This is a genomic window from Microbacterium binotii, from assembly GCF_021398715.1.
GTDB classification, from domain to species: domain Bacteria; phylum Actinomycetota; class Actinomycetes; order Actinomycetales; family Microbacteriaceae; genus Microbacterium; species Microbacterium binotii_A.
Window position 1 is genome coordinate 668884 of record NZ_CP090347.1, and the last position, 227802, is coordinate 896685.

Here is a 227802-nt window from a genome sequence, read left to right on the forward strand (position 1 = left end):
AGTCGGGCTCGGCATCGATGCGTTCGATACCGAACGCGCCAATGCGGGCGTGGCGGATCAGGGCGACGTGCGTCTCCGTGACGGCAAGCGCGTGAGTCAGGAAGGGTGTGGCCACGGCGGCGAAACGGCGGCGGCGTGCGCCTTCCGGTCGGGTGAGGCGTTCGCCTGGCGCATCCAGATACCAAATGCTGGCCGCAGACCCACGGACACTGCCGCCGACGCGGCGCTCGAGGCGGGCGACGAGCCGATGGTGCAGTAGCCGGTGGAGGACGCGAATGCAGGCGCGAGTGCCGGCGGTTGGGGTGGCGTGCTCGGCGAAGAAGACGTCTCGGAGCTGGGTGGTGGTGGCGTAGCGGTGTCGGTTGAGGAACGTCAGGAGGTCCTCGTCGCGGGGTAAGAGCTCGGATCGCAGCAGGAGCAGCCTGGACGGTCCGGCTCCGGTGCGGGGCAGGCGCATGGTCATGAGCGCCCCCTCACGTCACGGGCGGCCCTCGACGGGGATTCGCCCGGTTGGCGGGCGTCTAAGGACTCCGCCAGGGGCGGAGTAGTCCGCTCCCAACTGGAGCTGTGAGCAGCAGAATGACGCGGGAAACGCTGCGTGGAAGTGTCAGCGATCGGACGGTCGAACGGACGAGCGACCGGACACCCTTCCCCTCCTCTAATCACGTTGAGTTGGGCAGTCATGGGCGTGCCTTTCGGCGTCGACCGATGGGCTCGTCGGAGTCGGTACTTCCCACGTCAAACTGCTGAACTTTGGGCATCACTCTGCCGGCATCACTCTCCGGGGCTACCGCTCCGGGAGTCGCTGCTTCCGTCGGAATGGCCCCGTAGCGGGCGCGGCTTTCGGCCAGGACAGCATCGGGGTTGGAGATCGCAACCGGCGGCGGGAGCGTGACCGCTGAGAACCAGCCAGACTGCACCCCACCGCTCATGAGGTCGACGTAGACGTGGAAGGGCGGCAGCTTCATGACGTCCTCCGGGGTGAGGGCGGAGTGCTTCGTGACGGCGGCGGCATCAGCGGGGTCGGCTTGGAATTGGATCTTGTTCCGGGCATTGGCGGCGATGCCGGCGAGCAGGTTCGTGGGCATCTGGGCGCGGTGCTGATGAGCCAGGTGCCAGGCGACGTTCATCGAGCGGGATTGCTCGAGGGCTTCGCCCAGGTCGGATTCGTACTTCACGAACATCTGCGCCTCGTCGAGGTAGATCGAGACGGGGCGGCGCTGCTCCTTCGGCACATCGGCGCGGGCGAGCGTTTGTTGCCACAGCTGGCTGACTAGAAGCGAACCGACCAGTTCTGCCGCAACAGGCCCCAAGAGTCCCCGGTTGAGCGGCACCACGAGGATGCGGGGCTTGTCGAAAAGGTCGCGCAGATCGAAGCGAGGCGCGGACTGATCCAGTACCGCGCGGATGGAGGGCCGAAGCAGGAACTGGCGCAGCCGGGTCAGGACGGGGCCGATCATGGCAGAGCGCGCTCCGGCGCTCATTGCGTCGTACTGCGCCCAGAACTCGGCCAACGACGGGTCGGCGATTCCCTTGGTGAACCTGCGCCGGTACGGGTCATCGGTGAGCAGGCGCGGGAGGTTCGCCAATGTCGAGCCTTCCCGCCCAGCGAGCGTCAGCAGCGAGGCGTGGACAGCATCGCTGGTACGCGGGCCGAACGCCGACGGGAAGAGACCGCGGAACACGGAAAGGAGGCGGTCAGCGACGAGCGGCGCTTGGTCGCCGGCTCCTGCGAAGGGGTTCAGCCCGACCGGTTCGGAGTTGATCGGGTCGAGGACGACGACGTCGCCCGAGCGAGCCTCAGGGATGACGGTGAGGACGTCCATGGCGAGGTCGCGTTTGGCGTCGATGACCACGACGCTTCGGCCCGCCGCGATGTCAGCGGCGATGAGGTTGAGGAGCACGGTGCTCTTGCCGACGCCGTTGGGCCCCATGACGTGGCTGTGCCTGACGGCATCCTTCATCGAGATCCCCACAGGACGGCTCGGACCGGGTGCGTTGGTGGTCGCAAACACCCGCTCGCTGCTCGGTGTGAAGCCCGCGGGTGGGGCGATGAGGCGTGGGTAGATCGGCGGCATGCCGGGGAGCGCGGTGTCGCCGGTGGGCCAGCCGACGAGGCAGAGAGTTTCGGCCGCGGTGAGGCGCAGCGGCTTCTTCGCGGGGATGACGGCCTTGTCGACCGACTCGGGGTGATCGGAGACGAGATCGATGCGGGTCGACCCGGTCTGGAGCTGTCGCAGCGCGGCGAGGACGCCGTGGACAAGGAGGCGACGTCGGACGGGGCTGGCGGCGGTGACGCCGATGCGGATGGTGGCGCGGAATCGATACTGAGCCAGTTTGTCGCGCAGATCCGCCCGAACCTCCAACGGCGCCGGACGACTGCCCTGCAGGATGAGGTCGAACAGGCTCACGTTCGGATCCGGCGTTGAGGCCGGCAGCGGCTGCGGCGGAACGCTGGCGCCGAGGACGACCTGCAGCACCAGCACGTCCTCCTTCCCGACCGCTCCCGACAGAGCGGCGTAGAGGGCGCGGAGTGCGGCTCCGGTGGTGTCGAGGCTGAGACCGAGGTTCCGCTGACGAATCCGTACGCGCCCGGCCCGTTCGACCGGCAGACGATCGGATTCCAGATCCGTCACGGCGACACCGGGCAGGAGGCGCCGCAGGCTGCTACTAACGCCCGAGAGCGTAGTGCGGTGCCCGCCCATCAGGTGACGGATGGTGCTGCCTTCGGCGCGGGCTTCGAACACGAGCGGACCACGGGCTTCGTCAGCGGCGAGCGTCCCCAGGAAGCCGAGCGCGATGGCAGCGTCGAAGGGGCGCGGCCAGTGCAGCTGACGCCAGGATTCAGTCATGGGCGTCCCCACCGATCGCGTCGTTGGCGACTGAGGCGTTGGGACCGTCGATCTTCGTCGTCGTCGTCGCGGTGGTGGTCGTGTCGGCGACCTTGTCGCGGCGCTCGGCTTCCTCCATGGCGGCGTGCTCGAGGAGCGCGCGGGCGAGCGCGTCGTAGTCCGGATGCTCGCGACGTTCTCCGCGGACACGGATGCGGTACTGGCGAGGCGGACGTCCGCGCCCCCGCTTCGGTGACGATGACCGGCTCATCGGCGGGCTCCGTTCACGTGCGGCGGGGTCACCAGCGGTCGCGGCGCGCCCGCAGCCACCACATCAACCCGCCGACGAGCAGGACGAGAGCGAGAACGACGATTAGCCACGCCCACACCTGCTGAACGAGCCACACGGCTCCGGAGAGAAGCAGCGCGACGAGGAATACGCTCCAGGCGAAGGCCTTCGCGGCCTCCAGCGGGCCGCGGTCGGGAGAAGACATGAAGCACTCCATTCAGATGACGAGAAGGGTGAGTGAGGCGGCGGAGTTCATTAGGCATCAGCGGTCTCCTCGTCGTTGACGACGACGGTGTCGCCGGGGGCCTCGACGCCGATGTCGCTGGGCACGGGATAGCCGGAAATGCAGATGTCGCTCTCCACCTCGTTGCCCCAGATGTCCCACCCGGGGAACGGGCGCCGAGCGAAGAGCTCGAGGTAGGGGCCGGGGCTCATGCGCATCACCATCTGGTGCACCTCCTCGGGCTTGTGTGAGTGGTCCTGACGGGGCAGCATCGCGAAGCTGCGCTGCCCCTTGAACTGGGCGGGCAGATTGCCTTTCACGCCGAGCAGCAGGGTTTCGTGTGCGTGGCGGAAGTACTGGCCGAGACCCATCTGGTCCTTGCCCCAGACGAACTCGTCGACGAAGCGGAACCCCCACCCGCGCATGATGTCTTCGGCGACGTGACGAGTGGCCGGATAGCACCAGAGGTAGAGGTGGGCGTTCTCGTCCGCGAGGTCACCGATGGGCATCGCGGCGATGGCGTCGAGTGTCATCAGCGGGTACTTGCTCGCTGCTCCGTACTTCCCGGACTGGCCTGTGGGCCACGGTGGGTCCACGATGATCGCTTGGTACCTCTTGCGCGGCAGGCTGGTCGGCGGGTTGTGGCCCGCCGTGGTGTTGGTGGTGTTGGTCATTGAGTCCTCCTTTCGGCAGCCGTTTCTTTTGCGGGCATGACGAACGTCGATCCATGACGACATGACGAGAACGGAGCCCGGGACTGCTGCCCTGAGTTATGACGGACGAGGGGCCGGACGTAAACCGTCCGATCGTGCATGTACGGGGTTATTAAGTGAGGTTGAAGAAATCAACGTGGGGGCCGAGTAGTGGTGCGGGCGGCGGCCCCCACGTTGATGTCCTCGCCACAGTGGCTGCGGGGAATGTGCGTCGGCGACGGTGAATGGGGTGCGGGGTGCTTCGCGGTTCTTCGACGGTGCGGATGAACCTGCGTGGAGCCACGCGGTCTGGCTACTTGGGAAGGTCGCCGCGTGCGATGTAAACGGCGCGCGCGATCTTGCGTTTCGTGTCGTCAGCGGCGATGGACTCGTCCGCCAGCGCGGAAGCGAGGGAGAAGATGGTGGCGCGCAGCTGGCGCTGACGCCGATCGAGCTCACGCTCCATCCGCGCTCTCCGAGACGCGCGGGCTCGCCGCACCTGCTCCACCACCGCTCGCATGACCAGCGCCACAAGGACGCACATCAGCCCAAAGGCGACGCCCATGCCGAGAGGGTCGAGCAAACGGGTGACGTCCATGAGAGATCCCCTTCGTTCAGTACTGCTGCGAGCGGCGCGAAGCGCCCTGTACGTAGCCCATAACCAGCGGTGTAACCAGTGGAGCGGCTTCGGGGATGTCGTGCAGCTGCGCCTGCGTCATGCGGTAGAGCGAGATGGCGTTGTTCACGCCGAGCGCCACGTGGACCATCGCGATGTGCTCGGTGACCGCCGCGATTTCGCTTCGCGCGGCGAGCTCGTCGAGTTCACGCTTCGTCTGGCGTGCCGTTGCCCCGGTGAGCCTATGGCCGGTCTGCGTGATGTGAGTGCTACCCCCGAAGGGCATGAGATCCGACATTGGTTGGGACCTTTCGTCTGTTGGTTTCTGCGGCTGGTTCAGCCGCAGAAGCGACGGTAGGTCCGCAGAAGTCACCGGCTGGAAAGTAGGAATAAAGTCGGAACAAGACGCCTGGCTACTTTGGGGAGTAACCGATGACGCAACAGCAACCGACCACCGCCGATCTCTTCTTCGATCTCGCGCTTCTGCGCAAGAACGAAGGCTTCGTTGCGCACCGGCTCGACCGCGTTGACACCGTCGCCGAGCTCCTCCAAGGCGACAACACCGACTCGTTCGACAGGCTTCGCCACCGCTTCGTCTCTGCGATTCACGCGCTCCCGTCTGCTGATGCGGAACTGCTGCTCGACATCTTCGCGCTCAGCCCAGAGACCGAAGGGATCCCGCGGCTGCAAGACCGCCGCCGAATCCACGGCGCGCGGATTCAGCGAAGCATCGACACCGTGGCCGATCGGGAGCCATCCGCCCTGAACCAGCTCGCGTCGCGGCTGATCCGTGGCACCTACCCGCAGTCGCCGCTACGACTCGATGTGCCCGAGATGCACAACGGGATCATCTACGAGACCATCAGCACCCGCATCGTCGTCGAGAACCGAATCTGGACGAAGACCTACGAGCACTACCGCTTCGTGCTCACGATCGACGAACTGGACTGGGTCAACGTCGTGCGTTCCTACGACGGCACCGTCTTCCCCGACCCCGACGGCGCGTTCAAGGTCAACACCCGTCCGATCGCCGGCGCCGGCTGGAACGACTACTTCTGGCACCTCAACGCCGCCCGCACCGCCACCGAGCCCATGCGACGAGGCGAAACCTACGACCTCCGGTTCGCCATCCGCCCACCAGCGAGCAAGACGAACGATTCGCTCACTCTGGCAAGCAGGGCTTTTCACGAGCGCGCGCTGCTGGCCATCATCGAAGTGCAGTTCATCGGAGAAGTCCCCGCCTCCATCTGGAAGTACTCACAGCTCAGCCCGTTCGCCCGATCGACCGAAGCCAACGAATACAACCGCGCAACCGCGAACCAGGAAGGAATTGTGTCGCTCCGTGCGCGTGACCTGCACGGCGGTCTGTTCAGTGGCATCTCCTGGACCTGGGATCAGAGCTAAGGGGCATCTGGCTCGTTGGCGTGGTGCACCGCCATGTTGAGCGATACGCAGCGTGATCGTGGGGGAGCCGACCAGCACTCTGTGCCGAGTCAGCCTGCAGTGATCGTCAGGCGCGGAACGTCGGGCAGTAGATCGTCAAGGCGGACGTTCAGCACCTGGCAAAGAGTCAGCACAGTCGCGAGACGCGGGTTCGTTGCAGCACCGCCGCGCGTCACGGCCCCCCGCTCGTACTGCTGGTAGGCGTAGAGCGAAATGCTGGCTCGCTCTGCCATCTGCTCCTGCGTGAGCCCCTTCGCGTCGCGCGCGCGGCGTAGGTTCATCCCGAGTTCCCGGGCAAACTGCGCCCACTCGGGGGACGCTGCCGAGCTGGGGTTCACCGCTTCAGCCTGAAACCAAGAAGAGTTGGTGAGAACCAATAGAAATTGGTAAAGTCCGGAACTAGGCTGCCCCGACGCTCCCGAGGCGGCTCGCCGCACGCCCGGCTCAACGCTCTACGCCCTTGGGGGAACATCCAATGACCCGACCCTGGCGCCGCCTTCGGCGCACTTCATCCGTCGCTGCCGTCGCGCTGACCGTGGCCGCACTCGCGATCATGCCGCAGGCCGCCAGCGCTGCCGACGACGTGCCCGAGGTAATCGTGAGCAATGTGGCCGTCAATACGGCGACCCCCGAGGCTGCGACCGTCACCTTCGACTACGCACCCAACGACAACGCTGAGCTCCGTGAGCCGCCCTACAGGTTGCGCGTCTACATCTCCCCGTCGAACGTGAACTACTGGGAGACCGACACCATCGACTACTTCACCATCTCGTCGGCCAGCTCCTACAGCAAGACGTTCACCCTCGCCCCCGGCAACTACAACGCCTCAGTCGGGGCATACCCAGTCTTGAACTGCATCGACTGCGGCGGACCGGAACCGACCGTGATCACCACCGTGCCGTTCACGGTCACAGCCGTCACGCCGACCCCCGAACCCACGCCGACCACGCCCACACCCGAGCCGACGCCGGAGCCCACAACGCCCGCGCCTCTGCCTTCGGAGACTTCCACGCCCGTTACGCCAGCAGCCTCGCTCTCCGTAACGAGCGTCCTCGCCGGAAGCGGCGTGACGGTCACGGCAACCGGGCTCGCGGCCAACGAGCCCGTCGAGATCTGGATCCACAGCACGCCCGTCCAGCTCTGGACCGGCGCAGCGGATGCAACCGGCGCGCTAACGCAGGCGATCACGATTCCCGCGGGTATCCCGTTGGGTGCTCACCAGATTGAGGTCCGGGGCGCTACGAGCGGTTCGCTCTGGCTTAACCTCACGGTCCGTGGCGCTGAACTTGCCGCGACGGGCGCAGACGGAAGTGCTGGCGTCGGCATCGGTGCGGCCACGCTCCTGCTCGGTGGCGCGGCCGTCCTGCTTCTCGCGAAGCACCGCCGTCGAGAAGCTGATTAATACCCACCCGGCAAATAGGGCGACCGCATGGCGGGCGCCCTATTTGTTTGCGTGTGTATGAAAGAGTGTGGATTGGATTTCGCGCAAGTGGCGGTGATTCTTTGATCTGGTGTGTCATACTCACTAGCTATGGCTAAGCAGCAGATCACCCGACTCATTGACGATCTCGACGGCGAAGTTCTCGAAGCCGGCAAGACCATCCACTTCTCTCTCGAAGGTCGCGCCTACGAAATCGACCTCTCCGACCAGAACGTCGAGAAGCTCCGCGAGGCATTCGCGCCGTTTATCAAGGCCGGACGCTCTATTGGAAGTGCTTCCCGCGGCAGCTCGACGCGTGGACGCGCTGCGAAGAAGGACAACCGTGACCTCGGTGCTGTACGCGAGTGGGCCGCGGCTAACGGCTACGAGCTCAGCGCCCGCGGACGCGTCCCCGCCGCAGTGCTCGAGGCGTACGACGCCCGCTAGATGCCGGTTCAGTGAGCCGGCCTGGGTGGCGTCGGAGGCTGACGGGTCACACGAGCACGACAATTCCGGCGGCTAGACCGAGGACCATGTAGATCGCGAATATGACAGCTGTTGACATGGTGAACGGGCCGAGACGCCGCCGCCGCGTGTACCGTTCGATGGACATCGTGCTGATAATGCCGCTCATCAGAAAGCCGCTCAGCAACGACAGCACAGATAGAGCAGTGGCCAACAACCCAAACTTCTCTTGGATGACCGAGTTGGTGATGAGCGTAACGGCGAGAGCCAGTGAGGAAGCAGCGACGGCCGAGCTTTCGCCTGCCCGTGACGCGATCGCGAGAAGGCGTTCGGTCGTCAACTCCAGCGAAAGATCCTTGAGGCGTCCGACTGACCGCCCGTCATCGCTGGAAAAATTCTCCGGCACATGATAGATCTCCTCGTCGAGGAGACCCTTTATGTCATTAATGCTGTTCGATCGAAAGATCATTGCGAAGACTGGCGCATAGAGCAACGCCGCGGCTGACAGCCAGAATGGCATTGCCGCAAGCGCGAACGTCATTTCGCGTCGTACTTGCACATGACGGCGAGATTCGCCCGAGGCCCACGAGTTCCGAACTGTTGGTTGCTGTTAGAAAGTATGAACGTTGTGATTTCTAGGTCGTGCGGGGAAGGATGCGCGACGGCGCCTATGTTGTGAGCTATGGGGCGCGACAGCTCCCTGCGGCGAATTCGTGTCGCCTCTTGATCCGCGAAGGACGCGTTAATCGTCCAGGCCGACTCGCCGTAGGATAGGTACTCGCTATGAGAGACAACTGAGCCACGGATGTGAAACCTTCGTTCACTCCCGTCTACAAGTATGACTTGATGCACTAGCCCGATGTCGTTGGAGTCCAGTTCGTCACACCGCTGGCCCGTCTGTCGGTCCCGTATCAGCTGAGTCTCGATCGAAAGCCCTGCCCTCGAGGCTCCCCTCTCCTCCATGCGCTTCCGTGCGCCTTCGTTCGTGGCCAATCCTCTACCTCGACGATTCGAGAATGGAGCTGACAGCTCGTCGGGCTAGCAACTTAACGAGCGGGGTGGCAGTTCGATGTATCAGATCTAGCGAACGCCCCAAATCTCCCGGCTCGACAGCCAGCATGGTCTCCGGGAATCGCGCTGCTTCGGCTCCTGGTGTCGCGGGGTTCCACGCGACGGCCGCGCGATCGTAGTCAACTCTGTAGAAGGAGATTTCATCCGCTTCTGCGAGCGCAAGACGCGCGATTTCGGGAGCAGGACGCACGGACGATGTCTCATCATCAAAGATGACCAGACCCTCGTGGTGGATATCTTCAGATCCGAACTGCTTGCGGAAGGCTCTTATGGAGTCGGAGAGGCCGGTTCGAGAGGACCACGCCAGGCGAATGGTGTTGGGGTGCCGCTCCCATTCAAGGTATTCCCCCGAATCGAACTCGACAGAGCCTGCTTCCTCCTGGAAGTCGCTGATCTCGTGAATCCTCTTCATGTGTTCGGCCCCAACGCCGTCGCCCTCGCCAGCTCGCCAGAGCTGCGCGGTTGCTTTGGTCTTGACGCGTTCAGTGGGATGGAGCTCGCGAGGACCTGCCGCGAGCGATCGCTTTCTGAAGTAGGCCTGATCGCGCCGAGCCTTCCTATCTTTGGCTCTGCGCGTCTTGTTCGTGCGAGGCTGCCTACGGTCGTACTTGTTGTCAGGTTTCGCCACGCCGGCACAACCCCCCTCGATCGGACAGCACGGAACAGCATCAACCTGGAGGATCCGAGATGGTGCATTCTGCGACGCCCGAGTTCAGTCGTGCCATACATAAATGTCCTCATGATGGCAGTACAGGGCCGGTGCGTCAATACCAAAGTTCCTGATCGCTGTGGAAAAATCGGCTCACCCTCAGGCGCGCCGGCTCCACCAGCGAGACCTCGAAGGGTCCCGACAGCGACGATCCCACCCCTACGCCCCCAGGTGTATGTCATGCGCACAAAGTAGTGGTGGAGTAGAGACACAGCGGCGCGCGCGGCGGCGTGTCGGCATAACACAAAATCCGACCAACTCAGAAGTGTGTTATGCCAGCGCCAAGCATGACGTTCCGTTCTGAGTGCCCGTAGGCTCCTGGGCATGATCGGAGTGGCCGCTGCCGCCAGGTTCGATACCTCGGACGAAGACGAGTGGGCGTCAGTCGTTGATGCAGCTTCAATGCGCCAGTTGCTTCGACTGGAGTCCGATGAGACCTTCAACCGGCGCATCCGAGACGCCGAGCTCTTACCACCCATCGAGTTCCCCTCCCTCAAGGTCAACGGTGCAGCACACACGTCGCGCAGCCGCGGACAGATCCGCTACTGGCGGCTGAAGGACGCACTGGTCAACCTGTGTATCGAACAGCTACGCGCCGCTGGTTACAGGGATGTGTCGGTCACCCGACGACTTGCGATCAGCGCGGTGGAACTCTCGCAGCTCCATGGCGCTTCCACTCAACTTCTGCTGTGGATGGGTGGCCGTCCACGGCGGCGCGCAGCTCGCCAGACATCCGGCAGCTACGCACAGTTGGCGCTCGTTGACAGCGAGCGGCTTGTGGATGTTCACTCGGCCGCGCCCGATCCCGTCCTAGCTGGCTTGTCGAACTTCGAACTTGGGGTCGCCGCAGACTACGCGGTTCCCATGGCGGACTCCTTGCAGGCCGCGCTGGAGCTCTCGGTTGAGCGGAACTTATCCGCTATCCGGCGCGACCCTAAGTTGCTTCGCGCGAACTACTCCGGCTGGACCCACTATGCGAACGCACGCCCTGATCGACGGCCGAGCGCTTTGTAGCGAGCACGATCGGACACTTGCCACATCTCTCGCTCTGTCGTTCAATACGGCTGGGCAGCTGCTCTCTCCTTGCCGGTCTGCGGTCTCCGTGAGAACCAATCGAGTTCTCGGCCGCACCTGTCAAGGAGGTGACCCGCATGAGCGAGTCAGAAGCACCACCCGCCACTGCCAACAGCCTGGGCTACGGTCCGGTCAAGCCCCTCGCGGTCAGACTCAACGAGTCCACCCGCACGCAGCTGGACATCATCGCCCAGCTGCGTGATCGCAACGTCACCGAGGAGGTACGCCTCGCCATCGACGCATGGATCGAGCAGGCAAAGGCCGACCCGGCCCTGCAGCAGCGCGCCCAAGCTGCGCGCGAAGAGATCGAGCGCGAAGCCAGCACCAAACGCGAGGCCATCGCGGCGATCTTCGACGCCGGCGCTCCGCCGAAGGCAAGCCGATCGCGCGCAGCCGCTGGCTGAGTGGCGCCACCCGAAGGTGGTCGGCCAGGATCGAGCGCACTCGCGTTCTCCTGGCCGGCCGCCGACTCACACCCACTCTTCCCGTCGCTCGTTTGTGTTCTGCGATCTGCAGAGAACCCATCCGGTTCTCGGTCGCTCACACAAAGGAGAAGAAGACATGGTGCGAGGCGTTCTCATCCCCGCGACGGACAGCCACGACCTCACTGCCTACGACGCGATCGGGCTCGAGGACTACCAACGAGCGGTCGGCGGCTGGATTGAAGCGGTAGATCTGCCCGCGTTCGGCAGCACGCTGTTCGTGAACGAAGAAGGCTTACTGCGCGGGTTGCCGTTCAACCGACGCGCGAGCTTCCTCTGGTGGTTCCACGTCCCGAGGGCGCGCAACCAGGCTCGCCTCGTCGGTGATGCGCTACTTGTGGGGTTGCCCGACGAGGCTGGAGAGATGACCGACCTGCCTATCGAGACCAGGCGGGCGCTCCTCTCGGACGACCTGTGGCACCTCGAGCTGCGCGATACTCCGGGCGACGCATGGATCCGCGATCCGAGTGGCGGTCAGACCTACATCGAGGCTGTCGTATGGAGTGTGCTCGTCAGCGAGGTCTCGGACGCCGAGACGAGGCTCGTGCGGCGCCATTAGTCACCCAGGCGGTGATCGTCGAGGCTCCAGCGTTACTGCTGTTGAGCTCGATGGTCACCGCCTTTTGTCATGCGGATCGGTCCTACGAAGTGACCGCTCGATCTGCTTGAGATTGCTGCTTGCGGGTAGGAGTTGTGCCCCACTACGTTGAGCGCACGGGCACTGTCTGGGGGTGCTCGATTCGTCTGCTGGGGGTGTCCATGGGTGTGTCTGGCGTGCTCGGATTTGTTGCGAGCGGGGTGTTGGTGTGGTCTTCGTTGGTTGGTGTCGTGGCCGATGATTCCGCCCCAACTGCGGAAGACACGGTCGTGACGTTCATCGCCACGGACGATGCGAGCTTCGATGAGGTCTTCAGCTCGATGATCAGCTCGAACGACGCGGCGGATGTCGCTGACTTCCTCGATGCGCAAGCCGAGGCGGCGGAACCTGTCACGGAGGATCTGGGGCTCGCTGATACGAGCGTGGACGAAGCGCGAGAAGTGCTCGCCGACGCTGCTGCGACAGCGGAGGACATCGCCACGACGCAGGATGCGGATGGCGCACCAGCCTCCACTGGGCTCGTCATCTCTCCTGCGTCGTTTGCCTCTCATCGCACACAGGCTCCTCGAGCGGCCGGCGTGGTCCGTGCGTCAATGAACTCGGCTGCGGTAGCCGGGAGCTCTACGAACAACCGGTTCTCCTGGAAGTTCGAGAATCGGGCCTACCTGAGGGAGTGCAGTCTCTGGTCGTGCACCACCAAGTCCTGGCTCGACTACCGACTGGTGACGGACCCTGGCAAGACGACGACGCGCACGAACGTTCAGTTCATCCGCGGCGGTGAGGGAAAGATCCGTGGTGTCACGCTTCGCACCACCGTGCTCTCCGCCGGGTACAACGTCTCGGACGTCACCAACAAGTGGTCGCCGAACGTGTCCGGGATGTATCAGTGGAACAGCGGACACTCCTCGACCAAGGGCAAGACGTTCCAGATGTACTACTGGCTCGAGTTCGCCGGCCCCGGTGCCGTCGCGGGCAGTTACGAGTACAAATCCGGACGCACATCCGCCTGCAGCGAGCCGTCGCCAGGCGCCTACCGCTGCCTCTTCCCCTGATACTGCAAGAGGAGGACCGCATGAGCGAAGACGAATTGGCGCGCATCAGATCAATGACCCAGGACGAGCTGTGGTCTGCCAGCGGCAGATCCGACCTGAGCGTCGAGGCCTGCGAGGCGATCATTGAAGTGGGCAATGAAGACGTCCTCGCCGGCCTCGCCGGAAACTTCGACGCGCCCGAAGCGGTGCTCGGAAGACTCGCTGAACGCGACGACCACGTGGGGGTCATCGCGAGAGAGAACCCAAACGCGCCAGCGGATGCGAAGGACCAAGCGCCTATCGGCAACCTCGGCAACTCGGCCATCGTGCGCTACATCGAACAGCGAGCCGCGTCTCCAACTCAAGCGCAGGCGCTGGCAGATGCATACGAGCACGCGCCCCACCCGGGCGGACCTGCCCTTGGAGATGTCTGGAAAGAGATTGTCAGTCACCGCAGGCAGATCTGAAGGACGGCCGCCCGGAAGCAACGGAGAGTCGCCGCATGGATAGGTTCATGGGCGTCGACCCAGAAGGGCTCACTGCTGTCGGCCGGATCGTCGTGGCCGCAGGTCGGGTCGAGATGGTGCTGGCGCTCGTCGCCAGCGAGCTCGGACTGCCCAACCCGCTGCGTGCGGCTGGCGACGTTGTCAAGGACACCCGACGCGCTGCGCGGAAGTCGGACCCCTTGCTCGCCCCCCATTCCGACCTGGTGCTCGGCTGGCTTGCCAAGATCCGTGCTCCCCTCGAAGTCCGACACAGAGCGGTCCACGGTGTGCACCTCACAGATTTCTCTCCCGACGGCGACCGGGCCCCAGTGCAGTGGCTGATGAGGAGCGGCGAGCGGATGAAGGTCGACGTCGCGGAGTTCAACGAGACCGCTGAGACTCTTGCGCGGCTGAACACCGAGGGCATGAATCTGTTTGGTGTGTTGCACGCGGCCAATTTCAGACGCAGCCGGCGTGTGGATCTACGCCCGGAGTAGCTCGCGGAGCGTCGAGATCTTGGAGATGCGGACTGTGGAGAACTCGCAAGTCCAAAGGCCCGACGCCTTACGCTGGCAACCTGCAAATGACGGGGGAGGTCATGGTCAGGTTCGCAGTGGACCCAGAAGATCTGTCGACAACGGCTGCGGCGGTGGAGAGCATTCGTGGTGAAGCAGGATCGTTCCTTGAGACGTGCTCTGCTGACGCAGGAAACGCTGATGTAGCCGTCGCGATCTCGGAGATGTTGTCGCAAGTCGCCTCGACCTGGCAGAGCCAGACCGCGGAACTGGACGAGATCTCGAACCGACTCCGAACGACCGCTGATCTGTATCGTCGCGCGGATCTTGACTCTGCTCCGCGCGGGGATGGAACACTCCCTTGAGCGAGCTCGGAGAAACGACCGACCCGGTGAAGCTCGTGCCGGGCTCTGTCTCCGGACTCATGGACTCCGTCACGCTCTGGCGAAATCGTAGCGATCTAGCGCGAGCGGTGAGCGATCGACTCCATGATCTTCGTGCTCCGGAAAGCTGGCAGGGAGACGCGGCAGCCGGATTCATCAGTCGACGTGACGCTGCGGCGGCTTCGTGGGAAGCTTCCGCAGAGATGCTGACCCGGGCGGCTGACTCGCTTGATGAGTATGCGACCACACTTGGGTGGGCCCAGCAGAAGGCAGCTGACGCTATCGACATGTGGGCAGCGGCGGCCGCGCAGACCGCAGAGTCCGCGCGCCGCACTCGTGAGATGGAGCGGCTGGCGGGGCCTGGAGACATCCTTCCGCCCGCTGTCGACGGAGGCGCTGAGCTTCGTACCGAGGCGCGGGCACTTCTCACCTATGCCCGAGAGCAGGTCGCGACCGCCGGAGCCACGGCAGCCAGCGACCTCCGTGCAGCAGCAGGCATTGCGCCACCTGCTCCGAACCCATGGAACGCCCTCGGCGTTCTCGGCGCCGTGATGGTCGAGATGCAGATCCAGATTCACTGGAACACGATCGTGGATCTCGTCAATGGGACTGCGTCGATCGGGAATGCGATCCTCAACAACCCCGAAGCGCTCCTCGCAGTCCTCGGCGGTTCCGCCATGATCGGTGGCGGTGCGGGCCTCATCGGTGGCGGTGGGGCGGCGTCGCTGACGGGTGCGGGAGCGGCTGTCGGTGCGCCGGCGGCTGGAGCGGGATTTGCGGCAGTGGGTGCCGGCGCAGCCGCTGTGGGAGCAGGCGCCACCGTGATCGCGTCCGGGGCTCTCGGAGCGAACAGAGTCGAGTTGCTTGAGCGGCGCGGGTACGACCGAGGCGACGGACGAGACGACTACGGTCAGTTTGCCAACGGGCAGAGCTCGAAGCCCTGGGTCGATAAGGAGAAACAGGGGCTCGATGAGGTCGAAGAAGAACTTGGAGCCACGATCAACCGAGATAAAGTGCGAGCTTCCGCCGAGGGCACGGACCAGCAGCGCTACTTCGATGGTCTCTACAAGAACCCCGACGGCACGTACACGGCCGTCGAAGTGAAGAGCGGAAGCGCCGTTGACAAGTACCTTCGGAATGAAGGCAATCAGAAGGCGTTCGATGATGCCATCTCGCCGTCCAGCCCCGCCCGCGTGCGTATCAATGGTGAGTGGGTCGATGTCGTGAAGGTTCGAGTACAGGTGGTGGAGTGATGAGCCGGTTCTACTACACAATCGACGGCCGCAACTCGACGGAGTTCGTCGCCGACCTCCGGTCGCCCAAAGAGCAGCTCGCTCACCTCCTCGGGCTGCTTCACGCCGGGAAGCGCTCGACGTTCACGCTCGCACCGGTGCCTGACGGTGTCGAAGTGCTGAGGTTCATCCGCAGCGGGGGCTCCGACGTGTTCCTGCAATGCGCCGGAACGGGCGACCAGCTCACGATCGAGTGGCGACGACGCGAGGACGACGGGGAGACCAAGCTCTACACGCTCGGACATAGCGAGCGTCGCGCTCCCGAGCTGGTGACCATCGAGTTCTTCCATGGGGAGCGCAGCACGCAAGTCCACCCCGACGAGGTGTTCAGCGCCGACGAAGCGGTCGAGATCTTCTACACCTACCTACAGACCGGCACGATTCCTTCCGTTTACGCACTGAGGGAGTTCGACATGACTTGGCCAAAGCCATGACGATCCAATTCGACAGCGGACAACACGACCAGCTGCTCCACCAGCTGCACGCAGCCACCTCTGCCATCCAGGACCACCTCACGGATCTTGAGGACGCCGTTGGAGAGGTCGAGGAGCGCTGGAACGGTGCTGCCCGCGCGGCGTACTCGGATGCTCAGATGCGGTGGTCGGCCGCCATGCGGTCTCTCCACAGCGTTCTCAAGCAGGCGGACGACGCCGCCGCGAAGGCCGGCGAGACACTGAGCGCGGCCGAGAGAGCAGCGGTCAGCCTCTGGGCCTAAAGCCAGAGGCTGTGCTCGGGCGGCCGGGACTGTGGACAACGGCTCTCGGATCAGAACGTCGCTGAGTACGCTGCATGGCCATGGACGATGTCCTTGCTGCCGCGGCTCAGCCACGGTGCCCGGAGTGTGGCACTGTCTTGCGCACGCGCGCCTACGGGCTCTACTGCGGCGGCTGCGATCTCGACGTTCTGGATGTCGGTACCGGGGAGTCCATCGGCCTGTCTGCCCTCGCGGCTGAGTTGGGGCACACCGAGCATCGGCTCGGGATGAGGATCTATCACTACGTCCGTCGGAAGTACCCGGAGCATCGTCCGGGTGACCCCTGGCTGCTGACACCGGAACAGGCCGACGACGTGCGGAGGAACGTACGGTGACGCCCCACGCGGCGCGCACGCACCCACTGAAGACGTAACAGGGTTTCGTTCATCCGGACGTTCATAGCCGGGGCTACTGTGCGGCTCATGGCGAAGAATCCGACCGCATTGACTGCCCCACAGGTGGCGGTGCTCCGCTGGATTGAGGCGGGCTGTCCCGAGGGCGTCTACACCGAAGGATGGAAGCATCGGATCGCTGCGCGCGCTCTCGAACGTCGTGGCCTGGTCAGCATCGCCGGGCGTGGCTCGACCTGGCGCGCCACGATCACTACGTCCGGTCGTGCTTGGCTGGCAGCACCGCCAATGGCAGATGTACTGCCGTCGGACTCGGAAGCCGAGGCGTTGATCATGCAGGTGCTCGAAGCCGGCGGATCTCTCATGGTTGAGGCGGCACAAGGCGATGAGTTGAAGTCGCTTGAGCGCCTAGTGCGGGCGTCGCTTCACGCCGCTAACCGTCCTCGAGGACAGAAGCTTGAGTTGTCGGGGAACTGGTACTACTCGCGTAGTTCGGAGCGCACTGTGCGGCTGGTGCCCTACTTCGAGGACTTCGTCGAGAAGCATCCGGTGCCCGTACCGGACCGTGTCGGGAAGTACCACCCGGTAGTGCGGCACTATCTCGACAGTCGAGACTGGCAGTACGTCTCGAAGGAGCACCTCAGCCGGGCCGCTCGGATCCTTCAGGCCATTGCTACCGAGGCAGAACGACGCGGGCTCACCGTGATCTCACCCAGCAAGGCCAAGAAGAACCAGAACAAGCATCAGTCGAAGCCCGTGGAAGGGCACATCTGGCTCGAGACGCCCCATGGTGAGTACTCCGTCGAGGTACGTGAGACTGCAGGCAAGGGCGGACGAACACTGAACTATCAGGAGCGCTACAACGCCAAGCAGGCCAGGTGGCTCTGGCGCAGGCAGACCGAGTTCATCTCCACAGGCGAGCTCGAAATCACCCTTGACGGGCGATACACGTCGTACAAGGGAGAACGTTTCAGAGACAGCAAACGCGGACGCCTCGAGGACAAGCTCCCCGACCTCTTCGCAGCGCTCGACCGCTACCAGCTTCACGCGGAATGGGACGCCGAGCAGGCTCGTGTGAAGGCAGAGGCCGAACAACAACGCAAAGAAGCCGCACAGAAGGCCGCACAGAAGCGGTACTACGAGGCGGCTCGCTGGAACTACTTCCAGAGCCTCGTCGACGCACACGAAGCGGCGGAGCGTCAGCGGCAGTTCGTCGCCGCGGCGCTGCAAGCCGCTGCTGGCCTCGATCCCGAAGAGCGCGCCGCATCCGAGGATTACTTGCGCGACATGCAGAAGATGGCCGACGCGAAGGACCCGCTGCTCGCCACTGTCCGACTGGTGCCGATGATCCCGGAACCGAACCAGGAGGATCTCCGCCCGTTCCTCTAGAGGGGCGCCCAGGCGGCTCGCGCTCCGCTTGGCGAAGCGAACACGGCGGGGCCTTCGCTGCTTCTCAGCGAGACGATCTGCGCGGCCATCCGCGCTTGAAGTAGTCAGCACGCCGGTCACGTGTCGGCAGTTCTCGAAGGCCAGGGGTGTCCGGCTGAGACAGAACCCATTGCAACGCCGCCGCAGGAAAGAACACTTCCCCGTTCTCCCAACCGCGCATCGGTTCCCACCATCCTGCGTCAGGAGCCGGGCCGCCTGCTCGATGCACTTCCTCGAGCACGTACGGCGACACAGGTTCCCATGGATGATTAATCAGGCGACGCCTGACCATCTCCGGTGTCTGGGGCCACCACTAGTCGATCTCCACCGTCTCTTCATACCTCACCAGGTGGCTGCTCGCGTGAGCGCGGGCCACAGGTCAAGATCGTCGACGTCAGATCGAGCGCTCGGAGGAGTCGCGCAGCTCCCGAGCGATACACGAAGCCGCACTCGAGCTTTCGCCCCGTAGGCCGTCGCGCACGATAGTGGCCCGTTACGAGCCGGATGTGGCAGACGACACTCTCATCGATACGTTGATCGGAGACCCCTGTATTGCGTCGGTATGCGTGGATGGGTCGGCCGAAGCAGCCTCCATCCTATTGGCCGCGTGCAGCGTCGTAGGCAGCCAACACGTTTGGCGATAGTACCCGTCGGGTACTCACGGTCATTCCCTGTTCCAGCGCCCATTGCCGCACAACCTGTGGACCACGCTATGAACCTCGGGGCCGCTTTGGTCGCACCAGGAGTTTCAGCACGCGCTCGGCGTTCTCGCGGCGCTCGCCTCGTCCGAAGGTCGCCACGATCGCTAGGAGCAGTTTGAGGCCGTAATGCGCGGCGACGGCGACCAGGGCGGCGGCTGATGCGGGTGGGGCGGCGTCGAGGAGCTGCGAGAGGTAGTCGGGCACCATGTCTCCGAACTGGCGCTAGCGCCCCGTCGCCCGGCGCCGGTCAGGAAAGACAGGTCGGCTAGGGCTTCTGGTGGGCGGACTAATCCGCAAGCTGCGATCGAATCAAGCGGACACCTTGCCCCGCCCCACGGGGAGGACGGGAGGTGACGGCGCGAGCGCAGACCACCTGCGGGGAGACAGGGCACCGGTCCCGCCGGCTTGGGGCCTCTCCGCCGATGAGACAGGGTGCCGGTCCCGCCGGCTTGGGATCTCATCGTCAATATGTTCAACCCCACTACGTGGGGCACCCCGGAGCTACGCGGCGGGGACGACCCCACAGCTAAGCAGTGGGGCGGGTATTGCTTCTGAGTACATTCTAGATCGACTGCCGGACAGCCGCACCGGAAACGATCAGTTTCGAGCGATTGCGGGAACTTACAAACGGACGCCCCCGCCGCTCGTTCGGGGACGCCCCAGGGTTACTGTCGAATCATGGGCAAGCTCTTCGATGAAATCGACGCCAAGCTGGCCTCGTGGATTGAGGCTCAACCGCTGTGGTTCGTCGCTACCGCACCGCTCGCGGAGGCCGGGCACGTGAACGTCTCCCCCGCGAGGCCATGACACGCTGTCTGTTCTTGGACCTCGCCGCGTTGCTTGGGTCGACTACACCGGCAGCGGGGTTGAGACGATCGCGCACCTTCGCGAGAACGGACGCATCTGTCTGATGTTCCCGTCGTTCGACAGCCGCCCTCGCATCGTCCGTCTCCACGGAAGAGGTTCTGTCCTCCTGCCCGGCGATGCTGGCTTCGATGAGGTGGTCGATCTGCACCCAGACAACCCGAGCACGCGCGCCGTGATCGCATTGGACGTGACCAGGATCAGCGACTCTTGCGGGTGGGGAGTGCCGATCATGGACGTGCGTGACGAACGCGACCTCATCCGACTCCAAGCCGAGAAGAAGGGGCCCGGGGGGATGGAGAACTACCGACGCCAGAAGAACTCACTCAGCATCGACGGCCTACCTGGCCTTTAGAGCGCCAAGGCAGCGCGCCCGCCCCGAAACTGTGGGCCGACCTATGGCGTGTTGCTAAAGGTTGATTCGTGGTGTGCGGGTGACGCTTGGAGCGTGTCGCGTACTGAGATCTCCGATGAGGCCTGGGCTTGGTGACCGCCTGCCTATGCCAGGCGGATCGGTAGCCTGGGAGCATGCCGGAACTCTTCCGAAGTGCCGCCGGAAGCTTGCAGGAAGCCGGGTGGACGTTTGAGCCGCCGACGTCGATGGAGAACGGCGTTCCCTCCCCGCTGCGCGCGGCACCCGAAACGGTGATCCGCTGGGTGTCCTCGTTCTCACTCCTGTCGAGCTCAGACGAGACGGTGTGGTTCTTGTCCCGCGACGACTACTCGACCGGCGCGGAGGGGGCGTTCGCGTGGAACGAGTGTGAACTGCTGAGCATCCAGGCTGCGACGACGGATGATGAGGCGGTCGCGGTCTCCCGTTTCTGGAGGCGCCACGCACCCATCCTGCTTTCCGTTCGCAACGGATACGAGTACCTGGCGGTGCGAGACGACGGAGCAGTCGTCCACGGTTCCGAGCCAGAGTTCGAAGAAGCGGTCGTCGTGTTCTCTCACTTCGAAGATCTGCTGAGGTACACCACCGCGCGGCCGGCCCGGCGCGACCAGGTCGTCGACAGCTTGCTGTTCGGTGCCGCCGACGTCACTGACCCGACGCCAGGCGACTAGGGGTGTTGCTAAACCCATTGGAGTGTCGCGGCGAGGCAGATGGCGGAGTGGTAGTTGCGGGCGGTCTTTTCTGATCGCATCGCGATGCCGCACCACTGCTCGAGCTTGTTGAAGCAGCGTTCGACGACGTTGCGGCGCTTGTAGCGCTCCTTCTGCTCGCGCCCGAAGTCGATGGGGCGGCCACCGATACCCCAGTGATCTTGTTTCGAACAACAGAGATGATTCTACGACCAGGAAGACGGGACGCGGCTACACGCTGACCCGCGGAACGCAGCTTACTCCGGGAAAAGTGGTCGATATCGCACCAAACCTCCGAGCACTCTTGGAGCATGTCGCGATCGAACCTTTGGCGGGACCTCAACGCATTGTCATGACCGCCTTCACCCCCGAGCGTGTGGCGAGACTCGTCAAGCTAGCGCTGCGGGAGTTGGAGAGCTCATTGCCGGAACGGCAGGAGTCGCCCCTACCTCGACATCAGGCGCGCGTGGCAAGGCCGCCCTCACAGAACCACCGGCTCTCACTCCAGCCACGGTACGCAACTTGCTTCCAGATGAACGCTGGCTCCGCGGAGAAGCTCAACGCCATTTCTTCCAAGTAAGAGGAAACCTCGTTCGAGCCGCCTGCCCGGAGGAGCTTCTTGAGATAGCGACGTATACCGGTGAGCTCCACAGCCGCCTGATTCGCGTACAGGGTGTTCAGCCCGAACTTGAGAAAGTGGAACTCGACGCGGGCGGCTTGCGCGGGCGTCCAGCTCGAGTGCGGCGCCACGCTGAACAGCAGTGGGGCGCCAGGCGATTCTTCGACTGTGCAGGTTAGCCATGAACGCGCTGCGAAGTCGTCGTAGTAGCCGTGCAGGATCTGGTCATCAGAGTGCTCGCCGACGTACTCCAGCTTCGTTCCATTGCATTCGTCACATATGGGAACGAGGTTGAGAGGCACGATAGCCAGCTCGGGGAACTTTCGTTTCGGCAGGTAGTGGTCGAGTTCTGAGGCATCGCGTACGAGGCACAGCGGGCATAGTCCGTGTCGTGATGCTTCCCGGAGCTGGTTGTAGTAGCCGCGGGCTGATCCCCTCAGCAGGCGGTTCTTGTATGCCCATCTGACGGCGGCGCGCAGCTCAGCTGCTACCGCGCGATTATGTTGACGGAACTCATGGAGTGATTCCGCATTCGCAAGCACATCGAAACTTGCCTCCGCCTGTTCAATATCTGCGGCGCTTGTGACGATGCGGGCTTCGTTGAGGGTGTCGCTGAAGGTAGCGATGATGTCGGCGACACCGAACCCCGGTCGATCGACGGAGATCATTGGTTGCCTCGCGCCGCGAACCACGATCGCAGGATCGCGCGTGCTTCGCCTCCGAGCTGATTATTGAATCGTCGTACGACGTCCTCGTAACTCTCCGCTTCATCGGCAGCCTCTTCGAGAAGCTTGTAGAAGCCCGATCGCGTAACTTCGAGCTTGAACACGTCGTGTGTGAGAACGCCGACGTTCTCGCCGAATGTCTCACGTGCTGGTCGATCGACCTTGTTCGTACCTCCGCTCCTACGAATGACGAGCGCACAGCTTCGAGGTACTTCTTGCAGGAGCACTGGCGAGTGCGTGGCTGCGATCGCTACACCGTTCCGCTCCTGCATGAGGCTCGACAGAGCACGCATAAATGCGCTCAGGAGCGGCGGATGCAGGTGTGCCTCAGGTTCATCGAGAAGCACGAGCGATCGCGATACGACGGATTCGACGAGGCGCGTGATGGTTAGTAGGACGATCTTGTGCCCCGAACTCAAGCGACTGAAGGTCTGCCGTACTTGAGTGCGTGGTCGCGCGTCCGGTGCAAGCGCCAACTGCTCCTCAATTAGATCAGCAATCGCTGCGTCCCGAAAGTTCTTGTCGCTCTCGAGGGTGCGGAGCGCGTCCTTCCAAAGCGAGTTCAGTCCCCTCTGGAAGATCCGGTACGCGCTTGCTGCAAACGCCTTGGCAAGCTCCTCCGGCCCGAGAGTCCCTTCGGCCTCCTGTATGCCGATACGCGAGAATCCTACATCGAACGGGCCGTCACCTTCCTGGGGGAGATCGGACTGATCGAAGGCACTGAACGAGACAAAGACCAGATTCTTGAATCCGGGGCCGTCGACGTCGGGGGTATCGAATTTTCCGCGGGGGATGTCGACGTTCTCGGTGCCAAGGAGTTCTCGCGCCATTGAGTTTAGAAGGCGTGTCTTTCCAGAACCATTCCGTCCGATAAGGACATGCACGTTGGTGGGTGGTTCCGACTCTGGCTTTACAGAAAATGGAAGTCGGATTGTTTGGTCGCGATTTACTTCGGGTGGCTGGATAAAGGTGAATTCATAAGGAACTAGTTCGCTACCGCCATGAGCGATGCCGTGAAACTGAGTCTTCGCTGTCTCGACGCCGACTTCCCGAAAAAGCGAGTCATGTATAACGCTGTGTTCCAAAAGGTCATCGATGCGATCCGGCGTGTACGCTAGATCCCGAAGTGAACGTAAAACCGCGCCTGTTCGCTTAGTTCCCAACTCTGCGAGGAGCGTTTCGTAGTAGCTCTGGTCCTGTCCAAGCGATGCGTACGACTTTCCGAGCCTCGAGAATGTCTCTTGGAGTGGGGTTCTAAACTCTTCGTCGTTCGTGTACTTCTCGAACGTCACATCTGCGATCTTGACATGGCCAACACGGGTCAGGTCATTGTCGGCATCTACAACGTAGAGCATGAATAGGGTGCGCCACTGATACCAGTCGTTCCAGGGGACCTTGGCTAGCACTACATCGCCGACAGCTGTCCCTTCGGGCGCACGCGCCGAATCCACAACATGAAACCGCAGCAAGATGTCGCCTACCCTTCCGTCAGGTTGGCCTGAGCCTATCGGTGGCGACCCAGCATCGCGCTCGACCCTTGTGCGCAGGACCGTATGGCATGGAGGCGGTTTGATCCCTTGACGGGAGGCCTATGGGACTATGGAACGCACGCTGAAATGCCTCTGCGCAGTCGTCAGAACGTGCCACAAGCTACGCAGTCAACATGTCGGTGGGCATCCGAAACATGCCCAAGCACGTGGGTCGCCGACCTCCGTGCTGTGCCTCCGCGTTGCCCGACGAGGGTGCGCATACCGCGCAGTCGTGAGTCGCGCTCGGAGCCTCGTCTGACCATGATGAGTTGCATGGACCCGTCACCACAGACCGCCGTCATCGCATGTGACGAGTCTGGTTCCGAGGGTGACAATCTGCTCGACGCTCTCGATCCAGTTTTCGTGCTGGCGAGCACCAATCTAAGCCTCGGCGACGCGGAGGCATTCACGGATCGACTCCGTCGCGACATGCCGACCCAAGCGCCTGAGTTCAAGTCGAAGATCGCACTTCGCGAGAAGCACAGACCCGCACTCTTGAACGCCCTCGACAGTCTCGCTGACGCCGGCAACATCCATCTGGTGGACAAGACTTACTTCGTGACCGCGAAGCTCGTTGATGTGCTTCTCGGAGGTGACTTGGTCGATGTCGGCCTGCATGGCCGCGCACGCGCCGACTACCTTGCGGACAACGCTGCAGCGGCGATTGGTCATCAAAGATGGGACACCCTGCTCAGGTCGTTCGCGACGCTTCTACGGGGCCACCGACGCACGGGGAGGGCACGGCCCACGCCTGACACATTCTTCGCCGCCTTACGAGATGCACGCACGAATTGCCAGGACGGAACGACCGGCACGATGCTTCATCGCATGTGGGCTCGGCGTGACATCGTCAGCGAACTGGCCTCCGCGCCCACCTCAGCAATGAGAGAGATCGACCCGATGTGGCCCTCATTGGTAGCGGTCGCCCACGCGTGGACGATCCGCCTCGGCGATATCCCGCTTGAGTTTGTGGCCGACGATTACGGCAGTATCGGCCTGGACTCGGTTGACGAGCTGATGTCGGCCGCCGCACGCCCGTTCCCGGTGCTCGGGCTTTGGCATCCCGGAGCAGAGTTACGTGGCGTCAGCTTCGTCGACTCGCGGAGCGACGCACGCGTACAGGTCGCGGACATACTCGCCGGCGTCGGCGCAGCGATCTCAAAACTCGCTTTCGCTGGGGTGTTTGACGATCCCCTACAGATCCACGCGCACCCACTCCTAGACGCGAACGTAATGTGCGCCACCGGCTCACCCATCGACGCACTATCCGAGCGCCGAGATTCCCCCTACCTGGAACAGTACCTACGCCGGAGGGGAGGCTAGTGAAGGTCGATACGTGCGGGCTGAGATCCCAGATGCTCGACGAGGTGTGTAGCTGTCACACCACGATCTCCGCGGATGCTCGCTCCTTCTCGAAGCTGACCTAATCGTCGACTTCGACGATCTCGTACTCGGGATCTTCTTCTCCGTCTTGCGGGTAGTCACCGGGGTTGGAAAGGTGGAGAACTTCGCCGCCGGTGCGGAAGTTGTCGAGCTGGTCGGCAGCGTAGGCCTCAGCTTCAGCCTCGGTCTCAAAGATGGCTTCCTCATCATCGAAGCCGTCATCGTCCCATTGAACCCTGAAGCCCACGACACCCTCCAGTCCGCGCGCGTTGCACTCCTCAGGTGAATGTAAAGCCGTAAGACGGGCCACCGCAAACTGGCACCCTCCCATGGGAACACGCGCTTGGCAGATCATGCTGCGAAGGCACCTTCTTCTGGTCCCTGCTACTCGATCGTCGACTCACCGACACCGAGAAAGCAGCGCTCGGCTACAGCCGGTCGATCCAGGTGTCCTCATCGCGGTCGGCCCACGAGTTCCCGGTGGACACGCGATGCGCGCGGGAGGCGCGCGCGCTAAGCATGTAGATAAGTAGATTCGCCTTGTCGGCCTCAAGCTCCGCGGCAGAGCCAATGTGAACGCCCGTGAGCTCTTCCACCATGTCGAACTGCTCACGGGCACCGGTCACGCCGATGATCGCGAAGAGGTGGCGAATCTTCTCCCGCTGAACCGGAGTCATGATCCTGGGCTCGGTCGGGGCATCCTCATCGGCGGAATCCTTAAGGTCGAACAGTCCATCTCCCACGCCTCCATCTTGCCCCGTAGCCGAGGCATGCTCTCGCAACAGCCGAGGCATGCCCTCACAACGTGGAGCATCGGCCGGAAGCTATCTTGGATGGATGCGTGAGACCGTCATAACCAAGTCGGTCACGCTGGGCGCGCTTGGAGATCAACCGCGTTTGTCGGAGCCGAAGCACGCCCGCCGCGCCCGCTTCCATCAGTCCTGGTACCGAGCAGTTCGGCTTGGTGTTCCTGGCTGGGGCAAGACCCCTATGGGACGACCCCTCGGCAGCATCCTTCCGGTGGCCGCCGCCGCAGCCGGGAGGAACTTCACCTCACCCGAAGCCGAGGCGATGTTCGTGAAGCGTCGGACGCTGGGATGGGGCGTTGATCCTGTCCGGATGACCAGCCACATGACCTCAAGCCAAGCGCTACTCATGAACCTGTTCGGACCGCTCGCCGACGATCCGGACTGGCTACTCGAAGTCCTCTGCATCGTGCTTGCTCGGCCCGACCTGACTGAGGTGCTCGATGTCGCGGTTGAGTTCGCACCGCCAAAGCGTAATCACTACCTCGGTGACATGACACGGGTTGATGCCTTCGTGAAGCTTGCAGTGGAGGGTGGTATCGAGGGCCTCGTCCTGGAACTCAAGTACGCGGACCGGTTCAGCAGTCGAAGGCTGCCACTCTCGGAGAGTCCTCGGTATCGCGACCTTGCCGAATCCACCGGCCTCTGGAGATCTTCCGGCCTCACCTTCTCCGATGGCCCGGTGAACCAACTTGTGCGCTGCCACGCGCTCGGCGCGCGCACCCTGCAGGTCGATCTTGGAGCAACCGTGCCGGTCACGCTCATGCTCGTGCACCATCCGCTCGACTTGAGCGCTGGCCCCGTCCTTGATGAGTACCGTCGCCAGCTCGCCAATCCGAAGCTCGCGACGCGTGTCGATCTTGAGCGCTTCCTAGAGACTGCGCTCGCCTCGGCTCCTGGCGTCAAGCAGGCTCAAGGTATCCGCACGCTTCAACTGCGCTATATCAGCCACGAAGAGAGCGAGGCTCTTTGGCACGAGCACCTCGCGGCAACTCACCCCACCAGGCGGAGGTGACGGCGGTGGTCGTCTAGGACAGTCAAGCCAAGCGACTCGAAGAGGCTTGTCAGCCAGGCGCGGAGGTCCCGGTCGTTCCCTGGCAGAAGCGGAAGGGCTCCGATGCCAACCTCGTCAGCAGAATCGCGCAGCTTGTAGTCCATCCCTGACATCGGCCATGGAAACAGCGCCACGCCGGCGACGACTGGCCGGATCGGCTCGTTCTTACCATCGAGCACCTGGATGGCATCCCGGTACCGGTGGAGTTGATTGACCGCGTCGATGGGCGCCCCCGCCGCACCGAACTGCTTTATGTACTCGGGCGACCCGACGATGCGGTACTTGGCGTCGAGCACGATCATGATATCCAAACCGCCTGATGCCACGACGCGAAGCACGATGTCGGGCTTCTGAATGCCAGTCGGGACGTCGAACGCTGGGTTGTAGGCGAGCGCAGCCTGCACGAACTTGCCGGGGAGCTTCACCGAGCGCGAGAGCCCCTTGCGGAGTGTGAAACGCAAGCCCGCACTGTCCGTCGGTATCAGCTCAGAGAAGTCCACTTCGGTACCGAGTAGCTCGGCCGTCACTTGGGCCACCTTAAGGAAGCACCACGTCTCGTACAGATCGTTGAGGTCTGACGTCGAGTACTGGTCGGTGCCGTCGTCGGCGCCAGCGAGCGCAGCGCTGAGTACGGACAGCACGCTGTACGCCTGGCTGTACCCGATCGCGCTCTGAAGCTGCAGCGACGTCGCTGACGCAGGAACCTCGATAGTGGCGGACGAGATAACCGGCGAGAGCAAGAACTGCCCGACGAGTTCCTTGAGCTCGCCGATCTCCGAAAGTTCCGCGTCGAGACGCGGGGGCCGCTTGCCGGTCCGCTCTACCGAGCGTTGCACCCGCGCCGCCTGCTCGGACTCGAGTTCGAGCAAGCGAGCATGCACGAACTTGAGGCGAGACCGGATCCAGCGGTGCTCAAACGTATCGAGCGATTCGAAGGCGCGGGACACTTGAATCTGCGAGCGCACCGGCCCAACGCCCGGAACATTTTGGAAGTCTCCGAACCCGAGCCCGCGCACTACTGCGCGCGTGGCGCCCGCACTGGAGCCACGAACCCGGTATAGGGGCGTTGCCGCATCTTCGCGCACCAGCGCTCGCCGCGCCGATGAGTTGATGTACTGGATTGCGGCGTTAAGTGCACCGAGGTGGATGCGCAGCAAGGTCAACCACTCAATACCCGAGCCGGTCTCGTCGCGGTTCGCTCTTGCCTGCCGATAGGTCCCACGTAGGTACTCAAGGATGAGCGTGCGGCGGACCGCGGCGACTCCCTCCAGAAGCTCCTCGTAGTCCTCAACGTAGTCGATCTTCGAGGGGAACACCTCGGCCTCGATGACCAGCATCTCGTCACCTGCACGGAAGGAGAAGTCGGTCCGCCCGACCTGCCCCCGGAATCGCACCGTGAGCGCCAGCAAGTCCGCCTCAGCGACGACGGTGCGCTGAACGATCAACGTCGGGTCGCGGAATGTGCTCACCGGTTGAAAGCCAGGGAGCTTGCTGCGGACGATCAGCTCGTAGTTGCGTTCCTCGAAGAGCACCGGCCTGGCCGCAGTCTCGACCGGTGAGCCGTTGAGTGTCGCCGCGAAGTGCGGCGTGATTGTCAGGTCCGGGCGAGACTGGAGCGCCACCGGAAACTCCGAGGAGCCGTTGATCTCAACGACCAGCGCGTCGGTTTCGAGGCGGGCAAGCTGGGCCACGACGGCTACGTCCAGTAGTTGGTGAAGCCGGTTTCGACGAGCCTGCGCTGCATGATGTCGATGCGTTGGGCGGATACCGGGAAGGCCGAAGCGGCGCCACCGCTGGGCTGCGCCCACTCACCGAGCTGCTTCAGCAGATTCGAGATAGTCGGTCCGGATCCCTGAATACGCGGCAGTACCTTCATCGAGATCGCCAGATCCAGCGGGTCGATTTGGCCGCCCTCCGTCGACTCGAACTGGTCGGGCTGCTGCTCGGCGGCTAGGACGAACATCGCGATCTCGTCGCGCACGCGGTAGCCAAAGTGCAACTGCGCGGGCTGAAGCAGGTCGTTGAGCTCCGTGAGCGTCTCGATGACCCGGACGACGCTCGACTCGCTTCGGCGCGGGTGGCGGGCAAGTGCCGCGCCCTCTCGACGCCAGGCGTCCGAATGCCACTGCTGGGCTGCCGGCGCCGAAACACCACCCCCGATCAGGCTCAGGTCCACATCTGAGAACTCGATGACGAAGGCTCGGTCGAGAACCTTCCGCGAGAACCCGAAGGTCGTCTCGTCCATGTTGACCGAACCCACGATGGCAAGGTTGCTCGGGATGCCGACCCGCCCCCACTCGTCACCAGCGTCTTGCTTGAGCGGCGTTACGGGTGCACCTTCGAGCAGGACGCCGGCTTCCTCAATGCGGGACAGCACCTCAGCGAAGTAGTACTCGGGGCGAGCGATGTTCATCTCGTCGAGCAGGAAGAAATACTGCTTGTCCGGGTTCTTGGCTGCCTCGCGCGCAAACTGCAGCAGATGGCCGGGTTCGAAATCACTCTTCAGGTTCTTGTACCCAAGCAGCTCACTGCTGTCGTTCCAGTCCGGACGCACCGGGACGGTCGTCGCGACGGCTCCCGTTGCATCGGCGACCAGACGCGGGAGGGCACTCTTGCCGGTCCCCGAGACGCCGGCGAGGATAACAAACGGCTTAGTGCGTATTGCCGTGATGTACGACGCGACCTGCCAGGGTGCGAAGTGGAAACCACGCGCTTCGATGTAGTCGAGTACCGCTTGGATGTCGACGGTACTCAGCGCGACCGTGCTGGCTGTGGCGGCGGGCTGACTTACCGGCGCCGCGGCAACCGGGGCCGCGGGAAGGTAGTCGTCGACGTCGGCAACGTCGGACACAAGCGAGAGAGGCATTCTGAGCGGTTCCGATTCGTTCGTGGCTTAGACCAGCGTCGGGTCGAATAGCGCCGACTCTTCATCGTTCGAGAGTCCGAGCTCGCTTCTGAGCGTAGCGATGAGGTCCGACAGTTCCGCCTGGTGCGTGAGACCGATCGTTTCCAGGTCGCGGTCCCGCAGCCACCAGACAGCAGCGTCGGCAAGGCGAGGCTTCTTGTTCTTGTCAGGATCAGTGCCCTCAGCGCGTAGGAAGGCCTTCTCCAGCTCGCTACCTGGAATCGCGACGAACGTGAACGCCCGCGGAGAACTCCCCGCCACTGCGACGAAGGGTGGCGACGCGAGCGACGTTGCCCATCCCGAGGCGGTGTCAGAGGGACCGTTCGACGGGTACTTGTCTGACCGGAACCCGTTGTCGGTCGCGTTTGCACTTCCGAAAGGGTTAAAGAAGTGCGGTGCCGGCTTCGATTCAGGTCGAACACATGCCCACTCCCGAATCGCCTGCTGAAAGGGCTGCGACGCCATGCCTGTGACGACTTGTGCGCTGGGTCCGCCTGAGTTGACCAGCGCGCGCCGGAAGATCAGGTAGTCAAGCAGCTTGGGATGTGCGCGGGAGGCGCGCAAGCGGTCGACAGCGTGCTTTATGAGGTCGGGTGCCAGGTATAGCGCCACTACGCCTCCTCGTCGTCACGGTGCTTAATCGCCTTCAGCCTATCGGCGGCGATGTCGCAGTACTCCTCACTGATGTCGATGCCGATGGAACGGAAGCCGTGACGACGTGCAAATGCCATGGTCGTCCCCGACCCATTGAAGGGATCGAGTACGACGCCGCCCGGCGGAGTGGTCGCCAAGATCGGTGTACGCACCAAGTCCTCAGAGAACGTTGCCTTATGGAACGACTTCCCCCGGGCGGTGTTTGTGATCCAGGTATCGAGGGGCGGAAGGATGCTGCCCGACGCCATCCTCCTTCCTACCGGATGCCGGTCGTAGTAGTACCACCGGCTCTTCGTTAGATGGAAGACGTACTCCTTAGACATCGAAGAGCGGTCACGCACCTGATCGGGAATCGGATTGGGCTTTACCCAGACGTTGTCATTGCGCACAAGCCAGCCGTCATCCTGCAGGGCTATGGCGAGGCGGTGAGGAATGAGTAGAAGCTGCTTCGGCCGCGCCCATAGGCCGTCGCCTGGGCGATCTTGCGGTCGGAGGCCAAATCGCCGTGCGCCCTGTTTGACCTCGCCACTCTTGTGGGCGCCCTTGCCGCTCCAATAGGTGTCGCCGATATTGATCCACAGCGAGCCGGTGTCCTTGAGCACCTGCCGGCAGAGGTCGAAGACCTCGACCAGCCCATCAATGAACTGACGTGGGTGTGCTTCGAGACCCATCTGCCCGTCTTCCCCGTAGTCCCGCTGCCCGTAGTACGGAGGAGACGTCACGATCGCGTCGACCTGAATGCCCGAGTCGATGAGGCGCTGCAGCTCGGTAAGGACGTCACCCTTGAAGATCATCGACCGGTCATCGGCGTAGTGTGCAGCTTCGGGCAGGTCACCCTCGGTGAAGAATGTCTGAGGAGTGGCAACGGGGTTGAGTGCCTGGTTCGCCGGGGTGCGCTTGAGGCGCCCTCCCTCGACCGACGCCCTGCTCGGTGGCAGTGGGATGATCTTCGCCATTTGCTGCATCGGCCACAGTCTCTCTCGTCGCCCGGATGGATCGCGTCAGGCGCGCCCATAAACGGCTCGCCCGCCGCAAGCGAACAGGTTACGGCCAACCTCCGACGTTCGCCTAACCCGCCCTTCTCGGGAGCGTCGGAGGCGCATGTCATGCTGGGCATATGGCCCGACCCAACCCAGGACCCGCCTCCTGGGACGACGTCTTCGGCGATCTCGACGTGCGCAGACTCGACCATGATGAACGCCTCGACCTTGTTAACGGTCGAATCACCGACGCGCTGGAGGGTAAGACCTGGGCGGCGAAGTCAGCTGGGGAAGAGGGTGAGCTTGCCTGGGACGCTGCCGTACGGACCTTCCTCGACGGTATCTGGGTGGCCTGCATCTTCTCGTGTCATGTTGTGTGCGAGCGTGAGGTTGCGGGCATCATCTCGACTTCCATCGGCCGACTGAACGGAAAGATCCCCGAGAACTGGGAGACCTTTGGCCTTGGCAAGTTGCTCGACGAGAGCAAGAAGCATGACCTTCTCCCACCCCGCTTGATCGAAGACATCCGCCAGGTAGCGAACGCACGGAAGCCCTATGGCCACTGGCGCTCAGCCATTCACGAGGAGTCGATGATGCAGCGCGTGCATGCCGAGTCCGACAGGACCGGCAACGTTGATCGCGCGAATCTCGTCGAGCGCCTAATCGTTCGCGATGCAACGCACGCCATGTTCACCGCAATCCGGCTCTACTTCGGAAGCTACGGCCTCGGCGGTACCTGACGGTCTGTCGTCTCGCGCCGATCGAACGCGCGGAGCGAGTCGGTGCTTCACTCTCCGGTCCTCGTCGCGGCCCATGGCCCACCATGACGCGTCCAGAGGGGCTCACGGGTGACGCGCCACTCGGCAGACTGTCGCGCGCATACTGACGCGTGGATATGAGCTCACGCAAAGACATCGCGACAGGTACTCGAAGCCCCAGGGGCGCGGTTTTGTGATGCAGGTCGCGGGCTTCGCGGAGCTTACACCTCGGCAGCAGCACGCCATGCTCATCGCCATAAACGTTCGCAACGCGATGGAGGACTTCCACGTCGAGCATCCCCGAGTACTGGGAGATCCCAAGCGCCGGACACCGGATCGACGAGAGTGGAGCATTGGTGGCCTCGTGAGACCGCCAAGCTCTACGCCATTCGCATGCGGCGCAGGCCTGCTCTCTCAGGCGGGATCGGCGACCGCGCGTCGGGCTGGTCGACCGCGCCCGCGGAGTGGCACGCCCATCTCGAGTAGGTAGGTGCGTACTGCGGCCCGGTTTGCACCGACGGCAGCGGCGACAGACTCAGGGGAGCCACCTGCGGTGTAGAGCAGCACGGCTCGGATTCCGCGCTCCTCATCGAGCGTTGGACTCCTCGGGGCATTCGATCTGGGCTGCGATCCGCCGCGGGGTCGTCGCTCGATGCCGAGGCGTTCGAAGTTCTGACGGACGTTGTTGTAGCTGGTGTCCAGATAGCCGGCGATGGCAGCGATCGAGAAGCCATGGCGGTAGAGCCGACTTCCCTCCTCTACCTGCTGAGGAGTGAGCGGTTGGCGGCGGAGTTGGACTCCTCTCTCACGGAGATGGTTGAGGAGACCTCCCTTGGATAGCTGATACTCGGCGCAGAGCTGCGGAGTGGTGGCGCCAGCCTCGTACTTCGCGATGATCTCTTCCCAGACGTCAGGATTGAGACGGCGAGTCAGGCTGCGGGGAGCGGGAGCAGGTGGCTCGCTCTGTTGGGGCGAGGCGATCTGCGCGTTGGTGGCCAGCTTCTGGAGCTCGGGGAGGGGCGGTGGGAGATGGCGGGCCGACTTATTCGAGTTGTCGCGTACTGGCTCTACTTCAGGGACAGGTTAGCTGTCTTACTCGAACAATCGCCTCGGGACTGCTGCACGGATAGGTGGTCCCTCGTCCCGACGGGAAGATCAGGGATGCTGGCACCGTGAAGCCAGGAAACGAATCTCGGTCGAAGGACGCCAAGCGCTGGTCTCCCGTCGAGCTTCGGGTCGCGGCTCAGGAGCCTCGTCTCGCTCGACGTGCGTCCGAGTGTGCGATTGCTGTCGGACTTCCGGGTTCAGGTTTGCGGCCAGGGTTCGCCAGGTGGCCATGGATTCGGTAAGCCGAAGAAGGCTCCTGGCTCGATGGTGGTGGGCGTGACAGAGATCCTATTCTCAACCACCTCAACAATGTCGCCGGGCACGTGTAGCGAGGCGGGGGTCGGTCGCTCTGCGTGAGGATGGCGCCAGATAGATACCTCAGCCTTTGGTACGTGGTACGGCTGGAGCTGGTTGACGAGAATCACACTCGAGACGTTGGTGTGCCTCGAGTCGGCGGAGGACCCGAAGTAGCCGTCCATAGACCGGAACACCCGCAACTCACTGACTCCTTCCGACCACTCACCCGTTTCGTGGCCGTAGAACGCGTTCATGCTGTGCCAGTAGTCGCGGTCATGGACGAAGAGTCCGACGGCGATGACAAACGGCTTACCAAGATTGCCGTACTCCCCATCCTTGGATGCAAGCGCACGACGAATCCTCCTGGCATCATCAACGCCCCGCGCGGGCTCGTGCGCATACACGCCTATCGCTCGTCGGGCGCCATCAGCTTTTCCGCGAGCTTCCTTCTTCTTTGGTATAGCGGAGAACTCCGCTGCCCAGTCATCCTGTTTCCACGAGTATCGAGGGGCGACATCGAGATCATGGATGGAATCAGGGTCAAGTCCTGCTAGCCACTTCCGCAACTCCGTTCGTAGACGTGCTGCCGCTGGGTTCGACATTCCCTCCGTGAGTGAGCGAATCATGAGGATGAAGTTAGGGCTCTCCAGGCGGTTGACGACATCGAAGAAGCGGTTGCGTCGAGAGCGTTGAGCGTCTTGGGCATTGGTCCAGGTGGGTACAACCGCTTCCAAGTAGAAGCCGACACCGTCCCTCTCGGCGTAGAAATCCGGGCGACGCGTCGTGTGTGGAAGCGTCGGATGGAGCGTCACTGAGTGCCCTGTTCGCAGAAGCACCTCATGAAGGTAGAGCTCCAGGAAGGCACTGTTGTACTGACGGTCGTCTCCTGAACGGAGACGTGCTCGAAGATCGGCGTAGTCATCGTCGCCCGCTAGGTGACTGGCCCACTCCTCGATGAGGCTGCGTGGGTGTTCCCAGAACGTCCCAGATACCCGATTCAGGAACTCGAAAGAAGACTCCTCGTAGGTAGCGGGAGCTCCATTGGTGCGCGCGTGCGCATCGAACACCGTTGGTCTTTGAGAGGCCATACGTCAGCATTACACCCCTGACACGCCCGATGGTCTTGCCGCGCAGGTCGCCGACACCGGATAGGAGGATTGTTGCGGGAGATGCCGTCCAGTACGGTCTGTGGTGCAGACGCCTGCAAGAGCGTCGCTGGGGGGGCGCTGTGGTACTGCCGCAAACGGAAGATCTGGATAACGTCAGACGGAGCTTCTGGCGAGACCGAGCCATCAATGACCGGGCGTCGATCACGTCCGTCGAACAGCTCTGGAAGTTCTTGGGGGATGGTAAACGCCGGCTCGGGGCGTGGGATCTGAAGGATGGAATCAACCTCTTCTTCCGGGGCCAGTCGAACATCTCCTACGGGGTATCCAACTCGCTGTACAGGGCGGTACGCGCCTCGAAGGGCGGGGGCGAGCGCGTGAGCGAGCTCGATCTCTTTCGTGCGGAGCAGGCGGCCATCGAGTTGCTACGAGCCGAGGGCCTCGGACGTCATATGACGGACGGTCAACTATTGATGTTGATGCAGCACCACCTCATGCCCACCCGATTAATCGATGTCTCGCGGACGCCGCACGAAGCTCTTTACTTCGCGGTGGAGTCAGCTGAGGACACGGACGGCCTGCTCTTCCTGATCAATCCACATGAGCCAATCGAGCGATCGGAGGCCAAGCTCCACAAAGAGCAGTCGTTGCCCTGGGAACGGTACGTCAGAGGTACAAGACAGGCCACGAAGGATTGGACTAACCAAGTATGGCTTGTGGATCATCTCTCGCTTGATGCCCGGATGCACGCCCAGAATGGCGTCTTTCTCGCAGGTGGGCTTGCGCGCCGATACAAAGGAATTCGGTACAACGATGTGCGCCCTGGCGCGACAGGCCCAGTGACCGGTGAGATCCATGCCGATGTCAGTTCGTACTCCATCAACTGGCTTCGGAGTGTGACAGCTGCCCCCAACACGCGTTGGGGCGCTAGCGGATGGGTAGTGCGGATCGAGAGTGGTTGGAAGCGGCCCTTACGCGAACGGTTGAAGCGCGAGAAGGGAATCTGGTTTGATTCGATCTACCCTCCTGTGGATGAAGTCAGCCGTCTCGTGAAGCACGTCATCGCGAAGGTGACTGCCTCGGACTGAACACCCCACGGCTTCTTCGCTATAGCCGACGCGATGAACGAGAAGCAGGCACTGCAACACCGCAGTGAATCGTCGAAGGAGCAACGATCACTCCCGCAACGGGCTGGTCGGGCGTACGCTCACCTGCAGCAAGTCGAAGCAGCGCTCGCCAGACACCGAGCGCTGGTCTGCTCCGCGCCGCCGACACCAAAGAAGGAGGGCAACACCCGAAGCCGGGACCGCCAGGTTCGAGTGCAGATGCTCGTCCGCCCGAAGATCGACTACATGAAGCTTGCCTCAGCCCTGCTCGACATGGCCCGCGAGGAACAGGCGAAGAAGGATCAGAAGCGCTGACCACCACGCCGCCGCTCGATGCCGCTGCGGATGAAGGCTTGGCGCACGCCGTTGTAACTGACCTCGAAATGCGTGGCGATAGCGGCGATCGACTTGCCGCGCTTGTAGAGCGCAGCGGCTTCACGGACCTGGTCCTCGTTCAGCGGCTGACAGCGAAGCTGAACTCCCTCGTCGCGCAGCAGCTTCAGCAGGCCACCCTTCGAGAGGGTGTACTCCACGCAGAGGGATGGAGTCGTCACGCCGGATTGGTACTTCGCGACGATCTCAGCGATGAGGGCCGGATCGAGCCGACGGCGCAGGAGCCGAGACGGTCGCTCCGAGGGCGAGTCTGAAGCTACCAAATTCGGCGCTAGACCAGCCATTTTTCGCAGTTCCACCAGGGGTGGCGGGAGGAGCGCCGATTTTTTCGAGTAGTGGGGTACTGGCTCTACAGACAAGGCCCCCGGTTCCGCCGGGGGTTTTCTGCGTCTCGGCCCCGGCCACGTGTCAACCGTGCCGCCCGTCGAAGAGGGCAGCCGCCTCCGCAGCGACGCGATCGTGGATGCGTCGCCGTGAGACGCCCGGCCCGTCCGCCACGAAGCGCCGGGCGAGGAGCCGTCCGGCGAGGGTGCCTTCGCTGAGAAAGGTGTAGTGCCCGGCGCCGTCGATGACGGTGAGCTCACTGCTCAGCAACGAGCGGACGAGCGGTCGGACGTCTGCGTCAAGGGTGCTCTGATCGTCATCCGATGCGGCGAACACGTGCACCGGGGCGGTGACCGTCGCCAGCGATGCCTCCTCGAGCAGGGGAACGGTGACGGGCGCGATCGCCGCAACTGCTCTCACACGTTCGTCCCGGTAGTCGAGGTCGGCTCGGGTCAATGATTCGATCGCGAGCGGATCGTTGTCGAGGAAGTCCCACACCTCGTCGATGCGGAACCCGGCCTCCGGCGGGACCCGGCACAACGAGGAGTCTGTGCCGCGCGCGTCGCAATACGGCCGCCACCGATCGATCTGCAAGCGTGCGCCGGCGACAGCGAGGGCGGTGTACGCGCCGATCGAGAATCCCGCCACGGAGATCCGTGTCGGGTCGACGCGGACCCCGAACGCGGGGTCGGCGAGCACCTTGTCGATCACGCGCGAGACGTCCGTGGCCCGCTCCCACCACAGGACGGCGCCCGGGAGCGTCAGGCCGCCTCGCTCGGCCGCGGTGCCGCCATGGTGGTTGACCGCGGCCACGATGAAGCCCGCCGCGGCGAGCCTCTGGCACAACCAGGCGATGCTGGCGGCGGAACCCCCGGTGCCGTGCGAGACCACGACGAGCGGATGCAGCCCGTCCGCCACACGTGGAGCATCGCGATCCACGGCGTACCGACCGGTCCGAAAGATCGCGATGCGCTGCTCGCCGACGCGCGCCCGGTCGTGGGTCGGGTACCAGATCATCGTTTGCAGGGGGCGGGCGGGCGCTCCATTCCAAGCGGGCCGGGTCGGATCAGACCACTGTCGCACGATCGCTCCGACAGGACTGCCCTTGCTTGGCGTCATCGTGAGTGTCCGTTACGCGGCGCTCGGGAGCGGCCCGAGCGCCGCGCGAACGTCGGCGATGAAAGCCTCCACATGGCGCCTTCGGAGGGGGAGAATGCCCCGCGCGCCGGCGTGATCGAGGGTGATGTCGTAGCCCATCCCGTCGGCGAATTTCAGTCGCACCACCGGATCCATGAGACCTCCCATCACTCGTAGCCGCACAGCGGATACGAGTTGCGCGGTCTCGTATCGAGCGCTGAGCTTCGCCTCTCCGCCCGTGCGTATCTCGATTGAGCCTGGATACACGCGCACAAAGCCCTGACGGATCTTCTCGCCCTCATAGGGCTCCTTGGTTGCCTCCCACCGGAACCCTCCGAAGATGAGGTATATGACGCCGTCGAAGGTATGTGCGGCGCGTCGGGCTTCCCGCAGATGGTTTGACCATCCGAATGCTGTCGCCCCTGCGAGAAGAACGGACATCCCGAAAGCCAGCACGGTGCCGGGCGTCTTCCAGTAGATGGACGCGACCCCGTACATGGCGAGGGCGAGTGACATGACCGGTGCGGGTAAGCCCGCGAGCAGGCGATAGCCGCGGAAGTGAGTAGGTGCCAACGACATGACCACGCTCTCGACGTTGCCGCGTGCGCTCACCATGTGCTCATCTTGCCGTGATGACAGTCACAATCCCGGATCGCACCTCAGCCTGAGGTCGAGTCTGCCGGCGTATCGATTGGCATCCCTGATCGCGGCGTCGACATCCGGAGGCGTGTCAGAGGATTCCTGCCCCAAGGCGGCGACGGTAACCTCGCCCGACTGTCCGGAGATGACGTACTCCGTCGCGCCGCCGTCGGCGGCTTCGGTGAGCGCGACGCTCTCGGACTTGAAGTAGACCAGTTGATCGCCGTACGCCCAGGCCTCGACCGTGTCGGTGCTGCCCCGCGAGAGGTGGCCGGGGTTGTTCTGGACGGCGCGAGCCATGTGCTTCTCCCAGACGGCGCGCACCTCATCCCTGCGCTCCGGAAGTGTCTTGTGCGTCACGAGGACGGCGAACCCCAGGCTGGTCGCAACGTGATCGGTCATGGTCGTCGGCCTTTCGGGCGGTGTCGGAAACAGCGTCGTGTCGTGCGCGGTCACAGCCACCGAACGATGCTCGTGCTCACCCACAACGGGGGAAGAGCCTCGGTGGTGTTGGCATCGTTCACGAACCGAACCACAACGGCCTCGCCGTCGATGCGGTCGCATCGGGCAGGCCTTCGCTGTCCCACATGGGCAGGCCCTCGTCAGTGGGACATTCTGTCGGCGGAGACGATCGCGGGTGACGCGTACTCCTCGACGACGACGCCCGAGCCGAAGGCGCGAGTGCGGATGAGATCGAACGGGCGCGGTGCGTAGGGGGCGTTGCCGAAGAGAGGGATCCCGCGCCCGAACGCGACGGGGTGGCGTTTCAGGATGAGACGGTCGATCTCCGGCAGCAGGGTGCCCGCGAGCTCACCACCGCCGCACAGCCAGATGCCCAGCCCGTCTTCCTCTTTGAGGCTGCGGACGGTGGCGAGGGGATCGGCGGTGAGCGAGATCGCCGGTGCGACCTCGCGCGCTCGGCGGCTGGCGACGATCTGGCGCAGGTGCGGGTAGGGGCTGTCGATGCCGGCCTCCAGTGCGGGCGCGAGGGTGTTCCACCCCATGATCACGGTGTCGAATCTGGTTCGCGGCGGTTCGATGCCCATTGCCGCGTGCGCGTGCGCGGGCAGCGCGTCGGCGTACTCCTCGAAGAGGACCGAGGAGTGATCGCCCTCGATGAGAAAGGCGTCGAACCCGCCGCCCGGGTCGGCGATGAAGCCGTCAAGGCTGACGGCGACGTAGTAGGAAAGCTCTCGCATAGCGACTCCGATCACGACGGGTGTCGTAGTTAAACTACAGCAGGCGTCGTGGTTTGGCTAGCATGGGGACATGGTTCGAAACGACGAACGCCGTTCTGCCCTCGCCGACGCGGGGATCCGCGTGCTCGCGGAAGAAGGAGCGAGGGGACTCACCCATCGGGCGGTGGATGCCATCGCCGGCACCCCCCGCGGCACCGCGTCCAATTACTTCCCCACACGCGGAGACCTCATCTCCGCATTGGTGAATCGCATCGAAGAGCGGCTGACTCCCGACCCTGACGCCATTGCGTCACGCGATTCCCGCTCACCCGACAAGGTGCTGTTCGCGGACTACCTGCGCGACGTGGTGCGGCGCCTGAGCGCCGACCCGCACGTCTCGCTCGCTCTCTTCGAGCTCCGGCTCGAAGCGGCGCGCAAGCCCGCTGTCGCCGCGGCGTTAGGAGCCTGGCGGCAGCGCGCCTTCCTCGACGACGTCGCGTTCAACGAGGCCGCCGGGCTTCCCGGAGGGCGGACCGAGATCGCACTGCTCCACTTCGCGATCGACGGGCTCCTGCTCGACCATCTCACAGTGCCGCTCGACGCCGGTCTCACGGTCGAGGCGGCCGTGGATGAGCTCGTCGATCGGATCCTTCCGTAGGAGTGGATGCGGGCGAGGATAGCCCCTACCCCGACACCTCCACACCGAAGCTCGACACCACGGCCCGCACCTCGTCGAGGTAGCGCTGCGCCTGCTCGGTGAGCCCGAGGGCGGCCTGACCGATCCAGCCGATCTCGATCCTCTCGTCAACCTCGAGGGGGACGGCGACGATCTCGGGATCGAGGTCGTCGCTGATGATGCCGGTGGAGATCGTGTAGCCGCCGAGCCCGATCATGAGGTTGAAGATGGTCGCGCGATCGGACACCCGGATCTCCTGCTTCGCGGAGAGGGTGGAGAGGATCTCCTCGGCGAGGTAGAACGAGTTGTTCGCGCCCTGATCGAAGGTGAGTCGCGGCAGATCGGCGAGGTCGTCGAGCGTTGCGCGACCCCGGGCGGCGAGCGGGTTCTTCCGCGAGATGAAGATGTGCGGTTCGGCGAAGAACAACGGATGGAAGGCCAGCCCCGCATCGCGGAGCAGCTTGTTGATGACGTTCCGGTTGACGTCATCGCGGTACAGGATGCCGATCTCGCTGCGGAGCGTGCGGACGTCCTCGATGATGTCCCACGTGCGCGTCTCACGCAGCGAGAACTCGTACTCGGCCGCGCCGAAGCTCTTCACCATCCGCACGAACGCGTCCACGGCGAACGAGTAGTGCTGCGTGGAAACGCCGAGCAGGCGTCGGGCCGGCGGCCGGCCGAGGTAGCGCTGTTCGAGGAGCGCGACCTGCTCGACGACCTGCCGTGCGTAGCCGAGGAACTCGGTGCCGTCGGCGGTGAGCGTCACGCCCCGTGCCGACCGGATGAGGAGGGCCCGTCCGACGCGGGCCTCCAGGTCCTTCATCGCCGCCGACATCGTGGGCTGCGAGACGTAGAGCAGATCGGCCGCGGCGGAGATGGATCCCTCCGCCGCCACCTCCACGAAGTAGTGGAGCTGTTGCAGCGAGATGCCCGCGGAGGTCTTTGCCATAGACGAAGGCTATAGGAGCGCATAGTCACGTCGAATTACCCGATGGGTTCAGATCCTCGGCACGATGGCACGACACCCCCGCGACCCACCCGCCGCGCGAGAACCCGATTGGCTGCGCATGACGAACGAGCTCACGTTCCGTATCTCCACGACACCGTTCGACGAGGACTACTCGCCCTCCGCCGACTCCCGTGCCACGACGAACTTCGCCAACCTCGCCCGGGGGGAGGACCGGCAGCAGAATCTCCGCAGCGTGCTCACGATGATCGATCGCCGGTGCAACGACCTCGCCCGGTGGGACAACCCGAACGGCGACCGGTACGCCATCGAGCTCGAGATCGTCTCGGTGGATGCGGCGCTGGTCGTCGACGGGGAGGAGCGCCACTTCCCGCTGCTCGAGGTGCTCGACGTCCACATCCGCGACTCGCACACCGGCATCCGGCATCACGGGATCGTCGGCAACAACTTCTCGTCCTACGTCCGCGACTACGACTTCAGCGTGCGTCTTCCCGCCGTCACCGCGGATGCCGGCGCGTTCACCGTGCCCGACGACTTCGGTGTCCTGCACGGCGCGCTGTTCCAGGCGTTCCTGGACTCGGACGCCTATCGTGAGCGCTTCGAGGCGCCCCCGGTGATCTGCATCAGCGTCTCGACGAGCAAGACGTACCGCCGCACCGACAACACGCATCCGGTGCTCGGTGTCGAGTACCTCCAGAGCGACTATTCGCTGACCGACGAGTACTTCTCCCGGATGGGGCTGCGGGTGCGCTACTTCATGCCCGCGGGCAGCGCGGCGCCGCTCGCGTTCTATTTCCGCGGCGACCTGGCCAACGACTACACCAATCTGCAGCTCATCGGCACGATCAGCACGATGGAGAGCTTCCAGAAGATCTACCGCCCAGAGATCTACAACGCGAACGCGGCGGCAGGTAGCGTCTACCGCCCGAGCCTGGAGCACGGCGACTTCTCGCGTACGCGGGTCGACTACGACCGCGTCGAGCGCGCGCAGCTGGCGATCACACAGGGCACCTACGCCGCCGAGCACTTCCTGACGCCCTACGGCGATGTGCTCGCACGGTGGGCCGGTCTCGAGCCGGCGCTCGCGCGATGACCCGCGCAGACACGCCCGCACTGCTGCCGACCGCGATCGTCGGGAGCCTCCCGAAGCCCTCGTGGCTCGCGAAGCCCGAGGTTCTCTGGTCGCCATGGGAACTGACGGGTGAGGCCCTCGTCGAGGGCAAGCAGGATGCGTTGCGCATCGCCGTGCAGGAGCAGCAGCGCCGCGGCATCGACATCGTCAGCGACGGCGAGCAGACCCGGCAGCACTTCGTGACGACCTTCATCGAGCACCTCGCCGGTGTCGACTTCGAGCGCCGCGAGACGGTGCGCATCCGCGACCGCTACGACGCGAGTGTGCCCACCGTCGTGGGCGCCGTGAGCCGGCCCGAGCCGGTCTTCGTCGACGACGCGCGGTTCCTCCGCCAGCAGACGGACCGCCCCCTGAAGTGGGCGCTTCCCGGCCCCATGACGATGATCGACACGCTCGCCGACCGCCATTACGCCAGCCGCGAGAAGCTGGCGTGGGAGTTCGCGGTCATCCTCAACGAGGAGGCCAGAGAGCTCGAGGCGGCGGGCATCGACGTCATCCAGTTCGACGAGCCGGCCTTCAACGTCTTCTTCGATGAGATGCGCGACTGGGGAGTGGCGACGCTGGAGCGTGCGGCCGAGGGGCTGCGGGCCGAGACCGTCGTGCACATCTGCTACGGCTACGGCATTGAGGCGAACACCCGGTGGAAGCAGACGCTGGGCACCGAATGGCGTCAGTACGAGGAGTCCTTCCCGCTCCTGCAGGGTTCGGCGATCGACATCGTGTCGCTCGAGAGCCACGGCTCCCGCGTTCCGATGGAGCTCATCGAGCTCCTCCGCGGCAAGAAGGTCATGCTCGGCGCCATCGACGTCGCCACCGACGAGATCGAGACGCCCGAGGAGGTCGCCGACACCCTCCGCGACGCGCTGCGCTACGTCGACGCCGACAAGCTGATGCCCAGCACCAACTGCGGCATGGCGCCGCTGCCACGCGACGTGGCGCTCGCGAAGCTCAGCGCGCTGACCGCCGGTGCCGCCATCGTGCGCGAGGAGCAGGACTGACCCCACCGTCACGCGTTCGGGCTCCTCGGAGCGTCCTGCTTCGCCTCGGCCGCAGCTGCGGCCTGGCGCCGTGCCTGTTCGAGGAAGACCGCGGTGAGCACCGCGCCGATCCGCGCCGACCCCGGCTCGAGCGGACCGAGGACGCCGGTGATGCGCTCGAAGCGCTGGTAGAAGGTCTGTCGATGGATGCCGAGGGATGCGGCCGCATCCGTCTTGCTGCCGAGGTTCGCCGCCAATGCGCGCAGCGTGTCGAACAGCTCGCCGTGCGCGACGGCGTCCCGATCGAGCAGGGCGCCGATCTGCTCGTCGATGAACTCCACGACCGGCTCGATCTGCGACAACAGCGGCCAGAGCCGCGTCACGGCGATGCTCGCCGCATCCACCACCGGATCCGCATCCGACGTGTACGGCACGCTCTCCCTCGCGGAACGCACGGCTCGCACGGCCCGGTCCACGCTCGCGCTGGTGGGTCCGACCGCGGCGCGCACTCCGCCGCGAGCGGCGAGGCGGCGCAGCGCATCCGTCACCGCGCCGCGCACGTTCTGCGCGTCCCTTGACGGGGCGAACCCCACGATTCCGACGTACTGGCCGTCGGCGAACTGCCCGGTCGAACGCGGCGAGATCCCGGCGATCGCGTCCTGCACGGCCGTGACGTTCGAGGCGTCGTCGAGTTCGACGACGAACGGGATGAACCGGTCGTCGGGCTCGAACCCCAGCCGCACGGCCAATGTCGTGAGCTCACGCGCGTGCTCGGCGGCGGAGGTGCGCGGCCCGCTCGAGGCCAGCAGCGAGATGAAGCGGCTGCGGCGCCGATCGTGAGGAGAGAGCGGATGCGTGCGCAGCAGCGCGATGGCGAGGATCTCGGGCGCCCGTGACAGCGCGCCCGAGATGAGGTGGATGTCGGCGTCCGCCGCCGGGCGCAGCGTCAGTGTGGCGACGACCGTGCCGCCGAACGAGACCGGCGCCGTGTACTCGATGCCGAGCGACGGCGTATCGGCGTCGACGAGCGCGACTCCCAGTGTCTGACCGGACAGCGACGTGAGCTGCGCCGACGAGTTCGCCTGATCACGGATGAGGGCGAGCAACTGGTCGATGCTCGCGAGGTTCTCGATCGCCTCGGAGAGGGCGAGGGAGATCCGATCGGCGATGCGCAGGCGCCGCAGGCTCACGTCGGCGAGCTGGCTGTTGATGCTCTCGCAGATCTGCACGAACGGCACCCGGCGTCGCAGGTGGATCACGGGCAGGCCGCTCGCCTCCGCGTGCGCGATGAGCGCCTCGGGGATGCGGGGGAGGCGGGGCGTCGTCTCCACGGCGAGCGCGGCGATGTCGCGTGCGACCAGGGTGTCGACATAGGTGCGCAGCTGGGCCGCATCCGCCGAGACGAGGTTGACCCCCTCCATGAGGATGAGCTCCCCGCCGCGCAGGAGCGGCGCGATGTCGAGTTGTTCACTCGCGTGCACCCAGCGCACATCCACCTCGGATGCGATGCCGCAGACGAGTTCGGGTTCGGTCTTCTGGACGACGGCGTCCGCGAGGATCTGATCGAGCAGGAGGGGCATACATTCTGTCCATTCGCCGTGACCGCGAGTTTACAGAGCGCCGCGAGCGCGGAAACACCGCCGCCGCATGCTGGGTGGCGACCCGCTCCACTGATCGCTCCACCTCGCGAGAAGGACACCGCCCATGTCTTCTGCCAGCCCGCACGACATCGAAGAGACGCTCCAGCCGATCGCCGAGTCCGCCCGTACGACCCGCGTGTCGGGCCAGTTCTGGATCTGGATGGGGGCCAACATCGCTCCCATCAACTGGGTGCTGGGAGCCCTCGGCATCAGCATGGGTCTCAGCCTGCTCGACACGATGCTCGTGCTCGTGATCGGCAACCTGATCGGCATGGGCCTGTTCGGCATCTTCGTCCTGTTCGGTCAGAAGACCGGCGTCACCGGCATGCTCCTCGGCCGCGCCGTGTTCGGCCGCCGCGGCAACTACCTGCCTTCGGTGATCCAGGCGGTCGTCGTCATCGGATGGTGCGCCGTCAACACGTGGATCGTCCTCGACCTCGTGACGGCCCTGCTCGGCGAGCTGGGATGGCTGGATCCGACCCAGGCGAACATCGGCTGGAAGATCGGCATCGCCGCCCTCATCATGGCGATCCAGGTGGGCGTGGCGCTCGCCGGATACAAGGCGATCGCGGCGTTCGAGCGATGGACGGTGCCCCCGACCGTGCTCGTGCTGGTGATCATGTCGATCGTCGCGTGGTTCTTCCTCGACATCGACTGGGGCTACGCGGGTCCCGCCGGCGCGGAGCTCTCCGGTGGCGACCGCATCGTCGCGATGTCGGCCGTGATGACCGCCATCGGCATCGGCTGGGGCATCACCTGGCTGACCTACGCGGCGGACTACTCGCGCTTCATCAGCACGAGCGTGCCCCGTCGCAAGCTCTATCTCGCCAGTGCGCTGGGGCAGTTCATCCCCGTCATCTGGCTCGGTCTGCTCGGAGCGTCCCTCGCGACGAAGAACGGCACGGTCGATCCCGGCCAGCTCATCGTCGAGAACTTCGGCGCCCTCGCGATCCCGGTCCTGCTCCTCGTGCTGCACGGGCCCATCGCGACCAACGTGCTCAACATCTACAGCTTCAGCGTCGCCGCCCAGGCGCTCGATCTCAAGGTCGGCCGCAAGGCCCTCAACATCCTCGTCGGCGTGCTCTCGCTCGCTGCCGCCGTCTTCTTCATCTTCCAGGAGGATGCGGCCCAGACCCTCGACGCGTGGCTGGTCGGGGTGGTCGGCTGGGTCGCCACGTGGGGCGCGATCATGCTCGTGCACTACGGCATCTTCGAGCGCCGCTCGCGCCGGTTCGACCACCTGTTCGACGCCGTCGGATCGACGCGTCTGCCCGACGTCAACCCGCGCGCATTGATCGCCTTCTTCGTCGGGATCGTCTTCACCTGGCTGTTCCTGAACGGGATGGTGCCGGCGCTGCAGGGCCTCGGCTCGCAGGCGCTCGGCGGTCTCGACATCTCCTGGCTCACGGGCGGCGTCGCCGCCGGCCTCACCTACTGGCTGCTGGCCCGAACCAGCCACAAGCGCTGGATCGAGGCGCAGCAGTTCACCGATGCGGCCGAGCCCCGCGAGACCGTATCCGCCCGCTGAGGATCCCCGCCCCGCCTCGCCCCACCCCTCGACGGAGAACCACCATGAGCACCTTCATCCGCGACGCCCACGTCATCACCATGGACCCGATCTCGGGCAGCACCCCGCTGGTGCGCAGCATCCGCATCGCCGACGGCGTCATCATGGCGATCGGCGAGCACCTCGAGCCCGAGCCTGGCGACGAGATCATCGAGGGGCGTGACCGCCTGGTCGCACCCGGTTTCGTGAACGCGCACACCCACTCCTGGGAGATGCTCTACAAGGGTCGCTACGACAATCTGCCGCTGGAGATGTGGATGGCGATGTCGTATCCGATCCTCGGCGACAGCCGGGTCGCGCCGGACCTCGTGCGTCTTCGCACGACCCTCTTCGGCATCGAGTCGGTCAAGGCGGGGGTCACGACGCTCGTCGACGACGTGCTCGAGACCCCGGGGCAGGACCACGAGCAGCTCGCCGCGGTCTTCGACGCCTACGAGCAGTTGGGCGTGCGGGCGAACGTCTCGGGACACGTCATCAACCGGCCCTTCCTCGACACGGTGCCCTTCGCCGAGGAGTACCTGCCCGACGACGTGGTGCGCGAGATCCGCTCCGTACACGTGCCGTCCACCGAGGAGTATCTGAGGTTCGCCCGCGAGGCCTTCGCCGCGCACCACGGTCGCGCGAACGGCCGGCTACGGTTCATGGTCGCGCCCTCCGCCCCGCAGCGGTGCGAGCCGGCACTGCTGACCGGGGCGACCGAGATGGCGCTCGAGTTCGCGGCGGAGTGCCACATCCACGTGCTCGAGACCAAGACGCAACTGGTCACCGGAGACGAGTCGTACGGCGGGAGCCTCGTCTCCTACATGGCGTCGATCGGTGCGCTCTCACCGAACACGACGCTCGCCCACGGGATCTGGCTCACGGATGCCGACATGCAGACGGTCGCTGCGGCGGGCACCTCGATCTCCCACAATCCCATCTCCAACCTCAAGCTCGGGTCGGGGATCGCCGCGTGGCGCAAGCTGCAGGACGCGGGCGTCAACCTGGGCCTCGGCACGGACGGCTGCTCGAGCAGCGATTCGCCGCGGATGCTCGATGTCGTAAAGACCGCGGCTCTGCTGCACAAGGTCACCGAGCCGGACATCAGGCAGTGGCCCACGGTCGCCGAGGTGCTGGCCGCGGCCACGATCGGAGGAGCGCGCAGCGCCGTGCTCGACGACGTCGTGGGCTCGCTCGAGGTCGGCAAGCAGGCGGACCTCGTGATCTACGACCTCGAGACCATGTCGTTCACGCCCCGTCAGAAGCTCGACCTGCAGCTCGTCTACTCCGAGAACGGCTCCTCGATCGACATCGTCATGGTGCAGGGGCGCGTGGTCGTCGCCGGCGGCGAGGTGATCACGGTCGACGAGCGCGCCGCACGGGCCGAGCTCGCCGAGCGTCTCGACGAGATCATCGACCGTCAGGACCGCCTCGACGAGCGCAACGAGGCGGTGATGCCCGGACTCGCGCGCATGTACGAGCGTGCGACGTCCACCCCGGCCGCCGTCAACCGCTTCAGCGGCGACGAGCGCGCCTGGCTCGTTTGATCGTGTGGCGGGTCGGGGGCGGACGGTAGCCTGCCGGAATGGCCGCCCCCGTCCCGTACCTGCAGTTCGCCGGCATCGCCGCGGACGCGCTGAAGACCTACCGCGACGTGTTCGGCGGTGAGCTGGAGCTCCACACCTTCGCCGAGTTCGGCCGCCAGGACGGCGCGCCGTCGTGGATCGCGCACGGCGAGCTGCGCGGTCCCGTCGACCTGTTCGGTTCGGATGCGGCCGACGGCGCCGCATCCGTCCAGGTGCACGGCGTGCTCTTCGCGCTCCTGGGCGCCGGCGACGCGGCGACGTCCCGGCGATGGTTCGACGCGCTCGCCGCAACAGGAACCGTCATCGAGGCCATGGGGGAGCGACCGTGGGGCGATGTCGACGGACAGGTGCGCGACGCGTTCGGCGTGACCTGGCTGATCGGCTATTCGCCCGCCGGCGCTTAGCCGAGGGTCGCCGACCGGACGGAGGCGCGCACGACGACCGGCATCTCCACGAGGTGGATGCCGGGTGGCGGGCCGTCCGGCTCGAGCAGGAGTTCGACAGCGCGACGGCCCATCTCCTCGTGCGGCAACCCGATGGTGGTGAGGCCCGGTCGCAGGTAGGCCGCGAGCTCGTCGTTGTCGAAGGAGACGAGCGACACGTCGTCCGGGATGCCGATGCCGGCCTCGGCCAGCGCCTGCGAGGCACCGAAGGCCAGCCGGTCGTTGAGGCAGATGATCGCCTTCGGGCGCTCGCCCTCGCTCAGCAGGCGTGAGATCACCTCGTGGCCGCTCGCGGGCTCCCACAGCCAGATGGATTCCGAGCGTGCGAGCGTCATGCCGCGCTCGCGGAGCGTCTCGGACATGCCGCGGATGCGGGATGCGACCGTCTCGGAGCGGAACACGTCGCGCTCCGCCTCGGCGTCGTAGCCGAGCAGCACGATGCCGTCGGTGATGCCGGCGTCGGCGAGCAGCTCGACCGCCCGGCGCCCGCCGGTCTCCTCGTCGGGGAGCACGCTGCAGGTGTGCACGTCATTTGTCGCGTTGAGCATCACGATGCGCGTGCGGGAGGGCAAGGGCGGCACGAAGGTCTCCCGCGCCCGCATGGAGGCGAAGATGATGCCGTCGACCTGACGATCCAGCAGCGCCGAGACGGCTTCGACCTCACGCTCCGGTTCACCGCCGGTCTCGGCGACCAGCACGACGTGTCCCGCAGCCTCCGCCGCTTCGAGGGACCCCTTGATGAGTCCGCTCGCGAAGCGGGTCGTGGCGACGTGATCGGAGACGAAGCCGATCGTGTGGGTGGTGTCGGTGCGCAGCGCCCTGGCGGCGACGTTCGGTCGGTATCCGAGCTCGGATGCGGCGGCGTGCACGCGCTCATGGGCATCGGCCGACAAGCGGGTGTCGGGGCGGCCGTTGAGGATCATCGATGCGGCGGACGGTGACAGCCCGGCTTTGCGCGCGACATCCGCAAGGGTGACTCGCTTCCCCACGCACACCTCCTTGAATGCTCCCCCAGCGTACGCGGAGCGGACATTGACACTGGGGACCCAGTATGCGCACAATGTGCGTGCTAAATCCATTCAGCAACCGGATCGGCGAGAACGTGACCCGATGTTCCCGTCATCCGGAGCCGTGTTTTGCACCACAGACAAAGGAGTCGCCCATGACTACGACACCGCACCGCCGCCTGCGTCGCTCAGGGCCGGTCGCCCTGCTGGCGATCACCGGCCTCGCCGCAGCCGCTCTGACGGCCTGCGCGCCGGGAGCCGCCGCACCGGCCGCCCAGAACGACGTCACCGTCTCGACCGAGCTCACCTCCGACCCGGTCGAGCTGACGATCGCCGACGAGACAGGCTTCCCGGTCACCGACAAGCTGACCGAGGAGTTCACCAAGCAGCACCCGAACGTGACCTTCACCATCACCCGTGACACGTTCCAGAACCTGACGGCCAACGCCCCGAAGCTGCTCGCGAGCGCGACACCGCCCGACCTCATCCGCCTCCCCACCCTGGGTGACACGGTGCGTGACGGCCTGGTCGCCAATCTCGACCCCTACTTCGACGCCTACGGCTGGGATGCGTGGCCCGCCTCGCAGCTCGCACCGCTGCGGATGAGCGAGGACGGCATCCGCGGCTCGGGCTCGCTGTACCAGCTCGGCCTCGGCTACAGCATCACCGGCATCTACATGAACGACAAGCTGGCCGCCCAGCTCGGGATCGATGCGCCGCCGCAGACACTCGCCGAGCTCGAGGACGACATGGCCAAGGCCAAGGCCGCCGGCATCCTGCCGATCATGGCCGGCGACAAGGACGGCGTCGTCAACTTCGTCGTGCAGGCGGCGATGAATCAGTACGTGGACAAGGACCAGTTCCTGTCGTGGATGTTCAACGAGCCGGGCGCCCGCTACGACGAAGAGGGCAACGTGAAGGGTGCCGAGCTCGTGCGCAAGTGGGCGGATGCGGGCTACTTCCCGTCCGACATCAACGCGATCGACTACTTCACCTTCACGAGCCGCTTCGGTGAAGGCGAGGGTCTGTTCACCTTCAACGGCAACTGGGAGGCGGCGAACTACCAGAAGGCTCTCGGCTCCGACGTGTCGTTCTTCCTCGTCCCGCCGGCGGAGGCCGGAGGCGACCACGTCGCCATGGGTGCGGCGAACTCCTTCTCCGTCGCAGCCAAGTCGGCGCACCTGAACGAGATCGTCTACTTCCTCAACTGGGTGCACACCGACCCGACCGCGCGCCAGATCATCGTGGACGTCACCGGCGCCTCGCCCGGCGGCGACCCGTCGCTCGAGCAGCCGAAGGTCGAGTCCGGCTCGCTCATCGAGGATGCGCTCGCGATGTCCGCGCAGATCGGCGCCGAGAACGGCCAGGTCGACTTCATGGCCAACACGACCGCCGGCATCTACGCCGGATCGATCATCCCCGAGTCGCAGCTGCTGGTGACGAGCCAGATCACGGGCAAGGAGTTCGTGGACCGCGTGCAGGCGTTCTACGAGAAGGAGGTCGGCGGCAAATGACCGACCGTGCGGTCGCCGCTGTGGCGGCACCCCGACCCGACGGCACCGCCGCGGCGACGACCGCACCCCCGCGCCGGGCCGCTGCCAAGGCGGCCGCCCGGCGCGGGACGCTCGCCGGTTGGCTCCTGCTCGTGCCGGCGCTCGCGGCCTACGTGTCGTTCGTCGTCTGGCCCCTCATCCAGGGGGTGCAGTACTCGTTCTACGACTGGAACGGCATCGGCGTCGCCCGCTGGGTGGGCGTGGACAACTACCTCACCGTCTTCACCGACCCCGACCTGCTCGGTGCCATCCGCAACGCCTTCGTGTTGATCGCGTTCTTCACGATCATCCCCGTGGGGGCGGGTCTCGTGCTCGCGACCCTCATCCGGGGACTGCGGTCGAAGGCGTTCGCCGCCTCGGCGCAGACGGTGCTCTTCCTCCCGCAGATCATCCCGCTGGCCGCAGCGGGTATCGCCTGGTCCTGGATGTACGCGCAGACCGGCGCGGTCAACCAGATCCTGGGATGGCTGGGGCTCGGCTGGATCACCCGCCCCTGGCTCGCCGACTACGGCACGGCTCTTCCGGCGGTCGGTCTCATCGGATCGTGGGTGTTGACGGGGCTGTGCACCGTGCTGCTGCTCACCGGCCTCGGCAAGATCGACGTCTCGCTCTACGAGGCGGTCCGGCTCGACGGCGCCGGGTGGTGGCGCGAGTTCTTCACCATCACCCTCCCCGGGCTCCGCCAGGAGATCGCCGTGCTCGTGACCGTCACCGTTATCGCCGCGCTGTCCAGCTTCGACATCATCTACACCTCGACGCAGGGCGGGCCTGGCCGGGCCACCCTCGTTCCCGGCCTGTCCATCTTCCGCATCGGGTTCACCCAGAGCGACGTCGGCCTCGCATCCGCCTTCGGCATCGTGCTGATGGTGCTGGTGCTCGTCGTCGTCCTGCCCATCCAACGACTCTCGAGAGCGAGCGACTCGTGATCGCCAGCCGCACCGAGCGTGTGCTCGGCTACCTCCTGCTCAGCGTGGCGGTGATCGTCACCGTGCTGCCGCTGGTCAGCATGTTCTCCGCCGCCCTGCAGCCCGCCGATCGCAACCCGACCGGCCTCACCTGGCCGACCGACCCGCAGTGGGGCAACTTTGCCACGGCGTTCGAGACCGGCCACGTCTGGCAGCTGATGGGCTCCAGCATGCTCATCGTGCTCGGAGTCGTGCCGGCGAGCCTCATCGCCGCCACCCTCGCAGGGTTCGCGCTCGGATCGCTCCAGGTGCGTTTCGGCCGCGGAGTGCTGGTGTTCTTCATCCTGGGCCTGACGATCCCGTTCGAGGCCCTCATCATCCCGCTCTACTACCAGGCGCAGTCGCTCGGCACCGTGAACACCCCGTGGGCGGTGATCTTCCCGCTCATCGGGCTGTACATGCCGTTCGGCGTGTTCTGGATGCGGGCCCACTTCATCAACGTGCCCAGGGAGCTCTCCGAGGCGGCCCGGGTGGACGGAGCGTCGCTCTGGCGCGAGTTCCGCAGCATCCAGCTCCCGCTCGCGATGCCCGCGCTCTCCGCCCTGGCGATCCTGTTGTTCATCTGGACGTGGAACCAGTTCCTGCTGCCGGTCGTGCTCATCGCCGACCCGCTGCAGCGGACGGTCGCCGGTGCGCTGACCTTCTTCCAGGGGCAGTACTCGCTCAGCATCCCGCTGCTGAACGCGGGAGCCCTGATCATCATCACGCCCGCGGTCGTGCTCTTTCTCATCTTCCAGCGGCAGTTCATCCGCGCGCTGGTGCAAGGCGCCGTCAAGGGCTGAGCGGCCCTTCCCCATTCACGAGGAGAACTCTGTGACGTTCACGCTGCCCGACCAATGGGTCTGGGACTTCTGGTTCGCCCGCGACGGCGACGCCCACCACATGTACTTCCTGCAGGCGCCGACCTCGCTCGGAGACCCCGACCTGCGTCACCGCAATGCGACGGTCGGTCACGCCACCTCGACCGACCTGCGCACGTGGACCGTGCACGGCACGGTGCTGCGACCGTCCGGCGGGGACGCGCCGGACGCGACGGCCACCTGGACGGGCAGCGTCGTCCGCGAGGCGCAGACGTGGCGGATGTTCTACACGGGCTCACGGTTCCTCGACCCCGCGGCGCACACGAACGTGGAGACGGTGCTGGCCGCCTCCGCATCGGAGCCGGGCGCATGGACGAAGGATGCCGTCGTCGTCGCCGCAGACCCGCGATGGTACGAGACGCTCGGCGACGGCACCTGGCATGAACAGGCGTGGCGCGACCCGTGGGTCTTCGCCGACCCCGCCGGGTACGGATGGCACATGCTCGTCACCGCGCGCGCCCTGGGCGATGGCGAGCGCGACACCGGGGTGATCGGCCACGCCCGCTCGGCCGACCTGTCGCGTTGGGAGGTGGGCCCGCCGCTCAGCGTTCCCGGTGCGGGCTTCGCGCACCTCGAGGTCCCGCAGCTGGTGCAGGTCGACGGCCGATGGGCGCTCATCTTCTCCTGCGATTCCGCGCATCTGGCCGGCGCACGGACCGGTGAGCGCGGCGGGATCTGGGCGGTGGCCCTCGACGATCCGCTCGGGCCCTACCCGGTGGACCGGGCCGTGCTCGTCGCGAGCGAAAAGCTCTACAGCGGTCGCATCACGCAGGATGCGGCGGGGCGCGATGTGATGCTCGCGTTCGAGAACATCGGCACGGACGGCGCCTTCGTGGGCGCGCTGTCGGATCCGCTTCCGGTGCGGTGGGAGAACGACCGTCTCGTCGTGGAGGAGATCGCAGCATGATCGGGATCAACGGGCACGTCGCCCCGGGCTTCGAAGCGATCGGCGACGCCTTCGCGGCGGCGTTCGACGGGCTTCCGCGGATGGGGGGAGCTCTGGCGATCCGCGTCGATGGTCGCAGCGTCGTCGATGTCTGGGCCGGGTCCGCGGACGCACGCATCGACCGCCCGTGGGAACGTGACACCCCGTCGGTGGTCTTCTCCTGCTCGAAGGGGTTGATGTCGATCCTCGTTGCGCGGCTCGCCGCATCCGGACGCGTCGATCTGGACGGCCCCCTGGCCGCGCTGTGGCCGGAGTTCGGCCAGCACGGCAAGGATGCGGTGACGGTCGGTGACGCGCTGGCTCACCGTGCGGGGGTGCCGGCGTTGAGCGTCGACCTCACGACCCAGGATCTGCTCGACTTCGACGGCGTCGCCGCGCTGCTCGCGGCGCAGGAACCGCTGTGGAAGCCCGGGGAGGCATGGGCGTACCACGCGTTGACGCACGGCTGGATATCGGGCGAGATCGTGCGCCGGGCGAGCGGTCGTCCCGCTGCCGTCGCGTTCCGTGAGATGGCCGAGCTGCTGGGCGCGGATGCGTGGCTCGGCCTGCCGGCCGAGCGCGCCGGCTCGGCTGCGCACCTGTTCGTGGGGGCTACGCTCCAGGGCCTCGTGGCACAGCAGGCGGCTCAGCGCGTGCCGGGAGTCGTCGACTGGGGCGACCGTGCCATGACGCTCGGCGGCGCCCTGCCGTCCACGCTCGTCGGGGAGGCGGAGGGCTTCAACACGCCGGCCATGCAGGCCGCCGTCATCCCGGGTGCCGGCGTCGTCGCGACGGCACGCGCCGTGGCCGCGATGTGGTCGGCGACGGTGGCTGAGACCGACGGGGTGCGTCTGCTCGACGACGACACCGTCGTCGCGGCCACACGCGAGCGTACGGCGGGGGCGCCGTTCTTCGACGCGCCGCCGCCGTGGCCGCGCTGGGGCGCGGGGTTCCAGCTCGACTCCGCGGCGCGGCGGTACCTCGGGCCGTCCAGCTTCGGCCACGACGGCGCGGGCGGGCAGGTCGCGTTCGCCGATCTCGACAGCAGGGTCGGCTTCTCGTTCGTCACGAACTGGATGGAGGCCGTCGACGATCACCGGGCGACCCGCATCGTGGACGCGCTCCGCGAGATCGTGGCCTAGTCGCCGCCGAGCTGCCCCGGGTGCGTGAGGCGCCACCACTCGGTCGGCGGCTCGATGTCGCCCGACACGACGACGTCGGCCGTCGTGGTGTTGGGCCCCGCGGTCCAGGTGATGGTGCCGACGGCCTCGCCGTCGGTGTACGTCGTGGGCTCCGAGACGTCCATGTCGACCGTGATCGCGGTGTCCGACCAGGTGAGGATGCTGGGGGCCGAGGCGACGACAAGGGCTGCACGTGAACCCCAGGGGGTCGACAGGGAACCGATCTGCTGTCCTTCCTCGGCGAGCTGCACCGCGTGGAACCCGTCGCGGATGCTCTGCAGCTGCGCACGCACGACGCTGTCCACCGTGCCGCGGGAGTACACCCCGAGCACGACGCCGGTGATGTGCAGCGGCGCGCCGATTCCCACATCCAGCGTCGACGTGTACAGCAGGTTGTAGTTGTCGGGTCCGAGGTTCCCCGTCTTCAGGCCGGTGATCCCGTCGACGCCCAGGAGGTTGTTCGTATTGCTCACGGTGCCGAGCTCGCCCAGCGACGCGGACGGCATCGCGGCGATCGCGGCGATGGTCGGCTCGGATGCGGCCAGCTTGCCGAGGGTGATGAGGTCGCCGGGCGTACCGGTGTTGCGCGCGCTGATCCCCGTGGGCTCCACGATCGTGGTGCCCGTCATCCCGTGCGCGTCGAGCCAGGTGCGCGCGGCCGCGAGGAATCCGCTGCGCGAGCCGAACGCCCACGTGGAGACGGCGTCCGCGTAGTTGCTCGCGGAGGGGAGCAGCATCGCCGTGAGCGCGTCGCGCAGCGACATCGAACTGCCGGCCGGCATGGCGAGGATCGTCGCGCCCTGCACGTAGTACTCGTCGTACAGGTCGTGGTCGGCCTTCGAGAACGTGATCGTGGGCCCGGGGTCATCCGGCCCGCTGAGCGGCGACGCGTCGAGCACGACGAGTGCCGTGATGAGCTTGCTGATACTGGCCAGCGGACGCGCGTCATCGCCGCCGCTCGAGGTCCAGATGCCGCCGGCTCCCGTGCCGAGGTAGGCGTCTGCACCCGACACGCTCAGCGCCGACGCGCCTTCCGTCGGCATCGTGATGCCGGCCGCTCCGGGCGTCGACACCGACGGTTTCTCGGCGGTCGTCTCGGGGGCGGGCAATGGTGCGTTCAGCGCCCAGATCGTGTAGCCGCCGCCCGCCGCGAGGGGGAGTGCCACAAGGATCAGCAGCACGATCGCCACGATCCAGCGACGTCGTCGCCGCAGCCGACGATCGACGGGTGGCGGATCCTCCCCGCCTGCGTCGAGCAGGTCGGCGAACGGGACCAGCTGATCGGTCGGGTCGTCGTGCGTCGTCATCTCGGGCCCCCATCCCTCGCGCGCAGCACCATCCTGCCGCATCCGCGCGGGAGCGGTGGCGTGCACTCAGCCGCGGACGGCGGCGCGCAACGGGTCGGTCACGCCGTCGACGCAGGCGTAGCGCGCGATGTCCCATCCGGCCAGCTCCGCCCCGGCGCGATACGCGGCCTCGAAGAAGTCGAGCGCGGCCTTTCGCGGGTCACCCGTCGTCTGGGCGCGCGCGAGCGGGTACACGGCGAGATGGGAGGTGCCGCGATCCAGCCACTGCGCTCCCTCGGGGAGCGGGCGCTGTGCGATGCCGGGCGGCTCCGGTGACGTGTAGGAGTAGAACGCGGGCTCGGGCACGCTCCTGTCGCCGAACCAGAAGCCCGATGAGACGACCTCCCGGGAGTAGGCCTCGCGGGTGACGCTGTCGGCTTGGCCGGTGTGCGGCACGACGGTGTCGGAGAAGCGGGTCGCGGCGATGTCGAACGTGTGCCAGAAGTGGTGAACGGGACTCGTCTTGCCGCTGAAACGACCGCAGAACTCCTCGAGGACGAGGCCGGCATCCGAGAGCAGCCGCCAGTACGCCGTGACGGATGCGGGGTCGTAGGCGTCGTGCTCGGTGTCGTCGCGGAACGGGCGGGCGGCATCGGGCAGGTCGAACGGCGTCGCCGCGAGGATCGGCGTGGCGTCGACGCCCGCGCCGTCGAGGGCACGGATGAGACGGGCGTGGAAGTCTGCGATGGAGAGTCCCGGCAACGAGAACGACGTGCGGTCGCCGTCGCTCGTCGCCACTTCCAGGCGGTGATCGATGAAGTCGAAGTCGATCGCGAAGGTCGGGTCGGCGCCCATCGGACGTGTCGTGATCCCGGTGCCGGTGAGGTGGAACGGCACGTTCCACCAGTGGTTGCGCCGTACGCTGCGCGCGAGCCGCAGTTTGCCGACCACCTGCACGAACCGGTGCAGGGTCTCTTTGGTGGGCTGCCAGGCTTCGTAGGGCAGACGCGTCTCGAGCATGCGGACCTCTTCCGGAGCACGGATGCGGTCGCCGTGGCCGCGACCATGCGTCGAGCATGGCAGGTCTGTCGGACCCCGCGGGTGGAAGGGGCCTCGACAGGTGTCGGACGTTGGCGTGGGGCCTTCAGAACGGCGGGTCGCCTGGCGGCGAGGCATCCAGAACGAACGTGGGCGTGCGTCGCTCCGGTACAACGGTGTAGATGCGGCCCGTCGGACTCGTCCATTCGGTGGACGCATCCGCGAACTGCCGTACCTTCCATCCGCCGTGGTGCTTGACGGTGTGATGCCCCTTGCACAGCGGGGCGAGGTTGTCGGCCGCGGTCGAACCCCCGTGCTCCCACGCGATGGTGTGGTCGATCTCGCACCGATTCGCCGGAACCATGCACCCCGGAGCGCTGCACCGCGCGCTGCGCCACCGTGCGAGCCGTCGCAGGCTCGCCGGCGGTCGGTACTGCGTGCGCCCGACCGACAGGACGAGGCCCGTCTCGGGGTGGGTCAGCACGCGCATCCATCCGTCTGCCCCGCCGCACAGCTCGCGAGCCTTCGCGAGGGGGACCGGGCCGACGCCGTCGACGACGGCCGGCACCTCGCTCGCGCCGAGAAGGGTGAGCGCGGGTACGGTGACCGCGACCGTCGCGCGGATGCCTCGCGCCTGCTCGCCGTGTTGCGGCACCTCGCCATCGATCAAGAGGTCGGCCGCGACATCGGCGCGTGCCTGATCGAGTGTGCGCTGCGGATTCGCCTCGTCGCCCACGGAGCTCTCGGCGGCCTCGGATGCGGCCGGCTCCGCGGCGATGAGGGCCGCGGCGGTGCGGGTGAGGCGGTCGAAGATCGCCCTCGCCTCGACGGCGGGCAGGTACACCGTGAGCCACGCCATTCCGTCGCGGTCGTCGTCGACTGCGACGCGACGCGTGTCGAGCGCCTCGCGCTGCCGCTCGGACAGCGTGGCGGCACGGGCATCGTCGACGAGACGGCGCACGGCGTGCCGGAAGACACCGATGGGGAGGCGCATGGCGAGCTCGAGCGCGAGCGGGGCCAGCTCTTCGCGCAGCCACGGCTCGGCGCGATCGACGACGTCGACGAGAGCCTCGGCGTGCCGCTGGGTGATCTGCGCGCGGCTCAGCGCGGTGAGGGTCTCGGGGTACCGCTCGACGAGCGCCACGGCGTGGGCGATCAGGCGGTCTGCCGCAGCCTCGGTGGCTCCGATCGCCTGCGCGAGCTCGAGGCGCAGCGAGCGCTCCACGATGCCCCGATCGTTCCGGCCGGCGCGCTTCGCCTCGGCGTGCGCGTCGGCGCGCATCTCGGAGATCGCCCACACCTGCTCGGCGGCGAAGACGGAGAGCATCGCGGAGACCTCGACCACGCGATCGACCGCGTCTTCGGGCTCGAGCGGTGCCCTCTCGACGTCGCGCGCGAACGACGCGTCGGGGTCCTCTTCGAAGAGGGGCGCCTCGTTGGACATACCTTCACAGTAGGCAGGGCCTCCGACATCGCCGGCGGGCTGGACTCGGCGACATCACAAGCCCGAGGCGGGCTCGGAGATACGATCTCGAGAGGCCAACGAGGGGGAACAGGATGACGGCGAGAGATTCATCCGTTCACCGCGCCGTCGGTGCGGTGGCACTCGCGGTGGCATTCGCCGGCAGCACCGTGGCGTGCGCTGCGGTTGCACCGGCATCCGGCGACGCATCGACGCCATCGGCGAGTACTCAGGAGTTCCAGGCCGTCTACGATGCCGTCGCGGCCTCGGATCCTCGGGTGGAGCGGGCGAGTACTGTGAGCACGAGCCTGTCGGGTGTGACGACGCAGCTCACCGTCGTCGTCCGGGTGTCGGGAGACGAACCGATCTCGACGCAGACGCTCACGGCGGTGCTGGTCGCCATCCGTGACAGTGCACCGGGCGATGCGAACATGCTCGATCTCGTCGCCCGTGACGCGCAGAATCCCAAAGAGATCCTCGACCTGTCAGATGCGATCAGTGCACTTCCGAGCGGGATGTCTCTGGTCTGGATCGACGGCGGCCTCGTCGTGCCGATCGAGGATCTGCGCCTTCTCGCATGAGCGCTGAACACTCGGCTGCAGTAGTGCGGTGCCTCGCCGCCGATCCGGTCCGGGTTCATCGGTTCGAGCGCTCGCCAGGACCGCGGCCGCGATGATGAAGGCATGGTCGACGTCACCTTCCGCCGCTTCTCGGACGACGAGTTCCCCGCCTGGATCGCCGTTCAGCATCGCGCGTACACCGAGGAGCGCGTGCGCGCCGGCGATGACCGTGCCACCGCCGAGCGCATCGCCGCCGAGTCGTACACAGAGCTCTTCCCCGGTGGGCTTCCCGCCGCGGGACACGACGTCCTCCACGTCGAGGCGGCGGGTCGCCGCGTCGGGGTGATGTGGCTGGGCCCGCATCCGCGCGGGAACGAGGGCGTGTGGTGGGTGTGGGACGTCGAGATCGACGAACCGTATCGCGGGCGCGGCTACGGGCGGGCGGCGATGCTCCTGGCCGAGCGGTATGTCGCCGAGCGGGGCGCGCGAGAGCTCGCGCTCAACGTCTTCGGCTTCAACGAGCGCGCCCGCCGGCTGTACGAGTCCCTCGGTTTCGGCGTGACGGCCGTGCAGATGAGCAAGCCGGTGCAGCCGGAGTCCTGAGCCTCAGGCGTGATCGCGCCAGGAATGCTGCGGCGCGTAGCCGAGCAGGCGCTGCGCCTTCGCCGTGGAGAACAGGCTGTCGTTCACGCCCATCTCGCCCCGCACCTCGGTGTCCGGGAACACCTCGGCCACCAACTCGGCGTTGGGGCGCGACATCACCGTGTCGGCGGCGGCGATCAGGAAGTGGTCGAAGCCGGTCGGAGCCGTCTCGAGCGCGCGGAGCACGGCCTGCGCGCCGTCGCGGGCATCGATGTAGCTCCACAGGTTCCACTTGCGCAGCCGGGCGTCGCCGTCGAAGGAGGGGAACTCGGCGTAATCCTCGGGGACCATGACGTTCGAGAAGCGCAGCGCCGTGATCGACAGCTCCGGGTGCCAGCGCACCAGCTCGATCGCCATCCGCTCCTCGAGGTGCTTGACGAGGGAGTACACCGACTCGGGACGCGCGGGGTAATCCTCGTCGACGGGGATGTAGGGCGGCGGAACATCGAAGGGGAGCCCCTGCACGGTCTCGCTCGACGCGGTGACGATCCGGTGGATGCCGAGCCGGGTCGCGGCGTGCAGCACGTTGAACGACACCGTCATGTTGTTGTGGAAGACGGCGACGTCCGCGCGCAGGCCCGGTGCGGGAACCGCGGCCAGATGCACGAGTGCATCGACGCCGTCGTGCTGGTCGTTCACCGACCCGAGCGCGTCGACGACCTGTCCGTAATCGGTCAGATCCACCTGCACGAAGCCGGGTCCGCGCTCGCCGACGACATCGAGGCCGATGACCTCGTGTCCGGCCGCGGCCAGTTCGCGAACGACCACGCGTCCGAGCTTTCCCGATGATCCCGTCACTGCGATCCGCATGTCCCCAGCGTGCCACAGCGAGAGTCGGATAGCGGCCGCAGCCGCGGGAGGCAACCCCGTCGAAGCTCGCAGCGGTCGTGCTTAGCGTGACGCAACGACGATCGGAGGCCGCCCATGTCACGCAATGTCCGTCGCATGTCCTGCACGCCCGAAGAGGTCTTCGCCGTGATGGCGGACGGCTGGCTGTACCCCTCGTGGGTGGTCGGAGCCTCCCGGATGCGGTCGGTCGACGATGCCTGGCCGGCCGAAGGGGCGCAGCTGCACCACTCGTTCGGCGTCTGGCCCGTGCTGATCGACGACACCACCGAGGTGCGCGAGTACGACGCGCCGCGGCGGATCGTGCTCCGTGCGCGCGGCTGGCCGATGGGGGAGGCGCGCGTCGTGATCGAGGTGCGACCGAGCGAGGACGGATGCCTGGTTCGCATCACGGAGGACGCCGTCGCCGGCCCCGGAGCATGGATCCCGCGGTGGATCCTGAACCCCCCGCTGCACCTGCGTAACGCCGAGACCCTGCAACGATTGGCGTTCCTGGCGGAGGGTCGGGCCGCGAGAGGGGGATGATCGAAGAGTGAGCGATCTCGATGTCATCGTGGTCGGGTCTGGTCCGAACGGACTCGCCGCCGCCGTGACCCTCGCCAGGGCCGGACTCTCCGTCCGCGTCTACGAGCGCGCCGCGACACTCGGCGGCGGCGCGTCCTCGGCGGGGCTGACGCTGCCGGGGTTCCTCCACGATGTGTGCTCGGCCGTGCATCCGCTCGCGTTCGAGTCCGCCTTCTTCCGGTCCTTCGGCCTCACCGAACGCGTCGACTTCGTCGTCCCCGAACTCTCATTCGCGCATCCCCTCGACGGCGGGCGTGCGGCGCTCGCCTACCGGGACCTCGACCGCACGGCTGAGGAGCTGGGGCGCGACGGCGCCGCCTACGCGCGGCTCATGCGCCCGCTCGCCGAGAACACCCGCCAGCTGGCCGAGCTGACCGGCGGACCGCTGCTGCGCGTCCCCGCCGACCCCGTGTTCGCCGCGCGATTCGGCGTGCGCGTGCTCGACCAGGGGTCACGGCTGTGGGGGTGGCGGTTCCGGGAGGACGCGGCGCCCGCCCTCGTCACCGGCGTGGCCTCGCACTCGATCCTGCCCCAGCCGAGCCTCGCCGCATCCGGGGCCGGGCTGGCACTGGGCGCCTACGCACACGCGCACGGCTGGCCGATCCCGATCGGTGGAAGTCAGGCGATCGTCGACGCGATGGTGGCGGACCTTCGCGATCACGGGGTCGAGGTCGTCCGCGACCACGAGGTGCGTTCGCTCGCGGAACTGCCACCGGCTCGCGCGGTGCTGCTGGACGTCACACCCGCGGCGCTTCTGCGCATCGCCGGCGACGACCTGCCGCCTTCGTACCGCGAGGCGCTCGGCCGGTTCCGCTACGGCGCCGCCGTCGCCAAGGTCGACTTCGCGCTGTCCGCGCCCGTCCCGTGGGCCGATCCCGCGGTGGCGCAGGCCGGCACGGTGCACCTGGGCGGCACCCGGGCGGAGATCGCGGCCGCCGAGAACGACGTCGTGCACGGGCGGATGCCGGAGCGCCCGTACGTGCTCATCTCGCAGCCCTCGCTCTTCGACCGCACGCGCGCCCCCGACGGCGCGCACACGCTGTGGGCCTACACCCACGTGCCCGCCGGCAGCGACGCCGACCGGGAGGAGGCCGTCGTCGCCCAGATCGAACGGTTCGCCCCCGGATTCCGCGACACGATCCTCGCCGCCCGTTCGCGCACCGCCGTCGACCTCGCGCGCCACAACCCGAACTACCCCGGCGGTGACATCGCCGCGGGCAGTCCCGACGTCGCGCAGCTACTCAAACGCCCCGTGCTGCGCCGCGACCCCTGGCGCACGCCACTTCCGGGGGTCTACCTGTGCTCGGCGTCGACCTCGCCCGGTCCGGGTGTGCACGGGCTCGGCGGATGGTGGGCGGCGCGCAGCGCGCTCAGGCACGTGTTCGGCATCCCGGAAGCGCCGTCGCTGTCACCGCGCTGAGCGCAGCCGTTCCCAGTCCACGTCGATCGTGCGGGGGAGCGCGCGGGAGAACCGCGCCGGCAGAACCGTGCCGGGTTGCGGCCAATACCGGGTGTCGATCACGACCTCGGCCGACGCCGTCGTGCCCTCGAAGCCCTCCGCGGCGAGGGCCAACTCGACCGTGCAGCTCTGGTAGCGCCGCCGAGAAGAGGGCGGCGTCGCCGACAGGATGCGAGCGGTGCCGACCCAGGGAGCGCCGAGTCCCGACTCGGTCAGCCTGTCCAGCGCCTCCGCTGCCTGCTCGGTCCAGTCCTCCATGCCACCGACGATAGCGACCGACGCGGTGCGCCGACGCACGCCGACACACGAATCGGGGCGGCGCCGAGCGGCCGGTAGGCTGCGGGAAACCCGCATCCCCCTTCGAAAGGGCCCTCATGGCCGACCGCGAATACGGCTTCCGCACGCGTGCCATCCACGCCGGCAACATCCCCGACGCCGTCACCGGCGCTCGGGCGCTGCCGATCTACCAGTCCTCGGCGTTCGTCTTCGACGACACGGAGGATGCGGCCGCCCGCTTCGCGCTGCAGAAGTACGGCAACATCTACAGCCGCCTGGCGAACCCGACGACGGCGTCGTTCGAGGAGCGCATCGCGTCGCTCGAGCAGGGCCTCGGCGCCGTCGCCACCTCCAGCGGGCTCTCGGCGCAGTTCATCACGTTCGCCTCGCTCGCGGGGGCGGGCGATCACATTGTGGCCAGCGCCAACCTCTACGGCGGCTCCATCACCCAGCTCGACGTGACGCTGCGCCGCTTCGGCGTGGAGACGACGTTCGTGGCCTCGGCGGATCCCGCCGACTACGCGGCCGCCATCACCGACCGCACCAAGGCGGTGTTCGCGGAGACCGTGGCCAACCCCTCGGGCGAGGTCGCCGACATCGAGGGGCTCGCGGCGGTCGCGCACGCCGCCGGTGTTCCGCTCGTCATCGACTCGACGGTCGCCACGCCCTACCTGTGCCGTCCGATCGAGTGGGGCGCCGACATCGTCGTGCACTCCGCCACAAAGTTCCTCGGAGGGCACGGCACCTCCCTCGGCGGCGTGGTCGTCGAGTCGGGCCGCTTCGATTGGTCGGGCGAGCGCTTCCCTCTGTTCACCGAGCCGGTGCCGAGCTACGGCGGGCTCGAGTGGTCGGGCAACTTCGGCGAGTACGCCTTCCTCACCCGCCTCCGTGCCGAGCAGCTGCGCGACATCGGCCCGGCGCTCGCGCCGCACTCGGCCTTCCTGCTCGCCCAGGGCGTCGAGACGCTGCCGTACCGCATGAAGGCGCACGTCGAGAACGCGCGTGCCGTGGCCGAGTGGCTCGACGCCGACCCGCGCGTCGAGTACGTCACCTGGGCGGGACTTCCCGGCCACATCCACCACGATCGCGCCAAGAAGTACCTGCCGGAGGGCCCCGGCGCCGTCTTCAGCTTCGGGGTCAAGGGTGGCCGCGCGGCCGGTCGCACCTTCATCGAGTCGGTCGATCTCGCCAGCCACCTCGCCAACATCGGCGACGCGAAGACGCTCGTCATACACCCCGCGTCCACGACCCACGCGCAGCTGACCGAGCAGCAGCTCATCGACGGCGGAGTGCTGCCGGGGCTCGTGCGCATCAGCGTCGGCATCGAGGACGTCGACGACATCATCTACGACCTCGACCAGGCCCTCGCCGCCGCACAGGAGGCATGATGAACGACGTGACCGCCCTCGAGGAGACCGTCGAGACCCGCCTTCCGAACGGGCTCACGTGCGCCCTGCCCGCCAGCTCGCCCCTCGCCAAGCTGCTGCGCTCGCAGCGCACGTGGGAGGGGCCGGGTGCGAAGGAACGCCTCGCGATCCTCCGCGCCGCGAAGAGCATCGCGATCGTCGGCGCCTCCGCGAACCCGGCGCGCTCGAGCTACTTCGTCGGCACGTACCTCCTGCAGTCCGGCGACTACCGGGTGTACTTCGTCAACCCGAACGCCACCGAGATCCTCGGTCAGCCCGCCTACCCCGATCTCGCCTCGCTGCCGGAGGTGCCCGACATCGTCGACGTCTTCCGCCGCGCCGACGACATCCCCTCGGTCATCGACGACGCCCTCGCGGTCGGTGCGCCCGCCGTCTGGGTGCAGCTCGGGATCTGGAACGAGGATGCGGCCCGCTACGGCGAGAGCAAGGGCCTGACCGTCGTCATGGACCGCTGCATCAAAATCGAGCACGCGCGTTTCCACGGCGGCCTGCACCTCATGGGGTTCGACACGGGCCAGATCAGTTCCCGGCGTACGCTGCGGTGAGCGCGACGCGGCTGCGCCCTGCCGTCGGTCACCTCACGCGGATCGGCGCGGCGACCGTCCTCGCGGGCGTCGGTACGGGGCTCGCGGTCCTGCTGCTGGTCTGGATCGTCCACTCGGTCGAGCACCTCGTCTGGGGTGAGGGCCGAGGCCCCTTCCTCGACGGTCTGGCCGCGCCATCCGAGTTCTGGCTGCCCCTGGTCACGGTCAGCGCGGCCGGCGTCATCGCGGCCGTCGGCTGGTACCTCATCCGCCGCTTCGGGCGTCCCGTCGCGAGCGTCGAGCAGGGTGTCGACGGGCGACGGATGCCGGCGCTGGAGACCCTCGTCGACACCGTGCTGCAGGTGGTCTCCGTCGCGCTGGGCGCTTCGATCGGCAAGGAGGTCGCCCCGCGCGAGCTCGCCGCGATGGCGTCGTCGAAGGTCGTCCGCTGGTTCCGCCTGACGCCGCGCTGGCGCCGGATCCTGATCGCCTCGGCGGCGGGAGCGGGTCTTGCGGCCGTCTACAACGTCCCGTTGGGCGGCGCGGTGTTCGCGGTGGAGATCCTCCTCGGCGAGTTCTCGATCGCCGCCGCCGTGACCGCGCTCGCGGTCAGCGCGATCGCGACCCTGGTCGCGCGGCCGCTCGTGGGCGACCAGTCGCTCTACGACCTCGGATCGATCGAGGTCAACGCGTCGCTGCTCGTCGCCGCCCTGGTCATCGGACCGCTGATGGGCGCCGTCGCCACCAGTTTCGTGGCGGCGACCAAACGACTGAGCGCCTTCCGGCCCACCGGCTGGAAGCTGCTCGTCGTGCTCCCGCTCGTGTTCGCCGCCGTGGGCGCCGTCGGGATGTTCTTCCCGCTCATCCTCGGCAACGGGCGCGCGCTGGCCACCGCTGGCTTCGAGCTGAGCGAGCCGGTCGTGTTCCTGCTCATCCTCGCCGTGCTGAAGTACGTCGCGACGACGCTCTCCCTCGGAGCGGGTGCCATCGGCGGAACACTTCAGCCCTCCGTCGCGATCGGTGCCGCACTGGGAGCGGCAGCGGCGGCGGGATGGGCCCTGCTCTGGCCCGGGGCGAGCGGCACGGGACTCGCCGTGGTCGCCGCGGCCGCCTTCCTCGCCGCGAACATGCGCGCGCCGTTCACCGCGATCGCCCTGATCATCGAGTTCACCAACACGGGTTTCTCTCTGCTCCTGCCGATCTTCCTCGCCGTCGCCGGTTCGCTCGCGGTCGCGGGGCTGCTCAAGCGCGGCGGTCTCGCCGGCTTCGCGCCCCTCGACCCCGGTCGCGAGTAGCCGCGCGTTGCACGGCGCGCGAGCGCGTATCCGATTGCCGAGCGCGCATCCGATCGGGTGCTCGCTCGACGAACGGGTGCTCAGCCGGCGGGGCGGGATCCGCATGCTCAGGTCGCCGAGGCGGGCCTCATTCGGCGAGGCGGACCTCGACGGCGGCGATGACGGCATCGACGTCGAAGGCGAACTGCGCATCGCCGTAGGCGTCGAAGCCGCTCTCGTCGAGCCGGCGCAGCACGCTGAGATCCGTGGCGCCCGTCTCGCGGAGCATTCCGCGGAACTGCGCGACCTGCGGGTGCCCGCCCGCTCCCGCGGCGGCGACCTCCTCCCGGGCGAAGCCCGTGGCGACGGTCGTCAACAGCAGCAGGGTGCGTCCGGCGGCGACCTCGTCGAGCCCGCCGTCGAGCAGCCGTTCCAGCACGACCTCGGCGGGCCGGACCGCGGCGAGCGTCGCCCGCGAGAGGGTGCGGAAGTGCTCGACGAGGGCGCCCGAGGCCACCAGCGATTGACGTATCCCCTCGGCGAAGGTGCGACAGGCCTGTGGCCACGGAGCATCCGATGGGATCTCGAGCGCCGCGATGCGGGTCAGGAACACGTCCTCGGCCAGCAGCTCCAGCAGGCCCTCGCGCCCGTGGACGTAGTGATGGAGGGCCTTCCGGTCGACCCCGAGCGCGTCGGCGACGCCCTGCATCGTGAGCTGCTCCGAGGGCAGCGTCCGCGCCGCGTCGAGGATCGCGGCGCGGTCCAGCCCCGCGCGTTCACCGCGTCCTCGGCGGGAGGCCGATCCTGGCGTCACGTCGGCTCCGTCTCCTCGATCTTCCTGGGCGCACCGGTCCTGACGAGCGTAGTATTTCCCGTGCGGGATTATCCGTCGAACGGCGACGGTCCGCTCGAGAGAAGGGCTCTGCGATGTCGGAGAGTGTGGTGTTGACCGCGAACAGCACGATCGCGCAATGGCTGGATCACCCCGTCGGGGGCGACCTCATCCGCGGGCTGCTCGCCGCATCGGGCACGACAGAGGACGCGCTGGGTCCGGTTCGATCGCAGCCGCTCCAACAGCTCGTCGCGCTGAGTCAGGGGCAGCTGCCGCAGTCGGTCGTCGACGATCTCGTCCGTCAGGCGAACGGAGGCACGATGCCCGAGCAGACGGGCCCCGCGCCGTGGGTAGAGCGGGTGGTCGCGGGCCGCTTCGCCGGTCGCACCGTGATCGTCACGGGCGCCGCATCCGGGATCGGGCGCGCCGTGGCGTCGCGTGTGCTCCGGGAGGACGGCCGGGTCGTCGCCGTCGACATCTCCGCCGATCGCTTGGACGAGCTGGTGGCGGCGCACGGCGGGGAGAAGCTCGTGGCCGTCGCCGGCGACATCACCGACCAGGAGGCCGTCGACCGGATCGTCGCGGCCGCCGGAGAACGGATCGATGCGCTCGCGAACGTCGCCGGGATCATGGACGACTTCTCGCCGCTGGGGGAGACGACGGATGCGGTGTGGGATCGCGTCATGTCGGTCAACGTCACCGGCACCTTCAAGCTGTCGCGCGCGGTGATCCCCGCGATGACCGCCGCCGGAGCCGGGGCGATCGTCAACGTCTCGTCGGAAGCGGGGTTGCGCGGCAACGCCGCGGGCAACGCGTACACCGTCTCGAAGCACGCCGTGATCGGGCTCACGAAGTCGGCCGCCTTCATGTACGGCCCGGCCGGGATCCGCGTCAACGCCGTGGCGCCGGGCGCCGTCGCCACCGGTATCGCTCTGCCGCCGCACCTCTCCGAGAGCGGCCGCGCCCGGGTGTCTCCCTTCGAGCAGCTGATCCCGACCGTGGCCACCGCGGAGCAGCTCGCCGCATCCATCACCTTCCTGCTCTCGGACGACGCCGCCAACATCAACGGCGTGATCCTCGCCTCCGACGGAGGCTGGTCCGTGCAGTGACACGACGGGGGCGACGGTAGGCTCTCCCGGTGACCGACGCCCCCGCACGCGTGCTCCGCCCGCGCACCCCGGCCTTCATCCTCACCTGCATCGCGACCGGGCTGCTGGCCGGACTGCTGTCGGGACTGTTCGGTGTGGGCGGCGGCACCGTGATCGTTCCGCTGCTGGTCATGCTGCTGAAGTTCGACCAGCGACTGGCCGCAGGGACCTCGCTCGCCGCGATCGTCCCGACCGCCGCCGTGGGCGTCATCTCCTACGCGGTGCACGGCTCGGTCGCGCTCGTGCCGGCCATCCTCCTCGCCGTCGGAGCGGTCATCGGCGCGCAGATCGGCACCTGGCTGCTGCCGAAGATCTCGCAGACGGCGCTGCGGTGGGGCTTCGTCGCCTTCATCGTCGTCGTGATCGCGAGCCTCTTCTTCGTCATCCCCTCCCGCGACGCGGAGATCGAGGTGACCGTCTTCTCCAGCATCGCTCTGGTCGTCGTCGGTGTCTTCACGGGGATCATGGCCGGTCTCATCGGTGTCGGCGGAGGAGTGATCGTGGTTCCCGTGCTCGTGCTTCTGTTCGGCGCGAGCGACCTGGAGGCGAAGGGGACCTCACTGCTGTTCATGATCCCGACCGCCCTGTCGGGAACCATCGGCAACCTGCGTCGTAAGAACGTCGACCTGGTCGCCGCGGCTCTCGTCGGTGTGGCCGCCTGCACGACCACGGCGTTGGGAGCGTGGATCGCGACACTGCTCGATCCTTTCGTCGCCAACATCCTGTTCGCCGCCTTCCTCGTCTTCATCGGCACCCAGATGGCGATGAAGGCCGTCCGCGGGCGCAAGCGCTGAGCAACGACAGGGCAGAGGGAAAGCCCGAACCGAGACGGCTGCTGGGTCGCTGATAGCCGAGCTCGCTTCTGTGGGTTCATGTCCCACCGCCACGACAAGGGATCGAAGCCCGCACAACGCCTCGCGCACGCGCTCGCCGGTCTGACCGTCGCGGCTGTCGTGTTGACGGGATGCGCCGTCGGCGCAGCCTCGGAGACAACGGCGTCCTCGACCTCGACGTCAACGTCAACGTCAACGGCCCAGCAGAGCGCATCGGGCGAGTTCTTCGACACCGACGAGGTCCACTCGATCTCCGTCTCGTACGACGAGGGCGACTACCAGGCCATGCTCGACGCGTACGCGAGCTCCGGCGAGAAGGAGTGGATCTCGGCGACCGTCACGATCGACGGCACGGTCTTCGAGAATGTGGGGCTGCGGTTGAAGGGCAACTCCTCCTTGCGCGGCGTCGTCGAGACGGATTCGGGAGACGGCACCGCCGGCGAGACCGAGCCCGAGAGTCTGCCGTGGCTGATCCGGCTCGACAAGTACGTGGACGGGCAGGTCTACGACGGCCGCAGCGACTTCGTCGTGCGTGGCTCGTCGACCCAGACCTCGCTCAACGAAGCCGTCGCGCTGAGCGTGCTTGCCGCATCCGACGTCGCGACCGAACAGTACGCGTACGTACGCTTCAGCGTCAACGGCGGGGCCGAGCAACTGAGGCTCGTGCTCGATCTTCCCGACGACTCCGGTTGGAACTCGGACACGTTCCAGAACCCCGGCATCACCTACAAGGCCGACAGCGGCGGAGACTACTCCTACCGGGGCGACGGCGCGGACGACTATGCAGACGTCTTCGACCTCAAGAGCAACAACAGTTCGCTCTCCGGCGACGATGCGTTCACACCCCTCGCGGACTTCCTCGAGTTCCTCGCCACGGCGTCCGACGACGAGTTCGCGAACCGGTTGTCGAGCTACCTCGACGTCGACGAGTTCGCCCGGTACCTGGCGGTACAGGAGCTCGTGGCCAACACGGACGATATCGACGGCCCCGGGAACAACTCCTACCTGCGCTGGGATGAGACGACCGGCACGTTCACGGTCATCGCCTGGGACCAGAACCTCTCCTACGGTGTCAGCCCCGGCGGGGGCGGCGCCGGGGCCGGAGGCCGCACGGCGCAGGGCGGCGGTGGTGCACGCGGTGGTGGTGCCGGTGGGGGCGGTGGCGGTGGCTCCCGATCCAACGTGCTCGTCGAGCGCTTCCTCGCCGACGAGGGATTCTCGGCTCTGTACGCCGAGGCGCTGCAACAGCTGAGATCGGACGTCTACGACAGCGGCGTCGCGCAGACGCGGCTGAACACTCTCGTCGAACTGCTGAAGACGCAGGCCTCCGACCTCGTCTCCGCCGCGACGATCCAGAGCGAGGCCGACGCGATCTCCGCACAGCTGGACTGATCGGGTGGTGTTAACAACGGCTGCTCCGCCCGGCCCGACCCAGGCCCCTCGGTAGGATGGGGCCGTGCCCGTGAATCCCACCCTCGTCGAGCGCGCCTTCGAGCCGACACCGCCGTATCTCGTCGGTCGTGAGAAGGTGCGCGAGTTCGCCCGCGCCGTCTTCGCCACCGACCCGCAGCACACCGATCCGGCTGCGGCCCGGGCGCTCGGCTATGCCGACGTCGTCGCGCCGCCGACGTTCGCGATGGTGATCCAGGACCTCACACTGCAGCAGCTGCTGGCAGAGCCCGACTCGGGAATCGCCCTCGAGCGCACGATCCACGCCGAGCAGCGCTTCCGCTACTCGCGGCCGATCGTCGCCGGCGACGAGCTCACCGCGCAGCTGCGCGTGACGGGCGTGCGCGCCGTGGGCAAGGGCGCCATGGTCACGAGCGAGGCCGAGGTGACGGATGCGGCCGGCGCGCACGTCGTGACCGCCACATCCATCCTGCTGATCGGAGGCGAGGAATGACCGCGTACGAGATCGGCCAGGTCGTCGCCGAGCGCGACGTGCACCTGACCCGCGAGTCGCTCGTGCGGTACGCGGGCGCGTCGGGCGACTTCAACCCCATCCACTTCCGGGATGACGTCGCCGCCCGCGTCGGCCTGCCCGGCGTCCTCGCCCATGGCATGCTCACCATGGGCCTGTCGGTCGAGACGATCGTGCCCTGGCTCGGGGATGCGGGCCGCATCCGCGAGTACGGCGTGCGCTTCACGCGGCCCGTCGTCGTCGATGCCGAGACCGGAGCAGACGTGCGCGTCGTCGCCACCGTGGGCCAGATCGACGACGAGACGCTGCGCATCGACCTGACGGTGACCCACGCCGACACGACCGTGCTGGGCAAGGCGCAGGTGCGGGTGACCCGCGAGGCATGACCGTCGTAGAGCCGCTGCCGCTCGCGCAGCTGACGACGCTGGCCACGGGTGCCGCCCCCGCACGGATGCATGAGGCGCGGTCCCGCGACGAGCTGATCGCCGCGCTGCGCGAGGTCTGGGCCGACGGCGACGACTGGTTCGTGCTCGGCGGCGGGTCGAACCTGCTGGTGGGAGACGAGCCCTTCGACGGCACCGTGGTGCGGGTGCTGACCCGAGGAATCGAGCGGCTGCCCTCGACCCGCGAGGGCTTCGCGCGTCTACGCGTGCAGGCCGGGCACGACTGGGACGCCCTGGTCGCCGACACCGTGACGGCGGGGCTCGCCGGCATCGAGGCGATGAGCGGCATCCCGGGCACCGTGGGTGCGGCTCCCGTACAGAACGTCGGGGCGTACGGGCAGGACATCTCGCAGACGCTGGTCGAGGTCGAACTCATCGACGAGTCCACCGGCGAGGTGTCGACGGTCCCCGCCACCGAGCTGAACCTCGGCTTTCGCACCTCGGTGCTCAAGCACCACTACGGATCCGTCGCCGCCCGTCGGGCCGTGATCCTCTCGGTCACCCTCGAACTGCAGCAGGTGGGCCACGGAGCGGCGCCCGTGCGCGGCGAACAGCTGCGACGGGCGCTGGGCCTCGGAGCGGATGCGGTCGTCTCGCTCGCCGAAGTGCGCGACACCGTGCTCGCCACCCGCCGCAGCAAGGGCATGGTGCTGGATCCGGATGACGCCGACACGCGCTCCGCCGGCTCCTTCTTCCAGAACGCCGTGGTGTCGCAGGAGTTCGCGCGCACCCTCCCGGCGGAGTGCCCGAGGTGGCCGCTCGAGCCCGAGATCGAGCCCGTGCGCGTCATTCCGCTCGACCAGTTCGACGGGTACGTCCCTCCGGCCCCGGTGCGATCGATCGACGTGAAGGTCAGCGCCGCGTGGCTCATCGAGCACGCGGGGATCGGAAAGGGCTTCCGCATCGGCCGCTCGCGCGCCGCGGTGTCGAGCAAGCACGCCCTCGCGCTGACGAACCGCGGCGGGGCGACGGCGGGCGAGATCGCCGAGCTCGCCCGCTTCATCCAGCAGCGGGTGCAGCAGGAGTTCGGTCTGATCCTCCAGCCCGAACCCGTGCTCGTCGGCGTCGAGCTCTAGCCGATCGTCACCGCATCCCGCGCGGCGCGGCGCGCGATGAGCACCACGCCCGCGGCCGCCGCGCCGAACATCACGGCGAGAATCGCCCATCCGGCCGTGCCGAGATTGATGGCCGTCATCGTCACGACGGCGGGCGCGATCATCGCCCCGAGGGCGTAGCCGGTGCCGTAGACGCCCTGGTAGCTGCCCATCCGCTCCTGCGACGCCAGGTCGAAGCTCAGGCTCCAGCCGGCGGCGCTCGAGGTGATCTCGGCGAGCGAGTGCACGAGAGCCGCCGCGAGGAGGATGACGGCGGCCAGCGCGATCGGCCCCCACCCGTCGCCGCCGATCCACCCGGCCCCCGCCCACAGCGCGCAGGCGAGTACCATCAGCACGCCCGCGTTGCGCATGGCGCGCCCGGCCCCCGCAAAGGTGCCGGTGCCGCGGCTCATGCGCACCTGCAGCAGCACCACGACGACCGTGTTCACGAGCAGCAGCGGGCTCACGAGCACGTCGGGGGCGGCGGTGTGCGCGACCACCCAGAGCGGCACGCCGACCTCGAAGAGCCCGAACTGGATGCCGAAGACGCCCATGAACGCGGTGAGCGACAGGAAGCGCGCGTCGCGGTAGGGGCTCGGACCCTTCTGCGGTGCGGCGTCCGCATCCGTCTCGCCCGGCGACGTGCGCCGCAGGTCGACGCGCTCGGCGGACAGGCCCGTGACCAGCAGCGCGGACACGAGGAACAGGGCGCCCGAGAGGCCCATCGTGATCTGGAACGCGAAGGCCGTGCCGAGCGCGAGGGGGATCGCGGCGACCGCTGTCCCGACGCCGATGCCGACGTTGGTGACGGTGCGCATCGCGGCCCGAATGCGGACGCGGTCCTCGCCGAGGAACGCACGCCCGACGACGGCCGAGCGGACGCTGGCGTTGCCCTGCTGTGCGAGGGCCACCAGCGATGCGGCGATCACGAGGGTCAGCAGGTCGTGCACGAAGACGTATCCGATGAGAGCCGCCCCCTGCAACAGGTGCAGCCAGAGAAGCATCCGACGGGCGCTGAAGCGGTCGGCCAAGTGCCCGAAGGTGAGTGAGCTCGCGACGCCGACGGCTCCGGCGATCGTCAGGCCGATGCCCACGGACAGGACGGGGACGCCGACGATGAGGGTCAGATAGAGCGTCGTGAGCGTGAAGAAGGCGCCGCGGCCGAGGGTGTCGACGAGTGTGATCGTCAGCAGGCGACGCAGGGTCTGGTCGTCGGAGATGAGGGTGCGCAGGGGAACGGTGGGGGTGGTGCTCGTCACCGTCCCATTCCCGCAGCGGGTTCGTTCGGATGCAATCGATGTAGATTATGGCTTCATGATTCGGTACGAGATGGAGGCCGCGGATGTGTCCGCCATCCGCTTCGGCGTCTCGCCGCTGTCCGAGCTCGGCCTGGCGCTGCGCGCCCTGTACGAGCCGGAATGGTTCCCGCTCCAGCGCCCGTGGGTGCAGCGGATCGCCGGGGTGCGGTCACTGCTCGACGAGGAGATGCTGCTCGCGCTCGTCAACGACAGGCGGTGGGTCGCGGACTTCGTGAACCCGCGTCCGTCCTCGCCGCTGACGTCGCTGGAGGACGAACTCGCCGACCTCGGCCGGATCAGCCGGTCGCATCTGCACGCGGACCTCGAGAAGGTGCACGGGAGCGTGCCCCGTGTCTTCCGCGGACGTCACGACGTCGTCGTCGCACGCCTGCAGCGCGCGCTCGCGACGGCGTGGGATCTCTGCTTCGCACCGCACTGGGCGCGCATGCACGCCGTCATGCAGGCCGACATCGCCTATCGCGGACGCATCGCCGCCCAGGCGGGCATCGGAGCCGTGCTGAACGGGCTCTCGGATGCGGTGCGCTACGACGGCCGGCACCTGGACGTCAGGCTGTGGAACCCGGCTGTGCGTCATCGTCCCGTTCTCGGCGATGGCCTGACGCTCGTGCCGTCGATCTTCACGGCGCGCGTGTCGACCCCGATCGACGACGATCTGCCGCCGACCGTGATGTACCCCGCCCGCGGTCAGGGCGCGATGTGGTCCACCGCGGTCGGCCCGGACGCCGCGGCCGTCACCGACCTGCTCGGCCGCACGCGCGCGGTGCTGCTGACCGAGCTCGGCGAGCCCGCATCCTCGACCGACCTGGCACTGCGACTCGGGGTGTCGACCTCCGCGGTCAACCAGCACCTGCGGGTGATGGCGCGCGCGGGTCTGCTCAACCGCGCCCGCTACGGCCGCGCCGTGCTGTACTACCGCAGCGCCGCCGGCGACGCCCTCTGCGCCGAGCCCTCCCACGCGTAGTCCGCGGCGGGTCTGGTCGCCGGGATACGGGAGTCCGCAACTCCCTGTCCGCTCACACGCCCCGTGCGTAGGCTCGGTGCCATGACCGATCTCACCCGTCCCCAGACGCCGGACCCGTATCCGCTGCTTCCCGCGGTGGCCGCGTTCACCGTCACCAGCGACGATGTCACCGACGGCGCACCGCTGAAGGACGACCAGGTCGCCGCCCTCGGCAACACCTCGCCGCAGCTTTCGTGGTCAGGCGCTCCCGAGGGGACGCAGTCCTACGTCGTCACCTGCTTCGACCCCGACGCCCCGACTCCCAGCGGCTTCTGGCACTGGGTGCTCGTCGACGTGCCCGCATCCGTCACGTCGCTCGACACCGCAGCCGCCGCGGCCGAGCTTCCCGCAGGAGCCTTCCACGTGCGCAACGACGGCGGACAGGCCGGCTTCATGGGCGCCGCGCCGCCCGAGGGCGACCAGGTGCACCGGTACTTCTTCGTCGTGCACGCCGTATCCGAGCCGACGCTCGGAGTGGATGCGGACGCCTCACCCGCCGTGGTCTCGTTCAACCTCGCGTTCAAGACCCTCGGCCGCGCGATCATCCACGGCACGTACCAGCACTGACGCATGGAGATGAGCGACGTGCTGGGGTGGGGGACCGTCGTCCTCGTGCTGAGCATCCCGCTGGTCTTCGTGCTCGTGAGCATCTCCACCCACCGCCGCCAGCGATCGGACGGCGCGGAGGCGGGCTCGTCGGGCGGACTGCTCGGATTCGACGAGCTCTTCCACCCGTCCGCGCACGAGGCGCGGCTCGTGTGGGAGGCGGAGCAGGAGATCCCGATCCCCGCTCCCACGCCCGACAAGGGTCACGGTGTGATCGAGGGCGGCTCCCGGATCACGATCGAGGTGCCGGGAGTCTCCTCCGGAGCATCGCGCCCGGCGGAAACGACGCATGGCTGACGATCTCTGGAGGCAGCTGAGCGCCCTCGCCGAACGGCTGCGGGGCGAGGGGCTGCTCGGCTGGGCCGATGAGCTCAACGACATCACGCGGCACGCGAGCACGGGCTCGGAGGCGCTCATGGGTGCCCGGTGGGTGCTCACGCGACTGATCTCCGCCGAGGCTGAGACGACCGCATCCAGCCGAGAGACCGCTCGTGGTCTGATCGCCGAGCTCACGGATGCCCTCGGGTGAAGCTGAGGACGCTCTGCCGCGGGCTCCGCGTCAGGCGAACAGACGCTGCAGGCGCTGAACGCCCTCGAGCAGGGCCTCGTCACCCAGCGCATATGAGAGGCGCAGGTAGCCGGACGGTCCGAACGCCTCGCCGGGAACGACGGCGACCTCTGCCTTCTCGAGGATGAGGTCGGCGAGCTCCAGCGTCGTCGTCGGGGTGACGCCCTCCCATTCGCGGCCGAGCAGTCCTCGGACATCGGGGTAGACGTAGAACGCGCCGAGCGGGTTCGGGACCGTGACACCGTCGATCTTCGACAGTTCGTCGACGATGAGGCGGCGGCGGCGGTCGAACGCGACCCGCATCGTCTCGGCTTCGTCCTGCGGGCCCGTGAGGGCCGCGAGGGCGGCGCGCTGCGCGATGTTGTTCACGTTGCTCGTCAGGTGCGACTGCAGGTTTCCGGCGACCTTGATCGCGTCGGCGGGGCCCACCATCCAGCCCACGCGCCAGCCGGTCATCGCGTACGTCTTCGCGACGCCGTTGACGAGAATGGTCTGGCCGGCGAGCTCCGGAACCGCCTCGACGATCGACACGGCGCGGGCGCCCTCGTAGACGAGGTTCTGATAGATCTCGTCGGTGACCACCCAGATGCCGTGCGCGAGGGCCCACTCGCCGATCGCGCGCGTCTCCTCGGGGGTGTAGACGCTGCCGGTGGGGTTGGAGGGGGAGACGAACACCAGGACGGTCGTGCGTTCGGTGCGCGCGGCCTCGAGCTGGTCGACGGTGACCTTGTAGTCCTGGTCGGCGCCGGCGAACACCTCGACGGGCACGCCGTCGGCGAGGCGGATGGTCTCGGGGTACGTCGTCCAGTACGGCGCCGGCAGCAGAACCTCGTCGCCCGGGTTCACGACGGCCTGGAACGCCTGGTAGACCGACTGCTTGCCGCCGTTGGTCACGATGATCTGCGAGGGCGAGACCTCGAGGCCGGAGTCGCGGAGCGTCTTGGCGGCGATCGCCTCGCGCAGCGCGGGAAGACCCACGGCGGGCGTGTAACGGAAGTTCGCCGGGTCCTTCAGCGCCTCTGCGGCCGCATCCACGATGAACTGCGGCGTCGGGAAGTCGGGCTCGCCGGCGGCATAGGAGATGACGGGGCGCCCTGCTGCCTGCAGCGCCTTCGCCTTCGCATCGACCTTGAGGGTCGCGGATTCGGCGATGGCGGAGAGTTTGCGGGAGACGGGAGCGCGTTCGGTCACCCTCCGAGCCTAGCGGGGGAGCGCCCGCCGCAGCAGGGCCGAAGGCCCCCGTCGGGTGTGGAAACATGATCGGGTGAGCGCACCCCGCATGCAGGTCTGGGCCCTCGACGGCATCGCCGAGGTGGCCGCAGGCGACGATCTCGCCGCCATCATCGGCGACGCCCTGGCAGCGGATGGGGAGGGTGTCCTCGACGGCGACATCCTCGTCGTGACCTCCAAGATCGTGTCGAAGGCGGAGGGGCGGCAGCTGGCCGCATCCGATCGCGAGGACGCGATCACGGCGGAGACCGCGCGGGTCGTCGCGGTTCGCGGCACCACCCGGATCGTGGAGAACCGGCTCGGCGTCGTGGGAGCCGCAGCAGGCGTCGACGCCTCCAACACTCCCGAGGGGACGATCCTGCTGCTGCCGGTCGATCCGGATGCGTCGGCTCGCGCGCTGTGTGCTGTGCTGCGGGAGCGCTTCGGGGTGCGACTGGGCATCGTCGTCAGCGACACCCTGGGGCGCGCATGGCGCATCGGACAGACCGACATCGCGATCGGAGCGGCGGGGATGCGGGTCGTCGACGACTTGCGCGGCGGGACCGACGCGCAGGGGAGGCCCCTCGTGGTGACGGTGCCCGTCGTCGCCGACGAGATCGCCTCGGCGGGCGACCTCGTCAAGGGCAAGGCGACCGGGCGTCCCGTGGCGGTGGTGCGCGGGTTGTCGCGTTACGTCACCGACGAGGTCGACACCCCCGGCGCACGCACCCTGCCCCGCACCGGCGAGCACGACATGTTCCGCCTCGGCACCGACGAGGCGATCGCGATGGGGCGCCAGGTCGGATACGCCGACGGGTTCGAGGCCGGGCGCGCGTCGCGCGACTGAGCCCGAACTCCTGCAGAACGGGCGGTCGACGCCGGGTGGTCGGCTGCTCGGGGCGATCCTGCAGGAGTCCGGTGCGCGGATCGTTAGCGCTTCGTTGTGCGGGGCCTCGTGCCGCATCCGTAGCGTGGAGGGATGCGGAAGACGGGGGCCTTCATCGCGGTGCTGCTGGCGGCGGTGCTCACGGGGTGCGCGGGTGCGCTGCCGTTCGTGTCGGGCGAGCCGCGCGGCGACGCGGTGCCGATCGACGAGCTGCGCTGCGGCGACGGGTTCGGCGGAGTGGATCCGGATGTGGTCGCAGGCGCCGTACCCGACGGCTTCGAGCCCGTGGCGCTCCACCGCTGCGACGGGTTCACGACCCAGACCGACGCCGAGGGCGTCTGGGCCGGCTCCCGCGTCGAACGGTTCGAGGGCGATCTGAGCGAGCTGCTCGCGGCCCTCGCCGAGCCGAATGCGGCTGCGGCTTTCGCCTGCCCGGCATCGATGTGGATCGGTCCGGAGCTGTGGCTGGAGGGCGCCGACGGCCGATTCATCCGGGTGCCGTATCCGTCGGACGGCTGCGCGCAGCCGCGACTCGACGTCCTGGAGCGCATCGAGGCCGCCGTGTCACGGCTCAGCCTCGTCGATGAGCGGTTCGAGCGCGGCAGCCTCATCGAGTCCGCCGAGGCGACGGCCGCGGGCTGCGCATCGAGCGCGGGCATGCTGGTACTCGCGGAGACGCTGCCCGGCGTGGACATCGACCACGATCGGGTCCTTCCGGAGGGCGGCGTGACGGCCGTCCCCGTGCCGCTGCCCCCGCTACCTTCCGCCGACGAGGTGACGGGGATGCGGGTCTGTCGATACGCCCCGGCGCCGCTCCCCGCCGACGGGGCCGTGGTGAGCATTCAGGGAGTGCTCCCGTACGCGGGTGTCGACGACCTCGATCGGGAGCGGGCCACGCGAGCGCTCGCCCTCATCGGCGAGGCGAGTCCCGCGGGCGCGTGCGAAGCGGAGGCCACATCCACGGTGGTCCTGCATCCGCTGCCGATGACACCGGGAGGCCCGACAGCGACCGTGGAACTCGACGGGTGCGGGCGTCTCGTGGGTCCGGATCTGCGGGCCACTGCCGCTCCGGACGAGCTGCTCGCCCTCCTCGCCCCCTGACGTCCCTGGCGCCCCGCGAGCGGTGCGGGTGCCGTCGACGCCCGAACTCCGGCAGATTTCCCGGCTCCTCGGCACCAAGCGGTGGTTCGGTCGTCTTTTGCAGGAGTTCGGGCGCCAGCACAGGGCATCCCCGGCCGTCCCGCGAAGAGCGGACCGACCGGGGATCCCGGAGTGATCAGCGTTCGACGAGGAACCGCGAGTACGCGCCGAGCGTCAGGAACGACGGGAACTCGGCACCCAGGGCGACGTCGCGGAACACGTCGGCCGCGTCGTCGAACCGGTCGCCGTCACGCCGCTCCACCTCGCCGAGCACCTGCGCGATCAGCTCCTCGACGTACTCGCGGGTGATGCGGGTGCCGTCCTCGGTCGAGCGGTCCTGGTGGATCCACTGCCACACCTGCGAGCGGCTGATCTCGGCGGTGGCCGCATCCTCCATCAGGTTGTCGATCGCGACGGCACCGAGTCCGCGCAGCCACGCCTCCATGTAGCGGATGGCGACCGAGACGTTGCCGTGCACCCCCGCCGCCGTGATGGGGCGGCCGATGTGCACGTCGATGAGCTGGGCTGCGGTCACCTCGACGTCGTCGCGCTGTCGGTCCAGCTGGTTCGGCCGGTCGCCGAGCACGGCGTCGAACTCCGCGCGCGCCACGGGGATCAGGTCCGGATGCGCGACCCACGTGCCGTCGAAGCCGTCGCCGGCCTCGCGCTTCTTGTCGGCCGCGACCTTCTCGAACGCCCGCTCGGTGACCTCGGGGTCACGGCGATTCGGGATGAAGGCGCTCATGCCGCCGATGGCGAAGGCTCCGCGCTTGTGGCACGTCTTCACGAGCAGCTCGGTGTACGCCCGCATGAACGGCACCGTCATCGTGACCTCGCTGCGGTCGGGGAGCACGAAACGCGCCCCGCGGCCGCGGTAGTTCTTGATGATCGAGAAGATGTAGTCCCAGCGTCCGGCGTTGAGCCCCGCGCAGTGGTCGCGCAGCTCGTACAGGATCTCCTCCATCTCGAACGCGGCGGGCAGCGTCTCGATCAGCACCGTCGCCCGGATCGTGCCGTGTGCGAGACCCAGCCGTCGCTCGGTGAAGCTGAAGACGTCGTCCCACAGCTTCGCCTCTTCGCTCGACTCGAGCTTCGCGATGTAGAAGTAGGGGCCTGCGCCGTTCTCGATCAGCCGGTGCGCGTTGTGGAACGCGTAGAGGCCGAAGTCCACGAGCGAACCGGATGCGGCGAGCGTGCGGCCAGAGCGGTCGGTGAACCCGAGGTGCTCCTCGACGAGGTGCCAGCCGCGCGGGCGCATCACGATCGTGGGCGTCTCGGTGGCCGTGACCTCGTAGCGCTTGCCCTCGACGCTCGTGAACGACAGCTGTCCGCGGATGGCGTCGAACAGCGACAGCTGCCCCTCGATCACGTTGCGCCAGGTCGGGCTCGTGGCATCCTCCTGGTCGGCCAGCCACACCTTCGCGCCGGAGTTGAGGGCGTTGATCGTCATCTTCGGATCGGTCGGTCCGGTGATCTCCACCCGGCGGTCCTCGAGTCCGGGGCCGGCGCCGGCGACGCGCCACGAGGCGTCGTCGCGGATGCGGGCGGTGTCATCGCGGAAACGGGGGTCGTGCCCGTTCCCGATCTCGTAGCGGCGCCGCATCCGGTCCGCGAGCCGGTCGTGCCGGCGCCCGGCGAAGCGGTCGTGCAGTTCGGCCAGGAAGTCGAGGGCTTCGGAGGTGAGGATCTCGTCGTACCGTTCGCGGAGCGGGCCGCGGACCTCGATGGCGGGGGCGTGCGGTCCGGTGGCGATCGGGCCGGTGCCGGGGTGGCGTTCGTCGCCGCGGATGCGGGTGCTCTCGGGCGCGAGGCCCGTGGCGGTGGGGGTCATTGCACTGCCTTTCGAAGGCGGGAGGAAACGGAAGAAGGGTCAGTGGAACTGGGCGGTCTCGGTGGAGCCGGCCAGTGCCAGGGTCGCGCTGTCGGGGTTGAGCGCGGTCGAGACGTGGTCGAAGTAGCCCGTGCCCGCCTCGCGCTGGTGGCGGGTGGCGGTGTAACCGCGCGCCTCTGCGGCGAACTCGGCCTCCTGCAGCTCGACGTAGGCGCTCATGGCGCGCTCCGCATAGCCTGCGGCGAGGTCGAACATGGCGTAGTTGACGGCGTGGAATCCGGCCAGGGTGATGAACTGGAACTTGTAGCCGAGGTCCGCGAGGTCCTGCTGGAACGTCGCGATCTGCTCGTCGCTCAGGTGCCGCTTCCAGTTGAAGCTGGGCGAGCAGTTGTAGGCGAGGAGCTTGCCGGGGTAGCGCTCGTGGATGGCCGCGGCGAACGCGCGGGCGAGCTCGATGTCGGGCTCACCGGTCTCGACCCAGATGAGGTCGGCGTACGGCGCGAAGGCGAGGCCGCGGCTGATGACCGCGTCGATGCCGGGACGCACCCGGTAGAAGCCTTCGGAGGTGCGCTCGCCGGTGGTGAACTCCTGGTCGCGCGGATCGACGTCGCTCGTGAGGAGGTCTGCGGCGAGGGCATCGGTGCGGGCGATGATGACCGTCGGCACGCCCGCCACATCCGCCGCCAGACGCGCGGCGTTGAGGGTGCGGATGTGCTGCTGCGTGGGCACGAGCACCTTGCCGCCGAGGTGACCGCACTTCTTCTCGCTCGCGAGCTGATCCTCCCAGTGGATGCCGGCGGCGCCGGCGGAGATGAGCGACTGCGCGAGCTCGTAGGCGTTCAGCGGGCCGCCGAAGCCGGCCTCGGCGTCGGCGACGATGGGGGCGAGCCAGTCCTGCGTGATCTCGCCCTCGGCGTGCTCGATCTGATCCTGGCGGATGAGGGCGTTGTTGATGCGGCGCACGACAGCGGGCACCGAGTTGGCGGGGTAGAGGCTCTGATCGGGGTAGGTCTGACCGGCGAGGTTGCCGTCGGCGGCGACCTGCCAGCCCGACAGATAGATCGCCTTCAGGCCCGCGCGCACCTGCTGCACGGCCTGTCCGCCGGTGTAGGCGCCGAGCGCGCGGATGTAGTCCTCCGTGTGCAGCAGGTTCCAGAGGTTCTCCGCACCGCGGCGGGCGAGCGTGTTCTCCTCGCGCACCGAGCCGCGCAGGCGAATGACGTCCTCGGCCGAGTAGGTGCGCTCGACGCCGTCCCAGCGGGGATCCGTGTTCCAGATCTCCTGCAGCTCGGTGGCGGTCTGCGTCATGTCACCCGCGCGCAGCGGGCCCTGGGCGAAGGGGGCGGTGCTGGTCATGTCGGTCTCCTGTGATCTGAGGGACAGTCGTCGTCCCGAGGCGTGTGACCACTTTGGGTGAAGATCTCGATCCGAAACCGAGGTTCTCGGGGAGAAGATTGCTCGTTCTTCTGTTCTTGTGACACAATCCCGATCCATGACGATCGAAGAAGATCCGATGACCGACGACGCCGACGCCCTGACGATCGGGCGCCGCATCCGCCAACTGCGCACGGCGCAGGGCATGACGCTCGACGCGCTCGCCGCCGCGGTGGATCGTGCACCCAGCCAGCTGTCCATGATCGAGAACGGCAAGCGCGAGCCGCGTCTCACACTGCTGCGAGCCATCGCGAAAGCGCTCGGGACGACGGTCGACGCGCTGCTGGAGGCGGAGCCGCTCGACGAGCGCGCCGCCATGGAGATCGCGCTGCAGCGGGCGATGAAGGGCCAGACGTTCCAGGCACTCGGCATCGACGCATTCCGCATCGGCAAGGCAGTGCCCGATGAGGCGCTGCGGGCGATGCTGGCTCTGCACGGCGAGATCGATCGACTGCGCGACGAACGCTCCGCGACGCCCGAGGAGGCGCGGCGTGCGAACGTCGAGCTGCGTGATCTCATGCGCGAGCAGAACAACTACTTCGCCGACCTCGAGACCGAAGCGCGGGCGATCCTGGATGCGGTGGCGCACCCCGGCGGCCCGCTCACGCAGCGATCCGCCAGCGACATCGCCGCGCACCTGGGATTCACGCTGCACTACGTGCCCGATCTGCCGCAGACTACCCGCAGCGTCGCCGACCTCAAACACGGGCGTCTCTACCTTTCGAGCCGGGTCGCCGCGAAGGGCGATGCGCGCACGGCGGTGCTGCAGGCGCTGTCCAGCCGCATCCTCGGGCACCGGGAGCCCACGAGCTACGCCGAGTTCCTGCGTCAGCGGGTCGAGACCAACTACCTCACGGGCGCCCTGCTCGTGCCCGAATCCCATGTCGTCCCCGTGCTCACCGACGCCAAGGCCGACAGGGCGATCTCGATCGAGGACCTGCGCGACCTCTACTCGGTCTCCTATGAGACCGCCGCCCACCGCTTCACGAACCTCGCCACGGTGCACCTCGGCATCCCGGTGCATTTCCTCAAGGTGCACGAGTCGGGCACCATCACGAAGGCGTACGAGAACGACGAGGTGAACTTCCCGGCCGATCGGCTGGGCGCGATCGAGGGGCAGATGTGCTGCCGGCGGTGGACGAGCCGCGTGGTCTTCGACGTCGACGACCGCTTCAACCCCTACTACCAGTACACCGACACGGGCAACGGAACGTACTGGTGCACCGCCCGCGTCGAGTATTCGAGCGAGGGGGCGCACTCGGTCAGCGTCGGCGTGCGCTTCGAGGACACGAAGTGGTTCCTGGGGCGTGACACCGCCAACCGCGGAGTCTCACGACACTCGGTCGAGGTGTGCTGCCGCCGCGCACCGGCCGAGCTGGAGAGCGCCTGGCGGGAGAACTCCTGGCCGAACGTCCGCACGCCCCGCACTCTGCTCGCGACCCTGCCCACCGGAGCCTTCCCCGGCGTCGACACCACCGAGGTCTACGAGTTCCTCGAGGCGCACTCGCCGGGCTGAGTGCGTGGATCCCTTCCGTCGAGTGAGCATCCGTTCGCCGAGTGAGCATGCAATGGGGTGCTCTCTCGGCGAACGGATGCTCGTTCGGCGGATGCTGCGCCCTGTGCCGGACGGCGGACCTTGAATGAAAACCGATCACGTGTAAGGGTTTGGGGACACACGGTTCCCCCCCCGGAGCCGCTTTCGATGAGGAGAGCGACGATGAGAAAGACGACCCGCTTCGTGCTGGCCACCGCATCCGCTGCGGTGCTGGCGATGACGACCGCGGCGCCCGCGATAGCGGATGCGGTGCCCGCAGGCCACGGTCACGGGCACGGCCACGACCACAGCGAGACCCGCACGTTGGAGCGCTACGCGGCCGACACCTGGGCATCGCTGGTCGCGATGACCGATCCGGGCACCGGCTTGCCGTCGGACAACATCGACGGCGCGCTGCAGGCGGCGGGCGCCTACACCTCGCCGACGAACATCGGCGGCTACCTGTGGTCGACGGTGACCGCCCGCGACATCGGGCTGATCGATCGGCGGGAGGCCCGCGAGCGGATGCGGGCGACCCTCGACACGCTCGATCGGCTGGAGCGCAACGTCGGCAGCGGCATGTTCTACAACTGGTACGACCCGGCGACCGGCGCCAAACTGACGACCTGGCCCGACTCCGGCGACCCGGTCGAGCCGTTCCTGTCCACGGTCGACAACGGCTGGCTCGCCGCATCCCTGCGCATCGTGCGCGAGGCGGATCCGAGTCTGGCCCGCCAGGCGGATGCCCTGTACCGGTCGATGGACTTCGGCGCCTTCTTCGACCCGGCGGGCGCGGCAGGGCTGCCGGCCGGCACGAACCGCGGCGGGTTCTGGGACTCCCCGCCCACGGGCTGCAGCGTCGAAGCGCCCATGTACAACGGCTCGGGTGAGACCGCGTACTACACGTGTCATCACTACGACACGACGGTGAGCGAGAGCCGCATCGCGACCTATCTGGGCATCGCGAACGGGCAGATCCCGCCGACGGCGCTGTACGGCACGCATCGCACGATGCCGCCGGGTTGCGACTGGGCCTGGCAGGAGCAGCTGCCCACCGGCACCACGCGCACCTACTCGGGTTTCGACGTCTGGGAAGGCGTCTATTCCTACGACGGCATGAGCTTCGTGCCCAGCTGGGGCGGCAGCATGTTCGAGGCGCTCATGCCGGATCTGCTGATCCCCGAGACCGAGTGGGGGCAGAACTCGTGGGCGCTGAACCATCCGATCACGGTCGCGGTGCAGGAGCGGCACGGGGACGACGCCGGCTACGGCTACTGGGGCTTCTCGCCCGCCAGTGATCCGTTCGGCGGCTACGCCGAGTACGGCGTCGAGCTCGCGGGGATGCGCTCGGACGGCTACACCTCCGATCGCGAGAAGACCGACGTCGACGTCGACCGACCAGGCTGCTCGGTGGGCACCAACCCCGACCCGCAGTTCGGTGACGGCGTGGTGACCCCGCACGCGAGCTTCCTCGCGCTGCCCTACGATCGCGAGGGCGCCCTCGAGAACCTCTCGCGCATCGAGGACGACCTCGGCGCGTACGGTCCCGGCGGCTTCTACGACGCGGTCGCGGTGCACAGCGGCACGATCGCCGAGCGCTATCTCTCGCTGGACCAGTCGATGATCATGGCCGCCATCGGCAACGAGCTGACCGGCGACAGCCTCAAGGACTACGTCGTGGACCGCGGCATGGAGAACAGGCTCCGCCCCGCGATGCAGGCGCAGGTGTTCAGCTCGAGCTGGGGCGATTCGGACGGTCGATGACGAGAGGGATGCGGTGAGCACACCCGATGAGCCGAACGGGGGGGAGGAGGCGGCGCAGGATGCTGCCTCCTCCCGCCCCCGCGGCAGGCGCGGCAGCTACGCGAAGGGGCTCGCGCGTCGCCAGCAGATCGTCGAGGAGGCCCTCGTCGTGTTCGCCCGCAGTGGGTTCGACGCGGGGTCCCTGCGGGCGATCGCCCGGGGCGTGGGGATGACCCCGGCGGGTCTGCTGCATCACTTCTCGAGCAAGGAGGAGCTCTTCGTCGAGGTTCTCCGCCAGCGCGACGAGCGCATCCGAGCGGCGGTCGGCGACCCCGCGGAGCACAGACTCATCGAACAGAGCGCGGATGTGGTCGCCTACAACCAGAGCGCTCCGCGCGGCCTCTCCGCGCTGTACACGACGGTGGCCGCGGATGCGATCGATCGCGCCCATCCCGCGCACGAGGAGTTCGTCGACCGCTACCGCGCCTCCGCCGCATCCGCCGAGCGCATCATCGCAGCGGGGCAAGCCGCAGGGGAGATTCGCGCCGACGTCGACCCCGCGCGCGCCGGCCGGCTGATCAGCGCCGTGATGGATGGTCTTCAGCAGCAGTTCCTCCTCGACGATGAGGTCGACATGATCGCTCTCTTCGACGAGTTCGTGCGCGGCTATCTCCGTCCGCTCTGAGGCCCCCATCGACGCGTCCGTCGATGGGGGTTGCAACAATTTAAGCGCTTAAGTAACGTAGTCACGACGCCAACAGGTGTGTCTCGTTCAAGGAGGAACCATGAAACATGTTCGGCTCGGCGCCGTCGCGCTGCTCGCCGTCGCCGCCCTCAGCCTGGCGGGATGCGGACGAGCGGACGACGCGGGAACGGCGGCCCAGGAAGCGACGACCATCGGAAGCGAACCCGCCACGGGCAAGATCACGATGTGGGCGATGGGCACGGAGGGCGAGGCGCTTCCCGATTTCGTCAAGACGTTCGAAGAGGCAAACCCCGGGGTGGAGGTCGACGTCACGGCGATCCCCTGGGACTCCGCCTACAGCAAGTTCCAGACCGCGATCGCGAGCGGCAACACCCCCGACATCGCCATGATGGGCTCGACCTGGATGGCCGACTTCGCCGACGCCTTCCAGACGGTGCCCACCGATCTCGACACGTCCGGCGCCTTCGGTGGCGCGGTCGAGTCCAACAAGGTCGGAGACCGCGCGGCGGGCGTGCCGTGGTACGTCGACACGCGTGTGCTGTACTACCGCACCGACATGGCCGAGCAGGCCGGTTGGACGAGCGCACCCACCACATGGGACGAGCTCAGCCAGATGGCCGCCGACATGAAGTCCAAGGCGGGGGCGGAGTACGGCATCCGGCTGCCCGCCGGCAACGACTCCTTCCAGGGGACGCTCTGGATGCCCTGGTCCAACGGTGCCTCCCTCGAGGACGGCTCGGCATGGACGCTCGACACCCCGGAGATGGTCGAGGCGTACGAGTACTACCAGAGCTTCTTCACGGACGGACTCGCCAACCCGTCGGCAGACCGTTCCTCGGGGGCGCAGGAGGCGGACTTCGTCGCCGGCCGCACCCCGATGCTCATCGACGGCCCCTTCATGATCGGCTCGCTCGAGAAGCTCGGCGGCGCGGACTTCTCCTCGAAGTTCACGACGGCCGTGCTCCCGACGAAAGAGTCCTCCACGTCGTTCAGCGGCGGCTCGAACCTCGTCGTGTTCGACGGCTCCGATAACGCGCACTCCGCATGGAAGCTCGCCCAGTGGCTGAGCGAGCCCGAGACGCAGGCGCGCTGGTACGACCAGACCGGTGACCTTCCCGCTGTCCAGGCGGCGTGGCAGGACGACGCGCTCGCCTCGCAGCCCACGCTCGCAGCCTTCGGTACGCAGCTCGAGACCGCGAAGTCCGTCCCGGCGACGACGACCTGGGTGAAGGTGGCTGCGGCCGGAGACGCCGTGCTCGAGAAGGTGCGTCTGGGGACCATGAGCCCGGCCGATGCAATGAAGGAGCTTCAGAGCAAGGCCGACGCCGTGGGGCTGGGCTGATCCCATGACGCAGACATCACTGGCCGCGACCGGAGCGGCGCTGGCCGGCTCCGGTCGCGCCGGCGGTGGCCGCCGCTCGAGCCGTCGCCGGCGTCAGGGCCTGATCGCGTGGGGCTTCGCGCTCCCGTTCGTCCTGGTCTTCGCCGCCTTCATGGTCGTGCCGATCGTCGGCTCCTTCGCGATGTCGTTCACCGACTTCCGCGCGCAGGACATCCGCTCGCCCTTCGCGGTCAACTTCGTCGGCCTCGACCAGTACCTGGCCGTGCTGGGAGACCCGACCTTCCTCAAGTCGGCGGGCGTCACCGCGACCTTCGTCGTGATCGGCATCCCGGTGACGATGGCCGTGGCGCTCGCTCTGGCCCTGGCGCTGAACTCCGGCGGTGGCCGGATCGTCGCCTTCCTCCGGGTGGGCTTCTACGCGCCGGTGGTCACGAGCATCGTCGCCGTCTCGGTGGTGTGGCGGTACATCCTGCAGCCGGAGGGCCTGCTGAACGCGGCGCTCGCCGTCGTCGGCATCCAGGGCCCCGACTGGCTCAACGACACGACCTGGGCGCTGCCCTCGCTCATCGCGATGGCGGTCTGGCGCAATGTCGGAACGCTCATGGTGATCTTCCTCGCGGGGCTCCAGGCGATCCCGACGGACGTCAAGGAGGCGGCCGTCATGGACGGTGCCTCCGCCTGGCGCCGCCTCACCGCGATCACCCTGCCACTGCTGCGTCCGACGCTGCTGCTGGGCGCCGTTCTCATCTCGGTCGGCTTCCTGCAGTTCTTCGAGGAGGCCTTCGTGATGACGCAGGGCGGACCGCTGGACTCGACCCTGTCGGTCGCCTACTACACGTTCAAGCAGTTCGGCTTCGGCGAGTACGGCACCGCATCCGCCGCGAGCTACATCCTGTTCCTCGCGATCGCGCTCGTGAGCCTCGTGCAGTTCCGGCTGCTGCGCTCGAAGGATTGAAGGAGGAGATCATGACCTCGACGACGATGGCCTCCCGCCGCGCTCGCCGCGCGCTCACCGGCCGTGCCCTCACCTACACCGTGCTGGTCGCGGGTCTCATCGTGTGGGTCCTCCCGTTCGTCTGGATGCTGCTCGGCTCCGTCAAGACGCAGAGCGAGATCCTGCAGCGCCCGCCGACCTGGTTCCCGCAGCAGATCACGTGGGAGAACTTCGCACAGTGGTTCGGGCCGCTCGACATCGGCCGGTTCTTCACGAACAGCATCGTCGTGGCGCTGTTGACCGTGCTCGGCAACCTCGTCTTCTGCTCGATGGTCGGCTACGCGCTGGCGAAGATGGACTTCCCCGGCAAGAAGGTGCTGTTCGCCGTCGTGCTGATCACACTCATGGTGCCGGGCATCGTGACCTTCGTGCCGCTGTTCGTGATGGTCTCCTCGTTCGGGCTCACCAGCAGCTACGCCGCGCTGATCCTGCCGTTCGTCACGACCCCGTTGGGCGTGTTCCTCATGCGTCAGTTCATGCTGGGCATTCCCGACGAGCTCCTCGAGGCGGCGCGCATCGACGGTGCGGGAGAGCTGCGCATCTTCGCCCGCGTCGTGATGCCGCTGTGCGGGCCGCCGCTGGCGACGCTCGGCATCCTCACCTTCCTCGCGTCCTGGAACAACTTCCTGTGGCCGCTCGTGGCCGCCCAGAGCGAGGACATGTACACCCTTCCCGTCGCCATCTCCCTCTACGCGACGGGGCAGAACGCGACCGACTACGGCCTGCTGCTCGCGGGCTCCGTGCTGGTGATCGCCCCGATCATCCTCCTGTTCGTGTTCCTGCAGCGCTACTTCATCCAGGGCGTCGCGACGACGGGACTCAAGTGAGCACCGTCGACACGCACCCCAGAAAGGCCCCCATGTCCGCGACCTTCTCGACCGCCCCCGACGGCACCCGCTACCGCGACCTGAACGGCAACGGCGTGATGGATCCGTACGAGGATCCGCGCCTGACGCCCGAAGAGCGCGCGGAAGACCTGCTGGGGCGACTGAGTCTCGAGGAGAAGTGCGGACTCATGTTCCAGACGGTCATCGAGGTCGGCGAGGACGGCGAGCTCCTCGAGCAACCGGGACGCATCTCCAAGTCGCCCACCACGACCGTCGTGCGCGACAAGCACATGAACCACTTCAACGTGCACGCCATCCGCACCGCACGGCAGGCGGCCACGTGGAACAACGCCCTCCAAGCGCTCGCGGAGGAGACGCCCCACGGGATCCCCGTGACGATCAGCACCGATCCGCGCCACGCATTCGTGGAGAACACGGGGGTGGCCTTCTCCGCCGGCCCGTTCTCGCAATGGCCGGAGGGGCTCGGCCTCGCCGCCATCGACGACGTCGAGACGGTGCGCGCCTTCGCCGACATCGCACGGCAGGAGTACGTGGCCGTCGGCATCCGCGCCGCCCTGCATCCGCAGATCGATCTCGCGACCGAGCCGCGATGGGGGCGTCAGGCGCAGACGCTGGGTCAGGACGCGCAGCGCGTCGCCGAGTTCACCGCCGCCTACCTGCAGGGCTTCCAGGGCGATCGGCTGGGACCGGACAGCGTCGCCTGCACGACCAAGCACTTCCCGGGAGGTGGCCCGCAGAAGGACGGCGAGGACGCCCACTTCCCGTACGGCCGTGAGCAGGTCTACCCGGGCGGCATGTTCGACTACCACCTCGAGCCGTTCCGCGAGGCGATCCGACGCGGGACGGCGGGGATGATGCCGTACTACGGGATGCCGGTGGGCCTCGAGCGCGGCGGAGAGCCGATCGAGGAGGTCGGATTCGGCTACAACCGCCAGATCGTCACCGATCTGCTGCGCGACGAGCTCGGCTACGACGGCGTCGTCGTGACCGACTGGGAGCTCGTGAACGACAACCACGTCGGCGACCAGGTGCTGCCGGCCCGGGCGTGGGGGGTCGAGACGCTCACCCCCGTCGAGCGGATGGCGAAGATCCTGGATGCGGGCGCCGACCAGTTCGGCGGTGAGGAGTGCGTCGAACTCCTGCTGGAGCTCGTGCGCTCGGGTCGCGTGAGCGAGCAGCGCATCGACGAGTCGGCGCGGCGCCTGCTCCGGGTCAAGTTCGCCCTCGGCCTGTTCGACGACCCCTACGTCGACGTGGACGCGGCTGAACGGATCGTCGGCAACGCGGACTTCCGCGCCGCCGGCGAGCGGGCACAGTCGCGCTCGCTGACCGTGCTGCTCAACCGAGCGGGAGACGCCGGACCCACGTTGCCCCTCGCTCCCGTGGGGGCGCTCTACGTCGAGGGGTTCGCCGAATCCGACGTCGCCGAACTCGGTCCGACCGTCGCCGATCCGGCATCCGCCGATCTCGCGATCGTTCGGATCAAGGCTCCGTTCGATGCGCGCGACGACCTCTTCCTGGAGGCGTGGTTCCACCAGGGCTCGCTCGACTTCCCGCCCGGCCTCGTCTACCGCCTCCAGCAGATCGCGCGCCGGTGCCCGCTGGTCCTCGTGGTCACGATCGACCGCCCCGCGATCCTCACCCCGTTCGTGGCGGATGCGGCGGCCATCGTCGTCGACTACGGCAGCTCCCCCCGCGCGGTGATCGAGGCCCTGAGCGGTCGGGTGCGGCCCGAGGGGCGGCTGCCCGTGGAACTGCCGCGCTCGATGGCCGCCGTGCGTGCCTCGAGGGAGGATGTACCGTCGGATACCGGGGATCCGCTGTTCCCGGTGCGTCACGGGCTGCGACTCGCCTAGGGCACACGGCCTGTCGCAGGGAAGGATGTCACACGCGTGAGTGAACGCCCGCGGACGCGCCGCACGACCGTCTACGACGTCGCCCAGGAGGCGGGCGTGTCCATCGCCTCCGTCTCGTTCGCGTTCCGCCGCCCCGAGCAGCTCAGCGAGGCGACGCGCGAGCGCGTGCTGGAGGCCGCGCGGCGACTCGGCTACGCCCCGAGCGCGTCGGCGCGAGGGCTCGCGCGCGGGCGCACCGGCATCCTGGGCCTGCACGCGTTCGACCTGATGCTCGAGCGCGCCCACGAGCCGGAGGCTCGGGTGCGGGCGCTGCGCGATCTGCACAGCCCCGACCTCGAGGGGCCGCGTATCATCCCGTGGGCCGAGACCGACGACGAGCTGCTGGCCGATCCGCGGGCCTTCCCGCTCTACGTCGACGAGGTCCAGCGCGGATTCGCCCTCGAATGCTGGGTGATGGGCAGACCCGTGATGCTCAGCAGCGGCTCCGACAGCGATGTGTCGGTGGCGGACACGGCGGGGCGCGTGGACGGGCTCGCGATCTTCCCGTCGGAGGGATCGGCGGCGGTGCTGTCGAGGTTCTCCTCGTCGATACCCATCGTGCTCTTCTCCGCAGCGCCCGCTGCCGACGGGCATCATCGCGTGCGCGTCGACAACACGCAGGGGATGCGCGAGATGATGACGCACCTGCTCACGGTGCACGGCGTGCGCTCGTTCGCGTTCGTCGGACGGTTGGACTCCTGGGACGGCGAGGAACGGTTCGCCCAGTACCGGGAGAGTCTCCTCCGGGCGGGGATCGCCCCGGAGGACGAGCCGGTTGACGCGACCGTGCGCGGGCCCGATCGGATGGCCGAGCATCTGCACGCGCTCGCCGCGGCGGGGCGGATGCCGCGCGCTCTCGTGTGCTCGACCGATCAGAACGCGCTGGCGGCCATGGACGTGGTGCGCGAGCTGGGCTTCCGCGTTCCTGACGACGTCATCGTCACCGGGTTTGACGGGATCCTCGCCGGGCGCCTGAACACGCCGGCGCTCACCACCGTGCGTCAGCCGATGGAGGCGATGGGGAGAGCGGCCGCCCGCATCCTCGCGGGTACGGCCGGGCCGCTTCCGGAGGACGGTTCGCCCTTCGAAGCGGTCTTCGCTCCGGCTCTCGTCGTGCGCGCCAGCTGCGGCTGCGGCTGAGCAGCCCGCCGAGCGAGCACCCGTTCGCCGGGTGAGCATGCAATGGGCTGCTCTCTGGATGAACGGATGCTCGTTCGCGCAGGGATGCGGTCGGTCAGTCCAGGGCGCGGAGGGCGAGCCAGAGCTGGGCGCGCACCGCGAAGGAGGAGAGATCCACGCCGAGCACGCGCTCGGTGAGGGCGAGACGGGCCCGCACGGTGTGCCGGTGCACGCCGAGCGCCCGAGCGGCGGCCTCGTGGGCGGTGTCCGCCGCGAGCCACGCGTCGAGGGTGGAGACGAGGGCGGTCGCGTGCTCGGCGTCGTGGCGCAGCAGCGGCTCCAGCTCCGCGCGGGCGATCGCGCCGACGCGCTCGTCGTCGAGGACGGAGAGCAGACCGCCGCGCACCTCCGCGAACGCCGCGAGCGATCCCGCCGAGGCCCGCTCTCGGGCGACCCGCGCCTGCGAAAGGGCGACGGGAGCGGTGTCGAGCGTCGCGGGAGCGGACACGCCGACCCGCAGGGAGAGCTTCGCGGCGAGCTCGGCGAACACTCCGTCTCCCGCGGGTGCCGCCAGCAGCAGTCCGTCCTCGATCCGACCGAAGAACAGCGAGCCGCCGCGGGCCGCGACGGCGCTCTCCAGCCACTGGAGCACGTCTTCGCGGCGGGCGGCCTCCGCATCCGTGAGCCCGATCGCGATGGCCCCCGTGCCGAACGTCCCCCACAGCGGCTTCGACACGCGTCGCACGAGCGCGCCGTCGCCGGCCAGCAGCGCCTCGGCGAGGCCGGCTCGGAGCGCCGTCGTGGCCTGGGCGAGTGTCTGTCGCTGCTCGAGCGCGAGCCCCGCCATGGCGACCGCCGTCGTCACGACCCCGCGCGCTTCGCGGTCGAACATTTCGGCCGACACGGCGATCGCGCCGCGCAGGCGCCCGCCGCGGCCCAGGGTCTGCACGTGGAACGTGGTGGAGCCGATGTGCAGCGAGGAGCCCGCCCGCGCGCCGCGGCGCAGCAGCGCCGACACCTCGTCGCGCAGGCCGTCCCGCGTCGCCGCGTCGAGGGACGCGGTCGGATGCTCGTGCGTGATCGCCCCGGCGGCATCGAACATGCCGACCCAGCCGCCCAGCTGTCGCGAGAGCTCGTCCAGCGTCGCGGCGAGCCCGTCTGCACGCAGCGCCGCCAGCGAGAGCGCGCGCCCTGCGGCGAGCGCCCAGCTGCGCCTCGCGTACTCCTCGGCCGCGATGGCCTGCGCGTTGGCGCGGGCGACGGCGATGAACGGGGTGCGATAGGGCACCTCGAACAGCGGAAGTCCGTGGGAGCGGCACGCCGCATCCAGTCCGCGCGGGATGCCCTCGCGCACCACCTCCGTGCCGAATCCGAGCGCGGTGATGCCGCGTCCGCGGAGCCTCGCGACGTAGGCGTCGAAGTCGGGCGAATCGTCGTCGGAGCCGAGGAACTGCGTGCCGGTCGTGAGCAGCACGAGCCCCTCCGCCAGGAACGGCGTCGGATCGGCGAGGTCCGAGCTATGGACGCCCTGCACCCGCGCCGCCAGCGTGGCGGCGTCGAACTCTCCCGCCGCGCGCAGGTCCAGATCCCGCCGGGCGAGAAGGGAGCCGAGGGTCGGACTGTCGCCGAGGGACGTACTCATGTTGTACATCGTGGCGTATGTCGCGCAGGTGCGTATACGGACAGGCGAGTGCAGCGCGCTGGGCGTTCGCCCTACGCTCGCGGCCATGAGCATCGCCGACGTCACCACCACGCCCCTGGGCGGACCCTCGCTGCCGCAGGAGCGGCGCCTCGTCACCGCTATTCCCGGCCCGCGCTCGCAGGAGCTCCTCGCGCGCAAGGCCGCGGCGGTTCCCGCCGGGGTCGGCCACACGGTGCCCATCCAGGCGGTGGCCGCGGGCGGCGGTGTCGTCGTCGACGCCGACGGCAACTCGCTCATCGACCTCGGTTCCGGGATCGCCGTCACCTCGGTCGGCAACGCGCACCCCGGGGTCGTGGCGGCCGTGCAGGCGCAGGCCGCCCAGTTCACGCACACCTGTTTCATGATCTCGCCCTACGAGTCGTACGTCGCGGTCGCCGAGGCGCTGAACCGGCTCACCCCGGGCGATCATGTGAAGCGCACCGCGCTGTTCAACTCCGGTGCCGAGGCCGTGGAGAACGCCGTCAAGATCGCCCGCAAGTACACCGGTAAGCCCGCGGTCGTCGCCTTCGATCACGGCTACCACGGCCGCACCAACCTCACGATGGCCCTCACCGCGAAGGCGATGCCCTATAAGAGCGGCTTCGGCCCCTTCGCCGGCGAGATCTACCGCGCGCCGCTCTCGTACCCCTTCCGAGACGGCCTCGGCGGAGCGGATGCGGCCGCGCGCGCCATCTCGATGATCGAGAAGCAGGTCGGCGCCGACAACCTCGCGGCGCTCGTCATCGAGCCCATCCAGGGCGAGGGCGGATTCATCGTTCCGGCCGACGGGTTCCTCGGAGCTCTCGTGGACTGGTGCCGCGCGAACGACGTCGTCTTCATCGCTGACGAGGTGCAGACGGGCTTCGCCCGCACCGGCGAGATGTTCGCGAGCGACGGGTTCGGCATCGTGCCCGACCTCGTCACGACCGCCAAGGGCCTCGCGGGCGGACTGCCGCTCGCCGCCGTCACCGGCCGGGCGGAGATCATGGACGCCTCGCACGCCGGCGGCCTCGGCGGCACCTACGGCGGCAACCCGATCGCCTGCGCAGCGGCGCTCGCGGCGATCGACGCGTACGAGCACGAGGGCCTCGTCGAACGAGCACGCGAGATCGGCGCGATCCTCACCTCGCGCCTCGAGGCGCTCCAGCAGGCTGACCCGCGCGTCGGCGACGTCCGGGGCCGGGGTGCGATGATCGCGGCCGAGTTCGTCGACCCGGCGACGGGTGCTCCGGATGCGGCGCTCGCCGCCGCCGTGGCGAAGGCCGCCATCGCCGAGGGCGTGATCCTGCTGACCTGCGGCACCTACGGCAACGTGATCCGATTCCTGCCGCCTCTCTCGATCGACGACGACCTCCTCGGCGAGGGACTCGACGTCCTCGCCGCATCCCTCGCCGCCGTCTGAGGCGCAACACCCGAGCACCACGAAGGAGTGAGATGAGCAACACCGAGATCATCAGAGACGTCGTCGTCATCGGCGCGGGAGCTGCCGGGCTGACCGCCGCGAACGACCTCCGCAAGGCCGGTCTGTCGGTCGCCGTGCTCGAGGCGCGCGATCGCGTCGGCGGGCGGCTGTGGACCGACACGATCGAGGGTGCGATGCTCGAGATCGGCGGTCAGTGGGTGTCGCCCGATCAGCAGGCGCTCATCGACACGGTCGCGGAGCTCGGACTCTCCACCTTTTCACGCTACCGCGAGGGCGACAGCGTCTACGTCGGCCCCGACGGCACCGTGACGCGGTTCACGGGAGACGTCTTCCCGGTCGCGCCCGACACGGCCGCCGCGATCGAACGCATCACCGCCGACCTCGACGCGATGGTCGCCGAGATCGACCCCGACCGCCCGTGGGCGCACCCGAAGGCCGCCGAGTGGGACACCATCTCGTGGGACGCCTGGCTGCGTTCGCAGACCGACGACGACGAGGCGGTGCGCAACCTCGCCTTCGCGACCGGCTCGGCGATGCTCACCAAGCCGACCCACGCCTTCTCCCTCCTGCAGTCGCTGCTCATGGCGGCCAGCGCCGGCAGCTACTCGCACCTCGTCGATGCGGACTTCATCCTCGACAAGCGCGTCGTGGGAGGGCTCCAGCAGGTGCCGCTGCTGCTCGCGGAGCGCCTGGGGGAGGACGTCCTGCTGGATCAACCGGTGCGCTCACTCACCTGGGACGAGGGCGGCGTCGTGGCCGAGGCCGCATCCGTGACGGTCCGCGCGCGACGCGCCATCCTCGCCCTCGCGCCCGTGCTGTATCCGCGCATCTCCTTCGTCCCGCCGCTGCCGCGCCTGCAGCAGCAGATGCACCAGCACATCTCGATGGGCTTCGTCATCAAGGTGCACGCCGTCTACGACCGTCCGTTCTGGCGGGAGCAGGGGCTCTCCGGCACGGCGTTCAGCCCGTACGAGCTCTCGCACGAGGCGTACGACAACACGAACCACGGCGACGAGCGCGGCACGCTGGTCGGCTTCGTCTCCGACCGCAACGCCGACGATCTCTTCCGCCTCGACGCCGCCGAGCGCAAGGCGCGCATCCTCGAATCGCTGTCGCACTACTACGGTCCCGAGGCCAAGAACCCGATCGTCTACTACGAGAGCGACTGGGGCAGCGAGGAGTGGACCCGCGGCGCGTACGCGGCGAGCTTCGACCTGGGTGGCCTCCACCGCTACGGCGCCGATCTGCGCACGGCGGTCGGGCCCATCCACCTGGCGTGCAGCGACATGGCGGGCGCCGGCTACCAGCACGTCGACGGTGCGATCCGCATGGGGCACCGCGCCGCATCCGAGATCCTCGAGGAGCTGCGCTGATGGCCGCGCCGGTGGTCGTCGGCTACACCGCGACGGATGCGGGCGCCGACGCGCTCGCGCTGGGAGCCCGGCTCGCGACGGCGACCGGGTCGGTGCTGGAGATCGTGATGGTGCTGCCGGGGGAGCGCTCGGTCATCACGCCGCCCGACGCGGGGTACGACCGGCTCGTCCGTGAGCGGGCGCGGGAGTGGCTGGCACGCGCGTCCGAGTCCCTCAAGGACACCGTCGCCCACGGACGGCACGTGCGCTACGGCGAGTCTTTCGCCGAGGGGCTCATCGCCGCCGCGGCCGAGTTCGGAGCGGGCATGATCGTGGTGGGCGCCGCGAACGGCGGGCTCCGCGGGCGTCATCGCCTGGGTACCGTCGCGAACGAGCTCATGCACTCCTCCGACGTCCCGGTCGTGCTCGCTCCGGAGGGCGCCCGTGAGGTCGCCGCATCCGTGGGTATCGAGCGGGTCACCGCCGCGATCGGCACGAGGCCGGGCGGGGACGTGCTCCTGGCCGAGGCGGCGGGCCTGGCCACCGCATCGGGTGCGCCCCTGCGGCTGCTGTCGCTCGCGACGGTCGATCTGCCGGCGGGCGTCGACACCGGCGTCATCCGGCTCACCGAGGCGACCCACGCCGAGACGGTGCTCGCCCAGGCGCGCGCCTCGCTCGGTGAAGGCTCCGTGGCCGAGGTCGTCAGCGCGCAGGGCGCCGACATCGAGGATGCGGTGTCGCAGATCGAATGGCTCCCGGGCGAGATCGCCATGGTCGGCTCGAGCCGGCTCGCGCAGCCGCGGCGACTGTTCCTGGGCTCGACGGCGGCGAAGATGCTGCACGTGCTGCCCGTTCCCATGATCGTGGTGCCTCGCACCCGCAACGCAGAAGGGGCTCGATGATGAGCGCACCCGAATCGCAGGCCGTCGCCGCCGAGACCGGCGGACTCTCCAAGAAGGGGCTGTCCGCGGGAACGGTGGGCCTGATCGGCGCCGTCGTGATCGGCATCTCCTGCATCGCGCCCGCCTATACCCTGACCGCTGCTCTGGGGCCCACGGTCTCCGCGGTGGGCGTGCAGGTACCCGCGATCATCCTGGTCGGCTTCATCCCCATGCTGCTGGTGGCGTTCGGCTACCGCGAGCTGAACCGGCGCATGCCGGACTCCGGCACCTCGTTCACCTGGGCCACGCGCGCCTTCGGGCCGTGGATCGGCTGGATGGCCGGGTGGGGACTGGTGGCCGCCACCATCCTCGTGCTCTCGAATCTCGCCGGAATCGCCGTCGACTTCCTGTTCCTGCTCATCGCCCAGATCACCCAGAATCCCTCGATCGCCGACATCGCGGCGCAACCGGGGGTGAACGTCCTGGTGTGCCTCGCGTTCATGGCGGCGGCGACCTTCGTCTCGTACCGCGACATGCAGACGACGCAGAAGCTGCAGTACGTCCTGGTCGGCTTCCAGGTCGTCGTCCTGGTCGTCTTCGCGGTCGCAGCGATCATCGAGACGGTGAACGGCAACGGCTTCGACCCGACGCCGTTCGACTGGTCGTGGTTCGACCCGTTCGCCGTCTCGTCGTTCAGCTCCTTCGCCGCAGGCCTCTCCCTGTCGATCTTCATCTTCTGGGGCTGGGACGTCACCCTCACCATGAACGAGGAGACCAAGGACCCCGACAAGACGCCGGGGCGGGCGGCGACCATCACGGTGCTGGTGATCGTCGCGCTCTATCTGCTGCTCGCTGTGTCGCTCATCATGTTCGCCGGTGTCGGCACGGGGGAGTTCGGCCTCGGCAACCCCGACATCCAGGACAACGTGTTCTTCCACCTGTCCGGCCCCGTGCTCGGACCGCTCGCTGCGCTCGTGTCGCTCGCGGTGCTCACCAGCTCCGCCTCGTCGCTGCAGTCGACGTTCGTGTCACCGGCGCGCACCCTGCTGGCCATGGGGCACTACGGCGCGCTGCCGGAGCGTTTCGCCAAGGTCAGCCCGCGCTTCTTCACGCCCGGGTTCGCGACGATCGTCGCCTCGGTCGTTGCGTCGGTGTTCTACGCCGTCATGCGTTTCGTGAGCGAGAACGTCCTGTGGGACACCATCACCGCCCTCGGCATGATGATCTGCTTCTACTACGGTCTGACGGCCTTCGCGTGCGTCTGGTACTTCCGCAAGCAGTGGTTCGACTCGGTGCGCGCCTTCGTCTTCACGTTCCTCTTCCCGCTCGTGGGCGGGGCCATCCTCGCGGTGCTGTTCGTGACGACCCTGGTCGATTCGATGGACCCCGAGTACGGATCGGGCTCGCAGATCTTCGGCCTGGGACTCGTGTTCGTGCTGGGGGTGACCGTCATCCTGCTGGGTGTCGTGATCATGATCTGGCAGGCGGTCAAGCGTCCCGACTTCTTCCGCGGGCGCACGCTGAGCCTGGATGCGCCCGAGAGCCTGCGCCGCCGCCGGCGGTGACGGCAGACTGAGACCACAACCAAGGAGGACGAATGAGCAGCGAATACGCGGTCGTGAACCCGGCCACCGGTGAGCAGCTGGCCACCTACCCCGCCCTCAGCGATGCCGAACTCGAGCAGAAGCTCGTCCAAGCCGAGCGCGCCTACCGCCAGTGGCGCGACATGCCCGTCGCCGAGCGTGCCGCTCTCGTGCGCCGCGCCGCCGAGCTGCACCGGGAGCGCCGTGACGAGCTCGCAGCCATCGCCGTGCGCGAGATGGGCAAGCCCCTCGCCGCGGCCCTCGGTGAAGTGGACTTCGCCGCAGACATCACCGAGTTCTACGCCGACCACGCCGAGCAGATCACGTCGGACCGGCCGATCGACATCCTCGGCGAGGGCTCCGCCGTGATCCGCCCGACCTCTCTCGGGGTGCTTCTGGGCATCATGCCGTGGAACTTCCCGTACTACCAGGTCGCCCGCTTCGCCGCCCCCAACCTGGTGCTCGGCAACACCATCCTGCTCAAGCACGCCCCGCAGTGCCCGGAGTCCTCGGCGGCGATCGAGGAGATCTACCGGGATGCGGGTCTGCCGGAGGGCGCGTATCTGAACCTCTACGCGAGCAACGAGCAGGCGGCGACCGTCATCGCCGATTCGCGGGTGCAGGGGGTGTCGGTCACCGGCTCGGAGCGCGCCGGCGCCGCCGTCGCGGAGATCGCCGGTCGCAACCTCAAGAAGGTCGCGCTGGAGCTCGGCGGATCCGACCCGTTCATCGTGCTCTCCACCCCGGATCTGGACGCCACGGTCGCCGCCGCCGTCGAGGCGCGCATGGACAACAACGGGCAGTCCTGCAACGCGCCCAAGCGCTTCATCGTGGTCGACGAGCTGTACGACGCCTTCCTCGAGAAGTTCACCGCCGCGATGGCCGAGACGCCCGTGGGCGATCCCTTCGCCGAGGAGACGCTGCTCGGACCCCTGTCCTCGCTCGCGGCCGCCGAGCGGCTCGAGGCGCAGGTCGACACCGCCGTCGCGCAGGGCGCGCGCCTCGTGACCGGCGGCACCCGTGACGGCGCGTTCTACGCGCCCACCGTGCTCACCGATGTCACGCCCGAGATGGATGTCTACCGCGAAGAGCTCTTCGGGCCCGCCGGCGTGGTCTACCGCGTCTCGGGCGAGGAGGACGCGGTGCGCGTGGCGAACGACACGAGCTTCGGGCTCGGCTCCTACGTCTACACGACGGACCCCGCGCAGGCGGAGCGTGTGGCGGATCGGATCGAGGCCGGCATGGTCTACGTCAACTGCGTGCTCGCGGATTCCCCCGAGCTGCCGTTCGGCGGCGTCAAGCGGTCCGGTACCGGCCGCGAGATGGGCCTGCTGGCGGCGGACGAGTTCGTCAACAAGAAGCTCATCCGCATCGCCGAGTGAGCCGGAACGATGGCGGGGGCGAGGATCTCGCCCCCGCCATCGTCATGCCGGAAGCGTCGCGCGGACCTCGGCCGCCTCGGCCGGCCGGCCGAGACTCTCCAGCACGTCACCGAGCTCGAGGGCGGCGGTCTGGCGCAGCGCCTCATCGTCGCCGGCGTGCTCGAGCGCCGCGCGGTAGAGGGGCACCGCATCCGCCGGACGCTCCGCGCTCATCAGGATGCGCGCGGCGACGAACTCGGAGCGGCCGGCGGAGGTCGTGTCCCCCGCCTGTACGAAGCCGTCGGCCGCCTGCAGGGCGGTGGCCACGGCTTCGTCCGTGCGCTCGGCGGCGGCGAGAGCCCGTGCCCGCGTGTCGAGCACGTCGGCGACGAACCACGCCGCGTCGTTCGCGCGGCCGAGCTCGACCGCTTCGTCCAGCAGGGCGAACACCTCATCGAGGTCGCCGCGCTGCTGGTGCGCCTGCGCGAGCGTGTGGAGGCCGTCGGCCAGCAGGCCCACCTGTTCCTCGTCCCCGCGCACGATCTCCACGGCCTGCGTCAACGAGTCGATCGCGTCGTCGATCTCGCCGAAGCGGCCGAGCAACCGTCCGTGCTCCTTGAGGGCGTAGGCGCGCGCGGCGGGCTCGTCCGCCTCGTCGTGCAGCTGCGCGACGAACTCCCAGCCACCCAGCGCGTTGCCGAACTGTCCCGCCTGCTCGAACGCACGGGTCAGCAGTCCGACGGTGATCGCACGGGAGCCGGCCGGCTCCTCCGCGGCCGTCTCCTCCTGCAGCACCTGATCGAGCACCTCGATGGCCTCCTCGCCGAATCCGGCGCCCAGCAGGGCGCGACCCAACCGGAAGCGCAGGTCCGTCGCGGGGGCGCCCGTTGCTTCCCGGCGTTCGGTGGCGACACGGTAGCGGGAGACGGCCTCGCCCAGGGCGCCCGCGTCCTCGTGCAGCGCGCCCGCGAGGAAGAAGACATCGCTCACGAGCCGGTCATCGGCCCCGGTCAGCAGATGGATGCGTGTCGCCTCGTCCGCGTCGGCGGCGCCGGCGGCATACTCGGCCAGCCCGCCGCGGGTGCGCGCGCGCAGCAGGAGGGCCCGCGCACGACGAGCCTCGCTGAGCCCGTTGTCGGCGAGGAGAGCCTCCAGCAGGGCCAGCGCCTCGGGCAGGTCCCCCGCTGCCGCCGTCATGTCCGCCTGCATCCAGCGCTGCGAGTGCGAGGGACCGGTCTCCCCAGCCTCGGCGAACAGCTCCGCCGCCTCGGCGAACATCTCCGCCGTGCGCCGACGGTCGTCGGGCTCGGTGGCCGCCTGATCCTTGAGCCGGAGGAAGGCCAGCGTGGCGAGGAGGTCCGCTCGCACCTCGGCCGGTGCACCGTGGCGCTCGTCGAGCGCGCGCTGGAGGGTGCCAGGCGCGTCGTCGGCCTCGGCGCCGTAGAGCAGGAGTCCCAGTTCCTCCTCCAGCTCCGCCTGTGCGACGCGTCCCGCCGCGCGGAGGGCGGCGAGTCTGCTCGGCAGCGCGGCGGTCGCCTCGTCGAGTCGACCGAGGGCGACGAGCACGGCGAGCAGCCCGTGCGTGAGCGAGACCCGCTGCTCGACGTCCGCGTCGTCCAGCGCCTCGCGGATCGCCTCGAGGGAGGCGATCGAGCCCAGCTGGTGCAGGGCCAGCGCCCGCTCGACGCGCTCCGCGGGGGTGCGGGGAGTGGGGGCGGAGGACCGGGCGGCGAAGTCGTGGGAGCTGATCGGCACCTCGTAGCGCTCGGCGCCGACGGCGCGCTGCCCGGCGAGCCAGGAGGCCTGGGCGTCGGTCGCGTTGCGGGCATCGAAGGCCTGGGCGATGCTCTCGGCGGCGGTCCACATCCGTGCGGCGAGCTCGGCGGCGGGCCAGAGACCATCGTGCGCGCCGATCAGGGGGACGAGCGCCTCGGCGTCGGAGCCGCGCACGGCGGCGTCGGGGTGACCAGCGGCGGCGACCGCATCCAACGCGACGGCGAAGGCCGCGAGCGCCTCCAGGTGCGCGCTGGCATTCAGCCCGTCGTGGGTGAGCCACGGCAGGTGTCGTTCGACGAGCGCGAGCGCGCGTGCCTCGTTGCCCGTGACAGCGCAGAAGACGATGTTCTTCGCGATGATCGAGAGGTTGTCGGCGTTGTCCTTCGCGAGGCGGTAGCTGCGCAGGTGCGCCGCCCGCGCGTCATCCGGGCGTCCGGCGTGCAGGTAGGGCAGGAGGGAGCGGGCGAGGGCGTGCTCGGGCTCCTCGCCGCACGTGAAGCCGCCTTCGACGAGCTCCTCGACGAGACGGATCGCCTCCGCCTCGTCACCGGTCTCCGCGAAGAACCCGGCGAACTGGCTGCGCGTGCAGGCGTCGCAGTGGCTGTACTCGTCGCGGGGCGTGGCCTCGAGCCGACGTCGCAGCTCGGATGCCTCGTCGATGCGTCCGGCCGACCACGCGTCCTCGAAGCGCGCCATCAGCACGCCGCTCATGCCGTGACCTGCCCGCTCGTAGTGGGTCTGCATGTCATCGAGCACGGCCGTGATCTGCTCGGACGAGAACTCGGGCGAGCCCCGGAGGGCGCCCGCCATCCACTTGTAGTGCCACATGAGGTCGCCCGCCGGCTCCAGCTCGGCGGGGAAGCGCTCGGGGTCGGCGTCGTGGTGCCCCAGGCACCACGCGAACGAGGTGAGCATCAGATCCGTGTCGCCGCCCATGTTGGCGCTGGCGGTCTGCCGCATCCGCGCCTCGTACTCGAGGCGCTCGTCTCCGCTTTCCTGCGCCAGCGCCACCGCTTCTGCGACGAGGGCCCTCTCGGTCGGTCCCCAGGGCGTGCGATCGATCTCGTCGAACAGCGATCGGATGCGGGTCGCGTAACCGGTCATGATGTTCCTTCCGGGTCGGGGGTGGCGGCGAGTGCTCTCTCGAGCAGCTCCGCGAGCGAGGTGCTCATCACGGCGCGGTCGCGCGGGCTGAGCGGGTGATGGCCGGCGAGCAGCGACTGCACGTGCAGCAGACGGATGCCGCTGTCGAAGACCGCGGTGTCGCCGGCCGCGGCGAGGGCGCGAACGGTCGGATTGGCCCAGTTCAGGCACAGCTTGGCGGCGGGCGGTGTCGCATCCGCGTCCGCTCCGGAGACGGCCTTCTCGGCCCGGTCGAGGACTCCCGACCACAGCGCGCCGGCGGCGCCGCGGGCGCGTCCCCGGTCGAGAGCCCGGAGAGCCTGCGGATCCGCGACGAACAGCCCGGGCAGCTCCCGGCGCTCGAACGAGCGCACGGAGACGTCGACGTCGCCGAGGGCGGCGCGAGCGCGACGCTCGAGATCGAGGGCCGCGTTGCGGTCGTCGAGCGGCGGCAGATCGAGCCGGTCCATCTCGGCGCCGACTTCGACGCGCTCGACGGTGACCTCGGGGAAGATCTCGGGCAGAAGGCGGATGAGCTCGGCATCGTAGAGGTAGCCGCCGTCGACCAGAAGCGTCCCGGGCGGCACGATGCTCGCCAGCTGCCGGAACTCGTCGACGGTCTCGGCGTACCGCACCTCGGGCGAGCGGCGCACGAGCTCCTCGATCCGCACGCGCCCTGCCGTGCTCTCCACCGAGAGCCAGCGCACGATGAAGCGGGCCAGCTCGTCATCGTGGCGGACGAGCGACTTCAGGGCGACCTCGTGGACGGCGACGAACTGCGCGAGCCGCGCCGGCTCGCGCAACGCCAGCTCCAGGATCCATCGCCGGATCGCGTCGCCGATCTCGCTGCGGGTCTGCTCGAGCGCGTCGTCGTCGACGAGCGCCTCGCGGCTGGCGGTCGGATGCAGCCCGCCCGAGTCGATCACCGCGCGCGCGAAGAACGCCCAGTCGGGGAGCAGGTCGTCGGCACGCTCTGCCAGCAGCATGCGGCGCAGGTAGACGCGCGTGCTCTGACGTGCCGAGGGCGGCGGAGCGAACGGCAGCACGTAGGCGACGCCGCGGGTCTGTGTGGCAGCGACCGTCAGCTCGATCGCATCCAGCGGCTCGACGCCGATGAGCTCGCGCCCGTACGTCAGCCGCGTCTCGCGGTCGCCGTCGAGGAAGGGGGCGGGCTCGGTCACGGTGGTCTCGCCGCCGCCGGGCAGATCCACCACGACCGAGACCGGCAGATAGCGGCCGAACGTCTCGGCCAGCTCCAGCACCGTCGCGCCCGTGAGCAGGGACGCGCTGTCGCTGCGGGGGGTCAGGTGCACGCTGGTGCCGACCGGCATCTCGCCCTCGAACGGCTGCACCGCGAAGGTCCCGTCCGAGCGCCCGACCCACTCGACGGCAGGTCCGCCGGCGGCGCTCCGCGAGCGGATCACGATGGTGTCGCACACCATGAAGCACGACAGCATCCCGATGCCGAACTGACCGAGGAAGTCACTGCGCGGAAGGTCGAAGATGTCGCGCTTGGAGCTGCGCCCCACCGTCGCCAGAAGATCGGCGACCTCGCTCTCGGTGAGACCGATGCCGTCGTCGCGGATGATGAACTCGGGGGCTTCGAGTCCTGCCGGGGTGATGCGGATGCGGCCGCCGCCGCCATCCAGCGCGCGACGGGCGGCGATCGCATCGACCGCGTTCTGCAGGAGCTCTCGGAGGAAGACGCGCGGGCTCGAGTAGATGTGCCGACTGAGCAGATCGATCACCCCGCGAAGGTCCACCTGGAACTGCTGGGGGGGCGGCACCTCGTTCACCGTCGCTCCTCGAACCTCGTCGCAGCGCCGCCCATCGGGTGGTGGGCGGCGACCGATTCAGCGTACTCCGCGAGCGGGGGCGCACCTGAGTGCCTGGGGAGAGAACGAGCCCGTGCGCGCGGGGGCCGGTTGGGCCAGGATGGGCTCATGAGCGACACGACGCAGGCGGACGGGGTACGGGTACTGGACGAGGAGGCGATGTGGCGCCTGCTCGCCACGCAGGAGGTCGGTCGCCTGGTGACCAGGATCGGCGAGCGCATCGACGTGTTCCCTGTCGGCTACGCGCTCGACGGGCGCAGCATCCTGTTCCGCACCGCGCCGGGCACGAAGCTGCTCGAGCTCACCGCCCGCGACGAGGTGCTGTTCGAGGTCGACCACCACAGCGCGCAGGACGCCTGGAGCGTCGTCGTGCGCGGGACGGCGGCGGCCGTCGACCGCTCCGACGAGATCGCGGCGCTCGAAGCCCTCGCCTCGGCGCCCTGGGCTCCCACCGTCAAGGACGTCCTGGTACGCATCACGCCATCGGTCACCACCGGTCGCGCCTTCGAACGGCGAGCAGCCGATCCCGCCGAAGGGGCGATGGCGTGACGTTCGATCCGGCCCCGCCGGCGGCCGGATCGCCGCCCGTCCTCCCGCAGACGGTCGAGCCCGCTGCGCCGCGACGCCGCCATCGCGGCGCAGGCTGGATCATCGGTGTCTCGCTGAGCCTCGTCTTCCTCATGCTGCTCGCCGCCGGTACCGGGGGAGCGTGGCTCATCTGGCAGCAGCGGGAGCGGCTGCTCGCGTCGCGGGTGATGAGCCCCGAGCAGGAGGCGGCGATCGCCGACACGTTCGCCGCCGCCTCCGAGAAGGTGACCGCCACCCAGCAGGCGACGAACGAGTACGCGGGCGATCGTCGCGCCTGGGACGACGAGCACGCGCAGGTCGAGGAGTGGAAGACGGGGACCGACTCGCCGCTGCTGGCCGTGCCGAATCCGGGCGGGACAGCGATGCCGGGGCCGGACCCGGACGGGCGCGCGTTCCTCTCCTCGATCGGCGCGGACCGTGTGCAGGTCGCATTCGATGCCGGGGACGAGAACTGCGGCTACCACCTCTCCGAGCGCACCGGATACGAGATCGTCGTCGGCGGCTGCTACTCCACCCGCTACCCGAGCTGGCTGTTCCTCGCGTGGGACCCGGGAATGGAATCGTCCGTGTGGCCCGTGTTCGTTCACGAGGCCATGCACTGGTACCAGTACCAGAACTACTACCCGGCCTTCCTCGCGGCGGATCGGGCCGGGGTCACCGACGACCAGTACGGCCCCGAGCTGGAGGCCGATGCGAGCTGTCGCGCCGTGTACGTCTACGGCATCCCGGCATCCGACTACGTCGACACCTCCTCACCCTGCGACGTCGAGGGCTGGTACGACGGGTGGCTGCTGGATCATCTCGCGTCGCTGGGCGTGCAGGTCACGGAGCCCGTGGCGGCGGATTACGAGGTGCTCGAGGTGGTGAGACCGTGAGGGCGCGTTCCGGCATCGCGGCTGCCTCGTTGCTCGCCGTGCTCGCGCTGAGCGCGTGCTCCTCGGTGGATGCGGATGCGGCGGACCGCCGGATGAACGAGGTGTTCGACGATCTCGTCGCTCAGGCGTCTGCGGTGGATCCCCAGGTGCTGCGAACGCTCGAGACCGCCGAGCCGCGCACGCAGGCGTGTTCGCGTCCCGCCGACACCGAGCAGGTCGTGCTGACGGCCACCGGGGTGCTTGCGGTCGCGGCCGACGTCTCCGAGGCGGAGAGTGTGCGCGACGACCTCGGCGAAAGCCTGGATCCCGACGTCTGGCGACCTCTCGCCGACACCCTTCCCGGCGCGGAGAGACAGGGCTGGATCTCGGAGGACGGCGTCACCGTGACCCTGGCCTCCGACGGTCCTGCGGTGGTGATCGCGGTCTTCTCGCCGTGCCTTCCGGGGTGAGCGCGTTCGCGCCCTCGTGTGCCATGCCGTACACTTGAGCGTGCAGTTGAAGTCTGCATTCTTTCGCCGTGCCCGTCATCGGGACGACACATCCCTTCGGATCAGGTCACGGCAGGAGTGCGGGCGCGAGACCTCCGGGTCTCTAGGGCGGTAGCTCAATTGGCAGAGCAGCGGTCTCCAAAACCGCAGGTTGCAGGTTCGATTCCTGTCCGCCCTGCGCGCCAGCGCATGCTGGCACGACGTAAGCGATTCAGGTGGGTGCATGGTCCAGGACGAGCCGAAGGGCGAGGTTGTCGCCGCTGGCGGTGCCGTGCGCGAGAAGAAGCCCAACTTCTTCCTGCGCATCGTCATCTTCATCCGCCAGGTCTTCGCTGAGCTTCGCAAGGTCGTCACCCCGACGCGCAAGGAGCTGGTGAAGTTCACCGGCGTCGTCCTGGGCTTCGTCATCGTGATGATGGCGGTCGTCTACGGACTCGATGTCGTGTTCGTCTGGCTGACGACAGTCGTCTTCGGAGTCCCCGGAGCCTGACATCGCGAGGCGCGGGTGTCGCCACCCGCAGACCAGAACGAGAGAGTACGTAAGTGTCTGAGAAATACACCGACGACGCCGATTGGGCGACCGCCGCCGAGCAGTCCAGCGAGGACGACGAGGCGCAGGAGGGCAACACCCTCGCCGCCGAGGAGCGCTCCGTCGAGGCCGCCGAGCACGTTGCGCTGCACATCGAGGGCGACGACGAGGGTGAGGACTCCGACACCGGCTACGACGCGGACGCCGACGTCGAAGACCCCGAGGCCGACGCGATCGTGAACGACGCGCTGGAGATCGACGAAGCCGCCGAGGCCGAAGCGGCAGCCGAGGTGCTGACCGAATCGCTCGCCGAAGAAGAAGCAGAGCGCGCAGCCGAGGAGGCCGACGAAGTGACGCCCTACGACGGACCCGACATCAACGGCGAGCCGGACGCTCCCGTCCTCGACCCCGAGTTCGTGGCCGAGATCGATGACGCGGCCACCGCCGTCGACGAGATCGAGGAGGAGGTCGACGCGGACGCCGACCCCTACGAGGCGTTCCGTCAGGAGCTGCGTGCGCTCGAGGGCAAGTGGTACGTCATCCACTCCTACGCCGGCTTCGAGCGCAAGGTGAAGGCCAACATCGAGCAGCGCAAGTCGACGCTCGAGGTCGAGGACGACATCTACCAGGTCGAGGTCCCGATGGAGGACGTCGTCGAGATCAAGAACGGCCAGCGCAAGATGGTCACCCGCGTGCGCATCCCGGGCTACGTGCTCGTGCGCATGGAGCTCAACGAGGACACCTGGTCGGTCGTCCGCCACACGCCCGGCGTCACGGGCTTCGTCGGCAACGCCCACAACCCGACGCCACTGCGCTTCGAAGAAGCGTTCAACATGCTGAAGAGCCTCGTCGAGATCAAGGACGTCCCCCCGGCGAAGTCCGGTGGCGGCAGCGCAGCGCCGGCCGCAGCCCGCGTCATCGCGGCGGAGGTCGACTACGAGATCGGCGAGACGATCACCATCAAGGAAGGCTCGTTCGCGGGTCTTCCCGGCTCGATCAGCGAGATCAAGCCCGAGAGCGGCAAGCTCACGGTTCTCGTCTCGCTCTTCGAGCGTGAGACGCCGGTCGAGCTGTCCTTCGACCAGGTCTCCAAGATGGTCTGACCCACAGGCTCCCTCGAACGCCCCGTCCGGCTCTGCCGGCGGGGCGTTCGTCGTTCCACCGTGGCCGAGGCGCGCCCGGCGTACCTCGGCATGAACCGATCGGTACATTTTTTACCTGGCGGAAACACTCCAGAGCCCGCGCGGGAAATCCGGGCCTGTGACGCTGCAGGAGCACCAGACATCCTCCGCGTCAGCGCACCCGAGCGCGTCGCGGGCCCTCAGGAAGGATCCGCTCCCGCATGCCCAGATTCATCCCGCGTCGCCTCGCGGCGGCCACGGCCGCCACGGCAGCGCTGCTCGGTGCGACGCTCGTCGTCGCACCGGCCGCCCACGCCGCCCCCACCGCGACAGACATCACGATCACCGCCACCGGCGCCGCCGAGGTCGGGGACACCGTGACCGTGACGATCACTGCGGCGAACGTCGAAGACCTCTATGCCTACGACCTCGCGCTCGGCTACGACGCCGAGCTGCTCTCGTTCGACGAGGGCAGCGCCACCTTCCCGGACGGCGGGTTCGGCGATGCGACGGCCGATGCCGATCGCGGTATCGCCTCCCTGACGCACACCCGTCTCGGCACCTCGCCCGGGCTCGTCGGGGCGCAGCCCCTCGTCGCCTTCACCTTCACGGCTCTCGCCGCAGGTGACGCGGTGATCGAGCTCGTCTCGGCCGATCTCGTCGGCGCGGCACGCGATACCGCCTCGCTCGACGTGACGACGATCGATCCGGCCACCACCGTCATCGCTGCCGTCGTGGTTCCGCCGTCGACGACCCCGTCACCGAGCACGTCGACGCCGGCGCCCGCAGCTGAGCCGGCCGCAGCTCCGAGCGGTCCGCTCGCCACCACCGGTGTCGATGCGACACCCTGGCTCGTCCTCGGTGCGGCGGCTCTCGCCGCCGTGGCACTCGGTGTCGTGCTGCTCCTGCGTCGACGGGCGGTCAGCCGATGAACCCTCGCGCCGCAGTCGTTCCCGAAACCTTCGCGTCCTCCAGGAGAGCGTCCATGCCCACCCGCACCACCCGCACGATCGCCGCCGCGGCGGTACTGGGTACCGTCACCGCCGTCATGGCCGTGGCTCCCGCCTTCGCCGAACCGGAGCCCACCGCATCCGCCGCGATGCTCGCTCCGTTCTACACCGAGCTCGATCTCACCGGTGACCGTCAGGTCGACGCCGACGACCTCGCCGTCGCCGCGCGCTATCTCGGCGTGACGGCCGCTGACGCCGCGTGGCCGGAGATCGCCGTGATCGACACCGATGCCGACGGGCAGATCACGATCGCGGACCTCGCCGCCCTGTCGCAGCGCATGATCTACGACGACGGACCGTTCGAGCTGATCGAGGCCTCCACCGTCGACATGCAGGCGGCGATGAACGCCGGCGTGATCACCTCGGTCGAGCTCACCCAGGCCTACCTCCAGCGCATCGCGAAGCTCGACGACGCGACCATCACCTACCCGGTGGATCCCGCCGTTCCCGCCATCACGACGCAGACCGCCCGTCCCCTGAACGCGATCATCACCACGAGCAGCACCGCTCTCGAGGCGGCGGCCGCCGCCGACGAGGAGCGCGCCGCGCACGGGATGACCAGCATGCTGCTGGGCGTGCCGGTCGCGGTGAAGGACAACTACAACACGAAGGACATGGTCACCACCGGCGGTTGCGGCTGCTGGAACGAGAACCAGACCGCCGGCGACGCCCACATGGTCGAAGGGCTCCGTGCCGACGGGGCGATCATCATCGCCAAGGCGAGCCTCGACGAGTTCGCCTACGGGTTCAGCTCGCAGTTCTCCGCGTTCCAGCCGGCCGGTTCCTCGTTGTACGTCGCAAGCCCCTACGACACGAGCAAGACAGCCGGAGGCTCGTCGGGTGGGACCGGAGCCGCCATCGCCGCCAACCTCGCCGGCATCGGCTTCGGCACCGACACGGGCGGCTCCATCCGCGTGCCCTCCTCGTACAACCAGCTCGTCGGCATCCGGCCCACGGTGGGTCTCGCGAGCCGCGACGGCATCATCCCGCTCGCTCTCTCCCAGGACACCGGTGGCCCGATCGCCCGCAGCGTGACGGATGCGGCGCTCGCGCTCGATGCCGTTGTGGGCGTGGACGAGAACGACGCCGTCACGCAGCGCCAGGTCGGGAAGGTCCCGGAGTCCTACTCGTCGTTCCTTGATGCGGATGCTCTCAAGGGTGCGCGGATCGGTGTGATCGGGACGCTGAGCGGTACCGGTGAGACGGCGACCCGCTTCGCAGCGGCCGTCAATCTGCTCACCGCGCAGGGTGCGACAGTCGTCACGATCACCCCGCCCGCCGAGTTCACTGCCGTCACAAGCGAGGGCTCCGGGTCCACGAACGAGTTCAAGCACGACCTCAACGAATACATCGCGTCGTACCTGAACCCGAACGTCACCGCTCGCAGCCTGCAGGCCATCATCGACAGCGGCAACTTCGTGCCCGGCTACCGCAGCACGTACACCTCCCGTAACGCCGTGACCGCAGAGACCTACGAGGCATGGGCAGGAGCCGACGGCTCGCACACGCGTCAGATCGCGGCAGGAAAGACACTCGTGACCCAGATGATGGACGACGCCGACCTCGACGCGATCATCTACCCGAGCACGATGGCCTACGGCACGTTCGCCAGCAGCTACATGCGCCTCAGCCCCAACACCGGGCTTCCGGCGGTCACCGTTCCGATGAGCGCATCGGGTACGGCTGAAGGAGGGCAGACGGTCGGCACGAACATCGAGTTCCTCGGTCGCGACTTCTCCGAGGGCACGCTGATCGGCCTGGCGTACAGCTACGAGCAGGTCACCCACGCCCGCACGTCGCCGCGGATCTTCGGCGCACTGCAGTAGGCAGCCCCCCGCGACCGCCCCGCCGGACCCTCCGGCGGGGCGGTCGTCGTGCCGCGCCCGCCCGTCGTCCGACACGCCCGGTGATGCGGTAGAGTGTTGTGGTTTGCGTGCCGCTCCGGCGCGCTGCGACAACCGCTTCCCTCGACGGGATGCGGGAGAGCCGATGCATCCGGCATCCGCTCGATGAAAGGAAAGAAGAATGGCACCGAAGAAGAAGGTGACCGGCCTGATCAAGCTTCAGATCAACGCCGGTGCAGCCAACCCGGCGCCGCCGATCGGCCCCGCGCTCGGTCAGCATGGCGTCAACATCATGGAGTTCTGCAAGGCGTACAACGCCGCGACCGAGTCGCAGCGCGGCAACGTCATCCCCGTGGAGATCACCGTCTACGAGGACCGCAGCTTCACCTTCATCCTGAAGACCCCGCCCGCCGCGGAGCTCATCAAGAAGGCCGCAGGCGTCGCCAAGGGTTCGAAGACCCCCCACACCGTCAAGGTCGCCAAGCTCACCAAGGACCAGGTGCGCCAGATCGCCGAGACGAAGATGCCCGACCTGAACGCGAACGACATCGAGGCTGCCTCGCTGATCATCGCCGGCACCGCCCGCTCCATGGGCATCACGGTCGAGGACTGAGGGAGATAACGAACATGGCTACCAAGTCCAAGGCATTCCGCGCGGCCGCCGAGAAGATCGAGGCCGACAAGTTCTACACCCCGACCGAGGCTGTGACCCTCGCGAAGGAGACCGGGTCGAAGAAGTTCGACTCCACCGTCGAGGTCGCCCTCAAGCTGTCGGTCGACCCCCGCAAGGCGGACCAGATGGTGCGCGGCACCGTCATCCTCCCGCACGGCACGGGCAAGACCGCCCGCGTCATCGTCTTCGCGACGGGCCCGGCCGCCGAGGCTGCTCTCGCTGCGGGCGCTGACGAGGTCGGCGGCGCCGAGCTGATCGAGAAGGTCGCGGGCGGCTACACGTCGTTCGACGCCGCCGTCTCGACCCCCGAGCTCATGGGCCAGGTCGGTCGCCTCGGTAAGGTCCTGGGTCCCCGCGGTCTCATGCCGAACCCGAAGACCGGCACGGTGACCCCGAACCCGGCCAAGGCCGTCGAGGAGATCAAGGGCGGCAAGATCGAGTTCCGCGTCGACAAGCACGCCAACGTGCACTTCGTCGTGGGCAAGGCGTCGTTCTCGGCCGACCAGCTCGACGAGAACCTGAAGGCCGCTCTCGAGGAGATCGTCCGTCTGAAGCCGTCCAGCTCCAAGGGCCGTTACATCCAGAAGGGTGCGGTGTCGACCACGTTCGGCCCCGGTATCCCGCTGGACGTCAACGCGCTGGTCTGAGACACGTCTCACAGGAAGGGCCCCGTCTTCGGACGGGGCCCTTCCTGCATGCTCAGGCGTCTTCTCTGATGTCGAAGCTGAGCGGTCCCGTGGGGGTGGTCTCCGAGACCTCCACGCGCTCGACGTGCGCTGCGCTCGGTCCTTTGCGAAGCCAATCGATCATCCGATCCACGCGGCCTTCCTCGCCGTGGAGCTCGGCCTCGACCGTGCCGTCTCGGCGGTTTCGCACCCAACCGGCCACGCCGAGGCGAGCGGCGGCGTCGTGGGCGGCGTAACGGAAGCCGACGCCCTGCACGGCGCCGCTGACGATCACTCGGACATGACGCATGCGCACATTGTGCCGTGGATGCACGTGTGGTGCTGCGGGCTGTCGCGAACGACGCGTGGGTGGCAGGATGCGTCCGGATCAGCCTCCGAGGACGAGGCTGAGCGCGATCACGGCCATGACGACGGCGATGATCGCGTCGAGGATCCGCCATGCCACCCGGGACTCGAACAACCGGCCGACAAGCCGGGCGCCGTACGCGAGCGAGAAGAACCACGCCACGCTCGCCGTCATCGCACCGGCCGCGAACCACCATCGTGTGTCGCCGTGCGTGCTCGCGACCGACCCGAGCAGGAAGACGGTGTCGAGGTACACGTGCGGATTGAGCCAGGTCAGCGCCAGGCACGTGAGCAGAGCCGCGGTGAGCGAGGTGCGGGCGACCGGGGGAGAGGGCGTCGCATCGACGGACGATGCGGCCGCCGGGCGCCAGGCCCGCCGGGCCGCGAGCAGCGCGTACCCGAGGAGGAACGCGACACCCGCCCACCGCGCGACCTCGATCGCCCAGGGGACGGCGGCGAGGACGAGCCCGAGGCCGGACACGCCGACCGCGATCAGCGCCGCATCCGAGGCGGCGCACACGAGCGCGACGGCGAGCACATGCTCGCGCCGGATGCCCTGGCGCAGCACGAACAGGTTCTGCGCACCGATGGCGACGATGAGCGAGAGGCCGAGGCCGAGGCCCGCGGCGAGGGAGGAGAACACGCTCCGACGTTATGATCGGCAGTGCATGAGCACCAGTTCGGATTTCTTCATCATCATAAGCTGTGCTCATGGTTGATCTTCCGGCTGACCTCGCTGCGACCCTCGCCGCCGTCGTCGACACGGGAACGATGGAGGCGGCGGCTCGCCGACTTCACATCACCCCCTCGGCGGTCAGTCAACGCATCCGAGCGCTGGAGGAACGGCTGGGCCGTGTCCTGCTCGTGCGTTCCAAGCCCGCTCGCGCGACCGCCGACGGGGAACGAGTCGTGCGCCTGGCCCGGCAGTACGCGCTGCTCTCGCACGACGTGCTGCGAGAGCTGGGCGAGGCGGGCGAGGGTGAGAGCCGAGCGGCGGTCAGTCTGTCGCTCGCCGTCAACGCGGATTCCTTGTCGACCTGGTTCGTCGCCGCGCTGTCACAGGTCTCGGCGCTGCACGACGTGGTGTTCGATCTCCACCGGGACGATCAGGACTTCACCGCCGAGATGCTCGCGTCGGGGCGCGTGATCGCCGCGGTCACGTCGCGGGCCGACCCCGTGGCCGGATGTCGGGTGCGTCCCCTCGGAGCGATGCGCTACCGCGCCGTGGCGACGCCGACGCGCGCGCGGGAACTTGAGCGTCTGGGAGCGGAGCACGCCCGGGTCGTCGATTACGACCGCCGCGACGAGCTGCAGACCAGGTGGTTGCAAGAGCGGGGCGTCGATCCCGCGTCCCCGCCCCGCAGCTTCGTGCCCGGTTCGCACGCCTTCGCCGATGCGGTGCGCGGCGGTCTCGGGTGGGGGATGCTGCCCGATCTCCAGACGGAGGCGGATCTCGCCGACGGCTCGCTCGTGCTGCTCTCCGGGCCGCCCGTGGACGTCCCGCTGTACTGGCAGCAGTGGAACCTGACGTCTTCCCTGCTGGATGCGGTCGCGGATGCGGTGGCGGAAACGGCGGGCAGAGCGCTGAGGATCATGCCTCGCTGATGCGCAGCACGGACTTTCCCCGGGTGCGGCCGCGCTCCAGCTCGCGGTGCGCCCTGGCCGCATCCGCGAGCTCGTACACGGCGTCGATGTAGACCTGGATCGATCCGGTGTCGAGCAACCGCGCGAGGGTCGCGAGGACGTCTCCGTCGGGGATGACCTTGTAGCCGGTGGCGCGCACCCCCACCTCCGCCGCAGCCTCAGCGAAACCGGGCCAGCCGCCACTGGGCACCATGACGTACAGACCGCCGGGGCGGATGACGCCCAGCGAGCGTGTTCCGACCTCGTCCTCGGTGTTGGCCACGAGGTCGATCACGACGTCCATGTCCGCCACGACGTCCTCGAACCGCGTGGTGGCGTAGTCGATGACCACCGATGCGCCGAGCTCCCGCAGCCACGCGGCATTGCGGGCGGAGGAGGTGACCGTCACATGGGCGCCGAAGTACGCGGCGAGCTGCACCGCGAAGTGGCCCACGCCGCCGCTCCCGGCGTGGATCAGCACGCGCTGGCCCTCGTGGGCATGCGCGGTCTCCACGACGACGCCCCAGGCGGTGAGGGCGGCCAGGGGGATCCCCGCGGCCTCGACATGCGAGAGCGAGGCGGGCTTGCGGGCGAGCGACTGCGACGGCACGACGACGTACTCGGCGTAGGTGCCGCCGGTGCGCGGAAAGGGCACCATCCCGAAGACCTCGGTGCCGGCGGGCAACGGGTGCGACTCGAACGGCGAGGCGACCACCACGCCGCTGAAGTCGAAACCCAGCGCCGCCGGGTAGGCCGCGATGGCTCCGCTCACTCCCTGGCCCGCCCGCGTCTTCGCGTCGATGGGATTCACTCCTGCGGCGACGACGCGCACCAGCAGCTCTCCGAGCACCGGCTGGGGAACCGGGAGCTGGGTCTCGTGGAGGAGCTCCGGCGCTCCGGTCGAGTCGATGACGGCGGCGCGCATCCGGGTCGGGACGTCTTCGGCCCGCATCGGCGCGGAGGAGGGGGCGTCGTGTCTCAGCGGTCGGGGGATCATCGGCCGCTCCTTTCGCTGCGGAAGGCATCGGTCATGCGATGCGGTGACTGCCCTCAGTCAATCGCGGCTATGTCTCGTGGGCGTTACCCGGGTGTCACCGTGTGGAGAACGTCACAGCTCCGCGGCAGGCGTGGGCGGCACCTCAGGAAGTTCGACGCGGATGATCTCGGTCAGGCGCTCGCGCAGGCGGCCGGGCATGTCGACAGCCGTCGGGGAGAGCAGCCACTGGATCTGCAGGCCGTCCATGATGGCGATGATCTCCTCCGCCAGGCGGAGTCCGTCGACGGAAGAGTCTCGCAGCAGACCGCGGGAGCGAAGGTCCTCGAAGGCCATCGTGAGATGGCGGCGTGAGTTCTCGTACCGACGTACGAAGTAGGCGTGGGCGGGGTGGGCAGGGTCGGTCGCCTCTGCGGAGAGCACGGCGTACAAGCTCACGATCCCCGGGGTCGTGGCATTGGCGCCGGTGAGCGCGACGAGCCGGGCGAAGTGGTCGAGTCCATCGTGGCCCGGGCCTGGGGCACCTTCGAAGAAACGCAGCGAATGACGCCGATCCCGCTCGTCGAGGACGGCCTCGAGGAGTGACTCCTTCGTCGGGAAGTGGTGGAAGAGCCCGGCGCGGGAGACACCGCAATCAGCGGCGATCTGGCTCATGCTCGTCTGCCGGTAACCGACGGTGCCGAATGCGGTGAAGGCCGCGGAGACGACCTGATCGCGACGGCGTCGACCACTGGCGTAGCCGCGCGGAGAGGGTTCGGGCATGGGGACGACCCTAGCGGGGCTGGACGAAACCGAAAACCGGCACTACTGTCGGTTTTCGTCAACTCCATCGCGTGGCATCGCCGCCCGCCCACCTGCGCACCGTCGCGTCAGAGAATCGAGGACCCCCATGACCGAAGCCGCACTGTCCGTTCAGCTGTACTCGCTGCGCGAGGCGCTGGCCGTCGATCGGGAGGACACGTTGGCGCACCTCGCCCGGCTCGGAGTGCGTCGCGTCGAGGCCTACGGCATCGTGGAAGGGGGAGTGTCGCTGGCGGAATCCCTCGCGCGCCACGGCCTGCGCAGCCCGAGCGTTCACGCTCCGCTCGTGGGTGCCGGAGAGGACGGCGCAGCGACGCTGGACGAGGTGTTCGACGCGGCTGTCCGTCTCGGAGCGCATACGGTCTTCGAGCCCATGGTGTGGGGTGAGCACTGGCGCGACGAGGATGGCGTGCGCCGCACGGCCGATCGGCTGAACCGGGCGGCGGCCGCGGCCGCATCCCGTGGCCTGCGGGTCGGCTACCACAATCACTCGCAGGAGTTCCACCACTCGATCGATGGTCGGAGCGCTTACGAGTTCTTCGTCTCGCTTCTGCGCGCGGATGTCGTCCTGGAACTCGACGCCTATTGGGCCGCCGTCGGACGGCAGGACGTGCCCGCGCTCGTGACACGCCTCGGAGGGCGTCTGCGAGCGCTGCACGTCAAGGACGGCGCCACCGGGGTCGACCCCTTCCTTCCCGACTCGCCGCAGGGTGATCTGGGACAGGTCCCTGCGGGGCAGGGGGAGGTGCCGTTGACCGCAGCGCTTCTGGCGGCGACCTCGCTCGAGCTCGCCGTGCTCGAGTTCGACGAGTACGACGGCGATCTGTTCGAGGGACTCGCGGCAGGCGTCTCCTTTCTCGCCGAGGCGGGCATCCGATGACCGGTACCGGGCCCGTCGGCGTCGGCGTCATCGGGGCGGGGATGATCAGCGACACCTACCTCGACAATCTGCGCTCGTTCCCCGACGTCCGCGTCCTCGCCATCGGTGACCTGGACACGGCACGCGCGGCCGCACAGGCGGCGCGGCACCAGGTGTCCCTCGCCGGTGGCCCCGAGGATGTGCTCTCCCACCCCGACGTGGAGATCGTCGTCAACCTCACGATTCCCGCCGCGCACGCCGCGGTCAGCGCGGCCGCGATCGCCGCAGGCAAGCACGTCTGGTCGGAGAAGCCCATCGGGATCGATCGGGCGAGCGCCCGCGACCTGCTCACTGCCGCGGATGCGGCGGGCCTGCGCGTCGGCGTCGCCCCCGACACGATCCTGGGCCCGGGCCTGCAGACGGCGCGACGCGCCGTCCTGCGCGGCGACATCGGGGTCCCGCTGTCGGCTCATACGACCATGCAGTACATCGGTCCCGACACCTTCCACCCCGACCCGGAGTTCCTCTTCGCCCGAGGCGCGGGGCCGCTCTTCGACATGGGCCCGTACTATGTCTCGGCGCTCGTGAGCATCCTCGGCCCGATCGATCGGGTGATGGCGCTGGGCTCCCAGTCACGCGCCACGCGCGAGATCCAGGTCGGCGATCGCGCGGGTACCGCTTTCCCGGTCGAGGTCCCGACGCATGTGCAGGCGCTGACCCGTTTCGAGGGCGGCGCCGCAGCCGACAGCGTCTTTAGCTTCGACGCCGTGCTGGCCCGCAGCGGAGTCATCGAGATCAACGGGACAGAGGGCGCGCTCGTCGTGCCCGACCCGAACACGTTCGGCGGCGAGGTGCGGGTGGGGCGTGCCCTCGGCGGCGCCGAGCCGAGCTGGGAGACCGTGGAGCCCGTCGGCATCGAGGCGGGCCGCGGCCTCGGAGTTCTGGACATGGCGCGGGCGATCCGTGCCGATGCCGCGCACATCGCGACGGGCCGGCTGGGCTATCACGTGCTGGACACCCTCGTGGCGATCGACGAGTCCATCGACGCCGGCGTTCCCATCGTGGTCGACAGCTCCGTGGAGCCGTTGCCGCTCGTGCCCGCGGACCGCGACCCGCGGCAGGTGACACTGTGACGCGGATGTCCCCGGTGCGGGCCGGGTTCCTCGGCGGCGGCTTCATGGCGGCCGTCCACTCCCGCGCCGCTCGTGCCGCGGGTGCTCGCCTCGTCGCGCTCGCCAGCTCCTCACCCGAACGGGCTGCGCAGGCCGCGGACCGGCTCGGGATCGGGCGTCCCGCCGCCCATGCCGCCGAACTTGTCACCGCTCACGACATCGACGTCGTCCACGTGTGTACGCCGAACCGCGACCATGCCGAACAGGCGCTGGCCGCGCTCGCCGCGGGCAAGCATGTCGTCTGCGAGAAGCCGCTGGCGACGTCCGTCGAGGACGCGCGCGCGGTCGTCGCCGCGGCGGCCGAGGCCGGCGTCGCGGGGGCCGTGCCGTTCGTGTATCGATATCACCCGGTGGTGCGTCAGGCGCGCGAACTCGTCGCGACGGGCGCCGTCGGTCGCATCCTCACGATCGACGGAGCATACCTGCAGGACTGGCTCTTGGAGTCGGGCGACACCGACTGGCGCGCGGATGCGAGCCTCGGCGGCGCCTCCCGGGCCTTCGCCGACATCGGCTCCCACCTGTGCGATCTCCTCGAGTTCGTCACGGGACGCCGGATCGTCGCGCTGTCCGCGCGCACCTCGACGGTCTTCGACACGCGCGCGGGCTCCGTCGTCGAGAACGAGGACATCGCCGCCGTCGTGGTGGAGCTCGAGGGCGGCGCGCTCGGGACCCTGCTGGTCAGTCAGCTGGCTCCCGGCCGCAAGAACGGGCTGGTGCTCGAGCTTCACGGCTCGGCGCGGAGCCTACGGTTCGCTCAGGAGCGTTCCGAGGAGCTGTGGATCGGCTCCCGGGAGGGGTCGCAGCTCGTACTGCGCGATCCGGGCGCTGTCGGCGACCGTGGTCTCTCACTCGTTCCTGCGGGCCACCCCATGGGCTACCAGGACGCATTCAACGGCTTCGTCGCGGACGCGTACGCGGTGCTCGATGGAGCATCGCCTGACGGTCTGCCCACGTTCGCGGACGGCCTGCGCGCCGCCGAGATCACCGACGCCGTCCTCACCTCCGCACGCGAACGGCGCTGGGTCGATGTCGCCCCCGTTCCGGCGCCACCGGAGTCTTCGGCCGCAGCGAAGGAGTTGACATGACCAGCACGCATCCCGTCACGTTGTTCACGGGGCAGTGGGCGGATCTTGCGTTCGAGGAGGTTGCGCGTCTTGCGGCGTCGTGGGGGTATGACGGGTTGGAGATCGCGGCGTCGGGGGATCATCTGGATCTGCGTCGTGCGGATGAGGATGGTGCGTATCTCGCGTCGCGCCGGGAGGTGCTTGATCGTTACGGGTTGCGGGTGTTCGCGATCTCGAACCACTTGGCGGGGCAGGCGGTGTGTGATGCGCCGATCGATTTTCGGCATGAGGCGATCGTGCGTGAGTACGTGTGGGGCGACGGGGATGCGGAGGGGGTGCGTCGGCGGGCGGCGGAGGACATGAAGCGGGCGGCGCGGGTGGCGCGAAAGCTCGGTGTGGACACGGTGGTGGGGTTCACGGGGTCGTCGATCTGGCCGTATGTGGCGATGTTCCCGCCGGTGCCGGCGTCTGTCATCGAGGCGGGGTTCGAGGATTTCGCGGCGCGGTGGAATCCGATCCTCGACGTGTTCGACGGGGAGGGTGTGCGGTTCGCGCATGAGGTGCATCCGGGGGAGATCGCGTACGACTACTGGAGTTCGGTGCGGGCGTTGGAGGCGATCGATCACCGCGGCGCGTTCGGTTTCAACTGGGACCCGTCGCACATGATGTGGCAGAACATCGACCCGGTCGGTTTCATCTGGGACTTCCAGGACCGGATCTATCACGTGGACTGCAAGGACACCAGGATGCGGCCTCGCAACGGCCGGGCCGGGGTCCTGGGTTCGCACCTGCCGTGGGGGGATCCTCGCCGGGGGTGGGACTTCGTCTCCACCGGTCACGGCGACGTGCCCTGGGAGGACTCGTTCCGCGCCCTGGAGGCGATCGGCTATACGGGGCCGATCTCGATCGAATGGGAAGACGCGGGCATGGACCGCCTCCACGGCGCAGCCCAAGCCGTCGAGTTCGTCCGCAGCCTGCTCTGGCCCACCCCCACCGCCTCCTTCGACGACGCCTTCCGCAACCAATAACCCACCGGAGCCCGGGCGGCTCTTGACTTCGCCCGGGCTTCTTCATAACCTCTTGCTCATACGTAGAAGCATCCACTTTCCTCGCTCGAATGGATTGCTCATACGAATGAACACGAGGTGGCCTCCGGAGCACAACAGCGTGCTCCCCGCAGTTGAGCACCGCGGCTCCACGCCGCGGACACCCCCGAACATCCAGTCGAAGGAGACAGGAATGCGCACCACCAGACGAGTCCTCGCCGCCGTACTCGCGGCATCCGCCCTCGTCGCCGTCGCCGGCTGCACGGCCGGCACGACCTCCGCGGGCGGAACCAGAGCCGACACCATCATCTTCGGCAAGTCGGACGGCGGCACCACCTACGTCCGCAACTACAACGTCCTCGGTCCCGCGACCGAGAAGGCGCCGAATGCAGAGCTCATCTACGAGCCGCTGGCGCGCATCGACTACGCCAATGGCGCGGTGGTCGAGCCCTGGTTGGCCGACTCCCTCGACTTCGACGAGTCCGGCACCCGACTCACGATCGACATCCGCGACGACGTCACCTTCTCCGACGGCGAGGCGCTCACGGCGGATGACGTGGCCTACTCGCTCTCCCTTCCGCTCGAGCGGCCCGAGCTCAACCTCGCCGGTGTCACCTACGCAGGCGTCGAGAAGGTCGACGACGACACCGTGCAGGTCTCCTTCGACGAGCCGTCGTTCGCGGCGCTGAACCAGTTCGCCTCGAGCTCGCTTCCGATGGTGCCCGAACACATCTGGAAGGACCAGGATCTGACCACCTGGACCAACCCCGACCCGGTGGGCACGGGCCCGTTCACCCTCGATGCCTTCGCCCCGCAGCAGGTCACGCTCAAGGCGCGCGACGACTACTGGGGCGGGAAGCTCCCCATGGCGTACATGAAGATCCTCGCGACCAGCGGCGAGACCGTGAAGGCGCAGCTCCTGCGCGGTGACGTCGATTGGGCGCCGGTCGGATGGCCGAACGCGGAGGAGGAGTTCGTCGCTCAGAGCCCGGAGACGAACCTCTACCAGCTGTATGCCACCGGCGGCGCGTACTCCATGATGTACAACACCGCTCAGGCGCCGTTCGACGACGTCAACGTGCGACGCGCCTTTGCGATGTCGATTCCGCGATCGGACATCACCGCCACCCTGAACCGTCCGGGCACCGAAGCCGGTCCCACGGGTCTCGTCGACCAGATCTACTCCGACTGGATCGCTCCGGAGTATCAGGGGATGGTGCAGGAGGTCGACGCGTCCGCAGCTGTCGAGGCTCTCGCCGCCAGCGGATACGAGGTAGTCGACGGCGCACTGGTCAAGGACGGCGAGACGTTCACTCCCCGGCTCTCGTTCAACCAAGACTTCGGGTGGAACGCCTACGCCGACATCATGATCAACAGCTGGAAGAAGGTCCTCGGGGTCACCGTCGCGCCCGCGGGCGCACCGGGCGCCACCCTGTACGACCAGCAGAAGACCGGCGACTTCGATCTGACGATCGCGACGACGGGTGGAGCGGGCGTGTACGGCGTGTACAGCTTCCTCGACAGTCGCTACGCCGAGCCGCTGGGTACGGCCGCGGCAACGAACATCGGGCGCTGGAACGATGCGGAGACCGACCAGGTGCTCGCCGAGATGACGCGGGCCGCCGACGAGGCGACGATGAAGGACCTCGGGATGCAGATGCAGCGCATCGTCGTCGACGAGGTGCCGTTCTCGCCGCTGTACAACTCGTACTGGTTCGTCGACGTGAACGCCTCTCACTGGAAGGGCTGGCCGACGCCGGAGGACTTCGATGCAGTGCCCTTCCCGAGCCTCGGGCCCGACACCATCCGGACCCTCCTGTCCCTCACGCCCGCATCATGAGCCTGGCGCCAGGAGCCGTCACCTCTGCCACGGTCAGCGTGGCGCAGGTGACGGCCAAGAGGAGGCCGCGACGCGGCCGCGGGATCTTCCTGCTGCGCCGGTTCGGGTTCTATCTCGCCGCGGCGTGGGCGGCGATCACCCTCAACTTCGTCATCCCTCGACTCATGCCCGGCGACCCGTCGGCGGCGATCATCGATCAGCTGGAACGTGTGAGCGGACAGGCCCTGCCGCCGGCCACGTTGCAATCGATCCAGGGGCTGTTCGGCAACCCGCAGGAGAACCTCTTCGAGCAGTACGGGGCGTACCTCGTGCAGCTGTCGCGATTCGACCTCGGCGTCTCGATCGTCAACTTCCCCGTTCCGGTCGCGGACCTCGTGGCCACGGGGTTGCCGTGGACCCTGCTGCTGGTGGGAACGACGACGATCGCCGCGTTCCTGCTCGGCACGGCCCTCGGTGTCGCGGCCGGATGGCGGGCCGGGTCGCGGTTCGACTCGATCGTCACACCGCTCACCACCTTCTTGTCCTCCGTGCCGTACTTCTGGATCGCCCTGCTCGCGGTCTGGTACTTCGGGTTCATCCTCGGCTGGTTCCCCCTCGCGGGCGGCTACGATCCGAACCTTCCAGTCGGATTCAATCTGCCGTTCATCCTGAGCGCGCTGCAGTACGGCGCGCTGCCCGCGGCGACGATCGTCTTCTCCGCCTTCGGAGGCTGGATGCTCGGCATGCGCAACATGACGGTCACCACTGTCGGCGAGGACTACGTGCTCCTCGCTCAGGCGAAGGGCCTGTCGTCGTCCCGCGTGCGCTGGCGCTATGCGGCCCGCAACGCCATGCTGCCTCAGTTCACCGGCTTCGCGATGGCGCTGGGCGGTGTGGTCGGAGGGGCGCTGCTCACCGAGATCGTGTTCAGCTACCCCGGCATCGGCTACCTGCTCTTCTCCGCGTTGCAGAAGCGCGATTACCCCGTGATGCAGGGCGTCTTCCTCCTCGTGACACTCACGGTTCTGCTGGCGAATCTCATCGCGGACTCCGTCTACGCCTGGCTCGACCCGCGCGTGCGAGAGGAGAAGTGACGTGAAGTACCGCCTCTTCGCGAACGGCAAGGTGACCTTCGGGGTCGTCGTGCTGGGGTTCTTCGTCCTGCTGGCGTTGTTCGGGCAACTGCTCCTGGACATCTTCGGGCTGGATGCGCGTGCGAACGACATCTCGGCCATCTCGCAGCCGCCGAGCCCGCAGCATCTGCTGGGCACGACGCAGTTCGGTCAGGACGTGTTGGCGCAGGTCGTCGAGGGAGCGCGCGGCTCCATGTTCGTCGGTTTCCTCTCCGCAGCGATCGGCACCCTGCTCGCCATCCTCGTGGGGGTGCCCTCCGGCTACTTCCGCGGCGTCACCGGCCAGGCCCTCAACTTCGTCACCAATCTGTTCCTCGTGATGCCCGTGCTCCCGCTGATCTTCGTGGTGGCGGGATACCTGCAGGGCACCGGTCTCGTGATGATCGCCGTCATCATCGGCGTCTTCGGCTGGGCCGGCGGTGCGAGGACGCTGCGTGCACAGGCCATGAGCGTGAGCAGCCGCGACTTCGTCCAGGCGATGCGCATGATGGGGGAATCCCACACCCGCCTCATCTTCACCGAGGTGCTTCCGCACCTGTACGGCTGGATCGCGTCGATGTTCCTCGGCGGACTCATCGGCGGAGTCATGGCCGAGGCCGGCCTCGCCTTCCTGGGAGTGTCCGACTCCTCGGCGGTCAGCTGGGGGACCATGATCCAGGCCGCCCAACAGCAGAGCGCCGTGCTCCGAGGACTCTGGTGGTGGCTCGTGCCACCGGGGCTGTGCATCGCACTGGTCGGCACGGCCGCCGCGCTGATCAACTTCGGCGTGGACGAGCTCGCCAACCCGAAGCTGCGTTCGGCATCGCGCCTCGTGGCAAAGCGCACCGCGCGCGTGCGTCGCGCAGCGGTCGCCGTGGAAGGAGCCTGAGATGACCATTGCCGCCGAGAACCGTGCGGAGGCCGCATCCGTGTCCGAGCGCGATGACGACGTCCTGCTCGAGGTCGAGCAGCTCAGCGTGGAGTACGCGTCCCTCGGCGCTCCCACCCGCGCCTGCGCCGATGTGACGTTCTCCCTACGCCGTGGCGAGATCCTCGGTGTCGTGGGCGAGTCCGGCTCGGGGAAGTCGACCTTGATCACGGCGCTCACGCGCCTCCAGCGTCCGCCGGCCGTGACGACCGCCGGGCGCATCATGTACCACCCGCGTGAAGGCGGTGAGGCCATCGACCTCGTGACCCTCACGCCCAAGAGACTGCGGGAGCTGCGGTGGACACGACTGTCGATCGTGCTGCAGAGCGCGATGGATGCGTTGAATCCCGTCATGAGGCTGGGTGCGCAGTTCGTGGATGTGCTGCGCACCCACGACCGTTCCCTCTCGAAAGCGGCGGCTTGGGATCAGGCGCGTCATCTGCTGTCGCTGGTCGGCATCTCCGCCGACCGGGTACGCAGCTATCCGCACGAACTCTCCGGTGGGATGCGGCAGCGGGCCACCATCGCCTTGGCGCTCGCGTGCCGTCCCGAGCTCATCGTGATGGATGAGCCGACGACGGCCGTGGATGTCGTGATGCAGCGGCAGATCCTGGCGCAGGTGCTGCGCCTGCGCCGGGAGTTCGGCTTCGCGGTGGTGTTCGTCACCCACGATCTGTCGTTGCTGCTCGAGCTCGCGGATCGCATCGCCGTGATGTACGCGGGCCGCGTGGTGGAGCTCGCCGCCGCATCCGAGATCTATCGCTCGCCGTTGCATCCCTACACGAAGGGGCTGCGCGACTCGTTCCCGCCCCTGCACGCCACGGCCACCCGACTGGAGGGGATCCCCGGCACGCCCCCGGATCTGCGGGCACTGCCCGCCGGATGCTCCTTCGCCCCCCGGTGTCCGCACGCGTTCGACCGGTGTGTGCGCGAACTGCCGCTGCCCGTCACCCGCGGCGACCGCGAGGTCGCCTGTCACCTGCACGACGAGGAGGTCCCCGTATGAGCGACGCGGTTCTGGAGGCGATCGATGTCTCCAAGCACTTCACGGTGACCGGCGCCGTGGGTCGCTCCGCGACCGTGCGCGCCGTCGAAGGGGCGAGCATCCGCCTCGTCCCGGGGCGTGTCACGGCGGTGGTGGGGGAGAGCGGCAGCGGCAAGACCACGCTCGCCCGGATGCTCGCCCGCTTCTACGAGCCGACCTCGGGCGAGATCCTGCTCGACGGGCGGCCCGTGGCGACCGGGCGGAACGTGGACAAGGCCTACCGCAAGGCCGTACAGCTGATCTTCCAGGACCCCTTCGGCTCGCTCAACCCGCTCCATCGCGTGCGGCACAACCTCGACCGCGCGCTCCGGCTGCATCAGAGTGCGACCACGCGCGGCGAGCGCGAGCAGCAGATGATCGATCTCCTCGAACGGGTGAGCCTCAGCCCCGCCCGCGATTTCCTGGACAAGTTCCCGCACGAGCTCTCCGGCGGACAGCGCCAGCGCGTCGTGATCGCGCGGGCGCTGGCCGTGAAGCCGCGCGTGCTGCTGGGCGACGAGCCGATCTCGATGCTCGACGTGTCGATCCGGCTCGAGATGCTCAACCTGCTGAACCGCCTGTGCCGCGAGGACGGCCTCGCGATGCTCTACATCACGCACGACATCGCGAGCGCCCGTTACCTGTGCGACGACATCGTCGTCATGTACGCCGGACAGATGGTCGAGGCGGGGCCCAAGGACGAGGTCATCTCGCGTCCCCAGCATCCGTACACGAAGCTGCTCGTCGAGTCCTCTCCCGACCCCCACCGTGCCACGAACCTCGGCCGTGACGAGCTGTTCGGGACCGCCGACGACCTCGGCGAGCCGCCCAGTCTGATCGAGCCGCCGGAGGGATGCCGCTTTCATCCGCGCTGCCCGTTCGCGATGGAGCGCTGTCGCACCGAGACGCCCCCGCGCACGGTGCAGCCGGACGGCCACTGGGCCGACTGCTGGCTGCACCAGGTCGGTCGCTCCGACCTCATCGCCGACACCGCGATGACCGCCCCCAGCCCCCTGACGCCCACGGAGGAACCCGCATGACCGATCAATCCTCGCTCCCCCCTCGCGGGCGCGTCGCGCGTCAGGCCGATGTCGCGCGCCTGGCGGGGGTCTCGCAGTCCGCTGTCTCCCGGGTGATCAGCGGCGACGCGTCGTCGTCCCGGATTCCTGAGGAGACGCGGCGCCGCGTGCAGGATGCGATCGCACAGTTGGGATACGTGCCCAATCCGGTGGCGCGCAACCTCCGTGGCAAGCGCACCCAGCTGCTCGGCGTGCACACCTTCGAGCCGTTGTTCCCCCACGCGCGCGAGTCGTTCTACTTCGAGTTCCTCCTCGGAATCGAGGAGCGCGCAGAGGAGAGCGGGCACGACCTCGTCCTCTTCAGCTCCACGGGCGACGGCTCCGGCACGCGTCGCATCTACCGCGCCGAGACCAACCGCCTGACCATCGCAGACGGCAGCATCCTGCTCGGCATGAGCCCGGACCGCGCGGAACTCGCCAGGCTCTGGCAGGACGGATATCCCTTCGTCCACATCGGACGTCGCGACGTGCCAGGAGCCCCCTTCCCCTGCATCGTGCCCGACTACTGGAGCGCCGCCGCGGAGATCGTCGAGCGCTTGCACGCGAACGGTCACCGCAGCATCGCGTACGTGAGGGACTCCATCGGTGGCGAGCCCTACGACGACCGGCGTGCCGGGTATCGGGAAGCCGTCGAGCACCTGAAGCTCCGCGACGACTCCCCGGGGTACACCGACGAGGTGTCCGGGCTCCCCGACGTCGTCGTCGACGCGCTCGCGACCGGCCGGGCGACCGCCGCCGTCGTCGAGTCCGAGCGGATCGCCGACACGCTGCGCGCACGTCTCGCAGAGCGGAACGTGTCCATCCCGGTCGACGTGTCGGTCGCTGTGCTCGAGGACACCGCGGCGACCGGCGCGGGCTGGAGCGATCTGCGCATCCCGCGGAAGGAGATCGGCCGCATCGCCGTGGACAGGCTCATCGCCATGGTCGAGGATCCGACCGCCCCCAGGGAGAGCGTCTTGGTGCGGTGCGAGCTGGTCGCGGGCAGCACGGTCGCCGAGGCGCGGACGGAGCGTGACGTATGAGCAGGACGGATGCGGATCTTCTCATCATCGGCGGCGGATGCGGCGGCATCGCCGCGGCGCTGACGGCACTGCGGCTCGGGCTTCGCGTGCTGCTCACCGAGGAGACGGACTGGCTCGGCGGGCAGCTCACGGCTCAAGCCGTGCCGCCCGACGAGAACGCGTGGATCGAGGGGCCGCACGCCTCGCCCGGGTACACCGATTTCCGGCAGCGGGTGCGTGCGTACTATCGCCGCAACTACCCGCTGACGCCGAAGGCCGCGGGGGACCCGCTGCTGGACCCGGGATTGGGGATCGTCAGCCGCCTCTGTCACGAGCCACGGGTCGCGGCGGCGGTGATCGAGGAGATGGTCGCGCCGTGGCTGGCCTCCGGGCGGCTGCGCGTGCTGTTCGAGCATCGGCCCGTCGCCGTCGAGACGGCGGGCGACCGCGTCCGCTCGGTCACGGTGCGCGCCGCCGACGGCGCGGAGAAGGAACTGCGGGCGCCGATCGTCGTCGATGCCACGGAGCTGGGCGAGCTCATCGAGCTCGCCGGCGTCGAACACGTCATCGGAGCGGAAGGGCGTGACGACACGGGTGAGCTGCACGCGCCCGAGACCGCTGACCCGATGGACCAGCAGGCGATCTCATGGTGCTTCGCCCTCGAACACCGTCCGGGGGAGGACCACATCGGGGACAAGCCCGCTCGCTACGACCACTGGCGCACGCACGTGGATCCGTTCTGGCCGGGGCCGCAGCTGTCGTGGGTGGACGTCGAGCCGATCGGGTTGCGCGTCCGCACGCGCCCGATCTTCCAGCTGCATCCGACTCCCGACGTGCCCTTCGACCTGTGGCGCTTCCGTCGGGTGGTGGCGGCGGAGAACTTCCGCGACGGCACGATCGATTCCGACGTCTCGCTCGTGAACTGGCCGCAGATCGACTACTGGGAGGCCCCGCTGCTGGGCGTCGGTGCGCAACAGCGTGAGCGGGCGCTGGCCGCCAGCCGCGAGTTGTCCGCGTCGTTCCTGTACTGGATGCAGACCGAGGCGCCGCGCGAGGACGGCGGTCACGGCTACCCCGGGCTACGACTGCGTGGTGACGTGACGGGAACCGCCGACGGCTATGCGAAGGCGCCGTACATCCGTGAGGCGCGACGGGCGCTCACCGAGTTCCGCGTCGTGGAACAGCACGTGGGCGTCGAGGCGCGCGGCGCGGGTGCCGGCAGCGAGCTGTTCGCCGACAGTGTCGGCCTCGGCCACTACCGGATCGATCTGCACCCGAGCACCGCGGGACGCACCTACGTCGACATCGAGTCGTACCCGTTCCAGATCCCGCTGGGCGCGCTGCTTCCGGTGCGGGTCGACAACCTCCTGCCCGCGGGCAAGAACATCGGCACCACCCACATCACGAACGGGTGCTACCGGCTGCACCCCGTGGAGTGGGCGATCGGTGAGGCCGTGGGCGCACTAGCCGCGTTCAGTCTGCGAGAGGCCCGGCCGCCGCGGGCGGTCCGCGCCGACCGGCGACTGCTCGAGGACTACCAGCGTCTGCTCGGCGACACGCTCGGTATCGGTCTGCGTTGGCCCGAAGAGGTGCGCACGCATCACTGGAAGCCCCGGCCCGCGTCGCAGGATGCGGTCGTGTCGACCGGTTGAGAGATCTTCCCGGCTTCGGCCGGAAGCGTCGTGGGCAACGAGGCCGGCGACGAACAGGAAAGGGAACACACCATGCACCGATCCTCCTCACGCGCACGTCGGCGCTGGCCGGTGGCGGTCGCCTCCGCGCTCGCCGCCGTCGCGCTGTCCGTGCCTCTCGCGGCACACGCCGCAGCGGGGCCGGACAGCGCAGCGGCGAGTCCTGCGGTCGCCGCTCTGCCGGCCCTGCAGGTCGACGGCAATCGCATCGTCGACGCGAACGGCCAGGACGTCGCCCTGCGCGGAGTCTCCGTGCTCGCCCCCGAACAGAACGACCTGTGCGAGTACTGCAATGCGCGGCCCACATCCGAGCTGATCGACGTGGCCGTGGATTGGAACGCGCGGGTCATCCGCCTTCCGGTCACCGAGATCGGCGCGACGACGGATCTCGCCGCCTACGACGCCGAGTACATCGCCCCGTACGTCGCTCAAGCGGTCGAGCGCGGCGTCTACATCATCATCGATCTGCATCTCGTGCGGAACTACGGGGACGCGGCCGGCGCCGTGCCGCGCTCGACGGTCGAACGGTTCTGGGACTACATCGCGCCCGTCTACGGCTCGAACCCGAATGTCGTGTTCGAGGTGTTCAACGAGCCGATCTCGCCGGCGAGCTGGAACACCTGGAAGGACTACATCCAGCCGGTCGTCGACGGGATCCGCGCTGAGGCGCCGGACACCCTCCTGCTGATGGGCTCCCCGCAGTGGAGCACGATGCTCAATGGTGCGTTGACCAATCCCATCGTCGACGACAACACGGCCTACGTGTACCACCTGTACCCGAATCAGGGGGCGCCGACGACCGCACTCCTGGACCAGAAGTTCGGTACGGCAGCCCAGACGTTGCCGGTCGTGGTCAGCGAGTTCGGCTGGAACCCGCCGGGGGAGTTCTCGGACTCGATCACCGCGGGAACGACCACGAACTGGGGCGTGCCCTTCCGGACGTACATGGACGCACGACCCTGGATCGGGTGGCAGGCGTGGATCCTCGACAACTTCTGGAAGCCGCAGATGTTCGATTACGACTGGAACATCCTCGCCGGTGAGCACCAGGGGCAGTTCGTGAAGGACTGGCTCGCAGGCGCCCCGAACACGTCGCCCTGCGCGGACCACGATGCGATCGGCGCGAGCGTGCAGGTGTCTTCGCAGAACAGTGCGTCCACACCCGGCACGAAGCTGGTCGACGGCGACTGCTCGGACGCGGGCCGCTGGCTCTCCGCCGTCGGGGATGCGACACCGACGGCAACGTTCACCTTCGCCCAGCCGCTCGATGTGGCCTCCGTGGGGGTCTACAGCGGCTACGGCACCAGCACGGGCACGGTCCTGGTGGACTTCTCGATCCAGGCTCACACGGCTGCGGGGTGGCAGACGGTCGCGAGTGTCACCGGCAATACCCAAGGGGCGCGGGAGATCGCCGTCGGCGTCGCCGGCGTCGATCAGCTGAGGCTCGTCGTGACGAACCCCTCCGCGTCCACGACCGAGGCGAAGATCGCGCGCGTCCACGAGATCGCCGTGCACATCGGTTGACCCTCGAGAACGAGAGGGCCCCCGCACCGGATGCCGGTGCGGGGGCCCTTCCTGATCTCAGGAGACCGTGCCGGGGTTGATGCCGGCCATGAGCGCTTGGAGCAGGCGGCGCAGGTTGTCGATGTCCGAGACATCCCAGCTCTCCAGCGCGCGTACGAGCACGCCCTCCTGCGGAGCGCGTGCGGCCACGAGCCGCTCGAGCCCGTACTCGGTGGGCGAGAGCAGGCTGGAGCGACCGTCGGCAGGGTCCGGGGAGCGCGTGATGAGACCGAGGGCCTCGAGTTCGCGCACCGTCCGGCTGAGCTGTCCCTTGTCCAGCAGGAGGTGATCCGCCAGCGTCGCCTGCGTCACGGTCTCGTGGCGCGCAATGGTCGTGAACACCTTGTACGCGCCGGGGAGGAGTCCCGGGCTGACGCGATGCGCGTTCTCACTGATGACGCGTCGGAACTGTCCGATGAGGTCGCTGAACTGGGCCTCGAGTGCACGCACGGCCTCGGTGCGCTCCTCGTCGCTCGACTTCTCGGACATCGTCATCACTCTACTTGCGCTCGTCGCCCGCATCCGGCGTGCCCGACTGCGTCGTGATGGCGCCGGTGGCGGTCAGCGTGGCCATGGCCTCGGGCACCGAGACCGTGGCGAGATCCGCCTCGGAGGCGTGCGCCCGCTCGGTCGTGGTCATCCGCGTCAGCGGGGTGTTCGGGAGGAAGACGATCGCCAGCACGCTCAGGACGGCGACGGGTACGGCGATGAGGAACGCGTGCGAGATGCCGTTCGCGTACACATCCTCGAAGATGACCCGGAGCGGCTCGGGCATGGCCGAGACCTGCGGCAGAGTGCCCGAGCTCAGCTGCGTGGCCCACTCCGCGCCGGCCTTGCCGAGCCCGGCCAGTGCCGTGCGGACCTCGTCCGCGCGGTCGGTGAGCAGATCCGTCACCCGGGTCGCCAGGGCGGCGCCCATCACGGAGACGCCGATCGTTCCGCCGAGGCTGCGGAAGAACGTGACGCCCGAACTCGCGGCGCCGATCTCGCTCGGGTGCGACGTGTTCTGCACGACGAGCACGAGGTTCTGCATGGTCATGCCGACGCCGGCGCCCAACAGGAACATGTACACGGACACGAGGGCGAAGGGGGTGTCGTAGTGGATCGTCGAGAGCAGCGCGGAGCCCGCCGTCAGCAGCACACCACCGGCGATGAGGTAGGGCTTCCAGTGGCCGAACCGGGTGATCAGCGCACCGACGCCCATGGATGCGACGAGCAGTCCCGCGATCATCGGGATGGTCATGACGCCGGCCTCGGTCGGCGTGGCGCCGCGGGCCGACTGCATGTACTGGCTGAGGTACACGGAGGCGCCGAACATGGCGATGCCGGTGGCGATCGAGGCGATCACGGCCAGGGTGAAGGTGCGGTTGCGGAAGAGCGTCAGCGGGATGAGGGGTTCGCGCACCCGCAGCTCGACGACGATGAACAGCGCCGTCGCGAGGATCGCGCCGCCGACCATGAACAGCGTGTTCAGGCTCCACCAGTCGAACGACTTGCCGGCAAGGGTGACCCAGATGAGCAGAAGGGAGACGGCGGTGGCCAGCAGGACGATGCCCGTGTAGTCGATCGATACCTTGCGCGGCGTGCGCTGGGGCAGGTGCAGGGTGCGCTGAACGATGAGCAGAGCGGCCACGGCGAAGGGAAGCGCGACGAAGAAGTTCCAACGCCAGCCCCACGCGTCCGTGATGACGCCGCCGAGCAGCGGGCCGCCGACGGTGGCGACCGCCATCACGGCGCCGAACAGGCCCATGTAGCGCCCGCGCTCACGCGGGCTGATGATGTCCGACATGATGACCTGGCTGAGCGCAGCCAGGCCGCCGGCGCCGATGCCCTGCACCGCGCGGAATGCGATGAGCATCTCAGGGCTCTGCGAGAACCCGGCGGCTGCGGTGGCGAGCACGAAGATCGCGATGGCCAGTTGGTAGAGCACCTTGCGGTTGGTGAGATCCGCGAGCTTGCCCCAGATGGGGGTGGTGATCGCGGTGGTCAGCAGGGTCGCGGTGACGACCCATGTGAAGGAGCTCTGGTCCCCGGACAGGTCGTGGATGATCACGGGGAGTGAGGTCGAGACGACGGTCGATGCGAGCATCGACACGAACATGCCCAGCAGCAGTCCGGACAGGGCTTCGAGGACGTGACGGCGCGAGGTCTTGCTCGACGCGTCCGTCGGACGGGAGATGGTGGTGGTCACAGCGGCATCCTTCGGTGGGGTGCGGCGTCATCGGCGCAGTAAGTTGATGTATGTCAACGATTGAGTTGAGTCAACTATATGATCAATCGTTGAGGCGCGTCAACTATTCCCGACTGCCAGGGTGCGGGAAGCGAGCGACGGGTCAGTCGCTGAAGACGAGTGCGCGATATTCGCGACGCGGCGGGGCCTCCGGGGCCGGCGCAGGCGCGCGACCGCGCGTGGTGCGCAGGTGCAACTCGTCGATGAGGGCGGTCGCAAGGCGCACGAGCTTGCCGATCTCGACCTCGTCGCGTTCGACCCATGCGCACCGCGGCTCGTCGTCGACGGGGACGAAGCCGTCGTGCTGCTCCCAGGCGACGAGGGTGCGCTCGGCGCCGAGCACGTGCTGCTGCCACCACACCTGACGAAGGTAACCGCGCGGGATCGACCGCCACGATTTGTTGGTCGTCTTGATCTCCGCCAGCGTCACCCGGCCTTCGGCGTCGACCGCGATGCCGTCGGGGGTCGCGAGGTGCCGCTTCTCCACGACCGCGTGGAAGAGCGCGGACGAGGGCAGGATGCCGTGGGTCGCCGCGACCCAGGCGGCGATCTCGGGCTCGCGTCGCCGGCCGTGATCGGTGTAGGCGTTGCCGGAGAACCTCGAGCCGCCCAGCTTCTGGTCGGCGGCCTTCGCGATCGCCCGCTCACTCGTGAGCGATGCCACATCCGTCGCCGTGATGCCGCGTGAGCGCGCCCGGATCCACGCCACCCGGTCGCGGGAGTCCGCGACGATGCGAGCGGCGAGTTCGGGGGTCACCTCTCGAGAGTACGCCCGGTGGCCGACGCCTTCGAGAACGACATGCGCCGCCGGCGGCGCCGGGGCGGACATTTGGAACGGCTGGGAAACCGGTAAGAAATCTCTGAACCCTAGGGTCGGGCCGTTGCACCTTCCTCGCGCACTCGCGCCCGTGTCGACCCAGGGGGACCATGTCCGACTCCGCTCTCCGACCGCACCGCCGTGGCCGGATCCTCACCGCAGCGCTCATCGTCGGAGCCGTCGTCGCCGCTTCCGCGGTGGCGACCGTTCCCGCCGTCGGCGCTGAGCCGACGGTCGGCGCCCGCACGGCGGGTGACCCGCTCTTCCCCCACGTCGGCAACGGTGGCTACGACGTCACCCATTACGACCTGGACCTCACGTACCGCGCGAACGACGACGTGAGCGCGGTCGCGACGATCGCCGCCACCGCTCCGGCGCCGCTGTCGGCCTTCTCGCTCGACTTCGAGGGCATGACCGTCGACAGCGTGACGGTCAACGGGGTGCCTGCGCAGTTCTCCCGTGAGCAGGATGTGGACGCCACGCTCTTCAAGCTCGACATCACGCCCGCGACGGCGGTCAGCGGACCGTTCACCGTCGCGGTGGCGTACTCGGGTGCACCTGTCAGGCACATCGACGCCGACGGTTCCTCGGAGGGCTGGGTGAAGACATCCGACGGCGTGACGGCCCTGGGCCAGCCGATCGGCGCCATGACCTGGTTCCCGCAGAACAACGCGCCCGCGGACAAAGCCACCTACGACATCAGTGTGACGGCGCCCACCACGGCCGGCGGCAACCCGCTGAGCGTCGCGAGCAACGGCGAGCTGATCGGCAAGACCGTCGACGCGCAGGCGGGGACGACCACGTGGGACTGGCAGCAGCGCAATCCCATGGCGACCGAGCTCTCCGTCCTCTCGATCGGGCGCTTCAACGTGCTGGAGAGCGACATCACCCTCGCGAGCGGCCGCACGCTGCACGAATGGAGCTTCGTCGACCCGACCATCAGCGTGAACGTCCAGAACACGATCAACACGCGTCGCGGTGAGATCAAGCAGATCATCGACTGGCTCGAGACGAAGCTCGGTCCCTACCCCGGCAACAGCGTCGGCCTCATCGTCGACCGCGTCGGCGTCGGGTACGCCCTGGAGACCCAGGACCGGCCGTTCTTCGACGGCAGCGTCTCCGCCAACACGCTCATCCACGAGCTCGTCCACCAGTGGCTGGGCAACGAGGTCGCTCCGGCCGACTGGTCGCATATCTGGCTCAACGAGGGCGCGGCGGAGTTCTTCACCACCTACTACCGCTACGGCGTCGGCCTCAGCCAGACCACCCCGGAGAACGACTCCTTCGGCAGCTGGAGCTCCGCGTCGGCCTCCCGGTGGCTGACGCCCACCGTCGGTTTCACCGACCCGGCCGAACTGTACGACTGGCAGGTCTACAACCGCGGGAAGTACACGCTCGGCGCCCTCATGACCGCCGTCGGCCGCGACGCCTTCGACGCGACCTATGCCGCCTGGACGAAGGCGCACGCCGGAGGTTCCGCGGACACCGACGACTTCATCGCCCTTGCCGAGCAGGTCTCCGGCCGCGATCTGGGTGCGTTCTTCCAGGACTGGCTGTTCGACACGGACAAGCCCGTCTGGCCCGCGATGTGGACCGCGGGCGTCACGAGCGACGTCCCCGCGGGTGAGGCCGTCCTTCCGGGCGACACGGCGACGCTGACGCTCACGGTCGAGAACACCGGACGAGTGGACCTCGCCGGTGCGACCGTCGTCGCCGACGCGACCCAGCTGCTGACCCAGGCGTCCTTCCCGGTCCTTCCGAAGGGTGTCGCACGTCAGGACTCGACGCTGACATGGTCGATCCCCACGACCGCGCCCGGCGCGACCGCATCCGTCGACATCGAGGTGAAGGTTGCCGTAGACGCCCCCGGCGGTGCGATCACGATCCCGATCACGGCGCCGCAGCTCGGCTCGAGCCTGACCTCGGCGGAGGCGGTCTTCCAGATCGCCGGCCCCGTCGCGCTGAACCTGCTCAACATCAACGACTTCCACGGACGCATCGACCAGAACACGGTCAAGTTCGCCGGGACGATCGAGCAGCTGCGTGCGGAGTATGGCGAGGCCAACACCCTGTTCCTCTCCGACGGCGACAACATCGGCGCCTCCCTGTTCGCCTCGTCGTACTTCAAGGACGAGCCGACCCTCGAGGTGCTGAGCGCGCTGGGACTGAAGGCGTCCGCCGTCGGCAACCATGAGTTCGACAAGGGGATCGCCGATCTCACCGGTCGTGTCGCCGACAGCGCCGACTTCACCTACCTCGGCGCGAACGTCTACGACGCGAAGACGGGGGAGGTGCTGCTTCCGGAGTACGCAACCTTCACCGTCGACGGGTTGACGGTCGCCGTCATCGGTGCCGTCACGGAGGAGACGCCGAGCCTGGTCTCGCCCGACGGCATCGCGGGAGTCGCTTTCGGCGACCCGGTCGCAGCCGTCAACCGTGTGGCCGCGCAGCTGACCGACGGCGACCCGACCAACGGGGAGGCGGACGTCATCATTGCGGAGTATCACGAAGGAGCATCGGCGGGCACCCCGGACAAGTCGACCCTCGAGCAGGAGGTCGCCCACGGGGGAGCGTTCGCCTCGATCGTCGAGGACACCTCGGCGGCGGTCGACGCCATCTTCACCGGGCACACCCACAAGCTCTACGCGTGGGAGGCTCCGATTCCGGGCACGGATCGCACCCGTCCGATCGTTCAGACCGGGAACTACGGCGAGAACATCGGCCAGGTCGTGCTGCAGCTCGACCCGGTGACCGGAGCGGTGGAGTCCTATACGGTCAAGAACGCCGCGCGCACGACCGCCGCGGACGCCGACCTGGTCGCCGCGTATCCCCGCGTCGCCGAGGTGAAGCGGATCGTGGACGCCACGCTGGCGGATGCGGCTGCGGTCGGCAACCAGCCGGTGGGGTCGGTGACCGCCGACATCACGACCGCCTTCAGCGGCGGTTCCTACGTCGACGGCGTGTACCGAGGAGGAGCGCGCGACGACCGCGCCGCGCAGTCGACGCTGGGGAACCTCGTCGCGGACTCCATCCGCGACGCGCTGGCCGACCCGGCCCGCGGCGGAGCCGAGATCGGTGTGGTCAATCCGGGCGGGTTGCGAGCCGACCTGAGCTACGCGCCCGATGGCGTCATCACGTACGCCGAGGCGAACGCCGTCCTGCCCTTCGTCAACAACCTCTGGACGACGACTCTCACGGGAGCCCAGTTCACGAAGGTGCTCGAGGAGCAGTGGCAGCTCGACGACAAGGGGCAAGTCCCGTCACGGCCGTACCTTCAGCTCGGGCTGTCCGAGAACGTGTTCTACACCTACGACGCCGCGGCGGCGCAGGGCTCGCACATCACGGGCGTGTGGATCGACGGACAGTCGATCGACCCGAACCGCGAGTACCGCGTGGGCTCGTTCAACTTCCTCTTGACCGGCGGCGACAACTTCCGCACCTTCAAGGAGGGGGCTCAGACGCGCGACTCGGGTCTTGTCGACCGCGACGCCTGGATCGACTACCTGGCGGCGCATCCCGCACTGACACCGGACTTCTCCTCCCGCAGTGCACAGGTGTCCGGTGTCCCGGCATCCGTCGTCGCGGGCGAGGCCGTCACCTTCCAGGTCTCGCGGTTCGACCTCACATCGCTCGGCAGCCCCGCCAACGCGGTGCTGGAGCCGTCGATCGGTCAGGCCGCCTACGCACCCGTGGCCGTCGCCAACGGCGTGGCGAACGTGTCGTTGACGACGCCGGGCGATGTCGCCGGTCCGGCGGTCGTCTCCCTCACGGCGCCGGACTCGGGCACCGTCATCCGCGTGCCGATCGACGTGCGCCCGGCCGTGCCGGGAACGGATGGCGGAGCGGTCGAGACGCCCGCGCCCGAGTCGGCGCTCACGCCCGCCACGCAGAACGCGGTCCAGGTCCAGGGAGGGACCACCCTCCAGCCCGGGCAGACGATCACGATCCACGTCGGTGAGGAGTACACCGGCGACTGGGTGAGCGTCTGGCTGCGCTCCGACCCGCTGCTGCTGGGCTGGTACCGCGTGGACGAGCTCGGCAACATCACGGTGACTCTGCCCGCGGGCGTCTCCGGGGCGCATCGTCTCATCGTGCAGGACGCGCAGGGCAACGTGATCGGGTGGCAACAGGTTCAGATCGGCGCGCTGCCCAGCACGGGCCAGGACGGCGGATCGATCGTGGGGCTGTCGCTCGTCGCCCTGCTGCTGGTGGGGGCCGGGGTCTCGGCGCGCAGCATCCGGCGCAGGCGAGCCTGATCGAAGGTCGGCAGTGACGCGCGACCCCCGCCCGAATGATCGGGGCGGGGGTCGCGCGCTCCCCGGGCGGATTTGGGGCGACGGGCAACGTGGCGTAGTCTTGTGACAAGCCAAAGACCGCTGGTCATCGCCGTACGTGCAAACGTGTCGCGATCGAAGCTCTGCAACGCAGGGGCCCGCGCAGGTGACACTGAACTTCCTCCTTCGGGAATCGAGCTCCGTGCGCTTGCGCCGGAGCTTTTGTCATGTGCGGGTGGTCCAGGCCGACGCTCCGCCACCGCGGGGTGTCACGTTCACATCAAGGAGTGACCATGGCGCAGAAGGATGCATCGGTCGCCGAGCTCACGAAGAACTTCGAGGACTCGACCGCCGTTCTGCTGACCGAGTACCGCGGTCTGACGGTTGCCCAGCTCAAGCAGCTGCGCAACAGCATCCGTCAGGACGCGAGCTACGCCGTGGTGAAGAACACGCTGACCAAGATCGCCGCGAACAACGCGGGGATCACGGCGCTGGACGAGGACCTCAAGGGTCCCTCGGCCGTGGCGTTCGTGCACGGTGACTTCGTCGCCACCGCCAAGGCTCTGCGTGACTTCGCCAAGGCCAACCCGCTTCTCGTGATCAAGGGCGGCATCTTCGAGGGCAACGCCCTGAGTGCCGACGAGGTCAACAAGTACGCCTCCCTGGAGAGCCGTGAGGTTCTGCTGGCGAAGGCCGCGGGCATGATGAAGGCGACGATGGGCAAGGCTGCAGCCACCATCGACGCGCTTCGCGAAAAGCTGGAGACCGCCGAGGCCGCGTAAGCGTCCGGCGAGCTCTTTCCCACACACCCCCACCTATCTAGGAGATACATCATGGCGAAGCTCACCACTGAGGAGCTGCTCGAGCAGTTTGCCGGCCTGACCCTCGTCGAGCTCAGCGAGTTCGTGAAGGCGTTCGAGGAGAAGTTCGACGTCACCGCTGCCGCCCCCGTCGCCGTTGCCGGCGCTGCGGGTGCTGCTGGTGGCGCGGAAGAGGTCGAGGAGAAGGACTCCTTCGACGTCATCCTCGAGGCTGCCGGCGACAAGAAGATCCAGGTCATCAAGACGGTCCGCGAGCTCACCTCGCTGGGCCTCGGCGAGGCCAAGGCTCTCGTGGACGGCGCTCCCAAGCCCGTTCTCGAAGGCGCCAACAAGGAGACCGCCGACAAGGCGAAGGCCGCTCTCGAAGAGGCCGGCGCGACGGTCACCCTCAAGTAAGGTCCTCACCTTCTTCACGAAGGCCCCGGACGCGGTTCGCCGCATCCGGGGCCTTCGTGCGTCCGCGCGTAGCACGTCCGGATGAGAGCAATCTCATCGAACCGTCATCTTCTCGTAAGCCGCGGAAGGGGTCTCTCTTCGTAGTCTCCTGGTGTCCCCCAGCAGAAACTCAGGAGATCCATGTCCCCCTCCCAGTCGAGGCGTCCGTTCGCGGCGCTCGCCTTCGGGATCGGAACCGCGGTCGTCGCGGGCATGTTCGTGCCCGCCGTCGCCGTCGCCGCCGAGCCCGCCGATGTCATCATCAACGAGGTCTACCTCAAGGGCGGAAGCGCCAACGCTCCGTTCAACAAGAAGTTCGTCGAGCTGTACAACGCCGGCGAGACCGCGCAGAGCCTGGACGGCTGGTCGCTCCAATACCGTTCCGCCGATGGAACCGGGGGCCCTTCCGTCACCGAGCCGCTGAGCGGCGTCATCGAGCCCGATGACTACTACCTGATCGCGTGGAACGGCAACGGCGCCGTGGGCGCCGCGCTCCCCGTCACCCCGGACCTGTCGTTCGACAAGGGCTTCAACGCCTCCGGCACGACGGGCACGCTCTACCTCGCGGACACCACGCAGGCGCTCACGCTTCCCACCGGATCCGTCGTCGAGCAGCAGCACGTCGTCGATCTCCTCGGTTACGGCGCATCCAAGACGTTCGAGACGAGTGTGGTCCCGGTCACCGGTGCGAACAGCGTCCCCAACTCGCTCGCCCGCACGAACTTCGTCGACACGGACGACAACGCGGGAGACTTCAGCCACCCCCCGCAGATCACGCCGCAGGCATCCGCGAAGTCGGGCACCGACCCCGACCCGGGCACCGACCCGGATCCCGGCACGGACCCGGATCCCGGCACCGACCCCGGAACCCCCGCGACCAGGACGATCGCCGAGATCCAGGGCACCGGCGACGCGACGCCCCTGCTCGGCCAGACGGTCACCACGCGCGGCATCGTCACCGGCGCCTACGCGGAGGGCGGCTTCAACGGCTTCACCATCCAGACCCCCGGCACCGGCGGCGCGGTGGATGCTTCTCACACCGCATCCGACGCACTCTTCGTCTACGGAGGAACCGGGCAGGCGGGAGCGGCCCTCGCCGCGAAGGCCCCGATGGGCGCCTACGTCGAGGTGACCGGCGTGGCCGGCGAGTACTCGAGCGTCGCGGGCGACCCCCAGACACTCACTCAGCTCAACGTCTCGGCCGGCTCGGTCACCACGATCGACGAGCAGGTCGCGGCCGTCACCCCGGTGCCCCTCGCCTGGCCCATCGCCCCTGCGGACCGCGAGAAGTTCGAGAGCATGCTGGTGGCGCCCCAGGGTCAGTTCACGGTGAGCAACACGTACACGACGAACCAGTACGCCGAGATCGGACTCGCCTCCGGCGACACGCCGCTCATCACGCCGACGGATGTCGCGCGTGTGGACACGCAGGAGTACGCGGATGTCGTCGCCGACAACGCCGCGCGCGGTGTCGTTCTCGACGACGGCGCATCGATCAACTTCCTCGGCGGCTCGACCAACAAGGCGATCCCGCTGCCGTACTTGACCGACGTCGATGTCACGGTGGGCGGCGCAGTGTCGTTCACTCAGCCGGTGATCCTGGACTACCGCAACGGCGCCTGGAAGGTGCAGCCGACCACGCAGGTCAAGGCCGGCGACCCGCTGCCCGTCACCATCGGATCGGCGCGCGCCGCATCCGCACCCGACGCGGTCGGCGGAGACATCTCGATCGCCAGCTTCAACGTGCTGAACTACTTCACGACCACCGCTGCGGATGTGGGCTGCACGTCGGTCTACACCGACCGCGACGGAAACCCCATAACGGCGAACCAGTGCCCGAACAACGGCCCGCGCGGTGCGGCCACTGATGTGAGCCTGAAGCGTCAACAGGACAAGATCGTCGACGCGATCAACAACCTCGGCACCGAGGTCGTCTCGCTCGAGGAGATCGAGAACTCGGCGGCCTTCGGCGAGAACCGCGATGCGGCCCTGTCGACTCTCGTCGACGCGCTGAATGCCGACCTCGGCAAGGACGAGTGGGCCTATGTGCCCTCGCCCACCCAGGTGCCCGCCGGTGAGGACGTCATCCGCACCGCGTTCATCTACAAGGCGGATGCGGTGTCGCCGGTCGGCGACTCCGTCATCGATCTCGATGCCGCCTTCGTCAACGCGCGACGCCCGCTCGCTCAGGCGTTCGCACCCAAGGGTGAGACGGATGCCGCCTTCCTGGCGATCGTGAACCACTTCAAGTCGAAGGGCGACAACCGCGACAACCCGGCCACGGGTGACAACGCCAACGGGCCGCAGGGCGCCTACAACGGCGACCGGGTGCGCCAGGCGCAGGCGCTCGTGGACTTCGCCGACGAGCGGAAGGCTGCTGCCGGGACCGACCGCGTGTTCCTGCTCGGAGACTTCAACTCGTACACGCAGGAAGACCCCATGCAGGTCTTCTACGCGGCCGGGTACACGGACCTCGGATCGCGCACGGGCAAGCACACGTACTCCTTCGACGGTGCGAGCGGCTCGCTCGACCACGTGCTCGCCTCGCCCGCCGCGGCCAAGATGGTCACCGGCGTCGATGTGTGGAACATCAACGCGGGGGAGTCGATCGCGCTCGAGTACAGCCGATACAACTACAACGCGACGAACTTCTACGAGGTCTCGCCCTACCGGTCGAGCGACCACGACCCCGTCGTGGTCGGCGTCGCGTGGAACCCGACGGTGCCGATCAACCTGCTCAACATCAACGACTTCCACGGTCGCATCGACGCCAACACGGTGAAGTTCGCCGGGACGGTGGAGCAGCTGCGCGCCGAGTACGGCGACGACAACACGCTGTTCCTCTCGAGCGGTGACAACATCGGCGCCTCCCTGTTCGCGTCCTCGTTCGAGGACGACCAACCCACGATCGATGTGCTCAACGCCCTCGGGCTGAAGGCGTCGACCGTCGGGAACCACGAGTTCGACAAGGGGTTCGCCGATCTGACAGGTCGCGTGCAGCCCGCAGCCGACTTCACGTACCTGGGTGCGAACGTCTACAAGAAGGGCACGGACACTCCGGCTCTGCCGGAGTACGCCACCTTCGAGGTCGACGGACTCACGGTCGCGGTCATCGGAGCGGTGACCGAGGAGACGCCGACGCTCGTGACGCCGGCAGGGATCACGGACATCGAGTTCGGAGACCCGGTGGATGCGGTCAACCGCGTCGCGGCGAAGCTCGAGGCCGAAGGCGACATCGACGTGATCGTGGCCGAGTACCACGAGGGCGCCGCAGCGGGGGAGGCCGAGGAGGCGAGCCTGGCCGACGAGATTGCGGACGGCAAGGCGTTCGCCGACATCGTGCAGAAGACGTCGGCATCCGTCGACGCAATCTTCACGGGCCACACACACAAGAAGTACGCGTGGGATGCTCCGATCCCCGGCGAGCCCGGAAAGACCCGTCCCGTGGTCCAGACCGGAAGCTACGGCGAGAACATCGGACACGTCGTGCTGAACGTCGACGCGGACAGCGGCGACATCGTCTCCTACGAGGCGGAGAACGTCGAGCGGACCAAGGCGGATGACGCGCAGCTCGTCGCCGCGTTCCCGCGAGTCGCCGCGGTCAAGGAGATCGTGGACGGAGCCCTCGCCCGCGCAAAGGTGGTCGGTGACAAGCCGATCGGTTCGGTGACCGCCGACATCACCAGCGCGTTCGCTGGTGGTGCCTACACGGACGGCGTCTACGCCGGCGGCACGCGTGACAACCGCGCCGCGCAGTCGACGCTCGGCAACCTCGTCGCCGACTCGCTCGTCGCGACGCTCTCCGACCCGCTTCGCGGTGGCGCAGAGATCGGCGTGGTGAACCCCGGTGGTCTCCGTGCCGAGCTGCTGCGCGGCGACGATGGGGTCATCACGTTCGCCGAGGCGAACGCGGTCCTGCCGTTCGTGAACAACCTCTGGACGACGACCCTCACGGGGGAGCAGTTCACGCAGGTGCTCGAGGAGCAGTGGCAGACGAACGCCGACGGGACGATCCCGTCGCGGCCCTACCTCGCCCTCGGTCTCTCGAAGAACGTGACCTACACCTTCGACGCGGATGCGCCGCAGGGATCGCACATCACGGGCGTCTGGATCGACGGGAAGCCGATCGATCCGAAGGGTTCGTACCGGATCGGCTCGTTCAACTTCCTGCTGACCGGCGGCGACAACTTCCGCACCTTTGCGGAGGGAACCGACACGCGCGACTCCGGTCTCATCGACCGGGATGCGTGGATCTCGTACCTCACGGCGAACAGCCCGGTCTCCCCGAGCTACGCCACGCGCAGCGCCGAGGTGACGGGGCTCCCGGCATCCGTCGCGCCGGGCGCGCAGGTCTCGTTCCAGGTGGGCGGGCTGAACCTCACCTCGCTCGGAAGCCCGGAGACGACCTCTCTGCTGGTGAGCATCGAGGGCAGCACGGCCGTCATCGATCCGGTCACCGTCACATCCGGAGCGGCGACGGTCACCTTCACGGTGCCCGCCGACGCTCCGGCGGACAGTACGATCGTCCTCCAGGCGCCGCAGACGGGCACGGAACTCCGCCTCCCGCTGAAGGTGACCTCCGCCACCCCGCCGACCACGACGCCGCAGCCCGTGGACCAGAGCCAGCTCGTGCCCGCACTGCAGGACCTCATCAAGGTCATCGCGGGCGAGCTGCGCGCCGGGGCCACGATCACGATCCACGTCGGCGCGCAGTACGCGGGCGACTGGGTGACGGTCTGGCTGTACTCCAGCCCGCGTCAGCTCGGTGGGTGGCACCAGGTCGATGCGGCGGGCAACGTCACGGTCACCCTGCCCGCCGACCTCACCGGCGATCACCGGCTCGTGGTGCTCGACGCGAACGGTCAGGTCATCGGCTGGCAGGCGGTCTCCATCGCTCCCAGGCCGGGATCGCTGGCCGCGACCGGTGCCGAGACGCAGTGGATCGCGGGTGCACTGCTCGCCGCATCGCTGCTGCTCGCGCTCGGTATCGTCGGACGCGCGGTGCCGGTGCGTCGACGCAGCTGATCGACGACGGATGACGCGAGGGCGTCGGCGCTTCGGCGCCGGCGCCCTCGTTCACACCGTGGCGTCGGCCGTGGCCCGATCCGAGCGCAGCGGGCCGGTGGAGCTGCGCACGAGCAGTCGCGGCTTGAGGCGCTGGATGACGGGAGCGAGCGTCGGGTCCTGGATCTGCCGCATGAGCAGTTCGACGGCCGCGGCGCCCTGTTCCCGCGGCACCTGGCGGAAGGTCGTCAGCGCGAACATCTCGGCGAACTCGTGATCGTCGATGCCGATGACGCTCAGCGCAGCCGGAACATGCAGGCCGAGACGCCTGGCCGCGATGATGGCGCCGATGGCGACCTCGTCGCAGGCGGCGACGATCGCCGTGGGGCGGGTGCGCGCGTCGCTGAGCAGTTCGACCGCGGCGTCGTAGCCGGCGGGCAGCGTCAGTTCAGATTCCGTGTGGGTCGCTTCTTCCGCCAACCCCGCATCCGCCATGGACTGCATGTAGCCGTCGAGTCGCGACGACTCCACGTGCGGCCAGCGGGTGCGCGAGCCCGCACCGAGGAAGGCGATACGGCGGTGCCCGAGCTCGATCAGGTGCTCGGTGGCGCGCCGGGCGGTCAGCGCGTCGTCAAGGGTCACGACACTGGTGCGCTCGTGGTTGCCGACGACGCTCACGACGGGTTTTCCGAGGGCGAGCATGCTGTCCAGCTCGTTCTCCTCGGGCTCCAGCCCGACCGCGATGAGCCCGTCGAACCGCTTGCGCGTCAGGAAGCTCTCGAAGATGCGCTCGCGGGTGTCGCTGCCCGGTTTGGCGTCGTAGAGGGTGAGATCCAACCCTCGTTCGAGAAGTGAGGCCTGGATGCCCTCCAGCACCTCGGCGAAGAACCACCGGTTGACGTAGGGCATGACCACGCCGATGTTCTGGGTGCGCCCGGTCGACAGGCTCTGCGCGTTGGTCGACGGGACATAGCCCAGCATCTCGGCAGCACGAGTGACCCGGTCTCTCGTCTCCTGAGAAACGTAGCCGGAACCGCTGAGCGCGCGTGACGCCGTGGACTTGGAAACACCGGCCTGACGCGCGACGTCGGCAATTCCGCTCATGAGAGCCACCCTCTTCCTCGACGGGTGATGTGGGGACGCTCCACATGGTAGGCGATATCTTCACCGATAGGGAACCGGTTCCACATGGAACAGATGCTACGGGAGCGCTCCCATCACCCCGCTCGGCCTATTCGGGAGCGCTCCCATAGCAGGTTATCGAGTTGTGATCGTTCGCTGTTGTGTCGGATGCGGGATTGGATTACGGTGGCGTGGAATCGGTTCCTGAGTGAAGCCGATACGCGGGGCAAGATGCTCCTGCGTGCTCAAAGAGGAGGAATCACATGACCAGGTCACAGCGACGTCGGGTGCTTGTCCCGATGGCTCTGTTGGGAGTCGCCGGCCTTGCGCTCGCAGGCTGTGCCGAGACCAGTTCGTCCCAGGGTGGCGGCTCGGTCGAGGGCGCGACGGTCCAGATCGCCGGCGGTATCACCGGCGGCGAGGCGGACGCGCTCAACAAGTCCTTCGAGCAGTTCACCGCCGACACGGGCATCAAGGTCGTCTACACGGGTGACAAGAGCTTCGAGGGCAACATCGTGACGAAGGTGACGGGTGGCTCGGCCCCCGACATCGCGATCGTCCCACAGCCGGGTCTGCTCAAGTCCCTCATCGAGACCGGTGAGGTGAAGGAGGGCTCCGACGCCGTTTCCAAGAACGTCGACGAGTACTGGTCCGCAGACTGGAAGAACTACGGCAGCCTCGACGGCAAGTTCTACGCGGCGCCGATGCTCGGCAACGTGAAGGGCTACGTCTGGTACTCGCCCGCCAGCTTCAAGGAGTGGGGTGTCGAGGCTCCCAAGACGTGGGACGACCTGCTGACGCTCACCCAGACCATCCGCGACAAGACCGGCGCCGCCCCGTGGTGCGCGGGCTTCGCGTCCGACGCCGCATCCGGCTGGCCCGGTACGGACTGGATCGAGGACCTCGTGCTGCGCCAGTCCGGTGCCGACGTGTACGACCAGTGGGTCGCCAACGAGGTCAAGTTCACCGACCCGCAGATCAAGGACGCATTCGACGCCGTCGGCAAGATCCTGCTGAACCCGGACTACGTGAACGCGGGCTACGGCGACGTCAAGAGCATCAACTCCACCGCTTTCGGTGACGTCGCGGCCGCGGTCGCCGACGGTCGTTGCGCTCTGACGCACCAGGCGTCGTTCCTTTCGGCGAACTTCCTCGAGGCCAAGACCGCCTCCGGTGCCACGCCCACCGTCGCCCCCGACGGTGACGTCTACGCGTTCCTGCTGCCCGGCATCACCGCCGATGGTGAGCAGTACGTCGAGGCCGGCGGCGAGTTCGTGACGGCGTTCAGCGACGACGAGGCCGTCCAGAAGGTCGTGGAGTACATGTCGACTCCCGAGTTCGCCGACGCTCGCGTCAAGCTCGGCGGCGTCATCTCCGCCAACAAGGGCGCCGACCCGTCGCTCGCCTCGAGCGAGTTCCTGACGGACGCCATGAAGACGCTGCAGGACCCGTCCACGGTCGTCCGCTTCGACGCCTCCGACCTGATGCCGGCCACCGTGGGTCAGGGCTCGTTCTGGAAGGGCATGGTCAACTGGATCGACGGCCGTCCGGTCGACCAGGTACTCAGCGACATCCAGGCGGGATACGACAACTAATCCCGTCGGCTCGCTCGCGACCGCGGGGTCGTCCGGCTCTTGTGCCGGGCGGCCCCGCGGCCCCGCCCGCGGGCGGCCGCCAGGAGGACAAGGACCCAGATGTCCCAGACGAAAACGACGGAGCCGCTCGTCTTCCATGACGAGCTCCAGCCTCCGAAATCGCCCCGCGCGCGCAAGATCGCGACGATCATCGCCATCGCCGCCGCGGCTCTCGTCGTCATCGCCGCGCTTCTGCTGTGGCTGAGCCCGCAGGTTGACGACGCGCCGCCGACTTCGCTCGGTTTCTCGCTCAACAGCTTCTTCATCTGGCTGGGTGGGCTGAACCCCATCGTGCAGATCCCCATCGTGCTGATCGTGTTCGGCGCCGTGGTCGGACTCGTGCTGCTGCTCATCGAGTTCGCGCCCCGACGCGGTCGCGGCTACATGTGGCTCCGCGTCGTCGCGTGCTTCGCGATTCCGCTGCTCGCCTTCATGCTGCTTCGCCCCTACCAGAACGCGCTCGTCTACGTCCTCGCCATCGCCCTGGGCGTGGGCGCCCTGCTCTTCTTCGCCGACTATCGATCCCGCGAAGGCTCGGGATACGTGTTCCAGCTCGTCGTGTTCCTGGCACCGGCGATGCTGCTGCTCCTGCTGGGACTCATCTATCCGGCGATCTCGACCTTCTTCCAGTCGTTCTTCGACAAGACGGGTGACAACTTCGTCGGCCTCGAGAACTACATCTGGACCTTCACGAACCCCGAGGGCTTCTGGTCGGTCATCAACACGGTCATCTGGGCACTGTTCGCCCCGACGCTGTCGACCATCATCGGACTCGCCTATGCGGCGTTCATCGACCGCGCGCGAGGCGAGAAGATCCTGAAGGTGCTCGTGTTCATGCCGGTCGCGATCTCGTTCGTCGGCGCCGGCATCATCTGGAAGTTCGTCTACGACTACCGCCAGGGCGAGCAGATCGGTCTGCTCAACGCGATCGTGACCATGTTCGGCGGACAGCCCGTCGGCTGGCTGGACGCGCAGCCGCTCGTCAACACCTTCGCGCTGCTGGCCGTGTTCGTGTGGACGCAGACCGGCTTCGCGATGGTCATCCTCTCGGCCGCCATCAAGGCGATCCCGACGGAGCAGCTGGAGGCCGCGCAGCTCGACGGCGCCTCGGCCTGGCAGCGGTTCACGAACGTGACCGTTCCGGGCATCCGCTCCTCGCTGATCGTCGTGCTCACGACGATCACGATCGCCTCGCTCAAGGTCTACGACATCGTCGCCGTCATGACCGGTGGTCGGTCGAACACCTCGGTGCTGGGCTTCGAGATGGTCAACCAGCAGCAGCGGTTCCAGAGCTACGGGCACTCGTCGGCACTGGCCGTCGTGCTCTTCCTGTTCGTGCTGCCGCTGATCATCTACAACGCGCGTCAGATGCGCAAGCAGAAGGAGATCCGATGAGCGCCGCCGCCCCGACCACGCCGGCGTTCGACGCCAAGGCTGCGCGCAAGGTCGCGCGCGACACCCGCCGCAACGAGAAGACGGCGCAGAAGCGGATGACGTCGAAGACGGCCACGCTGATCGCGATCATCATCGCGATCTTCTGGACCATCCCGACCTTCAGCCTCTTCGTCACCTCGTTCCGCCCCGGTGCCGACTCCCAGACGAGCGGATGGTGGACGGTCTTCGTCGACCCCGCGTTCACGCTCGACAACTACTTCGACGCGCTCACCTCCGGTGGCACCGCGTTGACGCTGGGGGAGTCGTTCCTCAACTCGCTCGCCATCGCCATCCCCGCCACCGCCATCCCGATCGCGTTGGCATCGCTGGCGGCGTACGCGTTCGCCTGGATCGACTTCAAGGGCAAGAACGGCCTGTTCATCTTCGTGTTCGCATTGCAGATCGTGCCGATCCAGATGGCCCTCGTGCCGCTGCTCAGCCTGTTCTCGCGCGGCCTCGAGATCAACGGTGTCGCCGTCTTCCCCGGCTTCGAGCTGCGCGGAGTGGAGCACAGCTTCGCGACGGTGTGGATCGCCCACGCGATCTTCGCCATGCCGCTGGCGATCTTCCTGCTGCACAACTTCATCTCGGAGATCCCGAGCGAGGTCATCGAGGCGGCACGCGTCGACGGCGCCGGTCACGGGCAGATCTTCTTCCGGATGATCCTGCCCCTGGCGATGCCGGCCATCGCGTCGTTCGCGATCTTCCAGTTCCTGTGGGTGTGGAACGACCTGCTGGTGGCCACGATCTTCGCGCCGAGCTCATCGCTGCCGTTGACGCAGACGTTGAACTCGCTGTCCGGATCCTGGGGCGACCGCTGGTATCTCCAGTCGGCGGGTACGTTCATCTCGATCATCGTCCCGCTGATCGTGTTCTTCGCTCTGCAGCGGTTCTTCGTGCGCGGCCTGCTGGCCGGCGCGACGAAGGGCTGACGCCCCCCGCGACGCAGATCAGGGGACCGCATCCGAGAGGATGCGGTCCCCTGATGCGTTCGCGCGGCAGGCGGATAGGGTGAGCGCATGCACCAGGGGGCGGGCCCATCCGAGCAGGCACTCTCGATCGCCGATCCGGACACCGGCCTCGACGCGGAAGAGGCTGCCCGGCGTCTCGCCGCGGGTCTCGGCAACTCGGTCGACGCCGACACGTCGCGCAGCGTCTGGAACATCGTGCGCGCCAACGTGTTCACTCTGTTCAACGGCATCGTCGGGGCGTGCTTCCTCGTCCTTCTGCTGGTGGGCCGATGGCAGGACGCCCTGTTCGGCCTGGCCGCTTTCGCCAACGCGATCATCGGCACGGTGCAGGAGTTCCGCGCCAAACTCGCCCTCGACCGTCTCGCCCTGCTGAACGCGCCGCGCGCCCGCGTGCGACGCGACGGTCGCGAGGTGGAGATCGCGCCGGCGGAGGTCGTGCTCGGCGACGTGCTCGTGCTGCGAGCGGGCGATCAGATCGCTGCGGACGCTGTGCTCGAGCGCTCCGTGGCGCTGCAGGTCGACGAGTCGATGCTGACCGGCGAGTCGGATGCGGTTGACAAGCGCCCCGGCGACGAGGTGCTCTCGGGGTCGATCGTCGTGGGCGGCGAGGGCGACGCGCGGGTCGACAAGGTCGGGGCCGACTCGTACGCGAATCGCTTCCAATCCGAGGCCAAGCGCTTCTCGATGGTGCGCAGCGAGCTTCGCACCAGCATCGACCGCGTCCTGAGGTGGGTGAGCTGGGGGATCGGACCCATCGGGCTGCTCGTGCTCAACGCGCAGGTCATGGTCGCGGGCGGCTGGACGGTGATCTTCTCGGAGGGCCGCTGGGAGCAGGCGGTCGTCAACACGATCGCCTCGCTCACGGCGATGATCCCGTTGGGCCTCGTGCTCATGACCTCCATCGCGTTCGCCGTCGGGGCGGCGAAACTCGCCGCCAAACAGGTGCTCGTCAACGAGCTGCCGGCCGTCGAGGGACTCGCGAGGGTCGACGTCATCTGCCTCGACAAGACCGGCACGCTGACCGAGGGTGAGATCACCTTCGACGCCGCTCATCCGCTGCCGGATGCGGCGGAGGGCTGGGAGAGCGCGCTCGCGTGGTACGGCGCGGCCCCCGATGCCAACGCGACGGCGCGGTGTCTGCGCGAGCCGTATCCGAACGCGCCGGACACTCCGCCGACCGCTCGGATCGGGTTCTCGTCCGCCCGCAAGTGGAGCGCGGTCTCGCTGGCGGGGGCGACCTGGGTGCTGGGCGCGCCCGAGATGGTGTTTCCCGAGGAGGCGACCGATGCCGCATCCGTCCTCGGCGCGCTCGTCACCGGACTCGCCTCGCGGGGACTGCGCACGCTCGTGCTGGCGCAGGCGCCGGTCGAACTCGACGACCGGGACGTGGCGGAGGAGCGGCTTCCGGCTCCGCTCCGCCCCGTCGCGGTCGTCACGTTCCGGGAGCGCGTGCGTGCGGATGCGGCGCAGACGCTCTCGTACTTCCACGCGCAGGGTGTCGGCGTGCGCATCATCTCGGGTGACAACCCGCGCACGGTCGCCGCCATCGCCCGCGATGTGGGGCTCGATGTCGTCGAGGGATACGACGCGCGTGCGCTTCCCGAGGATCAGGAGGCGCTGGCAGAGGTCCTCGAGTCGAACACCGTGTTCGGGCGGGTCACCCCCGAGCAGAAGAAGGCGATGGTGCTCGCCCTGCAGAGCCGCGGGCACACCGTCGCGATGACGGGAGACGGCGTCAACGACGCGCTCGCCATCAAGAGCGCCGACATGGGGATCGCGATGAACTCCGGCGCCGCAGCGACCAAGGCCGTCGCGCGCCTCGTGCTGCTGGACGGCAGGTTCTCGCACCTGCCCGACGTCGTCGCCGAGGGGCGTCAGGTCATCGCGAACATCGAGCGCGTCTCGATGCTGTTCCTCACCAAGACCGCCTACGCGACGGCACTTGCCATCCTGTTCGGCACGCTCGTCCTGTCGTTCCCGTTCCTGCCGCGCCAGCTGTCCATCACCGACGGGCTGACCATCGGCATCCCCGCGTTCTTCCTCGCGCTCATGCCGAACGCCCGGCGATACATCCCGGGCTTCCTGCCGCGCTCACTCGCCTTCGCCCTGCCCTCAGGGCTCATCGTGGCGCTCACGCTCACCGGATACGCGCTCGTCGCACGTTCGATCGGGGTCGGGGAGGACCAGCTGCGCACGGGCTCGACCATCATCCTCGCCGTCGTCGGCATCTGGATCCTGTCCATCCTGTCGCGTCCGCTCAACCGCTTCAAAGTGATCGTGATCGGTGTCATGTTCCTCGCGCTGATCACGCTGTTCACGGTGCCGTTGTCGATCGAGTTCTTCCAGCTCGTCGATCCCGGCCGCGAGGGCGCGTACGCCCTGACCCTGTTCGTGATCGGCGCCATCGGCGCGATCGAGATCGTGCGCGTGTTCCACGTGCGGTACGTTCGCGCCTCGCTCGCCCGCTCTCAGGGGGCGAAGGGGTCCGGCGCGGTCTCCCGCGAGCGGAAGTAGCGCGAGCCCGGCGGCGTCCACAGGACGACGAGAAGAGCGATCTGCAGGGCGATCTGCACGAAGAGCAGGCCGTCCCAGGTGTCGCTGGTGACGATGGTGATCACGTGCAGCGTGAGCTGGATGCCGATGTAGACGGTCACGAGCAGCCGGGACAGTCGACTGCCCCGTGCGATTCCCGAGGCGACCGCGAGCGTCAGGAGCCCGAACAGGATGATGCCCGCGCCGATGAGCGAGACGGCCAGCACGTCGGCGGCGGCGACGTCGTACCGGCTCAGCAGCACGAGGATGCCGAGCACGACGTTGTAGGCACCGGTGAGGGAGACCAGCACGACCGCGAGGGTCACCGCGACGGGGCGGCGGACGTGGTGCTGGTTCACGCGACCACCATAGCGGCCGCCCGGCTCAGCCGACCGAGCAGCCCAGCCGCGCCTGCGAGGCGCGCATCGCGTCGATCTCCGCGGTCTGGTTGACCTTCATCGTCTCCGCGACCTGGAGCACCCTGGGGATGCTGCCGCGCTCGAGCACGGCATCGGCCATCGGGATGGCGCCCTCGTGGTGACGGATCATGAGCGTCAGGAACTGGCAGTCCAGCGCCGTGCCGGTCGCGCTGCGGAGTTCGGCCAGCTCCGCATCGGTGGCCATCCCCATCGAGGCGCGTACCTCGGCCGGGTCGGCGTCGGCTGCGGTACCGTGCGAGCCATGACCGTCGGTGTCGTCCATCCAGCTCATGAGAGTGCCCTGCTGCGGCACGCCCCACTCGGTGAGCCACTCGAACATCCAGCCGTTCTGCGACGCCTGACCGGTGGCGATGTCGTACGAGAGCGCCTTCACGATGTCATCGTCCGTGCCGCGGTAGGCGATCATCGCCATCTCGACGGCCTGGTCGTGGTGCACCTGCATGTCGCGGGCGAAGCCGATGTCGGCGGCGTTGGGTACGGCGGGGCCGTTGCTGAAGAGCGAGAAGCGTCCGATCGCGAAGCCGACCGCGATAACGGCGAGCGCGACCAGCCCGATGGCGATCCATCGGGCCGGTCGGCGCTCGGTGCGTTCGGTCATCGGGTCACTGACGGCCGGGGGCGTCGACGCCGCCGCTGCAGACGGCGTTCGGCTCGGGCGCGTTCTGGCTGCGCCAGTACTCCTCGAAGAACTCCGGGATGCGGGTGTCGTCGGCCGTGTCGAGCTTGAGCTGCGCGTTCCATGCGCTCAGCACGATGGGGGAGTCGAGGCCATCGTACGGCGAGAGCAGCGTGTACGTCTGCGGGAAGTAGCTCTTCAGGGTCGCGAGCTCGTCGTCGCCCACCCGCGCCGGGTCGTAGGTGACCCAGACGGCGCCGTGCTCCATCGAGTGCACGGCGTTCTCGTTCGGGACGGGCTCGGTGTAGATCCCGCAGTTGAGCCAGATCGGGTTGTGCTCGCCGCCCGCCGGCGGGGTCTGCGGGTACTCGACCGGGCCCTCGACGTGATTCGTGGTGTTGGAGAAGGTCTCGACGCCGTCGATGACGGCGCCCGTGGAGTCCTGGGCGCCGTAGGTGACCGGCTTCGGCGTGAAGACGATCGAGGCGACCACGAGCGCGACGACGACGACCGCTGCACCCGAGCCGACGACCCACCACACGAGCTTGCTGCGCCGACGCTTGGCGAGCTGGCGCTGGTACTCGGCGAGCTTCTCCTGGCGGCGCTGCTCGCGCTCCTGCTTCTGGGAGCTGGCGATCTTCGCCTGCGTCGCGGGATTGCCGCTCTGGCGCTTGTCGGGCGTCGGGGTCATGTGATGTACGTCCTCGGGTGAGTGGGGGCACGGAAGGGCGGGACAGGGGCCGTGCTGCCGGCCCGGGGGGATTCTATGCGAACGCATCGTGTATGGGCTGGGAAGTCATCCGGGCCGGTGTCGGAGGAGCTCGGATAGAATCGGTCTGCCGCTCGAATCGTTTCGAGTGCCGCCCGCCGCTCGGCGCCACCCTCTCTTGCGAACTGGTACCCCTTTGTCTGACGTCCCCGCTCCCGACCGCAACGAGACCACCGCCACCGGTTCGGTGCGCGTGCCGCGCCCGGCCACGGGCGCGATCCGCACGCTCGGCTCGAACCCGGCGACCGCCCCCATCGTGCTGCACCCCGGCGATGCCATGCCCACGTGGCGTCGCGTGCTGTACATCGTGTTGCTGGGCGCGCTCACCGCGCTCGGACCGTTCACGATCGACCTGTACCTCCCGGCGTTCCCCATCCTCGAGGCGGACTTCGACACGACCGCGGCGATGATCCAGTTGACCCTGACGGGCACGACCATCGGATTCGCCCTGGGCCAGCTCGTCGTCGGACCTCTGAGCGACAAGCTGGGGCGCCGCGTCCCGCTGCTGATCGTGACCGGTCTTCACATCGTGGCGAGTGCGGCCGCCGCCTTCGCCCCGGATCTCGTGAGCCTGGGCGTGACCCGCGTGCTCATGGGCGCGGGCGCCGCGGCCGGCGGTGTCGTCGCGGCGGCGATCGTGCGCGACCTGTTCGGCGGACGTCGACTCGTGGTCATGCTCTCGCGGCTCGCCCTCGTCTCCGGCGTGGCGCCGGTGCTGGCGCCGCTCGTCGGCTCCTGGCTGCTGCAGGTCATGCCGTGGCGCGGGATCTTCGTCGTCCTCGCCGTCTACGGCGTGGTCATGCTGGTCTCCGCGCTCATCTTCATCCCCGAGACCCTCCCGCGCGCCCGCCGTCAGGAGCGGGGCTCGACGACGATCTGGCAGCGCTACCGGAGCGTCTTCAGCGACCGCGTCTTCGTGGGCGTGCTGATCATCGGCGGCATGACCTTCAGCGGGCTGTTCTCCTACCTGTCGGCGTCCTCGTTCCTCTTCCAGCAGAGTTACGGCTTCGACGCGCAGCAGTACGGCCTCCTGTTCGCCGCCAACTCGGTCGGCCTCGTGATCGGTGTGCAGACCGCATCCCGGCTCGCCGCCCGCTTCGGACCGCAGTGGGTTCTGGCGTTCTCGACGTCGGCTCTCGTGCTGACCGGTGCCGCCATCATCGTCGGCGATCAACTGCACCTGGGCGTGTGGGGCACCGTCGTGCCGCTGTTCCTGTTCATGACCACGTGCGGATTCACCTTCCCGTGCGTGCAGGTGCTGGCGCTCGACCGGCATGGCAACGCTGCGGGAACCGCGCAGTCCATCATCGGAGCCACGAACTTCGGCGTCGCGGGCATCATCTCCCCGCTCGTGGGCGGACTCTCGCACGGGGCGCCCATCTCGCCCACGACCATGGCCTCGGTGATGGTCGGCTGTGGCGTGATCGCCGCGCTGTCGCTCTGGTTCATCGTGCGGCCGCGCTCGGTCGCCCAGCTCGCGCCCTGATACACCATCGCGACCCACTCCGCGGATCCCGGATGCGCGTGCCAGACTGACGCGATGAACCAGCCCAGCGCCTCTCCCCGTGGCATCCTGTGGGTCGGGGGAGGACTCGTCGCGATCGGGGTGGCGATCGGGGTGTGGATCGCGCTGAGCGGTGACGCGCCGTTCGCCATCGACACCGCCTGGAACGACCTGCTCGCCGCGTCCGCCTCGCCGTTTCTGACACAGCTCTCACTGTTTCTCAACGTCGCCGGCGGAACGCTCGTCGGTTCGCTCGTCGTGCCCGTGGTCGGCGTGACGATCCTGATGCTGGCGAGACGTCCCTGGTCCGCCGCGACGCTCGTGATCGCGATCGCGGCGAGCGCGCTGGTCGTGCAGATCCTGAAGAACGTGTTCGCGCGGGGGCGTCCCGCCGACATGTCGGTGCTGAGCGACTTCGGTTCGTATCCGTCGGGCCATGTCGCGAACGCCGCCACGGTGGCGGCCATGCTCGTCGTGCTGCTGCCACGGGTGTGGACGATCATCGTCGCCGCCGCGTGGGTGCTGCTCATGGCGTTCAGCCGCACCTACCTGCACGCGCACTGGCTCACCGATGCGATCGGCGGCATCGCCGTCGGCGTGGGCGTCGCGCTGGTGTGCGTCGCGCTCCTCGGTCGCCGCCTCGAACCCGAGCGCCGCTGAGGCGGCGTCTGCGCTCGACCTGTCAAGAGCCGCCTCCCGCCGCGGGCGGCGGGCTTACCCTCGCAGCATGACGACGCTCTCCTCGCCCACCGGGCACGAGCCCGCCCTTCGCGCCCAGAACCGCGAGGACGGCTCGGCGCCGCTCGTGCTGGTGCTGGGCGCCACCGGATACATCGGCGGACGGCTCACCCCGCGCCTGCTGGCCGCGGGCTATCGGGTGCGTGTGCTCTCCCGTGACGCCGAGCGCGTGCGGGCCCTGCCGTGGGGGAGCGACGTGGAGATCGTCGAGGGCTCCGTCACCGACGCCGAAGCCATGGCCGAGGCCTGTGACGGGGTCGACGTCGTGTACTACCTCGTGCACTCGATGGGGCAGGGCAAGGGGTTCGAGGACACCGACCTCGTCGCCGCGCGCACGGTCGCGGATGCGGCGGCCGCCGCATCCGTCTCACGCCTTGTCTACCTGGGTGCGCTGCATCCCGAGGGCGTGCCGCTGTCGCCGCACCTCGCGAGCCGGGTGGAGGTCGGCGAGGTGTTCCTCGACAGCCCGGTTCCGACCGCGGTGCTCCAGGCCGGCATCGTCATCGGCTCGGGTTCCGCATCCTTCGAGATGATCCGCCACCTCACCGAGGTGCTGCCGTACATGCCGGCGCCGAAGTGGGTGCGCAACCGCGTGCAGCCGATCGCGGTGCGCGACGTGCTGTACTACCTGCTGGGGGCGGCGCGTCTCGCCCCCGAGGTCGACCGGGCTTTCGACATCGGCGGGCCGGACGCGCCCCGCTACGGCCAGATGATGAACGGCTACGCCGTGGAGGCGGGCCTCCCGCAACGCCCCATCGCCCCTTTGCCGGTGCTGACGCCGGGACTCGCCTCGCACTGGGTCAACGTCGTCACCCCGGTGCCTCGTTCCATCGCGCGACCGCTCATCGCCTCGCTGCAGAACGAGTGCGTCATCAAAGACCGCTCGATCGACGAGGTCATCCCGCCGCCGGAGGGCGGTCTGACCTCGTACCGGCGCGCCGTGCAGCTCGCGCTGGGGCGCGTGGACGCCGACGACATCGAGACGAGTTGGCAGGACGCCGAGGTCTCCGGGGTCCCCAGCGACCCGCTGCCGAGCGACCCCGAGTGGGCGGGGCGGACGGTCTACACCGATGCGCGCAGCGCCGTGACGACCGCGTCCCCGGAGGATCTCTGGAGCGTCGTGGCAGGTATCGGCGGCGAGAACGGCTGGTACTCCACGCCGATCCTCTGGGCCGTGCGCGGGTGGATGGACCGCGCGGTGGGCGGCGTGGGTCTGCGCCGCGGCCGACGCAGCCGCACCCGCGTCGCCGTCGGAGATGCGATCGACTTCTGGCGCGTCGAGGCGGTGGAGCCCGGACGGATGCTGCGGCTGCGTGCCGAGATGAAGGTACCGGGTCTCGCCTGGCTCGAGCTTTCCGTGACGCCCGAGCCGAACGGCTCGCGCTACGACCAGCGGGCCGTGTTCTTCCCGCGCGGACTCAGCGGCCGGCTGTACTGGTTCGCGGTCCTGCCGTTCCACGGCTTCGTCTTCCGCGGCATGGCCGAGCACATCATCGCGGCCGCCGAAGCGCGCGAGCTCTGACGCGGGTCGTAGGCTGACCGGTATGCGTCTGGCGGCTGTCATCACCGTGTCCGATCGGTCCGCCGCGGGCGAGCGCGAGGATGCATCCGGACCCGTCGCGGTCGAGCACCTGCGGGCCGCAGGGTGGGAGTGCCCACCGGCTCGCGTCGTCGCGGACGGCGCCGACAGCGTCGAGCGCGCCCTGCACGCGGCGCTCGACGACGGCGCCCGGCTGATCGTCACCTCGGGAGGCACGGGCGTCTCGCCCCGGGACCAGACGCCCGAGGGGAGCGCACGCGTCATCGAGCGGGAGCTGCCCGGCATCGCGGAGGAGCTGCGACGGCGCGGTGGTCAGAGCAAGCCCGCGGCGCTGCTCACCCGCGGTCTGGCGGGCACCGCGCGGGGCGCCTTCATCGTCAACCTGCCGGGGAAGCCGGCCGCGGTCGCGGAGGGGATGCCGCTGATCATCGCCGTCGCCGATCACGTCATCGACCAGCTCGCCGGAGGAGACCACTGATGCCCGTCGTCATCGCCCGCGTGAGTGCCGAGCCCCTCGATCTCGATGCGCACCTCGCCGCCGTGGACGACGCCGCATCCGGCGCGCTCACCACGTTCGTGGGTCGCGTCCGCGACAACGACCCGGATGCGCGGACCGCGGTCGTGGCGCTCGAGTACTCGGCCCACCCGGATGCGGAGCAGTTCCTGCACCGCATCGCCGAGCAGGCCATCGGCGACACCGGCGCGCTCGTGGCGGTCAGTCACCGCATCGGCCGGCTGGAGGTCGGCGACGCGGCGGTGGTCATCGCCGTCGCATCCGGGCACCGCGATGCGGCCTTCACCGTGTGCCGCGAGGTGATCGAGCAGATCAAGCGCGAACTGCCGGTCTGGAAACGCCAGGTCGAGTCCGACGGCACGACAGCGTGGAAGGGCCTGGGCGGCTGAGCTCAGCCACCCGCGAAGGGCGGCAGCACGTCGACCAGGGTGTCGGCGTCCAGCGGCGCATCGTCGTCGCGCCGCGCTCCCGCGACCAGCACGGCGCACCGGGGCAGGATGCCGCCGAGTCCCGGGCGTTCCTCGGCCAGGGCGCGTCGGAGCTCTCCGACCGTCGTCTCCGTGCGATGCTCCTCGGCTCGCCCCGCGAGCTCCTCGGCGGCGGCGAAGTAGCGGACGTGCGCCATCACGCCTCGCGTTCGGTCACGAGATCGGTGATCTCGGCGATGGCCCGCCGCACGTCGTCGCTCGAGCCGCCGGCTCGTCCGGCCGCCAGCCCTGCGGCGAAGGTGCTCACCGGTGCCGCGGGGCGTGCGACGCCGCGCGCCACGACGCCCGCCAGATCCAGTACGGCCGAGATCGGCAGGTCCTCGGGCGCGAGGCCCAGACGTTCGGCGATCTGCGCCGCCCACTCGTCGAGAGCCTCCGGCGGAAGGTGCTCGCTCATCTGTCGTCCTCCTTCTCGGCACGGGGCGCGACGGCGCCCGCGTCCTGCAGATCCTCCCATGTGTCGATATCGGCCACGACCTCGTCCGGTGCGCGAACGACCGCGATCGCGAGCTCGGCCATGATCTGGCGCACCGCCTGATCCCTGCCTTCGTCGTCGAGGGATGCGGCTCCGCGCGCCAGGGCGGCGGTGCGGTAGAGCCCCGTCAGCCACTGCGGACGTGACGAGGCGTCGCCGAGGCAGATGCCGTCGGTGTCGCGGGGCAGCAGCTCCTTGTCCGTCATCAGGCGGGCGACGGCTTCCGCGGGACGGACGAGATCGACCGCGAGCACGAGGGTCCACGCCGCGTCGGCCGCGGCGATCGTCATCGCGGCATGCAGCGCTGCCGCGGGGCCGGTGAACGCCGGGTCCTCCCGCACCCATCGCACGTGATCGGGGGCGGGATCCACCTCGGGACCGGCGACGATGACGTCGACGGCTCCCGCCGCTCGGGCGGCGTCGACCGCGCGCTCGAGCAGGGTGGCGCCCTCCAGGCGCACGAGCGCCTTGGGGATGCCGTCGAGGCGTGCCGCGCGGCCACCGGTCAGGATGATCGCCTGCAGGTCGCTCATGCCTCGCCCGGACGCTGCCAGGTCCCGGACTTGCCGCCCTCCTTGCGCACGATCCGCACGTTCTCGATCGACGGGGACTTGTCGATCGCCTTGACCATGTCGATGACGGTCAGTGCGGCCACGCTCACCGCCGTGAGCGCTTCCATCTCCACGCCGGTGCGGTCGGCCGTCCGCACGGTCGCCTCGATCTCGACGCCCTCGTCCACGACGAGGAGGTCCACGACCGCCCCGTGCACCCCGATCACGTGCGCCAGAGGCAGCAGGTCGGGGGTGCGCTTCGCCGCCTGGATGCCGGCGATCCGGGCGACGGCGAGCACGTCCCCTTTGGGAACGGAGCCGTCGCGCAACGCCGAGACGATGTCGGCGGACGCGCGCACGAGGCCCCGCGCCGTCGCCGAACGGACGGTCGGCTGCTTCGCGGTGACGTCGACCATGCGGGCGTGGCCCGCCGCATCCAGGTGGGTGAAGCTCATGAGATCAGCATGACATCGACGAGATCGCCCTCGCGGACCTCCTCGACGTCCGCGGGCACGACCGCGTAGGCCTCGGCGCGCGCGAGGCCGCCGGCCAGGTGGGAGCCCGAGCCGCCCGCCGTCGCAGGTCCCACGCGCCAGGCTGCGGCATCGGAACGGTCGATCGCCGCAGGGAGGTACTGGCGGCGGCCGGGCGGCGTGCGCCAGCCGGTGGCCGCGGGGAGGCGGATGATGTCGCGGTGCAGCGCGGTGCGACCGAGCATCTGCAGCAGCGCCGGGCGCACGAACACCTCGAAGGAGACGGCGGACGAGACCGGGTTGCCGGGCAGGGCGAACAGGAGGGGACCCGCGGCGAGGCGCCCGAAGCCCTGCGGCTTGCCGGGTTGCATGGCGACCTTGGGGAAGGTGATGTCGCCGCTGAGCGCGTTCTTGACGACCTCGTACGCCCCTGCGCTGACGCCGCCGGAGGTGATCACGACGTCCGCGCCGGCGACGCCTGCATCGTGAAGGACCTCGAGCAGCGACGTGTCCGTGTCGTCGACGCTCGCGCGCAGCACGACCTCGGCGCCCGCGGCCGCTGCGAGCCCCGCCAGCAGCATGCTGTTCGACTCGGGGATCTGCCCGCGCCGCAGGGGGAGGCCCGGGGCGACGAGCTCGTCGCCGGTGGAGACGACGGCGACGCGCGGGACCCGCGTGACCTCGACCTCGCCGACACCCGCCGCCGCGACCGCCGCGATCTGGAGCGGGCCGAGCCGGACGCCCGCTCCGATCACCACATCGCCGGCGGAGAGATCGGCGGCGCGTCGACGGACGTGTGCGCCGGATGCGGGCGGCGCGATGAGAACGGCGATCTCGCCCAGCGAATCGTCGAGTCCGCCCGCGGTGTGCTCGAACGGCACGATGGTGTCGGCGCTGGTGGGCACGGGGGAGCCCGTCATGATGCGCGCGGCTTCCCCGGGGAGCAGGTCGGGGTCGAGGGCGGTGCCTGCGGGCAGATCGGCGATGACCCGCAACCGGCGCGGCTCGGCATCCGTGGCGTCGCGGACGTCGGCGAAGCGCACCGCGAAACCGTCCATCGCGGAGTTCTCGAAGACGGGGATGTCGACGCCGGCGTGCACCGGCGCGGCGGTCGTGCGGCCGGCCGCCGCCGACAGGGCGACCCGCTCGGCGGGCAGGGGCGCCGCCTCGGCGAGCACGACGGCGAGCTGTTCCTCGACGGTGCGGATGCTCATGCGCGGCCTCCGCTCCACGCATCCATGCCGCCAGCGAGCACCACAACGTCGGCGCCCGCGGCGGCGAGGGCGCGGGCGGCGCGGTGCGCCCGCATCCCGGCCTTGCAGACCACCGCGTACGGGCCGGCACCGAGCGCGGCGGGATTCTCGAGGACGAGGGCCAGCGGCACGAGCTGCGCGCCGGGAACCGTGCCCAGGTCCGTCTCCTCGGGCTCGCGCACGTCCAGTACGGCGACGCCGGCGGCGCGGCGCGCCTCGAACTCGGCGGTGTCGATCTCGGCGATGTCGGGGAGCGGAAGGGGCGCCGGCGCCGAGCTCTGGTCGCTCGGGCGCAGCAGGACCTCGCGGACGCGGGCGGTGAGGGCGTCGACGAGCAGGATGCGGCCCAGCAGCGGCTCGCCGATCCCCGTGATGAGCTTCACGGCCTCGATCGCGAGTGCTCCGCCGACCTGCACGCACAGGGCGCCGAGGACGCCGACCTGGGAGCACGACGGCACCTCGCCCACCGTCTCCGGCGGGTACAGATCCGCGAGCACCACGGGAGCGACGCCCTTCGGCGGCGCCGACCAGAACACGGTCACCTGGCCTGCGAACTCCTGCACGGTTCCCCACACGAGAGGGATGCCGCGGCGCTCGCAGGCCGCGGCGACCGCCGCGCGGGTGGCGAAGGTGTCGCTGCCGTCAATGACCAGGTGGGCGTCGGCGAGCAGCTGATCCGCGTTCGTCTCGTCGATGCGCGCACGGATGCCGGTGACCACGGTGGCCGACCCCAGGTCTTCGGCGGCACGGCGGGCGCTGTCGATCTTCGGGGCCCCCACGTCCCCGACGCGGTGGAGCACCTGACGCTGCAGATTTGTCAGCTCGACCTCATCGTCGTCGATGACGATGAGCTCGCCCACACCGGCGGCGGCCAGTGCGAGAACGACGGGAGAGCCGAGTCCGCCGACGCCGATGACGGCGACGCGGCCGGCGGCGAGACGGCGTTGACCGAGCTCACCGAATCCGGCGAGGACGGCGTGGCGTGCGGTGCGGGCGCGCTCGGACTCCGACAGCGCGGCAACCGGCTCGACGAGCGCGGGCAGGGACATGACCCCAGGGTAGCCGCGGCCGGCGGGTGGGGGATCGGGCGGAGACCAGGGCGGCGAGCCGGGAGACCGCCCGCGGCGCACCGCTTTCCGGGATGCCGAGTGCCAGACTTGCCGGATGCGGATCGGAGAGCTGTCGGCGAGGACGGGGGCGTCCGTGCGGGCGCTTCGGTACTACGAGGAGCAGGGGTTGCTCCATCCGCGACGCACCTCCGCCGGTCAGCGTGTCTACCATGCCGATGACGAGCGCGTCGTCAGCACCATCCGGGACCTCTTCGGTGCGGGGTTCTGCAGTTCCGTGATTGCTGCCCTCCTGCCTGCCGTGAGTGAACCGGACGCGTCCGCGACGGCTGTCGAGGCGGTCTTCGACGCCGCCGAGGCGCGACTCGCGAGCGAGATGCGACAGATCGATCAGGAGATGCGCGCGCTTGCCGAGCTTCGCGCGAGATGGGGACTTGCCCCTCACATGCGCGTCAGGGGTGAGGCTGGGAGTCATGACACATCCCCCTCGCCCGAAGCAGCTCCGTCTGATCATCGAGACCGACGACTTCGATGAAGCCCTTCGCTTCTACCGCGACATCCTGGGCATGCCCGAGCAGGTGGCCTTCGCCACGGACGGCGAGGACCGGGTCGCGATCCTCCACGCGGGCGTCGCGACCATCGAGTTGGCCACCGGCGTCCACGCGAGGAACATCGACGCGGTCGAGGGCGTGCCGCCGGGGTCGGGCTCGCCGCTTCGCATGGCCCTTGAGGTCGAGGACACCGTCGACGCCGTCGCGCGGGTCGTCGACGACGGCGTGATCGTTCTCGCTGCGCCCACGCACACGCCCTTCCGGTCGCTCAACGCGCGCGTGCAAGGGCCGGCGGGGTGGCAGGTCACGCTCTTCCAGGAGTGCGAATCCCTGGAGCAACGCCGGAAGCGGCCCGGGTTCCTGACCGATGGTGAGCGCGACCGGTCGTCGGAGCCGTAAGCAGCAGGGATCCCCGACCGAGTGCTCAGCCGACACGGCCACACGGTTCGGGTGCACGATTGAGACGTGGATGCGGAAAAAATGACGAACAATGCCCGCGGATGCGGCTATTGTCGCTGGCATGCGCTCTTTCAAGGTGTCTCACGCCGCCCGGCTTCTCGGCGTCAGCGACGACACCGTCCGGCGGTGGATCGACCAGGGCATCCTGCCGACGACCGATGCCACCCCTGTCGAGATCCCCGGCGACGCGCTCGCTGCACGGGCGAGCGAGCTCGCCGCCGCATCCGATGATCCGAGCGACGTACTCTCCAGCGCCCGCAACCGCTTCGTGGGCCTCGTCACGCGGGTCCAGATCGATGGGGTGATGGCGCAGGTCGACATCCAGGCCGGGCCGCACCGGGTCGTCTCGCTCATGACGGCGGAATCGGCCCGCGACCTCGCTCTCGAGCCCGGATCCCTCGCCGTCGCGGTCGTGAAGGCCACCACCGTCATCGTCGAGACCCCGAAGGACTGACATGCCCGCTCGCCGCCTCTCCCTGATCGGCCTGGTCGTCGCGGGCTCCCTGCTGCTCGCCGGCTGTGCCGGCGCCGGCGAGCCGGCGTCCGCCCCGAGTGCCTCCGGCGCCGCGGAGCTGACCGGGACGCTCACGATCTCGGCCGCCGCATCCCTGAGCGGCGCGTTCGACGAGATCGCTCAGGACTTCGAGGCGGAGCACCCCGGCGTGCGGATCCAGCCCATCTCGTACGACGGCTCGTCGACCCTCGCAACCCAGATCATCGGCGGCGCCCCCGTCGACGTGTTCGCCTCGGCGGACGAGAACAACATGGACAAGGTCGTGGATGCGGGCCTCGCCCAAGGGCCGCAGGTGTTCGCCACCAACACGCTCGTCATCGCGGTGCCCCGGGGGAACCCCGCCGGCATCGAAACGCTCGCCGACCTGGCAAAGCCCGGTGCGACCGTCGTCCTGTGTGCGCCTGAGGTGCCGTGCGGCGCCGCATCCCAGAAGCTGCTGAGCGCAGCCGGCGTGACCGTGACACCGGTCAGCCAGGAGCAGAACGTGACCGCCGTGCTGACGAAGGTCGCCGCCGGCGAGGCCGACGCGGGCCTCGTCTACGCGACCGATGTCAAGGGCCGCGACGACGTGGACTCCCTCACGCCCGAAGGTGCGGAAGCCGTCGTCAACCGGTACCCGATCGTCGCGCTGAAGGACGCACCGGATGCGGAGGCCGCCGCGGCCTTCGTCGCGTACGTGCGCGGCGAACGGGGGCAGCAGATCCTCGCCGCGCACGGCTTCGGCGCACCGTGAGCGGGGCGCCCGGCGGTCACCTGCCTCGCTCGCTCGCGATCCCCGCGGCGGTCGGGCTCGCATTCCTGCTGCTGCCTCTGCTCGCGCTGATCGCCCGTGTCGAGTGGTCCACCTTCCTCTCGGACATCACGTCGCCGGCTGCGCTGAGCGCGCTCACGCTGTCGCTGGGCACGGGGGCCGCCGCAACGGCCGTCTGCGTCGTCGTCGGCGTGCCGCTCGCGCTGCTCATCGCGCGTGCGGCTCCTCGCGCCGCGGCCGTGCTGCGCGCGCTCGTGACCGTGCCCCTCGTGCTCCCGCCGATGGTCGGCGGTGTCGCCCTGCTGTACCTGTTCGGTCGCAACGGGGTGCTCGGCGACGCCCTCGGTGCGATCGGGGTGCGCGTGCCGTTCACGACGACGGCCGTCGTCCTGGCGCAGGTCTTCGTCGCGCTCCCGTTCCTCGTGCTGGCGGTGGAAGGATCCCTGCGCGCGATCGGAACGGGCTACGAGCGAGCCGCCGCATCCCTCGGCGCCGGCCGGTGGACGGTGCTGCGCCGTGTCACCCTTCCCCTGGCGGGTCCCGGGCTCGTCGCCGGCGTCGTGCTCTGTTTCGCGCGGGCGATCGGCGAGTTCGGGGCGACGGCGCTGTTCGCCGGCAACGCTCCGGGCGTGACCCAGACCATGCCGCTTGCGATCTACACGGCGTTCAACGGGGCCGGCGTGTCACAGGGCGCCGCCGTCGCGCTGTCGCTGCTGCTGCTGGCGACCGCGGTGCTGGTGCTCCTGCTCGTGCGGGCCTGGCGGCCGGGGGCGGTGCGATGACTGCGGTGCACGCCCGCATCCACGTCTCGCGGGCGGGATTCGACCTGGATGTTCCCCTCTCGGCGGCGTCCGGCGAGACGGTGGCGATCATGGGCCCGAGCGGTGCCGGCAAGTCCACGCTCCTGGACGCGCTCGCCGGTCTCGTGTCGCTGACCGATGGGCGGATCGTCCTCGACGAGGAGGAGGTCTCGACACCGCGGTTCCAGCTCGCACCGGCGCGCCGCGGCACCGTGCTGCTGGGCCAGGACCCCCACCTGTTCCCGCACCTGAGCGCGCGCGAGAATGTGGCATTCGGCCCCCGCGCCGCCGGGACGCCGGCGCGCATGGCGTGGGGGATGGCGGAGGAGTGGTTGGCGCGGGTAGGACTCGCGGATGCGGGGAAGCGGCGACCCGCCGACCTGTCCGGGGGCCAGCAGCAGCGCGTCGCGATCGCGCGCGCTCTCGCCGCATCCCCTCGGCTCGTGCTCCTCGATGAGCCGCTGACCTCGCTCGATCCCGTGACGGCGGACGGCATCCGGGCGCTCCTGGCCGAGCATCTCGTCGGCAGGACGTGCGTTCTGGTGACGCACGACGCGGTGGATGCGGTCGCCTTCGCCGATCGCGTCGCGGTGGTGGAGGCGGGCCGGCTCACCCAGGAAGGCGCGGTGCGCGACGTGCTCGGCGCGCCGGCGACGGCGTTCGTCGCGTCGCTGGCCGGGCTCAACCGCGTCGTGGGCGCCGCGGCAGCAGGCGGAGTTCGGGTCGACGGTGCGCTGATCGAGGGACGCGGAGACCTCCGCGGGGCGCCGGAGGGAGCGGCCGTGTTCCGCCCCGGGGATGTGAGGATCGTGGGCGACGGGGCGCCCGGGTCGTGGTCGACCCGCGTCGCGCGCGTGGAGCCCACGATCGCGGGCGCGCGCGTGCACACGGCCACCGGTGGGATCGCGGTTGACATGTCGCTCGACGAGCTTGCGGCGCACGGCCTGCATGCGGGGGCGGAGGTCACGCTGTCCGTCGACCCCCGTCGCGTGCGCATCGTCCCCGCCTGATCTGCGTCCCCGCATCTCCGCCGAGTGAGCACCCGATCGCCGAGTGAGCAGCCCATTGAGTGCTCGCTCGACAAATGGATGCTCGCTCGGCGGGACGGGAGGGGCGGGTACGCTCGGCGCATGGGAGTCATCCGTCCGTTCCGCCCGGGTGACGAAGACGCGCTGGCGGCGGTCTGTCTCGCGACGGCGGCCGCCGGTTCCGACGCTGCGGGCATCCTGACCGACGACGGGCTTTGGGCCGACCTGTACCTGTCGCCGTACCTCGATCGGCATCCCGATCTCGCCTTCGTCGCCGAGGACGCCGAGGGGCGGCCGGCGGGATACATCGTCGCGACCGACGACACGATCGCCTTCGACGCGTGGTTCGCCGAGCACTGGTGGCCGGACCATCGCGCGCGTTACGCGCACACCGACGCGATCGCCAGGCAGTGGGCGATCGTCGCCGAAGCGGATGCGCGCACCGAGAGCAGCGCGCTGCGGGCCACCCACCCCGCGCACCTGCACATCGACCTGCTGCCCGTGCTGCAGGGGCAGGGCACGGGGCGGCGTCTGGTCGACACGCTCGTCGAGGCGCTGCGCGAGCGCGGCGTGCGCGGCCTGCACCTCGGCGCGGACGCCCGCAACGCGGGAGCGCTGGCCTTCTACGACCGCCTGGGATTCGCGCGCGCCGCGTCCCCCGAAGGCGCTCAGCTGTTCACGCTCGAGTTCTAGACCTCAGGCGGATGCCGCCAGCCGGCCGTTCTCGAGACGCACCTCCCGGTCCACCAGCCCCTCCGGGGGTGCCACGTGCGAGATCAGTATGACGGCGCGGTCGGCCTCGACGGCACCGAGCAGGTCGCGCAGCAGCCGATCGGATGCGGCGGGATCCACGCCCGCCGTCGGCTCGTCGAGCACGAGCACCGGGAACCGTGCGAGCAGCGCCCGTGCGAGCGCGATCCGCTGCGCCTGCCCGCCGGAGACGAGGGCGCCGCGCTCGCCGAGGTCGGCATCGAGGCCGCCTCGCTCGCGTGCCCATTCCGCGAGCCCGACACGTTCCAGCACATCCCAGAGCTCCGCATCATCCGCGCTGTCGCGAGCGAAGAGCAGGTTCTGGCGGAGCGTTTCGTCGAAGAGATACGGCGACTGTTCGCAGAGACCGATCGTCCGACGCAGGTCGTCGCCGGAGATCTCGCGCACCTCCACGCCACCGATGCGGTAAGAGCCCTCGTAGTCGAGGAAGCGCACGAGAACGTGCGCGAGGGTCGTCTTGCCCGCGCCGCTCGGGCCCGTGACGAGGACCCGCTCGCCCGGGCGCACGTGAAGGTCGATGTCCGCCAGCCGGCCGGCGTCGTCGACGGATGCGGCCGCGGCGTCGTCCTGGAACGTCTGCGCGGCGAGGCGGTCGGGCCAGCGGGCCGCGACGCCTGACAGGCGCAGTCCGTCGCCGAGGGCCGGGGCCTCTCCCATCGCCGCCGGTTCGTCGCGGGGGAGTCCCGCGGGCACGTCGTCGGGCACCGTCTCGGCCACGCGCTGTGCGGCCGTGCGCACCTGACGCCATGCGGCGAGGGCCAGCGGTACGGTCCCGAAGACTTCGAACACCGCCATCGGCAGAAGCACGACGACGGCCAGCGCGGGCCCGTCGAAACCGCCCTGCCCGAGCAGCGCGGCGCAGGCGAGCAGAGTGGCGAGCGAGGCGACACCCGCCACGAGCGACACCGCTCCGGAGGTGAGCCCCTGTGCGCCGGCGCGGCGCACCGTGGCCTGGCGCAGCTGCTCGTCGGCGTGACGGATGCGGGTGCGCGCCGCATCCGTCGCCTCGAACGCGGTGAGCACGTCGAGAGCGGTCAGCTGGTCGAGGAGGGCGTCGGAGAGGTGGGAGCGCAGCGGCGCGATGCGCTTCTCGGCCCGTGCGCCGGCGCGCCAGCCCACCCACGCGGCCAGCGCGAACGCCGCCGCCAGGCACACGGCGAGCACCGCGGCGGCGATCGGTTGAAGGAAGGCCGTGAAAACGACACTGGCAACCGAGGCGAGGGTGGCCGTCGCGAGGGGCATGACGACGCGCAGCGGCAGGTTCTGAAGTTCGTCGACGTCGTCGACGAGGCGGGACAGCAGCGCCCCGCGCCGGGTCGTGCCCAGTCCGTCGGGGGCGAGCGGCACGATGCGGCGCACGAGGTCGGCGCGCACGGTGGCGAGGCGCCCGAGCGCGGCATCGTGGCCGCTCAGCCGCTCCAGGTAACGGAAGACGCCGCGTCCGAGGGCGAAGGCGCGGACGGCCACCACCACCGCGGTGATGTACATGACCGCGGGCTGTTCGGCGGAACGCGTGATGAGCCAGGCACTGGCCGCCAGCAGTGCGATCGCGCTGACGGCGGTTCCGGTGCCGGCCGCGAGCGCCCACCAGAAGCTGCGCAGCGGCGGCTGCGCCGACCGCAGGACGTCGGAGGTCCTCACGACGCGCCTCCCTCTCCGATCGCGTCCACCGCGGAACCGAAGGCGGCGGTCGACGAGACGGCGACGACGCGATCGGCGATCGTCCGAGCCGTCGGCCGGTGCGAGACCAGCAGCACGGCGGCGCCCTCGGTCTGGGCCGCGCGGCGCACGGTCTGCCACAGAGCAGCCTCGGTGCGCGCATCGAGGGCGCTCGTCGGCTCGTCCAGTGCGAGCACGGGCGTACCGCGGCGCCGCATCCGGTACAGGGCGCGTGCCACCGCGACGCGCTGCGCCTGGCCGCCCGACAGCCCCGCGCCGGCGACGCCGAGCGACAGTGCACCGTCGACATCCGCGACGGCGTCGGCCAGGCATCGCGCCACGAGAGCCTCATCGGGATGCTCGCCGCCGAGGGCGACGTTCTCCGCCACCGAACCGCTCACGAGGCCGGGTCGCTGACCGGCCCACGCCAGGATTCCGCGGGCGGCCGTATCCGTCGCCCGGGAACCCGCGACCTCGATACGACCCGTGTACTCGGCGAAGCCGAGGAGCGCGGCGAGGATGCTCGACTTGCCCGCGCCGCTGGGGCCCTCGAGCAGCACGACCTCTCCGGCCGACAGCTCCAGGTCGATCGGGCCGATCTCACGATCCCCGCGCGGTACGCGCAGATCGTCCAGGCGAAGCAGAGGGCCGGCTGTCGTCGGCGGCGTCGCCGGGGCTGGGGCGACCGACGCTGCGGACGTCAGCGCGCGGGCGTCGTCCAGAGTCTGGAAGATCTCGTCGGTCGCGGCGACGCCCTCGGCCGCGGCGTGGAACTGCACACCCACCTGCCGCAGCGGCAGGTACGCCTCCGGCGCGAGGAGGAGCACGAACAAGCCCACCAGCAGCGGCATCTGTCCGCCCAGCAGACGGAAGCCGATCTCGACCGCGATGATCGCGACGGAGATGGACGCCAGGAACTCGAGCGCGAAGCCGGACAGGAACGAGACGCGCAGCACAGCCATCGTCTCGCGCTTGTAGTCGCCCGTGACGGTCTCGATGCTCCGCGCGGCGCGGTGCTGGCGGCCGAAGACCTTGAGCGTGCCGAGACCCGCCACCGTGTCCGCGAAGCGGGACGCCAGATGCTGCAGGGTCCCGTACTGTCGGCGCTGCACGGTCTGTGTGGCGAGACCGATCAGCACCATGAACAGGGGGATGAGAGGCATCGTGAGTACGACGATGAGGCCCGAGAGCGGATCCGAGACGAGGATCGTGACGATCAGGACGGGCATGGTGATCGCGGTCGCGACCAGCTGCGGCAGGTAACGGCCGAAGTAGGCGTCGAGCGCCTCCAGACCGTGGCCAGCCGTGACCGCGAGCGCTGCGCTGTTGCGGCGGGACAGCCATCCCGGGCCGAGTCGGTCGACAGCCGACACCAGAGCTGCGCGCAGCTGCAGCGACGCTCGCGCAGCTCCCAGCGCAGAGGTGCGCTCGGATGCGGCGATCAGCAACCCCCGCACGAGCGCGAGTGCCGCCGCGCCGCCGAGGGCCGGAAGGAGCGTCTCGACGGGCTCGCCGGCGATGGCGCCGACAAGCGCGGTCGTCAGCAGCCAGGCGAAGCCGATGATCACGCCGGTCTGTGCGAGCACGATCGCCGCCGTGATCAGCAGGAAGTGCCGCGACGCGGAGCTGTATCGCAGCAGCCGCGGATCGATCGGGCGGTTACTGCCCGACGCGCGGGTGGCGGCGTCCGTACTCACTCTTCGATCCTGCCTCATGTGCCGTCGGACCGGCCGATGCTCGCAAGCATCCGCCGGTCCGACGGGGTGTGCCGTCATCCGCTCCGAAGGGGTGGAGCGGATGACGGCGGTCAGTGGACGACCTCTGCGGCCTTCTCGATCCGCGAGCGCATCACGCGCTTGCGGAAGACCCAGTACGTCCATCCCTGGTAGAGCAGCACGAGCGGCAGGAAGACCACCGCGGCCCAGGTCATGATCGTGAGGGTGTAGTCGGTGCTCGAGGCGTTCTCGATCGTCAGGGTGCCCGCGGGGTCCGTCGAGGAGGGCATGACGTTCGGGAAGAGCGCGAGCCACAGCGTCAGCACGGCGAATGCCACGGTGCCCGCGCCGAAGGCGAACGCCCACCCCTCGCGGTCGGTCGCATTCGCCAGGACGGACGCGATCAGCAGCACGGCCGCGAGGACAGCGCAGATGATCACGAGCGGCAGCGCGGGAGCCTGGGCGCCCATCGCGTTCATGACCGTCCAGCCGAGGAACGCGGCGGCGACCACGACGGTCAGCAGTCCCGAGGTGCGGGCCAGCTTGCGGGCGTCGGTGCGCACCTGGCCGTCGGTCTTCAGCGCGACGAAGTACACGCCGTGCGTGAAGAACAGCAGCAGTGTCGTGAGACCGCCGAGCAGGCCGTACGGGTTCAGGAGCGTCAGCAGCGAACCCGTGAACTCGTGGTGTGCGTCCAGTGGGACACCCTGCACGATGTTCGCGACCGCCACACCCCACAGCAGTGCGGGAAGCGCGGAGCCGACGACGATCATCGTGTCGAAGCCCTTCTTCCACCGCAGCGAGTCGCGCTGGTGGCGGTACTCGAAGGAGACGCCGCGGGCGATGAGGGCGAGCAGGATGAGCAGCAGCGGCAGGTAGAACCCGCTGAACAGCGTGGCGTACCACTCCGGGAATGCCGCGAACAGGCAGGCGCCGGCGACGATGACCCACGTCTCGTTGAGGTCCCAGACGGGGCCGATCGTGTTGATGATCTGCCGGCGGCCGATGTCGTCCTTGCCGAGGAACGGCAGGGACATCCCGACGCCGAAGTCGAAGCCGTCGAGCACGAAGTATCCGACGAACAGCACGCCGACGATGAAGAACCAGAGGTATGCGAGATCCATGGCGAGCTCCTCAGTAGACCGTGGTCATGCGGTGGGCATCGTCGTCGGCGCTCTCGCCGTCCCCGGGTTCGGGGATCGGCTCCGGGCCCTTTCTCGCGGCCTTCAGGATCAGGCCGAACTCCACGACGGCCAGAGCCGCGTAGGTGAGGGTGAAGGCGATCAGCGAGATCAGCACGTTCCATCCAGGAACACTCGGCGAGACGCCGTCCTGGGTCAGCATGAGACCGAACACGATCCAGGGCTGACGCCCCATCTCGGTGAACAGCCAGCCGACGAGGCTGCCGAACATGGGCAGCGGTGCCGACCAGATCGCCACGCGCCAGGCCCACTGCGGGACGGCGCGCTTCGCCTTCTTGCGGGTGAGCCACAGGCCGACCACGGAGACGACTGCCGCAAGGCCGCCGAAGCCGATCATCCAGCGGAAGGACCAGTAGGTGATCCAGATCGTGGGGGCGAAGGGCAGGTCGCCGCCGAGCTGGTCGGCGAAGACCGGCCAGTTCTGCGTGTATTCCGCGTTCAGGTTGTTGATGCCCTCGACGCAGCCGTCGAGCGTGTGCGTCGAGAGGAACGACAACAGATACGGCACGCGCAGCGACCAGATCTCGCTCGTTCCGTCGGGGGTGCCGAGCGAGAAGATCGAGAACGAGGCGTCCGCGCCGCACGCCGTGTTGTACAGCGCTTCAGCGGCCGCCATCTTCATCGGCTGGGTGGCGACCATCTGAAGGCCCAGGAAGTCGCCGGAGATGGCGGTGCCGGCGAAGGAGATGATGACCGTCCACATGCCGAAGCGCAGAGCGGGACGCATCGTCTCGAAATGCTTCCCGCGGGCCAGATGCCAGGCGGCGACGGCGACGACGACGGCGGCGGCGAACATGATGGCGGCGAACATCGTGTGCGGGAAGGTCGCCAGCACGACGCGGTTGGTGAGCACCGCGAAGAAGTCCGTCATCTCGGCGCGGGTGCCGTCGGGCGACATGGTGTAGCCGACGGGGTTCTGCATGAAGGAGTTCGCGGCCAGGATGAAGTAGGCCGACAGTGTCGCGCCGATCCAGGCGCACCAGATCGTCGCCAGGTGCACACGCTTCGACAGGCGATCCCAGCCGAAGATCCACAACCCGATGAAGGTCGCCTCGAAGAAGAAGGCGAGCAGGCCCTCGAAGGCGAGAGGGGCGCCGAACACGTCGCCGACGAAGCGCGAGTAGGCCGACCAGTTCATTCCGAACTGGAACTCCTGCACGATGCCGGTCACCACGCCCATGGCGAAGTTGATCAGGAAGATCTTGCCGAACAGGCGCGTGAGCTGGAGCCACTTGGTCTCGCCCGTGCGCACCCACCAGGTTTGGAAGATCGCGACGATCAGGCCCATGCCCAGCGTCAGCGGGACGAACAGGTAGTGGTACAGCGTGGTCAGACCGAATTGCCAGCGCGCGAGCGCGAGCGGATCAAGAAAATCCATGAGCGTCCCCTTCAGAGCCCTCGCCTCGACTCCGGGCCGCGGGACCGGCCGGATGAGAGGTTGCGGCACAGTGTCGCAGTTCGAAATGAGATGGCCGCAGGGGGCGGCCGTGAATAATGGCGGGGAATTTCCACCCCGATGCGCGCCGGGGCCCTGAGCCTGGCACGTACCCTCGTGTCATGGGCGATCGAGCGGCGGAGGTGAGCGGATGACGGCGATTCCGCTCCAGCTGCGCCGGACGCCGCCCGTGGATGCGGGGGAGCAGGGCCAGGGCGATCCGCTCGTCGACGCATTCGGCCGGGTGCACCGGGACCTTCGCATCTCGCTGACCGACCGCTGCTCGTTGCGCTGCACGTACTGCATGCCCGAGCAGGGCAACGAGTGGCTCGCGCGCAACAGCATCCTGACGACGGACGAGATCGAACGCGTCGCGCGCATCGCCGCCGCCGACGGGATCAGCACGTTCCGCCTGACCGGCGGCGAGCCGCTGCTGCGCCGCGACATCGTGGACGTCGTGGCCCGCCTGGCGCGCATCGAATCCCCCGACGGGCCGGTCGCGATCGCGATGACCACCAACGGGATCCGCCTGCCCGAGCTTCTGCCCGACCTCGTCGCCGCAGGCCTCAGCCGCCTGAACATCTCCATCGACACGTTGCGGCGCGACCGCTTCGCCGAGCTCACGCGTCGTGACCGACTCGACGAGGTGCGCGAGGCGATCGCGGCGGCCGCCGCATCCGGGCTCCGCCCGCTCAAGCTCAATGCGGTCGCGATGCGCGGCGTCAACGACGACGAACTGGTCGATCTGGTCGAGTTCGCCGTCGCCAACGACGCGCAGATGCGTTTCATCGAGCAGATGCCGCTGGATGCGGGTCACACCTGGGACCGTTCGCAGATGGTCACCCGTGAGGAGATCCTCGAGGCGCTCGGCCGCCGGTGGAAGCTGACCCCCGTCCCCGGCCGCGGCGGAGCGCCCGCCGAGCGCTGGGCGCTGGATGCCGGCCCGCACACCGTGGGTGTCATCGCGTCGGTCACGGCGCCGTTCTGCGGTGACTGCGATCGGATGCGGTTGACCGCCGACGGGCAACTGCGCAACTGCCTGTTCTCCACGACCGAGTACGACCTCGTGCCGCTGCTGCGCGGGGGTGCGTCCGACGCGCAGGTCGACGCCATGCTGCGTTCGTGCATCGCGGGCAAGCTCGCGGGGCACGCCATCGATGACCCCTCGTTCCTGCAGCCGTCGCGGGGAATGAACGCGATCGGCGGCTGAGGGCCGCACGTTCATGCCGGTAGTGTCACCCGCTGCGCGAGCATCAGCTTGACGACGCAGTTGCGCGGGTCGCACGAGGCGGCCATCTTGTCCACGCGCAGCGGACCTCCGGCCTCGGCGAGGACCCCGTCCATGAGCCCCAGGTGCACGTCGCACAGGGTCTCGCGGTGGTCGGGATCCGCGCCGGCGTTGGGGCAGGGGGAGATGTCGACGGTCAGCTCGGCTTCGTCGACGATCGGCTCGAAGCCGGCATCGCCGAGGTCTTCGACGAGGGCATCGATCTGGTGCACGGCATCCGGCGTGAGCCCGGTGTCTGACACGTTCGTCCACGGCATGATGCGGCGCATGAGGTCGCCGCGCTGCGCCGCCTCGCGCACCTTGCGCTGCGAGATGACGCTGATGCCCTGGCGATCCGAGGTGGTGCTGTAGAGCACGCGCGGGCGGCCCCGGGTGGTGCGGTGCTCGGTCTCGGCCACGATGTAGCCGCCGTCGAGCAGGCGCTGCAGGTGCTCGCGAACCGTGTTCGGGTGCAGCTCGGTCGCCTCGCACAGTTCGGCGACCGTGCGCTGTCCGCGCTTCTGCAGAACGTGGAGGATCTGGACGCGCGAGTAGCTGGAGATCGCGCTGTAGCCGGGGCGGGTCATGTCTTCATTGTTCATGTTCTCGGATGAAATTGAAAGGTCAGACCACAACATTTCCGAGGTTCTACAGTCCGAGCCGCGCATTCGTGCGGTGAGCGTTGTGGATTATCCACGGCTGCGACCGGAGAGCGCCACAACCCGCCCCCGTCCGCAAGCAGAGACCCGCACTGCGCGCGGGGTGAGAGCATGTGTCCATGCCCGCATCCCGCACCGCCGTCATCTACAACCCCAGCAAGACGAAGCGCGAGGATCTCGCGCGAGCGTGGGCCGGTGTCAGCGCGGAAGCCGAGCCGGAGTGGTTCGAGACGACTCCCGAGGATCCCGGCCAGGGCCCGGCACGTGCGGCGGTCGACGCCGGGTGCGATCTGGTGATCGCCGCGGGCGGCGACGGCACCGTGCGGGCGGTGGCGGAGGGGCTCGCCGGGACGGACGTCGCTCTCGGCATCGTGCCCCGCGGCACCGGCAACCTGCTGGCGCGCAACCTGGGCGTGCCGCTGCTGAGCCTTCCGGCCGCCATGCGCCGGGCGTTGACATCGGAATCGCGCTCGATGGACATCGGCTGGGTCGAGCTCACCCGGCAGAGCGGCACCGAGCGCCATGCCTTCGTCGTGATGGTCGGATTCGGCCTGGACGCGCAGATGCTCGCCGAGACGGACGACGACCTCAAGTCGAAGGCGGGATGGCTCGCCTACGTGGCGGCGATGGGGCGTGCCCTGTCGTCGTCGAGCGTGATCGATGTCCGCCTCGCGCTCGACGACGAGCCTGCGCAGAGCGTCGAGGCGCACACGCTGCTCGTGGGCAACTGCGGCGCCATCCAGGGTGGGGTCACCCTCTTCCCTGACGCTCAGCTGGATGACGGTCTGCTCGATGTACTCGTGATGAGCGCGGCCGGCGTCGGCGACTGGCTCGAGACGCTGCGCACGGCGATGTGGGACAACGGCATCCTTCGCCTGTTCGATCGCGAGCGCTCGGCGACGAGCACGGAATCGGCGCGACACGCGCAGGCCCAGCGGCTGAGCGTCGAGCTGTCCGAGCCGTGTGCGTTCGAGATCGACGGTGAAGAGGTCGGCGAGGTGACCGGCTTCGCGGTCAGTGTCGAGCCCGGAGCGTTGCGGGTCCGCTGACCGGATTCAGGCGATCTGCTCGCCGCACATGCCGCACACCCCGTTGGCGTTCGCCTCGAGGAAGCACGTGGGGCACACGGCGCGGACGCGCTCGGGCACAACGGGCTTCGGCGCGCTCTGGCGGGCGGGTGCGGCCGGACGGGTGGCGCTGCGCTTCGCGCGTGCGGGGGGAGCCGCGGGCGCGGGTGCGCGGGACGGCTCGGGACGGTGCTCTGCGCAGTAGAAGCGCACGAACCCGTCGTGGTTGTTGGGGTGGCGATGCTTGACGGCCCACAGCTCCGTCCGCTCGCGCGCGGGCGCGTCGGCGGGACAGGATGCGCAGCGGCCCGGTTCGCCCGGGGCGATGTCGGCGACCAGCAGCGGGGTCTCGAAGGGGATGTTCTGCCGCCAGTCCGATGACGATGCGATCCTCACGGGGTCCTTCCTGGCGGGCGCGCTTCGGGTGCGCGGTTCCTGCCCCTACAACGGTAGATCACCTGGCGGGGGCGGGGTGCCCCGTCCCCGCCAGGACGATCAGTTCGGGATCTCTTCGAGAGATGCCGGCGCGCGGGTCACGTACAGTTCGCTGATCCGGCGCCGATCGATCGCGCTCACGCGGATCGTGGCGCCGTCGATGTCGACGACATCGCCCACGCGCGCGAGGCGCCCGAGTCTCTCGACCACGTAACCGGCGACGGTATCGGCGCTGCCCCGGGGGATGACGATGCCGGTCGCCTCTTCGAAGTCCTGCAGATTGAGCCGGCCGTCGACGGTGCCGCCCTCCGTGCTGAGGGCTTCGGCCACCGCATCCGTGTCGTACTCGTCGAAGATCTCGCCGACGACCTCCTCCACGAGGTCCTCGAGCGTGACGATGCCGTCCGTGCCGCCGTACTCGTCCACGACGACCGCGATGTGGTGCCCCTGCGCCCGCATCCCCGTGAGGGTCGGCAGAACGCGCGCGGAGGAGGGAAGGTACGGGATCTCGCGAGCGAGAGAGACCAACTCGTCACGTCCGGATGTGGAGGCGGCGTCGAAGATGTCGCGCACGTGCACGAACCCGACGATGTCGTCGATCGACGAATCGATCACGGGGTAGCGCGAGTGCGGAAGGTCCTTCACCCGCGAGGCGGCGTGCTCGATCGTCTCATGGGCGTCCAGCGCGACCACCTCGGGGCGGGGTCGCATGACCTCGCTGATCTGGCGGTCGCGCAGCGAGAGTACGTCGTCGAGGATGCGGCGCTCGTCCTCCGGCAGGCCCTCGTGGCTGGAGACGATGTCGCGCAGTTCGTCGTCGGTGAGCTCGTCGGCCGTCTTGTCCGGGTCGCCCCCGAGCAGTCGCACGAGGGCGTTCGTCGACACCGACAGCAGCCAGATGACGGGGCGCATGAATCGCGCGAATCCGCCGAGGACCGGGGCGACGGCGTAGGCGAACTGCGCGTTGCGCTGGATCGCGAGGCGCTTGGGCACGAGCTCGCCGAGCACAAGCGAGAGGTACGCGATGACCAGGGTGAGCAGGATCGTCGCGACGGTCGCCGCGACGGACTCGGCGAGTCCGAGCGACACGAACAGCGGCGTCACCGACGGGGCGATCGACGAGGCGCCGTACGCGGCCGAGGCGAATCCGGCGACCGTCACGCCGATCTGGACGGCGGAGAGGAACGTGTTGGGGTTTCGTGCGAGTTCGGCGACCTTGCGACCGCGCCGACCCCGCGCCGCGAGGGCATTGACCTGACTGTCGCGGAGGGTGACGAGGGCCATCTCCGTTGCGGCGAATACGCCGCCGATGAGGACGAAGACGATGACGAGGGCGATATTGAGAAGGAGGTCGCCGTTCAACGGCCGACCTCCTCGATGCGCAGGCAGACGCCCGGGGTCACCCGGGCGCGCGGACTATGACTGTCGGAGGAATCGGCAGAGTGCGTCATTGCACCAGCGTACGGGGGCGCGTGGCCGCGATGCTCGGTGTTCGCCGAGAGAGCGCGGTGCGGCCGCGCTTGACAGACCAGGCGTTCGCGCTAACATCGACGACAAGTCATTGGTACCGCTAACACGCGATGTCGCGTATCCGCAACCCGCCCGACGCCCCCGCATCCCTTGCGCGCGTTGTGGCGTGCGCCGATGACGACCTGACCACGTCGAAAAACGAGTGAGTGACCCATCGTCGGGTCACAGCAAAGGTGCACGATGCTCGCTGCGCACGCCGGCCCTCGGCCCGACGTCGCGACCGCACGCGGCGACAGCGTCCCTTTCGCCGAGAGGAGTCCGGTTGCGGCCGTATCCCTCTCTGCCAATCTGGCGACCGGAGAGTCCGGCCGTCCTGGAGCTCGGCTGAGCGCTGTCGCTTCGCCGGAGATCGGAGACACACCATGAAGAAGGGCCTTCTCGCCCGGACCGCCGTCGGCCTGGTCGGTGGCGCACTTCTCATCGGCGCCGCGGGAGCAGCCGTCGCGGATGAGATCGGCAATGACGAGGTCGACGTCACCGTCGACATCGCGGCGTTGCCCGACGCCGGTGCGCTGACGTTGAGCGTCGACCCCGGCTCCGCCGTGCTGACCGAAGGGGAGTCCGCCGACCCCGACCAGCGCGTCTTCGAAGGCACGCTTCCCACCGTGACGGTCACGGATGACCGCGACGCCATCCCCGCCGGTTCCGCCTGGTACGTGACCGGTCAGGCCAGCGCGCTGACGTCCGGCAACGCCTCGATCGACCCCGGCCATCTGGGCTGGAAGCCGAAGCTGCTGACCCAGAGCGCCGACGTGGCGGAAGGTCCGGACGTCGACACCGTGCTCGATGGGGGCCCCAACAACGTCGGGCTCGTGGACGCCGAGTTCCTCGCGGTCGCCTTCGATGCCGAGAGTGCCGCCGGCACCTGGCAGGCGACGGCCGATCTGCTGCTCAAGACCCCGAAGAACGTCACGCCGGGCAGCTACTCCGGCACGATCACGCTGACCCTGTGGGAGGAACTGTCCTGAGGTGCCTTGCTCCTTCCCAGGAGCCGGTGACGGCTCCTCCACCCCTTCCCCCAGGATGACCGCCGTGTTCCCACGCCTTCGCACCCCGCCCTTCGCCAAACGGGCGTCGATGCTGTCCGCGGCCGCCCTCGCGGCCGTGCTCGCGCTTCTCAGCCCCGTCGCAGCGGTCGCGGCGGAGGACGACCCGGTCCGCTGGTCGGTCGCGCCCGCGGATGCGGACGGCGCTGACGGGCGGCGCGCGGTCGAGCACGAACTCGCACCGGGGGAGCGGGTGGAGGAGCACTTCGCGGTGCGCAATCTCAGCGAGCAGGAGATCACTTTCCGGATCACGGCCGCCGACGGCTTCTTCACGCAGACGGGCCGCTTCGACATCCTCGCGGATGCGGCCGCGTCGACCGCCGCCGGTACCTGGATCCAGGCGCCCGCCGCGGTGACGGTGCCCGCGGGCGAGAGCGTCGTCGTCCCGTTCTCGCTGGCCGTGCCCGAGCGTGCGGAGCCCGGCGACTATGCGGCGGGCGTGACCGCGTCCATCCTCACGGCGGGCGGCGCCGCGGGAGGAGCGAGTGTGGGCGTCGAGAGCAGGGTCGGCTTCCGCGTGCTGACGCGGGTGACGGGTGAGATCACCCCGGCGGCTTCGCTCGGCGCGCTCGCCGGCGACTACCGCCTCTCGTGGAACCCGCTGCGTCCGGGGGAGGCGACGGTCTCGTTCGAGGTCGTGAACGACGGCAACACGCGCCTCGCCGCCATGGGCACGGTGTCGGTCGGCGGTCGGAGCGTCGCCTTCCCCGCACCGGGCCAGCAGGCGCAGGAACTGCTGCCCGGTGATCGTCGCGAGATCACGGTCGAGGTGGACGAGGTGTGGCCCTGGGTGCTGCTCACCGCCACCGTGACCCTCGCGCCGGAGGTCCTGACCATCTCCGACACGGATGCGGCCATGGCGCCGATTTCCGCCGAGGTGGCGATCTGGGCGGTACCGTGGCCGCAGTTGGCGATCTTGTTGGGGGCGGGTCTCGTCGTCTGGGCTATCCTGTGGCGACGATCACGCTCCCGCAGGCGGATCTCCGCCATGATCGACGATGCGCTCCGGCGAGGGCGCGAAGAGGGACGCAACGAGATGACAGATCGGGTGGGGGCATCATGAAGCGCTGGAGCGCGGTGCTGGCCACGCTCGTGAGCACGCTCGCGCTCGCCGCGGCGACGGCGCCCGCCCACGCGGCCGACCTCGACGCCGACCCCGGGAGCATCGGCGTCAGCGTCCAGATCACCCCGATCGAGTGCACGAGCGGATGCGGTGCCGGGGTCGAGGGCGCGGGCTCCCTGGCCGCGAGCGGTCTGGCGCCGATGGAGCCGGTCCTGTGGGCGGCCATCCTGCTCCTGGGACTGGGTGCTGCTCTGGCCCTGCGCGCCACAGTCTCCCGCCACGCGAAGCAGGCGCCCGCATCCGATTCCGGAGACGGTGCGTGTCAGAGCTGACGCGCGGCTGGCAGCGGCCCAGCATCTACGACGTCGCCAAGCATGCGGGCGTGTCTCACATGACCGTCTCGCGGGTCCTCAACGACCACCCCAACATCCGCGACTCGACACGTGAGCGCGTGCTGAAGGCGATCGAGGAGATGAACTACACCCGCAGCTCGATCGCCCGGGCGCTCGCCACGCGGAGGGCGATGCGGATCGGGGTGCTGGTGGACGGCCCGGTGCAGTTCGGTCCGAACAGCACGCTGCGCGCCCTGGAAGCCGCGGCGCGGGATGTCGGGTACGCGATCAGCGCGTTCTCGATCGACGACGACGACGATGCGCAGCTGGATGCGGGGGTCGTGGAGCTCGTGACACAGGGCGTGGACGCTCTGTGCGTCATCGCCCCCCGCGCGTCCTCGCTCGAGCTGCTGCGGCAGAAGAGCACGGGTCTGCCCACGATCGTCATCAAGGCCGAGTCCGACGACGTGTGGCATACCGCGGCCGTCGATCAGCGCAGCGGGGCTCGATTGGCCGTCGACCACCTGATCGAGCTCGGCCACAGACGCATCGCGCATCTCGCGGGACCGCTGGACTGGTACGACGCTCGGGAGCGCGAGCAGGGCTGGCGCGAATCGCTCGCCGCTGCAGATCTCGACGTGGGCGAGGCGATCATCGGCGACTGGACCTCGGACTACGGCTACGAGGTGGGCAAGGCGTTCGATCCCGGCAGTGCGACGGCCGTGTTCGCCGCGAACGACCAGATGGCGCTCGGTCTCGTGCACGGCCTGGTCGATCAGGGCCTGCGCGTACCGGAGGACGTCAGCGTCGTCGGCTTCGACGACGTCCCGGATGCGCGGCACTTCCTGCCGCCGCTGACGACCGTCCGCCAGGATTTCTCCGCTCTGGGCGAGCTCGCTCTGCAACTCGTGATCGCCGCCATCGACGGCGAGGATCACACCCGGCACGATCGCATCGCGCCGGTGCTGGTCGTGCGTTCGTCCACGGCCTCCGCGCCGCGCGGCTGAGTCGCTGCCACGCGTTGTTGTGCGCAACCAATGTTCGCGGTAACGGAAAAATAACGAATCGCCCCGAAACAGTTGCGAAGTCGCATTGTTAGCGCGCACAATGTGGCTACCCGACGTTCCCGCTGGGGGGCACACGGACCACCTCTTCGACGATGAGCGTCGGGGAGTCTCAAGGAGGAGATCACATGGCACACAACAAGCGCGCTCTGGGCATGCTGGGATTCATCGGCGTGGGGGCTCTCGCGCTGGGTCTGGCCGGCTGCTCGAGCGGCGACGCAGAGGCCGGCGGCGAGGCGAGCGGCGGCAGCGGCGACCTCACCACGGTCGGCTTCGTCGCGGTGGGTCCTGAGGGCGGCTGGCGCAACGCCAACGAGCAGGCCATCAAGGACGCCTTCACCGAGGACGCCGGCTTCGAGCTCAAGTACGCCCCGGCTGCCAGCCCGAGCGACCAGAAGTCGCAGCTGGACGCCTTCTCGACGTTCGTCAACGACGAGGTCGACGTCATCCTGCTCACCGCCACCGAGGCGTCGGGCTGGGAGGACTCGCTCAAGCTCGCCAAGGAGGCCGAGATCCCGGTCATCCTGCTCGACCGCGGTGTCGACGCTCCCGAGGACCTCTACGTGACCCGCATCGCGCCCGACAACGTGCAGGTCGCGAAGTCGGTCGGCGAGTGGGCGACCACCGCGTTCCCCGAGGGCGCCAACTACTTCGTCCTCGAGGGCGTTCCGGGTCTCTCGGTCGTCAACGAGCGCAACGAGGGCTTCGACGAGGCACTCGGCGGCGCGTCCGGCTGGAACAAGGTCGGCGCGCAGACCGCCAACTGGAAGACGGATGAGGGCAAGTCGGTCATCGAGACCGTCCTGAAGGCCAACAACAACGACATCCAGTTCATCTTCGCTCAGAACGACGAGATGGGCATCGGCGCGGCGCAGGCCGTGACGGCGGCGGGCCTCAAGCCCGGCACCGACGTGAAGATCGCCACGATCGACGGCACCAAGGGTGCGCTCGAGGCGCTGGCCAAGGGCGACCTGAGCTTCGTCGCTCAGTACAACCCCTTCTTCGGCACCGACGCCGTCGACGCCGTCAAGAAGGCCCTCGCGGGTGACAAGGTCGACTCGACCATCATCGTCAAGAGCGCCACGTTCGACTCGCCGGAGGCGGCCGACAAGGCGCTGGCCGACGGCCTCGCGTTCTGAGCGCCGCAAGCCCGCACTAAACCGCGCCGGCAGGCAGAGCGGGGATCGCCCCGGGCGATCCCCGCTCTCTGTCCGGCCCCCAAGGGCACCAGCCCCGTAGCGAGGAAGCTCGTCAGTGATGACCGAATCACCCCCGATCGTCGAAGTCCGCGGCGCATCGATCACCTTCCCCGGCGTCAAAGCGCTCGACGCCGTGAACTTCCGCCTCCTCCCCGGGGAGGTCCACACCCTGATGGGTGAGAACGGCGCGGGCAAGTCCACGCTGATCAAGGCGCTCACCGGCGTCTACCAGATCGACTCGGGCTCGATCCTCGTGGGCGGCGTCGAGCGGCGCCTGACCGGTACCAAGTCGGCGCAGGATGCCGGGATCTCCACGGTCTACCAAGAGGTCAATCTCTGCACGAACCTCACCATCGGCGAGAACGTCATGCTGGGACACGAGGTGCGCGGCCCGCTCGGCATCAACTGGCGCAAGACGCACGCCCGGGCCGCCGAGGCGCTGGCGCGCATGGGCCTCGGCCACCTCGACCCCCGTGCGCCGCTGGCATCCATCTCGATCGCCCTCCAGCAGCTCGTGGCCATCAGCCGCGCCATGGTCACCGAGTCCAAGGTCCTGATCCTGGACGAGCCGACCTCGAGCCTGGACTCCGCCGAGGTCGAGGTGCTCTTCGGCGTCATCCGCAGCCTCCGCGACCAGGGCGTCGCCATCCTCTTCGTCTCCCACTTCCTCGACCAGGTGTACGCGATCAGCGATCGCATCACGGTCCTGCGCAACGGAGCGTTCGTGGGGGAGTACCTCACTCACGAACTCGACCGCACGCAGCTCATCTCGAAGATGATCGGCAAGGACCTCGACGCGCTGCGGGCCCTCGGCTCCAACCGCCAGGTCGATGAGCGCGACCGCACCGACACCCCGGTGTACAGCGCGGAGGGGCTGGGCCGCAAGGGCGCGCTGAACCCGACCGACATCGAGATCCACCGCGGCGAGGTCGTCGGTTTCGCGGGCCTTCTGGGCGCCGGCCGCACCGAGCTCGCCCGACTCATCATGGGCGCCGACCGTGCCGACTCCGGCACCGTGCGCATCCGGGGCAAGAAGGCCAGCATCGCCTCGCCGGTCGCCGGCCTCGCCAACCGGATCGCCTACTCGACCGAGAACCGCCGCGACGACGGCATCATCGGCGACCTGAGCGTCCGCGAGAACATCATGCTGGCGCTGCAGGCGAAGCGGGGCTGGCTGCGCCGCGTGCCCGCTCGCGAGGTCGACGCGCTGGTCAAGACCTACATGGAGCGCTTCAGCGTGCGACCGAACGACCCCGACCGGCCGATCCGGCTGCTCTCGGGCGGCAACCAGCAGAAGGTGCTTCTCGGCCGCTGGCTGGCCACGGAGCCGGAGCTGCTGCTGCTCGACGAGCCGACGCGCGGCATCGACGTCGGCGCCAAGGCCGACATCCAGGAGACCGTCGCCGAGCTCGCCGAGGGCGGCATGGGCGTCGTCTTCATCTCCTCCGAGCTGGAGGAGGTCGTCCGCCTGTCCGAGCGCATCGTCATCCTGAAGGACCACGACAAGATCGGCGAGGTCGTCAACGGACCCGACGTGACGGCCGAGCGCATCGTCTCGATCATCGCCGCCGAAACGGAAGAGAAGGCCGAGGCCCAGACCGAGGCGCTCGCCGAAGGAGAGCTCTCATGACGTCCTTCCTGAAGACGCTCGTGCGCACGCCCTGGTTCTGGGGCATCGTCGGTATCGCCCTGCTGCTCACGCTCAACGTCATCAAAGACCCGACCTATCTGTCGGTCGGCATCAACCCGACGACCGGGATGCTGGCGGGGAACCTCCTCGACATCCTGCGCGTGTCGGCGCCGATCATCATGATCGCCCTCGGCATGACCTTCGTCATCGCGACCAAGGGCATCGACCTGTCGGTCGGCTCGATCATGGCCGTCGGCGGCGCCGCGGCCATGGAGAGCCTGTCCGCGGCCGGTGCGCCGACGTCGGTGGGCGCCATGCTCACGGCGATCGGTATCGCGCTCCTGCTGGGCGCCGTCCTCGGTCTCGTCAACGGCCTGCTCGTGTCGGTCATCGGACTCCAGCCCTTCATCAGCACGCTCGTGATGATGCTCGCCGGGCGCGGTATCGCCCGCGTCATCACCGGAGGCCAGAACACCAACGCCACCAACGAGCCGTTCCGGCAGATCGCGAACGGGCAGATCCTCGGACTGCCGATCAGCTTCGTCGCGGCGATCGTGATCGTGGTCCTCGTCTCGGTCATCATGCGGCGCACGGCGCTCGGGCTCATGATCGAGTCGATCGGTGTGAACCCCGCCGCCAGCCGACTCGCCGGCATCCGCCCGCGACCCATCCTGATCGCGGTGTATATCCTCTCGGGTGTCCTGGCGGCCACCGGCGGCCTGTTCACGGTCTCGGAGGTCATGACCGTCGACGTCTCGGGCACCGGCTACCAGATGGAGCTCGACGCGATCCTCGCGGTCGTGATCGGGGGCACGTCGCTCGCGGGTGGCAAGTTCTCGATCCTCGGCTCGACGGTCGGCGCCCTGCTGATCGCCACGCTCAACAAGACGGTCCTCTTCCTCGGGATCTCGGCCGCCGCGACGCCCGCCTTCAAGGCGATCGTCATCGTGGTGCTGGTTCTCCTGCAGTCCGAGCGGGTGCGGGGCTACGTCCTGCGACTCGGGCGCACCCGTTCCCGAAAGGAGGCCGTCGCGTGAGCGCGTCCGTCTCGACCTCATCCATCGACCTCGACAAGGTCCCCTCCCGTGGGTTCGCCCGCATCTGGGGGCGCAGTCAGTCGGTGATCCCGTCTCTCGCGGCGGTCCTGCTGCTGATCGCCATGCTCGTGTACGCGGAGCTCGCGTACGGCCGCGTGTTCCACATGGGCACGATGTCGAGCCTGCTCGTCAGCTTCGCGCCGACGATCATCCTCGCCGTGGGGATGACGATCGTCATCCTCTCGGGCGGGATCGACCTCTCCGTCGGCGCGGTCGTGGCCTTCACCTCGGTCGCGGGCGTCATGCTGATGAACATCGGTGTGAACGGGTGGCTCGCGATCGTTCTCATGATCGTGTTCGGTGCGTTGTTCGGTCTCATCTCGGGAGTGCTGATCCAGTACTTCAACGTGCAGCCGTTCATCGCGACGCTGGCCATGATGTTCCTGGCTCGCGGACTCGCGTCGATCCTGTCGACCGTGCCGGTGCAGGCGCCCGACGACTCGCCGATCCTGCTGCTGGCGACCGACTTCAAGCTCATCGACGGCCCCAAGGTGAACGACCTCGTGCTCACGCCCGGGTTCTTCATCGCCGTGCTCGTCGTGATCGGTGCGTTCTTCTTCCTGCACCGCACCCGCTCCGGTCGCACGATCTACGGCATCGGCGGTGCCGAATCCTCGGCGCAGCTGATGGGACTCCCTGTCGCCCGCACCCGGGTGTCCATCTACATCATCAGCGGTGCGCTGGCAGGCCTCGCCGCCGTCGTCTACACCGCAGAGGTGGGCGGCAAGGCGCAGAACGTCACGGCCATCGGCTGGGAGCTCGACGCGATCGCGGCCGTCGTCATCGGCGGCACGCTGCTGACCGGCGGCGCGGGCTACGTGCTCGGCTCCGTGGTCGGTTCGTTGGTGCTCGCGACCCTCTGGATGATCATCACGAAGGACGGCACCATCCGCCCCGAGTACCTCACGATCATCACCGGCGGCATCCTGCTCGTCTTCGTGCTCCTGCAGCGTGTGCTGACAGCCAGACGACGGAGATGACCCCCGACACGGCGTCGGGGCGGCCGCACGGCCCGCTCCGACGCCGTGTCGTGCCCGCGCGCGGGCAGATCCACAACTGAACACCGCATCCGATGCGACGTCGGCCGCACGCGGCCTGGTCGCTCGAGACGAACAGGACTCTCGATGACGAGAAACTCCCCGCCCGAATCCGTCACCCCGACACGGCATCGCCGGCGCGCACGTGCGCTGGCCGCATCCGTGCTCGGCGCAGCACTCACCGTCACCGGTCTCGGCGTCCCCCTCGCCGCTCAGGCCGCCGACGTCCCCGCCCCTACGGCCCACTACGACATGTCCCACCAGGGTCAGTCGCTGCTCGATGTGTCGGGCAACGGCCGCAACGCCACGCTCACCGGCTTCACCGACGCGTCGTTCGCGGATGCGGCGGGCGACGCCGTGCTGCGCTTCCGAGCCGACGGGTACGCATCGCTGCCCAAGGGGCTCGTGACCGGCACCGACAACGACTTCACCGTCGAGTACACCGTCGCGACGCAGACCTCCGCGAATCACTTCGGCTGGGTCATCGGCGACGGCGTGGGGCCGTGGAACACGACCCAGCTCGGCAACCACATCTTCCTGAGTCCGCGGTCGTCGCAGGGCGGTTACGTCAACCAGGCGCTCGCCGCGATCCGCGTGAAGTCCGGGAGCGACAACGGCGAGACGCGGATGCCGGCCGGCGGCGGCCTGAACCCCGGGTTCACGACGCTCACCATGGTGGGGCAGGGCAACACGCTGACCCTCTACCGCGACGGTGCCGTCATCTCGACGCTCACCCACACCCGCTCCCTCAGCTCGATCATCCCGAGCGGCAACGTCCTCGGGTATCTCGGACGCTCCCTCTACCAGGGCGACGCGCTGCTGCGCGCCGACGTCTCGGACGTGAAGTTCTGGGACGCAGCGCTCACCGCGGACGACGTGCGCGCCAGCATGCCGACGACCGAGGAGAAGAGCGCGGCCACGGCCGCGCTGCTCCGCGGTGATGTGCTCGCAACGATGCTGGGGGCCAACCCCTCGCTCGGCCGGGTGTCCACGAACCTGACGCTCGCGGCCACCGTCAACGGCGTCGCTCTCACGTGGACGTCTTCCTCGCCCGAGACCGTGTCCACGACCGGTGTCGTCTCCCGCTCCATCGCCCAGGACACCCCCGTCACCCTGACGGCCGTCAGCTCGCTGGGCACGCTGACCTTCGACGTCACCGTCGTCGCTCCGTCCGTGTCGAGTGATCTCGACGCGATCGTCCTGGCGACGCGCACCACCGAGAACCTGCCGCTGGCGACGAAGGGTGCCGTCAACGGCGCCTCCATCACCTGGACCTCGTCCGACCCGACCCTGGTGACCGGCACCGACCCGGCTTACACAGCGCCGACGGCGGGCTCGGCCGACCCGTTCGCGGGCGGCGGCATCGTCTCGAGGCCGGCATACGGCGCGGGTGATCGCAGCGTCACGCTCACCGCGACGGCCACGCTGAACGGACGCTCTGCCCAGCGCACGTTCGAGATCACCGTCGCCGAGCACGGCCGGTGGGCACCGGATGCCGGTTACGCGGCCGCGTACTTCAAATCCGACGGCGACGAGAAGATCTATCAGGCCGCCACCAGCGGGAACGACTTCTTCACCTTCTCCGCGGTCAACGGCGGAAACCCGGTCATCACCTCGACGACCGACACGAAGGGCCTGCGCGACCCGTACGTGCTGCGTTCCAAGGACGGCGACAAGTACTACATGGTCGCCACCGACCTCTGCATCAGCTGCGGAACCGGCTGGGGCCCCGCCCAATCCGAGGGCAGCCTGAAGATCGAGGTGTGGGAGTCGACGGACATGGTGCACTGGAAGCGCACCAACGACGCGAACACGGGTATCACGATCAACCAGCCGGCCGCAGGCATGACGTGGGCGCCCGAGGCGTACTGGGATGACGAGTTGCAGTCCTACGTGGTGCACTTCTCGTCGCGGCTGTACTCGGACGCGTCGAAGACCAACAACGACAACCTGCACGCCCGCGTCTTCACCGTCCTGACCCGCGATTTCCGCACCTTCACGTACCCGCCCGCCGAGTGGCAGAACACCGGTTACGCGCGGATCGACTCGACGGTGCAGAAGATCGGGGACTACTACTACCGGTTCACCAAGAACGAGGACGGCGGCGCCGCCGACGGCCTCGAGCGCGGAAAGGACATCTTCCTGGAGCGTTCGAAGGTGCTCACCGCGAAGACCACCCGTTCGGATTGGAACGCGAACCCCGAGACGGGCTGGCAACTGATCGACACCGCCATGACCAGCCTCGAGACCGGGCAAGCGGGTGAAGGGCCGCAGATCGTCAAGCTCAACGACGGTGACCCGAACAACACCGCGGATGATGACGGGTACGTCTTCCTCGTCGACAACTATGGCTCCGGGGGCTACCGCGCGTTCGTCACCACAGGCGACGAGATCGCGAGCAGCAACCAGGGCGACCGCCTCTCGCGCCGGGCCGACTGGAACGTGCGCCCGGTGGGCGGTCTGCCGGCAAGCCCCCGTCACGGTTCCTTCGTCAACGTGTCGCAGGCCGTCCTGACGGCCCTGCACGGATGGACGGATGTGGCCGCGGTCGCCTCGACGACGACGCTCACCGCCTCCGGCCGCACCGCCACCGCGCACGTCGTCGCGGCGGATGCCGGTCAGGTCGCCGGCACGGTGACCTTCGCCGGCGCCGGCTGGAGCCAGAGCGCGATCCTCGCCGACGGGGTCGCCTCGGTCGAGGTTCCCGCCCAGGTCGGTGCCGTCACCGCCACCTACGACGGCTACCGGGATGGACGAGTCAGCGTATCGAGTTCGGCGGCGGTCACGCTCGGCGTCGCGTTCACGACCACCGTCGCCGCGAAGTGCCTGGCCGGGAAGGTCGTGCACTCCGTCGCGGTCGTCAACACCGATCCGTCGACCATCACGGCGACGATCGTCGGTGCCTACGGTAGCAAGGCGCTGACGCTGGCCCCCGGCGCCTCGGCATCCGCAGCCTTCACGACCCGGCTGGCGGCGACGCCCGCGCAGACGGTGACCGTGACGGCGCGGGCCGCCGACGGGCGCACGACGACGCAGAGCGCCGTCGTGCCGTCGACCACCTGCGGCTGAGGCGGTCCTACACCACCGGGGCCGGGTCAGCGCACAGCTGGCCCGGCCCCGGCGCGTGTGCGCAGGATGGTGGGGAGCCTCGACCGACAGGAGCACGCATGAGCGCCGACGACATCGACATCCATCCGATCTCGCCAGAGGATGCGGGAGAGGTGCTGACTCTCCAGCGCGCCGCGTTCGTGCAGGAGGCGCTGATCTACCGCGACATCGACATGCCGGTGTTCACCCAGACGCTCGAGGAGGTCGCCTACGAGCTGCGGGAGAATCTCGGTCAGGTGGCACGGCGCGCCGGGAGGATGGTCGGGGCGATCCGCGCGCGTATGGACGGCGACGTTCTGCTCATCGGACGGCTCGCCATCGCGCCCGACCAGCAGGGAGAGGGCATCGGGTCCGCATTGCTGGACGCGGTCGAGGCGTGCGGTCGCCGCTCGGGCGCCCGCACGGCGGAACTGTTCACCGGCCGACTGAGTGAGGCCAACATCCGGCTCTACGAGCGTCAGGGATACGTGGTCGCGGAGGCCGCCGGCGGCGCCGGGGGCGCCGACGAGGTCTTCCTGCGCAAGGACCTCGCCGACTCCGCAGCCGCCGACGGCTGAGCGTCAGATGGTGGCGACCGAGCCCGAGTCCACGCGGTAATTGGACCCGTTGACGAAGGAGGCACGCGCCGAGCAGAGGAAGGCGATCACCGATGCGACCTCCTCCGGCTCGCCGCGGCGGCCGAGCTCCATGTACGGCCGCTCCTGGTCGAGGAACGACGCGATCGCCTCGTCGAACGACTCGCCCCGCTCCTTCGAGCGCTTCTCCATCATCGCGTCGGTCATGGGCGTGTGGATGAAGGCGGGAGAGACGGCGTTCACCAGCAGTCCCTCGGACGCGTAGCTGCGCGAGAGCCCCTTCGCGAGCGCCAGGATGCCGGCCTTCGCCGCGCAGTACGGCAGCTCGTCGTCGTACGGCTGCACCGCATCCTCGGAGGCGAGGAGCACCAGACGCCCCCATCCGCCGGAGCGCAGATCCGTCAGGAACTCCCGGATCACGCGGACCGGTCCGAGCAGATCGGTCTCGATCGTCGATGTCCAGCCCTCGTCGTCGATCTCATGGAACAGCCCCTGCGCACCGGTGATGCCCGCGGACTGCACGAGGATGTCGATGGCGCCCACCGCATCCGTCGTCTTGCGGTGCAGCTCGGCCACGGATGCGACATCGGTGATGTCGGCGGCGAACGCGTGGAGTCGGCCGTCGGGTGCGTCGAGCTCGGCGACGGCCTCCTCGAGCGTGTCCGCATCGCGGTCGGTGAGCACGACCGTCACTCCCTCAGCGAGGAGCAGCTTGGCGGTCTCGAAGCCGATCCCCGAGTCGCCTCCGGTGATGAGAGCCTTCTTGCCTGCGATGCCGAGATCCATGTCGGTGTCCTTTCATTCGCCGTCGGACGGGATCGGTCCGAACGTGTGTGCCGGGCGCCCCTCGGCGTCCGTGTCGAGCACGAAGATCGAGCCGCTGAGTGGCCCGGCCACGAGCTGCTGCTCGGTGAGCTGTTCGCGAGCGGTGCCCACGAACAGCAGATTGCGCTCCGGCCCGCCGAAGGCGACGGAGGTCACCTGCGGCGCGGGGATCGGGATGCGGGCCTCGATGCGCCCGTCGGGAGTCCACCGCACGACCTGCCCCGCGCCGTAGACGCCGTTCCAGAATCGTCCGTCGGTGTCGAGGGCGAGGCCGTCGGAGTCCTCGCCGAGCAAGAACGGCGTCAGCTCGCCGAGTGCCTCGGGCTCCGGGGTGTACGCGCCGCGGTAGACGGTCCGGGTGGCCGTGTCGGTGACATACATCGTGTGCGCATCGTCGGACCATTCGAAGCCGTTGGCGACGCCGAACCCGCCGCGGAGCACGCGCACGGAGCCCGTCGGGTCGACGATGTACAGGCCCGCATCCGGCGCGCCGGTGGTGACGTTCATCGCTCCCACCACGAAACGCCCGAACGGGTCGACCTTGGCCTCGTTGCTGCGGATCCCCGCGTGCGCGTGGGGCAGGACGGCCACGGTCCGCCGGACGGCGCCGTCCGCATCCAGGAGCACGACGCGATCCTTCAGTGCGGCGACGAACCCGCCGGATGCGGCGGGCTGCACGGCGCTCACGGGCGCCGGCAGCCGCACGACGGTGTCGCGGGAGCCGTCCTCGGGATCGTCCAGCCGGGCGCGATGCATCGTGCCGCGGGTGATGTCGACCCAGACGAGCTCGTGGGTGCGGTCGTCCCAGAAGATGCTCTCCACGAGGATCGCGTCGAGGCGACGGAAGAGGCGGGGTTCAGTGCCCATCGAGCTCCTCCGCGGGCACGAGGTCGCGGATCGTCAGAGCGGCGCCGATCACGGCCAGGTGGCTGAGCGCCTGGGGGAGGTTACCCCACGACGAACCGTCGTGCTCCGAGATCATCTCGGCGAAGATCCCGACGTCGTTGGCGCGGGCGACCAGGTCGTCCATGGCCGCGACGGCCTCGTCGTGGCGTCCCACGCACGCGAGCGCGCCGGCCCGCCAGAACGCGGAGGCGACGAACGTGTGCTCCTCCTGATCCATCCCGGTGTAGCGGTAGAGCAGGTCTCCGCCGCCGAGCCGCTCGGTGAGCACGTCGATCGTCCGAGACATCCGCTCACCGCGGTCGAATCCGCTCTCGGCGTGCAGGAGCACCGAGGTGTCGACATCCGTGGATCCCGGATGCATGACGTACGCCCCGATCTCCTCCGACCAGCCGTGCTCGGCGATCCAGGCCGCGATGCGGTCGCGCTCGGAGGCCCAACGCTCGGCGCTGCCGGGGATGGCGCCCGCCTCGGCGAGTTCGACCGCGTCGCGCAGCGCCTGCCAGCAGCCCATCTTCGAGGAGGTGTAGTGGCGGATCTCGGGGAGCTCCCACATCCCGGAGTCCGGCTTGCGCCACTCGTCGCACGTGCGGTCTGCCATGGCGGCGAGCATGCGCCCGGTGGCGACATCCAGCACGTTGCCCGCATCCACGTATGTCCGGCAGATGGCGAAGAGGTCGCCGTAGACGCCGAGCTGAAGCTGCCCGTGTGCCGGGTTGCCGGTCACCACGGGGCCGATCCCGCGCCAGCCCGGCGCCTCGTGCTCGGTGACGTTCTGCGCGAGCGTGCCGCGCAGCGTGTACAGCACGTGCAGGTCGGGCCCGTTGTCGCGGATGGTGCGCAGCAGCCACGAGATCGCGGCGTGTGTCTCCTCACGGAGGCCGAAGCGCACGAGCGCGTGCGCGGTGTAGGCGAGATCGCGCACCCACGCGAACCGGTAGTCCCAGTTCTTGCCGCCGCGCGGGTTCTCCGGCAGTGATGTCGTGGCGGCCGCGGCGATGGCTCCGGTGGGGGAGTAGACCAGCAGCTTCAGGGCGAGTGCGCTGCGCTGGACCGTGGCCGCCCACGGGCCGTCGTAGCCGAACTCCCGAGACCACGCGCGCCAGCCCTCGATCGTCCGATCGATGCTGCGGTCGACGTTCTCCGGATGCGGCAGGTGGAGCGGCTCGCCGTCGGTCGCGACGACCACGAGCAGGTGACGCGACTCGGGGGAGGTCGTGAAGGATCCCTCGACCCGCGGGCCCGCGCCGTCATCGACGGTGGTCGGGGTGCCGTGGTCCTTGCCCACCACCGCCAGCGATGTCTCGCCGACGCGGAGGATGGTGGCACCGTCGCGCTGCTCCGCCCAGGGCGCCGCCGTGTTCAGGCGGGTTCCGGGTTGCACGCGCCAGGTGAAGGCGACGTCGCCGTCGATACCCTCGACGCGCCTCGCCAGCTCCGCCCAGGGGAGACGTCCGGCGACGCCCGTCACCATCGCGTCCGTGAGACGCGCGGTGCCGGACGGCGTGACGAAGGTCGTCTGCAGCACGTTCGTACGCGCGACGTACCGACGACGCACCTCGAACTCGCCCACCGGGGTGATCTCCAGACATCCGCCGTTGTCGGCATCGAGGATGCGGGCGAAGACCGGCACGGAGTCGAGGTTGGGAACCGGCAGCCAGTCGATGCTGCCGCGACGATCGATGAGAGCGATCGTCCGGCCGTCGCCGATCGCGGCGTAGGACGAGAGGTCGGAGAAGGGCCGGGACACGGCAGCCACGCTAGGCGCCCGCCCGGTCCGCGAGGGCAGGCTTGCATGCGGCGGCTGGGCGGGTTAAGCGTCGCCGGGTGCGCGAGCGCTAGCAACCCGCGGCGGAGCGGACAACCCCCGCCGACGTGTGTCGGGCCGGGGTTAGCGTCACATCTGTCAGACACCGAGCGACGGGCACGACCCGTCCTCGAAGACGAAGGAGGACGACATGGCCGCCACGAACGCATCGAGCACCACGCGCAACCGCCGCCGCCCCGCGAAGGGTGGAGCAGGAGCCGGACTCACCGAGGAGCAGAACGCGGAGAGCGGGTTCACCGCATCCCAGGAACTCAGCGACAATCTGCAGAAGGTGCTCGTCGACCTGATCGAGCTGTCGCTGCAGGGCAAGCAGGCGCACTGGAACGTGGTCGGCCGCAACTTCCGCGACACCCACCTCCAGCTCGACGAGGTGATCGACGCCGCCCGTGAGTTCAGCGACACCGTCGCAGAGCGGATGCGGGCGCTGCACGCCCTCCCGGACGGCCGCAGCGACACGGTCGCCGAGACCACCACACTGCCCGAGTTCCCGCAGGGTGAGATCGACACGAGCGAGGTCATCGACCTCATCACCGAGCGTCTCGAGGCCACGATCGGCACCTGCCGCGACGTGCACGACGAGGTCGACGACGAGGACCCGACGAGCGCCGACATCCTGCATGCGGTCCTGGAGCGCCTCGAGCAGCTCGCGTGGATGGTCAGCGCCGAGAACCGCGCGCCGGCGGCGCGCTGAGAGGGGGTCGCACCATGAGCATGTACGACGCCCAGGATCCGACCACCCAGTTCCCCCGTCCGCCGTTCCCGCCCCAGCAGCAGAGCGCACCGGGGGACATCCACGAGATGGACCCCGCGCCCGACCACGGCGAGACCAGCTACATCGGCTTCGGGCGACTGCCCGGGCGCAAGGCGCTCGTGACCGGTGCCGATTCCGGCATCGGTCGCGCGGTGGCCATCGCCTACGCCCGCGAGGGCGCGGATGTGGCGCTCAGCTATCTGCCCGAGGAGCAGGCGCAGGCAGAGGAGGTCGCGGCGCTGATCGAGAAGGAGGGTCGCACGGCCGTGCTCCTTCCCGGAGACCTCCAACAGGAACAGACCAACATCGAGGTCGTGGAGCGCGCTGTCGATGAGCTCGGCGGCCTCGACATCCTCGTGATCAATGCCGGCACGATGCCGACGGTCGACAGCATCGACGACTTCGAGACGCACACCCTCGACCACGTGGTGAAGGCCAACATCTATCCGCTGTTCTGGCTGACCAAGGCCGCATCCGCCCACCTGAAGCCCGGGGCTGCGATCATCACGACCTCGAGTGTGCAGGGCTTCCAGCCCTCGCCGTCGCTGGCCGAGTACGCGGTCTCGAAGGCGGGTATCGCCAACTGGACCCGTGCGATGTCCACGCAGCTGATCGAACGCGGGATCCGCGTCAACGGTGTCGCGCCCGGTCCGATCTGGACGCCGCTGCAGCCCGCCTACGTGCCGAACGAGAAGATCGAGGAGTTCGGCTCGCAGACGCCGATCGGACGGGCAGGTCAGCCCGTCGAGCTCGCTCCGGCGTTCGTCTTCCTCGCCTCCCAGGAGTCCAGCTACGTGGTCGGCGAGACGATCGCCGTGACGGGCGGGATGCCGGTGCACTGACCTTCGCGGGGGAAACGGCCGTCCGGACACCGGGCGGCCGTCTCCGTGCGTGCGCTTAGCATGGGCGGATGGATCCGCGGGTGCGTCGCACGCAGGAGCGCCTGCGCGCTGCGGCGTTCGAGCTGGCGTCCACCATGCGGTTGTCGCAGATCAGCGTGACCGACCTCTGTCGCGCCGCCGGGGTCACCCGGGACACGTTCTATCGGCATGCGGCGGGCGTCGCGGAGCTGACGGCCGATGCGCTCGCGGCGGAGCTGCAGGAGGTGACGGCCGCCCTCGGTGCGGATGCGGCGATCGGCGACGGCGAACGGATGCTGCTGGAGCACGTTCGCACGCGGGCCGCTGTGTACCGCTCGGCGATGGAGCCGCTGCTGGCGGCGCCGGTGCGTGCGGGGCTCGAGCGGAGCCTCCGGCAGGGACTGGACCAGTGGGTGCGGCAGCGTCCCGGCATCGTCCCCGCGGCGATCGCGGGCGATGCCGCCGCGGTCTCGCTCGCCGTCGCCTATGCCGCGGCCGGAACGGTGGGTGCGATCGAAGAGTGGCTGCGCACGGACATGGCGGATCTCGATCGTGCGGTCGCGGTGATCCTGGCCGCGTCCGCCGACTGGTGGCAGCTCTGACCGACCGGCGAATCTATAAGACATATGTCAGATAGATTGCCTAGACTGCTGTCGAGCAGCGACGCCGCCCGGTCGTCGCGGGAAGGCAGTCATGGCACGTTTCGACGGCAAGGTCGCGATCGTCACCGGAGGCGTCTCCGGAATCGGCGCGGCGATCACGCGTCGCCTGGTGGATGAGGGCGCTCGGGTCTTCGTCGCGGACATCAACGCCCAGGCGGTCGCCGCCGCCGGCGCCACGTTCGGCGACAGCGTGGCGGGACTCGCGACCGACGTCACCGACGAAGGCGGGATGACGGCGCTCTTCGACGGCGCGCGCGAACGCTTCGGACGCATCGACGCGGTCTACAACGTCGCCGGCGGATCCCGGCCGGGCCGCATCGTGGACATGGACCTCGCGACGTGGGATTTCAACATCCGCCTCAACCTCTACGGCGCCTTCCTCGGCACGAAGCTCGGCGCCGAGCACTTCCTCTCCGAGGGACAGAGCGGCGCGATCGTGAACGTCGCGTCGCTGAACTCGCTCGTCCCGATGCACTTCGGCGCGGGGTACTCGGCCGCCAAGGCCGGTGTCGTGATGCTCACGAAGAACGCCGCACTGGAGCTCGCCGGCAACGGCATCCGCGTCAACGCGGTCTCGCCGGGGCTCGTGGCGACTCCGCTCACCGGTGGTCTCATGAGCATGCCCGGTGTTCCGGAGGCGTACATGGCCCGCATCCCGGCCGGGCGTCCCGCCGAGCCTGAGGAGATCGCCGGTGTCGCACTGTTCCTCGCGTCGGATGACGCCTCGTACGTCAACGGTGAGAACGTCGTCGTCGACGGCGCCTGGCAGACCAGCGGATACCCCGACCTGCGCCCCTTCCTCGGTTGAGCCGCTGCGCGGGCGCCCCTCCCGGTGCGCCCGCGCACCCGTAGGCGAGCAGCAGACCATAAGTCAAGCCTCAGCCGTTTGACACCGCCCGAGAGCACAGTGGGGGAAACCCCACGGAGCAGGAGGCGACGATGACGCTGCAGATGATGCCTGAGAACCGCACGCCCGCAGCCGGTACCGCCGCCGAGGTCACCGTCGAGACCCCGGATGTCCAGGAGCTGCGGTGGGAGCGCATCGCCCCCGAACGCTACCGGGCCCTGCGTGGCGAGGACTGCGTCGGATTCGTCGACGTGGTCGGTGCCGTGTTCGTCGTCCTCGCGGGATCCCGCTACGACCGCGCGGAGGAGATCGCGCAGACGCTCGACTTCGACCGGGTGACGGTGCTTCTCGACGGCTCCTCGCGCTGATCGGATCCGGTTCGCCACCGACGCCGCAACCGGTGACCGGATGCGGATATGCCAGATCGCGTATCCGGTGTCAACCCTCTTCGTTCGTGCACGAACGACCTCGATTCTCGTTACTGTCACGCGGCTGCGTGTGGCGGATACTTCCCGCGTGGATCGGATCGATACCGAGCCGGCGGGCGGGTGATCACACAGGGTGGGGATGCGCCGTGATCGGCGCGCGAGGAGGGCAGTTGGGCAGGTTGGATTCCACGGTCGTCGTTTTAGGTGACGGGGCGTGAGGGAGGGGACGCCCTCTCGCCGTGGACTGCAGACGGACGACCCGCAACGCGCGCAGGAGTCGGTGAGCGAGCTCTTCAACACCGCGATGGTTCTGACGGCCGATCCTCCGGCCGGATTCCGCTACCAGATGGCTGCCGTGAGCGACAGCACCCTCATGGCCGCGGCGCTCCGCTTCGGCGGATCGAACCGCACGGACGCGGAGGAGTTCCCCCAGTTCATCGTCGCCCACGCGGTCGCGGGCCGTCATCGGTGGTCGGTGGGTCAGGAGAGCGGCGACGGCCGCATCCCGTTCCTCGTACCGCCGGCGACCGCGTTCTCGGCACGTTTCACCCAGCTGCAGCTGCGGGCGGTCAGCATCGACGCCGACACGTTCCATCGGGTGCTGCGCGGGATGCTGGGGGAGGAGCCGCCGCGTCTTCGGACCGACCGGGTCAACGGCAGCGCGCAGCGCCACTCGATCGTCGCCGAGACGCTGCGCTTCATCGAGGCGACCCTGCTCGCCGACGAGACGGTGGCCACGTCACCGCTTCTGCGCGCCCAGTTCACGCACCAGCTCGTGGCGGCGATCGCGACCTCCTTCCCGCTACTGGGCGAGCACTCGCACACGCGCGCGCAGAGCTCGCCGCGCACCGTGCGCCGGGCGATCGCGTTCATGGAGGAGCACGTCGCCGACCCGATCACGATCGGTGACGTCGCGCTCGCCGCGGGGACGTCGGTGCGCGGTCTGCAGCTCGCGTTCCGGCGCTCGTACGAGATGTCGCCGTCGGCCTTCCTGCGTCGCATCCGGCTCGAGGGGGCGCACGCCGATCTGATGGCGGCGGATGCGGGTGCCCGCACCGTGCGGGAGATCGCGGCGCGGTGGGGCTTCGCCCATACGGGCCGCTTCGCGCACCTCTACGCCGGGGCCTACGGTGAGCCGCCCTCGCACACGCTGCGGCGCTGAGCGCGCGTCGGGGACATTTCGTGCGCGCTCGGAGTGGAGTCCGCGAACCTGCGAAAGTGCTCGCATACCGTGAACGGCATGGGACAGATCTTTTACGGAGCGGGCGAGACGGCGGTGGAGATCGAGGATCGCGCTCTTGCGCACCTGAAAGTCGTCATCGCCACGAAGCTGCGCCGTGGCGAGAGCTTCACGGTGTCGCTCACGCATCCGGAGGGCGAGGAGGGTGGACGCAGCACCCTCTGGTTCGCCCCCTCCATCCCACTGCGCTTCGTGTTCGACGACCCGGAGCCCGCCGAGATCAGCCGCGAGTGGATCGAAGAGCTCGCCCGTTCGGCGCACTCCTCGGGCGGGATCGTCCTTCTTCCGGAGCGTGCGGAACCCGGCGACGACGCGGGGTGAGCGGAGCCTGCGGACGGGCGCCGGCGACCGCCCGTGTTAGGATCGCTCCTTGGAAGTGTGTCCGAGCGGCCTAAGGAGCATGGCTGGAATCCATGTAGGCGGGGTAACTCGCCTCGCAGGTTCAAATCCTGTCACTTCCGCCACGGAGAACCCCGTCCGAACGAGCGTTCGGGCGGGGTTCTCGCATGCAGGCCGAGATCAGTCCCGGCGGCGTCGCTCCACCAGGACAGTGTCGCGCCACTGACCAGCCCACGGTCCATACGACATGAGCGCGATGCGTTCCCTGCGTCCGACGCGACGGAAGCCCGCCCGCTCGTGGAGTGCGAGGCTCGCGCTGTTCTCCACGAAGATGCTCGACTGCACCGTCCACATGCCTGCGTCGTCCATCGCATCGAGGAGCGCGCTCAGGAGAGCGCGACCGACGCCGCCGCCGCGAACGTCCGTCGCGACATAGACCGAGTGCTCGACGACGCCCCGGTAGACCTCGCGGTGGGAGACGGCGGATGCGGCGACCCAACCGGTGACAACGCCCTCGGGGTCAACGGCGACGAGCCGTCCCACCTTCAACTTCCCGTCGTCGAATGCCTCCCACGTCGGCGGTTCTGCGTCGAAACTCGCGTTGCCCGTCGCGAGGCCCGCCCGGTAGATCGCTTCGACGGCAGGCCAATCCGCAGGCTGCATCGGACGGATGCCGATCATGCTCACGGACGGAGTGCGTTCGCCGCGCGGTCGAGCGCTTCGGTGACCACGCGGAAGTATGCCCAGCGTCCGCGCTGCTCGCGCGTAGCGAGTCCGGCGTCCACGAGCAGCTTCATGTGATGCGAAACGGTCGGCTGGGACAATCCCACCGGCTCCGTGAGGTCGCAGATGCATGCTTCGCCGTCGCGCGATGCTGCGATCAGCGACAGCAGGCGTACCCGTGTGGGGTCGCCCAGGGCCTTGAATGTGCGGGCGATGGCATCCGCCTCGTCGATCGTCAACGCGTCACTCAGGGTGGGGGAACAGCAGTCACCGGTCTCGGTCGTGAGGAGGGGGAGCAAGCTCGGCATCCCTCGATTGTGCACCTCGTATTGACATCTGTCGATGCGTGCCGGACTCTTACCTATCGACAGGCATCGATGGGAGGAGGGCTGAGGATGGATGAGACGCTGCCGGTTGCGGTGATCGGCGCAGGCCCGCAGGGGCTGGCGGCCGCCGCACATCTCGTCGAGCGAGGGCTGCCGGTGGTCGTGCTGGAGGCGGAAAGCGCCCCTGCCGCAGCCGTGCGCGAGTGGAGCTACGTTCGCCTCTTCTCGGATTGGCCCGAACTCGTCGACGCGGCTGCTGCGCGACTCCTGGATGCGACGGGATGGACGGCGCCATCGACGGGCCATCCCACGGGAGCGCAGTGGATCAGCGGCTACCTCGCGCCGCTCGCGGCGGCGCTCGGAGAACGGGTTCGCTACGGCGCACGGGTGGTGGGAGTGTCCCGTTCGGGGCGCGACCGACTCGTCGACGCGGGTCGTGGTGACCTCCCGTTCACCCTTCACATCCAGCTGACACAGGGGGAGGAGGAGCGGCTTCAGGCGCGTGCCGTCATCGACGCATCGGGCACCTGGTCCTCACCCAACCCCGCGGGTGCGGACGGCTTGCCCGCGCTGGGCGAGCGCGCCGTGGCAGGCTCGCTGTCGTACCGGATCCCCGACTTCGAGGATGGGAACGAGTTCGCGGGGAAGCACACGGTCGTGATCGGCTCCGGGCACTCGGCGCTCACAGCGGTCCTCGCCCTGGCGGGCGTGGCGCGTCGCGACCCGCACACGACGGTGACGTGGGCCCTGCGCCGCGCCAGCGCCGAGAACGCCTTCGGAGGCGGCGTTGCCGACGAACTGCCCGCGCGCGGAGCCCTCGGCATCCGGGCGAAGGAGTTCGTCGATGCCGGCCTGGTGTCGCTCGTGACGGGATTCCGCATCGAACGTCTTGCGGCCGACGATGACGGCGTGGTGCTGGAGTCCGAGGATGGTCGTCGTCTTGCCGCTGATCGTGCCGTGGTGCTCACCGGTTTCCGACCCGATCTGTCGTTCCTCTCGGAGCTGCGCCTGCAGTTGGACCCCGTGCTGCAAGCTCCCGTCCGCATCGCCGCCGAGGTGGATCCCAACATCCACTCCTGCGGGTCCGTTGCCGCCACCGGCGCCGCCGACCTCGCCCACCCTGAGCCGGGCTTCTACATCGTCGGCGCGAAGTCCTACGGCCGCGCTCCGACCTTCCTCGCGCTCACCGGGTACGAGCAGGTGCGCAGCGTCGTCGCGGAGCTGGCGGGCGACCACGAAGCCGCGCGACGCATCGACCTCATCCTGCCGGACACGGGGGTGTGCGGGGGCGCCGGGCTCTTCGACGCGCCCGACGCGTCGGCCGGCGGCGCATGCTGCAGCCCACCTGGCGCGCTCTTCTCGCTCATCCCGAATCCTTCCGCCCGCTCCTGATCCGAACAGAGGGAACCTCATGACCGAAGCAACCAAGCCCGCAGTCCTCTTCGTCTGCGTGCACAACGCCGGCCGCTCGCAGATGGCCGCAGGCTACCTGCGAGCCCTCGCGGGCGATCGCATCGAGGTTTTCTCCGCCGGAAGCGAACCCGGCAATGCGATCAACCCCGCCGCCGTCGCGGTCATGGCCGAAGAGGGCATCGACCTCTCCGGTGCCACCCCGCAGATCCTCACGACCGATGCTGTCCGCCAGGCGGATGTCGTCATCACGATGGGATGCGGAGACGCCTGCCCGATCTTCCCCGGCAAGCGTTACGAAGACTGGCAGCTCACCGATCCCGCCGGGCAGCCCGTCGACGTCGTGCGCGAGGTCCGCGACGACATCAAAGCGAGGGTGCGAGACCTCATCGCAAGCCTCAGCTGAGGAACTGAATCCTCTTCGCCTACAAAGGTATACGGTCGCGCTCGTGCCAGCCCGCGCCAGCCGCAGTCGTGCCGGGACGGATGACGAGAGAGCGCGGTGCGACGACGGCGAGGATGCGTCGCGGAGCCGCGGTGGCATCCATCAGCCCGCGACGAGCGCGCGAGGCCGCCGCGGCGAGGTTGCTGGCGCCGTCGATCGACGCCGCGGATGCGGGCGCGTAGCTGGCGTGCTCGATGGCGTCCACGAGCAATCGCAGATCGTCCGCCGGTGCCCCGGCCGCGATGAGACGCTCGGCCAGCGCGCGTGGCGATGCGCTCGCGGGGACCGGCAGGCCGAGATCGATCGCCGCTTCCTCCACGAACAGCCACGCGGCGCTCGCGTCACCCCGCGCGGCGAGGATCAGGCGCCGTCGGCCACGCAGCGCATGGACCAGCGCGGGAGCCGTCAGCAGGAGGAGGGCGGCGACCGTCACCCACACGGCGGGAACGATCGTGCCGGTTCCGGCACTGCCGTCGATCGCGCCGGCCTGCGGGCTGTCCGGGGTGTCGGGGCGCTCGGTCGCAGCGGTGGTGGGCGTGGCTTCCGCCGTCGGTGCCGGGGATGCGGAGTCGATCTGATCCGGCGAGGTGCCCACACCGCTGGAGAACACGGTCGGCACGCCGAGGCTGTTGGTCGGCTCGAACGGCACCCAGCCGATGCCCTCGAAGTACACCTCGGGCCAGGAGTGCAGCAGGTCGCTCGAGACCGAGTAGACGAGGTCGCCGTCGATCCGATCCGACGTGGCGGTGCCGGGCAGGTAGCCGATCACGATACGCGTCGGCATCCCCAGCGACCTCGTCATGGCGGCGAAGGCGGAGGCGAAGTGCACGCAGTACCCGCTGCGCACCTCGAGGAACTGTCCGATCGCGTCGACGCCCGCTCCATCGAAACCCTCCTGGACGGGTGCGTCCAGTGAGTAGGTGAATTCGCTCGAGCGGAACCAGCGCTGCAGGGCGAACGCGGCGTCATAGTCGTTGCTCGTCTCGGCCGTGACGGCCCGGGCGAGCTCGGAGACGTTCGCCGGGGTGTCGTCGGGGATCTCGCGGAGTTCGGGGTCGACGTCGGCGCCGCGGGAGGTCGCAGCACGGATCTGCTCCAGTGTGGGGGTGGGTGTCTCGGTGATGACCTCGTAGCTCTGGCCGCGGGAATCCCCGTCTTCGCTGACCACCGTGCGGTTGTCGGCCACGATGCCCCAGTCGCCCGTGAGCCCGCCGATCGCCGTCGCGGGGAAGGGGATGGGCAGGTACGGGGTGTTCAGTTTCACGATGTCGATCTTCGTGTCGGCGCTGGTGCGAGCGATGTCGGGATCCGTGCGCACCGGGCCGAACCCCGGTCCTGCGCCCACCGGCGTCGCATCGCGTTCGTCCGGTCGCCAGACCTCGCCCGCGAAGCTCGACAACGTCACGGCGCGCAGGTACGGAGCGCGGGGCTCGGACGAGCGCACCCGCAGCACTTCGACGGGGTTCGGCCGGCGCAGGTCGTCGCCGAGGCGCAGGGTCGGGTTGATGCCGCTGCTGCCGGCTCCACTCACCGCCGCCTCGCCGTCGGGGGCGGGCAGTAGCGGTGTGACGACGACCGCCACGGCGATCGATGCGACGGCGATGAGGGCGGCCGACGCTGCGGCGGGGGCACCGCGCGGGCCGGTCGTGCCGCGGCGGGTGCGCGTGTCGGTCGCGAGCAGGAACAGGATGCTGGCGGCCAGCAGGACGAAGGCGAACACATCCATCGACGCCGGCACCGCGATGGTGGGAACGACGGCGACGGCGACGAGGGCGATGGCGGCGAGCAGCGGCATCCGCGTCGTGATGACCACGTGATCGAGGACGATGGCCAGCGCCCCGATCGCGGCGACGACGAAGAACGACAGTGCGGGCGTCGCGGTCAACGGCGCCGCCCCCACCGCCATCTCCTGCACCGCGGAGGAGACCAGCGCGCTCACCGCGTCGAACGACGCCGGGGAGGGGACGAGCCCGCCCCAAGCGCTGTCGCGCAGATAGAGCAGGGTCAGCGCGAGCACCCAGACGACGATGTCGATGCCGGTGACCACCAGCCCCGCGACGCCGACGCGGCGCAGCACGGCGCCGAGGACCAGGACGACGGCGGCGAGCCCGAAACCGGCCGCGACCCAGGCGCCGGGCGCGATGACCCGCATCACCGGAAGCGTCGTGGCGACGAGCGCGACGAACACACCGACGGCCAGCGCGGCCTGCCCCTGGGCGTGCGTGGTCTTCTCAGCCGGCATGAGGGAGCCTCTCGGAAACCGCGTCACGCCACGCGTCGGCGACATCGTCGCCGAGTGGCGCGGCCGTCCAGCCGGTCGCCGCATCGAACGCCCCGGGTGCGGGAGCGGTGCTGAGCAGTACGGGGAAGGCGCTGTGGTGGCCCACGGTCGCGAGCATCGCCGCATCCGTCTGCGACAGCGCGCCGGTGACCAGCACGAGCGGACCCGTCGTCTCGCCCGCGAACAGTCCCGCGAGCGCACCGAGGCGGTCGTCCAGCCGCGCCTGCACCGTCGCCAGCACGAGCATCGCGGCCTCGAGCGCCGGCGCATCCGCCGGCTCCACGTGGTCGCACAGCGGGACGCCGTCGGGTTCGATGAGTGCGACGGTGTATCCGTCGGCGACGAGTCGTGCCAGCGCGGACGCGACCGCGCCCACGGCGGCCTCGAAGGCGGGATCGGACCCGGTGGCCTCGGTGGCATCGGGGGAGAAGCGGCCCAGCGCGCGGTCGAAGACGATCGTCGCCTCGGGCGAGCTCTCCTGCTCCTCCTGGCGCACCATGAGCTCGTCGCGGTGGGCGGAAGCGCGCCAGTGGATGCGGCGCATGGAATCGCCGGGCGCCCATGGGCGGGCGATCACGTCGTCGGTGCCCTGTCCGAGCCGGTTCGTCGCGCGCGAGAGACTGCCGCCCGAGGCGCCGGCGACGCCCGCGAGAGAGAGCAGCTCCTCGACCGCGGGCGTCACCACCAGCCGCGTCAGCTCGCCCTGGGCGACGGTGCGCCGGGCGATGCCGAACGGATCCAGCGAGCTGAGCTCGAAAGGGCCGATCCAATGGATGCCGCGGCGGAGCACCCGGGCCCGATACCCCACGACGACCGCACGATCGTCACGACTGAACCCGGAGGAGACGGCGGGGAAGGTGCCCGGGCCGCCGCCTTCGATACCGTCCGGCATCGAGTCGCGCCAGCGGCCGCCGGAGGTCGGAAGCGCGGAGCGCGCCCCGACCCGCACGGTCACCTCGATCTCGTCGCCCGCATCCGGTACCGCGGGAACGACGGTGCGGGTGACGTCGGCGCGACCGCGCGCGGCATAGACGGCGACCAGCCCGGCCACGACGAGCGAGACGAGGAGCAGCCCCACGAAGACCAGCTCGACGAGGCCCAGCTGGTTCGCGGCGGCGAAGCAGGCGAGGGCGAGGATCACGGCACCGGTTCCCCGTGCCGTGAGCGGCCAGCTGCGTCTCATGCGCTCAGGCGCGCGCGGCGAGGGGAACGCGGACGCTGTCGACGATGCGCTCCAGGATCTTGGGCACCGAGTGCGAATCCGAGCCCCGGGTGCTGGAGGAGCGCGTCGCGATGATCCGGTGCGCGAAGACGGGCACGACCAGCGCTGCGATGTCGTCGGGGATGACGAACGCGCGCCCCTCGAGAGCTGCCCACACCTTCGCGGCCCGCACGAGCTGGAGGGTCGCCCGTGGGCTCGCCCCGAGGCGCACCTCGGGATGCGTACGCGTGGCCTGGGCCAGCGCCACCGCGTACTCCTCGATGGCGGGCGCGACGTGGATGCGTCGGGCCCAGGCGATCAGCCCCAGCACCTCTTCCGCGTGCACGACGGGGTGGATGTGGGACAGCGGGTTCTCGGTCTCGCGCTGGCGGAGCATGAGAGCCTCGGCCGCCGCATCCGGATACCCCATCGAGATGCGCATCATGAAGCGGTCGCGCTGCGCCTCGGGCAGTGCGTACGTGCCCTCCATGTCGAGGGGGTTCTGGGTCGCGACCACGAGGAACGGGTCCGGGAGATGGTGGGCCTCGCCGTCGACGGTCACCTGACGTTCCTCCATCGCCTCCAGCAGTGCGGACTGCGTCTTGGGGGAGGAGCGGTTGATCTCGTCGGCGATGACGATGTGGGCGAACACAGCGCCGCGCTTGAACTCGAATTCGCGGGCGACGGGATCGAACACCGACACGCCCGTCACGTCGCCCGGAAGCAGATCCGGCGTGAACTGGATGCGGCGCACGGTCGCGTCGACGGATGCCGCCAGCGCACGGGCGAGCATGGTCTTGCCGACGCCGGGGACGTCCTCGATGAGCAGGTGGCCCTCGGCGAGCAGGGCCACGAGGGCGCTGCGCACCGCATCGGGCTTGCCGTCGATGACGGTGGCGACGCTCTTGCCGATCGCGCGCGTCAAGCGGGTGAACCGCTCGGCGTTCATCGCGGAATCGACCTCGTCGGTGAGGACTCGTGCGGTATCGGTCATGCCGGATGCCTTCCCGTCGGCGCGATCGTGTCCCGATCGTAACGTGCGCTGCGGAGCATGGGGCGGGGTATTCGCCGTGAGCGGCGGTGTGCGGGCTGGGTTAGACTTGTGTCAGCTCTCCGCGAGGCGGCATCCAGGCCAACTCCCCCAGGACGGAAACGTAGCAAGGGTAACCAGGCTCTGCCGGGTTCGCGGAGAGTCTTTTCTTTTCCCGTCGACGTGCCTCGAGCGTAGGGTGGCGCCGTGCACCGGGACACCGCTCAGGACGAGCTCCGCCGCATCCTCGACGTCAGAGGCGACGTCGGCCTCAGCGGGGTCGCACACCTCGACGACGCCCTGCCTGTCTCGACGCTGGCCACGACGGCGATGGGCGCGCTGGCCTCGGCCGTCGCCGCGCTGATGCACAGCACGTCTCTGGTGCCCGGCCCCGAGGTGCGGGTGGATCGCGCCCTCGTCGACGCGTGGCTCGGCCGCCACATCCGGCCCGCTCGGGGCTCGTTCCCTTCGCCCTGGGATCCCCTGTCCGGCGCCTTCCCGACGGCCGACGGCTCGTGGATCCGTACGCATGCCAACGCGCCGCACCATCGGGCCGCCCTGCTGGCCGCACTCGCGCTTCCCGACGCGCAGACGGTCGAGGAGCTGTCCGCCGCGATCGCCCACCGCGGTGCGCAAGAGCTCGAATCGGCGATCGTCGCGGCGGGCGGTGCGGCGGCGGCGCTGTGCACCCGCGCGGAGTGGATGCGGTCCGTGCCCGGCTCCGCCGTCGCCTCGGAGCCCCTCATCGCCCGCATCGATACGGGGTCGGCAGACGCGGGTTCGACCTGGCATCCCGAGCCGGCCAGACCGCTCGCAGGGCTTCGTGTGCTCGATCTGACCCGTGTCATCGCGGGCCCCGCCGCCACGCAGGTGCTGGCAGGCCTCGGCGCCGACGTGCTCCGCATCGACCCCGACACGTGGGACGAACCCGCCGTGCTCCCGTACGTCATGGCCGGCAAACGCTCCGCCCACCTGGACGCGAAGACGCCCGCCGGGCGGCGTACGCTCTCCGATCTGCTGGCGGCCGCCGACGTCCTCGTGCACGGCTACCGAGCGGGGGCCATCGACCACCTGGGACTGGGCGAGGACGAACGACACCGCCTGCGCCCCGGACTCGTCGAGGTCGGGGTCCGCGCGTACGGCTGGAGCGGACCCTGGGCCGGCCGCCGCGGATTCGATTCGCTGGTGCAGTTCTCGACCGGAATCGCCGACATCGGCATGCGGCACGCGGATGCGGCGGCCCCTGTCTCGCTGCCCGTGCAGGCCCTCGACTGGACGACGGGGTACCTCGCGGCGGCCGCCGCCGTCTCCGGAATCACCCGCCGCCAGGTGTCTGGGCGTGGCAGCACGTGGCGACTGTCCCTCGCCCGCACCGCCCACGCACTCACGACGCTCACAGGGGAGGGTGCCGCATCCGCATCCGGCGCCGAGTCCGGCGCCGATTCGGTGCCAGCTGCGGGACAGCGGATCGAGACGCCGGAGGGTGCGCTCCTGCTCGCGCCGCCGCCTTTCCGGGTGGGCGAGGCGACCCTGCGTTTCGATCGCGTGGCGACCCGCCTCGGCGGCGACCCGCCCGCCTGGCTCTGACCCCCGCCGCCCCCACTCGCGAGACTGCATCTCCGGCACGAGATCACTGTCATTACCCGTGATCTCGTGCGAGAGATGCAGTCTCGCGGGGGAGTGAGGGGGGAGAGGGGCTGCCGGGGGAGCGGATTTTATTCACGGACGCCTCATCTGGCTCCTCACATGAGGCGCGCCTAGGCTGATCGGGTGGCTCAGAGCATCCTCATCACGTCCGCGGAAGGTCATTCGGGAAAGTCCACGATCGCATTGGGAGTGCTCGAAGCGCTCAGCCATGCGACCGCACGCGTGGGCGTCTTCCGTCCCATCGCCCGTTCGACCACCGAGCGCGACTACGTGCTCGAGATGCTGCTCGACCACGACGGCGTCGACCTCGCCTACGACGACTGCATCGGCGTCGGCTACGACGACATGCACGCCGACCCGGATGCGGCCCTCGCGCGCATCGTGGAGCGGTACAAGACCGTCGAGGCGCAGTGCGACGCGGTCGTCATCCTCGGCAGCGACTACACGGATGTGGGCAGCCCCGCCGAGCTCGGATACAACGCCCGCATCGCCGCGAACCTCGGCGCCCCCGTGCTCCTCGTCGTCGGCGGTCGCGCCCAGCAGGGACAGAGCGAGCAGCTCGGCACGAGCGACCCGCGCACGCCCGCCGACATCGCCCAGATCGCGAAGCTCTCGGTCGGCGAGTTGCGTCAGGCACGCGCGGAGCTGTTCGCCGTGGTCGCCACCCGCGTCGATCCCGCGATGCTGGACGAGACCATCGAAGCCGTCCGCGACATCGTCCCTGCGGGTATCGAGGTGCCCGTGTGGGCGCTTCCCGAGGACCGCTTCCTGGTGGCCCCGACCGTCCGGGGCGTCATGCGCTCCGTCGACGGCACGCTCGTGAAGGGTGACGAGGAACTGCTGACGCGCGAGGTGCTCGGCGTGATCGTCGCCGCCATGAGCCCCGCCAACGTGCTCCCGCGGCTCAGCGACGGGGCCGTCGTGGTCATCCCCGCCGACCGCACCGAGGTGCTGCTCGCGACCCTGCTCGCGCACGCCTCCGGCACGTTCCCGTCGCTGTCGGCCATCGTCCTCAACGGTCCCTTCCCGCTGCCGGCCGACATCGACCGTCTGATCGACGGCCTCGGGTCCCGGCTGCCGATCATCGCGACCGACCGCGACACCTACGACACATCCGTGCGCATCATGAACACCCGTGGCCGGCTGGCCGCCGACTCGCAGCGCTCCTACGACACGGCGCTGTCGCTGTTCGAGCGGCACGTCGACGGCGCCGAGCTGACGCGTCTGCTGGGCCTCGCCAAACCCACCGTCGTCACGCCCCTCATGTTCGAGTACGGGCTCGTCGAACGGGCGCGCTCGAACCGCCGTCGCATCGTCCTGCCCGAGGGCGACGACGACCGCGTGCTGCGCGCAGCCGCCACCGTCCTCGCCCGCGGTATCGCCGACCTCATCATCCTGGGCGAGGAGGTCGAGGTCCGCTCGCGCGCTCTCGAGCTCGGCATCGACATCGCCGCGGCCCAGGTCATCAGCCCGTTCGATCCCGTCCTGGTGCAGAAGTTCGCCGAGGAGTACACACGGCTTCGCGAGCACAAGGGGATGACGATGGCGCGCGCCGCCGACACCGTCACCGACGTCTCGTACTTCGGCACGCTCATGGTGCACCTCGGTCTCGCCGACGGCATGGTCTCGGGCGCCGCGCACACGACGGCCCACACCATCCGCCCTGCCTTCGAGATCATCAAGACGCGTCCGGGCGTCGGCGTCGTCTCCAGCGTCTTCCTCATGGCGCTCGCCGATCGCGTCCTGGTCTACGGCGACTGCGCGGTCATCCCCGACCCGACGGCGCCGCAGTTGGCCGACATCGCCGTCTCCTCCGCCGAGACCGCCGACCGCTTCGGCATCGAGCCGCGCGTCGCCATGCTGTCCTACTCGACCGGTGAGTCCGGGTCGGGAGCGGATGTCGAGAAGGTGCGCGAGGCGACGGTCATCGTGCGCGAGCGCGCACCCGAGCTTCCCGTGGAGGGGCCCATCCAGTACGACGCGGCGGCGGACGCCGCCGTCGCCTCGAAGAAGATGCCGGGCTCGCCCGTCGCGGGTCGCGCCACGGTCTTCGTCTTCCCCGACCTCAACACCGGCAACAACACCTACAAGGCCGTGCAGCGCTCGGCCGGGGCTATCGCGATCGGCCCCGTCCTGCAGGGTCTGAACAAGCCCATCAACGACCTGTCGCGCGGCGCGCTGGTCGAAGACATCGTCAACACCATCGCGATCACCGCGATCCAGGCTCAGGGCGATGCGCCCGCATCCGAAGGGAAGGCATGAACGTGAGCGTCGTTCTCGTCATCAACAGTGGCTCGTCCTCGTTCAAGTACCAGCTGCTGGACGTCGAGACCGAGACGGCGCTGGCGTCCGGGCTCGTCGAGCGCATCGGCGAGGGCATGGGAGCGGCCAGCCACAAGGTGCACTTCACGGGTGTGGGGGCAGCGGCGGTCGATGCGACCTACACGCAGGAGCTGCCGATCCCCGACCACGCCGTCGGTTTCCAGGTGATGCTCGACGCCTTCGCCGAGCACGGTCCGTCGCTCACAGAGAACGCCCCGGTCGCCGTCGGTCACCGCGTCGTTCAGGGTGGCGCGCGCTTCTTCCAGCCCACGCTCATCACCGACCTCGTCGAGATCAACATCGATGAGCTCTCGGTGCTGGCCCCGTTGCACAATCCCGGCGCGGTCCAGGGGATCCGCGCGGCGCGTGCGGCCTTCGGCGACCTGCCCCACGTCGCGGTCTTCGACACGGCGTTCCACCAGACGCTGCCGCCGGCGGCCTACACGTACGCCATCGATCGCGCCATCGCCCGCAAGCACCGCATCCGCCGATACGGGTTCCACGGCACGAGCCACAAGTTCGTCTCGGAGTCCGTCGCCGAGTACCTCGGCCGCCCGCTGCGCAGCCTCAAGCAGATCGTGCTCCACCTCGGCAACGGCGCATCCATCACCGCCATCGACGGCGGACATTCGGTCGAGACGTCGATGGGGCTCACCCCGCTCGAGGGGCTCGTGATGGGCACCCGCTCGGGAGATCTGGACCCGTCGATCCTGCTCGTGCTGGCGCGACGTGAAGAGATGTCCCCGGCGGAGCTCGATGCATTCCTGAACAAGAGCAGCGGGATGCTGGGGCTCGCCGGAGTGTCTGACATGCGCGACATCGAGGACCGCCGCGAGGCTGGCGACGGTCCCGCGTCGCTCGCCTTCGACGTGTACATCCATCGCCTTCGCGCCTACATCGGTTCCTACATCGCCCAGCTCGGCGGCGTCGACGTGATCTCCTTCACGGCAGGCGTCGGCGAGAACTCGCCCCTCATCCGCGCCGCGGCCCTGGAGACGCTCGGATTCCTCGGCGTCGAGCTGGATGCGGCCGCCAACGAGGAGCGACGCAAGGGCATCCGGACGATCTCCACCCCGGACTCGTCGGTCACCGTGCTCGTGGTGCCCACCAACGAGGAGCTGGAGATCGCCCGGCAGGCACTGGCCGTCGCCCGCGTCGCCTGAGCGCGCGCGACACCGACGCGTAACCTGCCGCGACTACGCTGGGTGCGCCCGGTCGAGCGCAACTTTGGAGGCTTCGTGACCGACCTGCCCGATCTGTCTTCCTACGACGCCGTGCTCTTCGACCTCGACGGGGTGCTCACCCCGACGGCCGAGGTGCACATGCACGCCTGGCAGACGATGTTCGAGGAGCTGTTCGCCGCGTGGGGCATCACCCCGCCCTACACGGAACAGGACTACTTCCTGCACCTGGACGGCAAGAAGCGCTATGACGGCGTCGCGAGCCTGCTGCGCTCGCGCGACGTCGAGGTGCCCTGGGGTGAGCCGGACGACGATCCGTCCGCGGACACGGTCTGCGGCATCGGCAACCGGAAGAACGAGGTCTTCGCCCGGGTGCTGCGCGGCGAGGGGATCGCGCCGTACCCCGGCTCGCTGCGCCTGGTCGATCAGCTCCGCGAGCGCGGCGTGCCCGTCGCCGTGGTCTCCAGCTCGAAGAACGCGGAAGAGGTGCTCGCCGCCGCCGGCATCCGTGACCGGTTCGCCGTCGTGATGGACGGCGTCGTCGCCGAGCGCGAGAACCTCGCGTCCAAGCCCGCGCCCGACGTCTTCCTCGGCGGCGCGCGGATGCTGGGGGTCGACCCCGCGCGCAGTGCCGCCGTCGAAGACGCGCTGAGCGGTGCCGCATCCGCTCAGGCCGCGGGCTTCGCCCTGGTCGTGGGCGTCGATCGCGGCGTCGGTGCCGAGGCGCTGCGCGCCGCCGGCGCGGACGTGGTCGTGGACGACCTCGCCGCCTTCGTAGACTGAGCCGGTTCTGTCGCGATACCCGATCGCATCTCCTCACCCGAATCCCTGGCCGTGTCACCGGCGGAAGGCATGTTCATGATCGATAGAGACCGTTTCCCGGTCGACCCGTGGCGACTCGTCGAGCGTTCGTTCGACATCGACGAGGCGGGCGTCACCGAGACGCTGTTCACCGTGGGCAACGGATATCTGGGGCTGCGGGGGAATCAGCCCGAGGGGCGCTTCGGCCACGAGCAGGGCACCTTCATCAACGGCTTCCACGAGGTGTTCCCGATCCGTCACGCCGAGCAGGCCTACGGCTTCGCCGAGGTCGGACAGACGATCATCAACGCCCCCGATGCCAAGGTCATGCGCGTCTACGTCGACGACGAGCCGCTCTCGTTCGATCTCGCCGAGATCCTCGAGTACGAGCGCATCCTCGACCTGCGCGACGGAGTGCTGCGCCGACACCTGCTCTGGCGCACGCCCTCCGGCAAGGAGGTACGCATCGACTTCGAGCGCATGGTGTCGTTCGAGGAGAAGCACCTCGCGCTGATGAGCATCGAGGTGACGGTGCTCAACGCCGACGCCCCCGTGACCATCAGCTGTCAGCTCGTGAACCGCCAGGACGGCGAGGACGTGTACGGCGGTCGGCCGGCGAGCAAGCTCAAAGCCGGCTTCGACCCGCGCCGCGCCGAGCGCATCGAGGAGCGGGTGCTGCAGCCGCAGGAGTTCTGGCAGGACGGCGCGCGCTCCGTGCTCAGCTACAAGGTGACGCACTCGGAGATGACGCTCGCCGTCGCCGCCGACCACATCGTCGAGACCACGAACGAGTACACGGCGCGCACCCTCATCCAGCCTGACATCGCCAAGAACGTGTTCCGCGTGCAGGCGAAGGCCGGGGTTCCCGTCAAGGTCACGAAGCTCGTCAGCTACCACACCTCGCGCGGGGTGCCCGCGGCCGAGCTCGTCGACCGGTGCCGCCGCACGCTCGACCGCGCCCTCCAGGAGGGCGTGGCGACGCAGTACGCCGTGCAGCGCGCGTGGCTGGACGCCTTCTGGGACCGCTCGGACGTGCGCATCGCCGGACACGACGACCTGCAGCAGGCCACGCGCTGGTGCCTCTTCCAGCTCGCGCAGGCGGCGGCCCGGGCCGACGGTCTGGGCGTGCCCGCCAAGGGCGTCTCGGGATCGGGATACAGCGGGCACTACTTCTGGGACACCGAGGTGTACGTGCTGCCCTTCCTCACGTACACGAGCCCGCACTGGGCACGCAACGCCCTGCGGATGCGGGTGCACATGCTCCCCGACGCGCGTCGCCGCGCCTTCCAGCTCAACGAGGCGGGCGCGCTGTTCCCCTGGCGCACGATCAACGGCGAGGAGGCCTCGGCCTACTACGCCGCCGGAACCGCGCAGTACCACATCAACGCCGACGTGAGCTTCGCGCTCGCAAAGTACGTGCGCGCCACCGGCGACGTCGACTTCCTCTACCGCGAGGCGGTCGACATCGCCGTCGAGACCGCGCGGCTGTGGAACTCGCTCGGGTTCTGGCGCGACGAGGTCGACGGTGCGGACTCGTTCCACATCCACGGCGTCACCGGTCCCGACGAGTACACGACGGTCGTCAACGACAACCTCTTCACGAACGTCATGGCGCGCTTCAACCTGCGCTTCGCCGCTCGCACCGTCCGCGAGATGGAGCTCGCCGCTCCGGAGGCCTACCGCCTCATGGCCGACAGGCTGGGGCTGGACCCGGAGGAGCCGGAGATCTGGGAGAAGGCGGCCGATGCGATGCACATCCCCTTCAGCCCGGCGCTCGGCATCCATCCGCAGGACGCCGTGTTCCTCGAGCGCGAGGTGTGGGACCTGGAGAACACCCCGGACGAGCAGCGTCCGCTGCTACTGCACTTCCACCCGCTCGTGATCTACCGCTACCAGGTGCTGAAGCAGGCGGATGTGGTGCTCGCACTGTTCCTGCAGGGCAATCACTTCACGGAGGCGGAGAAGCTCGCCGACTTCCAGTACTACGACCCGCTGACCACCGGCGACTCGACACTGTCGGGCGTCGTGCAGTCGATCCTGGCGGCGGAGGTCGGCTACCAGGACCTCGCGCTGGAGTACTTCCTGGACTCGATCTTCGTGGACCTCGCCGACCTCCACAACAACGCGGCGGACGGCGTGCACGTCGCCTCCGCGGGCGGCGTGTGGGCGTCGCTGGTGTCCGGCTTCGGCGGGATGCGCGACCACTACGGCGAGCTGACGTTCGACCCGCGGCTGCCCGCCGCGTGGCCCGAGCTCTCCTACGCGCTCACGTGGCACGCGTCGCACTTGGACATCACGCTGCGTCGTGACGAGATGATCGTGCGCAACCGCGCCGGGGGAGAGGACGTCGCCTTCTCCGTGCGCGGTGTCGCCTACACGATCTCCCCCGATGAGGAGCTCGTCGTGCCGCTGGCCACGCAGGGCCCCGTGCGCCCGGGGCGGCCGACGCTCCAGATGTTCGCCGACGTCAGGCGCGAGGACGGCACGCTGCTCTCCGCATCCGTGCCCACGCTCACCGCCTCGCTTCCCGTCGTGACCGGGCCGACGCTCATCGGCGAGAACGAGGCGCACTTCGATGCCTGACCCGACGTCGCGGCGGGCGAACGCACCCGCCGCGACGTCGGTGGCACGCCGTAGGCTACTGGGGTGACCACAGCCCTCTACCGCCGTTACCGTCCCGAGGCGTTCGGTGAGATGATCGGGCAGTCCCAGGTGACCGACCCGCTCATGACGGCCCTGCGCGGCGACCGCATCGGCCACGCCTACCTCTTCTCCGGCCCGCGCGGATGCGGCAAGACCACCAGCGCGCGCATCCTCGCGCGGTGTCTGAACTGCGCCGAAGGCCCCACCGACACCCCGTGCGGCACGTGCGACAGCTGTGTCGAGCTCGGTCGCGGCGGCGGTGGATCCCTCGACGTCGTCGAGATCGACGCGGCCAGCCACAACGGTGTCGACGACGCGCGCGATCTCCGCGAGCGGGCGATCTTCGCCCCGGCCCGCGACCGGTTCAAGATCTTCATCCTCGACGAGGCGCACATGGTCACCCCGCAGGGGTTCAACGCGCTGCTGAAGCTCGTCGAGGAGCCGCCCGCGCACGTCAAGTTCATCTTCGCCACGACCGAGCCCGAGAAGGTCATCGGCACGATCCGCTCGCGGACCCACCACTATCCGTTCCGCCTCGTGCCGCCCGCGGCGATGCTCGAGTACGTGCAGCAGATGTGCGAGACCGAGGGCGTCTCGGTCGAGCCCGGGGTGCTGCCGCTGGTCGTCCGCGCGGGCGGCGGCTCGCCGCGCGACACGCTGTCGCTGCTCGACCAGCTCATCGCCGGCTCCGAGAATGCGGCGATCGGCTACGAACGCGCGGTCGCCCTCCTCGGCTACACGCACGCAGAGCTGCTCGACGAGGTCGTCACCGCCTTCGGCGACCTCGATGCCGCCTCCGCGTTCGCCGCGGTCGACCGCGTCGTCCAGACCGGGCAGGATCCGCGGCGTTTCGTCGAAGACCTGCTCGAGCGTCTTCGCGATCTCATCGTCATCGCCGCCACCGGTGCGGGTGCGTCCGCCGTGCTGCGCGGCATCCCCTCCGACGAGCTCGACCGCATGTCGCGTCAGGCCGAGATCATCGGCACGGCACGCCTGTCGCGCACCGCCGACATCGTCGTGGCCGCCCTCGACGAGATGTCGGGGGCGACGTCGCCGCGCCTCCAGCTCGAGCTCATGGTCGCCCGGGTGCTCGCCAACGCGCCCACCGTCGGTTCGGCTCCCGCGGCCCCCGCATCTCCGGCGGCGGCGCGTCCCGCCCCCTCGTCCGCCCCCCGCGCGACCGAGGCTGCGGCCGTGCCCGTTCCGCCGGCCCCCGTCCCGGTGGCGGCGCCCGCGCCCTCCGCGCCTGCCCCCTCCGCGGCCGTCGCCGAGCCCATCGCCGAGCCGACGGCGCAGGCCCCGTCCGAGATCCCGGCCGGTCCCGTCACGGTGCAGCGACTGCGTGATGCGTGGCCCGAGGTGCTCGGCCGCCTGGAGACCATCAGTCGCAGCTCGTGGCTGATCGCGACGGCGGCGCGCGTCGCCGCTCTCGAGGGCGACATCCTCACGCTCAGCTTCCGCAGCCAGAGCGACATCGCCGCGTTCAAGAAGCGCACGGCGGGCGCCGGGCCCAGCGAAGATCTTCGTCAGGCGATCCAGGGGGTACTCGGCATCCGGGTCAAGTACATCGCGCGCCACGACCAGGACACCGACCCGGCCCCGCCCGCTGATGCGGCTCCCGCAGCGCCCCCCGCGCCGCCCCGTGCGGAGCCGTCCGCTCCGCCCGCCGAGCGCCCGGGTCCCGCTCGTGCGTCGTCCGCTGCTCCGGTCACCGAGTGGGCCGTGGCGCCGATCCCGACCTCGGATGCGGGGGAGTCGCCCGCGGCGCCCGTCGCGCAGCTGGCCGTCGACGAGGAGCCCGAAGACGCCCAGGCGTCTGCGACGCGCACGCTGACCGTGGCGCCGCCCGAGGGCGCCGTGTTGCCCGCGGCCGAGGTGGCGACGTCGTTCGACGCCGAAGAGCCGGTCGATCCCGCCGACGAGGAGATGTACCCGACGGATGTGGCGGCCATCCCGCCCGTCGTGCCGCCGCCCGTGCGCTCCGCGCCGACCGACGGCATCCAGCGCTACGGCGAGGCGGTGGTGCGCCAGGTCCTCGATGCGCGCTTCGTGCGTGAAGAGCCCTACCAGCAGCCGACGAGGTTCTCCTGATGTACGACGGCATCGTCCAGAACCTGATCGACGAGTTCGGCCGTCTGCCGGGGATCGGTCCGAAGTCCGCGCAGCGGATCACGTTCCACATCCTGCAGACGCCGAACTTCGACGTCTCCCAGCTCGCCCAGCTCCTGGTCGAGGTGCGCGAGAAGGTGCGCTTCTGCGAGATCTGCGGCAACGTGTCGGAGCAGGACCGGTGCGCGATCTGTCGCGATCCGCGACGCAACGAGACGCTCATCTGCGTCGTCGAAGACGCGAAGGATGTGGCGGCGATCGAGCGCACCCGTGAGTTCCGCGGGCTGTACCACGTGCTCGGCGGCGCGATCAGCCCGATCGCGGGCGTCGGGCCCGACGACCTGCGCATCACGCAGCTCATGCAGCGTCTCGCCGACGGAACCGTGCAGGAGGTGATCCTCGCCACCAACCCGAACCTGGAGGGCGAGGCGACGGCGACCTATCTGAGTCGTCTGCTCACGACGCTGTCGATCCGCGTGACCCGCCTCGCCTCCGGCCTGCCGGTCGGTGGCGACCTGGAGTACGCCGACGAGGTGACGCTCGGCCGGGCCTTCGAGGGCCGCCGCGCCATCTGAGCGACCGGGGTCAGTGGCCGCGCCCCGGCCCGTCGTAGCGCCGCAGCTTCGCGCGTGAGCGGGTCACACCCGACAGCGACGCCCGCACGGGCTGTCCGAGGTACAGGCCGAGCGAGGCTCCGACGGCGAGGCTGATCCCGATGACGGCCGCGTTCACGAGCGTCGCGAACCCGGTCATCATCACCGTGGTGTCGCCCGCGGACTCGACGACGCCGAGAAGCCCGCGGAACACCGCGGCGCCCGGCACCATGGGCAGGATCGCCGCCGTCGTCACCGCCACGGACGGAACGTGGAACCGGAAGGCGATCACGATGCCCACGAAGCTCGCGACGAAGGCTCCGATGCCGCTCGCCGCGGCGACCTCCAGTCCCGCTGCCGCAGCGATCGTGTAACCGCCCCACGCGACCAGGCTGAGCAGCGCGCTGACGGCGACCACGCGTGCGCCGGCGCCGTTGAAGACGGCGACTGCGATCGCGATGATCGACGCGCCGACGAACTGCATGACCGACGGCCCGAGCGGCAGGGCCGTGTCGGGCGGCTCCATCGCGAGGCCCATCATCCGCACGGTCTCGAGCCCGGCGAGGATGCCGATCACGACACCGATCGTCTGCGTGACGAGCTCCAGGATGCGTCCGGTGGCCGTCAGGGCGAAGCCGTCGATCGCGTCCTGCGCGGCTCCGACCACGGTGAGTCCGGCGAGCATGAGCACGATGCCTGCGGCCACGATGACCGAAGGGCGGATATCGTCCGCGCCGGGGACACCGAGGACCGCGAGGAAACGGCTCATCGCCGCGATGACCGTGAGCACGAAGGCGCCGGCGACCTGGCTGAAGAAGTACGGTACGCGCGCCTTCGCGAGGGCGAACTGCGTCAGGGCGGCGCAGGCCGCCCCCGTGAACGCGAGTGCGATGAGCAGCCAGTTCGCGCCGAACATGACCGCGACGCCGACGGCGAGTGCGCCCTGGGCCGTGATGACGGCGGCCGGCGGATAGCGGAACGGCGCGCGGCGGATGCGGCGTGCCGCCGCCTGGGCATCATCGAGGCCCATCCCGGTGGAGATGTCGGCGACGAGCGCCTGCAGCCGCATCAGGCGGTCGTGGTCGGGGGTGCTGCCGCGCACGACGCGCAGGAGGGTGACGGGGCGGGCGGCGCCCGAGCGGTGGTAGGCCGCGGTGATCGAGTTGTACGTGACGTCGACGTGAACCGGTGTGAGGCCGTACACCTCGCACACGCGCACGATCGTCAGGGTGACCTCGCTCGCCGGGGCACCGGCGACGAGCATCGTCTCGCCCATCCGGACCGCGAGATCCAGGATGCGCACGCTGAGGGCGTCGTCGACGACGGGCAGGAGATCCGTCGTGTCAGCGGGCGGTTCCACGCGTCGGCGCGCGGGCCTGAAGAACCTCGGCAGGGCGGGGCGGGGGGACATCGAGTGCGTCGGCCTCCGTGTCAGCGGTGTCCCCTCGAGGGTAACCGGCGAGGTCGGAGCGCGCCGTCACATGGCGGGGACGGAATGCCGGGCTGCCTAAGATGGAGCGTTGGGCGCCGCATCCGAGCGTTCCATCGTCGTCGCGCCGGACACGGCGCATCCCCGGGAGCAGCACAGTGGCGTTGATCGTCCAGAAGTACGGCGGGTCGTCGGTCGCCGACGCCGAGAGCATCAAGCGCGTCGCGAAGCGCATCGTCGACACTCGTCGCGCCGGCCACGACGTCGTCGTGGCGGTCAGCGCGATGGGCGACACGACCGACGAGCTCCTCGATCTGGCGAACGAAGTGGCGCCGATCCCCGCACCCCGCGAACTCGACATGCTGCTCTCCTCGGGCGAGCGCATCTCGATGGCGCTGCTGGCGATGGCCATCCACTCGATGGGCTTCGAGGCGCGCTCCTTCACCGGCAGCCAGGCCGGCATGATCACCGATGCGAAGCACGGTGCGGCCCGCATCGTCGACGTGACCCCCGTGCGCCTGCGCGAGGCACTGGACGAGGGTGCGATCGTCATCGTCGCCGGCTTCCAGGGCTTCAACCGCGACACCCGCGACATCACGACCCTCGGCCGCGGCGGCTCCGACACCACGGCGGTCGCGCTGGCTGCCGCCCTGGGCGCCGACGTCTGCGAGATCTACAGCGACGTCGACGGTATCTTCACCGCTGACCCCCGCGTCGTCCCGCGCGCCCGGAAGCTTCCCGTCGTCTCGACGGAGGAGATGCTGGAGCTCGCTGCCAACGGCGCGAAGGTGCTGTACATCCGCGCGGTCGAGTATGCGCGCCGCCACGGCGTCGTCATCCACGCGCGCTCCACCTTCAGCTCCAGCGAGGGCACCTACGTGCTCGACGCACAGCAGCGTTCCGCCTACATCCCCGAGGGAGAAGCCATGGAAGAGCCGATCGTCGCCGGCGTCGCCACCGACCTCAGCCAGGCCAAGATCACCGTCATCGGTGTTCCTGACGTGCCCGGCAAGGCCGCCGAGATCTTCAAGATCGTCGCCAAGTCCGGCGCCAACGTCGACATGATCGTGCAGAACGTCTCGGCCGCGGCCACGGCCCGTACCGACATCTCCTTCACTCTGCCCAAATCGGACGCCACGGCCGCACTGAAGGCGCTGGCAGCCGATCAGCTGGATGTCGGCTTCGAGGCGCTCGTGCACGACGACCAGATCGGCAAGCTGTCGGTCGTGGGCGCGGGCATGCGCACGAACTCCGGCGTCAGCGCGACCCTGTTCGAGGCGCTGAGCACCGCGGGCATCAACATCGAGATGATCTCCACCTCCGAGATCCGCATCTCGGTGGTGCTGCGTGCCGACGACATCGCGGAAGCGGCGCGGGTCGTGCACACGGCCTACGGCCTTGACGGCGAGGGCGACGCGGTCGTCTACGCCGGCAGCGGTCGCTGACCAGCTCTACGTCCGCGGCGACGAGGGCGCCACGCGAGGCCGGTCCGGCAGTCGGTTCCAGAACGGCTCCGGCAGCCGCTCTCCCGACAGCGCCCAGGCGATGACGTAGAGCACGGCTCCCACCAGGAAGAGCGCGAGCAGCACGACGCCGACCACGGCGCCCGGCGCCAGCGCGAGATACAGCAGCGGTGCGAGCGCGCGGCCGCGGCGGTAGGTGAGTCTCGCCACCAGTGCGAGGGCTGCGATGAGGACCGCTGCCGTGTACGCGCTCACGACACCGCCCAGCACGACGATGGTGCCGGTCGGGTCGCCCGCGAGGGCTCCCACCAGGATTCCTATGCCGGTCAGCACGAGGGCCCCCGCCAGATAGATCGACGAGAAGACGACGATCGGACCCTCGGTCAGACGCGAGCGCACGATCGGCTCGAACAGCGGACCCAGTCGTCGTCGTAGACGGCCCGCCCACGACGCGACGAGTCCCACGGACGCCGCCCACACGCAGATCTGCGCCACGACGCCGGCGCCGGCGGGGGTGGCCGTGTCGACACGCCATCCGAGCAAGCCCGGTCCGAACGCGCAAAGCGCGAGGACCAGGGCGCTCGCGACCGCGACGATCGCCAGCGGCGGGATCAGCAGGCGGGTGCTGGCCATCTCGAACGCCGTCTCGGTGTCGGCGTCCTGCGGGGTCTCGCCCAGCATCCGGGCGAGCTGGATCGCCGCATCCGCGTCGTCGTCGCGGCGGCTGATGATCGGCCACAGGCGCCTGGCCCACGGATGCGTCGGATCGATCGCCAGCGCCGCGCTCACATGCTCCTCGGCGTCTCGGCGTCGTCGCGCGCGCACGAGGGCATCGGCCAGCTGCGCATGCAGGTCGGCATCGTCGGGCTGCTGGCGCAGTGCGTCTTGGAGTGCCTCGATCGCGTCGTCCACCCGACTGCAGCCGAGCATGACATCGGCGTACACCGAGAGCGCCCAGGGGGTCTCGCCCGACAGGCGACGCACCGTGTCCGCACCCTCGGCGGCATCATCCCACCGGTGCAGGTCCAGCGCCGTGAGTGCGGCCAGGCGCCAGGCCCACGCGGCATCCGGGTAGAGCGCCACCGCCTGACGGGCGAGGTCGTCGGCCTCGTCGATCCGCTGGAGCACGCGGAGGCACTCGGCGCTGATCCGCAGTGCCGGCGCCGATTCCGGCTGCCGCGCGAGTTCGCGTCCGGCTTCGCGCAGCGCATCGTCGTGACGACCGAGATCGAGGAGCGTCTGGGCGTGCGCCAGCGCCGCGGCGGACGCCTCGCTCATCGCCGCCCGCTCTGGCGCAGATACTCGCGCAGCTGGGCGAACGTTCCGTCATCCTCTCCGAAGCGCACCACGTTGCGTGCCGATTCGAGCCAGGGCCCCGTCGACGGGGTGACCTGTGCGATGCTCTGTCGGAGATCGGCCATTCCGATCAGGCGCGGCACGCCGCTCCGGCTGCTTTCGAGCAGCGCGTTCTCGCTCGCCAACTCGCAGACGTACGCCAGATCCGCGCCGCTGAAACCCTCGGTGTCGGCGGCCAGCGCGGCGAGGTCGACGCCTTCGACCGGGCGCCCCGCGAGGTGGTGGCGCAGGATCGCCTGGCGCGCCTGCGCGTCCGGCGGCAGGACGAGCAGGGTGCGGTCGAGCCTGCCCGGACGGCGAAGCGCCGGGTCCACGTCCCAGGGCTGATTGGTCGCGGCGAGCACGAACACGCCCTCGTTGTCGCTGCCGAGGCCGTCGAGCTCTTCCAGGAGCGAGACGACCACCCCGCGCATCCCGTTCCGCCGAGCGAGCGACCGGCGCTGGCCGATCGCATCGATCTCATCGATGAAGAGCACGGTGGGCGCCTGCCTGCGGGCGAGCTGGAACAGCTCCCGCACATTGCGTTCGCTGTCGCCCATGTACTGACCCAGGATGTCGCTCAGCCCGACGCTCACGAACGAGGCGCCGAGCTCGCCGGCCACGGCGCGGGCGAGGAACGTCTTGCCGCATCCCGGGGGACCGTACATCAGGAGACCGCCGCGCAGGCTCTTGCCGTACAGGGCGCGCAGCTCGGGGTTGCGTAGCGGAGCCAGGAAAGCGGACTCCAGGCGCTCCTTCACCTCCCGCATCCCGCCGACGTCGGCGAGCGTCACGCTCGAGCGCTGCACGTCGTGCTCGTCGAATGCGGGTGCGTCGTCGCCGACGAACACGGGCTGCGCGATGTGGCCGACCTCGGCCTCCGCCGCCGACCAGTCGAACCCGGTGTCGCCCGGAGCCGAGTCCGGTGCCTGTGGGGCGGATGCGGGGGAGACCGGCGCGGGATCTTGGAGGATGCGGGCGATCATCGCGCGTGCGCGGGCGTTGCCGGGTTCCGCGGCGAGGACCGTGCTCACCTCGGCCAGTGCGCGCTCGGTGCGTCCCCGATCCAGCAGCACCGCCGCCAGATGCAGTCGCAGCTCCGCATCCGTCGGCGCTGCCGCGACCGCACGTGCGAGAGCGTCGATGACCGGATCCTCCACGGCATCCCCTTCCGTCCTTCGCCATTGTCCGTCACGGCACGCCGTCACAGAGCGCTTTCCCCAAGATGGGTAGCCGCCGCCGCACGGTAGAATCGGGCAACCCTGCGCCCGTCCACGCATGATGCGGCGCGCCCTGCGACATCCCGAGGAACAGACATGACCCGCATCTCCGAATCCGGACTCTCCGTCGCCGTCGTCGGCGCCACCGGTCAGGTCGGCACCGTCATGCGGGAGATTCTCGCCGAGCGCTCCTTCCCGATCGGCGAGCTGCGCCTGTTCTCCACGGCGCGCTCGGCCGGTACCGCTGTCGAGTTCGGCGGTCAGACGGTCATCGTCGAGGACGTCGCCACGGCCGACCCCGCCGGCATCGACATCGCCCTCTTCTCCGCGGGTGCCACCGGCAGCCGCGCGCACGCGCCCCGCTTCGCCGAGGCCGGCGCGGTCGTCATCGACAACTCGAGCGCCTGGCGCAACGACCCCGAGGTCCCTCTGGTCGTCAGCGAGGTCAACCCGCACGCGATCGATGAGCGCCCCAAGGGCATCATCGCGAACCCGAACTGCACCACGATGGCCGCCATGCCCGTGCTCAAGGTCCTCGACGCCGAGGCGGGCCTCGAGCGGCTCATCGTGAGCACCTACCAGGCCGTCTCCGGGTCCGGACTCGCCGGTGCCCAGGAGCTGCTCGGACAGGTCGAAGGCGTTCTCGCCCAGGGCGACACCCTGCGTCTCGTGCACGACGGGTCCGCGGTCGACTTCCCCCAGCCGGAGAAGTACATCGCGCCCATCGCGTTCGACGTGATCCCGTTCGCCGGCAACCTGGTCGACGACGGCGAGAACGAGACCGACGAGGAGAAGAAGCTCCGCAACGAGAGCCGCAAGATCCTCGAACTGCCCGAGCTGCGTGTGGCGGGCACCTGCGTGCGCGTCCCCGTCTTCACGGGCCACTCGCTGTCGATCAACGTCGAGTTCGCGCGGGACATCACCCCGGACCGCGCCCGCGAGCTGCTCGCTGCAGCGCCCGGCGTCGCGCTGGAGGAGGTCCCCACGCCGCTGCAGGCCGCGGGTAGCGACCCCAGCTACGTCGGTCGTATCCGCCGCGACCAGTCGGCGCCCGAGGGCAAGGGGCTCGTGCTGTTCATCAGCAACGACAACCTCCGCAAGGGTGCCGCGCTCAACGCGGTGCAGATCGCCGAGATCGTCGCGGCTCGCCTGGGCGTCACCGCCTGAGTCGCGTCTGCGGCAAGAACCGCGAAAGTTCCCGCGCGCGGCCCCTCCCACTGGCGGAGGGGTCGCGCGCGCCGCTTTAGACTTGTCGGGTGACAGGAAACGTCGACGTCCTCCTGATCGGTGGCGGCATCATGAGCGCCACACTCGGGACTTTTTTGCAGCAGCTCCAGCCGGACTGGAAGATCGCGGTGTTCGAGCGCCTGGGCGAGGTCGCCCAGGAGAGCTCCAACGCGTGGAACAACGCCGGGACGGGACACGCCGCTCTGTGCGAGCTGAACTACATGCCCGCCGCCCCCGACGGCTCGGTCGATCCCGCCAAAGCCGTGGCGATCAACGAGCAGTTCCAGCAGAGCCGGCAGTTCTGGTCGACGCTCGTCGAGCGCGGCGTGCTCGCCGCCCCCGAGACGTTCATCAACCGCACGCCCCACATGACGTTCGTGCGCGGTGAGAAGGATGTGGCCTACCTGAAGCGCCGGTACGAGTCACTGAAGCAGCAGCCGCTGTTCGAGGGCATCGAATACAGCGAGGACTCCCGGGTCATCAACCAGTGGGCGCCCCTGCTGATGCAGCAGCGTCGCAAGGGCGAGCCGTTCGCCGCGACGCGGGTGCCCAGCGGCACCGACGTCGACTTCGGGTCGCTCACCCGGCAGCTGCTGGATTCGATGCAGCGGGGCGGCGCCGAGGTCCTCACGGGCCGCGAGGTGCGTTCGCTCAAGCGGCAGAAGGACGGCTCGTGGCAGGTCGGCTACCGTCACACGGTGGGCCGCACGCCGGGACGCATCAACGCGCGCTTCGTGTTCATCGGGGCGGGCGGCTGGGCGATCAAGCTGCTGCAGCGCTCCCGCATCCCGGAGGCGAAGGGCTACGGCGTCTTCCCCATCGGTGGACAGTGGCTGAAGACCAGCAACCCCGCCCTCGTCGCGCAGCACAAGGCGAAGGTCTACTCGCAGGCATCCGTCGGCGCGCCGCCCATGTCGGTGCCGCACCTGGACACCCGTGTCGTCGACGGTGAAACCTCGTTGCTGTTCGGTCCGTTCGCGACCTTCAGCCCGAAGTTCCTCAAGAACGGCTCGCCCTGGGACATCGTCACCCAGGTGCGCCTTTCGAACCTCGGCAGCATGCTCACGGCCGGTGCCACCAACCTCAACCTTGTGAAGTACCTCGTCAGCGAGCTGCTGAAGACGCACAAGAAGAAGGTCGACAGTCTCCGCGAGTTCATGCCGTCCGCCGACGGCGCGGACTGGGAGCTGCTGAACGCCGGTCAGCGTGCCCAGGTCATGAAGGGCGGCAAGCTGCAGTTCGGCACCGAGGTCGTCGCCGCGGCGGACGGCTCGATCGCGGGTCTGCTGGGCGCGTCTCCGGGAGCCTCGACCGCCGTGTCGATCATGCTGGGCCTGCTGAAGTCCTGCTTCCCCGACCGCATCGGCGAGTGGGAGCCGCAGCTGCGGGAGCTCATCCCCAGCTACGGCACGACGCTGAACCCGGATCCGGCTGCGGCCGAGGCGTCCCTCGCCGCGACGGCCGAGGAGCTGCACCTCACGGTCTGATCCGGCGCCGCCACGAGGCTGACGCGGTGAGCCGCCTAGAATCTCTAGGTGGCCAAGCTCTACTTCCGCTACGGGGCGATGAACTCCGGCAAGTCGACGGCGCTGTTGCAGGCCGCGTACAACTATGAGGAACGCGGCCAGCATGTCCTGCTGGCCAAGCCCGAGATCGACACGAAGGGCGCCGACCGCATCTCGAGCCGCTTGGGCATGTCACGCGGGGTGGACTTCCTCATCCGGCCCGAGGACGACCTGCGCGAGCTCTTCGCGGCGCACCGCGCTCGGGTTCTCGCGGCGGAGGGTGCGGATGTGGCGTGCCTGCTCATCGATGAGGCGCAGTTCCTGACGCGCACTCAGGTCGACGATCTGCTGCGCATCGTGGTGCTGGACGGCGTGCCGTCCCTCGCCTACGGCATCCGCACCGACTTCCAGACGCACGCGTTCCCCGGTTCGCGCCGCCTCATGGAACTCGCCCACAGCCTGGAGGAGCTGAAGACGATCTGTCGCTGCGGTCGCAAGGCCCTCTTCAACGCGCGGCTGGTGGGAGGCCGCTTCGTCTTCGAGGGCGACCAGGTGGCGATCGACGAGCTCAGCCACGAGAAGGTCACGTACGAGTCGATGTGCGCGCAGTGCTACCTGACCGCATCCGGCGGACGCCTCAGCTGAGCGCCTCGGCGCTCCGGCGGCTGCGCGGCGGCCACGGCACCAGCATCGAGGTCGTACGCCGATACTCGGCGTAGGCCGGGTACTTGCCGGCGGAGATCGATTCCGTGAACACGGTCGAGCCGATGAACAGCAGAGTCAGCAGGATCGGCCCCACGATCGTCACATTGATCGCTCCGCCCAG

At 68.8% G+C, this 227802-nt stretch carries 217 protein-coding genes, 2 tRNA genes and 1 other RNA gene (2 of these 220 cut by a window edge); 142 read left to right on the forward strand and 78 right to left on the reverse strand.

All coding sequences use genetic code 11. The annotated features are described in order from the left end of the window. The 7 genes from LXM64_RS03465 to LXM64_RS03495 all read right to left on the reverse strand — a co-directional run. Positions 1 to 463: the 5' portion of a replication-relaxation family protein gene (locus LXM64_RS03465; RefSeq protein WP_234074631.1), read on the reverse strand. It extends 413 nt beyond the left edge of the window; only the first 463 of its 876 coding nucleotides appear in the window; its start codon is at positions 461 to 463; its stop codon lies beyond the left edge, outside the window. A 217-nt stretch (positions 464 to 680) separates the two neighbouring features. Next, the gene (locus tag LXM64_RS03470) at positions 681 to 2852 is read right to left on the reverse strand and encodes a type IV secretory system conjugative DNA transfer family protein (protein ID WP_234074632.1); all 2172 of its coding nucleotides are present in this window, start codon (positions 2850 to 2852) and stop codon (positions 681 to 683) included. Further along, positions 2845 to 3102, reverse strand: a complete 258-nt coding sequence (locus LXM64_RS03475; RefSeq protein WP_234074633.1) for a hypothetical protein — start codon at positions 3100 to 3102, stop codon at positions 2845 to 2847. Before LXM64_RS03475 ends, LXM64_RS03470 begins: the two co-directional genes overlap by 8 nt. A 28-nt stretch (positions 3103 to 3130) precedes the next feature. After that, positions 3131 to 3325, reverse strand: a complete 195-nt coding sequence (locus LXM64_RS03480; protein WP_234074634.1) for a hypothetical protein — start codon at positions 3323 to 3325, stop codon at positions 3131 to 3133. A gap of 50 nt (positions 3326 to 3375) precedes the next feature. Then, a complete protein-coding gene (locus LXM64_RS03485) occupies positions 3376 to 4017 on the reverse strand; it encodes an MT-A70 family methyltransferase (RefSeq protein WP_234074635.1) in 642 nt (213 codons plus the stop codon). A gap of 331 nt (positions 4018 to 4348) precedes the next feature. Continuing rightward, positions 4349 to 4633 carry a hypothetical protein gene (locus LXM64_RS03490; protein WP_234074636.1) on the reverse strand — a complete coding sequence of 95 codons (285 nt, stop codon included), beginning with the start codon at positions 4631 to 4633 and terminating at the stop codon, positions 4349 to 4351. Between the two features lie 16 nt (positions 4634 to 4649). Then, the gene (locus tag LXM64_RS03495; protein ID WP_234074637.1) at positions 4650 to 4949 is read right to left on the reverse strand and encodes a hypothetical protein; all 300 of its coding nucleotides are present in this window, start codon (positions 4947 to 4949) and stop codon (positions 4650 to 4652) included. Between the two features lie 134 nt (positions 4950 to 5083). Here LXM64_RS03495 and LXM64_RS03500 point away from each other — a divergent pair, with 134 nt between their 5' ends. Beyond that, positions 5084 to 6055, forward strand: a complete 972-nt coding sequence (locus LXM64_RS03500) for a hypothetical protein (RefSeq protein ID WP_234074638.1) — start codon at positions 5084 to 5086, stop codon at positions 6053 to 6055. Between the two features lie 89 nt (positions 6056 to 6144). Here the strand turns inward: LXM64_RS03500 and LXM64_RS03505 are convergent, their stop codons facing one another. Then, positions 6145 to 6432 (reverse strand): helix-turn-helix domain-containing protein, encoded by a 288-nt coding sequence (locus LXM64_RS03505; protein ID WP_234074639.1) that lies wholly within the window; start codon positions 6430 to 6432, stop codon positions 6145 to 6147. Between the two features lie 137 nt (positions 6433 to 6569). On the opposite strand from LXM64_RS03505, the gene LXM64_RS03510 reads away from it, so the two are divergent. Then, on the forward strand, positions 6570 to 7496 hold the full coding sequence (locus LXM64_RS03510; RefSeq protein WP_234074640.1) for a hypothetical protein: 927 nt from the start codon (positions 6570 to 6572) through the stop codon (positions 7494 to 7496). Positions 7497 to 7625: 129 nt separating this feature from the next. Next, the gene (locus LXM64_RS03515; RefSeq protein ID WP_234074641.1) at positions 7626 to 7961 is read left to right on the forward strand and encodes a histone-like nucleoid-structuring protein Lsr2; all 336 of its coding nucleotides are present in this window, start codon (positions 7626 to 7628) and stop codon (positions 7959 to 7961) included. 46 nt (positions 7962 to 8007) lie between these two features. On the opposite strand, the gene LXM64_RS03520 is transcribed toward LXM64_RS03515, so the two are convergent. Beyond that, complete coding sequence (locus LXM64_RS03520; protein ID WP_234074642.1) at positions 8008 to 8520, reverse strand: hypothetical protein; 513 nt, start codon at positions 8518 to 8520, stop codon at positions 8008 to 8010. 456 nt (positions 8521 to 8976) lie between these two features. Further along, on the reverse strand, positions 8977 to 9678 hold the full coding sequence (locus LXM64_RS03525) for a hypothetical protein (RefSeq protein ID WP_234074643.1): 702 nt from the start codon (positions 9676 to 9678) through the stop codon (positions 8977 to 8979). A gap of 405 nt (positions 9679 to 10083) precedes the next feature. Here LXM64_RS03525 and LXM64_RS03530 point away from each other — a divergent pair, with 405 nt between their 5' ends. The 11 genes from LXM64_RS03530 to LXM64_RS03580 all read left to right on the forward strand — a co-directional run bounded on the left by LXM64_RS03530 (position 10084) and on the right by LXM64_RS03580 (position 18112). After that, a complete protein-coding gene (locus LXM64_RS03530) occupies positions 10084 to 10773 on the forward strand; it encodes a hypothetical protein (protein ID WP_234074644.1) in 690 nt (229 codons plus the stop codon). Positions 10774 to 10910: 137 nt separating this feature from the next. Next, positions 10911 to 11237, forward strand: coding sequence for a hypothetical protein (locus LXM64_RS03535; RefSeq protein WP_234074645.1), 327 nt, complete (start codon positions 10911 to 10913; stop codon positions 11235 to 11237). A 157-nt stretch (positions 11238 to 11394) separates the two neighbouring features. Continuing rightward, the gene (locus tag LXM64_RS03540; protein WP_234074646.1) at positions 11395 to 11874 is read left to right on the forward strand and encodes a DUF3846 domain-containing protein; all 480 of its coding nucleotides are present in this window, start codon (positions 11395 to 11397) and stop codon (positions 11872 to 11874) included. Positions 11875 to 12143: 269 nt separating this feature from the next. Next, positions 12144 to 12965, forward strand: coding sequence for a hypothetical protein (locus LXM64_RS03545; RefSeq protein WP_234074647.1), 822 nt, complete (start codon positions 12144 to 12146; stop codon positions 12963 to 12965). A 20-nt stretch (positions 12966 to 12985) separates the two neighbouring features. Continuing rightward, positions 12986 to 13411 carry a hypothetical protein gene (locus LXM64_RS03550; RefSeq protein ID WP_234074648.1) on the forward strand — a complete coding sequence of 142 codons (426 nt, stop codon included), beginning with the start codon at positions 12986 to 12988 and terminating at the stop codon, positions 13409 to 13411. A 35-nt stretch (positions 13412 to 13446) separates the two neighbouring features. Further along, the gene (locus LXM64_RS03555) at positions 13447 to 13926 is read left to right on the forward strand and encodes a hypothetical protein (RefSeq protein WP_234074649.1); all 480 of its coding nucleotides are present in this window, start codon (positions 13447 to 13449) and stop codon (positions 13924 to 13926) included. Between the two features lie 379 nt (positions 13927 to 14305). Beyond that, positions 14306 to 15580: a putative T7SS-secreted protein gene (locus LXM64_RS03560; protein ID WP_234074650.1), complete on the forward strand. Its 1275-nt coding sequence runs from the start codon at positions 14306 to 14308 to the stop codon at positions 15578 to 15580. Continuing rightward, positions 15580 to 16053 (forward strand): hypothetical protein, encoded by a 474-nt coding sequence (locus LXM64_RS03565; RefSeq protein ID WP_234074651.1) that lies wholly within the window; start codon positions 15580 to 15582, stop codon positions 16051 to 16053. Before LXM64_RS03560 ends, LXM64_RS03565 begins: the two co-directional genes overlap by 1 nt. Next, a complete protein-coding gene (locus LXM64_RS03570; RefSeq protein ID WP_234074652.1) occupies positions 16050 to 16334 on the forward strand; it encodes a WXG100 family type VII secretion target in 285 nt (94 codons plus the stop codon). The genes LXM64_RS03565 and LXM64_RS03570 overlap by 4 nt, the downstream gene beginning before the upstream one ends. Before the next feature lie 80 nt (positions 16335 to 16414). After that, positions 16415 to 16708, forward strand: a complete 294-nt coding sequence (locus LXM64_RS03575) for a hypothetical protein (RefSeq protein ID WP_234074653.1) — start codon at positions 16415 to 16417, stop codon at positions 16706 to 16708. Positions 16709 to 16795: 87 nt separating this feature from the next. Continuing rightward, positions 16796 to 18112: a hypothetical protein gene (locus tag LXM64_RS03580; RefSeq protein ID WP_234074654.1), complete on the forward strand. Its 1317-nt coding sequence runs from the start codon at positions 16796 to 16798 to the stop codon at positions 18110 to 18112. Between the two features lie 635 nt (positions 18113 to 18747). On the opposite strand, the gene LXM64_RS16145 is transcribed toward LXM64_RS03580, so the two are convergent. Both LXM64_RS16145 and LXM64_RS03585 read right to left on the reverse strand, forming a co-directional pair. Further along, positions 18748 to 18846: a hypothetical protein gene (locus tag LXM64_RS16145; RefSeq protein ID WP_419144851.1), complete on the reverse strand. Its 99-nt coding sequence runs from the start codon at positions 18844 to 18846 to the stop codon at positions 18748 to 18750. 15 nt (positions 18847 to 18861) lie between these two features. Continuing rightward, positions 18862 to 19059 (reverse strand): hypothetical protein, encoded by a 198-nt coding sequence (locus LXM64_RS03585; protein ID WP_234074655.1) that lies wholly within the window; start codon positions 19057 to 19059, stop codon positions 18862 to 18864. A 471-nt stretch (positions 19060 to 19530) separates the two neighbouring features. On the opposite strand from LXM64_RS03585, the gene LXM64_RS16080 reads away from it, so the two are divergent. The 3 genes from LXM64_RS16080 to LXM64_RS03595 all read left to right on the forward strand — a co-directional run bounded on the left by LXM64_RS16080 (position 19531) and on the right by LXM64_RS03595 (position 20778). Then, complete coding sequence (locus LXM64_RS16080) at positions 19531 to 19659, forward strand: hypothetical protein (protein ID WP_326490537.1); 129 nt, start codon at positions 19531 to 19533, stop codon at positions 19657 to 19659. A 100-nt stretch (positions 19660 to 19759) separates the two neighbouring features. After that, positions 19760 to 20071: a hypothetical protein gene (locus tag LXM64_RS16085; protein WP_326490549.1), complete on the forward strand. Its 312-nt coding sequence runs from the start codon at positions 19760 to 19762 to the stop codon at positions 20069 to 20071. 173 nt (positions 20072 to 20244) lie between these two features. Then, positions 20245 to 20778, forward strand: coding sequence for a hypothetical protein (locus LXM64_RS03595; protein ID WP_234074656.1), 534 nt, complete (start codon positions 20245 to 20247; stop codon positions 20776 to 20778). 474 nt (positions 20779 to 21252) lie between these two features. Here the strand turns inward: LXM64_RS03595 and LXM64_RS03600 are convergent, their stop codons facing one another. Both LXM64_RS03600 and LXM64_RS03605 read right to left on the reverse strand, forming a co-directional pair. Continuing rightward, positions 21253 to 22083: an HNH endonuclease gene (locus LXM64_RS03600; protein ID WP_234074657.1), complete on the reverse strand. Its 831-nt coding sequence runs from the start codon at positions 22081 to 22083 to the stop codon at positions 21253 to 21255. After that, complete coding sequence (locus tag LXM64_RS03605; RefSeq protein ID WP_234074658.1) at positions 22080 to 23591, reverse strand: ATP-dependent nuclease; 1512 nt, start codon at positions 23589 to 23591, stop codon at positions 22080 to 22082. The genes LXM64_RS03600 and LXM64_RS03605 overlap by 4 nt, the downstream gene beginning before the upstream one ends. 351 nt (positions 23592 to 23942) lie before the next feature. Between LXM64_RS03605 and LXM64_RS03610 the strand changes: the two genes are divergently transcribed. After that, positions 23943 to 24992: a DUF3800 domain-containing protein gene (locus LXM64_RS03610; RefSeq protein WP_234074659.1), complete on the forward strand. Its 1050-nt coding sequence runs from the start codon at positions 23943 to 23945 to the stop codon at positions 24990 to 24992. A gap of 100 nt (positions 24993 to 25092) precedes the next feature. On the opposite strand, the gene LXM64_RS03615 is transcribed toward LXM64_RS03610, so the two are convergent. Beyond that, positions 25093 to 25299, reverse strand: a complete 207-nt coding sequence (locus LXM64_RS03615) for a hypothetical protein (RefSeq protein WP_234074660.1) — start codon at positions 25297 to 25299, stop codon at positions 25093 to 25095. Between the two features lie 181 nt (positions 25300 to 25480). Then, positions 25481 to 25795, reverse strand: coding sequence for a hypothetical protein (locus LXM64_RS03620; RefSeq protein WP_234074661.1), 315 nt, complete (start codon positions 25793 to 25795; stop codon positions 25481 to 25483). 94 nt (positions 25796 to 25889) lie between these two features. Between LXM64_RS03620 and LXM64_RS03625 the strand changes: the two genes are divergently transcribed. After that, positions 25890 to 26873, forward strand: a complete 984-nt coding sequence (locus tag LXM64_RS03625) for a PGN_0703 family putative restriction endonuclease (RefSeq protein ID WP_234074662.1) — start codon at positions 25890 to 25892, stop codon at positions 26871 to 26873. Here LXM64_RS03625 and LXM64_RS03630 read toward each other — a convergent pair. Genes LXM64_RS03630 through LXM64_RS03645 form a run of 4 tightly spaced genes read right to left on the reverse strand, consistent with a single transcriptional unit; the run spans position 26852 to position 31427 of the window. Next, the gene (locus LXM64_RS03630; protein ID WP_234074663.1) at positions 26852 to 28603 is read right to left on the reverse strand and encodes a DUF2357 domain-containing protein; all 1752 of its coding nucleotides are present in this window, start codon (positions 28601 to 28603) and stop codon (positions 26852 to 26854) included. The genes LXM64_RS03625 and LXM64_RS03630 overlap by 22 nt on opposite strands. Positions 28604 to 28608: 5 nt before the next feature. Then, complete coding sequence (locus LXM64_RS03635; protein ID WP_234074664.1) at positions 28609 to 29763, reverse strand: McrB family protein; 1155 nt, start codon at positions 29761 to 29763, stop codon at positions 28609 to 28611. A gap of 42 nt (positions 29764 to 29805) precedes the next feature. Continuing rightward, positions 29806 to 30429 (reverse strand): hypothetical protein, encoded by a 624-nt coding sequence (locus LXM64_RS03640; RefSeq protein ID WP_234074665.1) that lies wholly within the window; start codon positions 30427 to 30429, stop codon positions 29806 to 29808. Then, complete coding sequence (locus LXM64_RS03645) at positions 30429 to 31427, reverse strand: DNA-methyltransferase (protein ID WP_234074666.1); 999 nt, start codon at positions 31425 to 31427, stop codon at positions 30429 to 30431. Before LXM64_RS03645 ends, LXM64_RS03640 begins: the two co-directional genes overlap by 1 nt. A gap of 161 nt (positions 31428 to 31588) precedes the next feature. Between LXM64_RS03645 and LXM64_RS03650 the strand changes: the two genes are divergently transcribed. Continuing rightward, positions 31589 to 32191 (forward strand): hypothetical protein, encoded by a 603-nt coding sequence (locus tag LXM64_RS03650; RefSeq protein ID WP_234074667.1) that lies wholly within the window; start codon positions 31589 to 31591, stop codon positions 32189 to 32191. Between the two features lie 1322 nt (positions 32192 to 33513). Here LXM64_RS03650 and LXM64_RS03655 read toward each other — a convergent pair. After that, the gene (locus LXM64_RS03655; RefSeq protein ID WP_234074668.1) at positions 33514 to 34680 is read right to left on the reverse strand and encodes a hypothetical protein; all 1167 of its coding nucleotides are present in this window, start codon (positions 34678 to 34680) and stop codon (positions 33514 to 33516) included. A 161-nt stretch (positions 34681 to 34841) separates the two neighbouring features. Between LXM64_RS03655 and LXM64_RS03660 the strand changes: the two genes are divergently transcribed. Beyond that, the gene (locus LXM64_RS03660; protein WP_234074669.1) at positions 34842 to 35807 is read left to right on the forward strand and encodes an FRG domain-containing protein; all 966 of its coding nucleotides are present in this window, start codon (positions 34842 to 34844) and stop codon (positions 35805 to 35807) included. A 33-nt stretch (positions 35808 to 35840) separates the two neighbouring features. Further along, a complete protein-coding gene (locus LXM64_RS03665) occupies positions 35841 to 36140 on the forward strand; it encodes a hypothetical protein (protein WP_234074670.1) in 300 nt (99 codons plus the stop codon). On the opposite strand, the gene LXM64_RS03670 is transcribed toward LXM64_RS03665, so the two are convergent. The 5 genes from LXM64_RS03670 to LXM64_RS03690 form a co-directional block, all read right to left on the reverse strand. Continuing rightward, a complete protein-coding gene (locus LXM64_RS03670) occupies positions 36128 to 36379 on the reverse strand; it encodes a hypothetical protein (protein ID WP_234074671.1) in 252 nt (83 codons plus the stop codon). The two genes, LXM64_RS03665 and LXM64_RS03670, sit on opposite strands and share 13 nt — an antisense overlap. 247 nt (positions 36380 to 36626) lie before the next feature. Further along, positions 36627 to 37559, reverse strand: coding sequence for an alpha/beta hydrolase family protein (locus LXM64_RS03675; protein WP_234074672.1), 933 nt, complete (start codon positions 37557 to 37559; stop codon positions 36627 to 36629). 114 nt (positions 37560 to 37673) lie between these two features. After that, the gene (locus LXM64_RS03680) at positions 37674 to 38294 is read right to left on the reverse strand and encodes a hypothetical protein (RefSeq protein ID WP_234074673.1); all 621 of its coding nucleotides are present in this window, start codon (positions 38292 to 38294) and stop codon (positions 37674 to 37676) included. A 24-nt stretch (positions 38295 to 38318) separates the two neighbouring features. Continuing rightward, positions 38319 to 38780 (reverse strand): hypothetical protein, encoded by a 462-nt coding sequence (locus tag LXM64_RS03685; RefSeq protein ID WP_234074674.1) that lies wholly within the window; start codon positions 38778 to 38780, stop codon positions 38319 to 38321. 140 nt (positions 38781 to 38920) lie between these two features. Then, positions 38921 to 39517 carry a dihydrofolate reductase family protein gene (locus LXM64_RS03690; protein ID WP_234074675.1) on the reverse strand — a complete coding sequence of 199 codons (597 nt, stop codon included), beginning with the start codon at positions 39515 to 39517 and terminating at the stop codon, positions 38921 to 38923. 70 nt (positions 39518 to 39587) lie between these two features. On the opposite strand from LXM64_RS03690, the gene LXM64_RS03695 reads away from it, so the two are divergent. After that, complete coding sequence (locus LXM64_RS03695; RefSeq protein WP_234074676.1) at positions 39588 to 40154, forward strand: TetR/AcrR family transcriptional regulator; 567 nt, start codon at positions 39588 to 39590, stop codon at positions 40152 to 40154. Positions 40155 to 40179: 25 nt separating this feature from the next. Here LXM64_RS03695 and LXM64_RS03700 read toward each other — a convergent pair whose 3' ends face one another. Continuing rightward, complete coding sequence (locus tag LXM64_RS03700) at positions 40180 to 41121, reverse strand: LysR family transcriptional regulator (RefSeq protein ID WP_234074677.1); 942 nt, start codon at positions 41119 to 41121, stop codon at positions 40180 to 40182. Positions 41122 to 41239: 118 nt separating this feature from the next. Here LXM64_RS03700 and LXM64_RS03705 point away from each other — a divergent pair, with 118 nt between their 5' ends. Both LXM64_RS03705 and LXM64_RS03710 read left to right on the forward strand, forming a co-directional pair. After that, positions 41240 to 42232, forward strand: a complete 993-nt coding sequence (locus tag LXM64_RS03705; RefSeq protein WP_234075531.1) for a putative oxygenase MesX — start codon at positions 41240 to 41242, stop codon at positions 42230 to 42232. Then, positions 42229 to 43269: a methionine synthase gene (locus LXM64_RS03710; RefSeq protein ID WP_234074678.1), complete on the forward strand. Its 1041-nt coding sequence runs from the start codon at positions 42229 to 42231 to the stop codon at positions 43267 to 43269. Before LXM64_RS03705 ends, LXM64_RS03710 begins: the two co-directional genes overlap by 4 nt. An 8-nt stretch (positions 43270 to 43277) precedes the next feature. On the opposite strand, the gene LXM64_RS03715 is transcribed toward LXM64_RS03710, so the two are convergent. After that, the gene (locus LXM64_RS03715; RefSeq protein ID WP_234074679.1) at positions 43278 to 44828 is read right to left on the reverse strand and encodes a PucR family transcriptional regulator; all 1551 of its coding nucleotides are present in this window, start codon (positions 44826 to 44828) and stop codon (positions 43278 to 43280) included. A gap of 124 nt (positions 44829 to 44952) precedes the next feature. Here LXM64_RS03715 and LXM64_RS03720 point away from each other — a divergent pair, with 124 nt between their 5' ends. The 3 genes from LXM64_RS03720 to LXM64_RS03730 are packed head-to-tail and all read left to right on the forward strand — an operon-like array spanning position 44953 to position 48424. After that, complete coding sequence (locus tag LXM64_RS03720) at positions 44953 to 46416, forward strand: purine-cytosine permease family protein (protein ID WP_234074680.1); 1464 nt, start codon at positions 44953 to 44955, stop codon at positions 46414 to 46416. Positions 46417 to 46460: 44 nt separating this feature from the next. Beyond that, a complete protein-coding gene (locus LXM64_RS03725; protein ID WP_234074681.1) occupies positions 46461 to 47981 on the forward strand; it encodes an amidohydrolase family protein in 1521 nt (506 codons plus the stop codon). Between the two features lie 38 nt (positions 47982 to 48019). Beyond that, complete coding sequence (locus tag LXM64_RS03730; RefSeq protein WP_137417889.1) at positions 48020 to 48424, forward strand: VOC family protein; 405 nt, start codon at positions 48020 to 48022, stop codon at positions 48422 to 48424. On the opposite strand, the gene LXM64_RS03735 is transcribed toward LXM64_RS03730, so the two are convergent. After that, positions 48421 to 49452, reverse strand: coding sequence for a LacI family DNA-binding transcriptional regulator (locus LXM64_RS03735; RefSeq protein ID WP_234074682.1), 1032 nt, complete (start codon positions 49450 to 49452; stop codon positions 48421 to 48423). The two genes, LXM64_RS03730 and LXM64_RS03735, sit on opposite strands and share 4 nt — an antisense overlap. A gap of 173 nt (positions 49453 to 49625) precedes the next feature. Here LXM64_RS03735 and LXM64_RS03740 point away from each other — a divergent pair, with 173 nt between their 5' ends. The 5 genes from LXM64_RS03740 to LXM64_RS03760 are packed head-to-tail and all read left to right on the forward strand — an operon-like array spanning position 49626 to position 54915. Further along, positions 49626 to 50984, forward strand: a complete 1359-nt coding sequence (locus tag LXM64_RS03740) for an ABC transporter substrate-binding protein (RefSeq protein ID WP_234074683.1) — start codon at positions 49626 to 49628, stop codon at positions 50982 to 50984. After that, on the forward strand, positions 50981 to 51949 hold the full coding sequence (locus LXM64_RS03745) for a carbohydrate ABC transporter permease (protein WP_234074684.1): 969 nt from the start codon (positions 50981 to 50983) through the stop codon (positions 51947 to 51949). Before LXM64_RS03740 ends, LXM64_RS03745 begins: the two co-directional genes overlap by 4 nt. Continuing rightward, entirely contained in the window at positions 51946 to 52770 is an 825-nt protein-coding gene (locus tag LXM64_RS03750) for a carbohydrate ABC transporter permease (protein WP_137417886.1), read from the forward strand. Before LXM64_RS03745 ends, LXM64_RS03750 begins: the two co-directional genes overlap by 4 nt. A gap of 31 nt (positions 52771 to 52801) precedes the next feature. Beyond that, positions 52802 to 53755: a glycosyl hydrolase family 32 gene (locus tag LXM64_RS03755; RefSeq protein WP_234074685.1), complete on the forward strand. Its 954-nt coding sequence runs from the start codon at positions 52802 to 52804 to the stop codon at positions 53753 to 53755. Further along, positions 53752 to 54915, forward strand: coding sequence for a serine hydrolase domain-containing protein (locus LXM64_RS03760; protein ID WP_234074686.1), 1164 nt, complete (start codon positions 53752 to 53754; stop codon positions 54913 to 54915). Before LXM64_RS03755 ends, LXM64_RS03760 begins: the two co-directional genes overlap by 4 nt. Here LXM64_RS03760 and LXM64_RS03765 read toward each other — a convergent pair. The 3 genes from LXM64_RS03765 to LXM64_RS03775 form a co-directional block, all read right to left on the reverse strand. Beyond that, entirely contained in the window at positions 54912 to 56261 is a 1350-nt protein-coding gene (locus tag LXM64_RS03765; protein WP_234074687.1) for a D-alanyl-D-alanine carboxypeptidase family protein, read from the reverse strand. The two genes, LXM64_RS03760 and LXM64_RS03765, sit on opposite strands and share 4 nt — an antisense overlap. Before the next feature lie 66 nt (positions 56262 to 56327). Further along, positions 56328 to 57260: a DUF5996 family protein gene (locus LXM64_RS03770; protein ID WP_234074688.1), complete on the reverse strand. Its 933-nt coding sequence runs from the start codon at positions 57258 to 57260 to the stop codon at positions 56328 to 56330. A gap of 124 nt (positions 57261 to 57384) precedes the next feature. Beyond that, positions 57385 to 58722, reverse strand: a complete 1338-nt coding sequence (locus LXM64_RS03775) for an HNH endonuclease signature motif containing protein (RefSeq protein WP_234074689.1) — start codon at positions 58720 to 58722, stop codon at positions 57385 to 57387. A gap of 113 nt (positions 58723 to 58835) precedes the next feature. On the opposite strand from LXM64_RS03775, the gene LXM64_RS03780 reads away from it, so the two are divergent. Further along, positions 58836 to 59321 (forward strand): hypothetical protein, encoded by a 486-nt coding sequence (locus LXM64_RS03780; protein WP_234074690.1) that lies wholly within the window; start codon positions 58836 to 58838, stop codon positions 59319 to 59321. 102 nt (positions 59322 to 59423) lie between these two features. After that, positions 59424 to 59903, forward strand: a complete 480-nt coding sequence (locus LXM64_RS03785) for a GNAT family N-acetyltransferase (protein ID WP_234074691.1) — start codon at positions 59424 to 59426, stop codon at positions 59901 to 59903. Between the two features lie 3 nt (positions 59904 to 59906). On the opposite strand, the gene LXM64_RS03790 is transcribed toward LXM64_RS03785, so the two are convergent. Next, positions 59907 to 60752, reverse strand: a complete 846-nt coding sequence (locus LXM64_RS03790) for an NAD-dependent epimerase/dehydratase family protein (RefSeq protein WP_234074692.1) — start codon at positions 60750 to 60752, stop codon at positions 59907 to 59909. Positions 60753 to 60866: 114 nt separating this feature from the next. Between LXM64_RS03790 and LXM64_RS03795 the strand changes: the two genes are divergently transcribed. Next, complete coding sequence (locus LXM64_RS03795; protein ID WP_137417879.1) at positions 60867 to 61313, forward strand: SRPBCC family protein; 447 nt, start codon at positions 60867 to 60869, stop codon at positions 61311 to 61313. A gap of 7 nt (positions 61314 to 61320) precedes the next feature. Further along, positions 61321 to 62772, forward strand: a complete 1452-nt coding sequence (locus LXM64_RS03800) for a phytoene desaturase family protein (RefSeq protein ID WP_234074693.1) — start codon at positions 61321 to 61323, stop codon at positions 62770 to 62772. On the opposite strand, the gene LXM64_RS03805 is transcribed toward LXM64_RS03800, so the two are convergent. Further along, complete coding sequence (locus LXM64_RS03805) at positions 62761 to 63069, reverse strand: hypothetical protein (RefSeq protein WP_234074694.1); 309 nt, start codon at positions 63067 to 63069, stop codon at positions 62761 to 62763. The genes LXM64_RS03800 and LXM64_RS03805 overlap by 12 nt on opposite strands. A gap of 116 nt (positions 63070 to 63185) precedes the next feature. Here LXM64_RS03805 and LXM64_RS03810 point away from each other — a divergent pair, with 116 nt between their 5' ends. From LXM64_RS03810 to LXM64_RS03820, 3 genes are read left to right on the forward strand one after another with little or no spacing between them, the layout of a single operon-like run. Beyond that, positions 63186 to 64475 carry an O-acetylhomoserine aminocarboxypropyltransferase/cysteine synthase family protein gene (locus LXM64_RS03810; protein ID WP_234074695.1) on the forward strand — a complete coding sequence of 430 codons (1290 nt, stop codon included), beginning with the start codon at positions 63186 to 63188 and terminating at the stop codon, positions 64473 to 64475. After that, positions 64475 to 65059, forward strand: coding sequence for a CoA-binding protein (locus LXM64_RS03815; protein ID WP_234074696.1), 585 nt, complete (start codon positions 64475 to 64477; stop codon positions 65057 to 65059). The genes LXM64_RS03810 and LXM64_RS03815 overlap by 1 nt, the downstream gene beginning before the upstream one ends. Continuing rightward, positions 65056 to 66333: a chloride channel protein gene (locus tag LXM64_RS03820; RefSeq protein ID WP_234074697.1), complete on the forward strand. Its 1278-nt coding sequence runs from the start codon at positions 65056 to 65058 to the stop codon at positions 66331 to 66333. The genes LXM64_RS03815 and LXM64_RS03820 overlap by 4 nt, the downstream gene beginning before the upstream one ends. Positions 66334 to 66460: 127 nt before the next feature. Here LXM64_RS03820 and LXM64_RS03825 read toward each other — a convergent pair whose 3' ends face one another. Beyond that, positions 66461 to 67126, reverse strand: coding sequence for a TetR/AcrR family transcriptional regulator (locus tag LXM64_RS03825; protein WP_234074698.1), 666 nt, complete (start codon positions 67124 to 67126; stop codon positions 66461 to 66463). A gap of 113 nt (positions 67127 to 67239) precedes the next feature. Here LXM64_RS03825 and LXM64_RS03830 point away from each other — a divergent pair, with 113 nt between their 5' ends. The 6 genes from LXM64_RS03830 to LXM64_RS03855 all read left to right on the forward strand — a co-directional run bounded on the left by LXM64_RS03830 (position 67240) and on the right by LXM64_RS03855 (position 72565). Beyond that, a complete protein-coding gene (locus LXM64_RS03830; protein WP_137417872.1) occupies positions 67240 to 68253 on the forward strand; it encodes an SDR family NAD(P)-dependent oxidoreductase in 1014 nt (337 codons plus the stop codon). Between the two features lie 29 nt (positions 68254 to 68282). After that, complete coding sequence (locus LXM64_RS03835) at positions 68283 to 69086, forward strand: sulfite exporter TauE/SafE family protein (RefSeq protein WP_419144852.1); 804 nt, start codon at positions 68283 to 68285, stop codon at positions 69084 to 69086. 78 nt (positions 69087 to 69164) lie between these two features. Continuing rightward, positions 69165 to 70517 (forward strand): CotH kinase family protein, encoded by a 1353-nt coding sequence (locus tag LXM64_RS03840; RefSeq protein WP_234074699.1) that lies wholly within the window; start codon positions 69165 to 69167, stop codon positions 70515 to 70517. 64 nt (positions 70518 to 70581) lie between these two features. Continuing rightward, on the forward strand, positions 70582 to 71028 hold the full coding sequence (locus LXM64_RS03845) for an FAS1-like dehydratase domain-containing protein (protein WP_137417870.1): 447 nt from the start codon (positions 70582 to 70584) through the stop codon (positions 71026 to 71028). Next, on the forward strand, positions 71025 to 71432 hold the full coding sequence (locus LXM64_RS03850; RefSeq protein ID WP_234074700.1) for a MaoC/PaaZ C-terminal domain-containing protein: 408 nt from the start codon (positions 71025 to 71027) through the stop codon (positions 71430 to 71432). Before LXM64_RS03845 ends, LXM64_RS03850 begins: the two co-directional genes overlap by 4 nt. After that, positions 71429 to 72565, forward strand: a complete 1137-nt coding sequence (locus LXM64_RS03855; protein WP_234074701.1) for a UDP-N-acetylmuramate dehydrogenase — start codon at positions 71429 to 71431, stop codon at positions 72563 to 72565. Before LXM64_RS03850 ends, LXM64_RS03855 begins: the two co-directional genes overlap by 4 nt. Here the strand turns inward: LXM64_RS03855 and LXM64_RS03860 are convergent. Then, positions 72562 to 73842 carry an MFS transporter gene (locus tag LXM64_RS03860; RefSeq protein WP_234074702.1) on the reverse strand — a complete coding sequence of 427 codons (1281 nt, stop codon included), beginning with the start codon at positions 73840 to 73842 and terminating at the stop codon, positions 72562 to 72564. The two genes, LXM64_RS03855 and LXM64_RS03860, sit on opposite strands and share 4 nt — an antisense overlap. Positions 73843 to 73897: 55 nt before the next feature. Here LXM64_RS03860 and LXM64_RS03865 point away from each other — a divergent pair, with 55 nt between their 5' ends. The 4 genes from LXM64_RS03865 (at position 73898) to LXM64_RS03880 (ending at position 76037) form a co-directional block, all read left to right on the forward strand. Then, entirely contained in the window at positions 73898 to 74863 is a 966-nt protein-coding gene (locus LXM64_RS03865) for an ArsR/SmtB family transcription factor (protein ID WP_234074703.1), read from the forward strand. Positions 74864 to 74944: 81 nt separating this feature from the next. Then, positions 74945 to 75469 carry a YbhB/YbcL family Raf kinase inhibitor-like protein gene (locus tag LXM64_RS03870; protein WP_234074704.1) on the forward strand — a complete coding sequence of 175 codons (525 nt, stop codon included), beginning with the start codon at positions 74945 to 74947 and terminating at the stop codon, positions 75467 to 75469. Positions 75470 to 75472: 3 nt separating this feature from the next. Next, positions 75473 to 75805: a hypothetical protein gene (locus LXM64_RS03875; RefSeq protein WP_234074705.1), complete on the forward strand. Its 333-nt coding sequence runs from the start codon at positions 75473 to 75475 to the stop codon at positions 75803 to 75805. Next, a complete protein-coding gene (locus LXM64_RS03880; protein WP_234074706.1) occupies positions 75798 to 76037 on the forward strand; it encodes a hypothetical protein in 240 nt (79 codons plus the stop codon). Before LXM64_RS03875 ends, LXM64_RS03880 begins: the two co-directional genes overlap by 8 nt. 30 nt (positions 76038 to 76067) lie before the next feature. On the opposite strand, the gene LXM64_RS03885 is transcribed toward LXM64_RS03880, so the two are convergent. Further along, the gene (locus tag LXM64_RS03885) at positions 76068 to 77267 is read right to left on the reverse strand and encodes a pyridoxal phosphate-dependent aminotransferase (protein ID WP_234074707.1); all 1200 of its coding nucleotides are present in this window, start codon (positions 77265 to 77267) and stop codon (positions 76068 to 76070) included. 73 nt (positions 77268 to 77340) lie between these two features. Here LXM64_RS03885 and LXM64_RS03890 point away from each other — a divergent pair, with 73 nt between their 5' ends. Together LXM64_RS03890 and LXM64_RS03895 are read left to right on the forward strand one after the other, a co-directional pair. Continuing rightward, positions 77341 to 78132, forward strand: a complete 792-nt coding sequence (locus tag LXM64_RS03890; RefSeq protein WP_267955123.1) for a coenzyme F420-0:L-glutamate ligase — start codon at positions 77341 to 77343, stop codon at positions 78130 to 78132. Positions 78133 to 78264: 132 nt separating this feature from the next. Then, positions 78265 to 79272 carry a hypothetical protein gene (locus LXM64_RS03895; RefSeq protein ID WP_234074708.1) on the forward strand — a complete coding sequence of 336 codons (1008 nt, stop codon included), beginning with the start codon at positions 78265 to 78267 and terminating at the stop codon, positions 79270 to 79272. A gap of 175 nt (positions 79273 to 79447) precedes the next feature. Here the strand turns inward: LXM64_RS03895 and aceB are convergent, their stop codons facing one another. Beyond that, positions 79448 to 81142, reverse strand: coding sequence for a malate synthase A (aceB, locus tag LXM64_RS03900; protein ID WP_234074709.1), 1695 nt, complete (start codon positions 81140 to 81142; stop codon positions 79448 to 79450). Between the two features lie 39 nt (positions 81143 to 81181). Next, positions 81182 to 82498 (reverse strand): isocitrate lyase, encoded by a 1317-nt coding sequence (gene aceA, locus LXM64_RS03905; protein ID WP_234074710.1) that lies wholly within the window; start codon positions 82496 to 82498, stop codon positions 81182 to 81184. 136 nt (positions 82499 to 82634) lie between these two features. Between aceA and LXM64_RS03910 the strand changes: the two genes are divergently transcribed. The 8 genes from LXM64_RS03910 to LXM64_RS03945 all read left to right on the forward strand — a co-directional run bounded on the left by LXM64_RS03910 (position 82635) and on the right by LXM64_RS03945 (position 92778). Beyond that, positions 82635 to 84092, forward strand: a complete 1458-nt coding sequence (locus tag LXM64_RS03910; RefSeq protein ID WP_234074711.1) for a helix-turn-helix transcriptional regulator — start codon at positions 82635 to 82637, stop codon at positions 84090 to 84092. Between the two features lie 201 nt (positions 84093 to 84293). Next, on the forward strand, positions 84294 to 85874 hold the full coding sequence (locus LXM64_RS03915) for a glucoamylase family protein (protein WP_234074712.1): 1581 nt from the start codon (positions 84294 to 84296) through the stop codon (positions 85872 to 85874). A gap of 13 nt (positions 85875 to 85887) precedes the next feature. Beyond that, positions 85888 to 86538 (forward strand): TetR/AcrR family transcriptional regulator, encoded by a 651-nt coding sequence (locus tag LXM64_RS03920; RefSeq protein WP_234074713.1) that lies wholly within the window; start codon positions 85888 to 85890, stop codon positions 86536 to 86538. A 100-nt stretch (positions 86539 to 86638) separates the two neighbouring features. Further along, positions 86639 to 87901, forward strand: coding sequence for an extracellular solute-binding protein (locus LXM64_RS03925; RefSeq protein WP_234074714.1), 1263 nt, complete (start codon positions 86639 to 86641; stop codon positions 87899 to 87901). A 4-nt stretch (positions 87902 to 87905) separates the two neighbouring features. After that, complete coding sequence (locus LXM64_RS03930; RefSeq protein WP_137417846.1) at positions 87906 to 88856, forward strand: carbohydrate ABC transporter permease; 951 nt, start codon at positions 87906 to 87908, stop codon at positions 88854 to 88856. An 11-nt stretch (positions 88857 to 88867) separates the two neighbouring features. Then, positions 88868 to 89722 carry a carbohydrate ABC transporter permease gene (locus LXM64_RS03935; protein ID WP_234074715.1) on the forward strand — a complete coding sequence of 285 codons (855 nt, stop codon included), beginning with the start codon at positions 88868 to 88870 and terminating at the stop codon, positions 89720 to 89722. 32 nt (positions 89723 to 89754) lie between these two features. Next, positions 89755 to 91599: a glycoside hydrolase family 3 protein gene (locus tag LXM64_RS03940; protein ID WP_234074716.1), complete on the forward strand. Its 1845-nt coding sequence runs from the start codon at positions 89755 to 89757 to the stop codon at positions 91597 to 91599. Between the two features lie 36 nt (positions 91600 to 91635). Further along, positions 91636 to 92778, forward strand: coding sequence for a LacI family DNA-binding transcriptional regulator (locus LXM64_RS03945; protein WP_234074717.1), 1143 nt, complete (start codon positions 91636 to 91638; stop codon positions 92776 to 92778). Positions 92779 to 92872: 94 nt separating this feature from the next. Here LXM64_RS03945 and LXM64_RS03950 read toward each other — a convergent pair whose 3' ends face one another. Next, positions 92873 to 94399, reverse strand: a complete 1527-nt coding sequence (locus LXM64_RS03950) for a PucR family transcriptional regulator (protein WP_234074718.1) — start codon at positions 94397 to 94399, stop codon at positions 92873 to 92875. An 85-nt stretch (positions 94400 to 94484) separates the two neighbouring features. Here LXM64_RS03950 and gabT point away from each other — a divergent pair, with 85 nt between their 5' ends. Genes gabT through LXM64_RS03975 form a run of 5 tightly spaced genes read left to right on the forward strand, consistent with a single transcriptional unit; the run spans position 94485 to position 101059 of the window. After that, positions 94485 to 95840: a 4-aminobutyrate--2-oxoglutarate transaminase gene (gene gabT, locus LXM64_RS03955; RefSeq protein ID WP_234074719.1), complete on the forward strand. Its 1356-nt coding sequence runs from the start codon at positions 94485 to 94487 to the stop codon at positions 95838 to 95840. Between the two features lie 32 nt (positions 95841 to 95872). Further along, the gene (locus tag LXM64_RS03960; protein WP_234074720.1) at positions 95873 to 97234 is read left to right on the forward strand and encodes a flavin monoamine oxidase family protein; all 1362 of its coding nucleotides are present in this window, start codon (positions 95873 to 95875) and stop codon (positions 97232 to 97234) included. Next, the gene (locus LXM64_RS03965; RefSeq protein WP_137417839.1) at positions 97234 to 98115 is read left to right on the forward strand and encodes a universal stress protein; all 882 of its coding nucleotides are present in this window, start codon (positions 97234 to 97236) and stop codon (positions 98113 to 98115) included. The genes LXM64_RS03960 and LXM64_RS03965 overlap by 1 nt, the downstream gene beginning before the upstream one ends. Then, positions 98112 to 99659, forward strand: a complete 1548-nt coding sequence (locus tag LXM64_RS03970; protein ID WP_234074721.1) for an APC family permease — start codon at positions 98112 to 98114, stop codon at positions 99657 to 99659. The genes LXM64_RS03965 and LXM64_RS03970 overlap by 4 nt, the downstream gene beginning before the upstream one ends. Positions 99660 to 99691: 32 nt before the next feature. Then, positions 99692 to 101059, forward strand: coding sequence for an NAD-dependent succinate-semialdehyde dehydrogenase (locus tag LXM64_RS03975; protein WP_234074722.1), 1368 nt, complete (start codon positions 99692 to 99694; stop codon positions 101057 to 101059). 42 nt (positions 101060 to 101101) lie between these two features. Here LXM64_RS03975 and LXM64_RS03980 read toward each other — a convergent pair whose 3' ends face one another. Together LXM64_RS03980 and LXM64_RS03985 are read right to left on the reverse strand one after the other, a co-directional pair. Beyond that, positions 101102 to 103918, reverse strand: coding sequence for a hypothetical protein (locus LXM64_RS03980; protein ID WP_234074723.1), 2817 nt, complete (start codon positions 103916 to 103918; stop codon positions 101102 to 101104). Next, a complete protein-coding gene (locus LXM64_RS03985; RefSeq protein WP_234074724.1) occupies positions 103915 to 105732 on the reverse strand; it encodes an HSP90 family protein in 1818 nt (605 codons plus the stop codon). The genes LXM64_RS03980 and LXM64_RS03985 overlap by 4 nt, the downstream gene beginning before the upstream one ends. Before the next feature lie 147 nt (positions 105733 to 105879). Here LXM64_RS03985 and LXM64_RS03990 point away from each other — a divergent pair, with 147 nt between their 5' ends. The 10 genes from LXM64_RS03990 (at position 105880) to rplA (ending at position 113546) form a co-directional block, all read left to right on the forward strand. Beyond that, on the forward strand, positions 105880 to 106320 hold the full coding sequence (locus LXM64_RS03990; protein WP_234074725.1) for a pyridoxamine 5'-phosphate oxidase family protein: 441 nt from the start codon (positions 105880 to 105882) through the stop codon (positions 106318 to 106320). Beyond that, complete coding sequence (locus LXM64_RS03995) at positions 106317 to 107234, forward strand: hypothetical protein (RefSeq protein WP_234074726.1); 918 nt, start codon at positions 106317 to 106319, stop codon at positions 107232 to 107234. Before LXM64_RS03990 ends, LXM64_RS03995 begins: the two co-directional genes overlap by 4 nt. Further along, complete coding sequence (locus LXM64_RS04000; RefSeq protein WP_234074727.1) at positions 107231 to 107683, forward strand: hypothetical protein; 453 nt, start codon at positions 107231 to 107233, stop codon at positions 107681 to 107683. Before LXM64_RS03995 ends, LXM64_RS04000 begins: the two co-directional genes overlap by 4 nt. 144 nt (positions 107684 to 107827) lie before the next feature. Next, positions 107828 to 107900, forward strand: a tRNA-Trp gene (locus tag LXM64_RS04005). Between the two features lie 45 nt (positions 107901 to 107945). Next, positions 107946 to 108212, forward strand: coding sequence for a preprotein translocase subunit SecE (gene secE / locus LXM64_RS04010; RefSeq protein WP_137417831.1), 267 nt, complete (start codon positions 107946 to 107948; stop codon positions 108210 to 108212). A gap of 53 nt (positions 108213 to 108265) precedes the next feature. Then, positions 108266 to 109354 (forward strand): transcription termination/antitermination protein NusG, encoded by a 1089-nt coding sequence (nusG, locus tag LXM64_RS04015; protein WP_234074728.1) that lies wholly within the window; start codon positions 108266 to 108268, stop codon positions 109352 to 109354. Between the two features lie 239 nt (positions 109355 to 109593). Next, positions 109594 to 110304 (forward strand): cohesin domain-containing protein, encoded by a 711-nt coding sequence (locus tag LXM64_RS04020; RefSeq protein WP_234074729.1) that lies wholly within the window; start codon positions 109594 to 109596, stop codon positions 110302 to 110304. A 53-nt stretch (positions 110305 to 110357) separates the two neighbouring features. Then, entirely contained in the window at positions 110358 to 112208 is a 1851-nt protein-coding gene (locus LXM64_RS04025) for an amidase family protein (protein ID WP_234074730.1), read from the forward strand. A 199-nt stretch (positions 112209 to 112407) separates the two neighbouring features. Then, positions 112408 to 112839, forward strand: a complete 432-nt coding sequence (gene rplK, locus LXM64_RS04030) for a 50S ribosomal protein L11 (protein ID WP_137417828.1) — start codon at positions 112408 to 112410, stop codon at positions 112837 to 112839. Positions 112840 to 112853: 14 nt separating this feature from the next. Further along, positions 112854 to 113546 carry a 50S ribosomal protein L1 gene (rplA, locus tag LXM64_RS04035; protein ID WP_137417827.1) on the forward strand — a complete coding sequence of 231 codons (693 nt, stop codon included), beginning with the start codon at positions 112854 to 112856 and terminating at the stop codon, positions 113544 to 113546. 52 nt (positions 113547 to 113598) lie between these two features. Here the strand turns inward: rplA and LXM64_RS04040 are convergent, their stop codons facing one another. Both LXM64_RS04040 and LXM64_RS04045 read right to left on the reverse strand, forming a co-directional pair. Continuing rightward, positions 113599 to 113874 (reverse strand): acylphosphatase, encoded by a 276-nt coding sequence (locus tag LXM64_RS04040; RefSeq protein WP_234074731.1) that lies wholly within the window; start codon positions 113872 to 113874, stop codon positions 113599 to 113601. Positions 113875 to 113952: 78 nt separating this feature from the next. Beyond that, a complete protein-coding gene (locus tag LXM64_RS04045; RefSeq protein ID WP_234074732.1) occupies positions 113953 to 114573 on the reverse strand; it encodes a LysE/ArgO family amino acid transporter in 621 nt (206 codons plus the stop codon). Between the two features lie 68 nt (positions 114574 to 114641). Between LXM64_RS04045 and LXM64_RS04050 the strand changes: the two genes are divergently transcribed. Beyond that, positions 114642 to 115535 carry a LysR family transcriptional regulator ArgP gene (locus LXM64_RS04050; RefSeq protein ID WP_234074733.1) on the forward strand — a complete coding sequence of 298 codons (894 nt, stop codon included), beginning with the start codon at positions 114642 to 114644 and terminating at the stop codon, positions 115533 to 115535. On the opposite strand, the gene LXM64_RS04055 is transcribed toward LXM64_RS04050, so the two are convergent. Together LXM64_RS04055 and LXM64_RS04060 are read right to left on the reverse strand one after the other, a co-directional pair. Continuing rightward, positions 115522 to 116550: an NADP-dependent oxidoreductase gene (locus LXM64_RS04055; RefSeq protein ID WP_234074734.1), complete on the reverse strand. Its 1029-nt coding sequence runs from the start codon at positions 116548 to 116550 to the stop codon at positions 115522 to 115524. The two genes, LXM64_RS04050 and LXM64_RS04055, sit on opposite strands and share 14 nt — an antisense overlap. 111 nt (positions 116551 to 116661) lie before the next feature. Next, positions 116662 to 117309, reverse strand: coding sequence for a TetR/AcrR family transcriptional regulator (locus LXM64_RS04060; RefSeq protein ID WP_234074735.1), 648 nt, complete (start codon positions 117307 to 117309; stop codon positions 116662 to 116664). A gap of 127 nt (positions 117310 to 117436) precedes the next feature. Between LXM64_RS04060 and LXM64_RS04065 the strand changes: the two genes are divergently transcribed. From LXM64_RS04065 to LXM64_RS04120, 12 genes are all read left to right on the forward strand, one after another. Continuing rightward, a complete protein-coding gene (locus LXM64_RS04065) occupies positions 117437 to 118228 on the forward strand; it encodes a sugar phosphate isomerase/epimerase family protein (protein ID WP_234074736.1) in 792 nt (263 codons plus the stop codon). Beyond that, positions 118225 to 119340 carry a Gfo/Idh/MocA family protein gene (locus LXM64_RS04070; RefSeq protein WP_234074737.1) on the forward strand — a complete coding sequence of 372 codons (1116 nt, stop codon included), beginning with the start codon at positions 118225 to 118227 and terminating at the stop codon, positions 119338 to 119340. Before LXM64_RS04065 ends, LXM64_RS04070 begins: the two co-directional genes overlap by 4 nt. A gap of 5 nt (positions 119341 to 119345) precedes the next feature. Further along, a complete protein-coding gene (locus LXM64_RS04075) occupies positions 119346 to 120464 on the forward strand; it encodes a Gfo/Idh/MocA family protein (protein WP_234074738.1) in 1119 nt (372 codons plus the stop codon). Then, positions 120461 to 121471 carry a sugar phosphate isomerase/epimerase family protein gene (locus LXM64_RS04080; RefSeq protein WP_234074739.1) on the forward strand — a complete coding sequence of 337 codons (1011 nt, stop codon included), beginning with the start codon at positions 120461 to 120463 and terminating at the stop codon, positions 121469 to 121471. The genes LXM64_RS04075 and LXM64_RS04080 overlap by 4 nt, the downstream gene beginning before the upstream one ends. A 211-nt stretch (positions 121472 to 121682) precedes the next feature. Continuing rightward, positions 121683 to 123329 carry an ABC transporter substrate-binding protein gene (locus LXM64_RS04085; RefSeq protein WP_234074740.1) on the forward strand — a complete coding sequence of 549 codons (1647 nt, stop codon included), beginning with the start codon at positions 121683 to 121685 and terminating at the stop codon, positions 123327 to 123329. After that, the gene (locus LXM64_RS04090; RefSeq protein WP_234074741.1) at positions 123326 to 124402 is read left to right on the forward strand and encodes an ABC transporter permease; all 1077 of its coding nucleotides are present in this window, start codon (positions 123326 to 123328) and stop codon (positions 124400 to 124402) included. Before LXM64_RS04085 ends, LXM64_RS04090 begins: the two co-directional genes overlap by 4 nt. 1 nt (position 124403) lies before the next feature. Next, on the forward strand, positions 124404 to 125309 hold the full coding sequence (locus tag LXM64_RS04095; RefSeq protein WP_234074742.1) for an ABC transporter permease: 906 nt from the start codon (positions 124404 to 124406) through the stop codon (positions 125307 to 125309). 1 nt (position 125310) lies between these two features. After that, positions 125311 to 126354: an ABC transporter ATP-binding protein gene (locus LXM64_RS04100; protein ID WP_234074743.1), complete on the forward strand. Its 1044-nt coding sequence runs from the start codon at positions 125311 to 125313 to the stop codon at positions 126352 to 126354. Continuing rightward, the gene (locus LXM64_RS04105) at positions 126351 to 127412 is read left to right on the forward strand and encodes an ABC transporter ATP-binding protein (protein WP_234074744.1); all 1062 of its coding nucleotides are present in this window, start codon (positions 126351 to 126353) and stop codon (positions 127410 to 127412) included. Before LXM64_RS04100 ends, LXM64_RS04105 begins: the two co-directional genes overlap by 4 nt. Then, positions 127409 to 128473 carry a LacI family DNA-binding transcriptional regulator gene (locus LXM64_RS04110; RefSeq protein ID WP_234074745.1) on the forward strand — a complete coding sequence of 355 codons (1065 nt, stop codon included), beginning with the start codon at positions 127409 to 127411 and terminating at the stop codon, positions 128471 to 128473. The genes LXM64_RS04105 and LXM64_RS04110 overlap by 4 nt, the downstream gene beginning before the upstream one ends. Further along, positions 128470 to 130104 (forward strand): FAD-dependent oxidoreductase, encoded by a 1635-nt coding sequence (locus tag LXM64_RS04115; protein ID WP_234074746.1) that lies wholly within the window; start codon positions 128470 to 128472, stop codon positions 130102 to 130104. The genes LXM64_RS04110 and LXM64_RS04115 overlap by 4 nt, the downstream gene beginning before the upstream one ends. A 72-nt stretch (positions 130105 to 130176) precedes the next feature. Further along, on the forward strand, positions 130177 to 131667 hold the full coding sequence (locus tag LXM64_RS04120) for a glycoside hydrolase family 5 protein (RefSeq protein ID WP_234074747.1): 1491 nt from the start codon (positions 130177 to 130179) through the stop codon (positions 131665 to 131667). 57 nt (positions 131668 to 131724) lie between these two features. Here the strand turns inward: LXM64_RS04120 and LXM64_RS04125 are convergent, their stop codons facing one another. The 3 genes from LXM64_RS04125 to LXM64_RS04135 form a co-directional block, all read right to left on the reverse strand. Continuing rightward, positions 131725 to 132195 (reverse strand): MarR family winged helix-turn-helix transcriptional regulator, encoded by a 471-nt coding sequence (locus tag LXM64_RS04125; RefSeq protein WP_234074748.1) that lies wholly within the window; start codon positions 132193 to 132195, stop codon positions 131725 to 131727. Positions 132196 to 132205: 10 nt separating this feature from the next. After that, positions 132206 to 133897: an MDR family MFS transporter gene (locus tag LXM64_RS04130; RefSeq protein ID WP_267955128.1), complete on the reverse strand. Its 1692-nt coding sequence runs from the start codon at positions 133895 to 133897 to the stop codon at positions 132206 to 132208. Between the two features lie 142 nt (positions 133898 to 134039). After that, a complete protein-coding gene (locus LXM64_RS04135) occupies positions 134040 to 134693 on the reverse strand; it encodes a YqaJ viral recombinase family protein (protein WP_234074749.1) in 654 nt (217 codons plus the stop codon). A 170-nt stretch (positions 134694 to 134863) separates the two neighbouring features. On the opposite strand from LXM64_RS04135, the gene LXM64_RS04140 reads away from it, so the two are divergent. The 4 genes from LXM64_RS04140 to LXM64_RS04155 all read left to right on the forward strand — a co-directional run bounded on the left by LXM64_RS04140 (position 134864) and on the right by LXM64_RS04155 (position 145308). Then, positions 134864 to 139009: a 5'-nucleotidase C-terminal domain-containing protein gene (locus tag LXM64_RS04140; protein ID WP_234074750.1), complete on the forward strand. Its 4146-nt coding sequence runs from the start codon at positions 134864 to 134866 to the stop codon at positions 139007 to 139009. A gap of 311 nt (positions 139010 to 139320) precedes the next feature. Continuing rightward, positions 139321 to 139809 carry a 50S ribosomal protein L10 gene (rplJ, locus tag LXM64_RS04145; RefSeq protein WP_137417805.1) on the forward strand — a complete coding sequence of 163 codons (489 nt, stop codon included), beginning with the start codon at positions 139321 to 139323 and terminating at the stop codon, positions 139807 to 139809. A 51-nt stretch (positions 139810 to 139860) separates the two neighbouring features. After that, positions 139861 to 140244: a 50S ribosomal protein L7/L12 gene (gene rplL, locus LXM64_RS04150; RefSeq protein ID WP_137417804.1), complete on the forward strand. Its 384-nt coding sequence runs from the start codon at positions 139861 to 139863 to the stop codon at positions 140242 to 140244. Between the two features lie 180 nt (positions 140245 to 140424). Beyond that, positions 140425 to 145308: an ExeM/NucH family extracellular endonuclease gene (locus tag LXM64_RS04155; RefSeq protein WP_234074751.1), complete on the forward strand. Its 4884-nt coding sequence runs from the start codon at positions 140425 to 140427 to the stop codon at positions 145306 to 145308. Between the two features lie 51 nt (positions 145309 to 145359). On the opposite strand, the gene LXM64_RS04160 is transcribed toward LXM64_RS04155, so the two are convergent. Continuing rightward, positions 145360 to 146391 (reverse strand): LacI family DNA-binding transcriptional regulator, encoded by a 1032-nt coding sequence (locus LXM64_RS04160; RefSeq protein ID WP_234074752.1) that lies wholly within the window; start codon positions 146389 to 146391, stop codon positions 145360 to 145362. A gap of 281 nt (positions 146392 to 146672) precedes the next feature. Between LXM64_RS04160 and LXM64_RS04165 the strand changes: the two genes are divergently transcribed. From LXM64_RS04165 to LXM64_RS04180, 4 genes are all read left to right on the forward strand, one after another. Next, entirely contained in the window at positions 146673 to 148004 is a 1332-nt protein-coding gene (locus LXM64_RS04165; RefSeq protein WP_234074753.1) for an ABC transporter substrate-binding protein, read from the forward strand. A gap of 99 nt (positions 148005 to 148103) precedes the next feature. Further along, on the forward strand, positions 148104 to 149438 hold the full coding sequence (locus LXM64_RS04170; RefSeq protein ID WP_234074754.1) for a carbohydrate ABC transporter permease: 1335 nt from the start codon (positions 148104 to 148106) through the stop codon (positions 149436 to 149438). After that, entirely contained in the window at positions 149435 to 150409 is a 975-nt protein-coding gene (locus tag LXM64_RS04175) for a carbohydrate ABC transporter permease (RefSeq protein WP_137417799.1), read from the forward strand. The genes LXM64_RS04170 and LXM64_RS04175 overlap by 4 nt, the downstream gene beginning before the upstream one ends. A gap of 87 nt (positions 150410 to 150496) precedes the next feature. Then, positions 150497 to 152962, forward strand: a complete 2466-nt coding sequence (locus tag LXM64_RS04180) for an HAD-IC family P-type ATPase (RefSeq protein ID WP_234074755.1) — start codon at positions 150497 to 150499, stop codon at positions 152960 to 152962. On the opposite strand, the gene LXM64_RS04185 is transcribed toward LXM64_RS04180, so the two are convergent. From LXM64_RS04185 to LXM64_RS04195, 3 genes are read right to left on the reverse strand one after another with little or no spacing between them, the layout of a single operon-like run. Continuing rightward, entirely contained in the window at positions 152917 to 153339 is a 423-nt protein-coding gene (locus LXM64_RS04185) for a hypothetical protein (RefSeq protein WP_234074756.1), read from the reverse strand. The two genes, LXM64_RS04180 and LXM64_RS04185, sit on opposite strands and share 46 nt — an antisense overlap. 25 nt (positions 153340 to 153364) lie before the next feature. Continuing rightward, the gene (locus LXM64_RS04190; RefSeq protein ID WP_234074757.1) at positions 153365 to 154018 is read right to left on the reverse strand and encodes a DUF305 domain-containing protein; all 654 of its coding nucleotides are present in this window, start codon (positions 154016 to 154018) and stop codon (positions 153365 to 153367) included. Between the two features lie 4 nt (positions 154019 to 154022). Then, entirely contained in the window at positions 154023 to 154727 is a 705-nt protein-coding gene (locus LXM64_RS04195; protein WP_234074758.1) for a DUF3105 domain-containing protein, read from the reverse strand. Between the two features lie 214 nt (positions 154728 to 154941). On the opposite strand from LXM64_RS04195, the gene LXM64_RS04200 reads away from it, so the two are divergent. The 5 genes from LXM64_RS04200 to LXM64_RS04220 all read left to right on the forward strand — a co-directional run bounded on the left by LXM64_RS04200 (position 154942) and on the right by LXM64_RS04220 (position 159490). After that, positions 154942 to 156291, forward strand: a complete 1350-nt coding sequence (locus LXM64_RS04200) for a multidrug effflux MFS transporter (protein WP_234074759.1) — start codon at positions 154942 to 154944, stop codon at positions 156289 to 156291. Between the two features lie 54 nt (positions 156292 to 156345). Further along, positions 156346 to 156969 (forward strand): phosphatase PAP2 family protein, encoded by a 624-nt coding sequence (locus LXM64_RS04205; RefSeq protein ID WP_234074760.1) that lies wholly within the window; start codon positions 156346 to 156348, stop codon positions 156967 to 156969. Between the two features lie 67 nt (positions 156970 to 157036). Then, positions 157037 to 158569, forward strand: coding sequence for an SDR family oxidoreductase (locus LXM64_RS04210; RefSeq protein ID WP_234074761.1), 1533 nt, complete (start codon positions 157037 to 157039; stop codon positions 158567 to 158569). A gap of 22 nt (positions 158570 to 158591) precedes the next feature. After that, complete coding sequence (locus LXM64_RS04215) at positions 158592 to 159065, forward strand: MogA/MoaB family molybdenum cofactor biosynthesis protein (RefSeq protein WP_234074762.1); 474 nt, start codon at positions 158592 to 158594, stop codon at positions 159063 to 159065. Continuing rightward, a complete protein-coding gene (locus LXM64_RS04220; protein ID WP_234075535.1) occupies positions 159062 to 159490 on the forward strand; it encodes a molybdenum cofactor biosynthesis protein MoaE in 429 nt (142 codons plus the stop codon). The genes LXM64_RS04215 and LXM64_RS04220 overlap by 4 nt, the downstream gene beginning before the upstream one ends. A 2-nt stretch (positions 159491 to 159492) precedes the next feature. Here LXM64_RS04220 and LXM64_RS04225 read toward each other — a convergent pair whose 3' ends face one another. From LXM64_RS04225 to LXM64_RS04250, 6 genes are read right to left on the reverse strand one after another with little or no spacing between them, the layout of a single operon-like run. Continuing rightward, positions 159493 to 159726, reverse strand: a complete 234-nt coding sequence (locus LXM64_RS04225; protein WP_137417791.1) for a MoaD/ThiS family protein — start codon at positions 159724 to 159726, stop codon at positions 159493 to 159495. After that, positions 159726 to 159986: a DUF6457 domain-containing protein gene (locus LXM64_RS04230; protein WP_137417790.1), complete on the reverse strand. Its 261-nt coding sequence runs from the start codon at positions 159984 to 159986 to the stop codon at positions 159726 to 159728. Before LXM64_RS04230 ends, LXM64_RS04225 begins: the two co-directional genes overlap by 1 nt. Continuing rightward, complete coding sequence (gene mobA, locus LXM64_RS04235) at positions 159983 to 160597, reverse strand: molybdenum cofactor guanylyltransferase (protein ID WP_234074763.1); 615 nt, start codon at positions 160595 to 160597, stop codon at positions 159983 to 159985. The genes LXM64_RS04230 and mobA overlap by 4 nt, the downstream gene beginning before the upstream one ends. Further along, on the reverse strand, positions 160594 to 161070 hold the full coding sequence (gene moaC, locus LXM64_RS04240) for a cyclic pyranopterin monophosphate synthase MoaC (RefSeq protein WP_234074764.1): 477 nt from the start codon (positions 161068 to 161070) through the stop codon (positions 160594 to 160596). Before moaC ends, mobA begins: the two co-directional genes overlap by 4 nt. Beyond that, complete coding sequence (gene glp / locus LXM64_RS04245; RefSeq protein WP_234074765.1) at positions 161067 to 162302, reverse strand: gephyrin-like molybdotransferase Glp; 1236 nt, start codon at positions 162300 to 162302, stop codon at positions 161067 to 161069. Before glp ends, moaC begins: the two co-directional genes overlap by 4 nt. After that, entirely contained in the window at positions 162299 to 163390 is a 1092-nt protein-coding gene (locus tag LXM64_RS04250) for a HesA/MoeB/ThiF family protein (protein ID WP_234074766.1), read from the reverse strand. The genes glp and LXM64_RS04250 overlap by 4 nt, the downstream gene beginning before the upstream one ends. A gap of 115 nt (positions 163391 to 163505) precedes the next feature. Between LXM64_RS04250 and LXM64_RS04255 the strand changes: the two genes are divergently transcribed. The 7 genes from LXM64_RS04255 to LXM64_RS04285 all read left to right on the forward strand — a co-directional run bounded on the left by LXM64_RS04255 (position 163506) and on the right by LXM64_RS04285 (position 168204). Beyond that, positions 163506 to 163943, forward strand: coding sequence for a MerR family transcriptional regulator (locus LXM64_RS04255; protein ID WP_234074767.1), 438 nt, complete (start codon positions 163506 to 163508; stop codon positions 163941 to 163943). Next, positions 163882 to 164358, forward strand: coding sequence for a VOC family protein (locus LXM64_RS04260; RefSeq protein WP_234074768.1), 477 nt, complete (start codon positions 163882 to 163884; stop codon positions 164356 to 164358). Before LXM64_RS04255 ends, LXM64_RS04260 begins: the two co-directional genes overlap by 62 nt. Before the next feature lie 121 nt (positions 164359 to 164479). Continuing rightward, positions 164480 to 164872 carry a TOBE domain-containing protein gene (locus LXM64_RS04265; protein ID WP_234074769.1) on the forward strand — a complete coding sequence of 131 codons (393 nt, stop codon included), beginning with the start codon at positions 164480 to 164482 and terminating at the stop codon, positions 164870 to 164872. Position 164873: 1 nt separating this feature from the next. Next, positions 164874 to 165665 (forward strand): molybdate ABC transporter substrate-binding protein, encoded by a 792-nt coding sequence (gene modA, locus LXM64_RS04270; protein WP_234074770.1) that lies wholly within the window; start codon positions 164874 to 164876, stop codon positions 165663 to 165665. After that, positions 165662 to 166465 carry an ABC transporter permease gene (locus LXM64_RS04275; RefSeq protein ID WP_234074771.1) on the forward strand — a complete coding sequence of 268 codons (804 nt, stop codon included), beginning with the start codon at positions 165662 to 165664 and terminating at the stop codon, positions 166463 to 166465. The genes modA and LXM64_RS04275 overlap by 4 nt, the downstream gene beginning before the upstream one ends. Then, entirely contained in the window at positions 166462 to 167493 is a 1032-nt protein-coding gene (locus tag LXM64_RS04280) for an ABC transporter ATP-binding protein (RefSeq protein WP_234074772.1), read from the forward strand. Before LXM64_RS04275 ends, LXM64_RS04280 begins: the two co-directional genes overlap by 4 nt. A 120-nt stretch (positions 167494 to 167613) precedes the next feature. Then, positions 167614 to 168204, forward strand: coding sequence for a GNAT family N-acetyltransferase (locus LXM64_RS04285; protein ID WP_234074773.1), 591 nt, complete (start codon positions 167614 to 167616; stop codon positions 168202 to 168204). Positions 168205 to 168207: 3 nt separating this feature from the next. On the opposite strand, the gene cydC is transcribed toward LXM64_RS04285, so the two are convergent. The 4 genes from cydC to LXM64_RS04305 form a co-directional block, all read right to left on the reverse strand. Beyond that, entirely contained in the window at positions 168208 to 169923 is a 1716-nt protein-coding gene (cydC, locus tag LXM64_RS04290) for a thiol reductant ABC exporter subunit CydC (RefSeq protein WP_234074774.1), read from the reverse strand. Continuing rightward, on the reverse strand, positions 169920 to 171638 hold the full coding sequence (gene cydD, locus LXM64_RS04295; RefSeq protein ID WP_234074775.1) for a thiol reductant ABC exporter subunit CydD: 1719 nt from the start codon (positions 171636 to 171638) through the stop codon (positions 169920 to 169922). The genes cydC and cydD overlap by 4 nt, the downstream gene beginning before the upstream one ends. 110 nt (positions 171639 to 171748) lie before the next feature. Next, positions 171749 to 172780, reverse strand: coding sequence for a cytochrome d ubiquinol oxidase subunit II (gene cydB, locus LXM64_RS04300; RefSeq protein WP_234074776.1), 1032 nt, complete (start codon positions 172778 to 172780; stop codon positions 171749 to 171751). 10 nt (positions 172781 to 172790) lie between these two features. Beyond that, a complete protein-coding gene (locus tag LXM64_RS04305; protein WP_234074777.1) occupies positions 172791 to 174236 on the reverse strand; it encodes a cytochrome ubiquinol oxidase subunit I in 1446 nt (481 codons plus the stop codon). Between the two features lie 208 nt (positions 174237 to 174444). Here LXM64_RS04305 and moaA point away from each other — a divergent pair, with 208 nt between their 5' ends. Further along, entirely contained in the window at positions 174445 to 175503 is a 1059-nt protein-coding gene (gene moaA / locus LXM64_RS04310; protein ID WP_234074778.1) for a GTP 3',8-cyclase MoaA, read from the forward strand. Between the two features lie 11 nt (positions 175504 to 175514). Here the strand turns inward: moaA and LXM64_RS04315 are convergent, their stop codons facing one another. Continuing rightward, on the reverse strand, positions 175515 to 176147 hold the full coding sequence (locus LXM64_RS04315) for a helix-turn-helix transcriptional regulator (RefSeq protein ID WP_137417775.1): 633 nt from the start codon (positions 176145 to 176147) through the stop codon (positions 175515 to 175517). A gap of 191 nt (positions 176148 to 176338) precedes the next feature. Here LXM64_RS04315 and LXM64_RS04320 point away from each other — a divergent pair, with 191 nt between their 5' ends. Next, complete coding sequence (locus LXM64_RS04320; protein WP_234074779.1) at positions 176339 to 177268, forward strand: diacylglycerol/lipid kinase family protein; 930 nt, start codon at positions 176339 to 176341, stop codon at positions 177266 to 177268. A gap of 6 nt (positions 177269 to 177274) precedes the next feature. Here LXM64_RS04320 and LXM64_RS04325 read toward each other — a convergent pair whose 3' ends face one another. Together LXM64_RS04325 and LXM64_RS04330 are read right to left on the reverse strand one after the other, a co-directional pair. After that, positions 177275 to 177682 (reverse strand): glucose-6-phosphate dehydrogenase, encoded by a 408-nt coding sequence (locus LXM64_RS04325; protein ID WP_234074780.1) that lies wholly within the window; start codon positions 177680 to 177682, stop codon positions 177275 to 177277. 99 nt (positions 177683 to 177781) lie between these two features. Then, the gene (locus tag LXM64_RS04330; protein WP_234074781.1) at positions 177782 to 179083 is read right to left on the reverse strand and encodes a hemolysin family protein; all 1302 of its coding nucleotides are present in this window, start codon (positions 179081 to 179083) and stop codon (positions 177782 to 177784) included. Between the two features lie 530 nt (positions 179084 to 179613). Here LXM64_RS04330 and LXM64_RS04335 point away from each other — a divergent pair. From LXM64_RS04335 to LXM64_RS04380, 10 genes are all read left to right on the forward strand, one after another. Then, complete coding sequence (locus LXM64_RS04335; RefSeq protein ID WP_234074782.1) at positions 179614 to 180219, forward strand: hypothetical protein; 606 nt, start codon at positions 179614 to 179616, stop codon at positions 180217 to 180219. Positions 180220 to 180283: 64 nt separating this feature from the next. Beyond that, entirely contained in the window at positions 180284 to 181360 is a 1077-nt protein-coding gene (locus LXM64_RS04340) for a DUF916 domain-containing protein (protein WP_234074783.1), read from the forward strand. Next, positions 181357 to 181692, forward strand: coding sequence for a hypothetical protein (locus LXM64_RS04345; RefSeq protein WP_234074784.1), 336 nt, complete (start codon positions 181357 to 181359; stop codon positions 181690 to 181692). Before LXM64_RS04340 ends, LXM64_RS04345 begins: the two co-directional genes overlap by 4 nt. After that, positions 181680 to 182699: a LacI family DNA-binding transcriptional regulator gene (locus LXM64_RS04350; protein WP_267955129.1), complete on the forward strand. Its 1020-nt coding sequence runs from the start codon at positions 181680 to 181682 to the stop codon at positions 182697 to 182699. Before LXM64_RS04345 ends, LXM64_RS04350 begins: the two co-directional genes overlap by 13 nt. Before the next feature lie 185 nt (positions 182700 to 182884). Beyond that, complete coding sequence (locus LXM64_RS04355; RefSeq protein WP_137417768.1) at positions 182885 to 183895, forward strand: ABC transporter substrate-binding protein; 1011 nt, start codon at positions 182885 to 182887, stop codon at positions 183893 to 183895. A gap of 118 nt (positions 183896 to 184013) precedes the next feature. After that, entirely contained in the window at positions 184014 to 185585 is a 1572-nt protein-coding gene (locus LXM64_RS04360; RefSeq protein ID WP_234074785.1) for a sugar ABC transporter ATP-binding protein, read from the forward strand. Further along, positions 185582 to 186622, forward strand: a complete 1041-nt coding sequence (locus tag LXM64_RS04365; protein ID WP_137417766.1) for an ABC transporter permease — start codon at positions 185582 to 185584, stop codon at positions 186620 to 186622. Before LXM64_RS04360 ends, LXM64_RS04365 begins: the two co-directional genes overlap by 4 nt. Then, positions 186619 to 187662 (forward strand): ABC transporter permease, encoded by a 1044-nt coding sequence (locus LXM64_RS04370; protein WP_137417765.1) that lies wholly within the window; start codon positions 186619 to 186621, stop codon positions 187660 to 187662. The genes LXM64_RS04365 and LXM64_RS04370 overlap by 4 nt, the downstream gene beginning before the upstream one ends. A 144-nt stretch (positions 187663 to 187806) precedes the next feature. After that, positions 187807 to 190788 (forward strand): immunoglobulin-like domain-containing protein, encoded by a 2982-nt coding sequence (locus LXM64_RS04375; RefSeq protein WP_234074786.1) that lies wholly within the window; start codon positions 187807 to 187809, stop codon positions 190786 to 190788. Positions 190789 to 190886: 98 nt separating this feature from the next. Continuing rightward, on the forward strand, positions 190887 to 191384 hold the full coding sequence (locus tag LXM64_RS04380; RefSeq protein ID WP_234074787.1) for a GNAT family N-acetyltransferase: 498 nt from the start codon (positions 190887 to 190889) through the stop codon (positions 191382 to 191384). Between the two features lie 3 nt (positions 191385 to 191387). Here the strand turns inward: LXM64_RS04380 and LXM64_RS04385 are convergent, their stop codons facing one another. The 3 genes from LXM64_RS04385 to LXM64_RS04395 are packed head-to-tail and all read right to left on the reverse strand — an operon-like array spanning position 191388 to position 194880. After that, on the reverse strand, positions 191388 to 192188 hold the full coding sequence (locus tag LXM64_RS04385) for an SDR family NAD(P)-dependent oxidoreductase (protein ID WP_234074788.1): 801 nt from the start codon (positions 192186 to 192188) through the stop codon (positions 191388 to 191390). Positions 192189 to 192200: 12 nt separating this feature from the next. After that, positions 192201 to 193094 carry an SMP-30/gluconolactonase/LRE family protein gene (locus LXM64_RS04390; protein WP_234074789.1) on the reverse strand — a complete coding sequence of 298 codons (894 nt, stop codon included), beginning with the start codon at positions 193092 to 193094 and terminating at the stop codon, positions 192201 to 192203. Then, positions 193084 to 194880 carry a glycoside hydrolase family 15 protein gene (locus LXM64_RS04395; protein ID WP_234074790.1) on the reverse strand — a complete coding sequence of 599 codons (1797 nt, stop codon included), beginning with the start codon at positions 194878 to 194880 and terminating at the stop codon, positions 193084 to 193086. The genes LXM64_RS04390 and LXM64_RS04395 overlap by 11 nt, the downstream gene beginning before the upstream one ends. A gap of 208 nt (positions 194881 to 195088) precedes the next feature. Here LXM64_RS04395 and LXM64_RS04400 point away from each other — a divergent pair, with 208 nt between their 5' ends. The 8 genes from LXM64_RS04400 (at position 195089) to LXM64_RS04435 (ending at position 200210) form a co-directional block, all read left to right on the forward strand. After that, positions 195089 to 195649: a Dps family protein gene (locus tag LXM64_RS04400; protein ID WP_234074791.1), complete on the forward strand. Its 561-nt coding sequence runs from the start codon at positions 195089 to 195091 to the stop codon at positions 195647 to 195649. Between the two features lie 14 nt (positions 195650 to 195663). Beyond that, the gene (locus tag LXM64_RS04405; RefSeq protein WP_326490538.1) at positions 195664 to 196551 is read left to right on the forward strand and encodes an SDR family oxidoreductase; all 888 of its coding nucleotides are present in this window, start codon (positions 195664 to 195666) and stop codon (positions 196549 to 196551) included. 68 nt (positions 196552 to 196619) lie between these two features. Continuing rightward, positions 196620 to 197171: a TetR/AcrR family transcriptional regulator gene (locus LXM64_RS04410; protein WP_234074792.1), complete on the forward strand. Its 552-nt coding sequence runs from the start codon at positions 196620 to 196622 to the stop codon at positions 197169 to 197171. Between the two features lie 91 nt (positions 197172 to 197262). Beyond that, positions 197263 to 198039: an SDR family NAD(P)-dependent oxidoreductase gene (locus LXM64_RS04415; RefSeq protein WP_234074793.1), complete on the forward strand. Its 777-nt coding sequence runs from the start codon at positions 197263 to 197265 to the stop codon at positions 198037 to 198039. A 131-nt stretch (positions 198040 to 198170) separates the two neighbouring features. Continuing rightward, entirely contained in the window at positions 198171 to 198446 is a 276-nt protein-coding gene (locus LXM64_RS04420; protein WP_234074794.1) for a hypothetical protein, read from the forward strand. 274 nt (positions 198447 to 198720) lie between these two features. Beyond that, complete coding sequence (locus tag LXM64_RS04425) at positions 198721 to 199668, forward strand: helix-turn-helix transcriptional regulator (protein ID WP_234074795.1); 948 nt, start codon at positions 198721 to 198723, stop codon at positions 199666 to 199668. A gap of 78 nt (positions 199669 to 199746) precedes the next feature. Next, a complete protein-coding gene (locus LXM64_RS04430; protein ID WP_234074796.1) occupies positions 199747 to 200067 on the forward strand; it encodes a hypothetical protein in 321 nt (106 codons plus the stop codon). Between the two features lie 51 nt (positions 200068 to 200118). Next, positions 200119 to 200210 (forward strand) — tRNA-Ser (locus LXM64_RS04435). 55 nt (positions 200211 to 200265) lie between these two features. On the opposite strand, the gene LXM64_RS04440 is transcribed toward LXM64_RS04435, so the two are convergent. Next, the gene (locus tag LXM64_RS04440; RefSeq protein ID WP_234075538.1) at positions 200266 to 200766 is read right to left on the reverse strand and encodes a GNAT family N-acetyltransferase; all 501 of its coding nucleotides are present in this window, start codon (positions 200764 to 200766) and stop codon (positions 200266 to 200268) included. Between the two features lie 2 nt (positions 200767 to 200768). Beyond that, a complete protein-coding gene (locus tag LXM64_RS04445) occupies positions 200769 to 201116 on the reverse strand; it encodes an ArsR/SmtB family transcription factor (protein ID WP_234074797.1) in 348 nt (115 codons plus the stop codon). Between the two features lie 87 nt (positions 201117 to 201203). On the opposite strand from LXM64_RS04445, the gene LXM64_RS04450 reads away from it, so the two are divergent. After that, complete coding sequence (locus tag LXM64_RS04450) at positions 201204 to 202526, forward strand: NAD(P)-binding domain-containing protein (protein WP_234074798.1); 1323 nt, start codon at positions 201204 to 201206, stop codon at positions 202524 to 202526. A gap of 19 nt (positions 202527 to 202545) precedes the next feature. Beyond that, positions 202546 to 202950, forward strand: a complete 405-nt coding sequence (locus LXM64_RS04455) for an arsenate reductase ArsC (protein WP_234074799.1) — start codon at positions 202546 to 202548, stop codon at positions 202948 to 202950. 19 nt (positions 202951 to 202969) lie between these two features. Here LXM64_RS04455 and LXM64_RS04460 read toward each other — a convergent pair whose 3' ends face one another. Genes LXM64_RS04460 through LXM64_RS04470 form a run of 3 tightly spaced genes read right to left on the reverse strand, consistent with a single transcriptional unit; the run spans position 202970 to position 207465 of the window. After that, positions 202970 to 205231, reverse strand: coding sequence for a transglutaminaseTgpA domain-containing protein (locus LXM64_RS04460; RefSeq protein WP_234074800.1), 2262 nt, complete (start codon positions 205229 to 205231; stop codon positions 202970 to 202972). After that, on the reverse strand, positions 205221 to 206453 hold the full coding sequence (locus LXM64_RS04465; protein ID WP_234074801.1) for a DUF58 domain-containing protein: 1233 nt from the start codon (positions 206451 to 206453) through the stop codon (positions 205221 to 205223). Before LXM64_RS04465 ends, LXM64_RS04460 begins: the two co-directional genes overlap by 11 nt. A gap of 4 nt (positions 206454 to 206457) precedes the next feature. Next, a complete protein-coding gene (locus tag LXM64_RS04470; protein ID WP_419144855.1) occupies positions 206458 to 207465 on the reverse strand; it encodes an AAA family ATPase in 1008 nt (335 codons plus the stop codon). Positions 207466 to 207575: 110 nt separating this feature from the next. Between LXM64_RS04470 and ffs the strand changes: the two genes are divergently transcribed. The 8 genes from ffs (at position 207576) to recR (ending at position 218779) form a co-directional block, all read left to right on the forward strand. Next, positions 207576 to 207672, forward strand: an RNA gene (ffs, locus tag LXM64_RS04475) — signal recognition particle sRNA small type. Between the two features lie 36 nt (positions 207673 to 207708). Next, complete coding sequence (locus LXM64_RS04480; RefSeq protein ID WP_234074802.1) at positions 207709 to 209088, forward strand: CoA transferase; 1380 nt, start codon at positions 207709 to 207711, stop codon at positions 209086 to 209088. Positions 209089 to 209271: 183 nt separating this feature from the next. Continuing rightward, a complete protein-coding gene (gene pta / locus LXM64_RS04485) occupies positions 209272 to 211410 on the forward strand; it encodes a phosphate acetyltransferase (RefSeq protein ID WP_234074803.1) in 2139 nt (712 codons plus the stop codon). Positions 211411 to 211412: 2 nt separating this feature from the next. Next, positions 211413 to 212633: an acetate/propionate family kinase gene (locus LXM64_RS04490; RefSeq protein WP_137417748.1), complete on the forward strand. Its 1221-nt coding sequence runs from the start codon at positions 211413 to 211415 to the stop codon at positions 212631 to 212633. 75 nt (positions 212634 to 212708) lie between these two features. Then, positions 212709 to 213434, forward strand: coding sequence for an HAD family hydrolase (locus tag LXM64_RS04495; RefSeq protein ID WP_137417747.1), 726 nt, complete (start codon positions 212709 to 212711; stop codon positions 213432 to 213434). A 75-nt stretch (positions 213435 to 213509) separates the two neighbouring features. After that, positions 213510 to 216035: a glycoside hydrolase family 65 protein gene (locus tag LXM64_RS04500; RefSeq protein WP_234074804.1), complete on the forward strand. Its 2526-nt coding sequence runs from the start codon at positions 213510 to 213512 to the stop codon at positions 216033 to 216035. A gap of 63 nt (positions 216036 to 216098) precedes the next feature. Then, positions 216099 to 218186, forward strand: a complete 2088-nt coding sequence (locus LXM64_RS04505) for a DNA polymerase III subunit gamma and tau (protein WP_234074805.1) — start codon at positions 216099 to 216101, stop codon at positions 218184 to 218186. Next, positions 218186 to 218779 carry a recombination mediator RecR gene (gene recR / locus LXM64_RS04510; RefSeq protein WP_137417744.1) on the forward strand — a complete coding sequence of 198 codons (594 nt, stop codon included), beginning with the start codon at positions 218186 to 218188 and terminating at the stop codon, positions 218777 to 218779. Before LXM64_RS04505 ends, recR begins: the two co-directional genes overlap by 1 nt. A 10-nt stretch (positions 218780 to 218789) precedes the next feature. Here recR and LXM64_RS04515 read toward each other — a convergent pair whose 3' ends face one another. Next, positions 218790 to 220157, reverse strand: a complete 1368-nt coding sequence (locus LXM64_RS04515) for a threonine/serine ThrE exporter family protein (protein WP_234074806.1) — start codon at positions 220155 to 220157, stop codon at positions 218790 to 218792. A 227-nt stretch (positions 220158 to 220384) separates the two neighbouring features. On the opposite strand from LXM64_RS04515, the gene LXM64_RS04520 reads away from it, so the two are divergent. After that, positions 220385 to 221671 (forward strand): aspartate kinase, encoded by a 1287-nt coding sequence (locus tag LXM64_RS04520; RefSeq protein ID WP_234074807.1) that lies wholly within the window; start codon positions 220385 to 220387, stop codon positions 221669 to 221671. A gap of 6 nt (positions 221672 to 221677) precedes the next feature. On the opposite strand, the gene LXM64_RS04525 is transcribed toward LXM64_RS04520, so the two are convergent. Further along, complete coding sequence (locus LXM64_RS04525; RefSeq protein WP_234074808.1) at positions 221678 to 222967, reverse strand: tetratricopeptide repeat protein; 1290 nt, start codon at positions 222965 to 222967, stop codon at positions 221678 to 221680. After that, a complete protein-coding gene (locus LXM64_RS04530; RefSeq protein WP_234074809.1) occupies positions 222964 to 224184 on the reverse strand; it encodes an AAA family ATPase in 1221 nt (406 codons plus the stop codon). Before LXM64_RS04530 ends, LXM64_RS04525 begins: the two co-directional genes overlap by 4 nt. Before the next feature lie 156 nt (positions 224185 to 224340). On the opposite strand from LXM64_RS04530, the gene LXM64_RS04535 reads away from it, so the two are divergent. The 3 genes from LXM64_RS04535 (at position 224341) to LXM64_RS04545 (ending at position 227621) form a co-directional block, all read left to right on the forward strand. Beyond that, positions 224341 to 225411, forward strand: coding sequence for an aspartate-semialdehyde dehydrogenase (locus LXM64_RS04535; RefSeq protein ID WP_234074810.1), 1071 nt, complete (start codon positions 224341 to 224343; stop codon positions 225409 to 225411). Between the two features lie 89 nt (positions 225412 to 225500). Continuing rightward, positions 225501 to 226958 (forward strand): malate dehydrogenase (quinone), encoded by a 1458-nt coding sequence (mqo, locus tag LXM64_RS04540; protein ID WP_137417738.1) that lies wholly within the window; start codon positions 225501 to 225503, stop codon positions 226956 to 226958. A 48-nt stretch (positions 226959 to 227006) separates the two neighbouring features. Further along, on the forward strand, positions 227007 to 227621 hold the full coding sequence (locus tag LXM64_RS04545) for a thymidine kinase (protein ID WP_137417737.1): 615 nt from the start codon (positions 227007 to 227009) through the stop codon (positions 227619 to 227621). Here the strand turns inward: LXM64_RS04545 and LXM64_RS04550 are convergent. Further along, positions 227614 to 227802, reverse strand: partial view of a DUF1295 domain-containing protein gene (locus LXM64_RS04550; RefSeq protein WP_234074811.1) — the 3' end only. Its footprint extends 657 nt past the window's final position; the window shows 189 of its 846 coding nt (coding positions 658-846); its start codon lies beyond the right edge, outside the window; the stop codon is at positions 227614 to 227616. The two genes, LXM64_RS04545 and LXM64_RS04550, sit on opposite strands and share 8 nt — an antisense overlap.

Excerpts from the sequence above, each read along its gene's own strand:
- LXM64_RS03875 (WP_234074705.1), top strand. The coding sequence starts at position 75,473 with ATGGAGATGAGCGACGTGCTGGGGTGGGGGACCGTCGTCCTCGTGCTG.
- LXM64_RS04020 (WP_234074729.1), top strand. The coding sequence starts at position 109,594 with ATGCCCAGATTCATCCCGCGTCGCCTCGCGGCGGCCACGGCCGCCACG.
- LXM64_RS04140 (WP_234074750.1), top strand. The coding sequence starts at position 134,864 with ATGTCCGACTCCGCTCTCCGACCGCACCGCCGTGGCCGGATCCTCACC.
- LXM64_RS03695 (WP_234074676.1), top strand. The coding sequence starts at position 39,588 with ATGGTTCGAAACGACGAACGCCGTTCTGCCCTCGCCGACGCGGGGATC.
- LXM64_RS04400 (WP_234074791.1), top strand. The coding sequence starts at position 195,089 with ATGGCCGCCACGAACGCATCGAGCACCACGCGCAACCGCCGCCGCCCC.
- LXM64_RS03520 (WP_234074642.1), bottom strand. The coding sequence starts at position 8,520 with ATGACGTTCGCGCTTGCGGCAATGCCATTCTGGCTGTCAGCCGCGGCG.
- LXM64_RS04360 (WP_234074785.1), top strand. The coding sequence starts at position 184,014 with ATGACCGAATCACCCCCGATCGTCGAAGTCCGCGGCGCATCGATCACC.
- LXM64_RS03790 (WP_234074692.1), bottom strand. The coding sequence starts at position 60,752 with ATGCGGATCGCAGTGACGGGATCATCGGGAAAGCTCGGACGCGTGGTC.
- LXM64_RS03870 (WP_234074704.1), top strand. The coding sequence starts at position 74,945 with ATGACCGATCTCACCCGTCCCCAGACGCCGGACCCGTATCCGCTGCTT.
- LXM64_RS03515 (WP_234074641.1), top strand. The coding sequence starts at position 7,626 with ATGGCTAAGCAGCAGATCACCCGACTCATTGACGATCTCGACGGCGAA.
- LXM64_RS04380 (WP_234074787.1), top strand. The coding sequence starts at position 190,887 with ATGAGCGCCGACGACATCGACATCCATCCGATCTCGCCAGAGGATGCG.
- LXM64_RS04170 (WP_234074754.1), top strand. The coding sequence starts at position 148,104 with ATGTCCCAGACGAAAACGACGGAGCCGCTCGTCTTCCATGACGAGCTC.
- LXM64_RS04055 (WP_234074734.1), bottom strand. The coding sequence starts at position 116,550 with ATGATCCCCCGACCGCTGAGACACGACGCCCCCTCCTCCGCGCCGATG.
- LXM64_RS03625 (WP_234074662.1), top strand. The coding sequence starts at position 25,890 with ATGCGTGAGACCGTCATAACCAAGTCGGTCACGCTGGGCGCGCTTGGA.
- LXM64_RS03720 (WP_234074680.1), top strand. The coding sequence starts at position 44,953 with ATGTCTTCTGCCAGCCCGCACGACATCGAAGAGACGCTCCAGCCGATC.
- LXM64_RS03830 (WP_137417872.1), top strand. The coding sequence starts at position 67,240 with ATGTCGGAGAGTGTGGTGTTGACCGCGAACAGCACGATCGCGCAATGG.
- aceB (WP_234074709.1), bottom strand. The coding sequence starts at position 81,142 with ATGACCCCCACCGCCACGGGCCTCGCGCCCGAGAGCACCCGCATCCGC.
- LXM64_RS03760 (WP_234074686.1), top strand. The coding sequence starts at position 53,752 with ATGATCGGGATCAACGGGCACGTCGCCCCGGGCTTCGAAGCGATCGGC.
- LXM64_RS04075 (WP_234074738.1), top strand. The coding sequence starts at position 119,346 with ATGTCCCCGGTGCGGGCCGGGTTCCTCGGCGGCGGCTTCATGGCGGCC.
- LXM64_RS03475 (WP_234074633.1), bottom strand. The coding sequence starts at position 3,102 with ATGAGCCGGTCATCGTCACCGAAGCGGGGGCGCGGACGTCCGCCTCGC.
- LXM64_RS03585 (WP_234074655.1), bottom strand. The coding sequence starts at position 19,059 with ATGGTGCCCGACTACCTCTCGCAGCTCCTCGACGCCGCCCCACCCGCA.
- rplA (WP_137417827.1), top strand. The coding sequence starts at position 112,854 with ATGGCTACCAAGTCCAAGGCATTCCGCGCGGCCGCCGAGAAGATCGAG.
- LXM64_RS03960 (WP_234074720.1), top strand. The coding sequence starts at position 95,873 with ATGAGCAACACCGAGATCATCAGAGACGTCGTCGTCATCGGCGCGGGA.
- LXM64_RS03935 (WP_234074715.1), top strand. The coding sequence starts at position 88,868 with ATGACCTCGACGACGATGGCCTCCCGCCGCGCTCGCCGCGCGCTCACC.
- cydB (WP_234074776.1), bottom strand. The coding sequence starts at position 172,780 with ATGGATCTCGCATACCTCTGGTTCTTCATCGTCGGCGTGCTGTTCGTC.
- LXM64_RS03650 (WP_234074667.1), top strand. The coding sequence starts at position 31,589 with ATGGCCCGACCCAACCCAGGACCCGCCTCCTGGGACGACGTCTTCGGC.
- LXM64_RS04230 (WP_137417790.1), bottom strand. The coding sequence starts at position 159,986 with ATGAGCGAGCACCTTCCGCCGGAGGCTCTCGACGAGTGGGCGGCGCAG.
- LXM64_RS03730 (WP_137417889.1), top strand. The coding sequence starts at position 48,020 with ATGGCCGCCCCCGTCCCGTACCTGCAGTTCGCCGGCATCGCCGCGGAC.
- LXM64_RS03940 (WP_234074716.1), top strand. The coding sequence starts at position 89,755 with ATGTCCGCGACCTTCTCGACCGCCCCCGACGGCACCCGCTACCGCGAC.
- secE (WP_137417831.1), top strand. The coding sequence starts at position 107,946 with ATGGTCCAGGACGAGCCGAAGGGCGAGGTTGTCGCCGCTGGCGGTGCC.
- LXM64_RS04305 (WP_234074777.1), bottom strand. The coding sequence starts at position 174,236 with ATGGATTTTCTTGATCCGCTCGCGCTCGCGCGCTGGCAATTCGGTCTG.
- LXM64_RS04180 (WP_234074755.1), top strand. The coding sequence starts at position 150,497 with ATGCACCAGGGGGCGGGCCCATCCGAGCAGGCACTCTCGATCGCCGAT.
- recR (WP_137417744.1), top strand. The coding sequence starts at position 218,186 with ATGTACGACGGCATCGTCCAGAACCTGATCGACGAGTTCGGCCGTCTG.
- LXM64_RS04385 (WP_234074788.1), bottom strand. The coding sequence starts at position 192,188 with ATGGATCTCGGCATCGCAGGCAAGAAGGCTCTCATCACCGGAGGCGAC.
- LXM64_RS04410 (WP_234074792.1), top strand. The coding sequence starts at position 196,620 with ATGGATCCGCGGGTGCGTCGCACGCAGGAGCGCCTGCGCGCTGCGGCG.
- mobA (WP_234074763.1), bottom strand. The coding sequence starts at position 160,597 with ATGAGCGACCTGCAGGCGATCATCCTGACCGGTGGCCGCGCGGCACGC.
- rplK (WP_137417828.1), top strand. The coding sequence starts at position 112,408 with ATGGCACCGAAGAAGAAGGTGACCGGCCTGATCAAGCTTCAGATCAAC.
- LXM64_RS03665 (WP_234074670.1), top strand. The coding sequence starts at position 35,841 with ATGAACGAGAAGCAGGCACTGCAACACCGCAGTGAATCGTCGAAGGAG.
- LXM64_RS04050 (WP_234074733.1), top strand. The coding sequence starts at position 114,642 with ATGGTTGATCTTCCGGCTGACCTCGCTGCGACCCTCGCCGCCGTCGTC.
- aceA (WP_234074710.1), bottom strand. The coding sequence starts at position 82,498 with ATGACCAGCACCGCCCCCTTCGCCCAGGGCCCGCTGCGCGCGGGTGAC.
- LXM64_RS04250 (WP_234074766.1), bottom strand. The coding sequence starts at position 163,390 with ATGTCCCTGCCCGCGCTCGTCGAGCCGGTTGCCGCGCTGTCGGAGTCC.
- LXM64_RS03485 (WP_234074635.1), bottom strand. The coding sequence starts at position 4,017 with ATGACCAACACCACCAACACCACGGCGGGCCACAACCCGCCGACCAGC.
- LXM64_RS03610 (WP_234074659.1), top strand. The coding sequence starts at position 23,943 with ATGGACCCGTCACCACAGACCGCCGTCATCGCATGTGACGAGTCTGGT.
- LXM64_RS03895 (WP_234074708.1), top strand. The coding sequence starts at position 78,265 with ATGCGGAAGACGGGGGCCTTCATCGCGGTGCTGCTGGCGGCGGTGCTC.
- LXM64_RS04115 (WP_234074746.1), top strand. The coding sequence starts at position 128,470 with ATGAGCAGGACGGATGCGGATCTTCTCATCATCGGCGGCGGATGCGGC.
- modA (WP_234074770.1), top strand. The coding sequence starts at position 164,874 with ATGCCCGCTCGCCGCCTCTCCCTGATCGGCCTGGTCGTCGCGGGCTCC.
- LXM64_RS03570 (WP_234074652.1), top strand. The coding sequence starts at position 16,050 with ATGACGATCCAATTCGACAGCGGACAACACGACCAGCTGCTCCACCAG.
- LXM64_RS03980 (WP_234074723.1), bottom strand. The coding sequence starts at position 103,918 with ATGACCGGTTACGCGACCCGCATCCGATCGCTGTTCGACGAGATCGAT.
- LXM64_RS03540 (WP_234074646.1), top strand. The coding sequence starts at position 11,395 with ATGGTGCGAGGCGTTCTCATCCCCGCGACGGACAGCCACGACCTCACT.
- LXM64_RS04165 (WP_234074753.1), top strand. The coding sequence starts at position 146,673 with ATGACCAGGTCACAGCGACGTCGGGTGCTTGTCCCGATGGCTCTGTTG.
- LXM64_RS04430 (WP_234074796.1), top strand. The coding sequence starts at position 199,747 with ATGGGACAGATCTTTTACGGAGCGGGCGAGACGGCGGTGGAGATCGAG.
- LXM64_RS03770 (WP_234074688.1), bottom strand. The coding sequence starts at position 57,260 with ATGCTCGAGACGCGTCTGCCCTACGAAGCCTGGCAGCCCACCAAAGAG.
- LXM64_RS03975 (WP_234074722.1), top strand. The coding sequence starts at position 99,692 with ATGAGCAGCGAATACGCGGTCGTGAACCCGGCCACCGGTGAGCAGCTG.
- LXM64_RS04315 (WP_137417775.1), bottom strand. The coding sequence starts at position 176,147 with ATGACCCGCCCCGGCTACAGCGCGATCTCCAGCTACTCGCGCGTCCAG.
- LXM64_RS03990 (WP_234074725.1), top strand. The coding sequence starts at position 105,880 with ATGAGCGACACGACGCAGGCGGACGGGGTACGGGTACTGGACGAGGAG.
- LXM64_RS04265 (WP_234074769.1), top strand. The coding sequence starts at position 164,480 with ATGCGCTCTTTCAAGGTGTCTCACGCCGCCCGGCTTCTCGGCGTCAGC.
- LXM64_RS04460 (WP_234074800.1), bottom strand. The coding sequence starts at position 205,231 with ATGCCGGCTGAGAAGACCACGCACGCCCAGGGGCAGGCCGCGCTGGCC.
- LXM64_RS04060 (WP_234074735.1), bottom strand. The coding sequence starts at position 117,309 with ATGCCCGAACCCTCTCCGCGCGGCTACGCCAGTGGTCGACGCCGTCGC.
- LXM64_RS04280 (WP_234074772.1), top strand. The coding sequence starts at position 166,462 with ATGACTGCGGTGCACGCCCGCATCCACGTCTCGCGGGCGGGATTCGAC.
- LXM64_RS03795 (WP_137417879.1), top strand. The coding sequence starts at position 60,867 with ATGTCACGCAATGTCCGTCGCATGTCCTGCACGCCCGAAGAGGTCTTC.
- LXM64_RS03575 (WP_234074653.1), top strand. The coding sequence starts at position 16,415 with ATGGACGATGTCCTTGCTGCCGCGGCTCAGCCACGGTGCCCGGAGTGT.
- LXM64_RS04285 (WP_234074773.1), top strand. The coding sequence starts at position 167,614 with ATGGGAGTCATCCGTCCGTTCCGCCCGGGTGACGAAGACGCGCTGGCG.
- LXM64_RS03880 (WP_234074706.1), top strand. The coding sequence starts at position 75,798 with ATGGCTGACGATCTCTGGAGGCAGCTGAGCGCCCTCGCCGAACGGCTG.
- LXM64_RS03705 (WP_234075531.1), top strand. The coding sequence starts at position 41,240 with ATGACGAACGAGCTCACGTTCCGTATCTCCACGACACCGTTCGACGAG.
- LXM64_RS03710 (WP_234074678.1), top strand. The coding sequence starts at position 42,229 with ATGACCCGCGCAGACACGCCCGCACTGCTGCCGACCGCGATCGTCGGG.
- LXM64_RS04105 (WP_234074744.1), top strand. The coding sequence starts at position 126,351 with ATGAGCGACGCGGTTCTGGAGGCGATCGATGTCTCCAAGCACTTCACG.
- LXM64_RS03745 (WP_234074684.1), top strand. The coding sequence starts at position 50,981 with ATGACCGACCGTGCGGTCGCCGCTGTGGCGGCACCCCGACCCGACGGC.
- LXM64_RS04420 (WP_234074794.1), top strand. The coding sequence starts at position 198,171 with ATGACGCTGCAGATGATGCCTGAGAACCGCACGCCCGCAGCCGGTACC.
- LXM64_RS03510 (WP_234074640.1), top strand. The coding sequence starts at position 6,570 with ATGACCCGACCCTGGCGCCGCCTTCGGCGCACTTCATCCGTCGCTGCC.
- LXM64_RS04355 (WP_137417768.1), top strand. The coding sequence starts at position 182,885 with ATGGCACACAACAAGCGCGCTCTGGGCATGCTGGGATTCATCGGCGTG.
- LXM64_RS03480 (WP_234074634.1), bottom strand. The coding sequence starts at position 3,325 with ATGTCTTCTCCCGACCGCGGCCCGCTGGAGGCCGCGAAGGCCTTCGCC.
- LXM64_RS04160 (WP_234074752.1), bottom strand. The coding sequence starts at position 146,391 with ATGAGCGGAATTGCCGACGTCGCGCGTCAGGCCGGTGTTTCCAAGTCC.
- gabT (WP_234074719.1), top strand. The coding sequence starts at position 94,485 with ATGAGCATCGCCGACGTCACCACCACGCCCCTGGGCGGACCCTCGCTG.
- LXM64_RS04205 (WP_234074760.1), top strand. The coding sequence starts at position 156,346 with ATGAACCAGCCCAGCGCCTCTCCCCGTGGCATCCTGTGGGTCGGGGGA.
- LXM64_RS04415 (WP_234074793.1), top strand. The coding sequence starts at position 197,263 with ATGGCACGTTTCGACGGCAAGGTCGCGATCGTCACCGGAGGCGTCTCC.
- LXM64_RS03490 (WP_234074636.1), bottom strand. The coding sequence starts at position 4,633 with ATGGACGTCACCCGTTTGCTCGACCCTCTCGGCATGGGCGTCGCCTTT.
- LXM64_RS04390 (WP_234074789.1), bottom strand. The coding sequence starts at position 193,094 with ATGGGCACTGAACCCCGCCTCTTCCGTCGCCTCGACGCGATCCTCGTG.
- LXM64_RS04470 (WP_419144855.1), bottom strand. The coding sequence starts at position 207,465 with ATGACCGATACCGCACGAGTCCTCACCGACGAGGTCGATTCCGCGATG.
- LXM64_RS03930 (WP_137417846.1), top strand. The coding sequence starts at position 87,906 with ATGACGCAGACATCACTGGCCGCGACCGGAGCGGCGCTGGCCGGCTCC.
- LXM64_RS04190 (WP_234074757.1), bottom strand. The coding sequence starts at position 154,018 with ATGACCGAACGCACCGAGCGCCGACCGGCCCGATGGATCGCCATCGGG.
- LXM64_RS03740 (WP_234074683.1), top strand. The coding sequence starts at position 49,626 with ATGACTACGACACCGCACCGCCGCCTGCGTCGCTCAGGGCCGGTCGCC.
- LXM64_RS04100 (WP_234074743.1), top strand. The coding sequence starts at position 125,311 with ATGACCATTGCCGCCGAGAACCGTGCGGAGGCCGCATCCGTGTCCGAG.
- LXM64_RS04260 (WP_234074768.1), top strand. The coding sequence starts at position 163,882 with ATGACACATCCCCCTCGCCCGAAGCAGCTCCGTCTGATCATCGAGACC.
- LXM64_RS04155 (WP_234074751.1), top strand. The coding sequence starts at position 140,425 with ATGTCCCCCTCCCAGTCGAGGCGTCCGTTCGCGGCGCTCGCCTTCGGG.
- LXM64_RS04450 (WP_234074798.1), top strand. The coding sequence starts at position 201,204 with ATGGATGAGACGCTGCCGGTTGCGGTGATCGGCGCAGGCCCGCAGGGG.
- LXM64_RS03690 (WP_234074675.1), bottom strand. The coding sequence starts at position 39,517 with ATGCGAGAGCTTTCCTACTACGTCGCCGTCAGCCTTGACGGCTTCATC.
- LXM64_RS04040 (WP_234074731.1), bottom strand. The coding sequence starts at position 113,874 with ATGCGTCATGTCCGAGTGATCGTCAGCGGCGCCGTGCAGGGCGTCGGC.
- LXM64_RS04465 (WP_234074801.1), bottom strand. The coding sequence starts at position 206,453 with ATGAGACGCAGCTGGCCGCTCACGGCACGGGGAACCGGTGCCGTGATC.
- LXM64_RS04125 (WP_234074748.1), bottom strand. The coding sequence starts at position 132,195 with ATGTCCGAGAAGTCGAGCGACGAGGAGCGCACCGAGGCCGTGCGTGCA.
- LXM64_RS03855 (WP_234074701.1), top strand. The coding sequence starts at position 71,429 with ATGACCGTCGTAGAGCCGCTGCCGCTCGCGCAGCTGACGACGCTGGCC.
- LXM64_RS04535 (WP_234074810.1), top strand. The coding sequence starts at position 224,341 with ATGACCCGCATCTCCGAATCCGGACTCTCCGTCGCCGTCGTCGGCGCC.
- LXM64_RS04455 (WP_234074799.1), top strand. The coding sequence starts at position 202,546 with ATGACCGAAGCAACCAAGCCCGCAGTCCTCTTCGTCTGCGTGCACAAC.
- LXM64_RS03965 (WP_137417839.1), top strand. The coding sequence starts at position 97,234 with ATGGCCGCGCCGGTGGTCGTCGGCTACACCGCGACGGATGCGGGCGCC.
- LXM64_RS04065 (WP_234074736.1), top strand. The coding sequence starts at position 117,437 with ATGACCGAAGCCGCACTGTCCGTTCAGCTGTACTCGCTGCGCGAGGCG.
- LXM64_RS04090 (WP_234074741.1), top strand. The coding sequence starts at position 123,326 with ATGAGCCTGGCGCCAGGAGCCGTCACCTCTGCCACGGTCAGCGTGGCG.
- moaC (WP_234074764.1), bottom strand. The coding sequence starts at position 161,070 with ATGAGCTTCACCCACCTGGATGCGGCGGGCCACGCCCGCATGGTCGAC.
- LXM64_RS04080 (WP_234074739.1), top strand. The coding sequence starts at position 120,461 with ATGACCAGCACGCATCCCGTCACGTTGTTCACGGGGCAGTGGGCGGAT.
- LXM64_RS04445 (WP_234074797.1), bottom strand. The coding sequence starts at position 201,116 with ATGCCGAGCTTGCTCCCCCTCCTCACGACCGAGACCGGTGACTGCTGT.
- LXM64_RS03680 (WP_234074673.1), bottom strand. The coding sequence starts at position 38,294 with ATGGTGAGCGCACGCGGCAACGTCGAGAGCGTGGTCATGTCGTTGGCA.
- LXM64_RS03645 (WP_234074666.1), bottom strand. The coding sequence starts at position 31,427 with ATGGCGAAGATCATCCCACTGCCACCGAGCAGGGCGTCGGTCGAGGGA.
- LXM64_RS04215 (WP_234074762.1), top strand. The coding sequence starts at position 158,592 with ATGCGTCTGGCGGCTGTCATCACCGTGTCCGATCGGTCCGCCGCGGGC.
- LXM64_RS04110 (WP_234074745.1), top strand. The coding sequence starts at position 127,409 with ATGACCGATCAATCCTCGCTCCCCCCTCGCGGGCGCGTCGCGCGTCAG.
- LXM64_RS03785 (WP_234074691.1), top strand. The coding sequence starts at position 59,424 with ATGGTCGACGTCACCTTCCGCCGCTTCTCGGACGACGAGTTCCCCGCC.
- LXM64_RS03550 (WP_234074648.1), top strand. The coding sequence starts at position 12,986 with ATGAGCGAAGACGAATTGGCGCGCATCAGATCAATGACCCAGGACGAG.
- LXM64_RS03780 (WP_234074690.1), top strand. The coding sequence starts at position 58,836 with ATGACGGCGAGAGATTCATCCGTTCACCGCGCCGTCGGTGCGGTGGCA.
- LXM64_RS04405 (WP_326490538.1), top strand. The coding sequence starts at position 195,664 with ATGAGCATGTACGACGCCCAGGATCCGACCACCCAGTTCCCCCGTCCG.
- LXM64_RS03555 (WP_234074649.1), top strand. The coding sequence starts at position 13,447 with ATGGATAGGTTCATGGGCGTCGACCCAGAAGGGCTCACTGCTGTCGGC.
- LXM64_RS04025 (WP_234074730.1), top strand. The coding sequence starts at position 110,358 with ATGCCCACCCGCACCACCCGCACGATCGCCGCCGCGGCGGTACTGGGT.
- LXM64_RS03715 (WP_234074679.1), bottom strand. The coding sequence starts at position 44,828 with ATGCCCCTCCTGCTCGATCAGATCCTCGCGGACGCCGTCGTCCAGAAG.
- LXM64_RS03500 (WP_234074638.1), top strand. The coding sequence starts at position 5,084 with ATGACGCAACAGCAACCGACCACCGCCGATCTCTTCTTCGATCTCGCG.
- LXM64_RS04255 (WP_234074767.1), top strand. The coding sequence starts at position 163,506 with ATGCGGATCGGAGAGCTGTCGGCGAGGACGGGGGCGTCCGTGCGGGCG.
- LXM64_RS03910 (WP_234074711.1), top strand. The coding sequence starts at position 82,635 with ATGACGATCGAAGAAGATCCGATGACCGACGACGCCGACGCCCTGACG.
- LXM64_RS04210 (WP_234074761.1), top strand. The coding sequence starts at position 157,037 with ATGACGACGCTCTCCTCGCCCACCGGGCACGAGCCCGCCCTTCGCGCC.
- LXM64_RS04365 (WP_137417766.1), top strand. The coding sequence starts at position 185,582 with ATGACGTCCTTCCTGAAGACGCTCGTGCGCACGCCCTGGTTCTGGGGC.
- LXM64_RS03970 (WP_234074721.1), top strand. The coding sequence starts at position 98,112 with ATGATGAGCGCACCCGAATCGCAGGCCGTCGCCGCCGAGACCGGCGGA.
- rplJ (WP_137417805.1), top strand. The coding sequence starts at position 139,321 with ATGGCGCAGAAGGATGCATCGGTCGCCGAGCTCACGAAGAACTTCGAG.
- LXM64_RS03865 (WP_234074703.1), top strand. The coding sequence starts at position 73,898 with ATGATTCGGTACGAGATGGAGGCCGCGGATGTGTCCGCCATCCGCTTC.
- LXM64_RS04320 (WP_234074779.1), top strand. The coding sequence starts at position 176,339 with ATGCCCGCATCCCGCACCGCCGTCATCTACAACCCCAGCAAGACGAAG.
- LXM64_RS03850 (WP_234074700.1), top strand. The coding sequence starts at position 71,025 with ATGACCGCGTACGAGATCGGCCAGGTCGTCGCCGAGCGCGACGTGCAC.
- LXM64_RS04120 (WP_234074747.1), top strand. The coding sequence starts at position 130,177 with ATGCACCGATCCTCCTCACGCGCACGTCGGCGCTGGCCGGTGGCGGTC.
- LXM64_RS03840 (WP_234074699.1), top strand. The coding sequence starts at position 69,165 with ATGTCCCACCGCCACGACAAGGGATCGAAGCCCGCACAACGCCTCGCG.
- LXM64_RS03765 (WP_234074687.1), bottom strand. The coding sequence starts at position 56,261 with ATGACGACGCACGACGACCCGACCGATCAGCTGGTCCCGTTCGCCGAC.
- LXM64_RS03815 (WP_234074696.1), top strand. The coding sequence starts at position 64,475 with ATGAACGACGTGACCGCCCTCGAGGAGACCGTCGAGACCCGCCTTCCG.
- LXM64_RS04195 (WP_234074758.1), bottom strand. The coding sequence starts at position 154,727 with ATGACCCCGACGCCCGACAAGCGCCAGAGCGGCAATCCCGCGACGCAG.
- LXM64_RS03565 (WP_234074651.1), top strand. The coding sequence starts at position 15,580 with ATGAGCCGGTTCTACTACACAATCGACGGCCGCAACTCGACGGAGTTC.
- moaA (WP_234074778.1), top strand. The coding sequence starts at position 174,445 with ATGACGGCGATTCCGCTCCAGCTGCGCCGGACGCCGCCCGTGGATGCG.
- glp (WP_234074765.1), bottom strand. The coding sequence starts at position 162,302 with ATGAGCATCCGCACCGTCGAGGAACAGCTCGCCGTCGTGCTCGCCGAG.
- LXM64_RS03805 (WP_234074694.1), bottom strand. The coding sequence starts at position 63,069 with ATGGAGGACTGGACCGAGCAGGCAGCGGAGGCGCTGGACAGGCTGACC.
- LXM64_RS03675 (WP_234074672.1), bottom strand. The coding sequence starts at position 37,559 with ATGATCTGGTACCCGACCCACGACCGGGCGCGCGTCGGCGAGCAGCGC.
- LXM64_RS04085 (WP_234074740.1), top strand. The coding sequence starts at position 121,683 with ATGCGCACCACCAGACGAGTCCTCGCCGCCGTACTCGCGGCATCCGCC.
- LXM64_RS03470 (WP_234074632.1), bottom strand. The coding sequence starts at position 2,852 with ATGACTGAATCCTGGCGTCAGCTGCACTGGCCGCGCCCCTTCGACGCT.
- LXM64_RS03725 (WP_234074681.1), top strand. The coding sequence starts at position 46,461 with ATGAGCACCTTCATCCGCGACGCCCACGTCATCACCATGGACCCGATC.
- LXM64_RS03810 (WP_234074695.1), top strand. The coding sequence starts at position 63,186 with ATGGCCGACCGCGAATACGGCTTCCGCACGCGTGCCATCCACGCCGGC.
- LXM64_RS04345 (WP_234074784.1), top strand. The coding sequence starts at position 181,357 with ATGAAGCGCTGGAGCGCGGTGCTGGCCACGCTCGTGAGCACGCTCGCG.
- LXM64_RS03600 (WP_234074657.1), bottom strand. The coding sequence starts at position 22,083 with ATGATCTCCGTCGATCGACCGGGGTTCGGTGTCGCCGACATCATCGCT.
- LXM64_RS04175 (WP_137417799.1), top strand. The coding sequence starts at position 149,435 with ATGAGCGCCGCCGCCCCGACCACGCCGGCGTTCGACGCCAAGGCTGCG.
- LXM64_RS03775 (WP_234074689.1), bottom strand. The coding sequence starts at position 58,722 with ATGTCCAACGAGGCGCCCCTCTTCGAAGAGGACCCCGACGCGTCGTTC.
- LXM64_RS03530 (WP_234074644.1), top strand. The coding sequence starts at position 10,084 with ATGATCGGAGTGGCCGCTGCCGCCAGGTTCGATACCTCGGACGAAGAC.
- LXM64_RS04225 (WP_137417791.1), bottom strand. The coding sequence starts at position 159,726 with ATGGCGCACGTCCGCTACTTCGCCGCCGCCGAGGAGCTCGCGGGGCGA.
- rplL (WP_137417804.1), top strand. The coding sequence starts at position 139,861 with ATGGCGAAGCTCACCACTGAGGAGCTGCTCGAGCAGTTTGCCGGCCTG.
- LXM64_RS03700 (WP_234074677.1), bottom strand. The coding sequence starts at position 41,121 with ATGGCAAAGACCTCCGCGGGCATCTCGCTGCAACAGCTCCACTACTTC.
- LXM64_RS03595 (WP_234074656.1), top strand. The coding sequence starts at position 20,245 with ATGCCGGAACTCTTCCGAAGTGCCGCCGGAAGCTTGCAGGAAGCCGGG.
- LXM64_RS03925 (WP_234074714.1), top strand. The coding sequence starts at position 86,639 with ATGAAACATGTTCGGCTCGGCGCCGTCGCGCTGCTCGCCGTCGCCGCC.
- LXM64_RS04070 (WP_234074737.1), top strand. The coding sequence starts at position 118,225 with ATGACCGGTACCGGGCCCGTCGGCGTCGGCGTCATCGGGGCGGGGATG.
- LXM64_RS04335 (WP_234074782.1), top strand. The coding sequence starts at position 179,614 with ATGAAGAAGGGCCTTCTCGCCCGGACCGCCGTCGGCCTGGTCGGTGGC.
- LXM64_RS03950 (WP_234074718.1), bottom strand. The coding sequence starts at position 94,399 with ATGAGTACGTCCCTCGGCGACAGTCCGACCCTCGGCTCCCTTCTCGCC.
- LXM64_RS04525 (WP_234074808.1), bottom strand. The coding sequence starts at position 222,967 with ATGAGCGAGGCGTCCGCCGCGGCGCTGGCGCACGCCCAGACGCTCCTC.
- LXM64_RS03495 (WP_234074637.1), bottom strand. The coding sequence starts at position 4,949 with ATGTCGGATCTCATGCCCTTCGGGGGTAGCACTCACATCACGCAGACC.
- LXM64_RS03535 (WP_234074645.1), top strand. The coding sequence starts at position 10,911 with ATGAGCGAGTCAGAAGCACCACCCGCCACTGCCAACAGCCTGGGCTAC.
- LXM64_RS04375 (WP_234074786.1), top strand. The coding sequence starts at position 187,807 with ATGACGAGAAACTCCCCGCCCGAATCCGTCACCCCGACACGGCATCGC.
- LXM64_RS03580 (WP_234074654.1), top strand. The coding sequence starts at position 16,796 with ATGGCGAAGAATCCGACCGCATTGACTGCCCCACAGGTGGCGGTGCTC.
- LXM64_RS04500 (WP_234074804.1), top strand. The coding sequence starts at position 213,510 with ATGATCGATAGAGACCGTTTCCCGGTCGACCCGTGGCGACTCGTCGAG.
- LXM64_RS04440 (WP_234075538.1), bottom strand. The coding sequence starts at position 200,766 with ATGATCGGCATCCGTCCGATGCAGCCTGCGGATTGGCCTGCCGTCGAA.
- LXM64_RS16080 (WP_326490537.1), top strand. The coding sequence starts at position 19,531 with ATGGGCAAGCTCTTCGATGAAATCGACGCCAAGCTGGCCTCGTGGATT.
- LXM64_RS03915 (WP_234074712.1), top strand. The coding sequence starts at position 84,294 with ATGAGAAAGACGACCCGCTTCGTGCTGGCCACCGCATCCGCTGCGGTG.